Source organism: Allobosea sp. TND4EK4, assembly GCF_900156025.1.
In the GTDB taxonomy this organism is placed as follows: domain Bacteria; phylum Pseudomonadota; class Alphaproteobacteria; order Rhizobiales; family Beijerinckiaceae; genus Allobosea.
This window is the reverse complement of the sequence record NZ_FTMO01000004.1, coordinates 111,850-314,206: the sequence shown is the minus strand read 5'-3', so window position 1 is coordinate 314,206 and position 202,357 is coordinate 111,850. Positions and strand designations below refer to the sequence as shown.

Annotated in this window: 194 protein-coding genes and 1 other RNA gene (1 of these 195 cut by a window edge); 100 read left to right on the top strand and 95 right to left on the bottom strand. The window is 67.4% G+C overall.

Annotated elements, in window-relative coordinates:
• Positions 1–295: 295 nt before the first annotated feature.
• On the bottom strand, positions 296–1,924 hold the full coding sequence (locus tag BW981_RS10795) for a long-chain-fatty-acid--CoA ligase (RefSeq protein WP_076438925.1): 1,629 nt from the start codon (positions 1,922–1,924) through the stop codon (positions 296–298).
• A 149-nt stretch (positions 1,925–2,073) separates the two neighbouring features.
• On the opposite strand from BW981_RS10795, the gene BW981_RS10790 reads away from it, so the two are divergent.
• Both BW981_RS10790 and BW981_RS10785 read left to right on the top strand, forming a co-directional pair.
• Positions 2,074–2,526 (top strand): MarR family winged helix-turn-helix transcriptional regulator, encoded by a 453-nt coding sequence (locus BW981_RS10790; RefSeq protein ID WP_076438923.1) that lies wholly within the window; start codon positions 2,074–2,076, stop codon positions 2,524–2,526.
• Between the two features lie 174 nt (positions 2,527–2,700).
• On the top strand, positions 2,701–4,080 hold the full coding sequence (locus BW981_RS10785) for an aspartate aminotransferase family protein (RefSeq protein WP_076438919.1): 1,380 nt from the start codon (positions 2,701–2,703) through the stop codon (positions 4,078–4,080).
• A gap of 556 nt (positions 4,081–4,636) precedes the next feature.
• Here BW981_RS10785 and BW981_RS10775 read toward each other — a convergent pair.
• Positions 4,637–5,233 carry a L,D-transpeptidase gene (locus BW981_RS10775; RefSeq protein WP_076438915.1) on the bottom strand — a complete coding sequence of 199 codons (597 nt, stop codon included), beginning with the start codon at positions 5,231–5,233 and terminating at the stop codon, positions 4,637–4,639.
• 232 nt (positions 5,234–5,465) lie between these two features.
• On the opposite strand from BW981_RS10775, the gene BW981_RS10770 reads away from it, so the two are divergent.
• Together BW981_RS10770 and BW981_RS10765 are read left to right on the top strand one after the other, a co-directional pair.
• Positions 5,466–6,395: a histone deacetylase family protein gene (locus BW981_RS10770; protein ID WP_076438913.1), complete on the top strand. Its 930-nt coding sequence runs from the start codon at positions 5,466–5,468 to the stop codon at positions 6,393–6,395.
• An 11-nt stretch (positions 6,396–6,406) separates the two neighbouring features.
• A complete protein-coding gene (locus tag BW981_RS10765; RefSeq protein ID WP_076438912.1) occupies positions 6,407–6,724 on the top strand; it encodes an NIPSNAP family protein in 318 nt (105 codons plus the stop codon).
• Positions 6,725–6,736: 12 nt separating this feature from the next.
• Here BW981_RS10765 and ribB read toward each other — a convergent pair whose 3' ends face one another.
• The 4 genes from ribB to BW981_RS10745 all read right to left on the bottom strand — a co-directional run bounded on the left by ribB (position 6,737) and on the right by BW981_RS10745 (position 14,245).
• Entirely contained in the window at positions 6,737–8,017 is a 1,281-nt protein-coding gene (gene ribB / locus BW981_RS10760; protein ID WP_083712287.1) for a 3,4-dihydroxy-2-butanone-4-phosphate synthase, read from the bottom strand.
• Between the two features lie 194 nt (positions 8,018–8,211).
• Complete coding sequence (gene aroC, locus BW981_RS10755; protein WP_076438909.1) at positions 8,212–9,330, bottom strand: chorismate synthase; 1,119 nt, start codon at positions 9,328–9,330, stop codon at positions 8,212–8,214.
• Between the two features lie 73 nt (positions 9,331–9,403).
• Positions 9,404–13,423 carry a Pls/PosA family non-ribosomal peptide synthetase gene (locus BW981_RS10750; RefSeq protein ID WP_076439000.1) on the bottom strand — a complete coding sequence of 1,340 codons (4,020 nt, stop codon included), beginning with the start codon at positions 13,421–13,423 and terminating at the stop codon, positions 9,404–9,406.
• Between the two features lie 225 nt (positions 13,424–13,648).
• On the bottom strand, positions 13,649–14,245 hold the full coding sequence (locus BW981_RS10745; protein WP_076438907.1) for a histidine phosphatase family protein: 597 nt from the start codon (positions 14,243–14,245) through the stop codon (positions 13,649–13,651).
• 177 nt (positions 14,246–14,422) lie between these two features.
• Here BW981_RS10745 and folP point away from each other — a divergent pair, with 177 nt between their 5' ends.
• The 3 genes from folP to folK are packed head-to-tail and all read left to right on the top strand — an operon-like array spanning position 14,423 to position 16,174.
• Positions 14,423–15,259 carry a dihydropteroate synthase gene (folP, locus tag BW981_RS10740; RefSeq protein ID WP_076438905.1) on the top strand — a complete coding sequence of 279 codons (837 nt, stop codon included), beginning with the start codon at positions 14,423–14,425 and terminating at the stop codon, positions 15,257–15,259.
• Positions 15,259–15,669, top strand: coding sequence for a dihydroneopterin aldolase (gene folB / locus BW981_RS10735; protein WP_076438902.1), 411 nt, complete (start codon positions 15,259–15,261; stop codon positions 15,667–15,669). The genes folP and folB overlap by 1 nt, the downstream gene beginning before the upstream one ends.
• Positions 15,659–16,174 carry a 2-amino-4-hydroxy-6-hydroxymethyldihydropteridine diphosphokinase gene (folK, locus tag BW981_RS10730; RefSeq protein ID WP_076438900.1) on the top strand — a complete coding sequence of 172 codons (516 nt, stop codon included), beginning with the start codon at positions 15,659–15,661 and terminating at the stop codon, positions 16,172–16,174. Before folB ends, folK begins: the two co-directional genes overlap by 11 nt.
• On the opposite strand, the gene fabI is transcribed toward folK, so the two are convergent.
• From fabI to BW981_RS10715, 3 genes are all read right to left on the bottom strand, one after another.
• Positions 16,175–17,014, bottom strand: a complete 840-nt coding sequence (gene fabI / locus BW981_RS10725; RefSeq protein ID WP_076438898.1) for an enoyl-ACP reductase FabI — start codon at positions 17,012–17,014, stop codon at positions 16,175–16,177.
• A 123-nt stretch (positions 17,015–17,137) separates the two neighbouring features.
• Positions 17,138–18,064 (bottom strand): DnaJ C-terminal domain-containing protein, encoded by a 927-nt coding sequence (locus BW981_RS10720; RefSeq protein ID WP_076438998.1) that lies wholly within the window; start codon positions 18,062–18,064, stop codon positions 17,138–17,140.
• Between the two features lie 125 nt (positions 18,065–18,189).
• Entirely contained in the window at positions 18,190–18,651 is a 462-nt protein-coding gene (locus BW981_RS10715; RefSeq protein WP_076438895.1) for an RT0821/Lpp0805 family surface protein, read from the bottom strand.
• 122 nt (positions 18,652–18,773) lie between these two features.
• Here BW981_RS10715 and pdxH point away from each other — a divergent pair, with 122 nt between their 5' ends.
• The 5 genes from pdxH (at position 18,774) to BW981_RS10690 (ending at position 21,557) form a co-directional block, all read left to right on the top strand.
• Positions 18,774–19,388, top strand: coding sequence for a pyridoxamine 5'-phosphate oxidase (pdxH, locus tag BW981_RS10710; protein ID WP_076438893.1), 615 nt, complete (start codon positions 18,774–18,776; stop codon positions 19,386–19,388).
• A 67-nt stretch (positions 19,389–19,455) separates the two neighbouring features.
• Positions 19,456–20,178 carry an SDR family NAD(P)-dependent oxidoreductase gene (locus BW981_RS10705; protein ID WP_076438996.1) on the top strand — a complete coding sequence of 241 codons (723 nt, stop codon included), beginning with the start codon at positions 19,456–19,458 and terminating at the stop codon, positions 20,176–20,178.
• 16 nt (positions 20,179–20,194) lie between these two features.
• Complete coding sequence (locus BW981_RS10700; protein WP_076438891.1) at positions 20,195–20,674, top strand: NUDIX hydrolase; 480 nt, start codon at positions 20,195–20,197, stop codon at positions 20,672–20,674.
• Positions 20,671–21,105: a TIGR02301 family protein gene (locus BW981_RS10695; protein WP_076438888.1), complete on the top strand. Its 435-nt coding sequence runs from the start codon at positions 20,671–20,673 to the stop codon at positions 21,103–21,105. The genes BW981_RS10700 and BW981_RS10695 overlap by 4 nt, the downstream gene beginning before the upstream one ends.
• 182 nt (positions 21,106–21,287) lie before the next feature.
• Positions 21,288–21,557: a hypothetical protein gene (locus BW981_RS10690; protein ID WP_244560288.1), complete on the top strand. Its 270-nt coding sequence runs from the start codon at positions 21,288–21,290 to the stop codon at positions 21,555–21,557.
• A 181-nt stretch (positions 21,558–21,738) separates the two neighbouring features.
• On the opposite strand, the gene BW981_RS10685 is transcribed toward BW981_RS10690, so the two are convergent.
• Positions 21,739–23,076: a dihydroorotase gene (locus BW981_RS10685; RefSeq protein ID WP_076438886.1), complete on the bottom strand. Its 1,338-nt coding sequence runs from the start codon at positions 23,074–23,076 to the stop codon at positions 21,739–21,741.
• A gap of 258 nt (positions 23,077–23,334) precedes the next feature.
• Here BW981_RS10685 and BW981_RS10680 point away from each other — a divergent pair, with 258 nt between their 5' ends.
• Genes BW981_RS10680 through BW981_RS10670 form a run of 3 tightly spaced genes read left to right on the top strand, consistent with a single transcriptional unit; the run spans position 23,335 to position 25,507 of the window.
• Positions 23,335–24,222 carry a CAF17-like 4Fe-4S cluster assembly/insertion protein YgfZ gene (locus tag BW981_RS10680; protein WP_076438885.1) on the top strand — a complete coding sequence of 296 codons (888 nt, stop codon included), beginning with the start codon at positions 23,335–23,337 and terminating at the stop codon, positions 24,220–24,222.
• A complete protein-coding gene (locus BW981_RS10675; protein WP_175624092.1) occupies positions 24,219–24,863 on the top strand; it encodes a DNA-3-methyladenine glycosylase I in 645 nt (214 codons plus the stop codon). Before BW981_RS10680 ends, BW981_RS10675 begins: the two co-directional genes overlap by 4 nt.
• 2 nt (positions 24,864–24,865) lie before the next feature.
• The gene (locus BW981_RS10670; protein WP_076438992.1) at positions 24,866–25,507 is read left to right on the top strand and encodes a YfbR-like 5'-deoxynucleotidase; all 642 of its coding nucleotides are present in this window, start codon (positions 24,866–24,868) and stop codon (positions 25,505–25,507) included.
• On the opposite strand, the gene BW981_RS10665 is transcribed toward BW981_RS10670, so the two are convergent.
• Positions 25,482–26,774: a vWA domain-containing protein gene (locus BW981_RS10665; RefSeq protein ID WP_076438883.1), complete on the bottom strand. Its 1,293-nt coding sequence runs from the start codon at positions 26,772–26,774 to the stop codon at positions 25,482–25,484. The genes BW981_RS10670 and BW981_RS10665 overlap by 26 nt on opposite strands.
• A 280-nt stretch (positions 26,775–27,054) precedes the next feature.
• Here BW981_RS10665 and aceB point away from each other — a divergent pair, with 280 nt between their 5' ends.
• Complete coding sequence (aceB, locus tag BW981_RS10660; protein ID WP_076438989.1) at positions 27,055–28,659, top strand: malate synthase A; 1,605 nt, start codon at positions 27,055–27,057, stop codon at positions 28,657–28,659.
• A 119-nt stretch (positions 28,660–28,778) separates the two neighbouring features.
• On the opposite strand, the gene BW981_RS10655 is transcribed toward aceB, so the two are convergent.
• Both BW981_RS10655 and BW981_RS10650 read right to left on the bottom strand, forming a co-directional pair.
• Complete coding sequence (locus tag BW981_RS10655) at positions 28,779–30,758, bottom strand: Shedu immune nuclease family protein (RefSeq protein WP_076438882.1); 1,980 nt, start codon at positions 30,756–30,758, stop codon at positions 28,779–28,781.
• A gap of 440 nt (positions 30,759–31,198) precedes the next feature.
• Positions 31,199–31,594, bottom strand: coding sequence for an endonuclease domain-containing protein (locus BW981_RS10650; RefSeq protein WP_210188658.1), 396 nt, complete (start codon positions 31,592–31,594; stop codon positions 31,199–31,201).
• Positions 31,595–32,342: 748 nt separating this feature from the next.
• On the opposite strand from BW981_RS10650, the gene BW981_RS10645 reads away from it, so the two are divergent.
• The 6 genes from BW981_RS10645 (at position 32,343) to BW981_RS10620 (ending at position 36,994) form a co-directional block, all read left to right on the top strand.
• Complete coding sequence (locus tag BW981_RS10645) at positions 32,343–32,912, top strand: NUDIX hydrolase (protein WP_076438880.1); 570 nt, start codon at positions 32,343–32,345, stop codon at positions 32,910–32,912.
• An 87-nt stretch (positions 32,913–32,999) separates the two neighbouring features.
• Positions 33,000–33,299: a metal/formaldehyde-sensitive transcriptional repressor gene (locus BW981_RS10640; protein WP_076438879.1), complete on the top strand. Its 300-nt coding sequence runs from the start codon at positions 33,000–33,002 to the stop codon at positions 33,297–33,299.
• A 28-nt stretch (positions 33,300–33,327) separates the two neighbouring features.
• The gene (locus tag BW981_RS10635; RefSeq protein ID WP_076438876.1) at positions 33,328–34,440 is read left to right on the top strand and encodes an S-(hydroxymethyl)glutathione dehydrogenase/class III alcohol dehydrogenase; all 1,113 of its coding nucleotides are present in this window, start codon (positions 33,328–33,330) and stop codon (positions 34,438–34,440) included.
• Between the two features lie 197 nt (positions 34,441–34,637).
• Positions 34,638–35,474, top strand: a complete 837-nt coding sequence (fghA, locus tag BW981_RS10630) for an S-formylglutathione hydrolase (RefSeq protein WP_076438874.1) — start codon at positions 34,638–34,640, stop codon at positions 35,472–35,474.
• A 66-nt stretch (positions 35,475–35,540) separates the two neighbouring features.
• A complete protein-coding gene (locus tag BW981_RS10625; RefSeq protein ID WP_076438872.1) occupies positions 35,541–35,969 on the top strand; it encodes a low affinity iron permease family protein in 429 nt (142 codons plus the stop codon).
• A 146-nt stretch (positions 35,970–36,115) separates the two neighbouring features.
• Positions 36,116–36,994: an outer membrane protein gene (locus BW981_RS10620; RefSeq protein WP_076438870.1), complete on the top strand. Its 879-nt coding sequence runs from the start codon at positions 36,116–36,118 to the stop codon at positions 36,992–36,994.
• 64 nt (positions 36,995–37,058) lie between these two features.
• Here the strand turns inward: BW981_RS10620 and gpmI are convergent, their stop codons facing one another.
• Both gpmI and BW981_RS22555 read right to left on the bottom strand, forming a co-directional pair.
• On the bottom strand, positions 37,059–38,588 hold the full coding sequence (gene gpmI, locus BW981_RS10615; RefSeq protein ID WP_244560287.1) for a 2,3-bisphosphoglycerate-independent phosphoglycerate mutase: 1,530 nt from the start codon (positions 38,586–38,588) through the stop codon (positions 37,059–37,061).
• Between the two features lie 65 nt (positions 38,589–38,653).
• Entirely contained in the window at positions 38,654–40,153 is a 1,500-nt protein-coding gene (locus BW981_RS22555) for a sensor histidine kinase (protein WP_175624091.1), read from the bottom strand.
• Between the two features lie 289 nt (positions 40,154–40,442).
• On the opposite strand from BW981_RS22555, the gene BW981_RS10605 reads away from it, so the two are divergent.
• Positions 40,443–42,116: a formate--tetrahydrofolate ligase gene (locus tag BW981_RS10605; protein WP_076438864.1), complete on the top strand. Its 1,674-nt coding sequence runs from the start codon at positions 40,443–40,445 to the stop codon at positions 42,114–42,116.
• Between the two features lie 125 nt (positions 42,117–42,241).
• Here BW981_RS10605 and BW981_RS10600 read toward each other — a convergent pair whose 3' ends face one another.
• Positions 42,242–43,279 carry an L-idonate 5-dehydrogenase gene (locus BW981_RS10600; protein WP_076438862.1) on the bottom strand — a complete coding sequence of 346 codons (1,038 nt, stop codon included), beginning with the start codon at positions 43,277–43,279 and terminating at the stop codon, positions 42,242–42,244.
• Between the two features lie 138 nt (positions 43,280–43,417).
• Here BW981_RS10600 and BW981_RS10595 point away from each other — a divergent pair, with 138 nt between their 5' ends.
• A complete protein-coding gene (locus tag BW981_RS10595) occupies positions 43,418–44,185 on the top strand; it encodes an SDR family NAD(P)-dependent oxidoreductase (protein ID WP_139333718.1) in 768 nt (255 codons plus the stop codon).
• A 96-nt stretch (positions 44,186–44,281) separates the two neighbouring features.
• On the opposite strand, the gene glmM is transcribed toward BW981_RS10595, so the two are convergent.
• From glmM to ybgF, 4 genes are all read right to left on the bottom strand, one after another.
• Positions 44,282–45,625: a phosphoglucosamine mutase gene (glmM, locus tag BW981_RS10590; RefSeq protein ID WP_076438860.1), complete on the bottom strand. Its 1,344-nt coding sequence runs from the start codon at positions 45,623–45,625 to the stop codon at positions 44,282–44,284.
• A gap of 305 nt (positions 45,626–45,930) precedes the next feature.
• Positions 45,931–47,856: an ATP-dependent zinc metalloprotease FtsH gene (gene ftsH, locus BW981_RS10585; RefSeq protein ID WP_076438858.1), complete on the bottom strand. Its 1,926-nt coding sequence runs from the start codon at positions 47,854–47,856 to the stop codon at positions 45,931–45,933.
• 123 nt (positions 47,857–47,979) lie between these two features.
• The gene (gene tilS / locus BW981_RS10580) at positions 47,980–49,038 is read right to left on the bottom strand and encodes a tRNA lysidine(34) synthetase TilS (protein WP_175624090.1); all 1,059 of its coding nucleotides are present in this window, start codon (positions 49,036–49,038) and stop codon (positions 47,980–47,982) included.
• Entirely contained in the window at positions 49,035–49,949 is a 915-nt protein-coding gene (gene ybgF / locus BW981_RS10575) for a tol-pal system protein YbgF (RefSeq protein WP_083712283.1), read from the bottom strand. Before ybgF ends, tilS begins: the two co-directional genes overlap by 4 nt.
• Before the next feature lie 156 nt (positions 49,950–50,105).
• Between ybgF and ssrS the strand changes: the two genes are divergently transcribed.
• The 4 genes from ssrS (at position 50,106) to BW981_RS10555 (ending at position 52,589) form a co-directional block, all read left to right on the top strand.
• Positions 50,106–50,262, top strand: a non-coding RNA gene (gene ssrS, locus BW981_RS10570) — 6S RNA.
• A 6-nt stretch (positions 50,263–50,268) separates the two neighbouring features.
• Complete coding sequence (locus BW981_RS10565) at positions 50,269–50,856, top strand: 5-formyltetrahydrofolate cyclo-ligase (RefSeq protein ID WP_076438855.1); 588 nt, start codon at positions 50,269–50,271, stop codon at positions 50,854–50,856.
• 54 nt (positions 50,857–50,910) lie between these two features.
• On the top strand, positions 50,911–51,735 hold the full coding sequence (locus BW981_RS10560) for a TIGR00282 family metallophosphoesterase (RefSeq protein ID WP_076438852.1): 825 nt from the start codon (positions 50,911–50,913) through the stop codon (positions 51,733–51,735).
• A 110-nt stretch (positions 51,736–51,845) separates the two neighbouring features.
• Positions 51,846–52,589 (top strand): YebC/PmpR family DNA-binding transcriptional regulator, encoded by a 744-nt coding sequence (locus BW981_RS10555; protein ID WP_076438849.1) that lies wholly within the window; start codon positions 51,846–51,848, stop codon positions 52,587–52,589.
• 36 nt (positions 52,590–52,625) lie between these two features.
• On the opposite strand, the gene BW981_RS10550 is transcribed toward BW981_RS10555, so the two are convergent.
• The gene (locus BW981_RS10550) at positions 52,626–53,405 is read right to left on the bottom strand and encodes a sulfite exporter TauE/SafE family protein (protein WP_076438847.1); all 780 of its coding nucleotides are present in this window, start codon (positions 53,403–53,405) and stop codon (positions 52,626–52,628) included.
• Positions 53,406–53,590: 185 nt separating this feature from the next.
• Between BW981_RS10550 and ruvC the strand changes: the two genes are divergently transcribed.
• The 5 genes from ruvC (at position 53,591) to BW981_RS10525 (ending at position 56,983) form a co-directional block, all read left to right on the top strand.
• Entirely contained in the window at positions 53,591–54,103 is a 513-nt protein-coding gene (gene ruvC, locus BW981_RS10545; RefSeq protein ID WP_076438845.1) for a crossover junction endodeoxyribonuclease RuvC, read from the top strand.
• A 162-nt stretch (positions 54,104–54,265) separates the two neighbouring features.
• Positions 54,266–54,883, top strand: coding sequence for a Holliday junction branch migration protein RuvA (gene ruvA / locus BW981_RS10540; protein WP_076438843.1), 618 nt, complete (start codon positions 54,266–54,268; stop codon positions 54,881–54,883).
• The gene (locus BW981_RS10535) at positions 54,880–55,392 is read left to right on the top strand and encodes a hypothetical protein (RefSeq protein ID WP_076438841.1); all 513 of its coding nucleotides are present in this window, start codon (positions 54,880–54,882) and stop codon (positions 55,390–55,392) included. The genes ruvA and BW981_RS10535 overlap by 4 nt, the downstream gene beginning before the upstream one ends.
• A 23-nt stretch (positions 55,393–55,415) precedes the next feature.
• Positions 55,416–56,441 (top strand): Holliday junction branch migration DNA helicase RuvB, encoded by a 1,026-nt coding sequence (ruvB, locus tag BW981_RS10530; RefSeq protein ID WP_076438980.1) that lies wholly within the window; start codon positions 55,416–55,418, stop codon positions 56,439–56,441.
• Entirely contained in the window at positions 56,438–56,983 is a 546-nt protein-coding gene (locus BW981_RS10525; RefSeq protein WP_076438839.1) for a DUF3828 domain-containing protein, read from the top strand. Before ruvB ends, BW981_RS10525 begins: the two co-directional genes overlap by 4 nt.
• 36 nt (positions 56,984–57,019) lie before the next feature.
• Here the strand turns inward: BW981_RS10525 and BW981_RS10520 are convergent, their stop codons facing one another.
• Positions 57,020–57,529 (bottom strand): hypothetical protein, encoded by a 510-nt coding sequence (locus BW981_RS10520; RefSeq protein WP_076438837.1) that lies wholly within the window; start codon positions 57,527–57,529, stop codon positions 57,020–57,022.
• A gap of 152 nt (positions 57,530–57,681) precedes the next feature.
• Between BW981_RS10520 and ybgC the strand changes: the two genes are divergently transcribed.
• The 3 genes from ybgC to BW981_RS10505 all read left to right on the top strand — a co-directional run bounded on the left by ybgC (position 57,682) and on the right by BW981_RS10505 (position 59,454).
• Positions 57,682–58,086, top strand: coding sequence for a tol-pal system-associated acyl-CoA thioesterase (gene ybgC, locus BW981_RS10515; RefSeq protein ID WP_083712282.1), 405 nt, complete (start codon positions 57,682–57,684; stop codon positions 58,084–58,086).
• A 61-nt stretch (positions 58,087–58,147) separates the two neighbouring features.
• Entirely contained in the window at positions 58,148–58,795 is a 648-nt protein-coding gene (locus tag BW981_RS10510; RefSeq protein WP_076438833.1) for a TetR/AcrR family transcriptional regulator, read from the top strand.
• Positions 58,796–58,995: 200 nt separating this feature from the next.
• Complete coding sequence (locus tag BW981_RS10505) at positions 58,996–59,454, top strand: DUF2852 domain-containing protein (RefSeq protein ID WP_076438830.1); 459 nt, start codon at positions 58,996–58,998, stop codon at positions 59,452–59,454.
• 103 nt (positions 59,455–59,557) lie between these two features.
• On the opposite strand, the gene BW981_RS10500 is transcribed toward BW981_RS10505, so the two are convergent.
• Both BW981_RS10500 and BW981_RS10495 read right to left on the bottom strand, forming a co-directional pair.
• Positions 59,558–60,265, bottom strand: a complete 708-nt coding sequence (locus BW981_RS10500) for a class I SAM-dependent methyltransferase (RefSeq protein WP_076438828.1) — start codon at positions 60,263–60,265, stop codon at positions 59,558–59,560.
• Positions 60,262–60,714 (bottom strand): Rrf2 family transcriptional regulator, encoded by a 453-nt coding sequence (locus BW981_RS10495; protein ID WP_076438826.1) that lies wholly within the window; start codon positions 60,712–60,714, stop codon positions 60,262–60,264. Before BW981_RS10495 ends, BW981_RS10500 begins: the two co-directional genes overlap by 4 nt.
• Before the next feature lie 325 nt (positions 60,715–61,039).
• On the opposite strand from BW981_RS10495, the gene tolQ reads away from it, so the two are divergent.
• The 5 genes from tolQ (at position 61,040) to pal (ending at position 65,551) form a co-directional block, all read left to right on the top strand.
• A complete protein-coding gene (gene tolQ / locus BW981_RS10490; RefSeq protein WP_076438824.1) occupies positions 61,040–61,750 on the top strand; it encodes a protein TolQ in 711 nt (236 codons plus the stop codon).
• A gap of 11 nt (positions 61,751–61,761) precedes the next feature.
• Complete coding sequence (tolR, locus tag BW981_RS10485; RefSeq protein WP_076438821.1) at positions 61,762–62,211, top strand: protein TolR; 450 nt, start codon at positions 61,762–61,764, stop codon at positions 62,209–62,211.
• A 32-nt stretch (positions 62,212–62,243) separates the two neighbouring features.
• Positions 62,244–63,452 (top strand): cell envelope integrity protein TolA, encoded by a 1,209-nt coding sequence (gene tolA, locus BW981_RS23035; RefSeq protein ID WP_175624089.1) that lies wholly within the window; start codon positions 62,244–62,246, stop codon positions 63,450–63,452.
• Between the two features lie 65 nt (positions 63,453–63,517).
• Positions 63,518–64,792, top strand: a complete 1,275-nt coding sequence (gene tolB / locus BW981_RS10475) for a Tol-Pal system beta propeller repeat protein TolB (RefSeq protein ID WP_076438978.1) — start codon at positions 63,518–63,520, stop codon at positions 64,790–64,792.
• 234 nt (positions 64,793–65,026) lie between these two features.
• On the top strand, positions 65,027–65,551 hold the full coding sequence (gene pal / locus BW981_RS10470; protein WP_076438817.1) for a peptidoglycan-associated lipoprotein Pal: 525 nt from the start codon (positions 65,027–65,029) through the stop codon (positions 65,549–65,551).
• Between the two features lie 117 nt (positions 65,552–65,668).
• Here the strand turns inward: pal and BW981_RS10465 are convergent, their stop codons facing one another.
• On the bottom strand, positions 65,669–66,037 hold the full coding sequence (locus tag BW981_RS10465) for a cell division protein ZapA (RefSeq protein ID WP_076438816.1): 369 nt from the start codon (positions 66,035–66,037) through the stop codon (positions 65,669–65,671).
• A gap of 36 nt (positions 66,038–66,073) precedes the next feature.
• Entirely contained in the window at positions 66,074–66,394 is a 321-nt protein-coding gene (locus tag BW981_RS10460; protein WP_076438815.1) for a DUF4164 domain-containing protein, read from the bottom strand.
• A 322-nt stretch (positions 66,395–66,716) separates the two neighbouring features.
• On the opposite strand from BW981_RS10460, the gene tkt reads away from it, so the two are divergent.
• The 5 genes from tkt (at position 66,717) to fba (ending at position 72,954) form a co-directional block, all read left to right on the top strand.
• A complete protein-coding gene (gene tkt / locus BW981_RS10455) occupies positions 66,717–68,714 on the top strand; it encodes a transketolase (RefSeq protein WP_076438813.1) in 1,998 nt (665 codons plus the stop codon).
• Between the two features lie 117 nt (positions 68,715–68,831).
• The gene (gene gap / locus BW981_RS10450; protein WP_076438811.1) at positions 68,832–69,842 is read left to right on the top strand and encodes a type I glyceraldehyde-3-phosphate dehydrogenase; all 1,011 of its coding nucleotides are present in this window, start codon (positions 68,832–68,834) and stop codon (positions 69,840–69,842) included.
• 67 nt (positions 69,843–69,909) lie between these two features.
• Positions 69,910–70,416 carry a hypothetical protein gene (locus BW981_RS10445; protein WP_244560286.1) on the top strand — a complete coding sequence of 169 codons (507 nt, stop codon included), beginning with the start codon at positions 69,910–69,912 and terminating at the stop codon, positions 70,414–70,416.
• On the top strand, positions 70,413–71,606 hold the full coding sequence (locus BW981_RS10440; RefSeq protein ID WP_076438809.1) for a phosphoglycerate kinase: 1,194 nt from the start codon (positions 70,413–70,415) through the stop codon (positions 71,604–71,606). The genes BW981_RS10445 and BW981_RS10440 overlap by 4 nt, the downstream gene beginning before the upstream one ends.
• 271 nt (positions 71,607–71,877) lie before the next feature.
• A complete protein-coding gene (gene fba / locus BW981_RS10435) occupies positions 71,878–72,954 on the top strand; it encodes a class II fructose-bisphosphate aldolase (RefSeq protein WP_076438806.1) in 1,077 nt (358 codons plus the stop codon).
• Between the two features lie 145 nt (positions 72,955–73,099).
• Here the strand turns inward: fba and BW981_RS10430 are convergent, their stop codons facing one another.
• A complete protein-coding gene (locus BW981_RS10430; RefSeq protein ID WP_076438804.1) occupies positions 73,100–75,100 on the bottom strand; it encodes a PhoX family protein in 2,001 nt (666 codons plus the stop codon).
• A gap of 208 nt (positions 75,101–75,308) precedes the next feature.
• Here BW981_RS10430 and BW981_RS10425 point away from each other — a divergent pair, with 208 nt between their 5' ends.
• The 7 genes from BW981_RS10425 to BW981_RS10395 all read left to right on the top strand — a co-directional run bounded on the left by BW981_RS10425 (position 75,309) and on the right by BW981_RS10395 (position 81,377).
• Positions 75,309–76,463, top strand: a complete 1,155-nt coding sequence (locus BW981_RS10425; RefSeq protein WP_076438802.1) for a benzoate/H(+) symporter BenE family transporter — start codon at positions 75,309–75,311, stop codon at positions 76,461–76,463.
• Entirely contained in the window at positions 76,460–77,113 is a 654-nt protein-coding gene (locus BW981_RS10420) for a thiamine phosphate synthase (RefSeq protein ID WP_076438800.1), read from the top strand. The genes BW981_RS10425 and BW981_RS10420 overlap by 4 nt, the downstream gene beginning before the upstream one ends.
• Positions 77,110–78,033 (top strand): SEL1-like repeat protein, encoded by a 924-nt coding sequence (locus BW981_RS10415; protein ID WP_076438798.1) that lies wholly within the window; start codon positions 77,110–77,112, stop codon positions 78,031–78,033. Before BW981_RS10420 ends, BW981_RS10415 begins: the two co-directional genes overlap by 4 nt.
• Positions 78,034–78,125: 92 nt before the next feature.
• Complete coding sequence (locus BW981_RS10410; protein WP_076438797.1) at positions 78,126–78,917, top strand: inositol monophosphatase family protein; 792 nt, start codon at positions 78,126–78,128, stop codon at positions 78,915–78,917.
• Positions 78,918–78,998: 81 nt separating this feature from the next.
• On the top strand, positions 78,999–80,009 hold the full coding sequence (locus BW981_RS10405; RefSeq protein ID WP_076438795.1) for a hypothetical protein: 1,011 nt from the start codon (positions 78,999–79,001) through the stop codon (positions 80,007–80,009).
• A gap of 36 nt (positions 80,010–80,045) precedes the next feature.
• Positions 80,046–81,065: a peptidoglycan -binding protein gene (locus BW981_RS10400; RefSeq protein ID WP_076438794.1), complete on the top strand. Its 1,020-nt coding sequence runs from the start codon at positions 80,046–80,048 to the stop codon at positions 81,063–81,065.
• Between the two features lie 3 nt (positions 81,066–81,068).
• The gene (locus BW981_RS10395; RefSeq protein ID WP_076438792.1) at positions 81,069–81,377 is read left to right on the top strand and encodes a c-type cytochrome; all 309 of its coding nucleotides are present in this window, start codon (positions 81,069–81,071) and stop codon (positions 81,375–81,377) included.
• Between the two features lie 7 nt (positions 81,378–81,384).
• Here BW981_RS10395 and BW981_RS10390 read toward each other — a convergent pair whose 3' ends face one another.
• Positions 81,385–83,163, bottom strand: a complete 1,779-nt coding sequence (locus tag BW981_RS10390) for an ABC transporter transmembrane domain-containing protein (RefSeq protein ID WP_076438791.1) — start codon at positions 83,161–83,163, stop codon at positions 81,385–81,387.
• A gap of 369 nt (positions 83,164–83,532) precedes the next feature.
• On the opposite strand from BW981_RS10390, the gene rpmE reads away from it, so the two are divergent.
• Positions 83,533–83,769 (top strand): 50S ribosomal protein L31, encoded by a 237-nt coding sequence (gene rpmE / locus BW981_RS10385; protein WP_076438789.1) that lies wholly within the window; start codon positions 83,533–83,535, stop codon positions 83,767–83,769.
• A 201-nt stretch (positions 83,770–83,970) separates the two neighbouring features.
• On the opposite strand, the gene BW981_RS10380 is transcribed toward rpmE, so the two are convergent.
• The gene (locus tag BW981_RS10380) at positions 83,971–84,495 is read right to left on the bottom strand and encodes a protease adaptor protein RcdA (RefSeq protein ID WP_076438787.1); all 525 of its coding nucleotides are present in this window, start codon (positions 84,493–84,495) and stop codon (positions 83,971–83,973) included.
• A gap of 378 nt (positions 84,496–84,873) precedes the next feature.
• Positions 84,874–85,074 carry a DUF1192 domain-containing protein gene (locus BW981_RS10375; protein WP_076438785.1) on the bottom strand — a complete coding sequence of 67 codons (201 nt, stop codon included), beginning with the start codon at positions 85,072–85,074 and terminating at the stop codon, positions 84,874–84,876.
• A 338-nt stretch (positions 85,075–85,412) separates the two neighbouring features.
• On the opposite strand from BW981_RS10375, the gene BW981_RS10370 reads away from it, so the two are divergent.
• Positions 85,413–86,138, top strand: a complete 726-nt coding sequence (locus BW981_RS10370; protein WP_076438783.1) for a DUF1013 domain-containing protein — start codon at positions 85,413–85,415, stop codon at positions 86,136–86,138.
• A 142-nt stretch (positions 86,139–86,280) separates the two neighbouring features.
• Here the strand turns inward: BW981_RS10370 and BW981_RS10365 are convergent, their stop codons facing one another.
• Together BW981_RS10365 and BW981_RS10360 are read right to left on the bottom strand one after the other, a co-directional pair.
• The gene (locus BW981_RS10365) at positions 86,281–86,472 is read right to left on the bottom strand and encodes a ribbon-helix-helix domain-containing protein (RefSeq protein WP_083712279.1); all 192 of its coding nucleotides are present in this window, start codon (positions 86,470–86,472) and stop codon (positions 86,281–86,283) included.
• A gap of 56 nt (positions 86,473–86,528) precedes the next feature.
• Positions 86,529–88,463: a propionyl-CoA synthetase gene (locus tag BW981_RS10360; protein WP_076438781.1), complete on the bottom strand. Its 1,935-nt coding sequence runs from the start codon at positions 88,461–88,463 to the stop codon at positions 86,529–86,531.
• 144 nt (positions 88,464–88,607) lie between these two features.
• On the opposite strand from BW981_RS10360, the gene BW981_RS10355 reads away from it, so the two are divergent.
• Positions 88,608–89,372, top strand: a complete 765-nt coding sequence (locus BW981_RS10355; RefSeq protein ID WP_076438779.1) for a sulfite exporter TauE/SafE family protein — start codon at positions 88,608–88,610, stop codon at positions 89,370–89,372.
• Between the two features lie 96 nt (positions 89,373–89,468).
• On the top strand, positions 89,469–91,097 hold the full coding sequence (locus tag BW981_RS10350; protein WP_076438777.1) for an acyl-CoA synthetase: 1,629 nt from the start codon (positions 89,469–89,471) through the stop codon (positions 91,095–91,097).
• A 105-nt stretch (positions 91,098–91,202) separates the two neighbouring features.
• Here the strand turns inward: BW981_RS10350 and BW981_RS10345 are convergent, their stop codons facing one another.
• From BW981_RS10345 to BW981_RS10335, 3 genes are all read right to left on the bottom strand, one after another.
• On the bottom strand, positions 91,203–91,688 hold the full coding sequence (locus tag BW981_RS10345) for a YidB family protein (protein ID WP_076438774.1): 486 nt from the start codon (positions 91,686–91,688) through the stop codon (positions 91,203–91,205).
• 31 nt (positions 91,689–91,719) lie between these two features.
• Entirely contained in the window at positions 91,720–91,974 is a 255-nt protein-coding gene (locus BW981_RS10340) for a GlsB/YeaQ/YmgE family stress response membrane protein (RefSeq protein WP_076438772.1), read from the bottom strand.
• 170 nt (positions 91,975–92,144) lie between these two features.
• Positions 92,145–92,333 carry a YdcH family protein gene (locus BW981_RS10335; protein WP_076438770.1) on the bottom strand — a complete coding sequence of 63 codons (189 nt, stop codon included), beginning with the start codon at positions 92,331–92,333 and terminating at the stop codon, positions 92,145–92,147.
• Between the two features lie 231 nt (positions 92,334–92,564).
• Here BW981_RS10335 and BW981_RS10330 point away from each other — a divergent pair, with 231 nt between their 5' ends.
• The 5 genes from BW981_RS10330 (at position 92,565) to BW981_RS10310 (ending at position 95,970) form a co-directional block, all read left to right on the top strand.
• A complete protein-coding gene (locus BW981_RS10330; protein ID WP_076438768.1) occupies positions 92,565–92,783 on the top strand; it encodes a YdcH family protein in 219 nt (72 codons plus the stop codon).
• 103 nt (positions 92,784–92,886) lie between these two features.
• Positions 92,887–93,387 carry a 5-(carboxyamino)imidazole ribonucleotide mutase gene (gene purE, locus BW981_RS10325; protein WP_076438765.1) on the top strand — a complete coding sequence of 167 codons (501 nt, stop codon included), beginning with the start codon at positions 92,887–92,889 and terminating at the stop codon, positions 93,385–93,387.
• Positions 93,384–94,484, top strand: a complete 1,101-nt coding sequence (locus BW981_RS10320) for a 5-(carboxyamino)imidazole ribonucleotide synthase (RefSeq protein WP_076438763.1) — start codon at positions 93,384–93,386, stop codon at positions 94,482–94,484. The genes purE and BW981_RS10320 overlap by 4 nt, the downstream gene beginning before the upstream one ends.
• A 162-nt stretch (positions 94,485–94,646) precedes the next feature.
• A complete protein-coding gene (gene rpsU / locus BW981_RS10315) occupies positions 94,647–94,880 on the top strand; it encodes a 30S ribosomal protein S21 (RefSeq protein ID WP_076438761.1) in 234 nt (77 codons plus the stop codon).
• A 226-nt stretch (positions 94,881–95,106) separates the two neighbouring features.
• Entirely contained in the window at positions 95,107–95,970 is an 864-nt protein-coding gene (locus BW981_RS10310) for a tetratricopeptide repeat protein (protein WP_076438758.1), read from the top strand.
• 220 nt (positions 95,971–96,190) lie between these two features.
• Here BW981_RS10310 and BW981_RS10305 read toward each other — a convergent pair whose 3' ends face one another.
• Genes BW981_RS10305 through BW981_RS10290 form a run of 4 tightly spaced genes read right to left on the bottom strand, consistent with a single transcriptional unit; the run spans position 96,191 to position 99,515 of the window.
• Positions 96,191–97,597, bottom strand: coding sequence for an NAD(P)(+) transhydrogenase (Re/Si-specific) subunit beta (locus tag BW981_RS10305; protein WP_076438756.1), 1,407 nt, complete (start codon positions 97,595–97,597; stop codon positions 96,191–96,193).
• Between the two features lie 4 nt (positions 97,598–97,601).
• A complete protein-coding gene (locus BW981_RS10300) occupies positions 97,602–98,036 on the bottom strand; it encodes an NAD(P) transhydrogenase subunit alpha part 2 (protein ID WP_076438754.1) in 435 nt (144 codons plus the stop codon).
• 17 nt (positions 98,037–98,053) lie between these two features.
• A complete protein-coding gene (locus BW981_RS10295; RefSeq protein ID WP_076438752.1) occupies positions 98,054–99,193 on the bottom strand; it encodes a Re/Si-specific NAD(P)(+) transhydrogenase subunit alpha in 1,140 nt (379 codons plus the stop codon).
• A 37-nt stretch (positions 99,194–99,230) separates the two neighbouring features.
• Entirely contained in the window at positions 99,231–99,515 is a 285-nt protein-coding gene (locus tag BW981_RS10290) for an aa3-type cytochrome c oxidase subunit IV (RefSeq protein WP_076438750.1), read from the bottom strand.
• A gap of 282 nt (positions 99,516–99,797) precedes the next feature.
• On the opposite strand from BW981_RS10290, the gene BW981_RS10285 reads away from it, so the two are divergent.
• Complete coding sequence (locus tag BW981_RS10285; protein WP_076438748.1) at positions 99,798–100,022, top strand: hypothetical protein; 225 nt, start codon at positions 99,798–99,800, stop codon at positions 100,020–100,022.
• Positions 100,023–100,028: 6 nt separating this feature from the next.
• Here BW981_RS10285 and BW981_RS10280 read toward each other — a convergent pair whose 3' ends face one another.
• From BW981_RS10280 to BW981_RS10255, 6 genes are all read right to left on the bottom strand, one after another.
• Positions 100,029–101,396 carry an ABC1 kinase family protein gene (locus BW981_RS10280; RefSeq protein ID WP_076438746.1) on the bottom strand — a complete coding sequence of 456 codons (1,368 nt, stop codon included), beginning with the start codon at positions 101,394–101,396 and terminating at the stop codon, positions 100,029–100,031.
• Between the two features lie 81 nt (positions 101,397–101,477).
• A complete protein-coding gene (gene pepT, locus BW981_RS10275) occupies positions 101,478–102,716 on the bottom strand; it encodes a peptidase T (protein ID WP_076438744.1) in 1,239 nt (412 codons plus the stop codon).
• Complete coding sequence (locus tag BW981_RS10270) at positions 102,713–103,609, bottom strand: beta-keto acid cleavage family enzyme (RefSeq protein WP_076438742.1); 897 nt, start codon at positions 103,607–103,609, stop codon at positions 102,713–102,715. Before BW981_RS10270 ends, pepT begins: the two co-directional genes overlap by 4 nt.
• 88 nt (positions 103,610–103,697) lie before the next feature.
• Entirely contained in the window at positions 103,698–104,552 is an 855-nt protein-coding gene (locus BW981_RS10265) for a PCC domain-containing protein (RefSeq protein ID WP_076438740.1), read from the bottom strand.
• A complete protein-coding gene (locus tag BW981_RS10260; RefSeq protein ID WP_076438738.1) occupies positions 104,549–106,183 on the bottom strand; it encodes an acyl-CoA synthetase in 1,635 nt (544 codons plus the stop codon). The genes BW981_RS10265 and BW981_RS10260 overlap by 4 nt, the downstream gene beginning before the upstream one ends.
• A gap of 1 nt (position 106,184) precedes the next feature.
• Positions 106,185–107,048, bottom strand: coding sequence for an IclR family transcriptional regulator (locus BW981_RS10255; RefSeq protein WP_244560285.1), 864 nt, complete (start codon positions 107,046–107,048; stop codon positions 106,185–106,187).
• Positions 107,049–107,302: 254 nt separating this feature from the next.
• On the opposite strand from BW981_RS10255, the gene BW981_RS10250 reads away from it, so the two are divergent.
• From BW981_RS10250 to iolB, 8 genes are all read left to right on the top strand, one after another.
• Positions 107,303–109,171 (top strand): TRAP transporter large permease, encoded by a 1,869-nt coding sequence (locus BW981_RS10250; protein WP_076438736.1) that lies wholly within the window; start codon positions 107,303–107,305, stop codon positions 109,169–109,171.
• Positions 109,172–109,217: 46 nt separating this feature from the next.
• Positions 109,218–110,237 (top strand): TRAP transporter substrate-binding protein, encoded by a 1,020-nt coding sequence (locus BW981_RS10245; RefSeq protein ID WP_076438734.1) that lies wholly within the window; start codon positions 109,218–109,220, stop codon positions 110,235–110,237.
• A 156-nt stretch (positions 110,238–110,393) separates the two neighbouring features.
• Entirely contained in the window at positions 110,394–111,197 is an 804-nt protein-coding gene (locus BW981_RS10240) for an SDR family NAD(P)-dependent oxidoreductase (RefSeq protein ID WP_076438974.1), read from the top strand.
• Positions 111,198–111,301: 104 nt separating this feature from the next.
• The gene (locus tag BW981_RS10235; protein ID WP_076438732.1) at positions 111,302–112,177 is read left to right on the top strand and encodes a MurR/RpiR family transcriptional regulator; all 876 of its coding nucleotides are present in this window, start codon (positions 111,302–111,304) and stop codon (positions 112,175–112,177) included.
• A 107-nt stretch (positions 112,178–112,284) separates the two neighbouring features.
• The gene (gene iolC, locus BW981_RS10230) at positions 112,285–114,219 is read left to right on the top strand and encodes a bifunctional 5-dehydro-2-deoxygluconokinase/5-dehydro-2-deoxyphosphogluconate aldolase (RefSeq protein WP_076438730.1); all 1,935 of its coding nucleotides are present in this window, start codon (positions 112,285–112,287) and stop codon (positions 114,217–114,219) included.
• A 166-nt stretch (positions 114,220–114,385) separates the two neighbouring features.
• Positions 114,386–116,236, top strand: coding sequence for a 3D-(3,5/4)-trihydroxycyclohexane-1,2-dione acylhydrolase (decyclizing) (gene iolD / locus BW981_RS10225; RefSeq protein WP_076438728.1), 1,851 nt, complete (start codon positions 114,386–114,388; stop codon positions 116,234–116,236).
• 147 nt (positions 116,237–116,383) lie between these two features.
• Positions 116,384–117,268, top strand: coding sequence for a myo-inosose-2 dehydratase (gene iolE / locus BW981_RS10220; RefSeq protein WP_076438726.1), 885 nt, complete (start codon positions 116,384–116,386; stop codon positions 117,266–117,268).
• Positions 117,269–117,436: 168 nt separating this feature from the next.
• Positions 117,437–118,234 carry a 5-deoxy-glucuronate isomerase gene (gene iolB, locus BW981_RS10215; protein WP_076438724.1) on the top strand — a complete coding sequence of 266 codons (798 nt, stop codon included), beginning with the start codon at positions 117,437–117,439 and terminating at the stop codon, positions 118,232–118,234.
• Positions 118,235–118,346: 112 nt separating this feature from the next.
• Here the strand turns inward: iolB and BW981_RS10210 are convergent, their stop codons facing one another.
• On the bottom strand, positions 118,347–118,664 hold the full coding sequence (locus BW981_RS10210; protein WP_076438722.1) for a DUF4156 domain-containing protein: 318 nt from the start codon (positions 118,662–118,664) through the stop codon (positions 118,347–118,349).
• A gap of 209 nt (positions 118,665–118,873) precedes the next feature.
• Between BW981_RS10210 and BW981_RS10205 the strand changes: the two genes are divergently transcribed.
• Complete coding sequence (locus tag BW981_RS10205; RefSeq protein ID WP_076438719.1) at positions 118,874–119,173, top strand: hypothetical protein; 300 nt, start codon at positions 118,874–118,876, stop codon at positions 119,171–119,173.
• 87 nt (positions 119,174–119,260) lie between these two features.
• Here BW981_RS10205 and BW981_RS10200 read toward each other — a convergent pair whose 3' ends face one another.
• Complete coding sequence (locus BW981_RS10200) at positions 119,261–119,941, bottom strand: hypothetical protein (protein WP_076438717.1); 681 nt, start codon at positions 119,939–119,941, stop codon at positions 119,261–119,263.
• Positions 119,942–120,184: 243 nt separating this feature from the next.
• Here BW981_RS10200 and BW981_RS10195 point away from each other — a divergent pair, with 243 nt between their 5' ends.
• The 3 genes from BW981_RS10195 to BW981_RS10185 all read left to right on the top strand — a co-directional run bounded on the left by BW981_RS10195 (position 120,185) and on the right by BW981_RS10185 (position 122,895).
• A complete protein-coding gene (locus BW981_RS10195; RefSeq protein WP_076438716.1) occupies positions 120,185–120,394 on the top strand; it encodes a hypothetical protein in 210 nt (69 codons plus the stop codon).
• Positions 120,395–120,489: 95 nt separating this feature from the next.
• The gene (locus BW981_RS10190) at positions 120,490–120,810 is read left to right on the top strand and encodes a polyhydroxyalkanoic acid system family protein (RefSeq protein ID WP_076438714.1); all 321 of its coding nucleotides are present in this window, start codon (positions 120,490–120,492) and stop codon (positions 120,808–120,810) included.
• 198 nt (positions 120,811–121,008) lie between these two features.
• On the top strand, positions 121,009–122,895 hold the full coding sequence (locus BW981_RS10185; protein ID WP_076438712.1) for a cation:proton antiporter domain-containing protein: 1,887 nt from the start codon (positions 121,009–121,011) through the stop codon (positions 122,893–122,895).
• Between the two features lie 79 nt (positions 122,896–122,974).
• On the opposite strand, the gene BW981_RS10180 is transcribed toward BW981_RS10185, so the two are convergent.
• From BW981_RS10180 to BW981_RS10170, 3 genes are all read right to left on the bottom strand, one after another.
• Positions 122,975–123,391 (bottom strand): DUF3830 family protein, encoded by a 417-nt coding sequence (locus BW981_RS10180; protein ID WP_076438710.1) that lies wholly within the window; start codon positions 123,389–123,391, stop codon positions 122,975–122,977.
• A gap of 288 nt (positions 123,392–123,679) precedes the next feature.
• Positions 123,680–124,753: a patatin-like phospholipase family protein gene (locus BW981_RS10175; RefSeq protein WP_076438708.1), complete on the bottom strand. Its 1,074-nt coding sequence runs from the start codon at positions 124,751–124,753 to the stop codon at positions 123,680–123,682.
• Positions 124,750–125,535, bottom strand: coding sequence for a 3-hydroxybutyrate dehydrogenase (locus BW981_RS10170; RefSeq protein ID WP_076438706.1), 786 nt, complete (start codon positions 125,533–125,535; stop codon positions 124,750–124,752). The genes BW981_RS10175 and BW981_RS10170 overlap by 4 nt, the downstream gene beginning before the upstream one ends.
• Before the next feature lie 160 nt (positions 125,536–125,695).
• Here BW981_RS10170 and BW981_RS10165 point away from each other — a divergent pair, with 160 nt between their 5' ends.
• From BW981_RS10165 to BW981_RS10155, 3 genes are all read left to right on the top strand, one after another.
• A complete protein-coding gene (locus BW981_RS10165; protein WP_076438705.1) occupies positions 125,696–126,232 on the top strand; it encodes a Fur family transcriptional regulator in 537 nt (178 codons plus the stop codon).
• 13 nt (positions 126,233–126,245) lie between these two features.
• Positions 126,246–127,532 (top strand): flavodoxin-dependent (E)-4-hydroxy-3-methylbut-2-enyl-diphosphate synthase, encoded by a 1,287-nt coding sequence (gene ispG, locus BW981_RS10160; RefSeq protein WP_076438703.1) that lies wholly within the window; start codon positions 126,246–126,248, stop codon positions 127,530–127,532.
• Positions 127,533–127,612: 80 nt separating this feature from the next.
• Positions 127,613–129,583, top strand: a complete 1,971-nt coding sequence (locus BW981_RS10155; protein WP_083712276.1) for a potassium transporter Kup — start codon at positions 127,613–127,615, stop codon at positions 129,581–129,583.
• A gap of 63 nt (positions 129,584–129,646) precedes the next feature.
• On the opposite strand, the gene BW981_RS10150 is transcribed toward BW981_RS10155, so the two are convergent.
• The 3 genes from BW981_RS10150 to BW981_RS10140 form a co-directional block, all read right to left on the bottom strand.
• Positions 129,647–130,111, bottom strand: coding sequence for a hypothetical protein (locus BW981_RS10150; RefSeq protein WP_076438971.1), 465 nt, complete (start codon positions 130,109–130,111; stop codon positions 129,647–129,649).
• A gap of 297 nt (positions 130,112–130,408) precedes the next feature.
• Positions 130,409–131,344 (bottom strand): DMT family transporter, encoded by a 936-nt coding sequence (locus BW981_RS10145; RefSeq protein ID WP_076438701.1) that lies wholly within the window; start codon positions 131,342–131,344, stop codon positions 130,409–130,411.
• 80 nt (positions 131,345–131,424) lie between these two features.
• A complete protein-coding gene (locus BW981_RS10140; protein WP_083712274.1) occupies positions 131,425–131,907 on the bottom strand; it encodes a MarR family winged helix-turn-helix transcriptional regulator in 483 nt (160 codons plus the stop codon).
• 293 nt (positions 131,908–132,200) lie between these two features.
• Here BW981_RS10140 and folD point away from each other — a divergent pair, with 293 nt between their 5' ends.
• A complete protein-coding gene (folD, locus tag BW981_RS10135) occupies positions 132,201–133,073 on the top strand; it encodes a bifunctional methylenetetrahydrofolate dehydrogenase/methenyltetrahydrofolate cyclohydrolase FolD (RefSeq protein WP_076438698.1) in 873 nt (290 codons plus the stop codon).
• 125 nt (positions 133,074–133,198) lie between these two features.
• On the opposite strand, the gene BW981_RS10125 is transcribed toward folD, so the two are convergent.
• The 13 genes from BW981_RS10125 to argH (BW981_RS10065) all read right to left on the bottom strand — a co-directional run bounded on the left by BW981_RS10125 (position 133,199) and on the right by argH (BW981_RS10065) (position 149,346).
• Positions 133,199–133,501 carry a nucleotidyltransferase family protein gene (locus BW981_RS10125; protein ID WP_076438696.1) on the bottom strand — a complete coding sequence of 101 codons (303 nt, stop codon included), beginning with the start codon at positions 133,499–133,501 and terminating at the stop codon, positions 133,199–133,201.
• Between the two features lie 76 nt (positions 133,502–133,577).
• Positions 133,578–134,975 (bottom strand): dihydrolipoyl dehydrogenase, encoded by a 1,398-nt coding sequence (lpdA, locus tag BW981_RS10120; protein ID WP_083712272.1) that lies wholly within the window; start codon positions 134,973–134,975, stop codon positions 133,578–133,580.
• A gap of 120 nt (positions 134,976–135,095) precedes the next feature.
• On the bottom strand, positions 135,096–136,385 hold the full coding sequence (gene odhB / locus BW981_RS10115) for a 2-oxoglutarate dehydrogenase complex dihydrolipoyllysine-residue succinyltransferase (protein ID WP_076438692.1): 1,290 nt from the start codon (positions 136,383–136,385) through the stop codon (positions 135,096–135,098).
• A gap of 123 nt (positions 136,386–136,508) precedes the next feature.
• Positions 136,509–139,466, bottom strand: a complete 2,958-nt coding sequence (locus BW981_RS10110; protein ID WP_076438690.1) for a 2-oxoglutarate dehydrogenase E1 component — start codon at positions 139,464–139,466, stop codon at positions 136,509–136,511.
• 190 nt (positions 139,467–139,656) lie between these two features.
• A complete protein-coding gene (gene sucD / locus BW981_RS10105) occupies positions 139,657–140,541 on the bottom strand; it encodes a succinate--CoA ligase subunit alpha (RefSeq protein WP_076438688.1) in 885 nt (294 codons plus the stop codon).
• A gap of 9 nt (positions 140,542–140,550) precedes the next feature.
• On the bottom strand, positions 140,551–141,747 hold the full coding sequence (gene sucC / locus BW981_RS10100; RefSeq protein ID WP_076438687.1) for an ADP-forming succinate--CoA ligase subunit beta: 1,197 nt from the start codon (positions 141,745–141,747) through the stop codon (positions 140,551–140,553).
• Positions 141,748–141,860: 113 nt separating this feature from the next.
• Positions 141,861–142,823 carry a malate dehydrogenase gene (gene mdh / locus BW981_RS10095; RefSeq protein WP_076438685.1) on the bottom strand — a complete coding sequence of 321 codons (963 nt, stop codon included), beginning with the start codon at positions 142,821–142,823 and terminating at the stop codon, positions 141,861–141,863.
• A 276-nt stretch (positions 142,824–143,099) separates the two neighbouring features.
• Positions 143,100–143,699 (bottom strand): TetR family transcriptional regulator, encoded by a 600-nt coding sequence (locus BW981_RS10090; RefSeq protein ID WP_076438684.1) that lies wholly within the window; start codon positions 143,697–143,699, stop codon positions 143,100–143,102.
• Positions 143,700–143,869: 170 nt separating this feature from the next.
• Positions 143,870–145,048 carry a cell division protein ZapE gene (gene zapE, locus BW981_RS10085; protein WP_076438682.1) on the bottom strand — a complete coding sequence of 393 codons (1,179 nt, stop codon included), beginning with the start codon at positions 145,046–145,048 and terminating at the stop codon, positions 143,870–143,872.
• Between the two features lie 327 nt (positions 145,049–145,375).
• Entirely contained in the window at positions 145,376–146,206 is an 831-nt protein-coding gene (locus BW981_RS10080) for an ABC transporter substrate-binding protein (RefSeq protein WP_076438681.1), read from the bottom strand.
• 49 nt (positions 146,207–146,255) lie between these two features.
• On the bottom strand, positions 146,256–147,026 hold the full coding sequence (locus BW981_RS10075) for an amino acid ABC transporter ATP-binding protein (RefSeq protein ID WP_076438969.1): 771 nt from the start codon (positions 147,024–147,026) through the stop codon (positions 146,256–146,258).
• Positions 147,027–147,037: 11 nt separating this feature from the next.
• Entirely contained in the window at positions 147,038–147,934 is an 897-nt protein-coding gene (locus BW981_RS10070) for an amino acid ABC transporter permease (RefSeq protein WP_076438679.1), read from the bottom strand.
• Complete coding sequence (argH, locus tag BW981_RS10065; RefSeq protein WP_076438677.1) at positions 147,931–149,346, bottom strand: argininosuccinate lyase; 1,416 nt, start codon at positions 149,344–149,346, stop codon at positions 147,931–147,933. The genes BW981_RS10070 and argH (BW981_RS10065) overlap by 4 nt, the downstream gene beginning before the upstream one ends.
• A 96-nt stretch (positions 149,347–149,442) precedes the next feature.
• On the opposite strand from argH (BW981_RS10065), the gene BW981_RS10060 reads away from it, so the two are divergent.
• Both BW981_RS10060 and BW981_RS10055 read left to right on the top strand, forming a co-directional pair.
• The gene (locus BW981_RS10060; RefSeq protein ID WP_076438675.1) at positions 149,443–150,357 is read left to right on the top strand and encodes a LysR substrate-binding domain-containing protein; all 915 of its coding nucleotides are present in this window, start codon (positions 149,443–149,445) and stop codon (positions 150,355–150,357) included.
• Between the two features lie 54 nt (positions 150,358–150,411).
• Positions 150,412–150,798 carry a SpoIIAA family protein gene (locus BW981_RS10055; RefSeq protein WP_076438673.1) on the top strand — a complete coding sequence of 129 codons (387 nt, stop codon included), beginning with the start codon at positions 150,412–150,414 and terminating at the stop codon, positions 150,796–150,798.
• Between the two features lie 21 nt (positions 150,799–150,819).
• Here BW981_RS10055 and phoB read toward each other — a convergent pair whose 3' ends face one another.
• The 7 genes from phoB to BW981_RS10020 all read right to left on the bottom strand — a co-directional run bounded on the left by phoB (position 150,820) and on the right by BW981_RS10020 (position 157,537).
• Positions 150,820–151,518, bottom strand: coding sequence for a phosphate regulon transcriptional regulator PhoB (gene phoB / locus BW981_RS10050; RefSeq protein WP_076438671.1), 699 nt, complete (start codon positions 151,516–151,518; stop codon positions 150,820–150,822).
• A gap of 147 nt (positions 151,519–151,665) precedes the next feature.
• Positions 151,666–152,385, bottom strand: coding sequence for a phosphate signaling complex protein PhoU (gene phoU / locus BW981_RS10045; protein WP_076438669.1), 720 nt, complete (start codon positions 152,383–152,385; stop codon positions 151,666–151,668).
• A gap of 73 nt (positions 152,386–152,458) precedes the next feature.
• Positions 152,459–153,259 carry a phosphate ABC transporter ATP-binding protein PstB gene (pstB, locus tag BW981_RS10040; RefSeq protein WP_076438667.1) on the bottom strand — a complete coding sequence of 267 codons (801 nt, stop codon included), beginning with the start codon at positions 153,257–153,259 and terminating at the stop codon, positions 152,459–152,461.
• A 44-nt stretch (positions 153,260–153,303) separates the two neighbouring features.
• Positions 153,304–154,188, bottom strand: coding sequence for a phosphate ABC transporter permease PstA (gene pstA / locus BW981_RS10035; protein ID WP_076438665.1), 885 nt, complete (start codon positions 154,186–154,188; stop codon positions 153,304–153,306).
• Positions 154,189–154,208: 20 nt separating this feature from the next.
• Entirely contained in the window at positions 154,209–155,180 is a 972-nt protein-coding gene (gene pstC, locus BW981_RS10030; RefSeq protein WP_076438662.1) for a phosphate ABC transporter permease subunit PstC, read from the bottom strand.
• 159 nt (positions 155,181–155,339) lie between these two features.
• Complete coding sequence (gene pstS, locus BW981_RS10025; RefSeq protein ID WP_076438660.1) at positions 155,340–156,365, bottom strand: phosphate ABC transporter substrate-binding protein PstS; 1,026 nt, start codon at positions 156,363–156,365, stop codon at positions 155,340–155,342.
• A gap of 113 nt (positions 156,366–156,478) precedes the next feature.
• Positions 156,479–157,537 (bottom strand): ATP-binding protein, encoded by a 1,059-nt coding sequence (locus BW981_RS10020; protein ID WP_076438967.1) that lies wholly within the window; start codon positions 157,535–157,537, stop codon positions 156,479–156,481.
• 126 nt (positions 157,538–157,663) lie between these two features.
• Here BW981_RS10020 and ppk2 point away from each other — a divergent pair, with 126 nt between their 5' ends.
• A complete protein-coding gene (ppk2, locus tag BW981_RS10015; protein ID WP_139333716.1) occupies positions 157,664–158,626 on the top strand; it encodes a polyphosphate kinase 2 in 963 nt (320 codons plus the stop codon).
• Between the two features lie 7 nt (positions 158,627–158,633).
• On the opposite strand, the gene BW981_RS10010 is transcribed toward ppk2, so the two are convergent.
• The 8 genes from BW981_RS10010 to BW981_RS09975 form a co-directional block, all read right to left on the bottom strand.
• Positions 158,634–159,920, bottom strand: coding sequence for a TRAP transporter large permease (locus BW981_RS10010; RefSeq protein ID WP_076438658.1), 1,287 nt, complete (start codon positions 159,918–159,920; stop codon positions 158,634–158,636).
• Positions 159,917–160,426, bottom strand: a complete 510-nt coding sequence (locus BW981_RS10005) for a TRAP transporter small permease (RefSeq protein ID WP_076438963.1) — start codon at positions 160,424–160,426, stop codon at positions 159,917–159,919. Before BW981_RS10005 ends, BW981_RS10010 begins: the two co-directional genes overlap by 4 nt.
• A 154-nt stretch (positions 160,427–160,580) precedes the next feature.
• Positions 160,581–161,573, bottom strand: a complete 993-nt coding sequence (locus tag BW981_RS10000; protein WP_076438656.1) for a sialic acid TRAP transporter substrate-binding protein SiaP — start codon at positions 161,571–161,573, stop codon at positions 160,581–160,583.
• Positions 161,574–161,637: 64 nt separating this feature from the next.
• Positions 161,638–162,315 carry a GntR family transcriptional regulator gene (locus BW981_RS09995; RefSeq protein ID WP_076438654.1) on the bottom strand — a complete coding sequence of 226 codons (678 nt, stop codon included), beginning with the start codon at positions 162,313–162,315 and terminating at the stop codon, positions 161,638–161,640.
• Between the two features lie 21 nt (positions 162,316–162,336).
• Complete coding sequence (locus BW981_RS09990; protein WP_076438652.1) at positions 162,337–163,233, bottom strand: dihydrodipicolinate synthase family protein; 897 nt, start codon at positions 163,231–163,233, stop codon at positions 162,337–162,339.
• A 92-nt stretch (positions 163,234–163,325) separates the two neighbouring features.
• Positions 163,326–164,144, bottom strand: coding sequence for a carbohydrate ABC transporter permease (locus BW981_RS09985; protein WP_076438650.1), 819 nt, complete (start codon positions 164,142–164,144; stop codon positions 163,326–163,328).
• 112 nt (positions 164,145–164,256) lie between these two features.
• Complete coding sequence (locus tag BW981_RS09980; RefSeq protein ID WP_076438648.1) at positions 164,257–165,183, bottom strand: carbohydrate ABC transporter permease; 927 nt, start codon at positions 165,181–165,183, stop codon at positions 164,257–164,259.
• Positions 165,184–165,285: 102 nt separating this feature from the next.
• The gene (locus BW981_RS09975; protein ID WP_076438646.1) at positions 165,286–166,623 is read right to left on the bottom strand and encodes an ABC transporter substrate-binding protein; all 1,338 of its coding nucleotides are present in this window, start codon (positions 166,621–166,623) and stop codon (positions 165,286–165,288) included.
• A gap of 210 nt (positions 166,624–166,833) precedes the next feature.
• Here BW981_RS09975 and BW981_RS09970 point away from each other — a divergent pair, with 210 nt between their 5' ends.
• The gene (locus BW981_RS09970) at positions 166,834–167,709 is read left to right on the top strand and encodes an amidohydrolase family protein (protein WP_076438644.1); all 876 of its coding nucleotides are present in this window, start codon (positions 166,834–166,836) and stop codon (positions 167,707–167,709) included.
• A 736-nt stretch (positions 167,710–168,445) separates the two neighbouring features.
• Here BW981_RS09970 and BW981_RS09965 read toward each other — a convergent pair.
• On the bottom strand, positions 168,446–168,706 hold the full coding sequence (locus BW981_RS09965) for a hypothetical protein (RefSeq protein ID WP_076438642.1): 261 nt from the start codon (positions 168,704–168,706) through the stop codon (positions 168,446–168,448).
• Between the two features lie 503 nt (positions 168,707–169,209).
• On the opposite strand from BW981_RS09965, the gene BW981_RS22545 reads away from it, so the two are divergent.
• From BW981_RS22545 to bla, 5 genes are all read left to right on the top strand, one after another.
• Positions 169,210–170,415: a hypothetical protein gene (locus BW981_RS22545; protein ID WP_139333715.1), complete on the top strand. Its 1,206-nt coding sequence runs from the start codon at positions 169,210–169,212 to the stop codon at positions 170,413–170,415.
• On the top strand, positions 170,412–171,386 hold the full coding sequence (locus tag BW981_RS09960) for a trypsin-like serine protease (RefSeq protein WP_076438640.1): 975 nt from the start codon (positions 170,412–170,414) through the stop codon (positions 171,384–171,386). Before BW981_RS22545 ends, BW981_RS09960 begins: the two co-directional genes overlap by 4 nt.
• Positions 171,387–171,577: 191 nt before the next feature.
• Positions 171,578–172,756 (top strand): phosphoserine transaminase, encoded by a 1,179-nt coding sequence (locus BW981_RS09955; RefSeq protein ID WP_076438638.1) that lies wholly within the window; start codon positions 171,578–171,580, stop codon positions 172,754–172,756.
• A gap of 162 nt (positions 172,757–172,918) precedes the next feature.
• Positions 172,919–174,508 (top strand): phosphoglycerate dehydrogenase, encoded by a 1,590-nt coding sequence (gene serA, locus BW981_RS09950; RefSeq protein WP_076438636.1) that lies wholly within the window; start codon positions 172,919–172,921, stop codon positions 174,506–174,508.
• A 58-nt stretch (positions 174,509–174,566) separates the two neighbouring features.
• Positions 174,567–175,562, top strand: coding sequence for a class A beta-lactamase (bla, locus tag BW981_RS09945; RefSeq protein ID WP_076438634.1), 996 nt, complete (start codon positions 174,567–174,569; stop codon positions 175,560–175,562).
• On the opposite strand, the gene BW981_RS09940 is transcribed toward bla, so the two are convergent.
• Positions 175,563–176,531, bottom strand: a complete 969-nt coding sequence (locus tag BW981_RS09940; RefSeq protein ID WP_244560284.1) for a DMT family transporter — start codon at positions 176,529–176,531, stop codon at positions 175,563–175,565.
• A 66-nt stretch (positions 176,532–176,597) separates the two neighbouring features.
• Between BW981_RS09940 and BW981_RS09935 the strand changes: the two genes are divergently transcribed.
• Together BW981_RS09935 and BW981_RS09930 are read left to right on the top strand one after the other, a co-directional pair.
• On the top strand, positions 176,598–177,482 hold the full coding sequence (locus tag BW981_RS09935) for a type 1 glutamine amidotransferase (protein ID WP_076438631.1): 885 nt from the start codon (positions 176,598–176,600) through the stop codon (positions 177,480–177,482).
• A 135-nt stretch (positions 177,483–177,617) separates the two neighbouring features.
• A complete protein-coding gene (locus BW981_RS09930; RefSeq protein WP_076438959.1) occupies positions 177,618–178,019 on the top strand; it encodes a PRC-barrel domain-containing protein in 402 nt (133 codons plus the stop codon).
• A 105-nt stretch (positions 178,020–178,124) separates the two neighbouring features.
• Here BW981_RS09930 and BW981_RS09925 read toward each other — a convergent pair whose 3' ends face one another.
• Both BW981_RS09925 and BW981_RS09920 read right to left on the bottom strand, forming a co-directional pair.
• On the bottom strand, positions 178,125–178,703 hold the full coding sequence (locus BW981_RS09925; RefSeq protein WP_076438629.1) for a tyrosine phosphatase family protein: 579 nt from the start codon (positions 178,701–178,703) through the stop codon (positions 178,125–178,127).
• Positions 178,704–178,849: 146 nt separating this feature from the next.
• Positions 178,850–180,061 carry a M20 aminoacylase family protein gene (locus BW981_RS09920; protein WP_076438626.1) on the bottom strand — a complete coding sequence of 404 codons (1,212 nt, stop codon included), beginning with the start codon at positions 180,059–180,061 and terminating at the stop codon, positions 178,850–178,852.
• Positions 180,062–180,394: 333 nt separating this feature from the next.
• Between BW981_RS09920 and BW981_RS09915 the strand changes: the two genes are divergently transcribed.
• Both BW981_RS09915 and BW981_RS09910 read left to right on the top strand, forming a co-directional pair.
• The gene (locus BW981_RS09915) at positions 180,395–181,687 is read left to right on the top strand and encodes an adenylosuccinate synthase (RefSeq protein WP_076438624.1); all 1,293 of its coding nucleotides are present in this window, start codon (positions 180,395–180,397) and stop codon (positions 181,685–181,687) included.
• Positions 181,688–181,779: 92 nt separating this feature from the next.
• Entirely contained in the window at positions 181,780–183,015 is a 1,236-nt protein-coding gene (locus BW981_RS09910) for a hypothetical protein (RefSeq protein WP_076438622.1), read from the top strand.
• A 48-nt stretch (positions 183,016–183,063) separates the two neighbouring features.
• Here the strand turns inward: BW981_RS09910 and BW981_RS09905 are convergent, their stop codons facing one another.
• Entirely contained in the window at positions 183,064–184,011 is a 948-nt protein-coding gene (locus BW981_RS09905) for a polyprenyl synthetase family protein (protein ID WP_076438620.1), read from the bottom strand.
• Between the two features lie 160 nt (positions 184,012–184,171).
• Here BW981_RS09905 and mtgA point away from each other — a divergent pair, with 160 nt between their 5' ends.
• Positions 184,172–184,813 (top strand): monofunctional biosynthetic peptidoglycan transglycosylase, encoded by a 642-nt coding sequence (mtgA, locus tag BW981_RS09900; RefSeq protein ID WP_280174200.1) that lies wholly within the window; start codon positions 184,172–184,174, stop codon positions 184,811–184,813.
• A gap of 149 nt (positions 184,814–184,962) precedes the next feature.
• The gene (gene rpmF / locus BW981_RS09895; protein ID WP_076438618.1) at positions 184,963–185,148 is read left to right on the top strand and encodes a 50S ribosomal protein L32; all 186 of its coding nucleotides are present in this window, start codon (positions 184,963–184,965) and stop codon (positions 185,146–185,148) included.
• An 83-nt stretch (positions 185,149–185,231) separates the two neighbouring features.
• Here rpmF and BW981_RS09890 read toward each other — a convergent pair whose 3' ends face one another.
• Complete coding sequence (locus BW981_RS09890) at positions 185,232–185,423, bottom strand: hypothetical protein (protein WP_076438616.1); 192 nt, start codon at positions 185,421–185,423, stop codon at positions 185,232–185,234.
• Between the two features lie 171 nt (positions 185,424–185,594).
• Between BW981_RS09890 and BW981_RS09885 the strand changes: the two genes are divergently transcribed.
• Positions 185,595–187,292, top strand: coding sequence for a bifunctional diguanylate cyclase/phosphodiesterase (locus BW981_RS09885; RefSeq protein ID WP_083712267.1), 1,698 nt, complete (start codon positions 185,595–185,597; stop codon positions 187,290–187,292).
• Positions 187,293–187,410: 118 nt separating this feature from the next.
• Here the strand turns inward: BW981_RS09885 and phaR are convergent, their stop codons facing one another.
• Entirely contained in the window at positions 187,411–188,007 is a 597-nt protein-coding gene (gene phaR, locus BW981_RS09880; RefSeq protein ID WP_076438614.1) for a polyhydroxyalkanoate synthesis repressor PhaR, read from the bottom strand.
• Positions 188,008–188,312: 305 nt separating this feature from the next.
• Between phaR and BW981_RS09875 the strand changes: the two genes are divergently transcribed.
• Positions 188,313–189,491, top strand: coding sequence for an acetyl-CoA C-acetyltransferase (locus BW981_RS09875; protein WP_076438613.1), 1,179 nt, complete (start codon positions 188,313–188,315; stop codon positions 189,489–189,491).
• Between the two features lie 87 nt (positions 189,492–189,578).
• Positions 189,579–190,301, top strand: a complete 723-nt coding sequence (gene phbB / locus BW981_RS09870; protein WP_076438610.1) for an acetoacetyl-CoA reductase — start codon at positions 189,579–189,581, stop codon at positions 190,299–190,301.
• Positions 190,302–190,429: 128 nt separating this feature from the next.
• Here the strand turns inward: phbB and BW981_RS09865 are convergent, their stop codons facing one another.
• Positions 190,430–191,632 carry an MFS transporter gene (locus tag BW981_RS09865; RefSeq protein WP_076438607.1) on the bottom strand — a complete coding sequence of 401 codons (1,203 nt, stop codon included), beginning with the start codon at positions 191,630–191,632 and terminating at the stop codon, positions 190,430–190,432.
• Positions 191,633–191,798: 166 nt separating this feature from the next.
• Between BW981_RS09865 and BW981_RS09860 the strand changes: the two genes are divergently transcribed.
• The gene (locus BW981_RS09860; RefSeq protein ID WP_076438605.1) at positions 191,799–192,662 is read left to right on the top strand and encodes an aromatic amino acid exporter YddG; all 864 of its coding nucleotides are present in this window, start codon (positions 191,799–191,801) and stop codon (positions 192,660–192,662) included.
• A gap of 42 nt (positions 192,663–192,704) precedes the next feature.
• Here the strand turns inward: BW981_RS09860 and BW981_RS09855 are convergent, their stop codons facing one another.
• From BW981_RS09855 to argH (BW981_RS09840), 4 genes are all read right to left on the bottom strand, one after another.
• On the bottom strand, positions 192,705–195,431 hold the full coding sequence (locus tag BW981_RS09855; RefSeq protein ID WP_076438602.1) for a TIGR02302 family protein: 2,727 nt from the start codon (positions 195,429–195,431) through the stop codon (positions 192,705–192,707).
• A gap of 360 nt (positions 195,432–195,791) precedes the next feature.
• Positions 195,792–197,081, bottom strand: a complete 1,290-nt coding sequence (gene lysA, locus BW981_RS09850) for a diaminopimelate decarboxylase (RefSeq protein WP_076438600.1) — start codon at positions 197,079–197,081, stop codon at positions 195,792–195,794.
• Between the two features lie 157 nt (positions 197,082–197,238).
• Positions 197,239–197,502, bottom strand: coding sequence for an LPS translocon maturation chaperone LptM (locus BW981_RS09845; protein WP_076438598.1), 264 nt, complete (start codon positions 197,500–197,502; stop codon positions 197,239–197,241).
• A gap of 167 nt (positions 197,503–197,669) precedes the next feature.
• Positions 197,670–199,052, bottom strand: coding sequence for an argininosuccinate lyase (gene argH / locus BW981_RS09840; protein ID WP_076438597.1), 1,383 nt, complete (start codon positions 199,050–199,052; stop codon positions 197,670–197,672).
• A 30-nt stretch (positions 199,053–199,082) separates the two neighbouring features.
• Between argH (BW981_RS09840) and BW981_RS09835 the strand changes: the two genes are divergently transcribed.
• Entirely contained in the window at positions 199,083–199,709 is a 627-nt protein-coding gene (locus BW981_RS09835) for a thiol:disulfide interchange protein TlpA (RefSeq protein WP_076438595.1), read from the top strand.
• 160 nt (positions 199,710–199,869) lie between these two features.
• Positions 199,870–201,600 (top strand): carbamoyltransferase family protein, encoded by a 1,731-nt coding sequence (locus tag BW981_RS09830; protein WP_076438593.1) that lies wholly within the window; start codon positions 199,870–199,872, stop codon positions 201,598–201,600.
• Positions 201,601–201,645: 45 nt separating this feature from the next.
• Here BW981_RS09830 and grxD read toward each other — a convergent pair whose 3' ends face one another.
• Together grxD and BW981_RS09820 are read right to left on the bottom strand one after the other, a co-directional pair.
• On the bottom strand, positions 201,646–201,981 hold the full coding sequence (gene grxD, locus BW981_RS09825) for a Grx4 family monothiol glutaredoxin (RefSeq protein ID WP_076438592.1): 336 nt from the start codon (positions 201,979–201,981) through the stop codon (positions 201,646–201,648).
• Between the two features lie 20 nt (positions 201,982–202,001).
• On the bottom strand, positions 202,002–202,357 hold the 3' portion of the coding sequence (locus BW981_RS09820; RefSeq protein WP_076438590.1) for a DUF29 domain-containing protein. The gene runs 145 nt beyond the window's last position; only the last 356 of its 501 coding nucleotides appear in the window; its start codon lies beyond the right edge, outside the window; the stop codon is at positions 202,002–202,004.

Sequence of the window (202,357 nt, the reverse complement as noted above, 5' to 3'; positions counted from 1 at the left end):
GCCGGCATGACCACGCAGGATGGCGGCGGCGAACCCGAACGCCTGCGCCAGCTCGCCGAAGCCGCCTTCGCACAGACCAAGGCCGCAGCTCCCGCCAGGGCCGCAGCTCCCGCGAAAGCCTCCCCAGCCGGCCGCGCCCAGGACCATGGATGGGAAGAGTTCTGACAGAGCGCGAATAGCCGCAAGGCTCGAAGCATGAACGGCGCCCGAAGGGGCGCCGTCGTCGTTCAGCCATGGCGGTCTCTCCCAGGTGCGCTTCATCGACCGCGCGATGGGGCAGGTTCGCTCGCTGCCTTCATCCCGGCAATCGGTAATCCTTGAACATCTCGCGCAGCGCCGTCTTCTGGATCTTGCCGGTCGCCGTATGCGGGATCGCCTCGACCAGCACGACATCGTCCGGCAGCCACCATTTCGCGATCTTGCCCTGCATATAGGCCAAAAGCTCTTCCTTGCCGGGCTGCCGGCCTTCCTTGGGGACGATCACCAGAAGCGGCCGCTCGTCCCATTTCGGATGGGCGACACCGATCACGGCCGCCTCGGCGACATCGGGATGGCCGACGGCGAGGTTCTCGAGATCGATGGAGGAAATCCACTCGCCGCCCGACTTGATGACATCCTTCGAGCGGTCGGTGATCTGCATGTAGCCGGCCGGATCGATCGTGGCGACGTCGCCGGTGTCGAAGAAGCCCTGCGCGTCCAGAATCTCGTCCTCGGCACGCCGGTAATAGGCGCCTGCGACCGCCGGCCCGCGCACCTTCAGCCGCCCGAACGTCTTGCCGTCCCAGGGCAGGTCGCGGCCCGCATCGTCGGTCAGTCTGAACTCGACCGTGAAGGGCGGATGGCCCTGCTTCGTCTTCAGGTCGTAGAGCGCCTCGCCTTCCAGATGGGCCTGAGCCGGTTTCAACGAACAGAAGGAGCCGAGCGGGCTCATCTCGGTCATGCCCCAGGCATGGGCGACGGTGACGCCATATTTGCGCTCGAAGGCCTCCGTCATCGCGCGCGGGCAGGCCGAGCCGCCGATGACGACGCGCTGGAGCGTCGAAAGCCCCGCTCCGGTTTTCTCCAGATGCTGCAGCAGGCCGAGCCAGACCGTGGGCACCGCCGCCGTCATCGTGACGCCCTCCCCTTCCAGCAGGGCGTGCAGCGAGGCGCCGTCGAGCTTGGCGCCGGGCATCACCAGCTTGGCCCCTGTCATCGGCGCCGAATAGGCCAGCGACCAGCTGTTGGCGTGGAACAGCGGGACCACCGGCATCACCGTGTCCCGCGAGGACAGGCCCATGAAGTCCGGCGCCGCACAGGCGAGCGCGTGCAGCACGTTGGAGCGGTGGGAATAGAGCACGCCCTTGGGCCCGCCGGTCGTGCCGGAGGTGTAGCAGAGCCCCGCGGCCGTGTTCTCGTCGAGCGCGGCCCAGGCGAAGTCATCGTCCGCTTCGGCAAGCCAGTCCTCATAGGGCACGGCGCCCCGCAGGGTGGTCTGCGGCATGTGCGCCGCACCGGTCAGCACGACGTAGCGCTCGATGCTCTGCAGCTTGTCCTGCAGCGACTCGACCAGCGGCACGAAGCTGAGATCGAGGAAGAGCAGTCGGTCCTCGGCATGGTTGACGATCCAGACGATCTGCTCGGGAAACAGCCGCGGATTGACCGTATGCGTGATCGCCCCGATGCCGCTGATCGCATACCAGAGCTCAAGATGGCGGTCGCTGTTCCAGGCCAGCGTCGCGACGCGGTCGCCCGGACCGATCCCGTCCCTGGTCAGGCGCTTGGCGGCGCGCAGGGCCCGGTTGCGGATCTGCGCATAGCTGCGCCGCCGCAAGCCGCCATCCTCGACGGCACGGGTGACGACCTCGCGCGTCCCGTGCTGGATCGCGGCATGGTCGATGATCCGGTGGAGAAGAAGGGGCCAGTTCTGCATCAGGCCGAGCATGTCGTTCCTCCCGAGCAATAGTGGTTTTCGGCAGGATAGCGGGCGCGCTTCGTCGAAGGGAAGCCGACCTTCGGCAGGCTCGCCTCCGCGGGCGGAATGGTTTAGCTGTGATCCGTCCTTCGCCTGGGGAACCCCGCTTGGCCGCGCCCATGCCCGCACCGTATCCCGCATCGGACCCTGATCGCGTCTGGTTCCGCGTCATGCGGCTGCACCAGCGCATGCTGGTGCAGATGACCGCCCGCATCCGTGCGATCGGCCTGTCGATCCCGCAATTCGACCTGCTCTCGACGCTGACGGAGCAGGAGGGCATCAGCCAGAGCGAGCTTGCCGAGCGCCTCTACGTCACCAAGGGCAACGTCTCCGGCCTCGTCGACCGGCTGGTCCAGGCCGGGCTGGTCGAGCGCCGCGCGATTGCGGGCGACCGGCGTTCCTATGCCATGCATCTGACGCCGGAAGGCCGGCGCCTCGCCGAGACCGGCCTCGCCATCCAGCGGGATTTCGTCGCCAACACCCTGGGCAGGCTTCCGCCCGCGGAGCTCGCCGAGCTCGACCGCCTTGTCATCCGCTGGCGCGATTTCGCACGCGCAGCCGATAAGGACTGAAGCCGGGAGCCGCGGCGCGGCACCCGCCTTGGCGCTGCGACAGGGCTGCCGGGGGCTTGCCGCCACAAGCGGGCCGCGCCAGAGTCTGTCGTGCGCCGCGAGAAAATCGCTCAACATTTGCGGGCAATTCGGCGTAGAGTGGCAAGTATATTCAACAGGGACCGGGAGCCCACCATGCTGTCGAATCTGGCCGTCAGGGATATCGAGACCCTGGTTCACCCCTACACGAACCTCGCGACCCATCGCGAGAACGGTCCCCTCGTGCTGGAGAGCGGCAAGGGCATCTATGTCACCGACAGCGCCGGCAAGGACTATATCGAGGGCATGGCCGGGCTCTGGTGCACCTCGCTCGGGTTCTCCAACCAGGAGCTGATCGAGACCGCCTACGAGCAGATGAAGAAGCTGCCCTTCCAGCACATCTTCGGCGGCCGCAGCCATGATCCGGCGATCGAGCTCGCCGAGAAGCTGAAGGAGATCGCCCCGGTCCCGATCTCGAAGGTGTTCTACGGCGCCTCCGGCTCCGACGCCAACGACACCCAGGTCAAGATCGTCTGGTATCTCAACAACGCGCTCGGCCGGCCGCAGAAGAAGAAGATCATCTCGCGGCTGAAGGGCTATCACGGCGTCACGGTCGCCTCGGCCTCGCTGACCGGCCTGCCCAACAACCATATCGACTTCGACCTGCCGCTGCCCGGCATCCTGCACACCTCCTGCCCGCACCACTACCGCTTCGCCGAGCCTGGCGAGAGCGAGCAGGATTTCTCCTCGCGCATGGCCGCCGAACTCGAGGAAATGATCCTGCGCGAGGGGCCGGACACGGTCGCCGCCTTCATTGCCGAGCCGGTGATGGGCGCCGGCGGCGCGATCACGCCGCCCGAGGGCTATTTCGAGAAGATCAACGCCGTCCTCGCCAAATACGACGTGCTCTTCATCTCGGACGAGGTCATCACCGGCTTCGGCCGCACCGGCGAGATGTTCGGCACCGCCACCTACGGCATGGCTGCGGATTCGATCTCGCTCGCCAAGCAGATCACCTCCGCCTACTTCCCGCTCAGCGCGGTGATGATGAACGACAAGATCTATGACGTGCTCGTCGACCAGAGCCGCAAGATCGGCACCTTCGGCCACGGCAACACCTATGCCGGGCACCCGGTCGGCTGCGCGGTGGCCGTCAAGACGCTGGAAATCTACCAGCGCGACAAGATCGTCGATCACGTCAAGAAGGTCTCGCCGACCTTCATCAGGCGCCTGGAGAAGCTCGTCGAGCATCCGCTCGTCGGCGAGGCGCGCGGCGTCGGCCTGATCGGCGGCGCGGAGCTCGTCCGCGACAAGCAGACCAAGGCTGCCTTCGAGGTGAAGAAGGGCGTCGGCGCCAAGGCCATGGCCTTCGCGCTTCAGGAAGGCCTGATGATCCGCGCGATGGGCGACCGCCTCGCCTTCTGCCCGCCGCTCATCATCAACGAGGCGGAAATCAATGAGATGTTCGACCGCACCGAACGCGCCCTGAACAAGACACTGGATTGGGCCAAGGCCGAGGGGCTCCTCGCCGCCTGACCAGAGACCCAGCGCATGACTGGAAGAGCCGGGCGCAAGCCTGGCTCTTTGCGTCTTGATTGTGGCAAAGCGGGCCCGGTTCGGCGCCGGCTTGCCACGAACAGATCACGATCGCGCCCCGCAAGCGTCGCGATGGCAGCCCTAGATGCCGGCGCCGGGATCGAGACCCCTCGGCACGAGACATCAGCCAGGGAGCCGTGATCGCGACCGCGCGACCCAACAGCATCTTCACCAGCTTCATGGAGCCTCGGCGCCGGAAGCACCTGCCCTTCGAGAGCCTGCGATTCAGGCGACCGCAGCGGGAACCGGATGAGATGCTGGCGCGTTCGAAGATCGGGATGCTGAACGAAAGGCCTCCGGGCCAGCCGTTCCCAGCCACGGTTTGCGACTGAAGCCTCCCTTCGAGACCCAATCACTGGCCGGCGTGGAGTTTCTCCCGCCGGCCTTTTTTCTTGCCCGATATCCGTCCCGAGGCGCCGGCCGGCTTGAAACGCCCGGCCGAATAAAAAGCGGGAGCCGTAGCCCCCGCCCGGTCATTACGGATGACCGATGGCGATCAGACGACGATCACCTTCGCCCCGGCGGGGACGCGGTTGTAGAGGTCGATCACGTCGATGTTGCGCATCCGGATGCAGCCCGAGGAAGCGCCCCGGCCGATCGTCTCCGGCTCGTTGGTGCCGTGGATGCGATAGAGCGTGTCGTTGCCGTTCTGGTAGAGATACAGCGCGCGAGCGCCCAGCGGGTTGTCCGGCCCGCCGGTCATGCCGCCCGCGACAGGCTTCAGATGGGGCCAGCGCTTGATCATCTCCGCCGGGGGCGTCCAGCGCGGCCATTCGGCCTTGCGCTGGATGACGGCCTCGCCCGTCCAGCCATAGGCCTCGTCGCCGGTCGCGACGCCGTAGCGGATCGCCTTCTTGTTCGGCAGAACGAGGTAGAGGAACTTGGCCTTCGTATCGATGTAGATCGTGCCGGGAGGCTGTCCGGTCGGGTCGGCGATCTCGTAGGGAAGATAGGGCAGATAGGTATCGAACTTCGGCACCAGCGCGATGTACTCGGCATCGCGCGCCGAAAGCTCCGGAGCGGCGACGCTTCTGTATTGGCAGGCGCCGAGCAGGCTCGCGGCGGCCAGGGCGACGAAGACGGTCTTCTGCATAGGTTCCACCAGAGCGAGCCGAAGGCTGCCATTATGATGAATCGATGGTTAACGCTTCGTAGCGTCGGCGCGGTCGCTGCTGGACGCGCGGGGGCGCTGTTCCGGCGAAGGACTAGGCCGCAACAGATAATGGTGCAATCTTGTTCCTGCGGCGGCGGCTTTTCCCTGCGGCAGCGTGGCAATCGCGCCACGTTCTGCCAGCCCGCGCGCCGGAACGCCGGTTGAGACAGCTTTGACCACACTCTTTATCACGCATCCAGCCGGCCTGCGCCATGAAATGCCCGAGGGCCATCCCGAGCGCCCGGACCGGCTGAGGGCCGTCGAGCGCGCGCTGGAAGCGGAGGCCTTCGCCGCGCTGATTCGGCTCGAGGCACCGCAGGCAACGCTCGAGCAGGTCGCGCTCTGCCACCCCCCGGCCCATATCCGGAAACTGCTCGACGCCGCCCCCGAGGAAGGCCTCGTCGCGCTCGACCCCGATACGGTGATGTCACCGGGAACCGTCGAGGCGGCACTGCGCGGCGTGGGCGGCGCGATCCTCGCGGTCGACGAGGTGATGACCGGCCGCGCCCGAAACGCCTTCAGCGCCATGCGCCCCCCGGGCCACCATGCCGAGCGGGAAAAGGCGATGGGCTTCTGCTTCTTCAACCAGGCGGCGATCGCCGCGCGTCACGCCCAGCAGGCCCACGGCGCCAGGCGTGTCGCCATCGTCGACTGGGATGTCCACCACGGCAACGGCACGCAGGACATCTTCTGGAACGACGCCAGCGTGCTCTATGCCTCGATCCACGAAATGCCGCTCTATCCCGGCACGGGCGCGCCCTCCGAGCGTGGCACGCAGGACACCATCGTCAATGTCGCGCTCGGCGCCGGCGACGGCTCGGACGCCTTTCGCGAAGCCTTCGACCTCGCCGTGCTGCCGCGGGTCGATGCCTTCCGCCCCGACCTCATCGTCATCTCGGCCGGCTTCGACGCGCATTGGCGCGATCCGCTGGCCGACATCAACCTGCGCGAGGCTGATTTCGCCTGGGCGACCTCGAAGCTGATGGAGATTGCCGACCGGCGCTGCGGCGGGCGCATCGTCTCGGTGCTGGAAGGCGGCTACGATCTCCAGGCCCTGACGCTCTCGACGGCCGCCCATGTCGGCGCGCTGATGGGCAGTTGAGGACGGCTGCGATGGCGATCTTCGAGATGCGCACCTACACGATCCGCGTCGGGCTCGTGCAGGATTACCTCGCTCTGTATCACGCCGAAGGCTACGGGCCGCATTGCCGTTGCCTGGGGCCCTGCATCGCCTGGTTTCAATCCGACATCGGCGAACTCAACCAGGTCATGATGATCTGGCGATACGACGACTACCGAGATCGCGAAATCCGGCGGGACCGTCTCGCGGCCGATCCGGAGTGGCTCGCCTTCATCCCGAAGACGCGGGCCTTCATCGAGAAGATGGAGAACCGCATCATCAAGCCGACCTTCTTCTCGCCGCTGCAGTGAGCGGCGCAGCCCTCACTCCAGCGGCTGCGTGCCGACGATCTCGATGCCGAAGCCGCTCAGGCCGACATAGGAGCGGGTCGAGGACGCCAGGTTGACGATCGAGCCGACACCGAGATCGCGCAGGATCTGCGCGCCCAGCCCGACCTCGCGCCATTGCTGGTTGCGAAGCGAATCGGAATCGCCCTCGTCGACGCTCTTGATCGGCACGCCGGCACTGCCGTCCCGGAGATAGACGAGGACACCGCGCCCCTCCTCCTGGAAGCGCCTCAGCACGCACTGGATCGCCCCGGAGCCGCCGAGGACATCGGCCACGACATCGGCACGGTGCAGCCGAGCCGGCACCTTTGCCCCGTCCCCGAGCTTGCCCATGACGAAGGCGAAATGCTGCGTGTCGTCGAAGGGGGTGACATAGACATGCCCCGTCATCTCGCCGAATTCGGTCTTGACCGGGAAGGAATGCACCCGCTCGACCAGCTTCTCGCGCGACTGGCGATAGGCGATGAGATCCGCCACCGTGATCTGCTTCAGCCCGTGCTTCTCGGCGAAGGCCACGATCTGCGGCCCCTTCATCACGGTGCCGTCGTCATTGGCGAGTTCGCAGATCACGCCGACCGGCGGCAGCTCCGCGAGCTTGCAGAGATCCACAGCGGCCTCGGTATGGCCGGAGCGCATCAGCACCCCGCCCTCCTTGGCGATCAGCGGGAAGACATGGCCAGGCCGGACGAAATCGGTCGCGCCCATATTGCCGTTCGCCAGCGCGCGCACCGTGTTGCAGCGCTGCTCGGCCGAGATGCCGGTGGTCAGCCCGTGCTTGACGTCGACGGTGATCGTGAAGGCGGTGCCGAGCGGCGCGTCGTTCGACGACACCATCGGGTCGAGGCGCAGGCGCCGCGCCTCGCTCGGGGTCAGCGGCGCGCAGACGATGCCGCAGGTGTTGCGGATGATGAAGGCCATCTTCTCCGGCGTGCACAGCGAGGCGGCGACGATGAGATCGCCCTCGTTCTCGCGGTCGTCGTCATCGGTGACGATCACGATCTCGCCGCGGGCGAAGGCTTCGATGGTCTCTGCAACAGTGTTGGACATGGCAGCCTCGCGCGACCCCGAAAGGCCGAGAAAATCATTGGGAGTGACAGCGCCTTTGGTGGCGGCGGCGATGCGCTCGGCGCTTTCGCGGGAAATCCAGGCGGACTGGTCGTTGCACAGCGCGGTCACGCTGGCCGGCGACAGGCCGACCTGGCGGGCGAAGGCGCTGCGCGCGATCTTGTTCTGCCGGAGAAAGGCGTCGAGCTTCATGCCGACAAGCTAAGGCAGCCCCTCTTCATCCGCAATGAAGCAGTCGCGCAATTTCAGTATGGCTGAAATGCATAAGTCCGCGCGTCATGCTCGGGCTTGACCCGAGCATCTCGTACCGGATGCTGCTTCGGCGCCTCGTCCGGTTGGAGATTCCCGGGTCTGCGCTCCGCTCCGCCCGAGAATGACGGCTGCCTTCAATCTTGAAAAGGCCAGCGCGGCTCCACCGCGCCGACCTGCGCCCGGTGCCGCAGGAAATGATCCGCCAGCACGCAGGCGACCATCGCCTCGCCCACCGGCACCGCACGGATGCCGACGCAGGGGTCATGGCGGCCCCTGGTAAACATCTCGGCCTCGCCGCCGCTGCGCGTCACCGTCGCCCGCGTCGCCAGGATCGAGGAGGTCGGCTTCACCGCGAAGCGGGCGACGATCGGCTGCCCGGTCGAGATGCCGCCGAGGATGCCGCCGGCATGGTTGGAGAGGAACAGCGGGCGCCCGTCATTGCCGGCGCGCATCTCGTCGGCATTCTCCTCGCCGGAGAGCTCCGCCGCGCCGAAGCCGTCCCCGATCTCGACGCCCTTCACCGCATTGATGCTCATCAGCGCCGCCGCGATCTCGGAATCGAGCTTGCCGTAGATCGGCGCGCCGAGCCCCGCCGGCACGCCCTCGGCGACGATCTCCAGCACCGCACCGATCGAGGAGCCGGATTTGCGCACCCCGTCGAGATAGTTTTCGAACAGGGAAGCAGCCTTCGCATCGGGGCAGAAGAAGGGGTTGCGGCCGACCTCTTCCCAATCCCAGTTCGCGCGATCGATCTTGTGCGGTCCCATCTGGACGAGAGCGCCGCGCACGACCATGCCGGGCACGACCTTGCGGGCGATGGCACCCGCCGCGACCCGCATCGCCGTCTCGCGCGCCGAGGAACGCCCCCCGCCGCGATAGTCGCGGATGCCGTATTTCACGTCATAGGTGAAGTCGGCGTGGCCCGGCCGGTACTTGTCCTTGATGTCGGAGTAGTCCTTCGAGCGCTGATCGACATTGTCGATCATCAGCCCGATCGAAGTCCCGGTCGTCACCTGCACGCCGTCGCTCTCGCGCGCGAAGACGCCCGAGACGATGCGCACCTGGTCCGGCTCCTGGCGCTGCGTGGTGAAGCGCGACTGGCCCGGCCGGCGCCGGTCGAGATCGCCCTGGATATCGGCTTCCGTCAGCGGGATCAGCGGCGGGCAGCCATCCACCACGCAGCCGATGGCGGGTCCATGGCTCTCGCCGAAGGTGGTGACGCGGAAGAGATGGCCGAAGGAATTATGGGACATGGACGCCTGCGCAGGATGCTGCGCAGGGTCTTAGTCCGCGGCGGGACCGGCGGTCAAACCGGCCCTCACGCGCTCAGTGCCGCAAGGGCGCCGCTGCCGGGACCGCCGGAGCCCCTTCCCAGCGCGTATGCGCCGGCAGGTTCTCGCCCTTCATGATCACGGTGAGCTGGCCGATCTGCGCGTAGTCCCCGACATGGGTGTCGTAGAGCACGGTGGCACCCGCGCCGACGCAGACGCCCTTGCCGAGCCGCACGCGGCCGACCTTCATCACCCGGTCCTCGTAGAGATGCGTCTGCAGCGCCGAATGGGCGTTGATGGTGCAGAAATCGCCGACTCGTATGCAGTCGAACTCGGTGATGTCGGTCGAGTCCAGCCAGACGCCCTTGCCGTATTTCGCGCCGAACAGCATCAGGAACCAGGGCAGGAACGGCGTGCCGCGCAGATAGTCGAACAGCACCTTGCCGCCCAGGCCCCAATACATCACGGCCACGGCCTCGGTGCGCATCGCCCACCAGGACCACATCGGCTTCATCACCGGCTTGTAGACGCCCATCATCGCCCACTTCACGGCCGCGCAGATCAGCGCCTGCACGATCGCGATCAGCATCGCGACGCCCATGAAGGAGACCACGAGGCCGATCCAGTCGCCCTCGTTGATGCGCTGCTGCAGCACGAGGTCGACGGCGATGGTGCCGAAGGTGATGAACAGCATCGAGGGGAAGGAGGTGTGCAGCGCCTCGAACAGGCCGCGGCCGACCTGCTTCAGCATCGAGGGCTTGTAGGTCCAGTCGTCCCCGAGATCGACCTTCTGCCGCGTCGGCAGCTTGATCGGCGGTGAGCCGAACCAGGTGTCCCCGGGCTGCATCCGGTCATTGGCCGGCGGCTTCGACTTGATGCCGATGAGGACCCGGTCGGGAATGACCGAGCCCGGCGGCACAACGGCATCGTTGCCGACGAAGACCTGTTCGCCCGTGCGCGTCTGGTCGAGGCGCATATAGCCGCGGCGCATCTCCTCGTCGCCGAAGACGACCTCGTCGGCGATGAAGTTGCCGGCGCCGATGCCCGTCACGTCGTAGCGGCCGGAGAGGTTGGTGGAAATCTCCGCGCCACGCCCGATATGCGCGCCCATCAGCCGGTACCAGGCCCGCATGTAGATGGTGGCGAAGAGCGACGAGAGCGTCTCCAGCGTCACCTCGGTCGCCAGCGCCACCGTCCATTTGCGGGCGTAGAAGCCGGAATGGATCGAGTAGGTGCCGGTGCTGACGCGCGGCAGGATCACCCAGCGCAAGCCCGCCATCAGGATGACGGTAAAGGCGATCAGGCCGATCGCGGTCGGCCAGGTCAGGATCGGCAGGAACCAGAGATAGGAAATATCGGTCCAGCTCGCGATCCAGTTGTCGATCTTGTCGAACAGCCAGAAGGCCGGGAAGATCGGCAGCAGGCTGACCGGCGGCACGACGATCAGCATGAAGATGTAGAACGCCGTCAGCAGCGCACGCCTGCCGGCCGAGGCCTCCGCCCGCGCCGGCAGCGTGGCGAGATCGACCGTGCCGACCTTGCGGCCGGGGGTCCCGTCCCAGATCTCGGCCTCGCCGACCTGCGTGCCGGGCGCGATCGAGCTCAGGTCGCCGATCTCGGCATTGTCGCCGATCACCGAGCCATGGCCGAGCACCACGGAGGCCCCGGCAGACACGTCCTTGCCGACGGTGATGCGGCCGATGACGAGCTTGTCGCCGATCGCCTCGCCATTGGCGAAGGTCGTCTTGGTGCCGAAGCTCGCGCCGTCCCCGATCGTGATGAGGTCGATGGCGCCGGCCTCGTAGTCGGAGATGATGACGTCGCGCCCGACCTTGGCGCCAAGCAGGCGCCAGTAGAAGCGCATCACCGGCGTGCCCTGCAGCCACTTGATATGGACCAGCCCCGCGACGCGTGCCGCGAACCACCAGCGGAAGTAGTAGACGCCCCAGAGCGGGTAGACGCCCGGCTTCGTGCGCCCGAGCACCAGCCATTTCAGGGCGATCGCGATGAAGCCGGTGGCAAGGACGATCAGCACGTAGACGCCGAGCAGCGCCGCGATCTGCCCGGCCAGCGAGAGGTCCTCGCCCGACATGATCATGTAGGTGACGAAGACGCCGAGCCATTGCGCCGTCGACAGCCCGATGATGACCGGCAGCACCGCCGCCTGAGCCAGCCCGCACAGGAAGCGGCGCAGGAAGGGCGGCGGCGTGAAGGAGAGGTCCTCGGTCGCGGCGACGCCGCGCTCCTCGAGCAGCGCGGCCATCCCCCGCAGCGTGCGCGCGCCATAGACGTCCTGCAGCGTGATGCCGGCATAGGCCGGCGTCTCGCGCACGATCGAGATGAAGCGGGCGGCGAGCAGCGAATGCCCGCCGAGATCCATGAAGAAATCCGCTTCCAGCGGCAGGCTGGATGCGCCGAGCACACGCTTGGCCGCCTCCAGCAGCGCGGCCTCGGTGGCGTTGCGCGGCGGCTCCTGCTCGCCGTCCGAGCTCGGCGCTGTCAGCGGCGCCGCCTTCAGCATCTTGCGGTCGACCTTGCCGGAGACCATGCGCGGCAGCGATCCGGCCGCCTCGAAATGCGCCGGCACCATGTAGGGCGGCAGCTTCTCGCGCAGCGCGGCCCGCAGCGCCGGCCCGTCGACTCCCACACCCGGCTCCGGCACGACGAAGGCGACCAGCCGTTCGATGCCGTCATCGGTCCGCAGCACGACCGCCGCCTGGGCGACGCCCGGCTCGTCGGCGAGCTTGGATTCGATCTCGCCGAGCTCGACCCGGAAACCGCGGATCTTGATCTGGTCGTCGATGCGGCCGTGGAAGACGATGTTGCCGTTCGCGTCGAGGCTGACGGCATCGCCCGAGCGGTAGAGAACGGGATCGTCTCCGCCGGCGACGCTGGAGAAGGGGTTGGCGATGAATTTCTCGGCCGTCAGCTCGGGACGGCCGTGATAGCCCTTGGCGACGCCGGGGCCGCCGATCAGCAGCTCTCCCTGCTCGCCCGGCTGCACCAGCCGCAGATCCTCGCTGACCACATAGGCGGTGTAGTTCGCGATCGGCGTTCCGATCGTGACGACCTCGCCGGGAACGACTTCGGCCGCGGTGGCGACCACCGTCGCCTCCGTCGGCCCATAGGTGTTCAGGATGCGCCGGCCCGGCCGCGACCATTTCTGGACGATGGCGGGAGGCAGCGCCTCGCCCCCGAGCAGGATCAGCTTCAGCGAGGGCACATCCGCCGGCAGGATGCCGAGCAGCGTCGGAACGGTGTCGATGACGGTGACGCCGGCCTCGCTCAGGATGGCCGGCAGCCTCTCCGCATCGCCCATCATCTCGGGCGAGGCGACGAACAGCGTCGCGCCGACGAGATAGGGCGTCCAGATCTCTTCCATCGACAGGTCGAAGGCGACCGAGGCGCCCTGGAACACCACATCCTCGGGCCCGATGCCGTAGAACGCGTTCCCCGAGCGCAGGAAATGGCAGATGTTGCGATGGCTGATGACGACCGCCTTGGGCACCCCCGTCGAGCCGGAGGTGTAGATCAGATAGGCCGGGTGGTCCTTGGTGAGGCTAGGTGCGCGCGCAGGCGGTTCGACCTCGTCGGCGGCCGCATCGAGCGCTTCCGGCGTCCAGACCGTGCGCTCCGTTTCTTCGGCACGCACCGTCCAGCCCGCAGAGGTGACGATGCCCTTGGCGGCAGCGTCGTTCAGGCAGGTCGCAATACGCTCGACCGGCGCCTCAGCATCGAAGGGCACCCACGCCGCGCCGACCCGCGTGATCGCGATCTGCGCCACCAGAAGGTCGATGCCGCGCGGCATCCACAGGCCGACCATGTCTCCTGGCCCGACGCCCGCGAGCTGCAGGCCCCGCGCCTGCCGGCCGGCGGCCGCCCAGACCTCGGCATAGCTCAGCGAGCGGCCGGGAACGACGAGCGCCGGGTGCAGCGGCCGCTCGGCGACCGTTGCGGCGAAAATCTCGGCGAGAACCTCGTCAAGCAGCAGGTCGGGGCGCTTGTCGCCCGCCAGCATGCCGAGAGCATGGGCGAAGGCCGCCTCTGCCGCCCCCGGCTTCGTCATATCGTTCATCGCGCCCCGCTGCGCTTCGACAGCCACGACCCCGCATCCCGCATCACGGGCGGCAGAAGGAGACTGTTCCTAGCACGCACCTCTAAACGAACCGGTATTGCCGCTTGACGTTGCGTCGTCCGGTCGATCTCCCGGACAGGCAACCCGCCGGTCATGCGCGGCCTGACTGGCATGATCGTCCTGCCGTATCGTGCGTGAACCCGGCATGAATGCGGCGGAACGCCGTCAGAGCCAGTCGGCCTTGTCGCCCCGGACGACGAGCAGCTTGCCCTGCCAGATCTCGACCATGGACGCCTTCCGCGGGGAGACCGCGCCGACCAGCGCGAGGACGGCCCGCGCCACGCCGCCATGGCTGACGATCACGGTCTCGCGGGTCAGGCCTTCCAGCACCGGCCGCACGCGCTCGGCGAGCATGCGGTAGCTCTCTCCGCCCGGCGGCACGAAGCCCCATTTGTCGCGCTCGCGCAGGCCCGCCTGCTCGCGCTCCGCCTTGCGGATGTCGCGCCAGGTGAAGCCCTCCCAGCTCCCGAAGGTGAGCTCCTTGAGCCGGTCGTCGATGCGGTATTCGCCCGCCGCCATATCGAGTTCGCGGCGCAGGATATCCATGGTCTCGCGCGCCCGCTGCATCGGCGAGCAGATGTAGTCGAGCCCGCCGAAGCCGGGTTCCAGCGCCTTCAGGCGCCCCGCCGCCTCGGTCGCCTGCTCGCGCCCGAGCGGGTTGAGGGGAATGTCCTGCCCGCCCTGAAGCCGGCCTTCGCGATTCCAGTCGGTTTCGCCGTGACGGACGAGGATGAGCCGGTGCGGGAGCGTGAGCGGGACCATGCCCGGCTTCTGCACTCTGCCGGCGCCTTCGTCAAAAGCTTCGGACGCGCCGGGAACCCATCCGGCCATGCAGGTTGCATTCGGCTGCGGCGGGTGGCCGATCGGCAACGCTGTCGTGTATAGCGGGCAGCGCAGCCGCAACGACCTGCAACCCTCGACCGCCCGGACCGCCTCCAGATGCCACCCTCCCTCACCCTGCCGGACGGCCGCACGCTGGCGCTGGACGCCCCGCTGGTGATGGGCATCGTCAACGTCACGCCGGATTCCTTCTCCGATGGCGGCCTCCTCCCCGATGCCGACGCGGCCATCGCCCATGGCCTGAAGCTCGCCGAGGAAGGGGCCGCAATCCTCGATATCGGCGGCGAATCGACCAGGCCCGGCCATGCCGTCATCGATGCCGCGACGGAGCTCGCCCGCGTGCTGCCGGTCATCGGCGGGCTGAAGGCGCGCGGCGACACGCCGATCTCGATCGACAGCTGGAAGGCCGAGGTCGCCGAGGCCGCGCTGGCCGCTGGCGCCACCATCGTCAACGACGTCTGGGGCGCCCAGCGCGACCCGCGGATCGCGGCCGTCGCGGCGGCAGCCGGCGCACCGATCGTCCTGATGCACAACCGCGACTCGATCGATGCCGCGCTGGACATCCTGGCCGAGGTGATGCGCTTCCTCGAGCGCTCCGTCGCGATCGCGCGCCAGGCCGGCGTGCCGCAGGGGCAGATCGTGATCGACCCCGGCATCGGCTTCGGCAAGACGCCGCGCCAGAACCTCGACCTGATCCGGAACCTCGACCGCCTCGCCGTCCTCGGCTGCCCGGTCCTGCTCGGCGCCTCGCGCAAATCGACGCTGGGGCTGGTGACCGGCCGGCAGGTTCCGGCCGAGCGGCTTGCGGCCAGCCTCTCCGCGCATCTTTACGGCGCCAGCCGTGGCGCCGCCCTCATCCGCGTCCATGACGTCGCGCCGCATGTCGATGCGCTGAAGGTGTGGCGTGCCATCGCCGACGAAACGCAGGTGTTCTGATGAGCCAAGCTCGCGCAGCGCATGACGCCCGCCCAGCGCACGATGCCGGCCAGATCCTGATCGAGAAGCTGGACATCTACGCCTATCACGGCGTCTTCGCCGAGGAGGAGCGGCTCGGCCAGCGCTTCGTGATCGATCTCGTCCTCGACGCCGATCTGCGCGCCGCTGCCAGCAGCGACGACCTTGCCGACACCGTCGACTACGGCCGCGCCGTCGCCATCGTCAGCGAGGCCTTCACGGGCCGCCGCTTCCAGCTGCTGGAGGCCGCGGCCAAGGCCGTGGCCGATGCGCTGTTCGCCGCCTTCCCGCCGGTCACGCGCGTCGTCGTCACGCTGCGCAAGCCCTCGCCGCCCATCCCGGCGACGCTCGCGGCGGCGGGCATCCGTCTGGGCTTCCAGCGTGGCGACTGAGGCGACCCTCGCCTTCGGCGGCAATCTGGGCGATCCCGTCGCCGCCTTCGCCGCGGCGCTGCGCAGCCTGCGGACCCACCCGGGCATTGCGCTGGGTCGACTCTCCTCGGTCTGGCGCACGGCTCCCTGGGGCAGGACCGACCAGCCGGAATTCCTGAACATGGCGGCGGCCATGGCGACGACGCTTTCGCCGGAGGACCTGCTCTCGCTCTGCCTCGCCCTCGAACAGGCGGCCCGGCGCGAGCGCGGCGAACGCTGGGGGCCGCGCACGCTCGACATCGATATCCTGACCTACGGCACCCAGACGATCGACCGCGAGGGCCTGCAGATCCCGCATCCCCGCATGTCCGAGCGGGCCTTCGTTCTGGCCCCGCTGGCGGAGATCGACCCCGAACGCCTGGTCGCCGGCAGGGCCGTCGCGGCACATCTGGCTCTGCTGCCCGATGACGGAATCCGGCGTGACGAGGCAGCGACCGAACGACTCAGCGCGCTGCTGGCGGCCTGATCACTCGCCCTTGTCGAGCGTGATGTCCGGCGCGGTCGGCACCTTCATGCCGACGACATGATAGCCGGCATCGACATGCAGAACCTCGCCGGTGATGCCGCGCGACATGTCGGAGACGAGGAACACCGCCGTCTCGCCGACCTCCTCGATCGTCACGGTGCGGCGCAGCGGCGAGTTGTACTCGTTCCACTTGAGGATATAGCGGAAATCGCCGATGCCCGATGCCGCGAGGGTCTTGATCGGTCCCGCCGAGATCGCATTGACGCGGATCTTGTCCGGCCCGAGATCGGCGGCGAGATACTGGACGCTGGTCTCGAGCGCGGCCTTGGCCACGCCCATGACGTTGTAATGCGGCATCCACTTCTCGGCGCCGTAATAGGTCAGCGTCAGCAGCGCGCCGCCGTCCTTCATCAGCTTCTCGGCCCGCTGGGCGATGGCCGTGAAGGAATAGGCCGAGATCAGCAGCGACTTGGAGAAATTCCCCTCTGTCGTGTCGACATAGCGGCCGGTCAGCTCGTCCTTGTCGGAAAAGGCGATGCAGTGGACGACGAAGTCGAGCTTGCCCCAGAGCTTCTCGACCTCGGCGAAAACGGCGTCGATCGTCGCGGCATCGGTGACGTCGCAATGGCCGACGAGGTGGCCGCCGAGCTGCTTGGCCAAGGGCTCGACCCGCTTCTTCAGCGCATCGCCCTGATAGGTGAAGGCGAGTTCGGCACCGGCGTCCGCGGCCGCCTTGGCGATGCCCCAGGCGATGGAGCGGTTGTTCGCCACGCCCATCACGAGCCCGCGCTTGCCCTTGAGCAGATTGGCGGTCGGCGAAGAGGCGTTGGAATCAGGCATGGGAAACCCGCGAATGAACGATTGAGCAGGTCTCTTAGAACAGTCCCGGCGAAACGGGAACCGCTTTCGAGAGCGGTCTCCCCGGCTGAATCGTCGGCTCCGGCACCCGCCGGCACCGACGCGTCAGGATTCCGCGCGGGCCTTCATCAGCGCCGTCAGCTCTGCATCGCTCGCCGGCATTTCGATGTCGATCGCCACGAAGAGATCGCCGACGCTCCCCTTCTCGCCTTTGAGCCCCTTGCCGCGCAGGCGGAACTGCTTGGTGGTGCCGGTCAGCGGCGGAATGCTCATCTCGACAGCCCCCGTCAGCGTGGGCACATGCAACGGCCCGCCGAGCACCGCCTTGGCGAGCGGCACGGCGACCCGCGTGCGCAGATCCTTGCCGTCCACGACGAAACGGGAGTCGGGCTTGACCTTGATGGTCATCAGCACGTCGCCGGTCTCGCCCGAGAACGGGTCCGTCTGGCCGAGACCGCGCAGCCGCATCACCTTGCCGTCGCTGACGCCTTCCGGAATGGTGATCTCGACCTCGCGCCCGCCCGGCAGCTTGACGCGCCGCGTGCCACCGTTCGCCGCCTCGGCCAACGCCACCTCGAGCGTGAAGCTCTGCTCCGCCGGCTTCTGCGGCTCCGGCCGGCCGCGCTGGCGCCGCGCCTGCTCGCCGAAGAGCGAGGAGAAGATCTCTGAAGCGTCGAAGCCGGCCTCCCCGCCGCCGGCCGAGGCACGGCCGAAGGGCGAGCCGCCCTGGCCGAAATTGAACTCGAAGCCGCCGGCCCGGCCGCCGCGGGCGCCGGCACCGCCCATGCCTTCGAAGCCCTGGAAGCGCGGCTTGCCCTCGGCGTCGATCTCGCCGCGGTCGAACTGCTTGCGCTTGGTGTCGTCGCCCAGGATCTCATAGGCCGAGTTCAGCTCGGCAAAGCGGTCCTGCGCCTTCGGATCGTCCCGGTTGGCGTCGGGATGCAGCTGCTTGGCGTGTTTGCGGAACGCCTTCTTGATCTCGGCTTCGCTGGCGCCGCGGGCAACGCCCAGAACCTGATACGGGTCGCGCATCCGGAAGAACCTCGTTTCCATACGATATCGGGACAGCCCATCGCGCGGACCATCCTTCGGCTTCTATCTGGGAACGGTGTGGCCCGTGCGCAACACCCGAGGCGACAACCGTCGAAGCCTGCGGTTCAGCCGAGGCCCTTCCAGGCGGCCATGTCCTTCACGGCCCATTCGCCGCCGGACGGGCGGCAGGCCGTGCCCTGCAGCTTGAGCGGCTTGGATTGCGTCTGCACGCTGGCGATGAAGGCGCGGCAGATCTCGTCGGCGCGCAGGAAGGGCCCGCCGACGGGGACGAAGGAGCCCTTGATGCCGCTCTGCGGATTGTCCCATGACACCGCGGCGCCGTTGCCCTGCGGGTCGAGCGCCACCGACATCGCCGCATCCGCCCGGCGCAGATCCTCCGGCCCGAGCTCGCTGGCGAGCGTGGCCAGCCCCGCCGCCTTGTCGGGCGCGCGCGCCGGCAACACCGAGGAGGTGGTCGCGACCTCGTCCTCGGCCTTGCTCGACAGGCCGATGATCGGGAACGAGACCGAGCAGCCGGCACAGAACAGGCCGAGCAGAGCCGCGCCCAGCGCGGCATGTCGGCGCATGGCCGCCCGGCGCGCAGGAAGGCTTTGGCGCGGCTTTGCCCCTGCCCTATATAGACCAGCCTTCCGGAACCGGATTACCACCCGCTCGCCCAACCCCTTGTCGTTCGCAAAGGATTAGAAACGTGGAACGGTTAACGAGCGGTGACTTTACGCAGGCCGACGAGCCTTTCACGCTGTTCCAGGACTGGCTCGACGAGGCGACGAAGTCCGAGCCGAACGATCCCAACGGCATGGCGCTGTCCACGGTCGATGCCGACGGGCTGCCCAACAGCCGCATGGTCCTGCTGAAGGGCCATGATCCGGACGGTTTCGTGTTCTACACCAACACGGAAAGCCAGAAGGGCGAGGAACTGCTCGGCCAGCCCAAGGCCGCCCTGCTGTTCCACTGGAAGAGCCTGCGACGGCAGGTGCGCATCCGCGGCACGGTCACGCTCGTGTCGGATGCCGAATCGGACGCCTATTTCCAGTCCCGCCCGCGTGACAGCCGCATCGGCGCCTGGGCCTCGCAGCAATCGCGCCCGCTGGAGAGCCGCTTCGCGCTGGAAAAGGCCGTGGCCAGCTACACGCTGAAGTTCGGTGTCGGCGAGATTCCGCGCCCGCCCTATTGGCGTGGCTTTCGCATCACCCCGGTCTATATCGAGTTCTGGAAGGATGGTGCCTTCCGCCTGCATGACCGCGTGATCTTCCGCCGCGAAACGGCCTCGTCCGGGTGGACGAAGACGCGCTTCTACCCTTGAGGAAACCCCGCCGATGGCGATGCCCAAATTCGATTTCCCCAAGACGGAACCCGGCCAGCGCCCGGTCATGCTGCTGACGGGCGCCAGCCGCGGCATCGGTCATGCGACGGTGATGGAGTTCGCCATGGCGGGCTGGCGCATCCTGTCCTGCTCCCGGCAGGCCTTCTCCGACAAATGTCCCTGGCCCTCCGGCGCGGACGACCACGTCCAGATCGATCTCGGAGACCCCGAGGACACGATGCGCGGCATCGCCGAGATCAAGAAGCGCCTGCAGGTCGAGGGCGGAAAGCTGCATGCGCTGGTGAACAATGCCGGGATCTCGCCCAAGGGGCGCGATGGCAGCCGGCTCGGCGCCGCCACCACCTCCTTCAACGACTGGCACAAGGTTTTCCAGGTCAATTTCTTCGCCCCGATCATGCTGGCGCGTGGCCTGCTCGACGAGCTCACCGCGGCGAAGGGCGCCATCGTCAACGTCACCTCGATCGCGGGCTCCCGCGTTCATCCTTTCGCCGGAGCCGCCTATGCGACCTCGAAGGCGGCGCTCGCCAGCCTGACCCGCGAGATGGCCGCCGATTTCGGCCCGTTCGGGATCCGCGTGAACTCGATCTCGCCCGGCGAGATCGACACCGCGATCCTTTCGCCCGGCACCGAAAAGATCGTCGCGACCTTGCCTCTGGGGCGCCTCGGCAAGACCGACGAGGTCGCCAAGGCGATCTACTTCCTCTGCACCGATGCCTCGAGCTACGTCACCGGCTCGGAGCTGCATATCAATGGCGGGCAGCACGTTTGATCGGCGCGCTGTCCCGATGAGCTCCGGCGGCGGCCAGGTCATTCGCTTTCCCTCGACGGGTAAGGCCGCGGCCCGGCCGGTGCTCGCGGCATCGGTCGCCGTCTTTCGGGACGGGAAGGTCCTGCTCGCCACACGCACGAAGCCACCCGCCGATCGGCTCTGGTCCCTGCCGGGCGGCAAGGTCGAGGCCGGCGAGACGCTCGAGCAGGCCGCCTTGCGCGAATTGGAGGAGGAGGTCGGCGTCAGCGCCCGCATCCTCGGCTTCAACCGTCATGTCGAGATTTTCGGGCGCGACGGCTCGGGCGCGATCACCCATCACTTCGTCGTCGCCTCCTTCGTCGGCGCCTGGCTCTCCGGCGAGCCGAAGCCGGGGCCCGAAGCCGGGGCGATCATGTGGGCCGATCCGCTGAAGCTCGGCGGGCTCGCCACGACGCGCGAGCTCGGCGAGGTGCTGAGGCAGGCCCACCGCCTCTTCCTGGCGGCGGACGGCTCATGAAGCGAGGCGCGCTGATCGCCGCCATCCTGCTCGCCTTGGCGCCGCTGGGCGCAACGGCGCAGCCGAGACCGGCGGCGCCTGCCAAGCCAGTCCCTCCAAGGCAGGAGCCCCCTCCGGCCGAGCCGGAGGGGCCGGTCTACGAACCGCAGTTGCTCAAGCTGTCGGAAATCATCGGGTCGCTGGCCTATCTGCGCACGCTCTGCGGCGCTGCGGAGGCGCAGCACTGGCATGACCGCATGACCGCCCTCGTCGAGGCAGAGGGCCGCACGCCGCAACGCCGCAACCGCCTGACGGCCGCGTTCAACCGCGGCTTCAAGGCTTATGCGCTGACGCATCGGTCCTGCACCGATGCCAGCCAGGAGGCCGCCGCGCGGCTGGCGGGAGAGGGCGAGCAGTTGTCGCGGGCCCTCGCCGGCCGCTATGGCGGATAGGCAACAGCTGTTGCCGGAATGCGCGGCTCAGGCGCATTCGTCCGGTCGCGTTAACCTTTCTTAAACACCGCGCTGGCGTGCCGCACTGGCACGTCCTAAGCTTTTAGGGTCGCTCAACCGTCGCGATCCGGGGCATAACCGCCGCGATTCGCATCAGATCGAAGGCCGCAGAGACCCTTTTGATGTCAATCCAGCCCGAAGACTCGATGCTCGACCCGAATCTGGCCGATGATCACGGCGATGCGCGCCGCGTTGCCTATGGCTATGTCGAGGACGCCTTCGCGGAGGCGCAGCAGGACGGGCTCGATTCCGACGCCGTCGCCCACGCTGCTCTGTTCGCGGGCTTGCGCACCCTCGTCGAGACCTATGGCGAGGAAGCCACCGCGGTGTTCGCCGAGGCGCTGCCGGAGAAGATCCGCTGCGGGGCCTTCACCAGCGGTACGCGGCACTAGAGACGCGGCCTGAGAATCCGAATCGGATTTCTCGCCCCCCAATTTCTCGCCCCACGCTTGACCCCGGACCCATCGAAGGGCGCAAGGCTCTACAATGGATTCCGGAGCTGCGTTGCTTTGCCGCTTGTCCGGGATGACCGAATGGTTCCCGGGAGAATGGGCAAGCCGTCGCCGGGCCTGCTCAGCCCTGCGGCAGCGCTTCCAGGAAGCGCGCCGGCTCGCCCTGCGATGGCGTCACAATCTCGGCTTCCCACATCACCTTCTGGCCGCGCACATAGGTGCCGACCGGCCAGCCGGTCACGGTGACGCCGTCATAGGGCGTCCAGCCGCATTTCGAGGCGCCCCAGGCGTTGGTGATCGTCTCGCGGCGCTTGAGGTCGACGATGGTGAAATCGGCATCGTAGCCGACCGCGATCCGCCCCTTGCCTTCCAGCCCGAAGATGCGCTGCGGCCCGGCGCTCGACAGGTCGACGAAACGCTCCAGCGTCAGCCGCCCGGCATTCACATGGTCGAGCATGATCGGCACCAGCGTCTGCACGCCCGGCATGCCGGAATGGCTGGCGGGATAAGCGTGGTGCTTCTCCTCATGCGTATGCGGCGCATGGTCGGAGCCCAGCACGTCCACGATGCCCTGCTCGACGCCCCACCAGATGCGCTGGCGGTGGCTGTCGTCGCGGATCGGCGGGTTCATCTGGGCATAGGTGCCGAGCCGCTCATAGCAATCGGGCGCCACCAGCGTCAGATGGTTCGGCAGCACCTCGACCGTCGCGACATCCTTGTGATCCCTGAGGAAGACCATCTCCTCGCCCGTCGAGATGTGCAGGATGTGGACACGCGCCCCGGTCTCCCGCGCGATGCGGACCAGCCGCTTCGTGCAGGTCAGCGCCACCTCCGGCGAGCGCCAGACCGGGTGGCTCGACGGATCGCCCTCGACCCGCAGGTTCATCCGCTCGCGCAGCATCATCTCGTCTTCGGAATGGAAGGCGGCGCGCCGGCGCGTGCGCTTCAGGATCTCGGCGACGCCCTTGTCGTCCTCGACCAGCAGATCGCCTGTCGAGGAGCCCATGAACACCTTGATCCCGGCCGCGCCCGGCAGGCGCTCAAGATCGGGCACGTCCCTGACATTCTCATGCGTGCCGCCGACCCAGAAGGCGAAGTCGCAATGCATGCGGTGCCGCCCGCGCGCGATCTTGTCGGCCAGCGCCTCGGGGCTCGTGGTCTGGGGAATGGTGTTGGGCATCTCGAAGACGGTTGTGACGCCGCCCAGAACCGCCGCGCGCGAGCCGGTCTCCAGATCCTCCTTGTGATCGAGCCCCGGCTCGCGGAAATGCACCTGGGAATCGATCACGCCGGGCAGGATGTGCAGCCCCGTGCAATCCACCACCTCCCCGGCCGAGGCCATCGAGAGATCGCCCAGCGCCATGATCTTCCCGCCGACGATGCCGAGGTCGCGCTGCACCCGCCCGTCCTGATTCACCACCGTGCCGCCCTTGAGGATCACGTCGAAAATCTGCGGCATGGCGGGGCTCCCGGTGGGTTGCTTTGCAAAGGAAATGCGGAACCACGCCGTCATCCCGGACAAGCCGCGAAAGCGGCGCCGATCCGGGATCCATGCCTGAACCGTTCTGGCATGGATCCCGGGTGTCCCTTCGGTCGCCCGGGATGACGGCGCGGTTGAACGGATGCAACGCGATTAGCCGAAACCGTGCGCCGACGCGAGTTGAGAAGACGGAGCGATGCGCCTACCTATCGCCCCTGCCCGCAGGAGTCCGAAACCATGTCCGCCACCCGATTGATCGACCGCGGCATCATCCGCGTCAGCGGCGAGGAGGCGCGCGACTTCCTGCAGAACCTCGTCACCAACGACATGGAGGCGGTGACGCCTGGCCATGCCGGTTACGGCGCGCTGCTGACTCCGCAGGGCAAGATCATCTGCGATTTCCTGATCGTCGCCCTGTCCGAAGAGGATGGTGGCGGCTTCCTGCTCGACACGCCCCTGCTCCAGATTCCCGATCTGATGAAACGCCTGAAACTCTACAAGCTGCGCGCCAAGGTCGCGCTCGAAGACCTCACGGAGCGGAGCGCCGTGCTCGCCTCGGCCGATGGCGCGCCGCTGCCCGCGGAAGCGGGCCTTGTCTATGACGATCCGCGCCTGCCCGCCCTTGGCCAGCGGGCGGTCGTCGATGTGGCGGGCGTCGAAAGCCTCATCGACGCCGGGGCCGAAAGCTATCACGCCCGCCGTGTCGGGCTGGGCGTGCCGGCCGGCGGGCGCGATTTCGCCTATGGCGACACCTTTCCGCATGAGGCGCTGCTCGACCAGCTCGGCGGCGTTTCCTTCAAGAAAGGCTGCTATATCGGGCAGGAGGTGGTCTCGCGGATGCAGCACCGTGGCACAGCCCGCACGCGCGTCGTGCCCGTGCTGTTCGATCAGGGCGTCGCGACGGAAACGGGCGCCCAGGCCGTGGCGGGCGGCAAGGTCCTCGGCGCCATCGGCTCCACGGCGGACGGCAAGGCGCTTGCGATGCTGAGGCTCGACCGGCTGGCGGATGCGCTCGCTGCGGGCGAGACGCCGCTGGGGGGCGGGCTGGCGTTCCATCTCGCCGAAAAGCCAGGCTTCATCCGTTTCCCCTTCCCCGGCGAGCCGGGCTTCGGAGCCGCCGCATGAGCGAGAGCATGGCCGTGAGCGAAGAGCGGATCGCCATCGAAGGGCCGGACGGCAAGTTCCGCTGCCGCTGGCCGGGCACCGACCCGCTCTATCTTGCCTATCACGACACCGAATGGGGCGTGCCCGAATATGACTCCCGTGCACTCTGGGAGAAGCTGATCCTCGACGGCTTCCAGGCCGGCCTGTCCTGGATCACGATCCTGCGCAAGCGCGACGCCTTCCGCGCCGGCTTCGCCGGCTTCGAGCCGGAGGTCGTGGCGCGCTTCGGCGAGGCCGATGTCGCCCGCCTGCTCGCCGACCCCGGCATCATCCGCCATCGCGGCAAGATCGAGGGCACGATCAGGAGCGCCCAGGCCTATCTCAGGATCAGCGAGCGCGAGCCCTTCGCCGATTTCCTCTGGAAGCATCTCGACGGCCGCGTGTTGCAGAACAGCTTCCGCACGCAAGGGCAGGTCCCCGCCCAGACGAAGCTCTCCGAGGCGATGTCGAAGGAGCTCAAGCAGGCCGGCTTCACCTTCTGCGGCCCGACGATCGTCTATGCCTTCATGCAGGCCTGCGGGCTGGTCAACGATCACCTCACCGGCTGCTTCCGCTACGAGGAATGCGCCGCCCTGGCGCGCGACGTGCGCCCGGCCGCCTGACGATGGCCCGTACGCCGTCCCCGCCCCGCGCATGGCAGCGCATGCTGTCCGGCCGCCGGCTCGACCTGCTCGACCCCTCCCCGCTCGATGTCGAGATCGAGGACATCGCCCATGGTCTCGCCCGCGTCGCGCGCTGGAACGGGCAGACGCGCGGCGCCCATTCCTTCTCTGTCGCGCAGCACTCGCTGCTGGTCGAGGCGATCGCGAGCCACCTCAACCCCGGTTGGAGCGATGGCTGGCGCCTGATGGCCCTGCTGCACGACGCGCCCGAATATGTCATCGGCGACATGATCTCGCCGTTCAAGGTGGTGATGGGCGACGCCTACAAGAGCGTGGAACTGCGCCTGCTCACGGCGATCCATTTGCGCTTCGGCCTGCCGGCGACGACGCCGGCCATCCTGAAGAAGAAGACGAAGGAGGCCGACACCATCGCCGCCTTCTTCGAGGCAACACGTCTGGCGGGCTTTTCGCGGGAGGAGGCGCTGACCTATTTCGGCCGCCCCAAGGCGCTGCCGGCCGACGTGCTCGCCTGGCTCGATCCGCTGGAGACCGAGGCGGCGCAGGCGCACTTCCTGGCGCGCTGCGCAGCCCTGTCCGGCCTGCCGGCGCCGGCTGAACTCACTGCGTCAGGCGGACCTGGCTGATCTCGGCGGCGATCGACTTGAAGATCGGGCTGAGCTGCGAGGCCGATGTCACCTCATAGTACATATTGGCCGAGGACGCGCAGTTGCGCAGCAATGTCGCGTTCCCGTCCATGACGCGGATCGTGTAGAGCTGGATGCCGCTGGCCTTGATATTGGTGCAGGCCAGCGCCGTCCGGCTGTCGATCTGGGACTGGTTCGAGGTATAGCGGTTCTGCGTGTTGTCGCCGTCGGTCAGCAGGATCATGTATTTCTTCAGCCGCGGCTCGCCATAAGGCTTCGCCTCGGTAAACGGGGCGTTCGGCGACAGCGTTGTCCAGCCCCAGACCGCACCGATGGTGACGTTGGTGTTGCCGCTCGGAGTCATCGCGTCGATGCGCGAATTCAAAGCGCTCCAGTTGGATGTCAGCGGCATGATCTCAGCCAGCGAGGACACGGCGCACCAATAGGCCGGGTATTGCTGATCCTGGGAACCGAAAGAGTAACTGTCGTTCGTGTCGTAGCTCTGGTCCCGGTCCTGGATGCAGCCCCCGGTCGACTTGGCCCAGGTCGCTTTGGTCATGGTTTCGCACTGCTGTTCGTACTGCCAGGTCTGGTAGTTCCAGACCTGCTTGCAATTTCGCGTCGCGCCATATCGCATCCACGGCTCGTTCTGGAAACTGCGGTCGATCCGGACCTGCGTGGCGAAGGGAACGATCGAGATCCTGATCTGGTCCGTCTCCTGCGTGGCGTCCTGCATGATCTTCACGAGATCCTTGGATGCCTGCTTCAGCGCCGTCATCTTGTTGTTCGACGACATGGAGCCGGTGTTGTCCAGCACCAGCGCGAGCTCGATCGTGTTCGTGCCCCAGGTCGACTGGCTCATGGTGGAGACGGGCAGATTGGTCGTGCCGAGGACCTGCGCCACCGTCGCGGGGACATTCCCGTTCGCGACGATCTTGACGGTCCGCGCCTTGCGATCGATCGCCACGGTGGCGCCCGTGAACTGGTCCTGAACGTCCGCCGGCAGGTTGGCCTTCAGCCAGTTGTTGATGCGGTCGGTGAGCTGGGCGTCCGTCAGCGTCTGCGCGTCGCGGGCCGCCATCAGCGCCGCGGAATCGACGGCGGAGGACAATGTCTGCCGTACCCGGCTGGCGCGCGAGTAGTCCACCGCTACGCCGATCACGCCCATCAGCGGGACGAGCGAGAGCCCGAAGATCATGATGACATTGCCGCGCTGATCGTCGCGGAAGCGGGCGAGCCAGCGGCGGAAGAGGCCTCTCTTGCACATGGTCTTGATCCCGAAGGGCACGTTCGGCCTTAGCCATGAGGCCGCCGGCTTACGAATTGCTGAAGCCGATCCGCAGAATCTCGCTGCATCTATGCATTTTGAGTGAAAATCCGCCGATGCAGCGGCCCGAGCGCAGTCTGAATCGGCGCTGCGGCGCGATCCGAACCCCCGTCTTTGCACGCGCATCTTTTCCGATATGGAACAAGTGATCGCCGAAATCGGGCATTTCGGGAACAATCGATTTGGGAGAGCATGGCTTCACCCGATGCGGAGGATGACCATGACCGGAACGCCTGTTCTCGACCTGCCGACCGGCGTCGCTGTCAAAGGCGCCGTCCAGCCTCGCTTCGACGAGGTGCTGAGCCATGACGCGCTCGCCTTCGTCGCCGAGCTGCACCGCCGCTTCAACGAGACGCGCAAGCGGCTGCTGGCGCTGCGCGCCGAGCGTCAGAAGCGCTTCGACGCCGGCGAGACGCCGGACTTCCTGGCCGAGACCCGCCATATCCGCGAGGGCGACTGGACGGTGGCGCCGATCCCCGCCGACCTTCAGGACCGCCGCGTCGAGATCACCGGCCCGGTCGACCGCAAGATGATCGTCAACGCGCTCAACTGCGGCGCCAAGGTCTTCATGGCCGATTTCGAGGATGCCTCCTCGCCGGTCTGGGCCAATATGGTCGAGGGCCAGATCAACCTGAAGGATCGCTGGGCCAACACGATCGACTTCACCGATCCGACCACCGGCAAGGCCTATGCGCTGAAGCCCAACCCCGCCGTGCTGATCATCCGTCCGCGCGGCTGGCACCTGCCGGAGCGGCATATTCTGATTGATGGAGAGGAGGCTTCGGGCTCCCTGGTCGATTTCGGGCTCTATCTCTTCCACAACGCGAAAGCCGCGCTCGCAGCCGGCTCCGGCCCCTATTTCTACCTGCCCAAGCTCGAGAGCCATCTCGAAGCCCGGCTCTGGAACGACGTCTTCGTCGCGGCGCAGGCCGCGCTCGGCCTGAAGACCGGCACGATCAAGGCCACCGTCCTGATCGAGACCCTGCCGGCCGCCTTCGAGATGGACGAGATCCTCTACGAGCTGCGCGACCACATGGCCGGCCTCAACTGCGGCCGCTGGGACTACATCTTCTCCTTCATCAAGAAGCTCGCCCGCAACCCGGCCTATGTCCTGCCCGACCGCTCGCAGGTCGTGATGACGAAGGCCTTCCTGAACGCCTATTCGCTGCTGCTGATCAAGACCTGCCACCGCCGCGGCGCCTTCGCCATGGGCGGCATGGCCGCGCAGATCCCGGTCAAGAACAACCCGGAGGCCAACGCCGCCGCCTTTGCCAAGGTCAAGGCCGACAAGGAGCGCGAGGCCGGCAACGGGCATGACGGCACCTGGGTCGCCCATCCCGACCTCGTCCCCGTCGCGATGGAGGTCTTCGACCGGCTGATGCCGCAGGCCAACCAGCTCGACAAGAAGCGCGAGGACGTCAACGTCACGGCGAAGGACCTTCTCGAGGTCCATCAGGGCACGCGCACCGAAGAGGGCTTCCGCGAGAACATCCGCGTCGGCGTGCAGTATCTCGAAGCCTGGCTGCGCGGCCGCGGCGCGGTGCCGATCTACAACATGATGGAGGACGCCGCGACGGCCGAGATCAGCCGCGCCCAGATCTGGCAGTTCGTCAGCTATGGCGTCGAACTCGAAGGCGGCACCAGGGTCACCCCCGACCTGTTCAGGCGCTGCCTGACCGAGGAGATGGCGCGCGTGAAGACCGAACTTGGCGCGGAGACCTACGACAAGGGCCGCTTCCCCGAGGCGATCGCCCTGTTCTCGGAGCTCTCGCTGGCGCCGCAGTTCGAAGATTTCCTGACGCTACCGGCCTATGGGAAGCTGTGAGGGGGCGAGGGTTTGAGAATGAAGGGCGCCGCCGAAAGGCTGCGCCCTCTGCTAATTGCGAGCATGGAATCTATTGCATTCGAAACATCTGAATGCTCAAAATTAGCATCGATAATCTACTAATTTCCCATGTCGTTTAATAGTATCTCAAAGAATGCCGCATTGCGCTTCTCGGCATCGGAAATCAATTTATCGAAACCAAGGATTTCGATAAAAACATCGAAATCTTCATGGTACTTAAATAGGCCCTTTTTATCCCACGTTTCATCAAAATCGTATCGCCGCGCCAAATTTCGCAGAGTAGGCTCCATATCCGCAACAATGATCGCCGTGATAGGTGTCGAAGGTGGTATATCTATTGTCTTACCAGAAGATGTTACGAATGATTTTCGCTCACGAATAAACTCAACTGTGTCATGTATTTGTTTTACCGGGTCCTGCCCCTCGCGTCCGAAACTGTAGTCATCGCGCCCAGGTCGCTTGAACTCAACAATAACCACGGAGGTATTGCCTTGACCGCCGGCGACATAACACTCATCGTAAAATGCGACGTCAGTGACTTTGTCGCCTAACTGGCGTCGCCCTCCATGCAGCGTGCGGTCGCTCGATATGTAAGACACGAACGCCAGACGCTCGTCGAGTAGCCAAAGATTGTGTTGGAAATACTTAGTAGTCGCAGAATCTGTAAGCCGCGGAAACATCAGTTGGTGGAATGCGTCCTCTCGCGTCATATCGCCCGCGTCATCCGCGCCTCGAAGGCGATCGGCTACCTCGATAACCGCCTTGCGATGCACAATGTATTCGGCAAGAGCGTCACGATAGGTATCAGAGACGCGCTGCAAAAGCTGCGCCTTCCGCTGAGCAAAAAGCTCCTTGTTCGCGATGGTAGTTTGCACAAAGCTCGTCCAGCGCCTCTCTTCGCGTAGACGCTGAACAGCAAGATCAGAGACAAAGTTCTCTTGTCGCCAATTGTTTGGCTTTGACTTCACGTAGTCGGCAATCGTTATCCCATTAAGCCCATACCGTAATAGGGGATGCCGCGCAATTAACTGAACAACCTCGTCGCGTTGGTCCTTTTTTATCTTATCATGCTGTTCGCTTTCTGTAGCCAATATCGCTTGGCAGGCTTTATCAACGATTTCTAGGATCTCATCGTCACTTGCCTCCAATGAGGTGCGCGCTTGGTTTGCATTTTCGTCGAAGAATTCGCCGGACAAGCTAGCTATTACAACGTACTCACTGCCGTCTGATTTCTGGAACGCTGATTTTCCAAGTTTGTTTTCAATAGCGCGCCCCGCGCCGAGCAATCGGTTATCAGCAAAGAACATCAGGGCATGTCGGGCGAACGGCTTCCCCCGGGCGACGCGTGATACATCACATTTGAATTGATATGACGCATCTCTGAGCTCAACCGGGAACTCGTGCGTCTTTTCGTGGCTAAAGACGCTTGCGAAATGCGAACGTAGATCGAACTCCTCTGCGCCAATAAAGACTCTTGTATCGGGCATGCGGCCGTCGACGAGGTAAGTCAGGAAATTGCTAGAGAGATGATTCAAAATCCGCTCTGCATTCAGCTCTTCCCACTTCTTATGATAGGAAGGCTTGATTTGCTTGAAAGTGACTGCACAGCCCGTATCGAATTCGGGACCATTCCCGCCAATTAAATCGATGATCTCTTCGTCGGCATAGACATCGAACTTGAAATTGCGGGTGACAATAGAGCCATTTGGCCCCTTCGATTTCGAGCGGTAAAGGACGTCATTGAACACTTTGAAGGCCACGAAGCGCCCAAAACCCTTGCCGCCTCGCTTGAGTTTGTGACCGGTGAAAGGTGTGAGGAAAGCTTTGTAGTTTGAGTCATCGAGACCGCAGCCGTTGTCGGAAATCGTAACGGTGAACTCTTCCGGCGTTGTGCCTAGGGAAAACGAGAACACAAGTTTGCCTTCGGCTGCGATCTTAGCGCCCCCGTGGATGTCGAGCAAAGAGTGGATTGCATTCGAGCCCGCCTCATAGACAGGCAGCAGGAAAGCGTCGGCGTGTCCAGCAAGATGGGTACGTTCCAGCACCGCCGGCATATCAGGCTTAAAAAGCTGCGCCATAACATCCCCAAACGTTGCACTTATCCGTATACTCATAGTCAGATATCAGGCGAAGGCCCACCCGTTATGTTCGGGCTTATCCCGACATCCAAGCCTTGAACGCAACCTTCAATCAGCTAAGACTGGGACGGTCGCCACAAGGGCGACCATGACGGGTACGAACGACGAAATAATCCCCGCCCCCTTCCACCCCCCGGGACGGCCATCGGAAGGCAAGTCATTGGCGGGGAAAGGCGCGGCGCATGCGGCTGGCTTTGAACGCCAAACTCGGCAGGTTTCGGGGCACCGCCCAAACTGGACCAAACGCTGGAAGAACCCCTCTCCTGTAAGGAGAGGGGCAGGGGAGAGGTGTCGGCCCCTGGACCAGCGGGGCGCAGACCTCACCGCTGCCATGCTGAGCCTCAAGCGGAAAACGGCCGACACCTCTCCCTGCCCTCTCCTTACAGGAGAGGGTTCTCTGTTGAGGTTCCGAGCCCCCCGCGGATGGCGGCGATGACAGCGTCGCGGTCGTTCAGCACCATCTCATTCCGAAACCGGATCACCGTGAAGCCGTGGCGCTCGATCTCCTGCGTGCGCGCCGCGTCGTGGTCGCGTTCGGCGTCATGCTGGGCGCCGTCGAGTTCGATGACGAGCTTGCGCTGGAGGCAGAGGAAATCGAGGGTGTAGCCGAGCAGCGAAACCTGCAGGCGGAACTTGAGCCCGTCGAGCCGGCGGTTGCGCAGCAGCGACCAGAGGATGTCCTCGGGCTCGGTGGCTTGGCGCCGGAGTCGTCTCGCGAAATGGCGCTGTTCGGATGCCATGGCCGTGATGCTGCCGCCGATCGCATCGACGATCAACGGCGGTCCCTCACCCCTGCCCCTCTCCCATCCGGGAGAGGGGTTCCCCGCGCGTCCCGCGCAAGACTAATCCCCGCCTCCCGCACCGCCCTTAATCTGCCACCACCTCATCCCCGAGGGGCAGCCATCCGGAGGTGTGCCGTTGGTGGGGGTGGGGGCGGCGCCTGCGGCCGGTCTCACAAGCCGGACTCGGGAGGCTTCGGGGCACCGCCCTGGGGGTAATACGGCCCCTGCGCGAGGAGCTCGCTGGACGGCAAGGTGGCGCGCAAGGGTTTCGCGAGCCAGGGGACGACGAGGCCGTGTCGGGCCGGCGAGGGACAGGCCCCTCCCGCAACCCGGCGCCAGCGGCTGAAAGCGCCACCAGGCGGACGAAACAGCGGATGCGACGCCAGCCCGATAAGCGCGGCCCGGAGACTGAAGAACGCCGGAAGCGGAGCGCCACGGGGCGTGCGACGGGTGGCTCAATCCTGTCGCGCCGCGTCCTGGCTCAACGGATGCGGACCTGATACCCACGCGCCTCGCGGCGCTCCGCTGCCCCTCGTCACATCCGCCATGCCTGGGGCATGGGCGGGGATTTGTCCTGCCCGTCCTTCCCGGGCGGAGCGCGAAGCCCTCCCCACAAGCGGGAGGGGATCGCGTCGCGCTTCCGGCGCGGCCTCGTCCCGGGATGCTTGGGTCGAGCCCGGGCAGGACGCGCCGGGTTGGCGCCCTGCTGCCGACCCGCCCTCGAATCGGCTAGACCCACCCCATGACCCAGCCCTTCCCCGCCCGCCTCGCCGCCGCCGTCGCGCGCTATCGCGCCGAGGTGGCCGGCCCGCGCGAACATCTCTCGCTGCTGCGCTGGCAGATCGATCAAGGCCATGCGCTCGACTCGCGCGACACCTTTCCCGGCCATGTCACCACCAGCGCCTATGTGCTCTCGCCCGACCATGCCCGCATCCTGCTGATCGACCATGTCGTGATCGGCCGCTGGCTCCAGCCCGGCGGGCATTGGGAGGATGCCGAGAGCTTCCACGCCTCGGCCGCGCGCGAAGCGCTGGAGGAGACCGGCGTGCAGGGGCTGCGGCTGCATCCCTGGCATGGGGACAGCGACCTGCCCTTCGTCATCGACAGCCACGACGTCCCCGGCAAGCCCGCGCGCGGCGAGCCGGCCCATGTCCATCACGACCTGCAATATCTCTTCCTCGCCGATCCGGACGCCCCGCTCGTCGCCCAGATCGAGGAGGTCCATGCCGCCGCCTGGAAGCCGCTGGCCGAACTCGCCGACATTGCCCCGCTCGGGCTGGCGCGGATCCGCAGCCTCACGCCGGCGGGCTGAGGGCTGCGGCATCGCGGCCGCGTTGACGGCTCCGGCCCGGCATCCTAGAACTGTGCGCAGATACTCCACCCCAGTATCAGAGCGCCGATGCCGCATACGCCCGAAGAGAAGAAGCGCGCCGTGACGCGGCTCAGGCGCATTCGCGGCCAGGCCGATGCGCTTATCGCCGCCGTCGAGCGCGGCGAGCCTTGCGGCGCCCTGCTGCAGCAGCTCTCGGCCCTGCGCGGCGCCGCCACCGGGCTGATGGCCGAGGTGCTGGAAAGCCATCTGCGCGAGACGCTGATGGGCCAGGCCTGCGGAGACCACGTCGCCCGTGACCATGCACCGGCGAGCGAGCCGGCCGAGATCGGCGAGATCATGCGCGTGATCCGCCCCTATCTGAAATGACCCGAGAAACCGAGGAAGGAACCGCCCGATGAAGACCCGCGCCGCCGTCGCCTGGGAAGCCGGCAAGCCGCTCACCATCGAGACCATCGAGATCGGCGGCCCGAAGGCCGGCGAGGTCCTGGTCGAGGTGATGGCGACCGGCATCTGCCACACCGACGCCTACACGCTCTCCGGGCTGGATTCGGAAGGCAAGTTTCCCGCGATCCTCGGCCATGAGGGCGCCGGCATCGTCCGCGAGGTCGGCGCCGGCGTGACCTCGCTGAAGCCGGGCGACCATGTCATCCCGCTCTACACGCCCGAATGCCGCAGCTGTAAGTCCTGCCTGTCGCGCCGGACCAATCTCTGCACCTCGATCCGCTCGACGCAGGGCCAGGGCGTAATGCCCGACGGGACCAGTCGCTTCTCCTGCGACGGCGGCGAGGTGTTCCACTATATGGGCTGCTCGACCTTCTCCAACTTCACCGTCCTGCCCGAGATCGCACTCGCCAAGGTCCGCGAGGACGCCCCCTTCGACAAGATCTGCTATATCGGCTGCGGGGTCACCACCGGCATCGGCGCGGTGATCTACACCGCCAAGGTCTGGCCGGGCGCCAATGTCGTGGTCTTCGGGCTCGGCGGCATCGGTCTCAACGTGATCCAGGGCGCCCGCATGGTCGGCGCCGACAAGATCATCGGCGTCGACATCAACCCGGCCAAGCAGGAGATGGCGCGCAAGTTCGGCATGACCGACTTCATCAACCCGAAGGAGGTCGGCAACGACAAGGTCGTCCAGGCGATCGTCGATCTCACCGGCGGCGGCGCCGACTTCTCCTTCGACGCCACCGGCAACGTCAACGTCATGCGCCAGGCGCTGGAATGCTGCCATCGCGGCTGGGGCGAGTCGATCATCATCGGCGTCGCCGAGGCCGGCAAGGAGATCGCGACGCGCCCGTTCCAGCTCGTCACCGGCCGCGTCTGGAAGGGCACGGCCTTCGGCGGCGCGCGGGGCCGCACCGATGTGCCCAAGATCGTCGACTGGTACATGGAGGGCAAGATCAACATCGACGACCTGATCACCCACAAGCTCAGCCTCGACGAGATCAACCACGGCTTCGACCTGATGCACGAGGGCAAGTCGATCCGGTCGGTCGTGGTCTATTGAGGCGCCGCGTTACCGCCGCATCAGCAGGGCAATACACCCTGTCATTCCGGGGCAGCGCATAGCGCTGAACCCGGAACCCACGACCAGTGTGACCTTTGACAACGCAACCGGGGACAATCGCCCGGTCATGGGTTCCGGGTTCTTCGCTTCGCGAAGCCCCGGAATGACAAAGGTCGCGCAAGCAGAAGGAACGCCCCATGGAACTCCTCTCGGCCTCGAAGGCCTTCGGCGGCTCGCAGCGCGTCTATCGCCATGACAGCGAGGCCTGCGCCTGCCCGATGACCTTTGCGATCTACCTGCCCCATCAGGCGGAGGAGGGCCCGGTTCCGGTGCTGTGGTATCTCTCGGGGCTCACCTGCAGCCATCAGAACGTGATGGACAAGGGCGAGTATCGCGCCGCGGCCGCCGCCAACGGCTTTGCCGTGATCTGCCCCGACACCTCCCCGCGCGGCGAGGGCGTGCCCGACGAGCCCGGGAACTGGCAGTTCGGCTCGGGCGCCGGCTTCTACCTCGACGCCACGCAGGAGCCCTATGCCAAGAACTACCGCATGGAGAGCTATATCCGCGACGAGCTGCCGGCACTGGTCACCAAAAACTTCCCGCTCGACATGACGCGCCAGGGCATTTTCGGCCATTCCATGGGCGGCCACGGCGCGATCACGCTGGCGCTGAAGAACCCCGGCCGCTACGCTTCAGTCTCCGCCTTCGCGCCGATCAGCCAGCCCTCGACCGCCGGCTGGTCCCGCCCCGCCTTCGAGAAATATCTCGGCACCGACGAAGCCGGCTGGCGCGCCTATGACGCGACGCTGCTGATCGCGGACGGTCATCGCGTCCGGGACCTGCTCGTCGACCAGGGCACTGCGGACGGCTTTCTCGAGGAAGGCCTGCGCCCGCAATTGCTGGAGGTCGCCTGCGCTGCGGCCGGCATCCCGCTGCAGCTCACGATGCGGGAGGGCTACGACCACTCCTACAACTTCGTCTCGACCTTCATGGCCCAGCACATTGCCTGGCATGCGGAACGCTTGAGCGCCTAGCAGGCCGGGAACGCCCCGCGTTTCCTCGCGTTTCGGTGAAGACGCCGACACGCTGGGGAACACATCATGGCCAAGCGCAGACTGCCGCAGAGCGACCGCTCGTTTTTCACGCGCCTGTCGCAGGCGGTCTCTCAATGGGCGGGCAAGCCGCAGACCTTCGTGGTCGCGGCAGGTCTGATCGTGGTCTGGGGCTTGTCGGGCCCGATCTTCGGCTTCAACGACACCTGGCAGCTGGTGATCAACACCTCGACGACCATCGTCACCTTCCTGATGGTCTTCATCATCCAGAACAGCCAGAACCGCGACACCGCGGCGATGCAGATCAAGCTCGACGAGCTGATCAACCGCATCGAGGGCGCGCGCAACGAGTTGCTCGATCTGGAGGAGCTCGACGCCGACAAGATCGAGGAGATCCGCAAGGAGTTCGAGGCGCTGGCCGGCAAGGCCCGCCAGGCTTCGCGGGAGACTACGACGCAGGCGGCCGCTCAGCCCTGACAAGAGCCCGGTCGGAGCTTTCAGCGAAAAGTAAGGTTAGCGCTTAAGGTTAAGTGTCGGTTAGGAAATTGCTGCCACCGTCTTCGCGTTGGGTAACTCGCGCGGCCTTGCGTTCTTTGCGCCGCGCAAACGCGAAGGACACTGCCATGGGCAGCCTGAAATCTCTTGCGCTGGCGGGAGCCCTGGCTCTCGGCGCATCCGCAGCGGCCCAGGCCGCCGACCTCGCCTACGCTCCGCCTCCCCCGCCCCCGGAGCCGCTCGGCCTCAAGGGCACGATCACCAGCGGCGTCTACCTGCGCGGCGACATCGGTGTCGGCGTCCAGAGCATCGGCAAGTACCAGCAGGATGATGTCACGCAGTATGGCGGCAGCTTCTTCGGCGGCTCGAAGAGCAACGCAGCCTTCTTCGGCGGCCTCGGCATCGGCTATCGCTTCAACAACTGGTTCCGCGCCGACATCACGGGCGAGTATCGCGGCTCGTCCTCGATCGGCGTCAACGACACGATCTACAACCCCTTCGCCCGCGGCCCGCAGACCAACACCTACAAGGGCAACCTGACCTCGCTGGTCACGCTGTTCAACGGCTACATCGACCTTGGAACCTGGAACTGCCTGACGCCCTATATCGGCGGCGGCATCGGCTTCGCCAACAACCGCATCGAAGGGCTGACCGACCAGGGCATCGTCTACGCCAACTACCCGAACGGCCCGATCTCGCCGACGCTGGGCAGCGCCGCCAGCGGCTCCAAGACCGGCCTCGCCTGGGCCCTGATGGCCGGCGTCGGCTACGAGGTGAACAAGAACCTGACCCTCGAATTCGGCTATCGCTACCTGAACCTCGGCGATGCCCGCTCGGGCCGGATCACCAACGCCTTCGCCGCCGAGACCTACGCCCCGCTCAAGGCCAAGGACATCGACAGCCACGATTTCCGCATCGGCATGCGCTGGAACTTCGGCGATCCGAATTGCTGCGGCACGCCCGAGCCGGTCGCCTACGCGCCGGCGCCGGTGGTGCGCAAATACTGAGCCGGGCAACCGGATCAGAACAGCGAAGCGGCGCGGATCATCTCCGCGCCGTTTTTGTTCGCGCTCAGCGCAGCAGCGACTGCCCGGTCATCTCCGCCGGCTGCGGCAGGCCCATCAGCGCCAGCAGGGTCGGCGCGATGTCGGCGAGGCGCCCATCGGCCAGGGCGTGCGCCTGCGATCCTTGCTCTTGGCCCTCGATCAGCATCAGCGGCACCGGGTTGGTCGTGTGGGCCGTATGAGGCTTGCCCGTGACGGGATCGACCATCAGCTCCGCATTGCCGTGATCGGCCGTGACCAGCAGCGCCCCGCCCTGCCGCAGCACCGCGGCCGCGATGGCCCCGAGTCCCGTATCCACCGCCTCGGCAGCCTTGATCGCGGCGGCGAGCATGCCGGTGTGGCCGACCATGTCGGTGTTGGCGAAATTGAGGATCACGAGATCGTAGCGGCCTGACTCGATCGCCTCCACGGCCTTGGCCGTCAGTTCCGGTGCCGACATCTCCGGCTGCAGATCATAGGTCGCGACCTTGGGCGAAGGCGCCATCACCCGGTCTTCCCCCGGATAGGGCGTCTCCTCGCCTCCGTTGAAGAAATAGGTGACGTGCGGATACTTCTCCGTCTCCGCCATGCGGATCTGCCTGAGCCCGGCCTTGGCCACCGTCTCGCCCAGCCCGTTCCCGAGCGTCTGCGGCGGAAACAGCGCCGGCATCACCTTGTCCAGCTCGGCGCTGTAGGAGGTCATGCTGACAGCCTTGGCGAGATGCGGCACCCGCGGCCGCGCGAAGCCGGCGAAGTCCGGCTCCAGGACCGCGTTGAGAATCTCGCGGATGCGGTCGGAGCGGAAGTTGAAGCTGAGAATCCCGTCGCCGTCCTTCATGCCGTCATAGCTGCCGATCGCGGCCGGCAGGATGAACTCGTCGGTGACGTTGCCGGCGTAGGCGGCAGCGATCGCGGCCTGCGCATCGGCGAAACGCTGTCCCTCGCCCAGAACCATCGCCCGCCAGGCCTGCTCGACGCGCTCCCAGCGATTGTCCCGGTCCATCGCGTAATAGCGGCCCGAAAGGCTGGCGATGGCCGCGCCCGCGGGCAGCGCCGCCTCGAAGGTCCTGACATAATCGGCCGCCGATTGCGGCGGCGTATCGCGCCCGTCGGTAAAGACGTGGACCTTCACCGCGATGCCCTGCGCGGTGACGATCCGGGCAAGCGCGACGGCATGATCCTGATGCGCATGGACGCCGCCGGGTGAAACGAGGCCGAGCAGATGGCAGGCGCCGCTGCTGGCCTTCAGCGCCGCGATCAGCCCGCTCCCCGCCAGAGCCTGCGCGATCGAACCGTCCGTGATCGCCTGGTTGATCCGCGGCAGGTCCTGCATCACCACCCGGCCCGCCCCGAGATTGAGATGGCCGACCTCGGAATTGCCCATCTGCCCTTCTGGCAGCCCGACATCGAGGCCGGAGGTGCGCAGGAAAGCGCGTGGCGACGAGGCCCAGAACCGGTCGAAATTCGGTGTCCTGGCCAGCTTGATCGCGTTGTTCTCGGACTCCTCGCGCCAGCCCCAGCCGTCGAGGATCATCAGCATTACGGGACGAGGCGGCATCGGCGGAACCCTGTCTGGACCAAGTCCCGCTGCCGATACCACGCCAGGAGCAGCCGACGCGAGCGCTATGGCGACGCGGCGCTTGGAAGAAAGCCCTCCTCCCGCCCGCCGGCCAGAGCGTCGAACGGCGCGTCGAGCGTGAACAGCAGTCCGCCCGGCAGAAAGACGCTGGCCGTCCCTTCCCGTGCGCCGGGAAAGGAGCGGGCGATCAGCCGCGAGCCGAAGCCGCTGCGCGAAGGCGGCGTGACCGGCGGTCCGCCGCTCTCCTGCCAGCGCAGGCGGAACTGGTGCACGCCCTCGATTTCGTCGACGCGCCAGCTCAGTCCGACGCGCCCGGTGGCATTCGACAAGGCGCCGTACTTCACCGCATTGGTGGTCAGCTCGTGCAGGATCAGCGTCAGCGCCAGCGCCGCTTTCGGCCCCAGCACGATATCGCCGCCCTCGACGTCGAAGCGCCTGCTGTCGCCCTGGATGCCCATGATGCTGCGCACGATATCGACGATGTTGGCGTCCGCGCGCTGGCCGCTGACCAGCAGGTCATGCGCCCGGGCGAGGGCTCCGAGGCGGGCGGTGAAGGACTCGTTGGCGGCCTCCAGCGATGCGGCGCTGCGCAGGGTCTGCGAGGCGATGGCCTGGATCATCGCCATCGTGTTCTTCACGCGGTGGGCCAGCTCCTGCATCAGCAGCCGCTGCTCGGCTTCCGCCTCCCGCCGCTCGGTGACGTCGCGATGGGCGCCGACGAGGCGCTGCGCCCGGCCCTGCGCGTCACGCTCGATCTGCGCAACCGCCGAGATCCAGCGCACCTGCCCGTCGGAGGGCCTGACGATCCGGTATTCGGCCTGGTACTCCATCGCATCGCCAGCCAGCGTATCGCGGAAATGCTTGTCGACGGCGGCGCGGTCTTCCGGATGGATCCGCGCGACCCACGCCTCATGGCTCTCCTGCGCCGCATCCGGCGGCAGGCCGTGGATCGTGAGATATTCGGGCGAACGGCGGTTTCGGAAGCCCGACCGCAGATCGACTTCCAGCCCGCCGATTCGCCCGATCCTCTGCACCTGCGCCAGTTCCCGCTCGCGCCGGCGCAGCAGTTCCTCGGCCTTCACCCGCTCGGTGGTCTCGGTCAGGATGGCGAGTACACCCACGGTCACCCCGGTTTCGTTGGGGATCGGGCTGTAGTCGATATCGAGCCAGACCTCTTCCGGGCGCTCATTGCGATAGAGCACGAAGGAGAGATCGCGGTAGGACAAGGTCTCGCCGGCGAAGACGCGCGTCACGACTTCGCGGTTGTAATCCGCGACTTCCGGCCAGCCTTCATAGGCGCTCATCCCGAGGATTTGCGGATGCCGTGCCCCGGCGATCGCGGCATAGCCGTCATTGTAGAACATCAGCGCCTGCTCGCCCCAGAGCAGCACCATCGGCGACGGCGACGGCAGGATCAGCTGGAGCGCCTTGCGCAGCACCACCGGCCAGTCGGCTGGCGCACCGAGCGCCGTCTCGGCACCCGTCCAGCCGCGCAGGAGGTTAGCGACCGCGCTGTCCCCGGCTGGCCAGATCCGCTGATCCATGGTCGCTTCCTCGGGGGCACGGAGATCGGTCATCGCCTGTTGCCGGCACATCTTTCGTAGCCGCCAGTGGCCTTCATCCGCAAGACGCGCGCCACCAGCTTTTGCCGCAGGGTTAGCAGCATCGGCCAGAGGATCCCCTGTCAAAAGACAGACCGGGAACATCGCCGCTTCTGCTGTGCATCGCAGCCGCCACGCTGCTGAAACCTCTTGGCGAGGCTCACGCCTTCGGCCAGTGTCGCCGCGGCTTCGCCCCGGGAGCGACGGAGCCTCACATCGACCCGAGGGACGGATGCCGACCGATATCGAGATCGCGCGCGCCGCGACGCTGAAGCCCATTGCCGCGATCGCCGAGACAGCCGGCATTCCGGACGAAGCGCTCAACCCCTATGGCCGCTTCATCGCCAAGGTGGAGACCGGCGCGATCCCGGATTTCGCATCACGTCCTGACGGCAAGCTGATCCTGGTCACCGCCATCAGCCCGACACCAGCCGGCGAAGGCAAGACCACCACCACGGTCGGCCTCGGCGACGGCCTGAAGCGCATCGGCCGCAAGACGATGATCGCGCTGCGCGAGCCCTCGCTCGGCCCCTGCTTCGGCATCAAGGGCGGCGCGGCCGGCGGGGGCTATGCCCAGGTCGTGCCGATGGAGCAGATCAACCTGCACTTCACCGGCGACTTCCATGCCATCACCAGCGCGCACAACCTGCTCGCCGCCCTGATCGACAACCATGTCTACTGGGGCAACGGCCTGGGCCTGGACACGCGCCACGTCGCCTGGCGCCGCGTGCTTGACATGAACGACCGCGCCCTGCGCTCCATCGTCTCATCGCTCGGCGGAGCCGGCAACGGCTTCCCGCGCGAGGACGGCTTCGACATCACCGTCGCCTCGGAGGTGATGGCGATCTTCTGCCTTGCCAGGGACGCCGCCGATCTGGAGGCGCGCCTCGGGCGCATCGTCATCGGCCGCACCCGCGACAAGCGCCTCGTCACCGCCGCCGACCTCAAGGCCACCGGGGCCATGAGCGTCCTGCTCAAGGACGCGCTGATGCCGAACCTCGTCCAGACGCTGGAGGGCACGCCCGCTTTCGTCCATGGCGGCCCCTTCGCCAACATCGCCCATGGCTGCAATTCGGTGATCGCGACGAAGGCGGCGCTCAAGCTCGCCGACTACGTCGTGACCGAAGCGGGCTTCGGGGCCGACCTCGGCGCCGAGAAGTTCTTCGACATCAAGTGCCGCAAGGCGGGCCTGAAGCCGGCCGCCGCGGTCGTCGTCGCCACGGTGCGTGCGCTCAAGATGCATGGCGGCCTCGCCAGGGACGCGCTCGGCGGCGAAGACCTCAAGGCGCTGGAGGCGGGGCTCGCCAACCTCGCCCGCCATGTCGGCAACATCCGCAAGTTCGGGGTGCCGCCGATCGTGGCGATCAACAACTTCACCAGCGACACCGCCGCCGAGCACGAATTGATCCGCTCCTTCTGCCGCAATCATCTCGGCGTCGAAGCCGTGATCTGCCGCCATTGGGCGGACGGCAGCGCCGGTACCGAGGAGCTTGCCCGCAAGGTCGCCGCACTCGCCGACGAAGGCGAGGCCGACTTCGCGCCGCTCTACCCCGATGCGATGCCGCTGCGCCAGAAGCTCGAAACGGTCGCCCGCGAGATCTACGGCGCCGAAGGCGTCAGCGTCCCGGCAAAACTGGAAGCCCGTTTCGCCGAGCTGGAGGAGGCCGGCTTCGGCGACCTGCCGGTCTGCGTCGCGAAAACCCAGTACTCCTTCTCGGCCGACCCGGCGCTGCGCGGCGCTCCGTCGGGCCACACCGTGCCGCTGCGCGAACTGCGGCTCTCGGCCGGCGCCGGCTTCGTCGTCGCGATCTGCGGGGACATCATGACCATGCCCGGCCTGCCGCGAGAGCCGGCCGCCGAGCGCATCCATATCGATGCCCAGGGGCAGATCGAGGGGCTGTTCTGAGGGCGGCTCGCGACCGTCATGCCCGGGCTTGACCCGAGCATCTCGTGCCGGACGCGGCTCCGGCGCCTCTCTTTCCGCCATTCTCGGGTCGCCGTTTCATGGCGTCCGAGAATGGCGGCTGTACCTCAGGCGAAATCCAGCTGAACCTTGATCGCCTTCGACTTGTCGGCGGCGAGGTCGAAGGCCTCGACGGCCCGCTCGACCGGCACCGTGGCGGTGAGCAGCGGCGACAGGTCGATCGTGCCCGAACCGATCATGTCGACCGCCCAGGCGAACTCCTCGTGGAAGCGGAAGGAGCCGCGCAGCTCGAACTCCTTTGCGACGACGACGTTCATCGGCAGCGTGAACTGGCCGCCATTGCCGATCTGAACGATCGTCCCGCCCGAGCGGACCACGTCGAAGGCGCCCGTCAGCGCGTGCTGGTTGCCAGAGGCCTCGAACATCACGTCGAAGGCGCCCTTCTCGGCCCCGTATTCTTCCTTGAGCCGATCGGGCTCGGCCATGACGTTGATCGCAGCCTTGGCGCCCATCTTGAGCGCCACCGGCAGCGGCCCGTCGACCACGTCGGTCGCGACGATCTCGGCCGCGCCTGCCGCCTTGGCCGCGACGATGGTGAGCGCGCCGATCGGCCCGGCCCCGGTGACCAGCACGCGCTTGCCGAGGAGCGAGCCCGCGCGCTTGGCGGCATGCAGGCACACCGCCAGTGGCTCGGCGAAAGCAGCCTGGGACGAGGTCACGCCCGGCGCCACCTTCACCGCCTGCCGCTCTTCCACCACCAGCACGTCGCGGAAGCCGCCCTGCACATGCGGAAAGCGCATCGCTGAGCCGTAGAACAGCATGTCGGTGCAATGCTGCTGCAGGCCCATCTGGCAATAGCGGCAATGGCCGCAGGCGCGGCTGGGATTGACCGCGACGCGGTCGCCCGGCTTCACCCGCGAGACCTCCTCGCCCACCGCCTCGACCCGGCCGGCGATCTCGTGGCCGAGGATCAGCGGCTCGCGCACCCGGATCGTGCCGAAGCCGCCGTGCAGATAATAGTGCAGGTCTGAGCCGCAGATGCCGCCGGCCTCGATCCGCACGCGCACGTCATGGGGCTTGAGCCCCGGGGCGGTGGTCTGCTCGACGCGCAGATCCTTCTCGGCGTGGATGACGACGGCGCGCATGGTTTCAGGCCTCCCGATGATGCGGGGATGACGACTGCCGCATCGTTGTCTAATCGATTGAAAGCTGCTTACCCAAGCAGGCGCTCAGAGCGCAAATCCAAACTGCCATCCGAAGACGGCATTCCTGAGGGACCGGTCATGTCACTGTCGCTGTTCAGCCTGGAAGGCAAGATCGCCCTGATCACCGGATCGGGCCAGGGCATCGGGCTCGCCATGGCGGAAGGGCTGTCGGAGGCCGGCGCCCATGTCGTCCTGAACGGCCGCGACAAGACCAAGCTCGAACGGGCCCGTAACAGCCTCGCCGGCGCAGGCCGCAAGGTCTCGGTCGCGGCCTTCGACGTGACGGACCAGCCGGCAGTCGAGGCGGGCATCGCCGCGATCGAGGCGGAGATCGGTCCGATCGACATCCTGATCAACAATGCCGGCATGCAGAAGCGCGCGCCGATCACGGAATTCCCCGTCGAGGGCTGGCACGAACTGATGAACACCAATCTTCACGCGGTGTTCTACGTCACCCAGGCTGTGACGAAGCGGATGGTGCCGCGCAGGCGCGGCAAGATCGTCAATATCGGCTCGGTTCAGAGCGAACTCGGCCGGCCGACCATCATCCCCTACACGGCCTCGAAGGGCGCCGTGAAGATGATGACCCGCGGGCTCGCTGCCGAACTCGGCAAGCACAACATCCAGTCCAACGCCATCGGCCCCGGCTATTTCGCGACCGAGCTCAACGCCGCCCTGATGGCGGACGAGGCCTTCTCGAGCTGGCTCTGCAACCGCACGCCGGCCGGCCGCTGGGGCGAGACCAGGGAGCTGATCGGCGCCGCGATCTTCCTCTCCTCGGCCGCATCGGACTACGTCAACGGACATCTGCTGATGGTCGATGGCGGGCTGACCGCGGTGGTGTGAGCAAGTCAGGCGTCATTCTCGGGCGAAGCAAAGCGCAGACCCGAGAATCTCAGCAGGAATGATGCTCGGGTCGAGCCCGAGCATGACGCAGCCTGATCAGGCCGCCGCCTTCGTCACCGCCTCGACGACATCGTCCACCGCGCGCTCGACGAGGTCGCGGTCGTCGCCCTCCGCCATCACCCGGATCAGCGGCTCGGTGCCGGAGGGGCGGATCACGAGGCGCCCGCTGGCCCCGAGCAGCTGCTTGGCCGCTTCGATGGCGCTCAGCACGGGCTGCTGCTCCAGCGGCTTGCCGGCCCTGTAGCGGACATTCTTCAGGATCTGCGGCAGCGGCTCGAAGCAGTGGCAGACCTCGGAAACGGGCTTGTCCATCCGCTTCACCACGGCGAGCAATTGCAGCGCCGCCACCAGCCCATCGCCGGTCGTGCCGAAATCGGAGAGGATGATGTGGCCGGACTGTTCGCCGCCGAGGTTGAAGCCGTGGTTGCGCATGTGCTCCAGCACATAGCGGTCGCCGACCGCGGTACGGGCCAGCGAGAGCCCCAGGCCGGCCAGGTAGCGCTCCAGCCCGAGATTGGACATCACGGTGGCGACGATGCCTGGCGCCGAAAGCCTGCCATCCTCCAGCCATGAGCGGGCGATGACCGCCATCAACTGGTCGCCGTCGACGACCTGGCCCTGCTCGTCGACGATCAGCACCCGGTCCGCGTCGCCGTCGAGCGCGATGCCCACATCGGCGCGCAGCTCGCGCACCTTGTTCACCAGCGTGGCGGGATGGGTCGAGCCGACCTCGCGGTTGATGTTGAAGCCGTCCGGCTCGACGCCGATGGTGATGACCTCCGCCCCCAGCTCCCACAGAGCCTCGGGCGCGACCTTGTAGCCGGCGCCGTTGGCGCAATCGAGCACGATGCGCAGGCCCTCCAGGCTCATGTTGCGCGGCATGGTGCGCTTGGCGAATTCGACATAGCGGGCGGCGGCGCTGTCGATGCGCTTGGCCCTGCCGAGATCTTGCGAGGTCGAAAGCCGGGGCCCGAGATCGGCATCGATCAGCGCCTCGATCTCGCGCTCGACCTCGTCGTTGAGCTTGTAGCCGTCGGGACCGAACAGCTTGATGCCGTTATCCTCATAGGCGTTGTGGGAGGCCGAGATCATCACGCCGAGATCGGCCCGCATCGAGCGCGTCAGCATCGCCACCGCGGGCGTCGGCATCGGCCCGAGCAGCATCACGTCCATGCCGACCGAGGTGAAGCCGGCCACCATCGCGTATTCGATCATGTAGCCGGAGAGCCGCGTATCCTTGCCGATCACCACCCGGTGGCGGTGGTCGCCGCGGCTGAAAGCGAGCCCCGTCGCCTGGCCGACCTTCAGGGCAAGGTCCGGCGTGATCACGCCGTTGGCCCGCCCGCGAATGCCGTCCGTCCCGAAATATTTGCGTGTCATTCCGATGTGATTCCAGCAGGCATCGTGCCCGGTTTCCTGCCTTCTATAGCCAAAACGCCTCACCGCCTTCTCACAAATTGTGACGGAGGGTGACAAGTGGGCAGCGGCCAACCACAGGAATTGGCCGCTTGCATCAAGCACCTCGTCATTGCGAGCACGGCGAAGCAATCCAGGAGGGCTGGGCTGAACCGTCCGGGGCCGTCCCGCCGGGTTGGCTCGTCGCCGCTCCTCGCAACGACGGAGCGGCTGGCGACGCAAAAAGGGCGGCCTTGCGGCCGCCCTTTTTGATCCTTCACCGGTCCGCTTCAGACCTGCGGCTGCGGCTCCAGCCCGGCGTCGGGCTCGTCGCGCTTGCGGCCCTTGCCGGCGCTCGGCACGGCCGAACCGCGCGGCGCCGAGGGAGTGTCGTCGATGTCGCGCGAGGGGCGCTTGCCGGCGATCAGATCGCGGATTTCCTCGCCGGTCAGCGTCTCGAATTCGAGCAGGGCCTCGGCGACCTGCACGAATTCGGTGTGGTGCTTGGTGAGGATTTCCTTGGCGTCGCGATAACCCTCGTCGACGAGGCGCTTCACCTCGGCATCGATCTTCTGCGCCGTCGATTCGGAGATGTTCTGGCTGCGGCCCATCGACATGCCTAGGAAGACCTCTTCCTGGTTGTCGCCATAGGCGACCAGTCCCAGCTCGTCCGAATAACCCATCTGCGTGACCATGGCCTTGGCCATCTTGGTCGCCTGCTGGATATCGCCTGTGGCGCCCGAGGTGACGTTCTCGCGGCCGAAGGTCATCTCCTCCGCCACGCGCCCGCCCATGGCGACCGCGAGCTGCGAGGTGAACTCCTTGAACTTCATCGAGTAGCGATCGCCCTCCGGCAGGAACTTCACCATGCCGAGCGCGCGGCCGCGCGGGATGATCGTGGCCTTGTGAACCGGGATGCCGGCCGGGACATAGAGCCCGACGATGGCATGGCCGGCCTCGTGATAGGCGGTGAGCTTCTTCTCCTCCTCGGACATCGCCATGGATTTGCGCTCGGCGCCCATCATGACCTTGTCCTTGGCGTCCTCGAACTCGGCATGGGTGACCATGCGCTTACCGCGCCGCGCCGCCAGCAGCGCCGCCTCGTTGACGAGGTTCATCAGATCGGCGCCGGAGAAGCCGGGCGTGCCGCGGGCGAGAATGCGCAGATCGACATCCGGTGCCAGCGGCACCTTGCGGACATGGACCTTGAGGATCTTCTCGCGGCCGGCGACGTCCGGATTCGGGACGACGATCTGGCGGTCGAAGCGGCCCGGGCGCAGCAGCGCCGGGTCGAGCACATCCGGACGGTTTGTGGCGGCGATGATGATGACGCCCTCGTTCGGCTCGAAGCCGTCCATCTCGACGAGCAGCTGGTTCAGCGTCTGCTCGCGCTCGTCATTGCCGCCGCCGAGGCCGGCGCCGCGATGGCGGCCGACTGCGTCGATCTCGTCGATGAAGATGATGCAGGGGGCGTTCTTCTTGGCCTGCTCGAACATGTCGCGCACGCGGCTGGCGCCGACGCCGACGAACATCTCGACGAAATCCGAGCCGGAGATCGTGAAGAACGGCACGTTCGCCTCGCCCGCCACGGCCCGAGCCGTCAGCGTCTTGCCGGTGCCGGGAGGGCCGACCAGCAAGACGCCGCGCGGAATACGCCCGCCCAGCCGCTGGAACTTCTGCGGATCGCGCAGGAATTCGACGATCTCGGTCAGGTCCTCCTTGGCCTCGTCGATGCCGGCGACGTCCTCGAAGGTGACGCGGCCATGCGCCTCGGTGAGGAGCTTGGCCTTCGACTTGCCGAAGCCCATCGCCCGGCCGGCGCCGTTCTGCATCTGGCGGGACATGAAGATCCACAGGCCGATGAAGATGACGAAGGGCAGCGAATTGACCAGCAGCGCCATGAACCAGGGCGTGCCTTCCGAAGGCGCCTTGGCGGAAACCTGCACGCCCTTCTGCGCCAGCGTGCGCAGCAGCGTCGGGTCGCCGTAGGGGGCGTAGGTCACGAAGCTGCGGCCGTCGGAGAAGGTGCCGGTGATCTCCTGCCCCGCCACGACCACGCTGGAGATGCGGCCGGATTCGGATTCGTTGATCAGCTGGCTATAGGGGATCTCGTTGGTGTTCGAGCGCTGGCTCGGGCTCTGGAACAGCGTGACGAGCGCCAGGACCAGCAGGAAGATCACCACCCAGAGGGCGAAATTGCGAAAGTTCGGATTCATCACCAGTCCGATCGGGCCTGCCGGGACCAACCGGAAGAGGCCTGGATTTCATTCATGATCAACTTAGGTGCGGCGCAGGCCCTTGCCAAGAGAAACGCTAGGGAAAGCGCATGCGCAGCAGCACTATGATGTCGCAGGGTGAACGCCGCGTCTGCGCCGGCCCTCCGGCCGGATCGTCAGCAGCCCACCGGGATCGAGCGACAGGATGAAGCCGGATAATGTCCGCCGCATGGCGACGCCCTCCCGCAGGGCGGCGCGCAGGGCAGCGGCGCAGGCCTCCAGCCGCTCGAGCCGGCCATAGCTCTCGGCGGCATCGGCCATCTCCGCCAGGGCTTTCGCAACGACCCGCAGCAGGATCTCGTCGGGCTCCGTGGCGATCGCGCCGAGCCCGAGCCGCATCATGCCCTCGACGGGCGACACCATGCGGACACGCTCCAGCGCCGCGGCGGCAAGGGCATCAAGCGCCTCCTCCTGCCGCGTCATGCGCCGCGCCAGGAGGCCGAGCCTCGCCGCATCCAGGCCATGCTCGGACAGGAAAGCGGCTGCTGCCCGCCACCGCACCCGCTCGAAGCGTGGATTGGCGTTGCTCGGATCATGCACGAATGGCAGCCCGCGCGCCTGCGCCGTCGCGATCAGCCGAGCCTTTGCGACATCGAGCAGCGGGCGCAGGATCTCGGCCTCGCCGCGGCGGCTGCGGAAACGCATGCCCGCGAGACCGGCCGGCCCCGAACCGTGCGCCATGCGCATCAGCAGCGTCTCCGCCTGGTCGTCGAGCGTGTGCGCGGTGACGATCGCCGCACCGCCGAGACGGCACGCCTCCCGCGCCAGCAGGTCGTAACGCGCGGCGCGGGCCGCGGCCTGCACCCCGTTCGCCGGCTTCGGCGCCTCCCACCGCAGGATGCGGTGGGGCACCCCGAGGCGCTCGCACAAGAAGCCCGCCGCGGCCGCCTCATCGGCGGATTCGGCCCTCAGCCCGTGATCGACGGTCGCGGCATGCAGCGCCGGACGGCCTTCGCCCAGCGCCCAGGCCGCGAGCAGGCCCGTGAGCGCAACGGAATCCGGCCCGCCCGACACCGCGACGAGCAGGCGGGTTTCCCGGGCAAGAGGCGCGAAGAACGCCGCCGCCTCGTCGGCAGCGATCGCGCCGGCGGCCTCCCCTGCCCGTTCCGGCAGCGCGCTCAAGCGCAGCCGGAGCGGCGGCGCTCGCGTGCCACGGCGGAGCGCACCGAGGTCGAGGCCTGCGGGTAGTCGACGCCGACCTTCGCATAGGTGGCGCAGGCCTGTTCCTTGGCGCCCAGCCCGTTCAGCGCCATGCCGAGGCGCAGCAGGCTGTCGGGAGCCTTGGTGGCGCGAGGCGATTCCTTCGAGATCTTCAGGAACTGCTCGGCCGCCTCGCGATAGCGCTGGCGCTGCATGTAGCTCTCCCCAAGCCAGTAGGTGGCATCCACGGCCAGCCGGTCGCGCGGATAGGCCTGCAGGAACTGGCGAAAGCCCATTTCGGCCTGCTCGTACTCCCGGCGCTGGAGGGAAGCATAGGCGGAATCATAGGCTTCCTTGGCGGTGGTGGGGCCGCTCGCCGCAGCGACGCTCTGGCCGCGCGGCGCGACCGCGACGCCGTTCTGGACCGGGCGGCCGACGCCCTGGAGATCGAGCGGCTGGCCGGTGGCCGGGCCCTCCTCCTCGATGATGCCGGCGATCCCGCCGCCCAGAGGCTGGGGAGCGCCTGCCGCGCCCCGCTGCGTGCTCGGGTCGAAGACGTCGCCGCGGCGCTGGCGCTGCTGCGTGCCGGCCGGCGCACCGCCGGCCGGAGGCGTGGCCGCGGGAGCCCTGCCGCCACCCTTCTCGTTGAGGCGGAAATCGACATCCTGCTGGAAGCGGCCGAGCTGGTCGGTCAGCCGCTTGTTTTCGAAGGTCAGCTGCTCGATCTGCCCCGAGAGCTGGCGCAGCTGGTTTTCCAAGCGCGTGACGCGCACCAGGAGATCGGCGGCATCCTGCGCGGAAGCCGGCAGGCTCGCGCCCAGAAGGCCGGCCGCGAGCGCAAGGGCCGGCAAGGCCGGCCGGACGAGGAAGCGGGCGAGGCTTGGGCGGGTCATGGACGAAATCGGTCTCCTGATAATATTGCCGGTTATCATATAGGCGCGGTCTCCGCGGCCAAAATATGAACGAAATTGCGTCCGGGCCGGAAAAATCGGCTGCGGCCTCCCAAGATCGCTCTGGCGCTTTGCCGGCGCGGCGCCTACATTGGCGAAGCGGGGCTGCCTGGTGCGTGCGAGACAGCATTCCCCGGGCCCATACGACTCCCTAGGGAGCTGTCCCTGCCCGGATCCTTGGAGCCGGGCACACGGCGCCCACCTACTTCTGTAGGTGTCCCGGGATTCAAAACTCCACGGCCGAGGTGGCTCCGCAACCTTCATGACCGATCTCTCCGCTCAACCGCGCTCCGAGGCGGCGCTCCGCAAGGCAGCGCTGCGCGATGCCGCCCTCGCGAGACGCGATGCGCTCGAGATCGACGACCGGCTCGAATGGGACCCCGACATCGCCCGGCAGGTGCTGGAACTGCCGGTCTGGGGACAGGGCGGACCGGTCTCCGCCTATTGGCCGATGCGCTCGGAGGCCGACCCCCGGCCGATTCTCGAAGAGCTGAACCGTCGCGCCCTGCTTTTGTGCCTGCCGGCCATCGTCGGCGGCCGGATGATCTTCCGGCAATGGGCGCCCTATGAGCCGATCGTGCCCGGCGGCTTCGGCACGCTCGTCCCGCCGCCGCAGCAGCCGGAGGTGCAGCCGCGCATCCTGCTGGTTCCGCTCGCCGCCTTCGACCGGCGCGGCTACCGGATCGGCTACGGCAAGGGCTATTACGACCGCGCGCTTTCGGACCTCGGGCAGACCGTCAGCATCGGCATCGGTTACGCGGCGCAGGAGATCGGCACGGTTCCCGAGGAGCCGCACGACAAGCGCCTCGACTGGATCGTGACCGAGCGGGAAACCATCCGCTGCGGTTGATTCCGCCGGGCTTTCGCGCGAGGGAGAGGGTCTTCCTGCCCCCGGACCCCGTTCATGCGACTTCTCTTCCTCGGTGACATCGTCGGCCGCCCGGGCCGGATCGCGGTTCAGGAGCGCCTGCCGGCCCTGCGCGAGGAGTGGCGGCTCGACTGCGTGATCATCAACGGCGAGAACTCGGCCGGCGGCTTCGGCATCACCGAGGCGATCTGCGACGAGATCCTGGCCGCCGGCGCCGATGTCGTCACCCTCGGCAATCATTCCTGGGACCAGCGCGAGGCGCTGGTCTTCATCGCGCGGCAGGACCGTCTGGTTCGCCCGGCGAATTATCCGCCCGGCACGCCCGGCCGCGGGGCCGCCGTGATCGAGGCCCGCAACGGCGCCCGCATCCTCGTCGTCAACGTGATGGGGCGGCTGTTCATGGACGCCCTCGACGACCCCTTCGCGGCGGTCGAGCGCGAACTGTCCGCCTGCCCCCTCGGCGAAGTTGCCGATGCCGTGGTCGTCGATGTCCATGCCGAGGCGACGAGCGAGAAGCAGGCGATGGGCTATTTCCTCGACGGGCGCGCCAGCCTCGTCGTCGGCACGCATACTCATGTCCCGACCTCGGACACGCGCATCCTGCCGGGCGGCACCGCATATCAGTCGGATGCCGGCATGTGCGGCGATTACGATTCCATCCTCGGCATGCAGAAGGACGAGCCGGTGCGCCGCTTCCTCCAGAAGACCCCCGGGGCGCGGCTCGAGCCCTCCACGGGCGAAGGCACGCTTTCGGGCGTCGCGGTCGAGATCGACGATGCCACGGGGCTGGCGAAGGCGGTCTGGCCGGTGCGGGTCGGCCCCCATCTTGGCCAGGCATGGCCCGAAGCCTGGATTTCCTGAGTTTTCAGGCCGGATGCGCGCCGCTTGCGCGCAGCCGCGCCCGGCGCCTATAAGGCCCGGCTTCCAGCAGCGTTTCCATCCGCAACCTCGCAAGAAGGCAACGGAGTCCCATGGCCGGCCATTCTCAGTTCAAGAACATCATGCACCGCAAGGGCAAGCAGGACGCGGTGCGCTCCAAGCTGTTCTCGAAACTGGCCCGCGAAATCACCGTCGCCGCCAAGATGGGCATGCCCGACATCAACATGAATCCGCGCCTGCGCATGGCGGTGCTCGCCGCGCGGGCCGAGAACATGCCCAAGGACAACATCCAGCGCGCCATCAACAAGGCTTCCGGCGCCGAGGGCGAGAACTATGACGAGGTCCGCTACGAGGGTTACGGCCCGGGCGGCGCCGCCGTCATCGTCGAGGCCCTGACCGACAACCGCAACCGCACCGCCTCCGCCGTCCGCTCCTACTTCACCAAATCGGGCGGCGCGCTGGGCGAGAGCAACTCGGTCTCCTTCATGTTCAACCGCGTCGGCGAGATCACCTATCCGCCGGAGGCCGGCGACGCCAACAAGGTCATGGAAGCGGCGATCGAGGCCGGCGCCGACGACGTGATCTCGGACGAGAACGGGCACACCATCCTGTGCGCCTTCGACAGCCTGAACGAGGTCTCCAAGGCGCTGGAAGCCTCCCTCGGCGCGCCGGCCTCGGCCAAGCCGGTCTGGCGCCCCACCACCAGCGCCCCGCTCGACGAGGACAAGGCCGCCTCGATGATGCGGCTGATGGAAGCCCTCGACAATGACGACGACGTCCAGAACGTCTTCGCCAATTTCGAGATATCCGACGAGATCATGGCCAAGCTCGGCTGAGGACGTCTCCACCGTCATTAATGACGGGAGCGGTGCTTATCGCCCCACGAACCCGTCCCAAAGCGGCAGGCTGACCAGCGCACTCAGCAGGATCACCGCATAGGCGATGCGGCGGAAGGTGGACTCGTCGGCCAGGCGGAAGCCATGCGTGCCCGCCCACATGCCGGCGCCATAGACCGCCATCAGCGGCAGGGCCATCGTCAGCGCGGTCATCGTCAGGATGTCGTTGCGCCAGAGGATGGTGCCTGAGATCAGGGTCGAGACGCCGAAGAAAGTCTGCAGATTGGCGCGGGTCTTGTGCCGGTCGTTGCGCTGGGCGCCGAGCCAGAACACGGCGAGCGGCATGCCGCCGATCGAGGCCATGCCGTTGAACAACCCCGAGAGCACGCCGACGCCGAGCGAGAGCGGGATGCCCGGCCGCCCGTGATAGCGCCAGCCCGAGGCCATCAGGGCGACGGCGGTGAGGATCAGCCCGGCGAGGATCCAGCGCATCGTCTCGCGGTCGAGCCAGATCAGCAGCCAGATGCCGGCCGGCAGCGCCAGCGTCGCGGTCAGCAGCAGCGGCGCCACCTCCCGCCATTCCGCCTGCCGGGCGTTGCGCAGCGCGATCGGCAGGGCGAAGGGCGCGTCGATGCACCAGATCAGCCCGAGCGCAGCGACCGGGCCGATCACCATCGAGGCCAGCGGCATGAACACCATCGCGAAGCCGAAGCCGGTGAAGCCGCGCACGAGCCCGCCGAGCAGCGTCGCCAGGATCAGGACGGCGAGCCCGGCCGTCGAGACGGCGGGAAACAGGAAGGCCAGGAGTTCGGTCATACTGTCCGGGTCAGAGGGCTCGAAATGGGAGCAGGCGGTCACCAGCTGTCAAAGCGGCGCCTGCGACAACCCCCGTCCGCGTGATGCGACCGATGCACGCCGCTCATCGGAAGACCGAAGTCGGGAAGGAAACGTTAGGGCACCGCATGGAACAAAGCGTGTCCAAGGTTTAGGCTGCGCCCGACATGAACCCACCGATTCGCATTCTCGGCATCGACCCCGGTCTTCGGAAGACCGGCTGGGGCGTCGTCGTCTCGGAGGGCAGCAGGCTCTCCTTCGTCGCCTGCGGCTGCATCGAGAGCGACGGCGCGGCCCCGCTCGGCGAGCGCCTGCGCCAGCTCCACGAGGGGCTGCAACGGGTTCTCGCCACGCAGAAGCCTCACGAGGCGGCGGTGGAGGAAACCTTCATCAACCGCGACCCGCAATCGGCCCTGAAGCTCGGCCAGGCGCGCGGCATCGCGCTGGTCGTGCCTGCGCTGGCGGGGCTCGACGTCGCCGAATATGCCGCCAACCTCGTCAAGAAGACGGTGGTCGGCGTCGGCCATGCCGACAAGAAGCAGGTCCAGGCGATGATCCGCGTATTGCTGCCCAAGGCCGAGACCAGTTCGGCAGACGCAGCAGATGCGCTTGCCGTCGCGATCTGCCACGCCCAGCATCGCGGCATGCGCGCGCTGGTCGCGCAGATGCGGGCGGGGTGAGGTCGTGATGAGCCACCGCAGGATCTCAGCACCCTCCGTGTCATCCCGGACGCAGCGTAGCGGAGATCCGGGATCCATTCCGGAGCGCCGCTGGGTTAGGTTCCGGAATGGATCCCGGGCCTCCCTGCGGTCGCCCGGGACGACCCGCGGAGGGGTGTTGCAATGATCGGCAAGCTCAAGGGCGTGATCGATTCCTATGGCGAGGATCACGTCATCATCGACGTCCAGGGCGTCGGCTATGTCGTGCAATGCTCGGCACGCACGCTGCAGCGGCTTCCCAAGCCCGGCGAGGCGGCCGTGCTCGCGATCGAGACCCATGTGCGCGAGGATGCGATCCGGCTCTACGGCTTCATGTCGGACAATGAGCGGGACTGGTTCCGGCTGATGCAGGCGGTGCAGGGCGTCGGCGCCAAGGTCGCGCTCGCGATCCTCTCGACTCTCGATCCCGGCGGGCTCGCCACCGCCATCGCCACCAACGACAAGGCTGCGATTGCGCGCTCGCCCGGCGTCGGCCCCAAGCTGGCGCAGCGCATCTGCGCAGAGCTCAAGGACAAGGCGCCCGCTTTCGGCCATGTCGATCCCAGCCTCGCCCAGCTCTCAGGCGCCCTGGAAGACCGGACGCTGCCGCAGCCGGTTGCCGACGCCGTCTCGGCTCTCGCCAATCTCGGCTACCCGCAGGCGCAGGCGGTTGCTGCGGTGGCCGCTGCCGCAAGGGCGGCCGGCGACGGAGCCGGCACCGCCCAGCTCATCCGGCTGGGCCTCAAGGAGCTGGCCAAGTGAGCCCGCTGCGCGAGGCCGGCGAGATCGCCATCGGCAGGCTCGAACTGCGTCTCGTCACCGACAAGAGCGAGCTTCTCGCGATCATGCTGGCGACATGGGGCTCGCACAGCATGATGATCGGTCTCCATGTCTACGACGTGGCGGAGATCGACGCGCTCGGCCTGTACGCTCCCGACGGCAGCACGGCCGCGCTGGCGAGCTGGACGCTGCGCGGCGAGAACGCCTATCTCTGCGCGCTCCACTCGCTGAAGCCCGGCGAAGGCATCGCGATCCGAATGCTCGACGAGGTCGTCGCGGCCGCCCGCAAGGCCGGGGCCGGCCGGCTCAAGGCGATGGTGACGAACGACAACATGCCCGGCCTGACCTTCTATCAACGCCGCGGATTCCGTCTCTCGGGGCTTTATCTCGACGCCATCGATGCCTATCGCTCCATCGTTCCGACGATCATCGAGACGGGATACAAGGGCATCCCGATCCACGACGCACTGGAACTGGAGATCGTTCTGTGAGCGAGCCGAAGCGCTCCGGGCTGATGACGGCCGAACGCCGCGACGACGACAGCGAAAGCTCGCTGCGGCCGCTGTCGCTGTCGGATTTCACCGGCCAGGCGGCAGCGCGCGCCAACCTCCAGGTCTTCATCAATGCTGCCAAAAGCCGCGGCGATGCCCTCGACCATGTGCTCTTCGTCGGTCCGCCCGGCCTGGGCAAAACGACGCTGGCGCAGATCGTCGCGCGCGAGCTCGGCGTCAATTTCCGCTCGACCTCGGGTCCCGTCATCGCCAAGGCCGGCGACCTCGCCGCCCAGCTCACCAATCTCGAAGAGCGCGACGTGCTCTTCATCGACGAGATCCACCGCCTCAATCCGGCGGTGGAGGAGATCCTCTATCCCGCGATGGAGGACTATCAGCTCGATCTCATCATCGGCGAGGGCCCGGCGGCGCGTTCGGTCAAGATCGACCTGCCGAAGTTCACGCTCGTCGGCGCCACCACCCGCGCCGGCCTGCTGACGACGCCGCTGCGGGACCGCTTCGGCATTCCGATCCGCCTCCAGTTCTACACGGTCGAGGAACTGCAGGGCATCGTCGCGCGCGGCGCCCGCGTGCTCGGCGTGCCGATGTCGGATGATGGCGCCAACGAGATCGCCAAGCGCTCCCGCGGCACGCCCCGCATCGCCGGCCGCCTGCTCAGGCGCGTGCGCGATTTCGCCATCGTCGACGGCGACCCGATCGTCACCCGCAAGGTCGCCGACAAGGCGCTGTCGCTGCTCGATGTCGACGCCATCGGCCTCGACCAGATGGACCGGCGCTATCTCACAACCGTCGCGGTGAATTTCGGCGGCGGGCCGGTCGGGATCGAGACCATCGCCGCCTCGCTCTCCGAGCCGCGCGATGCGATCGAGGAGATCATCGAGCCGTTCCTGCTCCAGCAGGGCTTCATCCAGCGCACGCCGCGTGGACGGCTCCTGACGCCCCACGCCTTCCGCCATCTCGGCATGCCCGAGCCCTCGCGGGAGAGCGCGCAGTTCGGGCTGTTCGGGGAGGGGGAGGAAGAAGCGTGACGAAGATCCTTCGCAATGTTGCACTGGCACTTGCCCTGACGGGTCTCTGCGCCTTCATGGCGGCCTCGGCCCGCGCCGGCGACGAAGTTCCGCGCGGCCCGGTCGAAGAGGCCTACGCGGTCACGATCAAGACGCTCTCGGCCAAGGGCAAGGCCCCGCCGCCGGCCTGGCGCCCGCCGCATCGCGACAAGCTGATGACCAGGAGCCTTGCCGCCCTCTTCGCCCGCGACGACCTCTATCAGGAGGAGAGCGGCGAGATGGGCCAGATTGGCGCCGATCCCTTCCTCAACGGCCAGGACGGCGAGGTGAAAAAGCTGAGCTTCGACACGATCCCGGTCGCGGCTGGCAAGGCGACGGTGCTCGCCAATTTCCGAAGTTTCGGCAAGCCGACGGTCGTCGCGTTCAAGATGCTACGAGAGAACGGCGGCTGGCGCATCGACGACATCGTCAATAGCTTCGAGGGCAAGGATTATTCGGTCCGCGAACAGCTTTCGCAGCCCTATGACTGCGGCTCCTTCATGAACAAGCCCTGCAAACGCTGAGCGCAGGCAGGGCTGGTGGTCCGATTTCTCCTGCGCTCAGCGCCGCGCGATCTTCGCGCGCATCATCGCCGGGCGGGCGCCGGCATCGTTCAGCGCGCCTGATTTCGCCGCCTTCGGATTGCCGATCGGCCGCATCCCTTCTCCCGCCGTGCGGTTTGTGGGCCGTTCCCGCGCGGTTTGGCGCTGCTTGGCGGCGAGCGCCTTGCGGGCGAGGCTGCGCTGGCTCGGCCCCCTCTCCTTCTCGGTCCGCCGGGTGCTCTCCGCGCCGATTCGCTTCAACGCCCCCGTCAGCGCGTCGGCCTTTTGCTTCGTGCCGCTGTTGTCGCTCGCGGGACGGGCGCCCCTGGGCTCCGCCTTGCCGCGCATCTCGCGCTTCTGCCGGCGTGCCGCATCGCGAGCCTTGTCGCGCCGCTGCCGCAACTGCATGCCCAACTCCCGCAGGTCCTGATCGGAGAGCGTCACGATCACGGCCCGCTGCGTGCGCTCGACGAACTCGGCTTCGGTCTTGTCGAGCAGCCTCGCGGTCGCCCTGGTGGATTGAGCCATGATCAGCCTCCTTTTCGGTGGTAGCGCCTGAGCTTGGTGCTCTTGGGCAACGCCGCTCGCGGCGGGACCGTTCCGGGAAGGATCGTCGCAGGCGGCACGCTTTCCCAGGCACGCCGGGATGGGCTATGGCCTTCCGGCGAAAGAGAACCAGCATGAGCCAGACCCACCGCCTCCCCGTCCGCGTCTATTACGAGGACACGGATTTTTCCGGCGTCGTCTACCACGCCTCCTATCTTCGCTTCATGGAGCGTGGCCGGACCGAGTTGATCCGCGCGCTCGGGATCGAGCAGCGCGAGCTCTTCGACGGGGAGACCGCGCTCGGCTTCGCGGTGCGCAAGATGACCATCGATTTCCTGCGCCCCGCCGTGATGGACGATCTGCTCACTGTCGAGACGCGCTCGGTCGAGGCGCGCGGGGCGACGATGGAACTCGAGCAGCGCGTGCTGCGCGGCGAGGAGGTGCTGATCACGGCGCAGGTGAAGGTCGCCTGCGTCGGCGGCGGCCGGGCCCGCCGCATCCCGGACGGACTGCGCAAGCGACTCATGCTCGACGAATGACCCGTCGCACGGGAACCGGCGGCCTCGACGCTGCGCGTGGCGCCATGTTAGCGCTCCTCACATGAGCTGGAAGCGCGACCGCCCCGATACGCCCCGCGGCTATCACCACGGCAACCTGAAGGAGGAGCTGGTGAAGGCCGCGCTCGGCCTGATCGGCGAAAAGGGCCCCAACGGCTTCACCTTCGCCGAGGCCGCCCGCATGGCCGGCGTCAGCCCCGCCGCGCCCTACCGGCATTTCCGCGACCGGGACGAGTTGCTCGCCGATGTCGCCACCCGCGGCTTCGAGGCCTTCCAGACGGCGCTGTCAAAGGCCTGGGACCAGGGCCGCCCCGACCCCGAGACCGCGTTCCACCGCCTCGGACGCGCCTATCTCGCCTTCGCCCATGACGAGCCGGCCTATTATTCCGCGATGTTCGAGGCCGGCGTTCCGCTCGATGCCAGCCCCGCGCTGCGCGCCGCCGCCGACCTTGCCTTCGCCGATCTGCGCCAGGCCGCCGAGGCGCTGATCGCGCGGCTGCCGCAGGGCAAGCGCCCGCCTGCCCTGATGATGGCGCTGCACATCTGGGCGATGTCCCACGGCATCGCTGCCCTGTTCGGCCGTGCCGATGGCGGTCGCCGCCCCTTGCCGATGTCGGCCGCCGAGCTGCTGGAGGCCGGCATGCTGATCTACCTGCAGGGCCTCGGCCTCGACCGTCGCCCGCCGGAATAGGGGCAGGGAGCCCCATCCGCCGATAACCGCCCGCCGGCGTGATCGAATCGCGCCTGCGATCTTTCGGCAGGCGCTATTGTGACGGACGGCGCTGCTCCCACATCCTGCTGAGCCGCTGGCGCCCGATCTTGACAACCGGGCTTGCCGGATCCAGATATGTAAATGTGATTTACATTCACGAGATCACCTGGAGGAGGACAATGCCGATCGTCGCCAAGCTTGACGAATATGGAAAGGGAGCCTGGATCGCCTTCGCGGTTCTCGGCTTCATCGTGTTCTGGCCTCTGGGTCTCGCGACCCTGGCCTTTCTGTTCTGGAGTGGACGCATGGGTTGTGGTTTCGGCGGAGACCGTTACGAACACCGGATGAGCCGGCTGCAGGCCAAGATGGACCGCATGCGCGAGCGCATGGCCGGCCGCGAAGGCTTCGGTGGTGGCTTCGGCGGATGGGGCCGCGGCCCCTCCAGCGGCAACAGCGCCTTCGACGAGTACCGTCAGGAGACGCTGCGCCGCCTCGAGGACGAGCAGAAGGAGTTCCAGGACTTCCTGGCCCGGCTGCGAATGGCCCGCGACAAGGCCGAGTTCGACCAGTTCATGGCCGAGCGCCGCGGCGACCGGCAGACCGGCGACAGGCCCGAGCCGCAGGCGAGCGCCGGCTGAAGCTGCCGAGTTCAAAAAACTACAGCATCTCAAGCGCCCGCCCCGGGCAACCGGGGCGGGCGTTCTCCGTGCGACCGCACACGGGTTGCCAGGCAAAGGCTCTTCAGGCGCGGGCGATCCAACCCCGCCACGTGAAGGCGGCGTAGAACATCGCGATGTCGGAGAACCCCGCATCGCGCAGAATATCCTCGTCCTCGCCGGGATCGAGCAGGTTGAGATGCGCGTCGACCGCAGCGCGCGCCGAGGCAGCCTGCTCGGGATTGGCGCCCGCTGCGACCGCATAGGCGGCGTACCGCGACAGCCAGGTTGGTCGCGACGCCGGATCTTGCGGGAAGCTGCTATGCGCGGTGACGAGTGGCGCACCGGGCTTGAGCCGCGAGTGGAGGGCTTGCATTGTGCGCAGGCGCTCGGCCGCATCGAGGAAATGCAGCGTCAGCAGGCAGGTCGCCGCATCGAACGGACCGGCCGGCGCATCGTCGATATAACCATGCACCAATTCGATGCGCTGCATCAGTGGCCCGAGCGTCCGCCGGGCCATGTCGAGCATCGGATCGGATGGATCGACGCCGACGAAGCGCCAATCGGGCTGCGCCTGGGCAAGGGCCCCGAGTTCGAGCCCGCCGCCGGCTCCCAGCACCAGCACGCGCGCCTGGGCGGGCGCGGTTTCCGCAAGCAGGACTCCCGTCATGCGGTGCAGCGCCTCGAAGCCCGGAACGAAGCGCGGCGGACCTTCGGCATAATTGGCGATGGCTTCCGGATTCTTGAAGCTGTTGGCGGCATTGCGGGCAGGCTGGACGCAGCCGGTCGTCATGGGCAGGACCCTTCCGCGCGTCCTCGCAGGGCGAGACGCGCACTGAAATCGGCGTGGAGCATGGCGAGCGTCACGGTGCCGAGACGCGCCAGCAGCATGGCCTCGGCCTCGCGGAAGCTGTCCGCGAGCGCCGCGTTGACCGCTTGTTCGATCAGGCAGGAGGGCGCTTCGGTTCGGTGTCCGATCGCGAGGAGTTCGGGCTCGCCGAGCGCTTCATGGACGTCCCGCAGGGTGATCTCGGCGAGGTCGCGGGCCAGGACCCAGCCGCCCCCGTGGCCCTTGCCGGAGCTGACATAGCCGCGCTTGCGCAAGCCCGCCATGATCCGCCGGATGACCACCGGGTTGGTCTGCATGATGCGGGCGAGGTGCTCGGACGTGACCGGGACGTCGCGCCCCGCCATATGCAGCAGAACGTGGAGAAGGCCCGACAGGCGGCTGTCTCTTTTCATGTAACTTCTATAATTACATGATGCCGAGAAAACAAGGCTCTCCGGCGAATGGCGGGAGATCGCTGCACCCCCAGGGCTCGAAACGCCGTCCGACGCGCATGCGTATACCCGGCATTAACCTTGCCGGAGGCTTAACTCGATCGCGTGCATGCGGTTCGCAGGAAACCCCGGTTTGGCCCATCTTTCGCCGGATTCAAAGGCGATTGAAGGACACGGCATTCCCCGGATCGTGGATCGGGCGGCGTCGCGGGGTGCCCCGTGGCGCGTATGGCAGGGTATGGGCCGGGAGACCGGCCGGTATCGCCAGGCAAAAAAGGACGACAGAATGAACCCCGCGGATGTCGCGCAGGCCGCGCCGCAGATCGACATGTCGTTCTGGACGCTGTTCTGGCACGCACACATCGTCGTCAAGCTGGTGATGATAGGGCTGATCGGCGCCTCGATCTGGTGCTGGTCCATCATCGTCGACAAGACGCTGCTCTATCGCCGCACCCGTCGCGACATGGACGCCTTCGAGGAGGTGTTCTGGTCGGGCCGTTCGCTGGAGGAGCTCTATCGAGACCTCGCCAGCCGGCCGGTCAACGACATGGCGGCCGTCTTCGTCGCGGCGATGCGCGAATGGAAGCGCTCCTTCGAGAACGGCACGCGCTCGATCGCAAGCCTCTCCCAGCGCATCGACAAGGTGCTGGACGTCACCATCCAGCGCGAGACCGAGCGGCTGGAGTCGCGGCTCCTCGTGCTCTCGACCATCGCTTCGGCCGCGCCCTTCATTGGCCTGTTCGGCACCGTGTGGGGTATCATGACCTCGTTCACCGCCATCGCGGTGTCCAAGAACTCCTCGCTGGCCGTCGTGGCGCCGGGCATTGCCGAAGCGCTCTTCGCCACCGCCATCGGTCTCTTCGCCGCGATTCCCGCGCTCATCGCCTATAACCGGCTGCAGGCCGACGTCGCCAAGGCGCAGGGGCGCCTGGAAGCCTTCGCCGACGAATTCTCCGCGATCCTGTCGCGGCAGATCGACGAACGCATGGCCGCGTGAGGACCTGACCGATGGGTATGTCCGCTGCCTCGGGCGCGCAGGGCGGAGGTCGCCGTGGCCGGCGCTCCCGCCGCCATCGCGCCATCGCCGAGATCAACATGACGCCGTTCATCGACGTCATGCTGGTGTTGCTCATCATCTTCATGGTCGCCGCGCCGCTGATTGCGACAGGCGTCCCGCTCGATCTGCCGCAGACGGGCGCCAAGCCGATCAATGTCGACCAGAAGCCGGTGACCGTCGCGATCGACAGCAAGGGCCAGATCTTCCTGCAGGACGAGCCGACGCTGGAGCCGGACCTCGCCGCCAAGCTGCAGGCGATGGCCAAGCAGGGCTTTGACGAGCGCATCTATGTCCGCGGCGACAAGCAGGTCGATTACGGCCGCGTCGCCTCGGTCATGTCGACCATCACCGCCGCCGGTTTCAAGCGCGTCGCGCTGGTGACCGAACCGAGTTCCCGCTGAACGGCCAGAGGATCGCCAAGGATATTCGTCGCGTGAAGCTTTCGACCTCCGAACCTGGCTGGCTGGTGTCGGCGCTGGGCCATACGACGGCGCTCGTCGTGGGGCTTCTGGCGTTCTCGTCGCCTGCGCCGCTGCCGGAGCATCAGGAGGCGATCGCCGTCGAGCTGATCGACCCCAACGCGCTGAACCAGATCACGCGCGGCGAACGCAACGCCGAGAAGGTTCAGGAGAAGCCGACCCCGCGGGCCGAGCGCCAGTCCGAGGTCGTCGAGCGCAAGGAGGCTGGCGAGGCCAAGGTCGATGCGCCTGCCCCGCCATCGCGCCCCGTCGAGTTGAAGACCGCCGACGATAGCGCCTCGGCACCGCTGCCGCCCGCCCGCCCGGTCGAGCAGCCCAAGCCCGACGTCAAGCCGCCGGAGCCGCCCAAGCAGCCCCCGCAGAAGAGCGAGGCCGCCGCCGCGCGCGAGGCCGAGCAGAAGCGCGAGGAGCTGGCCAAGCTCGCCGCCGACGCCGAGCTCGCCTCCAAGGCCAAGCAGGCCGAGGAGGAGGCGAAGGCCGCCGCCAGGGCGAAGGCCGAGGCCGACGCGCAGCAGGCAAAGGCGAAGGCGGAGGCCAAGGCCAAGGCCGATGCGCTCGCCAAGGCCGAGGCGGAGAAGCTCGCCAAGCAGCAGGCCGAAGCCGCCGCCAAGGCGAAGGCCGAAGCGGAGAAGCAGGCCAAGCTCGCTGCCGAGGCAAAGGCCAAGCAGGAGGCCGAGGCGAAGGCGAAGAAGGAGGCGCAGATCGCCAAGAACTTCAACGCCACCGATATCGAGCGCCTGCTCCAGTCCAAGGAGAAGGCCCAGTCGACCGGCTCCTCCGCGCCGCAGGTCAATCGCACCGCCTCGCTGGGGACGCAGACCGGCTCCTCGCAGAAGCTCAGCCCCTCGCTCAAGGCACAATTGATCGGCATCATCCAGGACCAGTTGCTGAAATGCTGGAACGTGCCGATCGCGCTCGCAAACGCCCATGGCGGCGCCAATGTCGTGCCGACCGTGCGCATGAGGCTGAACACGGACGGCTCGCTCGCCGGCCAGCCCGGCGTGGTGAACTCCTCCGCCGATCCGCTCTTTCGTGTCGCCGCCGATTCGGCGCTGACCGCCACCCGCCGCTGCGCGCCTTTGCGCATCCCGGCTCAATTCGCCGCTTATTATGACGACTGGCGTGATGTCGTCGTCAATTTCGACGCAAGGGACGTGCTGTGACCCTGATCGACCGCAACCCTCTCACCTTCCTCTCTGCGGCGCCGACGCGCCGCGGCCTTCTCGCCATGACGGGCGCGAGCCTGCTGGTGCCGGCCGCCGCGAAAGCGGAACTCGTCATCGACCTGCGCGGCGGCACGTTCCAGCCGATGCCGATCGCCATCGCCGATTTCGCGGGCGAAGGCGGCATCCTCGTCTCGGGCGTGATCTCCAACAACCTGAAGCGCTGCGGCTATTTCCTGCCCGTCGACAAGGCCCGCTTCCCCGAGAAGAACCCGCCCTTCGACGCCGCCCCGCAATTCCAGGCCTGGCAGGCCGCGGGCGTCCAGGCGCTCGTCACCGGCCGCGTCTCGCGCGAGGCCGGGCGCATCCGCGCCGAGTTCCGCCTCTGGGACGTCGCCACCGGCACGCAGACCGATGGCCAGCAATATTTCACCGACCCCAGCAATTCGCGCCGCGTCGGCCACATCATCTCGGACGCGATCTTCAGCAAGGTCACCGGACTCGGCGGCTTCTTCGACACGCGCGTGGTGTTCGTCGATGAATCCGGCACCAAGGAGAACCGCCGCAAGCGCCTGGCGATCATGGACCAGGACGGCGCCAATGTGCGCTACCTCACCAATGGCGACACCTCGGTCGTGACGCCGCGCTACTCGCCGGTGAGCCAGGAGGTGGCGTTCATGACGCAGCGCCTTGGCGAGCAGCCGCGGGTGCAGGTGCTCAATATCGAGACGGGCCAGCGCCAGATCGTCGGCAACTTCCCCGACATGACCTCCAGCCCGCGCTTCGCACCCAACGGCCAGCGCGTCGTGCTGTCGCTCCAGCAGGGCGGCAACGCCAATCTCTACGCCATCGATATCGGCTCGCGCACCACCCAGCGCCTGACCTCGACCGCGGCGATCGACACCTCCCCCTCCTATGCGCCCGATGGCTCGAAGATCGTGTTCGAGAGCGATCGCGGCGGCACCCAGCAGCTCTATGTGATGGGCGCCGGCGGCGGCGAGGGCCAGCGCATCTCCTTCGGCCAGGGCCGCTATTCCCAGCCGAGCTGGTCGCCGCGCGGCGACCTGATCGCCTTCACCCGCCAGAGCGCCAACGGCTTCGGCATCGGCGTGATGCGCCCCGACGGCTCGGGCGAGCGCATCCTGACCGAGGGCTTCCACAACGAGGCCCCGAACTGGGCGCCGAACGGCCAGTACATCATGTTCTTCCGCGACCCGGGCGGCGAGACCGGCGGCAAGCTCTACATGGTCGACATCACCGGCCGCGTCGAAGTGCCCGTACCGACCCCGGCCTACGCCTCGGATCCGACCTGGTCGCCCCTGCTGAGCGGTGGCCGCTAAGCGGCCCGCCGCCCTGTGGTGTTGCCGATCTAACACGGCCAAGCCCCGGGAACGGATTGTCTCAGACTTGGTTAACCATATGCCGCAATGCCGCCACTTCGCCTTGTTCTGGCAAGGTCTCGTTTAGGTTGACGCTTCATTGATGGGTTCGATTTTCAACGCCCTCCTCGAAGCAGGCGCCGACAAGAACCCAAGCTCAGAAGCACCCGCGATCAGAACGCCCGGAGTTCAGCCATGTTGACCACCCTCTTTTCCGGCGGCCGTGCCGTCCGCTTCGCCGCCGCCCTCGCCTGCACGCTGGCGCTTGGCGCCTGCGCCAAGGACCAGAACGCCGACGCCAATGGCGGCTCGGGCTTCGGCGCCGGCGGCGCCGCCACCCCCGGCAGCGCCCAGGATTTCGTCGTCAATGTCGGCGACCGCGTCTTCTTCGAGACCGACTCGACGGACCTGACCTCGACCGCGACCGCCACGCTCGACAAGCAGGCCGGCTGGCTGCAGCGCTATCCGCGCTACTCCTTCACCGTCGAAGGCCATGCCGACGAGCGCGGCACGCGCGAATACAACTACTCCCTCGGCGCCCGCCGCGCCCAGACGGTGCGCGACTATCTCGCCTCGCGCGGCATCGCTGCCAACCGCATCCGCACCATCTCCTACGGCAAGGAGCGCCCGGTCGCGGTCTGCAACGACATCTCCTGCTGGTCGCAGAACCGCCGCTCGGTCACGGTGCTGGACGGCGCCCCGGGTTCGCCGGGCGTCTGATCGGCGCAAGGCAAGGCCTGACAGTGAAAAGCCCCGGACGGCAACGTCCGGGGCTTTTTTTGCGGAGAGGCTCGGGGGGAGCCCCTCCTGTCAAGGCAAAGGGCTCCCCCGCACCGCTCACCCCGCTGGCGCCGGCACCAGGCTCTTCGCCACGCCCTCGATGCGCTCGGCAGCCGCCACCAGCGCCTCGGCGGCCCGGTCCTCGACCTCGGTGAGCCGCTGGTCGGCCGCGCCGGCATCGCCCCGGATCGCCGCGAGCTCGGCTTCGAGCTTCTCGGCGCGCTTCTTCGCCTCGTGCAGATCGTCGGCCACCATCAGCGCGGCCATGACGTGCAGGCGCATATCGCCGATTTCGCCGAAGGCCTGCCGCATCTCGCCGATCTTCTCGTCGTAGAAGCGCGCGAGCCCTTCAAGATGCGCCTCCTCGCCCTCGCCGCAGGCCATGCGGTAGGCCTTGCCGGCGATCATGACGTTGACTTGCGGCATGGGAACTCCCTCTTTCGCTTCCTTGCGCGGAAAGCGTCACTCCGTCTCGGCTGCTGCCTCTTCCTCGACCGGCTGCTGCTCCTGCACGCGGTCGATCACGGCGCCGATCACGCCGAGCGCGCGCTGCAGACGCTGGTCGACATCGGCGGCGGCCGTCTCGACATGGCCGAGCCGCGCCATCGCGCCGTCGAGTTCGGCCGCGAGCCGGGCCCGGTCGTCCTGCATCAGGGCGAGTTCGGTTTCGAGATTGCCCCGCCCGCGCTCGGCCTCGATCCGACGCCGCGCCGCGGCCTCCAGCTGCCCGAGCGCGCCGTCGAGGCGCGCCAGCGCATTGTCCAGCATCAGGCTCGCCACCATCGCTCTCCTTTTCGGACCGAAGCCGGCTCACACGATTCGCTGCCCGAATTTACAGCATCGCGTCGCAGAAATGGAATCGCCTCCGGCCGGCCATGTTGTGTTGCAAGGACTTGTCCCCACCGCTTCTCGCAAAAGCGCGAAATCGCTGTGCCGAAGAGGCGTGCAACCCGCTCAAAATAGCCTCCGGCGAATTGACTCGGGTTCCGCCGCGGGCCTAATCCACCCGTCCTTTCGAAGTCCTCGCGGCCATGCCCAGCCCGGCCGCCCTGCCCATGCAGCACGCAAGGCCGGCCTGCCGCCCGCCAGACGGAGCCAAGAGACGATGACCACCACCGACCGCGCCCAGCACGACAAGCTCGCCAACGCCATCCGCGGTTTGGCGATGGACGGCGTCGAGAAGGCCAAGTCCGGCCACCCCGGCCTGCCGATGGGCGCGGCCGACATCGCCACCGTGCTGTTTACCCGCATCATGACCTATGATGCGGCCGATCCGCGCTGGCCCGACCGCGACCGCTTCGTGCTCTCGGCCGGCCACGGCTCGATGCTGCTCTATTCGGTGCTCTATCTCACCGGCAACGGCAATCTCGAGCTGGAGGACCTGAAGAAGTTCCGCGCGCTCGAATCGAAGACGCCCGGCCATCCCGAGAACTTCCAGACGCTCGGTGTCGAGACGACCACCGGCCCGCTGGGCCAGGGTCTCGCCACAGCCGTCGGCATGGCGATGGCCGAGCGCATGCTCGCCGCCGAGTTCGGCAGGAAGGTCGTCGACCACCACACCTATGTGCTCGCCTCCGACGGCGACCTGATGGAAGGCATCAGCCAGGAGGCGATCGCGCTGGCCGGCCACCAGAAGCTCAACAAGCTGATCGTGCTCTGGGACGACAACGGCATCTCGATCGATGGGCCCCTGACCATCACCGACAATGTCGACCAGGTCGCCCGCTTCAAGGCCTGCGGCTGGCGCTCCGAGCGCGTCGACGGCCATGACCCCGACGCCATCGAAGCCGCGATCCGCCGCGCCCAGAAGTCCAACAAGCCCACCATGATCGCCTGCAAGACGATCATCGGCTTCGGCGCGCCCAAGAAACAGGGCACCTCCAAGGCCCATGGCGAGGCGCTCGGCGCCGAGGAGCTCGCCGCCGCCAAGCAGGCGCTCGGCATCACTGGCGGCCCCTTCGAGGTGCCGGCCGAGGTGCTGAAGGCCTGGCGCAGCTTCGGCGCGGCCGGTGCCAAGGCCCATGCCGACTGGAAGGAGCGCTTCGCGACGCTGTCCGAGCGCAAGCGCGCCGATTTCGAGCGCCGCCTCTCGCACACCGTCCCCGCCAGGCTCGACAAGGCGGTCCTCGCCCACAAGAAAGGCCTGATCGCCAACCCTCAGACCATCGCCACCCGCAAGGCCTCGGAGCTGGCGCTGGAGGCCATCATCCCGGTCATGCCTGAGCTGGTGATGGGCTCGGCGGATCTCACCCCCTCCAACAACACCCGCGTCAAGGCGGCCGAGGACTTCACGCCGAAGACCCCGAAGGGCCGCTATGTCCGCTATGGCATCCGCGAGCACGGCATGGCGGCGGCGATGAACGGCATCACGCTGCATGGCGGCTTCCGCACCGCCGGCGGCACCTTCCTCGTCTTCGCCGACTATGCCCGCCCCTCGATGCGGCTGGCTGCGCTGATGGGCCTGCCGGTCGTCTACGTCATGACCCATGACTCGATCGGCCTTGGCGAGGACGGGCCGACCCACCAGCCGGTCGAGCAGATCGCCAGCTTGCGTGCGATGCCGAACATGCGCGTCTTCCGCCCGGCCGATGCGGTCGAGACGGCGGAGGCCTGGCAGATCGCGCTGGAGCGCCTCGACGGGCCGACCGTGCTCGCCCTCTCGCGCCAGAACCTCGCGCAGCTGCGCACCGACGCCTCGCCGAAGAACAGGCTCGCCACCGGTGCCTACGAGCTCTTCGCGGCCGAGGGCGGCAAGGCGCAGGTCTCGCTCTTCGCCTCGGGCTCCGAGGTCGAGATCGCGGTGAACGCGCGCAAGCTGCTGGCCGAGAAGGGCGTGCGCGCCCGCGTCGTCTCGGTGCCCTCGCTCGAATTGCTGCTGGCCCAGGACGAGGCGACGCAGGCCCAGATCGTCGGCACCGCGCCGGTCAAGATCGCCGTCGAGGCCGGTGTGCGCTTCGGCTGGGACGCGGTCATCGGCCATGATGGCGGCTTCGTCGGCATGCACTCCTTCGGCGCGAGCGGCCCCTACAAGGAGGTCTACCAGCATTTCGGCATCACGCCGGAAGCGGTCGTCGATGCAGCGATGCGCAAGCACAACGGCTGATTTTATGCCCGTCGGGGCGCAAAAGCCCCGGCAGCTCTTGCAATCGGCCATGCTTTGGCCGAATTGCCCGCGTGAATGGCGCGCAAGTGCCCGGTCTGGCTAGGAAGAGGTGGTAAGATGACGGTCAAGGTGGCGATCAACGGCTTCGGCCGCATCGGACGCAACGTTCTGCGCGCGATCATCGAGTCGAAGCGCAAGGACATCGAGGTCGTGGCGATCAACGATCTCGGCCCGGTCGAGACCAACGCCCATCTCTTCCGCTTCGACTCCGTGCATGGCCGCTTCCCCGGCCAGGTGACCGTCTCCGGCGACACGATCGATGTCGGCCGCGGCCCGATCAAGGTCACCGCCGTGCGCGATCCCAAGGAGCTGCCGCACAAGGCGCTGGGTGTCGACATCGCGCTGGAATGCACCGGCATCTTCACCACCAAGGAGAAGGCCTCGGCCCATCTCGCCGCCGGCGCCAAGCGCGTGCTGGTCTCGGCCCCCTGCGACGGCGCCGACCTCACCGTCGTCTTCGGCGTCAACAACGGGATGCTGACCAGCGACCATGTCGTCGTGTCCAATGCCTCCTGCACCACCAACTGCCTCGCGCCGGTCGTGCGCGTGCTTCATGACGCCGTCGGCATCGACAAGGGCTTCATGACCACGATCCATGCCTATACCGGCGACCAGCCGACGCTCGACACCATGCACAAGGATCTCTACCGCGCCCGCGCCGCCGCGCTCTCGATGATCCCGACCTCGACCGGTGCCGCCAAGGCGATCGGCCTCGTCATCCCCGAGCTGAAGGGCCGTCTCGACGGCTCCTCGGTGCGCGTGCCGACCCCCAACGTCTCGATGGTCGACTTCAAGTTCCTGGCGAAGCGCAAGACCACGGTCGAGAAGGTCAACGAGGCGATCCTCAAGGCCAGCCGGCGCGGTCCGCTGAAGGGCATCCTCGCCGTCACCGACCAGCCCAACGTCTCGATCGACTTCAACCACGACCCGGCATCCTCGACCTTCGCCCTCGACCAGACCAAGGTCATGGACGACAAGTTCGTCAGCGTCGTCGCCTGGTATGACAACGAGTGGGGCTTCTCGAACCGCATGAGCGACACCGCCGTCGCCATGGGCAAGCTGCTCTGATCGACCTTTGAAACGAGGCCGTGTCCAGGGGGCACGGCCTCGACCGATTTCGACCCACGGAGAGACCATGGCCAAGATCGAGCCGACCGTCATGCCCGCGGCCAATGCCGACAAGCCGCTCGTGACGCCCCCCGCATCCGCCCCGGCCTCCGCCGCCCCGCTGCCGACCGAGATGGCCCCGGCGCCGCAGCCTCCCGCGCCGACGATGGCCGAGGCCGCGATCCGTGCGGAGCAGGCCCCGGCCAGCGATCCGCGCAAGCTCGACCAGCTCGCCCGCATCGAGGACAAGACCGCCCGCATCGAGGAAAAGTTCGCCCGCTACGAGGCCGTCCTGACCCGCGCCGAGGCCTCGCTGGAGCGCAGCGCGCACAAGGTCGACGCCGCCGCCGGAACGATGGATTTCGCGGCCATTCGCGGTGAGGTCGCCGCCCTGCGCGCCCGCATCGACTCGACGCCGCGCGTCGGCACCCTCTTCATGACCGCGATCGTCACCGCGGTGCTCAGCGTCGCCCTGACCGTCCTCGTCCTGCGCTTCGGCGTGCCGGGCCTGTTCGGGAGCCTGCTGGTCCGATGAGCGCCTTCCGCACTCTCGACGACGCCGATCTCGCCGGAAAGCGCGTCCTCGTCCGCGTCGATCTCAACGTGCCGATGGACAACGGCACCGTCAGCGACACCACCCGCATCGACCGTATCCTGCCGACCATCCGCGAGATCGCCGACAAGGGCGGCAAGGTCATCCTGCTCGCGCATTTCGGCCGGCCGAAGGGCCGCGACGACAAGAACAGCCTGCGCCAGGTCGTGCCGGCGCTGGCCCATGCGCTGGGCCGCCCTGTGACCTTCGTCGAGGACTGCATCGGCGCGGATGTCGCCAAGGCCGTCGCAGCCGCGAAGAACGGCGAGGTGCTGCTGCTGGAGAACACCCGCTTCCACGCCGGCGACGAGAAGAACGACCCGGAGTTCGTCAGGGCGCTCGCCGCCAATGGCGACCTCTACGTCAACGACGCCTTCTCGGCGGCCCATCGCGCCCATGCCTCGACCGAGGGCCTCGCCCATGTGCTGCCGGCCTATGCCGGCCGCACCATGCAGGCGGAGCTGGAGGCGCTCTCCGCCGGCCTCGACCACCCGGCCCGGCCGGTGATGGCGATCGTCGGCGGCGCCAAGGTCTCGACCAAGCTCGACCTGCTCGGCAACCTGGTGAAGAAGGTCGATGTCCTCGTCATCGGCGGCGGCATGGCCAACACCTTCCTCGCCGCGCGGGGCCTCGATGTCGGCAAGTCGCTTTGCGAGCATGATCTCGCCGCGACCGCCCGCGAGATCGAGCAGAAGGCCAAGGCGGCCGGCTGCGAGATCCTGCTTCCGGTCGATGCGCTGGTCGCCCGCGAGTTCAAGGCCCATCCCGGCCACCGCGTCGTGCCGGTCGGCGAGGTCGCCTCCGACGAGATGATCCTCGATGCCGGCCCGCTCTCGATCGCGGAGGTCGTGCTGCGGCTGGAGACGATGAAGACGCTGGTCTGGAACGGCCCCTTCGGCGCCTTCGAGCTGCCGCCCTTCGACACCGCCACCGTCGCGGTCGCAAAGGCCGTGGCCAGGCGGGTGAAGGCGGGCGAACTCGTGGCCGTCGCCGGCGGCGGCGACACCGTCTCCGCGATGAACCATGCCGGCGTCGCAGGCGACCTGACCTATGTCTCGACAGCGGGCGGCGCCTTCCTCGAATGGATGGAAGGCAAGCCCCTGCCGGGCGTCGAGGCGCTGCGAAAGGGCTGAGCGTCCGCGGGCATAGCGGTAGCGGCTTGAACCACGCCGTCATCCCGGGCGACCGAAGGGAGACCCGGGATTCCATTCCGGAACGCTCATGGCCGAGGTTCTGGCATGGATCCCGGATCATCGCGGCTCCGCCGCTCGTCCGGGATGACCGCCTGCTTTCACGCGGTCGAAAGCCGCGCTGCTTTAAGCCTTTTTGCCGCTTTCGCTTTGCGATTTCGCCGGGCTCGCACTACATCCTCCCCAGTCCATTTGCCTTAAGGGGAGTGCCAACGTGGCCCGTATCACGCTTCGCCAACTGCTCGATCATGCCGCCGAGAACGACTACGGCGTGCCCGCCTTCAACATCAACAACATGGAGCAGGCGCTGGCGATCATGGCTGCGGCGGATGCCACCGACGCGCCCGTCATCATCCAGGCCTCGCGCGGCGCGCGCTCCTACGCCAACGACATCATGCTCAAGCACATGATGGACGCGGTCACCGAGATCTACCCGCACATCCCCGTCTGCGTGCATCTCGACCACGGCAACGAGCCGGCGACCTGCATGACCGCGATCCAGGCCGGCTTCACCTCCGTCATGATGGACGGCTCGCTCAAGGCCGACGGCAAGACCCCCGGCGACTGGGACTACAATGTCGGCGTCACCCGCACCGTGACCGAGATGGCCCATCTCGGCGGCATCTCGGTCGAGGGCGAGCTCGGCGTGCTCGGCTCGCTGGAATCCGGCGAGGGCGAGAAGGAGGACGGCCACGGCTTCGAGGGCAAGCTCTCCCACGACCAGCTCCTGACCAACCCGGACGAGGCGGTGAAATTCGTCGCCGAGACCAAGGTCGATGCGCTCGCCATCGCGATGGGCACCTCGCACGGCGCCTACAAGTTCACCCGCAAGCCCGACGGCGCGATCCTGGCGATGCATGTCATCGAGGAGATCCACAAGAAGCTGCCGAGCATGCATCTCGTCATGCACGGCTCCTCCTCGGTGCCGCAGGACCTCCAGGACATCATCAACCAGTATGGCGGCAAGATGCCCCAGACCTGGGGCGTGCCGGTCGAGGAGATCCAGCGCGGCATCAAGCACGGCGTCCGCAAGATCAACATCGACACCGACAACCGCATGGCGATGACCGGCCAGATCCGGAAGATCCTCTCCGAGCACCCCGGCGAGTTCGACCCGCGCAAATATCTCAAGCCCGCCATGGAGGCGATGACGAAGCTCTGCAAGCAGCGCCTGCAGGAGTTCAACACCGCCGGCCAGGCCAGCAAGATCAAGCGCGTGCTCACCACCGCCGAGATGGCCAAGCGCTACGCCAAGGGCGAGCTCGACCCCACCTTCGGCAAGGCGGCCTGAAACCAAGCCGTCATCCTCGGGTCGCGCGACGCGCGAACCCGAGGATGTCTCGATGATGATGCTGGAATGGGAAACGCCCGGTCTGCGCGACCGGGCGTTTCCTTTTCGAGGATGGTCGGGTCAGGCCCGACCAAGATATTAGCGATCAGACGCCGATCTTGCCGCCGCCCTTCCTGGTGATCGCCACCACGGAGGGCCGCACCGGCATGTCGGGCTTGAAGTCCGGCCAGCGGGTCGAGAGATCCTCGTAATAGGAACGGCGACCGAATTCCGGCCAGTCCGGGCCATCGTCGCCCGGATGCTGCACCGCGACGAAGGCCGTGGTGTCGTCCGGCGTGAAGCAGGGGCCGCACATCTCCGCGCCATGCGGCACGCGGTAGAACAGCTTCGACGTCCGGCGTGCGCTACCCTCGGTATCGACCGCCCAGAGCCCGTCGGTGCGCCCGGTCGCCTTGGGGCCGTTGCCGTCGGTCGCGACCCAGAGACGTCCGGCGGAATCGACGACGGCATTGTCGGGCATGCCGAACCAGCCGCTCTTGGTCGTGTCGGTCGAGAAGGTCGCGCCGACGGCGGCCACGGAAGGGTCACCGCATTTCAGCAGGATTTCCCAGCGCCCCATCGTCGCCGTGTGGTCGCCGCCCTCTTCGACGATCTCGATGATGTGGCCGAAGGCGTTTTTCGCACGCGGATTGGCGCCATCGACCTGCTCCTCGGTCCGGCGCGTATTGTTGGTCAGCATCACATAGACCTTGCCCGTCACCGGGTTGGGCGTAATGTCCTCGGGCCGGTCCATCTTCGTCGCGCCCAGCAGGTCGCCAGCGCGGCGCGCCTCGATCAGCACGTCGGCCTGGCTCTGGAAGCCATTCGCGGCGGTCAGCGGCCCCTGGCCGAAGACCAGCGGCAGCCACTCCAGCGAACCGTCCGCCGAGAACTTCGCGACATAAAGCGTGCCGGAGTCGAGCAGGTCGAGATTGGCCGCGCGATTGGCGGGGTCGAAGCGGCCCGCCGTGACGAATTTGTAGACGTAGTCGAAGCGTTCGTCGTCGCCGAGATAGGCGACCACCCGGCCGTTCTTGGCGACGATCATGTCGGCGCCCTCATGCTTGAAGCGACCCAGCGCCGTGCGCTTCTTCGGCACCGAATTCGGGTCGAACGGATCGACCTCGACCACCCAGCCGAAGCGGTTGGCCTCGTTCGGCTCCTTCGCCAGGTCGAACCGCTCCTCGAACCGGCCCCAGGCATAGGGCGAGGACGGGATGGCGAGGCGCTTGTAGTTCGCCTCCTCGCGGTGCCCCTCGGGCAGCTTGCCCGAGAAGTAGCCGTGGAAATTCTCCTCGCCGGAGACGAAGGTGCCCCATGGCGTCAGAGCGCCCGAACAATTGTTGAGCGTGCCCAGAACCTTGCGCCCGCTCGCATCCGCCTGCGTCTTGACGCGATCGGTTCCGGCGACCGGCCCTGAAAGCTGCATCTCGGTCGCGACGGTGATGCGGCGGTTGTACTTGGAGTCCTTCACCAGCGCCCATTGGCTGCCGGTCTTGCGGATCTCCGCGACCGTCGCGCCATGCGCCATCGCCTCGATCGCGAAGCGCTCGGGCGTCGCGTTCTTCAGTACCGGCTTGCCGTCCTTCATCTCGACGACGCCGGGGAACATCAGATGCGGGTTGGTGTATTCGTGATTGACGAAGAGCAGCCCGTGCGCCGAGGGATCGGCCGCGCCCGGCATCGGCACATAGCCGACGAAGTCGTTGTTGTAGCCGAACTGCTTGGCCTGCGCTTGCGGCGTCTGCTTCGTCGGGTCGAACTCCGGCGCGTCCGCCGTCAGCGGGTCGCCCCATCTGAGCAGGACCTGCGCGTCGTAGCCTTCGGCGACGTGATGATCGGCATCGACGCCGACCTCGACTTCCTTGAAGGAGAAAGCCGATTTCGCGCCTTGCGCCTGGGCCTGTTCCGCCGTCTCCAGGGCCAGGGTGCCGACCGTGGCCGAGATGGCCGAGACCGCGAGCGCGCCCTTCAGGAGCCCGCGGCGCGAGAAGCGCTGGGAGATCAGCTCACCCATCGTCGGGTTGTCGGTCAGGTTGCGCGGCTCGGCATCCTCATGCTCCAGCAGGCTGGCTCCGAAGGTGGATTCGTGCTGGTCGTCGCGCATGGCGCCCTCTTCTTTCGAACCGGAACAATCAGCAGCTAGGCCTGCTGGTTGACAAGCCTGTGACGGCGCGAGGCCATGGAACGCGGCCGGGGCCGGGGCCTCGGGTCCCGCCTGCGGCAACCCGGCCTGCGTCGGCTGCGCTTTCCGCTCCCGGTGATTTCTGGTTCAAGGCGCGTTCTCCTCGCCCCGCCGGACGGCAGAGCTGATCATGTCCATCCTTTTCTCAGCCCTGGTCGCGGTCTTTGTCGGCTTTGCCGCTTCGATCGCGGTCATCCTCTCGGCCGCGCAGGCCATGGGCGCGACGCCGGTCCAGACCGTCTCCTGGGTCGCGGCGCTCGCCATCGGGACCGGGCTGCCCAGCATCTGGCTGTCCTGGCGCTACCGCCAGCCGATGATCTGCGCCTGGTCGACGCCTGGCGCCGCCCTGATCGCGGCCGCGAGCGGCTTCGACCTTGCGGCCGGTGTCGGGGCCTTCCTCCTCGCGGCGCTGCTGATGATGCTGACCGCCGCGTTCAGCCCGCTCGGCCGGCTGATCGAGCGCATCCCGATGCCCATCGCCTCGGCCATGCTGGCAGGCGTGATCTTCCGCTTCGTGGTGGCGGTGTTCGACGAAATGCGCGTTTCGCCGGGGCTCGTGCTCCCGCTGCTGGCGATCTTCCTCGTTGCAAGGCTCGTCAGCCCCTTCCTCGGCGTCATCGCCGCGCTCCTGGTCGGCATCGCGATCAGCTTCGTCGGCGGCCTCGCCCATTGGCCGGCCGGCGACATCGCCTGGACCAGCCTCCAAATCGTCACGCCGCGCTGGGATATGGCCGCCATGCTCGGCATCGGCGTACCGCTTTATCTCGTCACCATGGCCGCCCAGAACCTGCCGGGCTTCGCGGTGCTGAGGGCAGCCGGTTACACCCCGCCGACCGCGCCGATCCTGCTTTGGACCGGCCTCGCCTCCCTCGTCACCGCACCCTTCGGCGCTCATATGTCGAACCTCGCCGCCATCAGCGCGTCGATCTGCACCGGCCCGGACACCCATCCCGAGCCCGGCCAGCGCTGGAAGGCCGGCGTCATCTACGGCACCTGTTACCTCGTGATCGCCGCATGCGCCGGCCTTTTGATCGCGCTTCTGCTCGCGCTTCCCAAGGCATTGATCGTCACGGTGGCGGGCCTCGGCCTGCTCGGCTCCTTCACCGGCGCTCTGGGACAGGCCGTAGGTTCGGGGCGCGAGCGCTTCGCGGCGGCCGTCGCCTTCGCCGTCGCGGCGTCGAGCCTCTCGCTCTTCGGCGTCGGCTCGGCCTTCTGGAGCCTCATTGCGGGGCTCCTGGTCTTGACATTGGACGCGGTCGCGGGCCGTTTGCGCAGCCGATCATGACCACGCAAGCTCCCACCACCCGCCTGATGCTCGTCACCCCTCCCGTCGCGGATGCGGAGGCCATGGCCTTCCGCCTGATGCAGGCGATGGCGGGCGGCGATATCGCCGCCATCCTGCTCAAGCTCGCGCCCGGCGACGACCGCAGCCGCATCGAGCGCGTCAAGCGGCTCGCCGGCCCCGTGCAGGGCAACGGCGTCGCGCTGGTCGTCGAGGACAATGCCATGGTCGCCGCGCGCGGCGGCGCCGACGGCGTCCATCTGACCGGCGGGCCCGCCGCCGTCGCCGAGGCGCGCTCCAGCCTCAAGGGCGAGCGCATCATCGGCGCCGGTGGCCTGCGCGCCCGGCACGATGCGATGGATGTCGGCGAGGCCGGCGTCGACTATGTGATGTTCGGCGAACCGCGCGCCGATGGCAGCATCCCGCCCCTGTCCGCCGTGGTCGAGCGCGCCGGCTGGTGGGCCGAGATCTTCGAGACCCCTTGCGTCGCCTATGCGCCGGATGCGGAATCGGTTGCGGCGCTGGTCGAGACGGGCGCGGAATTCGTCGCGCTCGGCGAATGGGCCTTCGCCGAGGGGCAGGACATCCGCGCGCTGGTCGAGGCCGCCAATGCCAGCATCGGCGCCTGGACGGCAAGGAAGGCCGCGCGATGAGACGCGCCGGCCGCGCCGTTCTTCTGGCGGCCCTGTTCGGCGCAGGCACCGCCCTGGCGGCCGACAAGCCTTTCGAGGATCTGGCCTATGGCGCCTATCAGACCGGCCATTACCGCCGCGCCCAGAGCGAGGCGCTGAAGCGCATCGAGGCCGACAACAACGATGCCGCGGCGATGACGCTGCTTGGCGAGATCTACCGCCAGGGCCTCGGCGTCGCCCCCGACCAGAAGGTCGCGACCGAGTGGTATGAGCAAGCGGATGCGCGCGGCGACATCAACGCCACCTTCGCTCTGGCCACCGAACTGCTCGACGAGGCCAGCGGCAAGCGCGATCCGGTTCGCGCCGGAAAACTGCTCGAGAAGGCCGCGGCGGCGGGCCACCCCTCCGCCAATTACAATTTCGCCCTCGCTCTGCTCGCCACCGGCAGCGGCACCGACGAACAGCGCGCCGTGGCCTGTCTGGAGCTGGCGGCGAAGGCGCAGGTCCCCGATGCGGCCTATGCGCTCGGTATCCTCGCCCAGCAGGGCCGTGGCCTGCCCCGGAGCGAGGAAACAGCCGCGCGCTGGATGAAGCAGGCGGCCGAGGGCGGCAACGTCTCGGCCCAGGTCGAATATGCGATCATGCTGTTCAACGGCACGGGCGCACCGAAGGACGAGAAGGCGGCGGCACACCTGTTCCGGCAGGCTGCCGAGCAGGGCAACGCGATCGCCCAGAACCGCCTCGCCAAGCTCTACCAGTTCGGCCTCGGCATCCCGCCCGATACGATCGAGGCCGCCGCCTGGCATCTCGCCGCGCGCTCGCAGGGGCTGCAGGATGCCGGGCTCGACGCGCTCTTCGACAAGCTCAACCCCGAGCAGAAGACGCGTGCGGCGTCGATGGCAGCGACCCGAATCAGCAGCTTCGCCTTGACGGCGCCCTAGATCGTCGCGCAAACGACGGCTCGCTATTTTCGCCGCGCGCGCCCGCTGCCGCCGGCTCATCGCGCCCTCTGCGGCGCGCAAGAGGTTCCAGAATGATCCGCTCGCCCCTGATGACCGTGATGACCGACGCCGTGATGAAGGCGTCCCGCTCCCTGAAGCGCGATTTCGGCGAGGTCGACAACCTGCAGGTGCTGTCGAAGGGCCCGGGCGACTTCGTCTCGAAGGCGGATCACAAGGCTGAAGCTATCCTGCGCGAGTCGCTGGAGAAGGCGCGGCCGGGATACGGCTTCGTGATGGAGGAGAGCGGCGTCGTCCACGGCACCGACGAGAGCAACCGCTGGCACATCGACCCGCTCGACGGTACGCACAACTTCCTGCGCGGCATTCCGCACTGGAACATCTCGGTCGCGCTGGAGCGCGACAACCAGTTCATCGCAGGCATCGTCTATGATGCCGCCAAGGATGAGATGTTCATGGCCGAGAAGGGCAAGGGCGCCTATGTCAACAACCGCCGCCTGCGCGTCTCGGGCCGCAGCGAGGTGACCGAGATGCTGGTCGGGACCGGCATCCCGCATATCGGCAAGGGCGGCCACGGCCAGTTCCTGCGCGAGCTCGCGGCTGTGATGCCTCGCTTTTCCAATGTGCGCCGGATGGGCTCGGCCGCGCTCGACATCGCCTATGTCGCCGCCGGCCGCCTCGACGGCTATTGGGAGCGCGGGCTCAACACTTGGGACTTCGCCGCCGGCGCCGTGCTGATCCGGGAGGCGGGCGGCACCTTCGGCACGCTCGACGGCAAGCCGGTGACCTCGGCCAAGGACATCATCTGCGGCAACGAGACCTGCGAGTCGGCGCTGCGCGCCGCGCTGAAGACCGCCGCGGCGTAGCTCGGCGCGCTTTCGCGCTTGATTGCGGCAGCATGGGAGGCGACAGTCGCCGCGCTGCCCGAGGCGAACGGAAGTCGAAGCATGGCGAATGAGGATAGTGCGGCCGCTGAGCACAGTGCCGCTTCCCGAAGCGACGATACCCGCTTTTCCCGTCCGCTCCGCTATGTGATCCGCGCCCTCGTCTTCCTGGCGCTGATCGGCTTCCTCGGCTTCATCCTGCAAGACGGCCTCGCCAAGGCCTTCATGACCAATCCGGGGCTGAACGGCCTCATCCTTGGCGCGCTGCTGGTCGGCGTGCTGGTGGCGCTGCGCGAGCTCTGGAGGCTGCATGCCGAGGCGCGTGCCGCGACGCGCCTCGCCACCGCCCCCCTTTCCGCCGAGATCCGGCGCAGCGACGTCATCGCGCCGCTTGGCACGGTCCTGCCGGCGCTCGACCGGCGCAGCCTCAACCCGGCCCAGGCGACATCGATCGTCGAATCGATCGCGGTCCGTCTCGACGACGGGCGCGAGGTGCTGCGCTACCTCGCCGGGCTTCTGGTCTTCCTCGGCCTGCTCGGCACCTTCTGGGGCCTGCTCGACACGGTGGGCTCGGTCGGCACCGTCATCAATTCGCTGCGCACCGGCGCCGAATCCGGCGTGCTGTTCGACGAGCTGAAAGCCGGCCTCTCGGCGCCGCTCGCCGGCATGGGCCTGTCCTTTTCCTCCTCGCTCTTCGGCATCGCCGGCTCGCTGATCCTCGGCTTTCTCGATCTGCAGGTCGCGCAAGCGCAGCGCCGCTTCCGCAACGAGATCGAGAGCTGGCTCGGCACGCGCTCGATGCTCGCCGGCGAGGCCGCCGCGATGCTGCCGGCCGCCGGCCCGGGGATCGACCGCTTCGAGCAGATGAGCGCCGCCATGGCGGAAGGCGCCGCCAACAACCGGGCCGCGACGCAGGCGCTCGCCAATCTGGCGGAGGGCATCCAGGGCCTCGTCCAGCACATGCGCTCCGAGCAGCAGATGATCCGCGATTGGGTCGAGGCCCAGGCCTCGCGCGAGAAGGACCTGAAAAGACTGCTGGACCGCCTCGCCGCCGACCATGTCCGGGAGCCTTGATGCGCCCGGCCCCGAGCTCGTAGCAGGACACGGATCATGGCCCTCTCCCGCGCCCATCGCCGCGAGGACGTGAATTTCTGGCCCGGCTTCGTCGACGCGCTGTCGACGATGCTGATCGGCATCGTCTTCCTGCTGACGGTCTTCGTGCTCGGCCAGTTCTTCCTTTCGCAGGAACTGACCGGCAAGGACACCGCGCTGGAGCGCCTGAACCGGCAGATTTCCGAGCTGACCGACCTGCTCGCGCTGGAGCGCTCGCAAAATCGCCAGGCGCAGGAGAGTCTGCAATTGATGCAATCCACCCTCGGCAGCGCCCAGTCCGAGCGGGACCGGCTGCAGGGGCAGCTCGCGGCCCAGCAGAACGGCAATGCCGGCGCCCAGCTTGCCGAGACGCAGAAGGCGCTGGAGAGCGAGAAGCAGCTCTCGGCCCGGGCCCAGGCCACCGTCGACCTCGTCAACCAGCAGATCCAGGCCATGCGCCGCCAGCTCGCCGCGCTGGAAGAGGCGCTCGCCGCCTCCGAAGCCAGGGACAAGGATTCGCAGGCCCGCATCTCCGATCTCGGCTCGCGCCTCAACGTGGCGCTGGCGCAGCGGGTGCAGGAGCTGGCGCGCTATCGTTCGGACTTCTTCGGCCGGCTGCGGCAGGTCCTCGGCACCCGGCCCGACATCCGCACCGTTGGCGACCGCTTTGTCTTCCAGTCGGAGCTGTTCTTCGACGCCGGCCAGGCCGTGCTGAAGCCCGAGGGCCAGGCTGAGCTGGACAAGTTCGCCACCGTCCTGCTCGATCTCTCGAAGGAAATCCCGCCCGACCTGCCCTGGATCCTGCGCGTCGACGGCCATACCGACAACCGCCCGATCAGGACCGCGCAATTCCCCTCGAACTGGTATCTCTCATCGGCACGCGCCATCGCGGTCGTCGAATATCTCGCCACGCGCGGCCTCCCGACGGACCGCCTCGCCGCGACCGGCTTCGGCGAATACCAGCCCCTCGACGTCGCCAACACCGACGAGGCCCACCGCCGCAACCGCCGCATCGAGTTCAAGATCACGGAGCGCTAAGCGGTGCGCCGGCCTCTCCTCGTCGCTCTGGCACTCGTGGCGCTGCTTCCGCTGGCGGCGCGAGAGGCCCATGCCCAGAAGCGGCCGGTTTCGGTCGAGGAATGTGCGGCCTGTCACGGCCCGGACGGGATCGCGCGCGATTCCGAAGTGCCCAATCTCGCCGGCCAGAACGAGCGCTATCTGTTCAACCAGATCATGGCCTTCCACAACGGCAAGCGCGTCCACAAGGAGATGCGCTACATGGCGCGCTCCATGTCCGTGGAGGAGATGGCGGCGCTGGCGGCCTACTACGCCGCCCTTCCACCGCGCTGAGGCAGCCTCACGCCGCCTCCAGCCCGAACTGCAGCGCCGCCAGCCGGGCATAGAGGCCGCCGCGCGCCTTGAGCTCGGCATGGGTGCCCTGCTCGACGATGCGGCCTTCCTCCATCACCAGGATGCGGTCGGCCGAGAGGATGGTCGCGAGGCGGTGCGCCACCACCAGCGTCGTCCGCCCCTGCATCAGCCGGTCGAGCGCATCCTGCACCGCCCGCTCGCTTTCCGAATCCAGCGCCGAGGTCGCCTCGTCGAGCAGCAGGATCGGCGCGTCCTTCAGCACCGCGCGGGCGATGGCGAGCCGCTGGCGCTGCCCGCCGGACAGCGTCACGCCGCGCTCGCCGACGACGGTGTCGTAGCCCTGCGGCAGGGAGCGGATGAAACCATCCGCCGCCGCCAGCCGCGCCGCCGCCTCGATATCCTCGATACTGGCCCCCGGCCGGCCATAGGCGATGTTGTCGCGCACCGAGACGCCGAAGACCGTCGGCTCCTGCGGCACCAGCGCGAAGCGCTCGCGCCAGGCCTCCGGATCGGCCTCGGGCCCCGCCACGCCATCGACCAGCACGCGCCCGCCCTGCGGATCGTAGAAGCGCAGGGCCAGTTGCAGCACCGTGCTCTTGCCCGCGCCTGACGGGCCGACCAGCGCGACACGCTCGCCGGGACGGATGGCGAAGGACAGCTGCTTCAGCGCCGACGCATGACGGCCGGGATAGGAGAAGGAGACCTCGTCGAAGGCGATCTCCCCGCGCGAGGGCTGCGGCATCGCCTTGGGATGAGGCGGCGCGGCGATCGCAGGCTGCGTCGCCAGGATCTCCCCGAGCCGGCCCGAGGCGCCCGCCGCCGCGCTGATGTCGCCATAGACCTCCGAGAGCTGGCCCAGCGAGCTCGCCGCCAGCACCGCATAGAGAATGAACTGCGACAGCCGCCCGCCGGTCATGCGCCCGTCGAACACCTCGGTCGCGCCAACCCAGAGCACGCAGACCACGCTGGCGGACACCAGGAAGATCGCGACGCCGGACAAAAGAGCGCGCGAGGCGGTTGCCCCCCGTGAGGCGCCGTAGGCCTCGTCGGACGCCGCTTCGAAGCGCATCGCTGTCTGGCCGGCGGCTCCGAAGGACTGCATGGTGCGGATCGCTCCGACCGCCTCCGCCGCGAAGGCCGAGGCATCCGCCAGCCGGTCCTGCGCCGCCCGCGCCCGCTGCCGCACCGAGCGGCCCGAGAGCACGAGCGGAATCACGATCAGCGGGATCACCCCGATGACGATGGCCGAGAGCCAGGGGCTCGTGGCCAGCATCATCGCCACCGCGCCCAGCGCCATGATGGCGTTGCGCAGCGCGATCGAGGCGGTGGAGGCGAAGGTCGACTTGATCTGCGTCGTGTCGGCAGTGAGCCGCGAGACGAGGTCACCCGCCTTGCTCGCATCGAAGAAGGCCGGCTCCAGCCGGGTGAGGTGGCGGAAGACGTCGGCACGCAGCGAGGCGACGATGCGCTCGCCCACCGTCATGACCAGATAGAATCGCGCCGAGCTTGCCAGCGCCAGCACCGCGACGACGCCGATCAGCAGGATGAAATAGCTGTTGGCGAGCTGCCGCTCTCCGCCGGCGAAGCCGACATCGATCACCCGGCGCACGGCGGTGGGCAGTGCCAGCGTCGCAAGCGAGGCGATCACCAGCGCGATCAGCGCCGCGATGATCCGCCCCTTCTGCGCGCGCGCGTAGGGCAGGAATGTCGCGAGCGAGCGCAGATCGGCCCGGTCCTTCTTGTCGACGCCTTCGGTCCCGGCCACGCCTCGGCCTCCCAACTGCCTTCCCGTGCAGCCCAAGCTGGAACAGGAAAAAGATGCGAGCGGTCAAACCCGATCCGGCCCCGCTTGGCAAATGCCGCATCGCCGCAGGCGGATCATCTCACGAAGATCACGGCTTTTCCCGCCCGCATTCACGCTGAAGAGCCAGACGAAGGCCTTCTGCGAAGCTGCGCGATGCCGGGAGAAAAGCATCGGCCGGCCATCTCGCCCCATCGCGAACTTGCGCCGCGGCCGCGTGTGCGATATGTGCACGCGACTTCACGACAGGCTCATCCGAATTCTTTCGACGGGCCGGGCAGGCTCGCCTGCTTGTCGACATGCCCGTTTTTTATAGGTTTCGAGGACTTCGCCATGGCCAAGACCGGCATCCACCCCGAATATCACGCCATCAAGGTCGTCATGACCGATGGCACCGAGTACATGACGCGTTCGACCTACGGCAAGGAAGGCGACACGCTGAACCTCGACATCGACCCCAAGACCCACCCGGCCTGGACCGGCGGCACCCAGCACATGCTGGACCGCGGTGGCCGCGTCTCGCGCTTCAACACGCGCTTCGCCGGCCTGGGAACGATCGGCAAGAAGTGAGGCCGGCCGCTTCGGCGCCGCCCTTCCTGAACAGCAAAAACCCGGCCTCGCGGCCGGGTTTTTGTTTGCGTGGTTGCCCGTGGCCAGCGGGGCGTTCTCAAGCGGAACATCGTTCCGGCCGGACACCGCGGGACAAGCGCGCGGCGGCTTCCGCAAAGATCGGGGCCAGCCCGGGCGCGGCTTCCATCCGGGTCCTCGGCTTCAGAGCCCGAGCCGCGCCTTCAGCCCCGCCAGCTGATCCTGCACCGGATTGGCCCGCGCCTCGACCGGGGCGGTGCCCGACATCTGATCTTCCAGCCGGCGGATGCGGCCCTGCAGGCGCAGCGAATGCTCCATCAGATCGCGCAGGCTCTGCGGCAACTGGGCAAAAATGCCGGCAGCGGGCGCCGAGATCGGGTCGGCGATCTTGACCTTGTTGTGCTCGGCCCGCGCCTGCTCGGCGGTCATCTCGCCCTCTGCGACGGCGCGCTGCACCAGCAGCCAGGATGCGATCTGCATCAGTCGCGTGGTCAGACGCATGCTCTCGGTGGCATAGGTCAGCGCGACCTCGCGCGGCAGCGCCGCCGATTCCTTGCGCCCGTCGCCGTCGAGATAGGCGGCCGTCTGCTCGACGAGGCCCATCCCCTCGCGGAACAGCGTCATGAAGGCATCCGAGCGCACGAAGCTGCGCGCGAAGGAGATGGCACCATCCTGGACCGGGGCTTCGAGCAGCTGGGCGTCGTTCATGCAGTGTCTCCCATCGGCACAACCGCGTGTTCCTTCGGAACGTGACGCGGACCATGCCACCGACATCGCAAGGATAACGCCGTCCCGCGGTTTCGGCCCCGGTAAGATGTGGTTAACCTTAACGAAGCTAGGACTTGCGGCGGAAGCACTGCGCCTGCTGTCGCGCAGCCGCGCCCGGCGCCCGGGACGAAAGGCGCCGCCCGAGGCGGCTCGGGCCGGAGACAAAAAAAGAGCCGCCAGAGGCGGCTCGTGAAAGTCAAAACAGGGAGGCGTCAAACAGAGATGGCAGGAGCCACTCGATCCAGCGAAACTGGACGAGATGATTCATACTTTGGAATCTTTAATGCCGTCTTAATGCGAGGCGGGCAGAGCCCTCCTTCAGGCCGGCTTGCGGAAAAAAGCATCGGCGGCGAGGCGCGAAGCGCTCTTGCCCGCACGGGCTTCGGTGAGCCGCTCGATCTCCGCCTTCAGCAGCGCGATGCGCGCATCGATCTCCTCCAGCGACAGCGCCGAGAGATCCTGGCCGATCTCATGCACCGCCTTCTTTTTCGGGCTGTCATCCTCCGGGAACAGGGACATGGCCGGCTCCTTTCATCGAAAGCGAGACGCAGGCTAAACGGGACGCCTGCTGGCGCCAAGCTGCGCCGCATCATGCAGGCGCGGGTCGGGCCGGTCCCTCCCCCTCGGACGATGCCCGCTGGCGGCCTTGCTTCGCGGGGTCGGTGAGCCTCCGGCATGGTTCAGCCGCCAATCCGATGGACAGCCCCCTCGCCCTCGCCTATAACGCGCGCCATCCTGCTCATCGTCGATGATTTGGATGGCCGGCCGGGGAGGCCGGTCGGCGCATGAGAGCTTTTGTCCGCGATCTTTAGCCCTGCCGAGCCTTTGACGGCGCCAGGGCCTTTCAGGAGACGCCCGTGTCACAACCCCCGCTGATGCCGAAGGCCACCGCGGTCTGGCTGGTCGAGAATACCTCGCTCACCTTCGAGCAGATCGCCGAGTTCTGCAAACTCCACCCGCTGGAAGTGCGCGGCATCGCCGATGGCGAGGTCGCCGCCGGGATCAAGGGCCTCGACCCGATCACCTCCGGCCAGCTCACCCGCGAGGAGCTGGAGCGCGCCGCCGGCAACCCGAACCACCATCTGCGCCTCGCCGAGCGCAAGGTGAAGGTGCCGGAGATGAAGAAGGCCAAGGGCCCGCGCTACACCCCGGTCTCGAAGCGCCAGGACCGCCCCAACGCCATCCTCTGGCTGCTGCGTAACCATCCTGAATTGAAGGATGCGCAGGTCATCCGCCTGATCGGCACCACCAAGGCGACCATCGCGCAGATCCGCGAGCGGACCCACTGGAACGCCCAGCAGCTCAGCCCGATCGACCCGGTCAGCCTCGGCCTGTGCTCGCAGATCGATCTCGATTTCGAGGTCGGCCGCGCCGCCAAGGATCGCCCGGCTGCCATGGCCGAGGTCGGCTCGACACTGCTGCCGGCCGAGGAGACCACGGCGCCCGTCCGCACCGAGACCCAGCCCTTCGCCGATATGAGCCGGCCGAAGCGCGAGGAGGAAGCTGCCATCGACGTCGATTCGGTCTTCGCCAAGCTGAAGCAGATGAAGCGCCCGGCGGAAGACGACGAAGACGAGGGCTGAGAACCCGCTGGAAGGCCGGCGATCGATCAGATCGCCGGTTCCCCGCGCCGCCGTGGCAGCCGTCAGCTCAGCCAGGTTTCGGGCGCCCGCGCGCCATGAACGACCGCGATCACCGCAATCCCATCGGGTTGCGGTCCGTAGATCATGACATAACGGCCTTCGACATCGCGGCCTCGAGTTCGCGGGTCTCTTCGCGCTGCTCCCAAAGGCGCAGCGCATCGTGAACGACCTCGCTGTTGGAGGCATAGGCCCCGCTTTCGACCGCGCGGCTGAGTCGCGCCGGCTGCTTGGGGGTCAGCGAGATGGTGAGGGGGCGCATCGCATCGGATTTCATGCGCCCAATCTAGCAATCCTCACAAAGTCTCGCATGAACACATAAGGACGGGATCTTCAGCCGATCCCTCTTCCCTTCAGCGCCTCGCCGATCTCGCCCAGAACGCTGGCATCCTCGATCGTCGCCGGCACGGCATAGTCCTGACCGTCGGCGATCTTCTTCATCGTCGCGCGCAGGATCTTGCCGGAGCGGGTCTTCGGCAGGCGCGCCACCGTCAGCGCGAGCTTGAAGGCCGCGACCGGGCCGATGCGTTCGCGCACCAGCGCCACCAGCTCCTTCTCGATCTCGACCGGAGATTGCGTCACGCCCGCCTTCAGCACCACGAAGCCGCAGGGCTGCTCGCCCTTGAGCGCGTCGTGGATGCCGACCACGGCACATTCCGCCACCGCAGGATGCGCCGCCAGCACCTCCTCCATCCCGCCGGTCGAGAGGCGGTGCCCGGCGACGTTGATGATGTCGTCGGTGCGGCCCATGATGAAGACATAGCCGTCCGCGTCGATGAAGCCGGCATCCGAGGTGTTGTAGTAGCCGGGATAGGTCTCGAGATAAGCCTGTCGGAAGCGCCCGTCGTCCTGCCAGAGAGTCGGCAGCGCGCCGGGCGGCAGCGGCAGCTTGATCGCGATGGCGCCCATGGTGCCCGGCGCGACCTGCCGGCCGCCCTCGTCGAGGCACTGCACGTCCCAGCCCGGCAGCGACACGGTCGGCGAGCCGTGCTTGACCGGCAAAATGCCCAGCCCCAGCGGGTTGCCGACGATGGGCGAGCCGCTCTCGGTCTGCCACCAATGGTCGATGACCGGCACCTTCAGCAGATCCTCGGCCCATTTCAGCGTCTCGGGATCGGCCCGCTCCCCGGCGAGGAACAGCGCCCGGAAGCGCGAGAGATCATGTCCCGCGAGATGCTTGCCCTCCGGATCCTCCTTGCGGATGGCGCGGAAGGCGGTCGGGGCCGTGAACAGCACCTTGACGCCATGCTCGGCGATGACCCGCCAGAACGCGCCAGGATCGGGCGTGCCGACCGGCTTGCCCTCATAGAGCACGCTGGTCGCGCCCTGGATCAGCGGCGCATAGACGATATAGCCATGGCCGACGACCCAGCCGACATCCGAGGCGCAGAACATCACCTCGCCCGGCTTCACGTCGAAGAGCTGCTCCATCGTCGCCTTGAGCACGACCATGTGCCCGCCATTGTCGCGCACCACGCCCTTCGGCCGGCCCGTCGTGCCGGAGGTGTAGAGGATGTAGAGCGGGTCCGTGGCCGCGACCTCGACGCATTCCGCCCTGCGCCCAGCCGCCTTGGCCGCGGCCACCAGCATGCGCCAGTTCTTGTCGCGCCCGGCGGTCATCGAGGCTTCCGCCTGCGGCCGCTGCAGCACGACGCAGGCCTGCGGCTTGTGCGCGGCCATTCCGATCGCGCCATCGAGCAGCGGCTTGTATTCGACGATCCGGGAGGGCTCGACGCCGCAGGTCGCGGTCAGGATCACCTTGGGTTGCGCGTCCTCGATACGGGTCGCCAGTTCCTTGGCGGCAAAGCCGCCGAACACCACCGAATGCACGGCGCCGATGCGTGCGCAGGCCAGCATGGCGAAGGCCGCCTCCGGCACCATCGGCATGTAGATCAGCACGCGGTCGCCCTTGGCAACGCCAAGGTCCTGGAGCACGGCGGCGAGCGTCGCCACCTCCTCCAGCATCTGCGCATAGGTATAGCGTGCCTTGGCGCCCGTGACGGGGCTGTCATGGATCAGCGCCGTCTGCTCGCCGCGCCCGTCGCGGACATGGCGGTCCAGCGCATTGAAGCAGGTGTTGCAGCTCGCATCGGGAAACCAGCGGCCATAGATCCCCGCCTGCGCGTCGAAGGCCTTCTGCGGCGGCCTGATCCAGTCGATGCCCTTGGCGATGTCGAGCCAGTAGGCCTCCGGATCGGCCTGCCATCGCGCATAGGTCGCGTGATAGCGCGATCCGCCGCTGCCGGGCGAAGCATGGGGGGCATTCATGGGCTGCGTTCCTCTCCGCTTGTTTTCGTCATAAGCCTCGCTGGCGGGCGACATCGCGAAGCGGAATTGCGCGGAATCTGCGTAAGGCCGCGGCGCCGCGCAAGCGCCGAGCCCCTAAGACTTTCGCCGGAACACCCGCCCAGCATGCTTCTCGACGGCGCCTTCTTCGCGGCCATGGTCCCCGCCGTCATCCTGATGGGGCTGTCGAAGGGCGGCTTCTCGGGCCTCGGCCTGCTCTCCCTGCCGCTGATGGCGCTGGTCGTCTCGCCGGTGACGGCGGCGGCGATCATGCTGCCGCTGCTGATCGCGCAGGATGTGGTGACCGTCTGGTCCTATCGGCGCGAATTCGACCGGCGCAACCTGCTGACGCTGGCCCCCGGCGCGCTGCTCGGCGTCCTCGCCGGCTATCTGCTGGCGGCGAAGGTCTCGGATGCGGCGGTGGGGCTGGCCGTCGGCGCCATCTCGATCGGCTTCGCGCTCCGGCGCCTGCTCTCCGGCGGGCAGGCCGAGCGCCGGGTCCGTCGTCCGAGCTGGAGCGGCGGCAGCCTCTGGGGCTTCATCTGCGGCTTCACCAGCATGATCGCCCATGCCGGCGGCCCGCCCTTCCAGATCTACGTCATGCCGCAGAAGCTGCCTCCGGCCGTCTTCGTCGGCACGGGCGCGATCTTCTTCGCCGCGATCAACTGGGTGAAGGTCCTGCCCTATCTTGCGCTCGGCCAGTTCAGCCCGCAGAACCTGCTGGCTTCGGCCGCCCTCCTGCCGGTCGCGGTCGCGGCGACCTTCGCCGGCGTCTGGCTGGTGCGGCGGGTGCCCGCAGAGCGCTTCTACGGCATCATCTACTGGCTGCTGCTGCTGGTCGGCGCCAGGCTGATCTGGGACGGCATGCGGCACCTGCCCATCTTCGGCTGAAAGCACCCGGGCAATTGTGCTGTATCGGAAAAAGGGATGGATTACGCAGGGGCGCGTCAGCCGCTAAGGCTGTGCGGCTTCCGTAGAGGTTTTCCGATGACCCGCTCGCCCTACGATACCGATCTCGACCGCAATCCGGCCAACCATCAGCCGCTGACGCCCCTGCCCTTCCTGGAGCGCGCCGCGGCGATCTTCCCGGAGCGCACCGCGATCATCCACGGGCCGCTGCGGCGCTCCTATGCCGAGTTCTATGCGCGCTCGCGCCGCCTGGCCTCCGCTTTGACGCGGCACGGCATCGGCAAGAACGACACCGTCGCGGTCATGCTGCCGAACACGCCGGCGATGCTCGAATGCCATTACGGCGTGCCGATGGCCGGCGCCGTGCTCAACACCCTGAATACGCGACTCGACGCGGCGATCATCGCCTTCTCTCTCGACCATGGCGAAGCCAAGGTCATCATCACCGACCGGGAATTCTCGAAGACGATCAAGGAGGCGCTCACGCTCTGCAAGGCGAGGCCGCTGGTGATCGACTATGACGACCCCGTCCATGACGGGCCGGGAGAGCGGCTGGGCACGATCGATTACGAGGAGTTCGTCGCCTCGGGCGATCCGGACTTCGCCTGGCGCATGCCGGACGACGAGTGGGACGCGATCGCGCTGAACTACACCTCCGGCACGACAGGCGATCCCAAGGGCGTGGTCTATCACCACCGCGGCGCCAATCTGCTTGCGACCTCGAACGTCATCACCGGAAACCTCGGCCGCCATCCGGTCTATCTGTGGACGCTGCCGATGTTCCACTGCAATGGCTGGTGTTTCCCATGGACGATCTCGATCGTCGCCGGCACCCATGTCTGCCTGCGCCAGGTCCGCGCCAAGGCGATGTACGACGCGCTGGCCGACCATGGCGTCACCCATCTGTGCGGCGCGCCCATCGTCATGTCGACGCTGCTCAACGCGCCCGAGGCCGAACGCCGAGACTTCCCGCAGACGGTCTCCTTCTTCACCGCCGCCGCCCCGCCGCCAGAGGCGGTGCTCGCGGGGATGAAGCAGGCCGGCTTCGAGGTGACGCATCTTTACGGCCTGACGGAATGCTATGGCCCCTCCGTCGTCAACGAGTGGAACGACGACTGGGACGCGCTGGCGCCGGCCGAGCAGGCCGCGCGCAAGGCGCGTCAGGGCGTGAGATACCCGGCGCTCGAGGATCTCGACGTGCTCGACCCCGACACGCTGCAGCCGGTCCCGCGCGACGGGGCGACGCTGGGCGAGGTGATGATGCGCGGCAATGTCGTGATGAAGGGCTATCTGAAGAACCCGAAATCCACTCAAGCCGCTTTCGCAGGCGGCTGGTTTCATACCGGCGATCTCGGGGTGCGCTATCCGGACGGCTACATCCAGCTCAAGGACCGCTCGAAGGACATCATCATCTCCGGCGGCGAGAACATCTCCTCGATCGAGGTCGAGGACGCGCTCTACAAGCACCCCGCCGTGCAGGCGGCGGCCGTGGTGGCACGGCCGGACGAGAAATGGGGCGAGACGCCCTGCGCCTTCATCGAGCTCAAGCCCGGCAAGGCAGCGACGGAGGCGGACATCATGGCCTGGTGCAAGGAGCACCTTGCCTCGTTCAAATGCCCCCGGACCATCGTTTTCGCCGAGGTGCCGAAGACCTCGACCGGCAAGATCCAGAAATTCAGGCTGCGCGAGATGGCCAAGGCGCTCTGACCGCGCACGTCATGCTGCGCTCGATCCGAGCGTCGATCCTGGGTTGCCGGACAGAAGTGTTCGGGCGAAGTTCCGCTTCGCCCGAAAATGACGCTTTGAAAGCCGCTATGAGCGGGCGAGACGGCCGTCCGGCGTATAGCGATCGACGGCATCCGGCAGGACGGTCGACAGCCGGTCGAGCAAGTCCTGGCGGGAGAGCCCGGTGTGCTGAGCCAGCCTGTCCAGCATCTCGGGTCCCAGTGCCTGTTCCAGATCGCCGGGTGCCAATTGCTGGTTCGGCCCCTGGTTGACCCAGGAATTGGCCTTGTCGCCCTGCCCCGCCTGGTTGAAGCGGTCGACCAGCTCGCCGATGCCGTTGTTCAGCATCGCGCCGATGCCGCCGGCACCGAGCAGGCCGCCGAGCCCTCCCGGCATCCCGCCGGCCTGCTCCGGCTCGACGCCGGGCTGACCGACGGGCGGCACGGAGCCCTGCTGAGCCGCGCCCCGGCTGTTGAGCCAATCGGCGATCTTGTCGCGATTCTGGTAGCCGGCGACGGCCAGCAGGCCGAGCAGCGCCGTCAGCGACGGGAAGCCGCGATTGTTGTCGCTCATGATCGTTCTCCGTGGGTCAGACCAGCTGACATCAGGCGCGCCGGCCGGCGACCGCACCCCAGATGACGAGCACGATGATCGCGCCGACGACGGCCCCGATCAGGCCCGCGCCCTCGCCGGGCGCATACCAGCCCATGCGCTGCCCGAGCCAGGTCGCGACGAAGGCGCCGATGATGCCGAGGATGGTCGTCAGGATGAAGCCCGACGGCTCGTTGGAACCCGGCGTGATGAACTTCGCGATCAAGCCCGCGACAAAGCCGATGATGATGGTCCAGATGATGCCCATAGCTATCCCTCCAGCGGTAAGAGCGCGGATCAAACCCGCCGGCCCGGCGCAAAGTTCCAGCAGCGGCACCTTCTTCGGAGCCCGACATGAAAAAGGCCGGCCCCGAAGGACCGGCCTGATCCGCATCTGTTGTTCTCCGGGGCAGGTTACGCGCCCCTCGCCGAAGCGCTTCAGTGAAGCGTTCGCTCCGGCATGGTCAGTCTCACACGCTCGATCTCGTCCTTGAGTTGCAACTTCTTCCGCTTGAGCTCGGCGACGTCGAGATCGTCGGCGGACGGGCTTCCCGCGGCTTTTGCGATGGCGTCCTCGAGTTGGCGGTGCTTGCGCTCGAGTTCGGCAAGGCGGGTCTGCAACGACATCTGGATCCTCCTGATGAGCTGTTGACGTGGACCAATCTGACAGAAAGCCGGCTTCACGTCTGCCCTGCGTCGTCACACGGCATTCATGAGATTCTGTGATCCTCACCGGCTCCTTTCCCCGAAGCCGTGAATAGACGGCTTTCGGGCTTCGGCGCGGCGGTGCACGCTCTTGCGATGCGCATCGCCGCGAAGGCATAGTCGCGACCAACTGCGGCGATGATGAGATGGGCCATGGGATTCGAACTGAGCCCGGAAGAGGTCGAGACCTTCACCGCCGAGCTGGCCCGCCTGCGCGAGGAGCACCGCGATCTCGACAGCGCGATCGATGCGCTGGAGCGCGTCGGGTCGATCAACCAGGTCCAGGTCCAGCGCCTGAAGAAGCGCAAGCTCTACCTGAAGGACCGCATCTCGCAGATCGAGGATGCGCTGACGCCGGACATCATTGCCTGAAAGACGAACGGCAACGGCGCGCTTTTGGCCGATTCGCCCTTGCTTATCGGCGCTGGCACGGTCTAGATCGCGCGCTTTCCGAGGCGGAGCGCACGCGTAATCCATGGCCGAGACCAAGCCACCCGTCGCCATCATCATGGGCAGCCAGTCCGACTGGGCGACGATGCGTCATGCCGCGGAGGCGCTGGACGCCCTCGCCATTCCCTATGACGCCCGCATCGTCTCGGCTCACCGCACGCCGGACCGGCTCTTCGCCTTCGCCAAGGGTGCGAAGGCCGAGGGCTTCAAGGTCGTGATCGCAGGCGCCGGCGGCGCCGCCCATCTGCCTGGCATGACCGCTGCGCTGACGTCGCTGCCGGTCTTCGGCGTGCCGGTCGAATCCAAGGCGCTCTCCGGCCAGGACAGCCTGCTCTCCATCGTGCAGATGCCGGCCGGCATCCCGGTCGGCACGCTGGCGATCGGCCGCGCGGGGGCCGTCAACGCCGCCCTGCTCGCCGCCGCGGTGCTGGCTTTGTCGGACGAGGCGCTTGCCGGCCGCCTCGACGCCTACCGGGCCCGCCAGAGCGCCGGCATCGCCGAGCGGCCGAACCGGGACGACGCATGAGCGCACCTGTCCCCACCGGTCTCGCGCCCGGCGCCGTTCTCGGCATCCTGGGCGGCGGACAGCTCGCCCGCATGATGGTGCTGGCCGCAGCCGACCTTGGCGTGCGTTGCCACGTCCTCGCGCCGGAGGGCGACAACCCGGCCTTCGATGTCGCCGCCCGGCACACCGTGGCTGAATACGAGGACGAGGCGGCGCTGGCGCAGTTCGCAGACGGCGTCGACGTGGTCACCTACGAATTCGAGAATGTCCCGGCATCGACCGCCGCCTTTCTCGGCGCGCGCACACCGCTGCATCCCGGGGCCCGCGCACTGGCCGTGACCCAGGACCGGCTCAGCGAGAAGAGCTTCGTCTCCGGCCTCGGCCTCGAGGTCGCACCCTTCCGCGCCGTCGATTCGCTGGGCGATCTGGAAGCGGCGGCGGCCGAGATCGGCCGCCCCGCCATCCTGAAGACCCGCCGCTTCGGCTATGACGGCAAGGGGCAGGTCAAGATCGCGCCGGGTACCGACCTCGCCGAGGCCTATGAGGCGATCGGCCGCTTCCCGGCCATCCTGGAAGGCTTCGTGCCCTTCATCCGCGAGGTCTCGGTCGTGGCTGCCCGCGGGCTCGATGGCGCCTTCGCCGCCTTCGACGTCTGCGAGAACGAGCACCGCGACCACATCCTCGCCTTCACCCGCATTCCGGCGGCGCTCGGCGTCGAGGCCTCGCAGGCCGCAATCGAGGCCGCGCGCCGCATCGGCGAGGCACTGGGCTATGTCGGCGTCTTCGCCGTCGAGCTGTTCGTGCTGGAGGAAGCGGGGGCCGAGCGCATCGTCGTCAACGAGATCGCCCCGCGCGTCCATAATTCCGGCCACTGGACCAGCGAGGGTGCCGACACCTCGCAGTTCCACCAGCATGTCCGCGCCGTCTGCGGCTTTCCGCTTGGCTCCGCCGCCCGCCACGGCCGCGTCGAGATGGAGAACCTGATCGGCGAGGCCGCCCTGCGCTGGCGGGCGATTCTCGCCGAGCCCGGCGCGCATCTGCACCTCTACGGCAAGCGCGATGCCCGGCCCGGCCGCAAGATGGGCCACGTCACCCGCGTCTGGCCCGAACGGGCCTGACGCACGCTCCTCGGGAAAAGCAGGCAGGCCCTGCATTTTCGCGCTGACGCAGCGTGGACAGGCATGCGGAATTCTGTTATCCGCACGCACCTTCGAGCGATGCGCGTCGCGTATCGCCGGCCCGACTTTTTTGGATCAACCGCTCACTAACGGACGTTTCACGTGCAGGTTCTCGTTCGCGACAACAATGTCGATCAGGCTCTCCGCGCCCTCAAGAAGAAGATGCAGCGCGAAGGCATTTTCCGCGAGATGAAGCTCCGCGGCCATTACGAGAAGCCCTCCGAGAAGAAGGCCCGCGAGTCGGCCGAGGCCGTTCGCCGCGCCCGCAAGTTGCAGCGCAAGAAGCTCCAGCGCGAAGGCCTGCTGCCCGCGCCGGTGAAGCCGAAGCGCCCCTGATCCGTTTCGGGCGGCAAATGCCGCCTGGGAAGGGCCGATAGCGAAGGCGCCTGGGGTCAGCTCCGGGCGCTCTTGCTTTTCAGGGATGTTAACCAAGTTTTGGCGGGTTTCCGGCGTTTCTCCGGTGAGACGCTGTTCGGTTGGGGAATCGCGGTCATGTGCGGCAGGGCTCAGCCCTGCGCGGCCCGTATCGCGACAGGCACGACAGAAACCAAAGGACTTGAGCATGATCCGTGGCAGTACCTGGTTGGCCGTATCCGGCGTGGCGCTGATGCTGGCGGGCTGCGAATCCGTCTCCGGCCTTTCGTCGCAGGCCAATGTCGCGGTGCTCGACACCAGCGCGGCAGCCGACGCCAGCGTCAATATCGGCTCGCTGAGCGAGGTCATCAGCCGCAACCCGAACGATGCCGGCGCCTACAACACCCGCGGCGCGGCCTATGCCCGCATCGGTCGCTTCTCGGACGCGATCTCCGACTTCAGCAAGGCCGTCCAGATCGACCCGAACCTCGCTTCGGCCTACACCAATCGCGGCCTCGCCCTGCGGCAGACCGGCAAGAATGACGCGGCCAACGCGGATTTCGGCCGCGCCATCACAGCCAACCCGAATTACGCGCCGGCCTATATCGCCCGCGCCAACCTGCTGCGCCAGCAGAACAACCTGCCCGGCGCCCTGGCCGACCTCAACACCGCGATCCGCCTCAACCCGGAATCGGCCGAGGCCTTCCATTCGCGCGGCCTCGTCTACCAGAAGCAGGGCCAGAACCAGCAGGCGGTCACCGATTTCGATTCGGTCATCGACCGCAACCCCTATACCGCCCCGCCCTATATCGCCCGCGGCCAGAGCCTGAACGCGCTCGGCAAGTACGATTCGGCGCTGGAGGACTTCACCGCCGCGCTGAACGTCGACAACCGCAGCGCGGAGGCCTGGGCCGGCCGCGGCTTCGCCCAGGAGAAGCTCGGCCAGAAATCGGAGGCCCAGCAGGCCTATCAGCGCGCCATCGGCCTCGACGGCAACAACGCCGAGGCCCGCGCCGGTCTCTCGCGCCTCGGCGGGGGTGGCGGCAGCGGCGGCGGTCTGTTCAGGCTGTAACAGCCTGCTGCTCGCCGGCGCTGATGTCATCGACACGGTCATCCGGGGCTTGCCCCGGGATCTCTCGGAGGCGCCGACACTCGACGATGGAGTCCGGGTTTCCGCTTTGCTGCGTCGGGGATGACGGCGCAGTGCCACCGACCGCAAGCCGGATGAAGCGCCCAAACGAAAAGGCCGGCTCACGCCGGCCTTTTGCATGTCCGTCGCGTGGCGCGGGCGCTCAGTGCGCCATCGCCTTGACGATCTCGTCGGTGACCTTCTTGGCGTCGCCGAACAGCATCATCGTGTTGGGGCGGAAGAACAGCTCGTTCTCGACGCCGGCATAGCCGGCGGCCATGCCGCGCTTGATGAAGAGCACGGTCTTGGCCTTCTCGACGTCCAGGATCGGCATGCCGTAGATCGGCGAGGACTTGTCGGTCTTGGCGGCCGGATTGGTGACGTCGTTGGCGCCGATGACGAAGGCGACGTCGGCCTGGCCGAATTCCGAGTTGATGTCCTCGAGCTCGAAGACCTCGTCATAGGGCACGTTGGCCTCCGCCAGCAGCACGTTCATGTGCCCGGGCATGCGGCCCGCCACCGGGTGGATGGCGTATTTGACCTCGACGCCTTCCTTCTTGAGGAGGTCGGCCATCTCGCGCAGCGTGTGCTGGGCCTGCGCCACCGCCATGCCGTAGCCCGGCACGATGATGACCTTGCCGGCGTTCTTCATGATGTAGGCCGCATCGTCCGGCGAGCCCTGCTTGACCGGCCGCGCCTCGACCGCGCCGGCCGGGCCGGCCGCCGCATCATCCCCGCCGAAGCCGCCGAGGATGACGGAGATGAAGCTCCGGTTCATCGCCTTGCACATGATGTAGGACAGGATCGCGCCCGAGGAGCCCACCAGCGCACCGGTGATGATCAGCGCCATGTTGCCGAGCGTGAAGCCGATGCCGGCGGCGGCCCAGCCGGAATAGGAGTTCAGCATCGAGACGACGACAGGCATGTCCGCGCCGCCGATCGGGATGATCAGCAGCACGCCGAGCGCGAAGGAGACCAGCACGATCAGCCAGAAGACGACATGGCTCTCGCTCTTCAGGAAGATCGCCAGCAGCACGACGAGCGCGATGCCGAGCCCGATATTGATGCCATGGCGCTGCGGCAGCATGATCGGCTTGCCGCTCATGCGTCCGTCGAGCTTGAGGAAGGCGATGATCGAGCCGGTGAAGGTGATCGCGCCGATGGCGACGCCCAGCCCCATCTCGAACAGGCTGGAGCCGTGGATGGTGCCGACATGGCCGATGCCGAAGGCCTCCGGCGCATAGAGCGCCGCGGCCGCCACCAGCACCGCCGCCAGGCCCACCAGCGAGTGGAAGAAGGCGACGAGCTGCGGCATCTGCGTCATCTGCACGCGCTTGGCCATGACGGCGCCGATGCCGCCGCCCATCGCGATGCCGAGGATGACCAGCAGCCAGCCGGAGAAGCCGGAGGGCGGGAAGAACACCACCGTGGTCACGATGGCGATCGCCATGCCGATCATGCCGTAGCGGTTGCCCTGCCGCGACGTGGTCGGATGCGAGAGGCCCCGCAGGGCCATGATGAACAGGACGCCCGAGACGACGTACAGCAGGGCTGACAGGTTCGCGGCCATGCGCTCAGCCCTTCTTCTTGTACATCGCGAGCATGCGCTCTGTGACGAGGAAGCCGCCGAAGATGTTCACCGAGGCGAGCACGAGCGCGACGAAGCCGAAGACCTTGGCCCAGATCGGCCCGTCGCCGAGCGCCGGCAGCGCTTCGACGCCGACGGCCAGCAGCGCGCCGACGACGATGACCGAGGAGATCGCGTTGGTGACCGACATCAGCGGCGTGTGCAGCGCCGGCGTCACCGACCAGACGACGTAATAGCCGACGAAGACGGCCAGCACGAAGATGGCGAGGCGGTAGATCGTCGGGTCGATGCCGCCGGTGGCGAGGCTGGCAGCCGCGGCGGCCTGGTCGGCATAGCGCTCGGCGAGCTCGGCCGCCTGCCGGGCGAGGGCCGCGGCGTTGCGGGCCTGGTCGAGAGCCTGTTCGGGAGAGGGAGTTGCCATGGTGGGAATTCCTTCGCTCAGGCCTTGGCTGCGAAATTCGGGTGGATGACGGCGCCGTCCCTGGTCAGGGCGGTGGCTTTCACCAGCTCGTCGTCCCAATTCACCGCGAGCTTCTTCTCGGCCTTGTCGATCAGCGTCTCGACGAAGGCGTAGAGATTCTTCGCGTAGAGTGAGGACGCGGTCGCAGGCAGCCGGCCGGGCACGTTGAGATGGCCGACGATCTTGACGCCGTTCTCCGTGGTCACGACCTCGCCAGGCTTGGCGAGCTCGCAATTGCCGCCGCGCTCCACCGCAAGATCGACGATGACGGAGCCGGGCTTCATGCTCTCCACCATCGCGGCGGTGATCAGCTTCGGCGCGGGGCGGCCGGGGATCAGCGCGGTGGTGATGACGATGTCCTGCTTGGCGATGTGGCTGGCGGTCAGCTCCGCCTGCTTCGCCTGGTACTCCTTGGACATCTCCTTGGCGTAGCCGCCGGCCGTCTGCGCCTGCTTGAACTCCTCGTCCTCGACGGCGAGAAACTTGGCGCCGAGCGATTCGACCTGTTCCTTGGTGGCGGGCCGCACGTCGGTCGCGGTCACGATGGCGCCCATGCGCCGCGCGGTGGCGATCGCCTGCAGGCCGGCGACGCCGACGCCCATGATGAAGATCTTGGCCGCGGGCACCGTGCCGGCGGCGGTCATCATCATCGGCAGTGCCCGGCCATATTCGGCGGCTCCGTCGACCACGGCGCGGTAGCCGGCGAGGTTGGCCTGGGACGACAACACGTCCATCACCTGCGCACGGGTGATGCGCGGCATGAACTCCATCGCGAAGGCGGCGACGTTCGCCTTCGCCAACGCCTCGACCTGCGCCTCGTTGCCGTAAGGGTCCATCGTCGCGATGACGAGCGCGCCTGCAGGCAGGCCGGCGATCTCGGCCTCGGAAGGACGACGCACCTTCAGCACGATGTCCGCCCCGGCCAGCGCCGCCGCAGCATTCGCGGCGACGGTCGCGCCGGCGGCCTCATACTCGGCATCGAGGATGCCGGAGGCTTTGCCCGCCCCCGTCTCGACCGAGACTTCGGCGCCGAGCGCCTTGAACTTGCGGACGGTTTCCGGCGTGGCGGCGACGCGGGTCTCCGCCCCTTGCGTTTCGGCTGGAACAGCAATGCGCATGGCGGGGTGAAGCCTTTCCGGCGTTATGGGAGGCGGATCAGTAAAGGAGCAGCGCGAGCAGCATCAGCACCAGCGCGACCAGCGGCGCGCGCCAGGCGATGCTCTTCGCAGCGATGCCGACGCCCGTGCCGATGACCGCGAGCAATGTCCCGATCAGAGCCGTGCCCCAGGCATGCTTGGTGCCGCCGACGGCGAGCGCAGCGACGATCGCCAGGCAAGCCACGGTGCCGACCTCGGACATATGCACGAAGCCGGTATAGGTGCGCTCGTGCTCGGGGTAGTCCATGGCTGGCGTGTCGGCGTGGTGGGCGTGGTCGGCCATGATCTCGATCCTGAAAAAAGACACAGTCTCTCACGCGTGTAGCGCACCGGAGACCTTCGAGCAACGCGTCTGAGGCGCACCTCGGCCATCCCCGCAGCCCTTTCGCGGGGGCCTTTCCTAACGGGCCGGGCAAGAAATTTCAATCGATTAAAATCGCGGTGAAATTTCACCGCTGGAAGTTTCGAGCATGCCTGCAGCGCTTCCTGCGTCTCGTAGCCGGGGCCATTGCGATTGAGTCGCCTTCTGGCATCATCCGGCCCGTGAGGCAGCCGGAGGCCGTTCGTGGACGATACACGCGAAGGCGATCCCCGATTTTCGCTTCCGCCGGAGCTGAGGGACCGCGCCCGGCGCTGGTTTGCGGAGGCGCGCGAGCAGACGCGGAAGGACGGCGAAGGGGTTGCCGGCCGGCGCCACGACAGCCGCCCGGCGGGCGACGGCGGAGGCGGCGGGAGCGCCAGCAGCATCGGCTGCGGCGGAGATGGCGGCGGCGGAGATGGCGGCGACTGAGCCGCCCTAACCCTTGCCCTGCAGTCCGACCTGCAGCAGTGCTTCCCCCTGCCGCCGGGCCACCTGCTCGACCGAGAAGCCCTCGATCTCCGCCTCGAACAGCCTGTGGAAGTTCAGTTCGGCGTCGAGATGAAGGAAGACGCCGCCGAGGCCGATCGCGGCGCGGTCCATGAAGACGAATTCGCGCGGCACCTTGACCGGCCCGCGCGCCTTCAGGGCCTGATGCACCTGGAAGGCCTGCTTGCGGCCGTATTCGGCCGGGCTGACGCCCTCGGCGATGCGCCGGACGCGGTCCTCCAGCAGCGGCCCGTAGATGAAGCGCGCCCAGATGTTCAGCGTGTCGACGAGCTCCTTGCTCAGCCCCTTGAAGCCCCAGGTCTCGTAGGCGTGGACGACACGCGCATCGTCGCCCGTCTGCAAGCCGCGATAGAGATCGACGACACCGCCGACGAAGCTCGGCGGAAAGATGCGGATGCAGCCATAATCCAGCAGGTTGATGCCCTGCGCCTCGCCTCCATCGGAGAAGACGGTGTAGTTTCCCAGATGCGGATCGCCATGGATCACGCCGTGATGGCTGAACGGGCGCCACCACGCCTTGAACATCGCGGTCGAAATGCGGTCCCGCACCGCTTGCCCGTCCTGCTTGTGCGAGAGGATCGGCGTGCCTTCCAGCCAGTGCATGCTGAGCAGCCGCTTGGTCGACAGCGCGTCCTCGACCGCCGGCACGCGCACTTCCGGCGTCTGGCCGAGCATGATCCGGTAGAGCGCGGCATGCTGGGCCTCGCGGCGGTAGTCCAGTTCCTCGCGCACCCGCGCGCCGATCTCCTGCACGATCTCGCTGGTGTCGATCACCGCGCCCATGCGCCGGTGCAGCGAGAACAGCACGTCGAGCTGGGAGAGGTCGGCCTCGACCGCCGATTCCATGTCCGGATATTGCAGCTTGCAGGCGAGCGGCGCGCCCTCCAGCGTCGTGGCGCGATGGACCTGGCCGAGCGAGGCCGCAGCCGCGGGCCTGAGGTCGAATTCGCCGAAGCGCTCGCGCCAGCCGGCGCCGAGTTCGGCCATCATCCGGCGCTTGACGAAGGCCGCGCCCATCGGCGGCGCCTGCGACTGGAGCTTCTGCAGCTCGGCGGCGTATTCCGGCGGTACCACGTCGGGAATCGTGGCGACGAGCTGCGCCACCTTCATGATCGGGCCCTTCAGCCCGCCGAGAGCCTTGGCCAGCGCCTCCGCATTGGAAGCGTCGCGGCCCTCCATGCCGAACAGCCGCGCCCCCGCCATGCGGGCGGCGACACCACCGACATTGGCACCGACCCGCGCATAGCGCGCCGCGCGGGCGGAGAATCGGTTGGCTTCGCTGTCATTGTCGGACATGGGCGGAGTCTCGCTGTTGCTGCACCGTGATGTAGGCAGCCGCCCCGGCCACGCCAATGCGTCATCTGGCCCGCATGCGCCTCAGGCCGAGCCGGCCTCCTGCCCCGCCAGCAGGCAGATGCGCCGCGCCACCTCATAGGAAGCCTCGAAGGCCGGCACGGGCAGGAACTCGAAGCGGGAGTGGAAGTTCAGCCCGCCGGTGAAGAAGTTCGGCGTCGGCAGCCCTCGCGCCGAGAGAGCCGCCCCATCCGTGCCGCCGCGCATCGGGATGACCTTCGGCGCGATCTGCAGCTCGCTCAGCGCCGTCATCAGCAGATCGACCGAACGGCGGTCGCCGCCCAGGCTGTCGCTGATGTTGCCGTAGGTGTCGGTGACGGTCCAGCTCACCTTGCCGGTGGGGTAGCGCCGCGCGATCTCCTCCCCGATTTCGCCGATGCTGCGCTTGCGTGCCTCGAAGGAGCCGCGGTCGAAATCCCGGATATTCGCCGTCAGCACGGCTTGCGAGGCATTGGCGTTCATCCCGGTGAACCAGACATAGCCCTCGCGCCCTGCCGTGTTCTCCGGCGTCTGCGCCCGGTCGAAGGCGGCGATGAAGTCCTGCGCCATCAGCAGCGGGTTCACCAGCACGCCCTTGGCCGACATCGGATGGGCGGTGACGCCGGTGAAGACGACCTCGGCGCCGGCGGCGTTGAAATTCTCGTAGACCACCTCACCCAGCTCGCAACTGTCGATGGTATAGGCGAAATCGCAGGGAAAACGCGCGAGATCGAGCGCCTTCGCGCCACGCAGGCCGATTTCCTCGTCGGGGACGAAGGCGATATGGATGTCGCCATGCCCGTCCTCGGGCGCCAGCCGCGACAGCAGCGTCATCACGATCGCGACCGCAGCCTTGTTGTCGGCTCCGAGCACGCTGGTCCCGTCGCTGAAGACAATGTCGTGCCCCTTCCATGGCGCGATTTCCGGATGCTCGGCGACACGCAGCCAGATGTCCTTTTCCGCATTGAGGCAAAGGTCCTCGCCGGCGAATCGCAGCAATTGGGCCTTCACCACCGGGGACAGCCCGACATCGACCGTATCGAGATGCGCGATGAAGCCGATGCGCGGGGCGCCGGGCCTCGTGCCGCGCTTCAGCGCCGTCACCGTGGCATGATCGTCGACGACGACATCCTCCAGCCCGAGCGCGCGCAGCTCATCGGCCAGCAGGTTTGCCAGCACCTGCTGGCCCGGCGTGCTCGGAAGCGTCGTCGCCGTCGCATCGCTCTGGCTCTCGACCGCCACATAGCGGAAGAAGCGGTCCAGCAGATCGTCCCGAAGGGTCATCGTCTCTCGCTCTTTTCCATCGTTGCAAGCGCGGCCCGCACCTCGGCCGCACTCGCGGGTTGACCGCCGGCCGCCTCGACCAAACGGACCGTGTCGGCGATGAGCGCCGCGTTGCTCTTTTCGCAGCCGAAGGGCGCATCCTCCAGCCCGCCGCGAACATGGACGCCACGCGCCACCGCAGGTCCGATGAGATCCCGCAGATCGACGCCAAGCCCCGCGATCATCACCGGCGCCTCGGCGGCATCCTCGGCAAGCAGCCTGAGATGCGCCTCCAGCGCCCATTCACGTGGCGGAAAGCCCCAGGCGAAAGCATCGGAGAACATCAGCCGGTAAATCGCCTGAGGCATGGCCGGATAGGCCTTTGCCAGCGCCGCACCGAGCCGCGTGAAGCCCGGCTCGTAGATCGCGTAGCTCGGATGGACCTTGTGGCGCTGCGCGACCTCCATGCCCTCGCGGATATGCTCGCCTGGATTCTGGTAGATGAAGCCGGGCTCGCCGTCCGGAATACCGCCGAAGGTCGTCCAGTTGCAGGAGCCGGGATCGAGCACGCCCCATTCGGCAAGGCCGCGCTTGGCCAGCTTCTCCAGATGCGTATAGCGGCCGGAGCCGACGATGTCGCCCGCATAGCCGGAACCGAGGATCGGGATGGTCGGGTAGACGATCGCGTCGACCTTGGCGCGGATCCCCTCGATCGCCTGGGCGTAAAGCTCCCAGTCGTCTCGCTGCCGGCCGGTTTCGACGTCGTAGACGTGGAGATGAACGATCGCCGCCCCGGCCTCGACCGCCGCGATCCCGTCGGCGACGATCTCCGGAATCGTGATCGGAATGCCCGGCTGGCGTTCCTTGCCCCACGCGCCGTTGATCGCCGCCTCGACCCAGATCCGTTTGCTCATCGCATAAATCCTTTGCGCGCCCGCCGATGGTATCGAGCGTGGCCGATTCAGTCGCTTTGCGGAGACGCTGGACACGCGTCGGAGGCGGTCAGAGCGCCTCCAGCACGAGCTCGAACGTCATCAGAACCGGGTTGTCGCCGCGCAGGAGCCGGCCGCTCGCCAGCCCGCCGCGATAATCCACCAGGGCGACGTCGACCGCGGCCCGCAATCCGTCTTCGCCATCCGCGATTCGTCCCTCGGTGATCGCCACCTCGGTCGCGAAGTTGTCCACGGGCCTGCCTCCCTCGAACCGCGCGCCGATGGTCGAGCCGACGCCGCCGTGGATCACCGCCTCGCGGATGCCCTGCTCGGCACAGAAGGCCTCGAGTGCCCCGCAGAAATCGACGTTGGGCTTGACCCGCAAGGCGAAGAACCGCCCGTTGCGCGTCGCCTCCAGGAAGGGCGCGGGCTTCGGCCCGAACAGCTTGAAGTTGGTCTCGCCGTCCGCCTCGGCCATGAAGGCCGCACCGTCGAGCCCGACAGCCGGCAGCGTGATCGTCTCCGCCACGACCGTCTCGTCCGGCAGGATATGGCCGCCATTGCGCTTGCCGGATGCTTCCGCCCAGAGCGCATGGGCATGGAAGAAGGGCCCGCCGTCACGCTGGCCGAACGTCATCGCACCAGCCTCGACGCGCGCGATGCCGCCCGGCCGGAACGTGTCGCTGTAGAAGGCCGCGTGCTCGGGCGTCTTGGACAGGGCCGGCATCACATAGGCGAAGGGCGAGAGCGCGAGCCCCTCGAGCTTCGCCACGCCCGAGACGAAGCCGGCCGCCGCGAAGCTGCGCCGCACCGCCTCCAGCAGCGGCAACCCGGCCTCCAGCGTCATCGGAAAGGCGAGGCCGTGGCACTCCGCCCACTGGATGCGCGCGGGCGTGCCGGCGCCCGGCTGCTCGATGCGCCTCACGATGCCGTCCCCGCCATCCGCGCGAGTTCGCCCCGCGCTTCGAGCTCGTCCTTGACCATGCGCTTGGGCACCTTGCCATAGCCCGATTTCGGCAGCGCCTCCCAGAACAGGATGCGTTTGGGCATCTTGTAGCGGGCGATCTTGGGCGCCAGGAACTCCGCGATCTCCGCCTCGCTCGCCCCCTGCCCGGGCCTGTGGACGCAGACGGCAATGCCGATCTCGCCCCAGACGGGATCGGGCACGCCCACCACCGCGACCTCCGCGATGGCCGGATGGGTCAGGATCTTCTCCTCGATCTCGCGCGGATAGATGTTCGAGCCGCCGGAGATGTACATGTCCGAGGCACGGCCGGTGATGTAGACGAAGCCCTGCTCGTCCATATGGCCGAGATCGCCGGTGCGGAACCAGCCGTTCCGGAACGACTTCGCATTGGCTTCCGGGTTGTCGTAATAGCCGGCGAAGACGGCGGGGCCGATCACGCAGATCTCGCCCTGGACGTTCGCCTCGACCTCCTGGCCGTTTTCGTCCTGGATCTGCACCTGCATCCCGGTGCGCTCGAAGCCACAGGTCCCGATCCGGGCATGGGGCCCGTCTTCCGGCTCGTGCAGCGCCGGCGGCAGCACGGTGATGTTGCCGGTGACCTCCCCCAGGCCGAAATACTGCACGATCACCTTGCCGAGCTTCTTCAGCGCCGCCTTCTGGTCCTCGCGATACATCGGCGCGCCCGCATAGATGATGTGGCGCAGGCTCGAATGGTCATGGGCGTCGGCAGCCGGATGCTCGACCAGCATTTTCAGGATGGTCGGCACCGTGAAGATGTTGGTGATCCGGTGCTTTTCGATCAGCCGGTAGGCCTCGTCGATGTCGAAGCGCTCGGTCGGCAGCAGGATCGAGGTCGCGCCGCGCGCCGACATCACCAGCTGATGCACGCCCGCCCCATGCGAGAGCGGCGCCACCACCAGCGAAGCGTCCTTTTCCGTCGAGCCGGGCAGAAGGTCGCAGAGATGGTTGGTGATGACGAAGCCCATCTGGCCATGGGTCAGCACGGCGGCCTTCGAGCGCCCGGTCGTGCCGGAGGTGAAGAAGAACCAGCATGGGTCGTCATGCTCGACGGCGACGTTCTCGACCGTCTCGCCGCCATGGCGGGCGATCACGGCCCCGACCTCGTCCTCGCCGAAGCCGCCCTCGCCGATGCGCCAGATGAAATCCGGGGCCGGCGCGGCGGCCTGCACCGCAGCGGCATGCTCGGGGAAATCGCCATGGCAGAGGAAGCCCTTCGCTCCCGAAGCCGTCGCGAGATAGGCGACTTCGTCCGGCAGCAGGCGGAAGTTCGTCGGCACCCAGACGGCGCCGAGCCGGAAGGTCGCGAACATGGAGACGAACATCGCGTCGCAGTTCTTGGAATGGACGAGCAGCCGGTCGCCCTTGCCGATGCCCCGCGCGCGCAGGCCCGCCGCCAGCGCCGAAACCCGGGCATCGAGCTCGGCCCAGTCGAGCGTCGTCTCGCCCCAGATGAAGGCCGGATGGCCGGGCAGGCGCCGGGCGTTCTGGCTGGCGACATGGCCGAGATTCATCACCCGCCGCGACATCGGCACGACACCGCCGACCGGCGCCCGTTCAGCGCTCACCATCTCAGCCACTCCTTCTTGCAAGGGCGACAGGCGCCGCCCCGGTGGCGGGCGCCGGCGCCCGCTTCGATCGAAAAATCCCGGCGAGCGACGCTTCCAGCCGCGCGGTCTCCCGCCTCAGCAGCGCGCCGATCTCGGCCTGGCGCGGGGGCGCCATCCGGCTGTCGATGGCCGCAACCGAGAAGGCCCCGGCGACCCGCCCATCCGGATAGCGGAAGGCCGCCCCGATGCCCCAGGAACTCGCGACCACCCGTCCGGGATTGACTGCGAAACCCTGAGCGCGCGTCGCCGCCACCTCATCCAGCAGGGTCTGCGGCCCGAAGGCCGGGTAACGCTCCGCCAGCACCGCCGCATTGCTGGCGACGACCCGGTCCACATCATCGTCCGGCAAGGCGGCCAGGATGGCGAGCGAGCCGGCCCCGACCCCGAGCGGGTGCTGGTCGCCGGTCTGCAGGGCATGGGTCCGCACCGGATAGCTGCCCTCTTCCCGGTGCAGGCAGACGGCGTACCGGTCGCGGCGTATCGTCAGGAAGCTGGTGTCCTGCGTCTCCTGCGCCAGGCGGCGCAGCCCCTCCATCGCCATCTCGAGCAGGCCATGGCGCCGCGCCGCCAGCACGCCCAGCACGAAGGCCTCCTCGCCCAGCCCGTAATGGCGTGTCTGCGGCTCCTGCTCGACCAGCCCGGCCCGCATCAGCGCGAGCAGCAGGCGCCGCACCGTCGGCTTGTTGAGCCCGCTCGCGGACACGATCTCGCCGAGCGGCAACCCCTGCGCCGGCTCGCGCCCGATCAGCGAGAGCAGCCCGAGCGCACGGTCGACGCTCTGCGAGCCGGACAGGCCGGCCCCCGGCGCGGAAGAGTGCTGCGGCAAGCGTTCCTCCAGGAAGTCCACGATATGGACCTTGTTATTATATCCTGAGCCTAGAGAGCGCCTTGGCGGATTGCAATGCCGTCTGCCTCGTGTAATCTCGCTGTCGTCCGGGCTGCTGATCATTCACAGTGTGGACCGCAATCGACGCCGACGGATGACAAGATCGGCGCGGAGGGAGGAACGGAACGATGCCCCTCAGGGCTCTCCACATCACAGGCGTATTGCGCCCTGCGACCGGCATCTAAGGCCGCCGCATGAGCAATGCCGCCGACACGCTGCACATTCCCGAAAGCCTCAGCGAGAACGAGGACGCACGCCCAGGCTCCGCGATCATGCGGCCGGTCGAGGCCGTCGCCGCCGCACTGGTCGCGTTCATCATCGGCGTGCTGCTGCTCGGGGTTGTCTCGCGCTATGTCTTCGCCCTGCCCTTCGTCTGGGTCGACGAGGTCGCCTCCATCGCCTTCATCTGGCTCGCCATGCTCGGCGCGGCGATCGCGGTCGATCGCAACGAGCATCTGCGGTTGACGCTCTTCGTTGGGATGATGCCGCCGCGCCTGCGCGAGTTCGTCGAGGCGCTCGCGCTCGCCGCCGTCGCCGCCTTCCTGGCCGCCATGGTCGATCCGGCCGTCGAATACGCGGTCGAGGAGAGCTACGTCACCTCGGCCGCGCTCAACATCCCCGTGAGCTGGCGCGTCTCGGCGCTCGCCGTCGGCATCGTGCTGATGGGGCTTCTCACCCTGCGCTATCTCTTCAAGACGGCGCGCCTCGTCGACATTGCGGCCGCTGCCGTCGTTGTCGGCGGGTTCGGCCTCGCCTTCTGGCTGCTAGGCCCGACGCTGAAGGGGCTGGGCTACTACAACATCCTGATCTTCCTGATCGGCGTCGTCGCAGCCTGCCTGGTGGCGGGCGTGCCCATCGCCTTCTGCTTCGGCCTCGGCACCCTCGCCTTCCTGGCCTTCTCCACCAATGTCCCGATCATCGTCATGGTCGGTCGCATGGACGAGGGCATGTCGAGCCTGATCCTGCTCTCGGTGCCGATCTTCGTGCTGCTCGGGTGCATCCTCGACGCCACCGGCATGGGCAAGGCGATCGTCGATTTCCTCGCCTCGCTGCTCGGCCATGTCCGCGCCGGCATGTCCTATGTGCTGCTGGGCTCGCTCTATCTCGTCTCGGGCATCTCCGGCTCCAAGGTCTCGGACATGGCGACCGTCGCGCCGGCCCTGTTCCCGGAGATGAAGCGACGCGGCTACAAGCCGAAGGACCTGATCGCGCTGCTCTCCACCGGCGCCGCCATGGCCGACACCGTGCCGCCGTCGATTGTCCTGATCGTGCTGGGCTCGGTCGCGGGCGTCTCGATCGCCGGGCTGTTCAATGCCGGCTTCGTCATCGCCGGCGTGCTGCTGGTCGCGCTGGCCGGCCTCGCCCGCTGGAAGGCGGCGGCGGAGGACATGAAGGGCGTGCGCCGGGCCCCGCTCGCGGTGATCGGCAAGGTCGCGCTGGTCGCCGCTCCCGCCCTCGTCCTGCCCTTCATCATTCGTGCGGCTGTCGGCGGTGGCATCGCCACCGCAACCGAGGTCTCCACCATCGCGGTGCTCTACGCGCTTGTCATCGGCATGGTGCTCTATGGCGGCATCGGCCTGCGCAAGTTCTACAGCATGCTGGTCGAGACCGCCGCGCTCTCCGGCGCGATCCTGGTCATTCTCGGCACCGCGCTCGCCATGGCCTGGGCGCTGACCCAGACCGGCTTCGCCCGCGACCTCGCCGTCTTCATGGCGGGCCTGCCGGGTGGCTGGCTGACCTTCATGGCGGTCACCATCGTCGTCTTCATGATCCTCGGCTGCGTGCTGGAAGGTCTGCCGGCGATCGTGCTGATGGCCCCGCTGATGTTCCCGATCGCCAAGAACCTCGGCATCAACGACGTGCACTATGCGATGGTCGTGGTGACCGCGATGAATATCGGCCTGATGGCACCGCCGATCGGCATCGGCTTCTACATCGCCTGTAAGATCGGCAACGTCTCGCCCGACGAGGCGATGGGGGCGATCTGGCCCTATCTCATCGCCCTGATCATCGGCCTCGTCATCATCGCCCTCGTCCCCGGCCTGTCGACCTGGGTGCTGTGAAGCCCAAGACCATCAACAAAAACAGATCGTCCAAGGAGAAACGCTCATGACCCTCTCGCGCCGCACGCTGCTCAAGGCGACAGCCGCAGCCTCCGCCATCGGCACTTTCCAGATCGGCCGCGCCAATGCGCAGAGCGCCGAGTTCACCTATAAATACGCCAACAACCTGCCCGTCGCGCATCCGCTGAACGTGCGCGCCAATGCGGCGGTGGCGAAGATCAAGGAAGAGACCAAGGGCCGGGTCGATATCCAGATCTTCCCGAACAACCAGCTCGGCTCCGACACCGACATGCTGAGCCAGGTCCGGTCCGGCGGCGTCGAGTTCTTCACGCTTTCGCCGCTGATCCTTTCGACGCTGGTCGCCAACGCCTCGCTGTCCGGCATCGGCTTCGCCTTCCCGAACTATGACGCCGTCTGGAAGGCGATGGACGGCGATCTCGGCGCCTATGTCCGCGGCCAGATCCAGAAGGCGAACCTCGTCGTCATGGACAAGATCTGGGACAACGGCTTCCGCCAGATCACCTCGTCCAAGGGCCCGATCAACACCCCGGACGACCTCAAGGGCTTCAAGATCCGCGTGCCGGTGTCGCCGCTCTGGACCTCGATGTTCTCGGCCTTCCAGTCGGCTCCGGCCTCGATCAACTTCGCCGAGACTTACAGCGCCCTGCAGACCAAGGTGGTCGACGGCCAGGAGAACCCGCTGGCGATCATCTCCACCGCCAAGCTCTTCGAGGTGCAGAAGTACCTCTCGATCACCAACCACATGTGGGACGGCTTCTGGTTCCTGGCCAACCGCCGCGCCTGGGAGAAGCTGCCGGAGGACCTGCGCGCCATCGTCGCCAGGAACATCAACGCCGCCGCCCTGCTGGAGCGCGACGACGTCGCCAAGCTCAATGCCGGCCTGCAGGGCGAGCTGCAGTCCAAGGGCATGGTCATCAACGAGACCAAGGCCGACGCCTTCCGCGACACCCTGCGCAAGGCCGGCTTCTATGCCGACTGGAAGAAGAAGTATGGCGACGAGGCCTGGGGCATCCTGGAGAAGGCCGTCGGCAGCTCGCTGAGCTGATCCACTAATCCACGCGCGCGGGTCATCCCGGACCAGCAGCGAAGCGGCGCCGACCCGGGATCCATGCCCGAACCGTTCCGGCATGGATCCCGGGGCCCGCTTTGCTCCGCCCGGGATGACCCGCATCTGTTTCTGCTTCTCGAAAGACTGATCGTCATGCCCGCCCGGCTCAACGGCAAGACCGCCATCGTCTTCGGTGCCGGCTCCTCCGGCCCCGGCTGGGGCAACGGCAAGGCGGCCGCCGTCGCCTATGCGCGCGAGGGCGCCGCGGTCGCCTGCATCGACCTGAACCGCAACGCCGCAGATGAGACGGCCCAGATCATCCTGGGCGAAGGCGGGCAGGCTCTGGCGCTCGCCGCCGATGTCACCGATCTCGCTTCCGTCGAAGCCTGCGTCGCAGCGACCGCCCAGCAGTTCGGCCGCCTCGACATCCTGCACAACAATGTCGGCGTCACCCATATGGGCGGCCCGGTCGAGCTCTCGGAGGCGCAGTTCGAGGCCTCTCTCCAGCTCAATCTCGGCTCGGTCTATCGCTGCGCCAAGGCGGCGATTCCGGAGATGCTGAAGGGCGGCGGCGGCGCCATCGTCAACATCTCCTCGCTCGCCGCCATCCGCTGGACCGGCTACCCCTATTTCGCCTATTACGCCACCAAGGCAGCGGTGAACCAGGCGACGGTCGCGCTCGCGATGCAATATGCCCGGCAGAACATCCGCGCCAACTGCATCATGCCGGGCCTGATCGACACACCGCTGATCTACAAGCAGATCTCGGCCCAATATGGCTCCGTCGCGGAGATGGTCGCGGCCCGCGATGCGCAGGTGCCGATGGGCAAGATGGGCACCGCCTGGGACATCGCCAACGCCGCCGTCTTCCTGGCTTCCGACGAGGCCAGGTTCATCACCGGGGTCTGCCTGCCGGTCGATGGCGGCCAGAGCTGCGCCACCGCCCCGCTGGGCTGATCGCCTCCTGCCGAGCGTGCATTCCCGTCCTGGAACGCTTGCTCCGCCCGGCCTTCGCTGCCAGAAAGGCGAAGAACGCGAATCCGCTGCGGGAACGGTCACAGATGGACGAGATGACGACCGTCGAGCTGCCGCGCGACTTCGACAGCTTGCGCGCCCTGATCCTGGGCAGGCGCGAGAGCTTGCCCAAGCGCATCGCCCAGATCGCCGCCTACGCGCTCGACAACCCCGACGAGATCGCCTTCGGCACCGCCGCCAGCATCGCCGTTTCCGCCGGGGTTCAGCCCTCGACGCTGATCCGCTTCGCCCAGCATCTCGGCTTCGACGGCTTCACCAGCCTGCAGGGCGTCTTCCGCGAGCGGCTGCGCGAGCGCAATTCCAGCTATGAGGAACGGCTGGCGACACTGCGCGAGAATGATGGGGCAGTACCCGGCAACCATCGCATCCTCGACGGCTTCCTGACCGCGTCGCGCAAATCGCTCGACGTGATGAGCCGCAGCATCGACGAGGAGACGCTCGACCGCGCGATCGCGATGCTGGCGGGCGCCGAGACGATCTATATCCTGGCGCGCCGCCGCTCCTACCCGGTCGCGAGTTATCTTGCCTATGTGCTGGCGAAGCTCGAGGTGCGCGCCCAGCTCGTCGAATCGGCAGCCGGCCTCAACGCCGAAATCACCTCCTTCGCCACCCCGAGGGATGTTGCGCTGGTCGTCAGCTTCTCGCCCTACACCCCCGCGACGATCGAGGATGCGCGCGATCTGGCCGAGCGCGGGGTGCCGGTCGTCGCGATCACCGACAGCGCCTTCTCGCCGCTCGCAGGCTTCGCCAGCATCTGGTTCGAGGTGGCAGAGGCCGATTTCGGTGGCTTCCGGACCCTCGCCTCCACCCTGGCGCTCGCCATGGCGCTGGCGGTCGGCGTCGGCGAGGCCCGCCGTGCCGCTCCCGCGCCGAGGCGCCGTGCGCGATCCGCAGCGCCTTAGGAACGAACGTTCCGCGTTGACGAAATAATGGAATTATTATTTCATGTCGGCACGAAGCGGCATTGTCCGCTCGAATGCCGCGACGACGGGTTTTCCGGGAGGATTTCATGACGGACATGCGCGCGGGCCCGGCCGAGGCGCTCGACGTCATCACCATCGGCCGAGCATCGGTCGATCTCTACGGGCAGCAGATCGGCTCGCGGCTGGAGGATGTCACCTCCTTCGCCAAGTCGGTCGGCGGCTGCCCCGCCAACATCGCCATCGGCACGGCGCGGCTCGGCCTCCGCTCGGCGCTGCTGACCCGCGTCGGCAACGAGCAGTTCGGCCGCTTCCTGCGCGAGCAGCTCGCCCGCGAGGGCGTGAATGGGGACGGCCTCAAGACAGACCCGGAACGCCTCACCGCGCTCGCCATTCTCTCGGTCGAAAGCGACACTTCCTTCCCGCTGCTGTTTTATCGCGAGAACTGCGCGGACATGGCGCTGGAGGAAGGCGATGTCGAACCGGCCTTCATCGCCAGGGCCCGCGCCATCGTCGTCACCGGCACCCATTTCGCGAGGCCCAAGCCCGAGGCGGCCCAGCGCAAGGCGATGAAGCTGATGCGAGAGAACGGCGGCAAGGTCGTGCTCGACATCGACTACCGGCCCAATCTCTGGGGGCTCGCCGGCCATGATGCCGGCGACAACCGCTACATCGCCTCCCGGGCGGTCTCGGAGCGGATGAAGAGCGTCCTGCCCGGCTGCGACCTGATCGTCGGCACGGAGGAGGAGGTGCTGATCGCCTCCGGAGAGAGCGAGCTGCTGCCCGCGCTGAAGATGATCCGCGCGCTGACGCCGGCGACGATCGTGCTCAAGCGTGGGCCGATGGGCTGCATCGTCTATGAGGGCGCCATCTCCGACGACCTGGAGGACGGAATCGTCGGCAAGGGCTTCCCGATCGAGGTCTACAATGTGCTCGGCGCCGGCGACGCCTTCATGTCCGGCTTCCTGCGCGGCTGGCTGGGCGGGGAGAGCCTCGCCACGGCGGCCACCTGGGCGAATGCCTGCGGCGCCTTCGCCGTCTCGCGCCTGCTCTGCTCGCCGGAAAGCCCGACCTTCGAGGAACTGCAGTATTTTCTGAAGCACGGCAGCCCGCATCGGGCGCTGCGCAAGGACGAGGCGATCAACCATATCCACTGGGCGACGACGCGCCGTCGCGACATCCCGGCCCTGATGGCCTTCGCCTGCGACCATCGCTCGCAACTGGAGGACCTCGCCGCCAGGCTCGGCGCCGATCCCGCCCGCATTCGCGTCTTCAAGGTTCTGGCCGTCAAGGCTGCCGCTCGCGTCGCGAAGGGCCGCCCAGGCTACGGCATGCTGCTCGACGAGAAGCATGGCCGCGAGGCGATGTTCGAATTCGCCCGCCACCCCTTTACCTGGCTCGGCCGCCCGGTCGAACTGCCGGGCTCGCGGCCGCTGCGCTTCGAGGTGAGCCAGGACATCGGATCGCTGCTGCCGGAATGGCCGGTCGATCACTGCATCAAGGCGCTCTGCTTCTATCACCCCGATGATCCGGGCAATCTGAAGCGCGAGCAGCAGGAGAGGCTGCGCGGCCTGTTCGAGGCAGCCCGCAAGATCGGTCGCGAATTGCTGATCGAGATCATCGCCGGCAAGAATGGCCCGCTCGGACCCGATACCCTCGCCCGCGCGCTGGACGAGATCTACGCGCTCGGCATCAAGCCCGATTGGTGGAAGCTGGAACCGCAATCCTCGCCCGCCGCATGGAGCGCCATCGAGCAGACCATCGCCCGCAACGACCCCTGGTGCCGCGGCGTCCTGCTGCTCGGTCTCGACGCGCCCACCGAGGAACTGGAAGCGGGTTTCGCCGCCACTGCGGGCGCCCCGATCGTCAAGGGCTTTGCGGTCGGCCGCACGATCTTCATGAGCGCGGCCGAAGGCTGGCTGTCCGGCCGCATGGACGACGAGGCCGCCGTCACGGACATGGCCAGGCGCTTCGAGGCGTTGACAGGGCTATGGATGGCCACCCGCGACCGCAAGGCGGCGTAAGCTCCATGCCGACCTCCCACCCGCGCGGGTCATCCCGGACGGAGCGCAGCGGAGATCCGGGATCCATTCCCGAGCCTTTGCGGGTTAGGCTCCGGAATGGACCCCGGGTCTCCCTCCGGTCGCCCGGGATGACAGCCGGTTATCTTACAGAGAGTCGAAACGCGACATGACCGCCACCATCCGCCTCACCATGGCGCAGGCGCTGACGCGCTATCTGAGCCGCCAGATGACCGAGATCGACGGGCAGCGCCTGCCGATCCTCGGCGGCGTCTGGGGCATCTTCGGGCACGGCAATGTCGCCGGGATCGGCGAGGCGCTCTGGCAGGAGCGCGAGCGCCTGCCGACCTTCCGCGCCCATAACGAGCAGGCCATGGCCCATGCCGCCATTGCCTATGCCAAGACCAACATGCGCCGCCGCTTCATGGCGGCGACGACCTCGATCGGCCCCGGCGCGACCAATCTCGTCACCGCCGCCGCACTCGCCCATGTCAACCGCCTGCCGGTGCTGCTGCTGCCGGGCGACGTCTTCGCCAACCGCATCCCCGACCCCGTGCTCCAGCAGGTCGAGTCGTTCGGGGATGGCACGGTCTCCGCCAATGACTGCTTCAAGCCCGTCTCACGCTATTTCGACCGCATCACCCGCCCCGAGCAGATCATCCCGGCGCTGCAGCGCGCCATGCAGGTGCTGACCGACCCGGCCGAATGCGGGCCCGTGACGCTCGCGCTCTGCCAGGACGTGCAGGCGGAAGCCTGTGACTACCCCGAGAGCTTCTTCGAGGAACGCCTCTGGTGCCCACGCCGCGCGCGCCCGGACCGCGGCGAGCTCGCAGCGGCAGCCGCCGCCCTCAAGGCCGCGAAAAAGCCGCTGATCATCGCCGGCGGCGGCGTGCTCTATTCCGGAGCCTGCGAGGACCTCGCCCGCTTCGCGACCGCGACCGGCATCCCCGTCTGCGAGACGCAAGGCGGCAAATCGGCCCTGCCCGACGACGCGCCCCTCAACATGGCCGCGATCGGCGTCACCGGCACTTCGGCCGCCAACCGCCTCGCCGCCGAGGCCGACCTCATCCTCGCCGTCGGCACACGCCTGCAGGATTTCACCACTGGCTCCTGGGCCCTGTTCGGTGCTTCGGAAAAAGCGATCATCGGCCTCAACGTCCAGCCCTTCGACGCCGGCAAGCATCGTGCCTTGCCGCTGGTCGCTGACGCCCGCGAAGGTCTGACTGAACTCTATGCCGCCCTCGGCAACTGGCAGGCTCCCGAAAGCTGGGCCGCCGACGCCAAGGCCGGCAAGGCCACCTGGCGCCAGGAGGCGCAGGCCGTCACCGCCGCGACCAATGCGGCGCTGCCCTCGGATGCGCAGGTCATCGGCGCCGTGCAGCGCAGCCTCGGCTCGGAGGTCATCCTGCTGCATGCGGCCGGCGGCCTGCCGGGTGAGTTGCACAAGCTCTGGCAGGCGGGCCCGCCCGGCTCCTACCATGCCGAATACGGCTTCTCCTGCATGGGCTACGAGATCGCCGGCGGGCTCGGTGCCAAGATGGCGCGGCCCGAGCGCGAGGTCGTCGTCATGGTCGGCGACGGCTCCTATCTGATGATGAACTCCGAGATCGCGACCTCGGTGATGCTCGGGCTCAAGCTCACCATCGTGCTGCTCGACAATCGCGGCTATGGCTGCATCAACCGCCTGCAGAACGCGACCGGCAGCGCCTCCTTCAACAATCTGCTGAAGGACGCCCGGCACGAGACCCTGCCCGAGATCGACTTCGTCGCCCATGCGGGAAGCCTCGGCGCGATCGCGCTCAAGGCCGCCTCGATCGCGGAACTCGAAGCCGCGCTCGCCCAGGCCAAGGCGAACACCCGGACCACCGTCGTCGTCATCGACACCGACCCGCTGGTCTCGACCGGCGCGGGCGGCGCCTGGTGGGACGTCGCGGTGCCGGAGGTCAGCGAGCGCGCCGAGGTCCGCGCGGCGCGGGCGCAGTACGACATCAAACGGCAGCACCAGCGTGTCGGGGAATAAGCGCGCCGTCATCCCGGGCGCAGCGCAGCGGAGATCCGGGGACCATGCCGGAACGGTCAGGCATGGTTCCCGGATCGGCGCCGCTGCGCGGCTTGTCCGGGATGACGGCGTGTTTCCATTAACAACAGCATGGGAAAGACCCCACACATGATCCGCATCGGCGCAAACCCCATCGGCTGGTCGAATGACGACATGCTCGAGATCGGCGGCGACATCCCGCTCGAGACCTGCCTGAGCGAGGCCCGCACGGCCGGCTTCACCGGCATGGAGCTCGGCAACAAGTTCCCGCGCACCGCCGCCGCGCTGAAGCCGATCCTCGCCGCGCATGGCCATGCGCTCGTCTCGGGCTGGTACTCGACCGAGCTGCTGATCCGCGACGTCGCCGCGGAGATGGCGGCCGTGAAGGCTCACGCCACCCTGCTGCGCGACATGGGCTGCACGGTGCTGATCGCAGCCGAGACCTCGAACGCCATCCATTCCGATATGGCCAAGCCGCTCTCGGCCCGCCCGGTGCTGGCAAAGGACGACTGGGCGCAGTTCGGCGCGCGCTGCACCAACTTTGCTGAAGGCCTGAAAGCCGAATACGGCCTCCAGCTCGTCTACCATCACCATATGGGCACGGTGGTGCAGACAGAGTCGGAGATCGACCGCTTCATGGCCGTCACCGGCGACGCCGTCGGGCTCCTGCTCGACACCGGCCACGCCACCTGGGGCGGCGGCGATCCCGCCCGCATCGCCCGCCACTGGAAGCCTCGCATTCACCATGTCCACTGCAAGGACATCCGAGAAGCCGTGATGTGGCAGTCCAACAAGGAGGACTGGTCCTTCCTGCAGTCGGTGCTGGCCGGCGTCTACACCGTGCCGGGCGACGGGCTGATCGACTATGTCCGCGTGCTCAAGGAACTGCAGGGCTATTCCGGCTGGATCGTCGTCGAGGCCGAGCAGGACCCGAAGAAGGCAGAGCCCGCGACCTACGCCAGGCTCGGCCACGCCAATCTCAGCCGCTTCATCAGGGAGGCGGAGCTAAACTAACGCACTCGACCGTCATTCCGGACAAGCCGCGAAGCGGCGCCGATCCGGAATCCATGCCGGATCGCTTGCCGGAGAGGCTCAGGCATGGATTCCGGGTCTACGCTTCGCTTGCCCGGAATGACGGCAGTGCTTTCGGCACGCTCTGCAGACCTCAAGGACGCACGCCCCATGTCCCACCTCAAGATCCGCCCCTCCGGCAGCCACGGCCGCGTCACCCGCGTCACGCCGCAGAGCGCCGGCTGGACCTATGTCGGCTTCGAGCTGCACCGGCTCCAAGCCGGCGAGAGCGTGTCGGCGCCGACGGAAGATCGCGAAGCCTGCCTCGTCTTCGTCACCGGCAAAGGGCAGGTCACGGCCGACGGGCAGGCTCTCGGCGAGCTCGGCCAGCGCATGAGCCCCTTCGAGGGCAAGCCCTGGTCGGTCTATGTCCCGCAAGGGTCGGGCTGGTCGGTGACGGCGACCACCGATCTGGAGCTCGCGGTCTGCACCGCGCCCGGACTTGGCGGCGGCCTGCCGGTGCGGGTGATCGGCCCCGACGCGCTCGGCCAGGAAATCCGCGGCAAGGGCTCGAATGTCCGCCACGTCACCAACATCCTCCCCGAGACCGAGCCGGCGGATTCGCTCCTCGTCGTCGAGGTGATCACGCCGGCCGGCAACACCTCGAGCTATCCGCCGCACAAGCACGACCAGGACGACCTGCCGCACGAAAGCTATCTCGAGGAGACATACTACCACCGGCTGAACCCGCCGCAGGGCTTCGGCTTCCAGCGCGTCTACACCGATGATCGCAGCCTGGACGAAGCCATGGCGATCGAGGATGGCGACGTGGTGCTGGTGCCGAGGGGCTACCATCCCTGTGCCACCTGCCACGGCTACGATCTGTACTATCTCAACGTGATGGCCGGGCCGAAGCGGAGCTGGAAGTTCCACAACGCCGCGGAGCACGAATGGCTGCTGAAGGCCTGACCGCCGACGAACGGCGGCACCGCGCCATCATGCGAACGCAGGACGCATCCGGCCGCCCATCGGGGCGATCCTGCGCGCAATGTCGAGGTCAAGCACGATAGCGTTCGCCGGCTCAGCCCGGATTGCACTTGTAGACGGTGCCGGTGGTCTTCGGCCCCTTCCAATTGATGTCGGCCACGCCGGACAGAACATGCGTCCCGCCCAGTTCGGCGCCTCTGATCTTGAGGCGTGTCATCACCGTGTCGCGCGCCTTGTCGATCGGAACGAAGCCGACATATCCGGACGTTCCGTCGATCTCGCCGAGCTTGGTGCAGCTCTCGACCACCTTGTCGGCATCGGTCACGACGACCCTGCTGCTGCGCGAGTCATGGTAGGCGCAGGCTCCGAGCAGCAGAGCCGGCAGCAGGACGATGAGGCGGGGGGGTTTCATGGGCAAGCGGTCTCTCGGAAGGCTTGCGCCATGATCCTCTCCGGCGCCGCAAAGGCAAGCCCCGCCGAGAGGCGAAGTTGCCGCTGACCGACAATCCTTCGATAACTCAGCCGTGTATGCTTAACCCCAACGCCAAACCCGTTCTTGACCGGTCATCGCGGCTGCATTTAAGTCCGATCAGGCCAATGGGAGGCTGCAAAGGAAAAACGATGCGTAGCATTATGATCGTTGGGGCGCTGGCCGCCCTGCTCGCCGGTTGCCAGACCGCGCAGGAATCGATGGCCGATGCCGAGGTCAGCTGCCAGGCTCAGGGCTTCCGTCCGGGCACCCGCGCCTACCAGCAGTGCCGCTCGGCGAACTATGTCGAGAACCGTCGCGCCTCGAACGAGGCTGGCAGCGCGGTCGCGGCCGGCGTGGCCGCCGGTGTCGTCGGTGGCGCCATCGCGGCGAGCGCTCGCCCGCGCTACTATTATGGCCCCGGCTATTACGGCCCCGGCTACTGGTGGTGAGATCGGTCTGACCGATCGGCACCGGCCAGACGCGAACAAGCCCTGCCGAGCGCTGCTCGGCAGGGCTTTTCTTTTCACCGACCGCGCTTATGAGCGGCGCGAGGACCGGCGGCGCGTCTGCGACCGCGAGCCGTCGCCGGAATTCGCGGAAGCTGCCGCGGAACTCAGCATCGAGCCGATAAAATACACCGCGATGCCGACGCCCAGCAGGGCTGCGATCGGCTCGCGCTCCGCCCGCTTGGCGATCATGCGCCCCCCCATATCGGCATAGTCACGCGCCCGGGCAGCGTACTCGGCCGCCCGATCCGTGTACTCGTCGGCGTCGTTGCGGTGCGATCGGAACCATTTGCTGCCTTCCTTCATGGCGCGGTCGCGCATCTCCGCGGCTTGCGAGCCATAGTCGTGGAAGAGGCCGCGCAGGCGTCCGTAATCCGGCTGGTAGCGATCCCAGCGCGACGAGGAAGTGTCGCGCATGGCCGCCCAGGCGATCAGGCCGACGCTGAGAGCGCCAAGGCCGAAGGCTGCCAGCGGATGCCGCTCCACGGCGTCGACGACTGCGCGGCCGCCTTCCTTCGCCATCTCCACCGGGTCGGTCTCGTCCCAGGTCTCCTTGGCACGCTCATAGCCGTCCTTGACGGTCTCGGTGGCCTTCTCGGCCATGTCGCTGGCCTTTTCGCGGAGCGAACGCACCGTGGCGCCGGCCTCGTCGCGAGCCTCGTCCCAGTCCTTGGGAACGTCGGGCGGGAAGGAAGGGTTGCTGCTCGCCATGGCGGGGCACTCCGTTGATGAATGGGGTTGCAGGCACGCCGAACACGTCCGGCGAAATTCAGTCTCGACCAGTGAACAATCGAGTCCGGGGCGGGTTCCCTGCTGCGACGAAAACGCTCGGCCGCTCCGGACCATCACACACGTCTCCCGCTTTGTCGTTTCGTCGTCTCCCGGCCTTATCCGGGACATGATTCGGTGTGATCCAAAGGCTCATAGGGGCCAGTCAACGAGAAGGAGACGCTTATGGACGTTCAGCAACTCCAGATCGCACATCCCTCTGTGCTGTCGGATCCGGAATGGATCGCGCTCGAAAGCATCGAGGAAAAGACCCGGCACTTCATCTTCGACGAGACGATGCTCTTCGCTCTGAAGGATCGCGGTCTCGTCGAGACCGACGGGGGCCAGTGGCGGGTGACCAAGACGGGCCGCCGGCGCTTGATCGAGCGCGACTGAACCGCGCGGCCAGTCACGCGAAACCGTCCTGACGGCGCTGGACATCGTCCGGCGCCGTCGCCATGTCAGGACCTTGCAGTCGCAAGCGGGGCCCCATGGCGAAGCCGGTTTCCATCACGATCTCTCACGACCTCGGCCGTCAGGGCGCAACGGACAGGCTGCGCGGCGGCCTCGACCGTGTCCGTGACCGGCTGGGCATGGTGAAGATGCAGCTCGTGGAGGAACGCTGGGAAGGTGACAGCCTGCATTTCGGCGTCGCCGCGCTGGGGCAGACGGTCCGTGGACGGCTCGACATCGCGGATGATCTTGTTCGTATCGAGGTCATGCTGCCTTGGCTGCTGGCTGCCTTCGCCGAGAAGATCAAGGTCGGCGTCCAGAAGCAGGGGCAGATCCTGCTCGACAAGCCGAAGGCCTGAGTTTCAGCGCCTCCTTCCGCCTGAGACGGCTCGCCGCGCGCCGGCAAGCGTCGGCCGGCACGAGTCTGGCCGTCTGGCCGGCAACAGTCTGGCCGGCAAGAGTCTTACGACTTTCGGTTGAATTCGCGGCCCCGAGGCTTCATCCTGTGCCCGGTTCCAACAGCCTCGTTTACTTGAGCTTTTCGATTCGGGAGAGACATGCACCACGGCCCGCTGATCGCCATCATCGTCGCGGGCCTCGGCCTTGCCTTCGTCTTCGGGGCGCTTGCCCAGAAACTCCGGATTTCGCCCCTCGTCGGTTATCTCGTCGCGGGCGTTGCGGTCGGGCCGTTTACCCCCGGCTTCGTCGCCGACCAGAATCTCGCCAACGAACTCGCCGAAATCGGCGTCATCCTGCTGATGTTCGGCGTCGGCCTGCACTTCTCGCTGAAGGAGCTGCTCTCCGTCAAAACCATCGCCGTGCCCGGCGCCCTGGTCCAGATCGCGGTCGCAACCGCACTCGGGCTGGGCCTGGCCCTGCTGCTCGGCTGGGGCTGGATCTCCGGTCTCGTCTTCGGCCTCGCTTTGTCGGTCGCGAGCACGGTCGTGCTGCTGCGGGCCCTGCAGGAGCGGCGGCTCGTGCAGACCGAAAAGGGGCGCATCGCCGTCGGCTGGCTGATCGTCGAGGACCTCGCCATGGTGCTCGCGCTGGTCGCGCTGCCGGCGATCGCGGACGCGTTGAACGGGCCGCAGCCGGGCACGCCCTCGCCGCTCTCGACGCAGTTCGACCTCGGGCTCTGGGGCGTGCTCGGGCTCACCCTCGCCAAGGTCGTCGCCTTTGTCGCCTTCATGCTGATCGTCGGCCGCCGCGTCATTCCCTGGGCGTTGCATTGGGTCGCCCATACCGGCTCGCGCGAGCTCTTCCGGCTGGCCGTACTGGCCCTGGCTCTCGGTGTCGCCTTCGCGGCTGCGACGCTGTTCGGCGTCTCCTTCGCGCTCGGTGCCTTCTTCGCCGGCATGATCCTTTCGGAATCGCCGCTGTCGCAGCGCGCCGCCGAGGAGACGCTTCCGTTGCGGGACGCCTTCGCTGTCCTGTTCTTCGTTTCCGTGGGCATGCTGTTCGACCCCGGAATCCTGCTGCGCTCGCCCTGGCCGCTGCTGGGCACTCTGGCGATCATCCTGATCGGCAAGTCGCTCGCCGCCTGGCTGATCGTGCGCGCCTTCGGCCGCTCCAACGCAGTCGCGCTGACGATCTCGGCCTCGCTGGCGCAGATCGGCGAGTTCTCCTTCATCCTGGCGGGGCTCGGCACCGCGCTCGGCATCCTGCCGGCAGAGGGGCGCGACCTGATCCTGGCCGGCGCCATCCTGTCGATCCTGCTGAACCCGGTGATGTTCGCCCTCGTCGATCGCCTGAAGACCGGAGAAGCGCCGACGGCCAAACCCAGGCCCGACACGCCCGCCGCGGCAGGCCCCGCCCCGGAAGCCCCCCCGGCGGCGCCCGCACCCACGGCGACAGCGACCGAGCCGGAGCGGGACGTCGTCCCGACCACCCTGGCCGGCCATATCGTCGTGGTCGGCTATGGCCGCGTCGGCAGTCTGCTCGGAGCCGGACTGCTCTCGCAGGGCGCCAAGCTGCTGGTGATCGAGGACAATCCCGAGGCCGTCGAAACCGCGAGGCGCGACGGGGCCGAGCTGCTCGTCGGCAATGCCGCCGATCCGGAGGTGCTCGCCGCGGCCGGGCTCGACCGCGCGATCCGCCTCTTCATCGCCATCCCCGGCAGCTTCGAGGCGGGGCAGGTCTGCCAGCAGGCGCGCGGCGAGAACGGCACGCTGCCGATCGTCGCCCGTGCCCATTCCGATGCCGAGGTCGAGCACCTCTCCAAATGCGGCGCGACGCTGACGATCATGGGCGAAGCCGAGATCGCCCGCGCCATGCTGTCGATGTGCAGCAACCTGCGGGGCGAGCGCGAGCAGCCCGCCAGTGGCGCGGACCCCGCGCCTGCGGCCGACGCAAAAACCGCGAGTCGCGAAGCGGACCGTCCGGAGTCGGCCCAGCCACCGGCGCGCCTGCAGCCGCCCTCGACCGACCCGTCGACGGCCGCCTGAACCAGGCATCATCCCGGATCGGCGCGGTTGGCGCCGCTGGTCCGGGATGACCTCACACAGGACCGAGACGGACGCCGCTTCAGTCGACCAGGTCGAAGCGCACGTCCTGCACGCCCTCATAAAGCGTCTTGCGACCGAGAGCGTAGAGGTTCTCCAGCCCCGAGGTCAGGGTGATGAAGTGGTTCCCGGAGAGCACGCCGGCCTTGCTGGCGAACTGCACGCCGCCATAGGCGAGCAGGATCTCGGTCTCGCTGACGCCGCCCGGATAGAGGATGATGTGGCCCGGCGCCGGATATGCGGTGTTGTTCTCGTAGCCGACGCCGAAATCGAGATCGCCGAGCGGCATCCACACGCCCTCTCCGCTCCAGCGCACATGCACCATCTTGCTGATGAAGGGCATCTGCTTGCGGAAGGCAGCGCAGGTCTTCGGCGCGGCCTCCTCCTCGAACTTCGCGTCGAAGGTGTACGGACCCGCGGTGACGATCAGCTTGCTCATGAAATCCCCTCGCTCAGGCAATGCCTCGACACGTTGAATGGCACCGCGCCCGGTTCGCGCGCAAGTGCGCCGCAGGAACAAGTGCGTCGCCGGAACGGGAAGGATGGGGCGGCACGCACGCTCGCTATCAGGCTCCAGACCACGCGGCCGGGCTGAAGCGTCATTGCGCGCGCAGCCAAGCCATCCAGGGCGACCGAATGGAGCGCTTCAGCCGGCCTCTGGATGGCTTCGTCGCTTCGCTGCTCGCCATGACGGTTCAGGCGGTCGGAGGCGTCACCGCAGAGCAGTTCAGCCGATCGCTTCCCGCAGATCGAGCGTCCCCGTCTTCCCGATCGCCTCGTAATTCCGCTTCAGCCAGCGCTTGCCCGCGCTGCGGCCCATGTCGCGAAGCTTGAGCAGGAAGGACCATTCGGCGTTCATTCGCGAGGACGATGTGAGTTCCGCCAGGGGCGGTCCGCCATCGATCCGATGCATCAGCACCCGCTTGTATTCGTCCTTCGGCAGCTTGCCGGAATCGACCAGGCGGTTGACGAAATCGATCGCCCTGAGCTCGCGCAGCAGCGACGCATTGAAGGTGATCTCGTTCAACCTGTCCTGGATCTCGCGGGCCTTGGTCGGCAGTTCCTTGCGCTGGAGCGGGTTGATCTGCACCAGCAGGATGTCGTCGCAATGCGCTTCGTAGAACAGCGGGAACAGCGCCGGATTGCCCATATAGCCGCCGTCCCAATAGGCCTCCCCGCCGATCTCCACCGCCTGGAACACCATCGGCAGGCAGGCCGACGCCATGACGTGGTCCGCGGTCAGCTTGTTCCGTTCGAACACCGCGATCTTGCCGGTGCGGACATTGGTCGCCGCGATGAACAGCTTCACCGCGTCGTGGGACCGCACCTTCTCGAAGTCGATCAGCTCGGAGACGACGCCGCGCAGGGGGTTGATGTTGAGCGGGTTGACGTCGTAGGGGCTCGCCACCTTCGCGAACATCTCGAAGAACAGCAGCCCCGGCGGCGTGCCGTTGCTGTTGCCCCAGGCGCCGAGCATCGTATCGAGCAGGGAGCGCTCCGAGCCGCCATATTTCCCGTCGACGCTGATCGCCCGCCAGAACTGCTCGAGCTTGGTGCGCGCACCGTCGGCCCCGCCATCGAGCCAGCCTTCGGCCAGCACGACGGCGTTCATCGCGCCGGCGCTCGTGCCGGTCAGGGCCTCGATCGCGAGGCGTCCATCCTCCAGGATGGCGTCCAGCACGCCCCAGGTGAAGGCGCCATGCGCGCCTCCGCCCTGCAGCGCCAGCGAAACGGTCTTCTCGGCCTTCGGCCCGGCGAGACCCCTGGCCGGCTCCGGCTTGCGACCCGCGCGCCCGGTCACGCCGCGGTCCAGCCGCCATCCATCGGCAGGGTCGTGCCGGTGATCGACTTGGCGCCGTCAGTGCAGAGGAAGACGGCCAGCGCCGCGACCTGCTCCACCGTGACGAATTCCTTGGTCGGCTGCGCGGCGAGCAGAACATCGTTCATGACCTGCTCCTTGGTCATGTTGCGCGCCTTCATCGTGTCGGGGATCTGCTTCTCGACCAGCGGCGTCCAGACATAGCCAGGCGCGATCGCGTTCACCGTGATGCCCTTGGTCGCGACTTCCAGCGCCACCGTCTTGGTCAGGCCGGCAATGCCGTGCTTGGCCGCGACATAGGCCGATTTGAACGGCGAGGCGACGAAGGCATGCGCCGAAGCCGTGTTGATGATCCGGCCCCAGCCCTTCTCCTTCATCTTCGGCAGCGCCGCGCGGATGGTGTGGAAGGCCGAGGACAGGTTGATCGCGATGATCTGGTCCCATTTCTCGATGGGGAACTCGTCGATCGGCGCGACATACTGGATGCCGGCATTGTTGATCAGGATGTCGATCGCACCGAAGACCTTCTCGCCCTCCGCGATGAAGCCGGCGATCTCGGCGGGCTTCGTCATGTCGGCGCCCGAGAACACCACCTTGACGCCGAATTCGCCTTCAAGATCGGTGCGCAGCTTTTCGGCATCGGCCGGCGGCATGATGCCGTTGATCACGAGGTTTGCGCCCTCCGCGGCGAGGGCGCGGGCATAGGCGAGGCCGATGCCGGAGGTCGAGCCGGTGATGGCGGCTGTGCGATCTTTGAGAAACATGAGCGTCGAGGCTCCTGACAATCGGGGGAAAAATGCTTAGGTTCGGTCCGAACGCGGCCGTGGGGCGATCAACGATCGCAGCACGTTGCCCGATGAGTCTTTGCAGCGCAACATGACGAAAATGCAGCCAGACGCGCACGACCACGCCGGGCATGATCGAATGTCCTCAGGCCACGCTCATGAAGCGCACGCCCATGGCGAAGGCGGCTGCCGCCACGCGCATGAGCACGCCCTCCATGCCGAGGAGGCCCTCGCACGGGCCGAGCGCGTCTGCCGCGAGCGCGGCCTGAGGCTGACGCCGATCCGCCGGAAGGCGCTGGAGGCGCTGCATGCCGACCATCGCCCCGTCGGCGCCTATGACCTCGCCGACCGGATCTCGCCGGAGGGCGGACGCCGCCTCGCGCCGATCTCGATCTACCGCGCGCTCGATTTCCTGGTCGAGCAGGGCTTCGTTCACCGGCTCTCCTCGAAGAATGCCTATGTCGCCTGTCTGCACGGGCACGGGGCTGACGAGGTCGTCGCCTTCCTGATCTGCGAGGTCTGCGGCGGTGTGGATGAGGATTCCTCGCCCGCCATGAAGAAAGCCGTGGCGGCCATCGCCGAAACCCGGCATTTCTCGCCCACGCACCAGATGGTCGAGATCGTCGGCCGCTGCGAGCATTGCCGCCAATCCGCCTTGCAACAAGCCGCGTCCTGACAGAGCAGCCCGCATGAACGAGCGCGTCTCGCCCAGCCTCTCGCCCTGCCTGGCGCCCGAACGTTCCGGACCGCTGGCGCGCCGGCTCACCGTCCCGGTGCAGGTCGGCAATGTCACGGTCGGCGGCGGCGCACCGATCGTCGTCCAATCGATGACCAACACCGACACGGCCGATATCGATGCCACGGTGAAGCAGGTCGCCGCCCTCGCCCGCCAGGGCTCCGAGCTCGTCCGCATCACGGTCGATCGCGACGAGGCGGCCGCCGCCGTCCCCCGGATTCGCGAGCGGCTCGACCGTGTCGGCATCGACGTGCCGCTGGTCGGCGACTTCCACTATATCGGCCACAAGCTGCTCGCCGATCATCCGGCCTGCGCCGAGGCGCTGGCGAAATACCGCATCAACCCCGGCAATGTCGGCTTCAAGGACAAGAAGGACCGGCAGTTCGGCCAGATCGTCGAGACCGCGATCCGCTACGCCAAGCCCGTCCGCATCGGCGCCAATTGGGGCTCGCTGGACCAGGAGTTGCTGACAGCGCTGATGGACGAGAACGCCCGCTCCGCCCAGCCGCTGGAGGCGCGCGCCGTGATGCGCGAGGCGATGGTTCAGTCCGCGCTGCTCTCGGCCGAGCGGGCCGAGGAAATCGGCCTCGGCCGCGAATTCATCATCCTCTCCGCCAAGGTCTCCGGCGTGCAGGACCTGATCACCGTCTATCGGATGCTGGCGAGCCGGGCGAACTACGCCATCCATCTCGGCCTGACCGAGGCCGGGATGGGCTCGAAGGGCATCGTCGCCTCCTCCGCCGCGCTCGGCATCCTGCTGCAGGAAGGCATCGGCGACACGATCCGCTTCTCGCTGACGCCGGAACCGGGCGGCGACCGCACGCTCGAGGTCAAGGCCGCGCAGGAGCTGCTCCAGACCATGGGCTTTCGCGCCTTCGTGCCCTTGGTCGCGGCCTGCCCCGGCTGCGGGCGCACCACCTCGACGGTCTTCCAGGAGCTCGCCCGCGATATCCAGGACTGGATCTCGACGTCCATGCCCGAATGGAAGACGCGCTATCCCGGCGTCGAGAATCTCAACGTCGCGGTCATGGGCTGCATCGTCAACGGCCCCGGCGAGTCCAAGCATGCCGATATCGGCATCTCGCTTCCCGGCACGGGCGAGACCCCGACCGCGCCGGTCTTCGTCGACGGCGAGAAGGTCGCCACCCTGCGCGGTGCCGGCATCGCGGACGAATTCAAGACCATGGTCGCGGACTATGTCACCCGGCGCTATGGTGCCGGCCTGCCGGCCGCCGGGTGAGCGGCAACCTTTGCCAGCCGCCCGCATTGTGGTAGAGGCGCCGGCCTTTCGCTGCATCGCAGCACCCGCGGAGATCCCCTATGGGGCATGACAAGCCGAATCCCTCGACCGTGCGGCCGGAGGATTCCCGCTTCGGGCTGGATGACGGCCACGGCGCCGCCGGCGGCCATCCTCACGGGCATGGCAGCACGGGGGCGGCCGCATTGGCGCTCGGCGCGCTCGGCGTCGTCTTCGGCGATATCGGCACCAGCCCGCTCTATGCGTTGCGCGAGACGATCCTGGCTGCAACAGGCGGCGACGAGCATGCGGTCGTTCCGCCCTCGGTGGTGATCGGCGTTCTGTCGCTGATCCTGTGGTCGCTCGTCGTCGTCGTCACGCTGAAATATGTCGTCCTGCTGATGCGGGCCGACAACAACGGCGAAGGCGGCATCCTGACGCTCGTCGCGCTGGCCCAGCGCAGCCTCGGCCGCAACAAGAGCCGCTCCGTGCTGCTGCTCGGCATGATCGGCGCCGGCCTGTTCTACGGCGACACCGTCATCACGCCGGCCATCTCGGTGCTCTCGGCGGTGGAGGGCATCAAGCTGATCACGCCGGCCCTCAACGACTATATTCTCTGGATCTCGTCGGTGATCCTGATCGGCCTGTTCCTCGTGCAGAGCCACGGCACGCAGAAGGTCGCGACCTTCTTCGGGCCGGTGATGATGCTCTGGTTTCTGACGCTGGCCGCGCTCGGCGTCTATCACATCGCCGACGACCTCTCGATCTTCAAATCGGTCAACCCGTATTACGCTCTGACCTTCTTCCGGGACCATGCCGGCGTCTCGCTGGCGGTGCTGGGCTCGGTCTGCCTGGCGGTCACGGGCGCCGAGGCGCTCTATGGCGACATGGGCCATTTCGGTCGTGGGCCGATCCGCGGCGCGTGGCTCTATGTCGTCTTCCCCGCCCTCTGGCTGAACTATCTCGGCCAGGGCGCGCTGATCCTTGCCGACCCCTCCGCCATCGACAATCCGTTCTACCGCCTGGCACCGCCGGCACTGCTGCCGGCCTTCGTCGTGCTGGCCACCGTCGCCACCATCATCGCGAGCCAGGCCGTCATCACCGGCGCCTTCTCCCTGACCCGTCAGGCGATCCAGCTCGGCATGCTGCCGCGCATGGAGATCCGTCACACCTCCGAGCAGACCTCCGGCCAGATCTATGTGCCGCGCGTCAACCTGATGCTGCTGGTGATCGTGCTGATCCTGGTCTGGTCCTTCCGGACCTCGTCCAGCCTCTCCCACGCCTATGGCATCTCCGTCTTCGGGACGATGGTGGTCTCCTCGCTGCTGGCGGCGGTCGTCATCCGCCGGCATTGGGGCTGGAGCCTGCCGGCCACGGCGGCGATCATCTTGCCCTTCCTGACGGTCGACGTCGCCTTCTTCTCCGCCAACATGCTGAAGCTGTTCCATGGCGGCTATGTGCCGGTGCTGCTCGCCATGGCGCTGGTGGTGGTGATGGGCACCTGGATGCGCGGCACCAAGATCCTGTTCGACAAGACCCGCAAGACCGACGTGCCCCTGCTCGAACTGGTCGGGATGCTCTCCAAGAGCCCCCCGGCGCGGGTGAAGGGCATGGCCGTCTTCCTGACCAGCGACCCGGAAACCGCGCCGGCCTCCCTGCTGCACAACCTCAAGCACAACAAGGTGCTGCACGAGCGCAACGTGATCCTGACCGTCCGCTCGGCCGACACGCCGCGCGTGGCGGAGGAGGAGCGCGTGCGCCTCGCCCGCATCACCGACGATTTCTGGCGCGTCGACATGGTCTACGGCTACATGGAAAGCCCGAATGTGCCGAAGGGGCTGGCCATGCTGCGCAAGCAGGGCTTCAAGTTCGACATCATGTCGACCTCGTTCTTCCTCTCCCGCCGCTCGATCAAGGCCTCGCCGCAATCGGGCATGCCGGTCTGGCAGGACAATCTCTTCATCAGCCTGACCAAGAGCGCCACCGACGCCACGAACTTCTTCCAGATCCCGACCGGGCGCGTCGTCGAGGTGGGGACGCAGGTCACGGTGTAGCGGCTCCTTGCGAGCCGGCCCTTTTGCCGTCCTGGCGAAACGCAGGATCGGCAAGCCGGGGGATCAGACCGTGATGTCGATGCCCCTCACCTGGCCCTGATCTTGCCGCATGAAGCTGAGCGCGGTTTCCAACCGCTTCAGCAAGCCGGTGTCATTGTTTTGCCGAGCCCAAACGATGCCATCCTGCGCATTCTGCACGAAGTTCACCGGCTCCTGATCATCGAGCCCGATCCAGTCTCCCCGACCCGCTCCAACCGGGATCTTCATGGTCATGCCAAGGAAGACGGTGCTGTCATCGAGCGACATCTCGCCGCTCCTGATCTTGCTGTTCATCCAATCGGCAAGACCCTTGCGTGTCATGTGGGAGAAGTCGGTCGGTGTCGCTCCGCTCCTTGAGGAACGGGTCGCAGACGCTCCCGTCGAACCCGTTTGACCGCCAGTGTTTGTCGCATCGCCGCTCTTGATGGCCGCGTTGTTCGCTGTGGTCTTTATCGCGAGGGCGTAGCTCGCGTTGCTGTCGATCCTCATATGGAGCCTCTTCGCACCAGCATTCATGCCTCAGATCGATCGCTCTGGCAGCAAGGCCCGTGCCAGTATTTCCCGATGCCTCCCATGGGGGCCCGATAGAGCTTTCTAGGCTTTGGTCGCTCCGGGCGCACAGCAGGCCCTCAGGCCGGATGGAGAAATCTGCCGGGTAGCGGCACGTTTCTGCCGACTGCTTCGAGTCGACGATGACCGCCTGCCTCGAACGACATCAAATCGACCCAGGGCCATCACATGAATCGGAATGCGAGACATGTCGGTCAGGGATGCGGGCGGTTGCTATCAGTCCATCCGCGCCGCGGCGTCGGGCACCTTCCGCACCCGCTCGCGATAGAGCAGATAGAGTCCCGACGAGACGACGATCGCGCCGCCGGCGAAGGTCCAGCGATCGGGCAGCTGGTCGAAGACGAGCCAGCCCAGCAGCACCATCCAGATCAGTTGCGAATAGATGAACGGCGCCAGCACGGTCGCCGGTGCCAGCCGATGCGCCACGATCAGCAGCCAATGGCCCAGCGCGCCGAAGAAGCCGATCGCCACGAGCGCCACCCAGGCATAGGGCGATGACGGCCAGCTGAACACGAAAGGCAGCGTCGGCAGCAGGGCGACCGTGCCGGCGAGGCCCGAATAGGCCATCGTGGTCTCGGAGCTGTCGGAAGTCGCCAGCACCCGCGTCGTCAGCACGTAAAAGGCGTAGCAGACGCAGCCCACCACCGAGAGCAGCGCAGCCGGGTGAATCCCCCCGGCCCCCGGCCGCGTCACCAGCAGCACCCCGAGAAAGCCGACGCCGATCGCTGCCAGCCGGCGCGGCCCGGGCCATTCACCGAGCAGCGGGCCGGACACCAGCGCCACGATCAGCGGCGTCGCGAACGCGATCGAGATCGTTTCCGCGAGTTGGAGATACCGCAGCGCGAAGAAGTTCAGGACGGTCGAGCCGAGCAGCAGCAGCGAGCGCAGCAATTGCAGCCAGGGTCGCCGCGCCCGCAGCACCCCCGGATGGCTCCATGGATTGATCAGGAAGGAGACCAGCACGACACTGACGCTGTAGCGGGCGAAGGACACCAGCAGCGGGTCCATCCCATGCAGCCCCAGCCACTTGGCATGGGTGTCGAGCAGAGCGAAGCAGACGACCGCCGCGCACATCAGCGCAATCGCGGTCAGGCGCTGGCGGCCCGCCTCGTCGGGAGAGGGTGAAGGGGCAGGCAGGAGCGGCCTCGTCATGCTTCGGGCGAATGGCGAGACCAGATTTAACCGATTTGAATGCGCCCGCCAGCATGTGAACGCATGCAGTGCATGCGCGTTCAGGCGTCGCTGTCGACCTCGTCGGGATCGGCCTCGGCCTCGTCCTGCTCGGCTCCGGCCTTCGACAGCCCCTTGGCGGCCTTGCGCAGGAGCTTGCGCAGCTGCTTGCGCTCCTTGCCGTCGAGCCGGTCGAGCAGCTCTTCCTCGACCTCGTTCCAGAGCTCGTCGAGTTCCGCTGCCTTCTGCTGGCCGGCCTCGGTCAGCGCGACCTGGACGAGCCGGCCGTCGCGGTTGCCGCCTTCGCGCATCACCAGCCCCTGCAAGGATAGCCGGCCAATGGTCTTCGATACCGTCGGAGGCTTGACCCGCAGCAGGGAGGCGAGCTCCCCCATCGTCATCGGCGCCGGCTGCAGGGCCTTCAGCGCCTGCTCCTGGCCAGGAAACAGGCCGAGCGCCGTCAGCCTCTCGCCCATGCGCGACCGGTGCAGCCTCGCCGCGACGAGCAGGGCGCGTCCGACGCTTTTCTCGATAGCCTTGGTCATGGGTCGGTCCCTTGGCCTATCCTGTTTCGCGATCATCGCCCGTGTCCGGGCGGGCGATCATGGCCCGCAGTGCTTGCCCGGATAACGAAGACGCTTCGCCGGCTGCTGACTGGCCCGACAACATGACAGACAGATGACACTTCCTTGTCGTCTGTGCGAGAGCGGCGTCCTGCGCGGGCTCCGATGGCTGTCGCGCAGCCGGCGCGGCAGGCACAGAAGATGACGTATTCGGACTTGTCCGCGACGTCCCGATCGCGCAAGACGGCGGCTCTCGCCAGAGACGGGGACGGGACATGACCGGGCAGGCACGCATCATCGACGGCAAGGCGGCAGCGGCGGAGCTGCGCGCCGGCATCGCGCGCGAGGTCGCGGCGATCAAGGCCGAGCGCGGGCTGGTGCCCGGCCTGCACGTCGTCCTCGTCGGCGACGACCCGGCGAGCAAGGTCTATGTCGCCTCCAAGGAAAAGCTCGCCGTCGAGGTCGGCATGGCCTCCGTCGCGCACAGGCTGCCGGCCGAGACGACGGAGGAGGACCTCCTCGCCAAGCTCGCCGAGCTTAACGGTGACGACGCCGTGGACGGCATTCTCGTGCAGCTGCCGCTTCCGAAACACATCGACACCGCGCGCATCATCGATGCGATCGACCCCGCCAGGGATGTCGATGGACTCACGCCCGTCAACGCCGGCCTGCTCGCCGGCGGCAAGGCGAGCGGCGAGCATCTGCTGGTCCCCTGCACCCCGCTGGGCTGCATGCTGCTGCTGAAACAGGCCCTGCCCTCGCTGGCGGGTCTCGAAGCGGTGGTGATCGGCCGTTCCGAACTGGTCGGCCGCCCGGTCGCGCAGCTCCTGCTCCAGGCCGACTGCACCGTCACCATCGCCCATTCGCGCACGCGCGATCTGCCCGCCGTGGTGAAGCGGGCCGACATCGTCGTCGCGGCCGTCGGACGCCCGCGCATGGTCAAGGGCGACTGGATCAAGCCCGGCGCCACGGTGATCGATGTCGGCATCAACCGCATGCCGGACGGCAAGCTCGCCGGCGACGTCGATTTCGCGGAAGCCGCGCAGGTCGCGGGTGCGATCACCCCGGTCCCGGGCGGCGTCGGCCCGATGACGATCGCCTGCCTGCTGCGGAACACGCTGACCGCGTTCAAGGCGCGGCGGGGCTGACCGGTCGCGTCGCGATCAAGGCTCTCCGCCCAAAAGACCCTCAATCGCCGCCCGCAAAGACGGTAAATCATCGCTGAGGACATTCCAGACGATGTCTGGATCGCTCCGCCAGTATTCGTGCCGCATCAGACTGCCGATGGCGCGGATACCGGGCCAGGCGATCTCCGGCCGCTGGGCAAGGAGATCGTCGGATGAAGGCTCTTCCGCGTGGTCAGCTCGATCGCGATCCCGAATTCATCGGCCAGAAGCGCGTGCATCGCCGCGAGGTCGATCAGCGAGAACTTCCGCCCGGGAAAAACGTCGATGAAGACATCGATATCGCTGCCGTCGGTTGCCTCGTCCCGGGCGGTCGAGCCGAAGAGAAACGTAGCCTCGGCTCCGCGGGCGCGCGCCGCATCGGTGCGCCGCGCGATTTCGAAACCGGCCATGACCTCTCGTCATGGCCCCATTTTGGCATGAACCGGCCCCGCGACCAGCTCGCGGGTAGTCCGCGTCTCTGCCAGATCACATATGGATCTGGCGCTTCTCGACCGCCATTGCCGCTTCCTTGACCGTCTCGGCCAAAGTCGGATGCGCGTGGCAGGTGCGGGCGAGGTCCTCGGACGAGCCGCCGAACTCCATCAGCACGGTCACTTCCGCGATCAGGTCGCCGGCATGCGGGCCGATGATGTGGCAGCCCAGCACGCGGTCGGTCGTGGCATCGGCCAGCACCTTCACGAAACCGTCCGTGTGGCGGATGGCGCGGGCGCGGCCATTGGCGCTGAAGGGGAACTTGCCGATCTTGTAGGCGACGCCGGCGGCCTTCAGCTCTTCCTCGGTCTTGCCGAGCGAAGCCACCTCCGGCGAGGTGTAGACCACGCCGGGGATCGCGTCGTAGTTCACATGCCCGTGCTTGCCGGCGATGATCTCGGCGACCGCGACGCCCTCATCCTCGGCCTTGTGCGCCAGCATCGGCCCGCGCACCACGTCGCCGATCGCATAGATGCCGGCGACATTGGTCTTGAAATGATCGTCGATGACGACGCGGCCCTTCTCCATGGCGACGCCGGCCTTGTCGAGGCCGAGGCCGTCCGTGTTCGGCCGGCGGCCGATCGCGACCAGCACGATGTCGGCATTCAGCGTCTTGGCCTCGCCGCCCGCGGCGGGCTCCACCGTCACGGTCGCGCCCTGGCCGGCCGTCTCGACCTTGGTGACCTTGGAGCCGAGCATGAAGCTGAAGCCCTGCTTCTCCAGGATGCGCTGGAACTGCTTGGCGACCTCGCCATCCATGCCGGGCAGGATGCGGTCGAGATATTCGACCACGGTGACCTTGGCGCCGAGCCGGCTCCAGACCGAGCCGATCTCGAGCCCGATCACGCCGGCACCCACCACGACGAGCTCCTTCGGCACGGCGCCGATCTCGAGCGCGCCGGTCGAGGTCACGACGACCTTCTCGTCGATCGTCACGCCGGGCAGCGGCGCCGATTCCGAGCCCGTCGCGATGACGATGCTCTTGGTCGTGAGTTCCTGAGTCTTGCCGTCCTCGGAGGTGACGACGACCTTGCCCGCGGCCGGAATGGAGGCCGTTCCGTGGAAGGGCTCGACCTTGTTCTTCTTCAGCAGGAAGGCGACGCCGTTGACGTTGGCGTCCACCGTCTCCTGCTTGTGGGCCATCATCGCGGGCAGGTCGAGCTTGGGCTCCCCCACCACGACACCCAGCTTGGGGAAGGTGTGCGCGGCCTCCTCGAACATCTCGGAGGCATGGAGCAGCGCCTTGGAGGGGATGCAGCCGATGTTCAGGCAGGTGCCGCCGAAGGTCTTGCGCTTCTCCACCACCGCGACCTTGAGGCCGAGCTGGGCGGCGCGGATGGCACAGACATAGCCGCCGGGGCCGGTACCGATGACGACGAGATCGTAGGACATCACTTAAAGCCTCTCAGCAGCCCGTCATTGTCGGGCTTGTCCCGGCCATCCGCATCTCTGGAGGCCGGAAGGAAAGTCGTGAATGCCCGGGACGAGCCCGGGCACAAGGGTCGATAGCGATCAGAGATCGAGCACGAGACGCGCCGGATCCTCCAGGCCTTCCTTCAGGCGCACGAGGAAGGTCACGGCCTCCTTGCCGTCGATGATGCGGTGGTCGTAGCTGACCGCCAGATACATCATCGGCCGGATCTCGATCTTGCCGTTCACCACCATCGGGCGCTCCTGGATCTTGTGCATGCCCAGGATCGCCGATTGCGGCGCGTTCAGGATCGGGGTCGACATCAGCGAGCCGTAGACGCCGCCATTCGAGATGGTGAAGGTGCCGCCCTGCATCTCCTCGATGGAGAGCTTGCCGTCGCGGGCCTTCTTGCCGAACTCGCCGATCTTCTTCTCGACGCCAGCGATAGAGAGCTGGTCGGCATCGCGCACCACCGGAACCACCAGGCCCTTGTCGGTGCCGACGGCGACGCCGATGTGGTAGTAGTTCTTGTAGATGATGTCGGTGCCGTCGATCTCGGCGTTGACGGCCGGGATCTCCTTCAGCGCCTGCACCGCGGCCTTCACGAAGAAGCCCATGAAGCCGAGCTTGACGCCGTGCTTCTTCTCGAAGGCGTCCTTGTACTGCGTGCGCAGCGCCATGACGTTGGTCATGTCCACCTCGTTGAAGGTGGTCAGCATCGCGGCGTTGGCCTGGGCCTCCTTGAGGCGGCGCGCGATGGTCTGGCGCAGCTTGGTCATCTTGACCCGCTCTTCGCGGGCTCCGTCATCGGCCGGGGACGGGGCACGGACCTGCACCGGGGCGGGCGCGGCCGCCGGCGCGGCGGCACCGCCGGTCGCGATCGCCGCCAGCATGTCGCCCTTGGTGACGCGGCCATCCTTGCCTGACGCCGGAACGGTCGAGGGATCGACGCCGCTTTCTGCCGCGATGCGCGACACGGCCGGGCCGGAGGCGGCGGCGTTCGAGGCCCCCGCCTTCGGCGCCACCTGCGTGTCGCCGGCGACGGCGCCGGACTTGGCCTGCGCATCGGCCGAGCTGCTGCCGCCGGTCTTGCCGGCAGGCTGCGCGACGGCGGTCTCGTCCTTCTTGGGCGCGGCGGAGGCGGCGGCACCGCCGCCCTCGCCGATCATGCCGAGCAGGGCGCTGACGCCGACCGTGTCGCCTTCCTTGGCGACGATCTCGCCCAGCACGCCGTCGGCCGGCGCGTTGACCTCCAGCGTCACCTTGTCGGTTTCGAGCTCGACGAGGGGCTCGTCGGCCTTCACCGCCTCGCCCGGCTTCTTGAACCACTTGCCGATGGTCGCCTCGGTAACGGATTCGCCGAGGGTGGGTACGCGGATTTCGGTCGCCATGTCAGGCCTCTGTTGTCTCGTTCTCTGGCGGTCGGATGCATCGACCGGAAACGCTAATCCGCTTTCCGGAACGCCGCTAGCTGGGAAAGATGCCGCCGCGGCAGACCGCAGCGGCAGATCGGATCAGGCCGCGAAAGCCTCGTCGAGGAAGGCGGCAAGCTGGGCAGCGTGCTTCGACATCAGGCCCGTCGCGGTCGCGGCCGAGGCGGCGCGGCCGACATAGCGCGGCCGCTTCGACTTCACGCCGGCATGACCCAGCACCCATTCCAGGTAAGGTTCGACGAAGGTCCAGGAGCCCATGTTCTTGGGTTCCTCCTGGCACCAGGCCACGTCCGCGCCCTTGAAGCGCGACAGTTCCTGCGCCAGCGTCTTGAGCGGGAAGGGATAGAGCTGCTCGACGCGCATCAGGTAGACGTCGTCGATGCCGCGCTTCTCGCGCTCCTCCAGCAGGTCGTAATAGACCTTGCCCGAGCACAGCACGACGCGGCGGATCTTCGAGTCCTTGACCAGCTTGGTGGTCGACTTGCCGCGCTCGGCATCGTCCGCCAGCACGCGGTGGAAGGTCGAGCCCTCGGCGAGGTCGGCCAGGTCGGAGACGCAGCGCTTGTGGCGCAGCAGCGACTTCGGCGTCATCAGGATCAGCGGCTTGCGGAAATCGCGCTTCAGCTGGCGGCGCAGGATGTGGAAGTAGCTCGCAGGCGTCGAGCAGTTCGCCACCTGCATGTTGTCCTCGGCGCACATCTGCAGGAAGCGCTCCAGGCGGGCGGAAGAGTGCTCCGGCCCCTGGCCCTCATAGCCGTGCGGCAGCAGGCAGACGAGGCCGGACATGCGCAACCACTTGCGCTCGCCCGAGGAGATGAACTGGTCGAACACCACCTGCGCACCGTTGGCGAAGTCGCCGAACTGCGCTTCCCAGCAGGTCAGCGCGTTCGGCTCCGACAGCGAATAGCCGTATTCGAAGCCCAGCACCGCCTCTTCCGAGAGCATCGAGTTGATGACCTCGTAGCGCGCCTGGTCCTCGCGGATATGGTTCAGCGAGGTGTGGCGGGCTTCCGTCTCCTGGTCGATCAGCACCGAATGGCGTTGGCTGAAGGTGCCGCGCTCGCAATCCTGGCCGGACAGGCGGACCGGATTGCCGTCGAGCAGCAGCGAGCCGAAGGCCAGCGCCTCGCCGGTCGCCCAGTCGATCCCCTCGCCGCTCTCGACCGCCTTCTTGCGGTTGTCGAGGAAGCGCTGGATCGTGCGGTGGACGTTGAAGCCCGCCGGCACGGCCGTGATCTTCTCGGCGATCTCCTTCAGCGTCTCCGCCGGAACGCCGGTGGCGCCGCGGCGCGGATCGTCCTCGTCGGCGCGGATCGCCTTCATCCCGGCCCAGCGGCCGTCCAGCCAGTCCGCCTTGTTGGGCTTGAAGCTCTGGCCGGCATCGAACTCGATCTCGAGCTTCGCCTTCCAGGCCGCGCGCGCCTCGTCGAGCTCGGCGGCGCTGATCACGCCCTCCGCCTCGAGCTTGGCGGCATAGAGCTCCAGCGTCGTCTTGTGGCCGCGGATCTTGCGGTACATCAGCGGCTGGGTGAAGCCCGGCTCGTCGCCCTCGTTATGGCCGAAGCGGCGATAGCAGAACATGTCGATCACGACCGGCTTGTGGAACTTCTGCCGGAACTCGATGGCGACCTTCGCGGCGAAGACCACCGCTTCCGGGTCGTCGCCGTTCACATGGAAGACCGGGGCCTCGACCATCTTCGCCACGTCGGACGGATAGGGCGAGGAGCGTGAATAGCGCGGATAGGTGGTGAAGCCGATCTGGTTGTTGATGATGAAGTGGATCGAGCCGCCGGTGCGGTGGCCCTTCAGCCCCGAGAGGCCGAGGCATTCCGCCACCACCCCCTGGCCGGCGAAGGCCGCATCGCCGTGGATCAGCAGCGGCAGCACCTTCGTGCGCTCGACGACGTCGCCGAACTGGTCCTGCTTGGCGCGGACCTTGCCGAGCACGACGGGGTCGACGATCTCGAGATGCGACGGGTTGGCCGTCAGCGAGATATGGACGTTGTTGCCATCGAACTCGCGGTCGGACGAGGCACCCAGATGGTACTTCACGTCGCCAGAGCCCTCGACGTCGTCGGGAGCGTAGGAGCCGCCCTTGAACTCGTGGAACAGCGCGCGGTGCGGCTTGCCCAGCACCTGCGTCAGCACGTTGAGGCGGCCGCGATGGGCCATGCCGAAGACGATGTCGCGCAGGCCGAGCGCGCCGCCGCGCTTGATGATCTGCTCCAGCGCCGGAACCAGCGCCTCGCCGCCATCCAGGCCGAAGCGCTTGGTGCCGGTGAACTTGAGGTCGAGGAACTTCTCGAAGCCCTCGGCCTCGACCAGCTTGTTCAGGATCGCCTTCTTGCCTTCCTTGGTGAAGGCGATCTCCTTGTCCGGCCCCTCGATGCGCTCCTGCAGCCAGGCCTTCTGCTCGGGATCGGAGATGTGCATGAACTCGACGCCCACCGTGCCGCAATAGGTCCGCTGCAGGATCGAGACCATCTCGCGGACGGTGGCGAACTCCATGCCGAGCACGTTGTCGATGAAGATCTTGCGGTCGAGATCCGCCTCGGTGAAGCCGAAGGCGGCCGGTGCCAGTTCCTCGGAATCATTGCGGCTCTCGATGCCGAGCGGATCGAGCTTGGCATGCAGGTGTCCGCGCATGCGATAGGCCCGGATCAGCATGATGGCGCGGACGGAATCGCGCGTCGCCTGCTGCACGTCGGACGGCGAGATCGCGGCACCTGCGGCCTTGGCCTTGGCGCCGAGCTTGTCGCCCACGGCCTTCTCGACCTGCGCCCAGTTGCCGTCGAGCGCCGAGACGAGTTCGCCATTGGCGGCGATCGGCCAGTTCGGCTTCTTCCAGGACGCGCCCTTGGCGTTCTGCAGCACCGACTGCTTGTCGTCCTGCAGCGCGCCGAAGAAGCTCTGCCACTGCGGGTCGACCGAGGTGGGATCGGCCTCGTAGCGGGCATAGAGATCCTCGATATAGGCCGCGTTTCCGCCGTAGAGGAACGCGGTCTGCGCGAGAGCCTCGTTATTGTCCTGGCGAGCCATGATGCTCCTGCCTTCCTTCGCCGCTGCGTCAGGCCCGGACCCCTGCCCGAACCTCTGGTTCTTCGACGACCGGAGCCATCGCCCGGTCGTCCTGGTTGGCGTCACGCACGGGAGATGGCCCGTGCCGAGACCCGGAAATTGGTGCTGCTGAAGGGCCGGCTCAAGGCCGGCCCCATGCCCGCGAGGCGGGTCAGCCCTTCAACACCTCGACCAAGGTCTTTCCAAGGCGCGCCGGCGAGGGCGAGACCTTGATGCCCGCCGCTTCCATCGCCGCGATCTTGTCCTCGGCGCCGCCCTTGCCGCCCGAGATGATCGCGCCGGCATGGCCCATGCGGCGGCCGGGAGGGGCCGTGCGGCCGGCGATGAAGCCGACCATCGGCTTCTTGCGACCGCGCTTGGCCTCGTCCTTGATGAACTGCGCCGCATCCTCTTCGGCCGAGCCGCCGATCTCGCCGATCATCACGATCGACTCGGTCTTCGGATCAGCCAGGAACATCTCGAGCATGTCGATGAACTCGGTGCCCTTGACCGGGTCGCCGCCGATGCCGACGGCTGTGGTCTGGCCGAGGCCCTCATTCGTGGTCTGGAACACCGCCTCATAGGTCAGCGTCCCCGAGCGCGAGACGATGCCGACCGAACCCGGCTTGAAGATGTTGGCCGGCATGATGCCGATCTTGCTCTCGCCCGCCGTGACGACGCCGGGGCAGTTGGGCCCGATCAGCCGCGACTTGGAGCCAACGAGCGAGCGCTTGACCTTGACCATGTCGAGCACCGGAATGCCCTCGGTGATGCAGATGATCAGCGGGATCTCGGCGTCGATCGCCTCGCAGATCGCATCGGCCGCGCCCGGAGGCGGCACATAGACGACCGACGCGGTCGCGCCGGTCTTGGCCTTCGCCTCATGGACGCTGTCGAAGACCGGCAGGCCGAGATGGAGCGAGCCGCCCTTCCCCGGGGAGGTGCCGCCGACCATCTGCGTGCCATAGGCGATCGCCTGCTCGGAGTGGAAGGTCCCGTTCTTGCCGGTGAAGCCCTGGCAGATGACCTTGGTGTTCTTGTCGATCAGGATGGACATGTCTGCTCCTCAGGCCTTCTTGACCGCAGCGACGATCTTCTGCGCCGCATCGTCGAGGTCGTCGGCGGGAATGACGTTGAGGCCGGAGTCGCGGATGATCTGCTTGCCTTCCTCGACATTGGTGCCCTCGAGGCGCACCACCAGCGGAACCTGAAGGCCCACCGCCTTCACCGCGGCGATGACGCCGCGCGCGATGACGTCGCACTTCATGATGCCGCCGAAGATGTTGACCAGGATACCCTTCACCTTCGGGTCGGCGGTGATGATCTTGAACGCCGCCGTCACCTTCTCTTCGGAGGCGCCGCCGCCCACGTCGAGGAAGTTCGCAGGGCTCTCGCCATAGAGCTGGATGATGTCGAGCGTCGCCATGGCCAGGCCCGCGCCGTTGACCATGCAGCCGATCGTGCCGTCGAGCGCGATATAGGCGAGGTCATACTTCGAGGCCTCGATCTCCTTCTCGTCCTCTTCCGTGGTGTCGCGCAGCGCGACGATCTCGGGATGACGGTAGAGCGCGTTGGAATCGAACGAGACCTTGGCATCCAGGCACTTGATCTGGCCCTGCGTCGTCACGATCAGCGGGTTGATCTCCAGCATGTCCATGTCCTTGGCCACGAAGGCCGCATAGATCTGGCTGAGGACGGTGCCGGCCTGCTTGGCGAGATCGCCCGAGAGGCCGAGGATGCGCGCCATGGCGCGGCCGTGATGCGGCATGATGCCGGTGGCCGGGTCGACCGAGAAGGTCTCGATCTTCTCGGGGGTGTCATGGGCGACGGTCTCGATGTCCATGCCGCCTTCGGTCGAGATCACGAAGGCGATGCGCGAGGTCGCGCGGTCGACCAGGGCCGAGAGGTAGAACTCCTTCTCGATGTCCGAGCCGTCCTCGATATAGAGGCGGTTGACCTGCTTGCCGGCCTCGCCGGTCTGCACGGTCACCAGCGTGTTGCCGAGCATCTCTTTGGCGTGGCTCTCGACCTCTTCGACCGACTTGGCGAGACGCACGCCGCCCTTGGCGTCGGGGCCGAGTTCCTTGAACTTGCCCTTGCCGCGGCCGCCCGCATGGATCTGGCTCTTCACCACATAAAGCGGGCCGGGCAGCTTCTTGGCGGCCTCGACGGCTTCCGCCACCGTCAGCGCCGGGAAACCGGCCGAGACGGGCGCGCCGAACTCCTTGAGGATGGCCTTGCCCTGGTATTCGTGGATGTTCATGTGCTCCGGTCCCTTGATGAGGGGAAATTCTCAGGCAGTAGGCAGTCGGCAAGAGGCAGTCGGGTGAAGGGCGGCCGTTTCCGACTGCCTGTTGCCGACTGCCTGCCCCCGGCTCACGCCAGCGACGAGTCGACCGACTTGCAGGCGTCGATCAGCGTCTGGACCGACGCCACCGACTTCGCCAGCATCTCCTTCTCGGCGCCGTTGAGGCGGATCTTGACGACACGCTCGACGCCCTTGGCGCCGATCACCACCGGCACGCCGACGAACATGTCCTTCACGCCATACTGGTTGCGCAGATAGGCCGCGGCCGGCAGGACGCGCTTCTGGTCCTTGAGATAGCTTTCGGCCATGGCGATCGCGGAGGCCGCCGGGGCATAGAAGGCCGAGCCGGTCTTGAGCAGGTTGACGATCTCGCCGCCGCCCTTGCGGGTGCGCTCGACGATCGCGTCCAGGCGCTCCTGGGTGGTCCACTTCATCTTGACGAGATCCGGCAGCGGAATGCCGGCGACGCCCGAGTAACGGACCAGCGGCACCATGTCGTCGCCATGGCCGCCGAGCACGAAGGCCGAGACGTCCTTGACCGAGACCTGGAACTCCTCGGCGAGGAAGTAGCGGAACCGGGCCGAGTCGAGCACGCCGGCCATGCCGCAGATCATGTTCGGCTTGATGCCGGAGAACTTCTGCAGCGCCCAGACCATCGCGTCGAGCGGGTTGGTGATGCAGATCACGAAGGCCTTCGGCGCATATTGCTTGATGCCCTCGCCGACGGCCTTCATCACCTTGAGGTTGATGCCGATCAGGTCGTCGCGGCTCATGCCGGGCTTGCGCGGCACGCCGGCGGTGACGATGATCACGTCGGCGCCCTTGATATCCTCATAGGTGTTGGTGCCGCGATAGCCGGCATCGAAGCCATCCACCGGCGACGACTCGGCGATGTCGAGACCCTTGCCCTGCGGAATGCCCTCGGCGATGTCGAACAGCACGACGTCGCCCAGTTCCTTGAGGCCGGCGAGGTGGGCGAGCGTGCCGCCGATCTGGCCGGAACCGATGAGGGCGATCTTCTTGCGGGCCATGGCGTGTCCTTCATGTTCGGGGCCATGGGAGACATGGCCAGGCGAGAAGCCGGCAAGCCGGCGAAACCGTGCGTTCCTTTGGCCCAGACCGGGCTTTTGCCGCAAGCCTTGCGAAAAAAGCGGCTTTTCCGCGGCGCTACGCGCGCCCGAACGCGCGCGCGAGACCATGCCTCTATTTTTCAATGACTTGCGGAGGCCTCCGAGCCATCTTTCGCGTCGAAAGGCTCCAAAAAGCCCCGATGACAATCTACGAATTCTGTAATTCGTAACCTGATTTCAGACGATGCCGCTGCCGAGCACCCGCAGGATCACGCGGATCAGGGTCGAGAGCCGGGCATCGACGGAAGCCTGCGGCACATCGCCTTCGAGCGCCAGCGAAGCCGGGTGGATGAACCGGTGCGTGGCGTCGATCACGAAGGCGATCGCCCGGTCCCGGTCGCGCGGCTCGAACACGCCGGTCGCGATCCCCTCGTCGACGACCCGCTCGAACAGCGCCCTCACCCGCGTGCGGTTGCGCCGGCTGATGGCATGGCGCTTCGCCACTGCCAGCGAGAGCGCCGCGAAGAGATGCGGTTCCTCGTGCAGCAGGTCGCGATTGGCCTTGGCGAGGCCGAGGATCAACCGCTCCAGCTTGTCGTCGGCCGGATCAGGCCCGTCGGCGATGTCGGCGAGCTTGCGCTCGGTCGCCTTCAGCCAGACATCGACGACGGCATCGACCAGCGCCACCCGCGACGGGAAATAGCGATAGACATTGGCATGCGTCATCCCCGCCTCCTCGGCGACGGCGACGACGGTGAAGCGCTTCAGGCCGAACCGGCGCAGATGCTCGCCGGCGACCGAGAGGATGCGGGTCTCGCTCGGCTCGCGCTGCGGCATGGGTCAGCCCTGCCCCTGCTGTGACTGGCCCCGGAAACGCACCCTCATCCCGGGCTTGCCCCGGGATCCGTGGCAGAGCGCCTCCGGCAAGGGGTCAGGCATGGATACCGGATCGGCCCAGCGTCGTGGCTTGCCCGCAATGACAGCGCCATGATCAGAGACAGCGCAGCTCACGTCTCCACCAGCCCGGTGGTATCACCGCTGGCCGTCGAATCCGGCCGGCCATGCGGCTTGGCGAGATACTCCTCCGAGCGCATCTCGATCAGCCGCGAGACGGTGCGGTCGAACTCGAACGCCTCCCTCCCCCGCGCGGCTCGGTAGAGCTCGTGCGGCTCCGCCGCGGCCGACGCGACCAGCTTCACATGATGCTCGTAGAGCGTGTCGATCAGGATGATGAAACGCTTGGCCTCGTTGCGGCGGTCGAAATCCAGGATCGGGATGTCGTCGAGCACCAGCGTGTGGAAACGCTGCGCCAACGCGATGTAGTCCGAGGCCCCATAGGCCTGCGCGCAGAGATCGGCGAAGCTCGCCCGCGCCACGCCGGCGGCCGCTTGGGGCAGGATGAGATCGTGCCCCTGCACGGTCAGCACCCTGCGCTTGCCTTCGGCCGCGCCGGACAGGGCCTTGAAGGCGGCATCGAGGGCCGCTCTCGCCTTGTCGTCGGCCGGGACATGATAGACGGGCGCCCCGCCCAGCTTCTCCAACCGGAAATCGGTGCGCGCATCGAGTTTCAGCACCGTGACCTTCGTCTGCAGCAACTCGATGAAGGGCAGGAACAGCGCGCGGTTTAGCCCGCCTTCATAGAGCCGCGACGGCTCGACATTGGAGGTCGCCACCACGACGACGCCGGCGGCGAAGAGCGCCGTGAACAGCCGCCCCAGGATCATCGCATCGGCGATGTCGGTGACGGTGAACTCGTCGAAGCAGAGCAGATAAGCGTCCTCGGCCAGTTCAGCCGCCACCGGCGCGATCGGATCGGCGTCCTTGACCTCGCCGCTCTTGATCTTCTGGCGGTAGACCCCGATGCGGCCATGCACATCGGCCAGGAACTCGTGGAAATGGACGCGGCGCTTGCGCCTCACCGGCGCAGCCTCGAAGAACAGGTCCATCAGCATGGTCTTGCCGCGGCCGACCGAACCCCAGATGTAGAGGCCCTTGGGAGCCTGCGCCGTGTCCGCCTTGCGGCCGAAGAGCCAGCCGAGCGCGCTGCCCTTGCGGGCGAGCCGCCGCGCCGCCAGCGTCTCGCTCAGCCCCTGCAGCGTCTTCACCACCGCGACCTGCGCCGGATCGCGCTCGATGGCGCCGGACTCCACGAGCGCGGCATAACGGTCGGTGATCGAGGCGGTCATGGTGCGGGAGGTGCGGTCCGGAGAGAAAGCCCCTCCCGGTTACGGCAGCGCCGCGGCGCGGGCAAGGGCGTCGCGGGAAACGGCGTCGCGGGAAGCCCCTCTCCTGGCTCGAAGTCGGCTGTTGCCGACTTCGACACTTGAACCGCTGATCTCGGGCAAGTCCGGGATCAGTGAGAGGGGCAGGGGTGAGGTGTCGGCCCCGGACCAGCGGAGCAAGGCGCTCACCGCAGCAGCGGTCAGGTCACAGCAAAGCGCCCAAGGGCCATCCCCTCACCCTGCCCTCTCCCATTCGGGAGAGGGCTCCCCGCGCTGTCCTCGCCTAAACGGTCACTGGCCCTTGTTGATCGAGATCGGCTTCAGCGGGTTGTCCACCAGCCCGTATTTCTGGATCAGCGCCTGATAGCCGCCATTGGCCTGCAGCTTGTCGAGAGCGGCCTTCACCGCGTCACGCAGCTGCGCGCCCTCGGCGGTCTTGGCGACCGGAATGCCGACCAGCGTCGTCGTGAAGGGCTTGCCAAGCGGGATATAGGTGTTGGGCTCGAGCTTCTGGAAATGACCCATCGTCTCGCTGCCCTGGACCGCGCCCTGCAGGCGCTGCGTCTTGATCTGCGTGCGGGCATCGACGGAGCCCTCGGTGCCGACCACGTTGATCGCCGGCTTGCCCTTGGCGACGCAATTGGCCTGGCTCCACTCGCCGATCTGGACCGGCCAGTTGGTCGAGCGGCTGGCGCCAACGCTCTTGCCGCAGAGGTCTTCGGCAGCCTTGATCTGGTCCTTGAAGGCCGTGACCGTATAGAACTGCGCGCCCGAGACCATGTAGTCGACGAAATCGACCTGCTCGCGGCGGGCCGGCAGGTCGCTCATCCCCGCCATCGCCATGTCGACGCGGCCGGTCTGGATCGAGGGCAGCATCTGGGCGAAGGCGGTTTCCTGCCACTCGACCTTGACGCCGAGCTCCTTGCCGATCGCCTCGCCGAGCTCGATGTCGAAGCCGGAGAGCTGGTTGGTCGCCGGGTCCTTGAAGGCGATCGGCGGATAGTTCGGCTGCGTCGCGATGACGAGCTTGCCGGCGGTCTTGATCCGCTCCGGCAGGGCCTGCGCCTGCGCGGCGAGCGTGGTGGCGGCGAGCAGGGCCGCCGTCAGTGTGGTGCGAAGCATGGGTCTCTCCCTTTGATGAACGTTCTGAAAATCGATCTCGCCGACACGCTCACTTGAGCACGGCGGCAATGAAGTCGCGGGTGCGCTGCTGGCGCGGCGCCACCAGAACCGTCTGCGGTGGTCCTTGCTCGACGATCTCGCCCTTGTCCATGAAGACGACGTCGCTCGCCACCTCGCGTGCGAAGCCGAGCTCGTGCGTGACGACGATCATCGTCATGCCGGAGGCCGCCAGATCGCGCATCACCGTCAGCACCTCGCCGACCAGCTCCGGGTCGAGCGCCGAGGTCGGCTCGTCGAACAGCATGAGCTTGGGCTTCATCGCCAGCGCACGGGCGATGGCGATGCGCTGCTGCTGCCCGCCCGACAATTCGCTCGGATAGGCGTCGCGCTTGTCGGCGAGGCCGACGCGCTCCAGAAGCGCCATCGCCTCGGCGACGATCTGCTTGCGCGGCTGCTTCAGCACCGTCAGCGGCCCCTCGATGATGTTCTGCAGCGCCGTCATGTGGTTGAACAGGTTGAAGCGCTGGAAGACCATGCCCGTCGCAAGGCGCTGGCGCGCGATCTCGGCATCGTTCAGTTCGTGCAGCTCGTCGCCGGCGCGGCGATAGCCGATCAGTTCCCCATCGACGCTGATCGCGCCCCTGTCGATCTTCTCAAGCTGGTTGATGCAGCGCAGCAGCGTCGACTTGCCCGAGCCCGACGGCCCGATGATGCACTGCACGGCCCCCGAAGCGACCGCAAGCGAGACGTCATTGAGGGCCTTCAGCTCGCCGAAGACCTTGCTGACATGCGCGACCGTGACGATCGCAGGTGCCTTCATCTCGGCCGCGCTCATGCCGGCTCCTCCTGCGCGGCGGCGCGCTTCACCTTGCGCCGCACGCCTCTGCCCTTCGAGAAGTGCCGCTCGAGGAAATACTGGCCGATCTGCAGCAGGGTCACCACGAGCAGATACCAGCCGGCGGCCACGATCAGCAATTCGATGACGCGGGCATTGGCATAGTAGATCGTCTGCGCGTTGCGCAGGATCTCGGCATACTGGATCACGCTGGCCACAGAGGTCAGCTTCACCATGCTGATCACCTCATTGCCGACCGGCGGGATGATGACGCGCATCGCCTGCGGCAGCACGATCCGCCGCAAGGTCGTCAGACGCGTCATGCCGATCGCCTTGGCGGCTTCGGTCTGGCCGGTGTCGACGGAGAGGATGCCGCCGCGGACCACTTCGGCCGTATAGGCGCCCTGGTTCATGCCGAGGCCGAGCAGCGTCGCCATGAACGGCCCGATGATGTCGATGGTGCGCCAGGAGAACAGGCCGGGGATGCCGATGGTCGGGAACACCAGCGCCAGGTTGAACCAGATCAGCAGTTGCAGCAGCAGCGGCGTGCCGCGGAAGAACCAGATGTAGAACAGCGCCACCCCGCGCAGCACCGGGTTCGGCGACATGTACATGATCGCGAAGACGACACCGAGCACGATGCCCAGCGCCATCGCGCAGACCGTCATGATCAGCGTGTTCGTCAGGCCGGAGAGGATCGCCGGGGCGGTGAAGAACTGCGCCACCACCGGCCAGGCGATATCGCCCTTGGCGAAGGCGACGCCGAGCCAGATGAGCACCGCGACGATCAGCGCCGCCGCGACCCAGCGCCCGTAGAAGCGCTTCGGCACGATCCGCAGGCCAGCGACCTGCGCGAGATCGCCGGCGTCGATCCGGGAGGAGGTCACGGTCATGGCGCGCCCTCGCGGCTCCAGCGCGACACGCCGGACAGCGTCTCGCGGAACCGGCCGACCTGCTCGATCACGCGCGAGGGTGCCGTGCCACCATGGCCGCTGCGCGCCGCGACGGCGGCGTCGAGCGTCAGGCAGTCGAGCACGCCGGCATCGAGCCGCGGATCGACCGCCCTCAGATCGACGGCATCGAGCGATTCCAGCTCGCGCCCCATATCCTCGCAATAGCGCACCAGCGCCCCCGTGATCTCATGCGCCTCGGCGAAGGGGATGCCCTTGCGCGCGAGATGGTCGGCGACCTCCGTCGCCAGCGTGAAGCCAAGCCCCGCCTGCGCCCGCATCGGCCCGGGATGAACCTCCATGCTGGCGATCAGCCCGGCGAAGGCCGGCAGCACCTCCTCCAGCACGTCGACCGCGTCGAAGGCGGCGCGCTTATCCTCCGCCAGATCGCGGTTATAGGAAAGCGGCAGCCCCTTCAACGCGCCCAGCATCGTCACGACGTCGCCGGCGAGCCGCGCGGCCCGCCCGCGCGAGATTTCGGCGATGTCGGGGTTCTTCTTCTGCGGCATGATCGACGAGCCGGTGGCGAAACCGTCATCCAGCGTCACCCAGCCGAACTGGCGCGAGGTCCACAGCGTCACCTCCTCCGCCAGGCGCGAGAGGTTGGTCAGCGTCAGGGCTGCGACGAACAGGAACTCGGCGACATGGTCGCGTGCCGCCACCGCATCCACGGAATTCTCGAAGGGCGACTCGTAGCCGAGCGCCTCCGCGCTCAGCGCCGGCTGTAGCGTGATGGCGGAACCCGCGAAGGCCGCCGCACCCAGCGGCGACTGGCCTGCCCGCTTTTCCCAATCGGCGAGCCGGGAAGCGTCGCGCAGCAGGACCTGGCCATGGGCCATCAGCCAATGGCCGAAGGTCACCGGCTGGGCGTTCTGGAGATGGGTGAAACCGGGGCAGACGGTTGCGGCATGCGCCTCGGCCTGGTCGGCGATGGCTCCGAGCAGCTCGGCCAGCATGCCGGCGAGCGGGCGTGCCTTCTGCCGCAGATAGAGCTTGAGGTTGTTCGCGGCCTGGTCGTTGCGGGAGCGCCCGGCCCGGAGCTTGGCGCCGACGGGCCCGGCCCGCTCTGTCAGCACGCGCTCGATGAAGGTGTGGACATCCTCGTCCGCCTCGGTCGGCACGAGCCTTCCGGCGGCGGCATCGGCCGCGATGCTGTCGAGCGCCCCGACGATCGCAGCCCGTTCGGCCGCGCTGAGCAGTCCCGCCCGCTCGAGCTCGGCCGCATGGGCCCGGCTGCCGGCGATGTCCTGCGGCACCAGCCGGGCATGCTCGCCGGCTGCGCTCGACAGCTTCATCAACCGTGGATCGGGCGGCTTGCGGAAGCGTCCGCCCCACAGGCGCGTCGTCTGGTTCATGCTTCTGGTCCCTGCCCTTCGGGCAGAATGTCCTCTTGACCGGCGAGCCAGCAAACGAAACGATCTCCGCTGCCCTAGTCGTAAAAGGAATACCCTATGGCCGTCGGCCGGCCGCCGCCTTCATCGACCGCTTTGCGCGCTTTCGCCACCGTCGCCCGCCTCGGCTCCACCGCCCGTGCGGCCGCCGAGGTCAATTTGACCCAGAGCGCGGTCTCCAAGCAGGTGCTCGCGCTGGAACATCACCTCGGCGTCGTGCTGTTCGATCGCAGCCCGCTTGGGCTCAAGCTCACCGAGGCTGGCGCGATCTACCTGCCCTATGCCGAGGCCGCGCTGGAGCAGATGGGCCGCGGCGCGATGCGCCTGGCGGAGCGCGCCGCCATCGCCCGTCCGATCCGGCTGCATCTCGTCGCCGTCGCCGGGGAGCGCTGGCTGATGGAACGCTTCCCGGCCTTTGCCGGGGCCCATCCCGGCATCGACGTGCAGTTCACCAATTATGTCAGCGAGAGCGAGACGGAAGAGCCAGATATCGAGATCGCGCACGGCACGCCCCCCTGGCCCGACAGGGAAGCGCACTACCTCTTCGGCCGCGACGTGGCCCTGGTGGCGGCGCCCGAGCTGATCGAGCGCATGGGCGGGTTCCGGCGTGCCGCCGACATCCAGAAGATGACGCTGCTGCAGCATTTCCAGATGCCGACCTTCTGGGCCGAGTTCACCGAGGCGCATGGCCTGCGCGGCGCCGTGCCGGCCCACACCGTGCGCTACGGCTATTACTCGGTGATCACGCGGGCCGCCGTCGCCGGCCTCGGGGTCGCGCTCGCGCCGCGTTGCTATGTCGCCGAGGAGCTGGCCTCGGGCGCACTGGTGAACCCGCTCGATCTCGGCTTCGCCAGCGCCACCGGGTGCTGGCTTACGCTGAAGCCCGACGCCCATCGGCGCCCCGGGCTCGACGCCCTGCTGGGCTGGCTCCTGAGCGAGGCCGCCGCCTTCGATGCGCGGACCAGCGCGGCCTGAGCGACGGCAACCTCGTGCGGCCTTCCGCGTTGGGCCGGCAGGAGGACGCGCGCCATGATGACCCTGCTGCCGGCACCCGAGCATGTCTGCGCCTTCGCGCTCAGCGGCACGATCGAGCCGGACGACATCGAGCGCGTCATCGCCAATCTTGAGCTTCGGCTGAGCCGGCACGAGAAGGTCTCGGTCCTGGCCGATCTCAGCGCCTTCGAGGAGATGACGCTGGCCGCCGCCTGGCGGGACGCGCGCTACGGCTTCGGCAAGCTCTGGGAGCTCAGGCGCTTTCCCAGGGAGGCGCTGATCGTCGGGCCGGGCTGGCTCGACCGCACGACCCGGTTCTTCGCGCCGGTCGTCCCCTTCGTCGAGATCCGTTCGTTCCCGCCGGCGCAGCGCGAGGCCGCCCTTGCCTGGGCCGCCGATATCGAGGGCGGCCCGAACGCGTAGGGACCTCGCCGGGTCGCGCGGTCAGCCTCGGGCGAACGTCTCGTCGAAGGCGTAGCCGGCGCCGCGGACGGTCCGCAGCGGGTCCTTGGCATCGCCTGGCGTGATCGCCTTGCGCAGCCGCCCGACATGGACGTCGACGGTGCGCTCGTCGATGTAGACGTCGCGGCCCCAGACGGCGTCGAGCAGCTGGGCGCGGGAGTAGACCCGCCCCGGCGCCTGCATCAGGAACTCCAGCAGCCTGAATTCGGTCGGGCCCAGATGCAGCTCGCTGCCCGCCCGGCGCACGCGCCGCGTGGTGCGGTCGAGCTCCAGGTCGCCGGCCGCGAGCAGACCCGCGACGTGACCTGGCTTCGCCCTGCGAAGAAGCGCCTGGATTCGCGCGATCAGCTCCGGCAGCGAGAACGGCTTCACGACATAGTCGTCGGCGCCGGTGGCGAGGCCGCGCACACGTTCGGTCTCCTCGCCGCGGGCCGTGAGCATGATGATCGGCACCCGCTCGGTGTCGCGCCGCGAGCGCAGCCGCCGGCACAGCTCGATGCCGGAGAGGCCCGGCAGCATCCAGTCGAGCAGGACGAGATCAGGCGTCGAATCACGCAGATGCAGCTCGGCATCGTCCCCTCGCGCCACGCTGTCGACCTCGAAGCCCTCGGCCTCGAGATTGTAGCGCAGCAACAGGGTCAGGGGCTCCTCGTCCTCGACGATCAGGATGCGTGCGGCCATGCTTCTTTTCCGTCCGTCCTCCGAACCCGCCGTCATGCTCGCCCGTGCGGCGGCATCCACATCTCGCGCAGCGCCTAGAGAAGCGAGGAGGTGGATGGCCGGGACAGGCCCGGCCACGACGGAAAGGCTACGGCACCTTGCGTTCGTTCAGTTTCCCGTCACCGCTTCGAGCTCGATATTGGTCGTGTCGAGCTTCGGGCGGTTCGCGTCGAGCGAGTCGCCGGTCACCAGATAGTGGATCGTCTCGGCGATGTTGGTGGTGTGGTCGCCGATGCGCTCGATGTTCTTGGCGCAGAACAGCAGATGCGTGCAGAAGGTGATGTTGCGCGGGTCCTCCATCATATAGGTCAGGAGCTCGCGGAACAGCGAGGTGTAGAGCGCGTCGATCTCGTCGTCGCGGCGCCAGACCTCGAGCGCCTTCTGCTCGTTTCCGGCGGCATAGGCGTCGAGCACGTCCTTGAGCTGCGCCTGGACCAGGCGGCTGATGTGCTCCAGGCCGACCACGGCGCGGTGCGGCGGCTGGAACTGCCCGGCGATGGCGACGGCCCGCTTGGCGATGTTCTTGGCGAGATCGCCGACACGCTCGATATCGGCCGCGATGCGAATGGCCGAGATCAGCTCGCGCAGATCGTTGGCGAGCGGCTGCCGGCGGGCGATGGTCAGCACCGCCTTCTCCTCGACATCGCGCTGGAGGTTGTCCAGGCGCTGGTCGGCGGAGATGATCTTCTGGGCGAGGGCGGTGTCGCGGCGCACCAGCGCCACCGTCGAATCCCCCAGCATGCGTTCGGCCATGCCGCCCATTTCGGCGAGGCTGCGGCGGATGCCTTCGAGATCGGCGTCGTAGGAACGGACGATGTGTTCGGTCATGATGTGGTCCTCCGCTGCATCGGCCCGAAACGTGCGATGCGGTTTTCGGGATGGTCGATGCCCAGTATCTGCGTCAGCCGAAACGGCCGGTGACGTAGTCCTGCGTCTGCTTCTTCGCCGGGTTCATGAAGATGGTGTTGGTCGGCGCGAACTCGATCACCTCGCCAAGATACATGAAGGCGGTGTACTGCGAGATGCGGGCCGCCTGCTGCATGTTGTGGGTCACGATCGCGATGGTGAAGTCGCTCTTCAACTGCTCCAGCAAATCCTCGATCTTGCCGGTCGAGATCGGGTCGAGCGCCGAGGTCGGCTCGTCGAACAGGATCACCTCCGGCTTCTGGGCGATGGTGCGCGCGATGCACAGACGCTGCTGCTGACCGCCGGAGAGGCCCATGCCGGAGCTCTTCAGCTTGTCCTTGACCTCATCCCAGAGCGCGGCGCGGCGCAGCGCACCCTCGACGCGGTCGTCGAGCTCGGACTTCGGCGGCTTCTCGTAGAGGCGGATGCCGAAGGCGACGTTGTCGTAGATCGACATCGGGAACGGCGTCGGCTTCTGGAACACCATGCCGACGCGCGAGCGCAGCTCGTTCACGTCGACCTCGTTGGAGATGATGTTGCGCCCGTCGAGCAGGATCTCGCCCGTCGCCCTCTGCTCCGGATAGAGCGAATAGATGCGGTTGAAGATGCGCAGCAGGGTCGACTTGCCGCAGCCCGAGGGGCCGATCAGCGCGGTGACGTGCCGGTCACGGAAGTCGAGATTGATATTCTTCAGCGCCTTGTGCTCGCCGTAGTAGAAATCGAGGTTCTTCACCGCGATCCGGACGGGAGCAGCGGCATCGAGCGTCTGCGGGGAGAGTTCAAGGGTCGAGAGCATCGACGTGGTCCCTCAGGAACGGGGCGAGGTTGGGATTTCGGTTCTCACTTGCCGCCGGCGACGATGCGCCGGGCGACAAGCGAGAGGACGAGGATCGAGAGCGTGATGATCAGCGAGCCGGCCCAGGCGAGCTGCTGCCAGTTCTCGTAAGGGGCCGAGGCGAACTGGTAGATCGTCACCGGCAGGTTGGAAACACCGCCGAGCAGGGTCGGCGAGAACCAGAACGAGTTGTTCAGCGCAGTGAAGATCAGCGGCGCGGTTTCGCCGGCGATGCGGGCCAGCGCCAGCAGGATGCCGGTGACCATGCCGGACTTCGCCGCCTTCCAGGTGATGGAGGTGATCACCACGGAGGGCGGCGCCCCGAGCGCCGAGCCGGCCTCCCGCAGCGGGCCGGGCACCAGGCGCAGCATGTCCTCGGTGGTGCGCACGATCACGGGGATGGCGATGATGCCGAGCGCGACGCCGCCGGCCCAGCCGGAATAGCCGCCCAGCGGCTCGACCAGGATGACGTAGACGAACAGGCCGATCAGGATCGAGGGCGCCGAGAGCAGGATGTCGTTGATGAAGCGGATCAGGTCGGCGAGCTTGGAACCTTTGCCGTATTCGGCGAGATAGGTTCCGGCGAGCACGCCGACCGGCGTCGCCACGGCGATGCCCAGGAAGGTCAGCACGACCGAACCGACGATGGCGTTGGCCAGGCCGCCCCCTTCGGAACCGGGACCCGGCATCGTCTGGGTGAAGGTCGCGATGGAGAGGCCACCGACGCCCTTCACGATCAGCATGCCGAGAATCCAGAACAGGACGGTGATGGCCAGCAGCGTGAAGCCGGTCGCGATAATCTTCATCGCCCGATCGGCGGCGCGGCGTGACTGGCGCACGCGGCCCCAGGTCGAGGGCGGCAGCGCACGAACGGTGGAGGGTGTCGCCATGCTCATGATCTTGAACCCCCTCAGAAGGCTTTGACGCGCGCCACAAGGATGCGCGCGATGACGAGGACGACGAAGGTGACGAAGAACAGGATGCAGCCGAGCGCGATCAGGGCGTTGAGCTGCAGGCCGATGGCCTCGTTGAACTCGTTGGCGATGCGCGAGGCGATGGTCGAGCCCGGATCCATGATCGACGCGGAGAGCCGGTTCGCGTTGCCGACGACGAAGGTCACCGCCATCGTTTCGCCGAGCGCGCGGCCCAGCCCCAGCATGATCGCGCCGATGATCGAGACGCCGGCCTGCGGCACCAGCACATGGCGCACGACCTCCCATGTGGTCGCGCCGATCCCGTAGGCGCTTTCACGCAGCACGGAAGGAATCTGGTCGAGCATGTCGCGCACGATCGAGGCGATGAAAGGGATGATCATGAAGGCCAGGATGATGCCGGCCGACAGGATGCCCAGGCCGGATGGCGAAGCGGCATAGAAGATTGTTCCGACGATCGGCATTCCTTCGACGACGCGCGACACCGGCTGCTGCACATAGGCGGCAAACAGCGGCACGAAGACGAACAGACCCCACATGCCGTAGATGATCGAGGGAACCGCGGCGAGCAGCTCGATGGTCGTCGAGACCGGCTGCTTGAACCAGGGCGGCGCGAGCTGCGTCAGAAAAACCGCGATGCCGAGCGAGAGCGGAACACCGACCAGCAGCGCGATCAATGCCGTCGAGAGCGTACCGACGATCGCCGGCCAGGCACCGTACTGGTCGTTCTGGGTGTCCCAGACACTGGATGTGATGAAGCCAAGCCCCATCTCCCGGAACGCCGGCCAGCCGCCGATGATCATCGAAATCATGATTCCGGCGAGCAGCACCAGGACCAGCAAGGCCGAGCCGAAACTGGCATTGCGGAAGACGATGTCGAAGGTGCCCTTTGGCGTCTTGCGCTGAGGGCGCGCGGCCGGAATGCTCATAGGGTCGGTCACGGCTGTCATCCGTGGAACTCCGGGCTTAGCGGGAGGCGGAAGGATCGTTTTCAAGGGAACCGATCGTCATCCCCAGCGGCGGATGGGAGGCATGCCGCCGCTCGGGATGGGGGTCGGAAAGGTGCGAAGCAGGGTCTCGCCCTGCTTCGCGATGTTGGCGCAGCTCGATCAGAAGACGGGCTTGCTGGAGGCGTCGGTGATGCCCTTCCAGCTCGCGCGGACCATGTCCTTCACGTTGGCGGGAAGCGGAACATACTCGAGATCGGTGGCGAGCTTGTCGCCATTCTTGTAGGCCCAGTCGAAGAACTTCAGCGCGGCAGCGGACTGCTCGGGCTTGTCGGCCTTCTTGTGCATCAGGATGAAGGTCGCCGAGGTGATCGGCCAGGCCTCGGCACCGGGCTGGTTGTTGATGATGATGCCGAAACCGGGCGCCTCGTTCCAGTTGGCGTTGGCGGCGGCAGCCTGGAAAGACTTGTCATCCGGAACCGGGAACTTGCCGTCGCGGTTCTGAACGAGGCCGTAGGACAGCTTGTTCTGCTTGGCATAGGCGTACTCGACATAGCCGATCGAGTTGGCGATCTGCTTCACCGAAGCCGAGACGCCCTCATTGCCCTTGCCGCCGATGCCGGCCGGGAACTGCACCGAGGTGTTGGCGCCGATCTTGGACTTCCAGTCCGGCGAGACGCGCGAGAGATAGTCCGTCCAGACGAAGGTCGTGCCCGATCCGTCCGAGCGATAGACGACGGTGATGTTGGCGTCCGGCAGCTTCACGCCGGGGTTGATCGCGACGATCTTGGGATCGTTCCACTTCTTGATGTTGCCCTGGTAGATGTCGGCAAGCATCGGACCGGTGAACTTGAGCTGGCGAGCCTCGACGCCGGCGATGTTGATCGCCGGAACGAGAGCGCCCATCACGGCCGGGAACTGCAGCAGGCCGTCCTTCTCAAGGTCTTCACCCTTCAGGGGCATGTCGGAAGCGCCGAAATCGACGGTCTTGGACTTGATCTGACGGATACCGCCGCCGGAACCGATCGACTGGTAGTTCAGGCCGATGCCGGTTTCCTTCTGATAGGCCTCAGCCCACTTGGAATAGATCGGGAAAGGGAATGTCGCACCGGCGCCGGTGATGTCGGCAGCCTGGGCGGTGCCGGCAATCCCGGCGGCCAAGGCCGCGAGAACCAGAATCTTGCGCATTGAGGTATCCTCTTTGGGTCGCTGCATTCAGCGCCCTGTCAGAACACCTTCTATATGACAGCCACATGACATTTCGTCACGAAGGCTGTCATGAAGCGGGAACCGCTCCTGCCTCAGCCGGCGCGGCGCGCCTCGAAGCGAGGCAGGATCGCCTTGAAGGTCGCCCCCTCGCCGGGCTTGCTCTCGATCGTCAGGCGCCCGCGATGGCGCAGGACGATGTGCTTGACGATGGCGAGGCCGAGCCCCGTCCCGCCGGCTTCGCGGCTGGCGGCCGTGTCGACACGGTAGAAGCGCTCCGTCAGGCGCGGCAGGTGCTCGGGGGCGATGCCCGGCCCGTCATCGCGCACGCAGACACTGGCCTCGCCGTCCAGCGCCGCGACCGTGATCGAGACTGCGCCGCCGCGTTTTCCGTATTTGATCGCGTTCTCGACGAGGTTTTCCATCAGGCGCAGCAATTCGTCACGATCGCCCGGCACCTGCAGCGGCTCAGCCGGCCCAGTAAGCTTGAGCGTCACCTCGCGCTCGCTCGCCATCAGCGCCAGCGAATCCACGATCTCGCGCGAGATGCCGGCGAGGTCGACGGGGGAATCGGGCGCGACATGCGCGCGCTGCTCGATGCGCGAGAGCGAGAGAAGATCGTCGACCAGCCGCGCCATCCGCAAGCCCTGCTCGCGCATGATGCCGAGGAATCGCCCGCGCGCCTTCTCGTCGTTGCGCGCCGGGCCCTGAAGCGTCTCGACGAAGCCCAGCAGCGAAGCCAGCGGTGTGCGCAGCTCATGGCTGGCATTGGCGACGAAATCGACCCGCATGCGCTCGATCACGCGCTGCTCGCTGAGGTCCTGGAAGGTCAGCAGCGTCGCGTTGCGCCGGCCGGCGCCGCCCGGAAACGGCGCGATATGGATGCGGAAGGTGCGCTCGACAGGCACGCGCTCGATCAGCTCGATGACCTCGCGCCCGCCGATCCGCGACACCTGGTCGATCGCCTCGATCAGGTCGGGGTCGCGCAGCACGAGCGTCAGCAGCTTGCCGACCTCCAGCCCCGGAATGAGGGCCTTCATGGCCGGGCTCAGCGCCAGCGCGACGGCCTGCTCGTCGAGCAGCACCACCGGCGCGCCGATTGCGTCGATCAGGCTGCGGGCGGTCGCGGGAGGAAGAATGGCGGTATCGATCATGGAACGCCCGATGGAGCCGGCTGTTGTCGGCGAGCCTTTCCTGCGCATAAGCGGACGAGGCGTCAATTCCCTTGCGTCGGCGAGCCGGCTAGGCTTTCAACCGGGAACGGGGACGAGGAGACGACGATGACGAAGAAATTCTCCGACTCGCAGATGAAGGACGCGGTCCGGCCGGCGGCGAGCGCTTCCGGCCCGGAGAAAGCGTCCGGGTCCAAGCCCGGATCCTCCAGGCCTGCCAAGGCGAAGGCTTTCGATCTCGAGGCCGACACCCTGCCCGAGGCGATCATCGACGCCGCCTATCACAGCGGCGACTATCCTTACGGCAGGCGGATGAAACGCAAGCGCTACAACCGCGAGATGGAGCGGCTGCAGATCGAGCTGCAGAAGCTGATGAACTGGGTTCACAAGAACGGCGAGCGCGTCGTGATCGTCTTCGAGGGCCGCGACGGCGCCGGAAAGGGTGGCACCATCGCCCGCTTCATCCAGCACCTGCCGCCGAGGCAGGCGCGCATCGTCGCCTTGCCCAAGCCGTCCGACACCGAGAAGGGGCAGTGGTATTTCCAACGTTATGCGGCGGCGATGCCCGCGGCGGGCGAGATCGTCTTCTTCGACCGCTCCTGGTACAATCGCGCCGGTGTCGAGCGCGTCATGGGCTTTTGCACGCCGGAGCAGACCGAATCCTTCCTGCGCGAGGCCCCGGTCTTCGAGGGCATGCTGGTGCGCGACGGCATCCGCATGATCAAGCTCTTCCTGACCATCGGCCGCGAGATGCAGATGCAGCGCCTGCATGCGCGCTGGCATGATCCGCTGAAGCGCTGGAAGCTCTCGCCGATCGATTTCGAGGCGATCCCGCGCTTCGACGACTACTCCCGCGCCTTCGACGAGATGCTGGGCCGCAGCTCGGGCGAGGCGCCCTGGCACGTCGTGCGCAGCAACGACAAGCTGAGGGCCCGCCTGAACGCCATCCGTCATGTCCTCCTGTCGATCCCCTATGAGGGCAAGGACGAGAAGGCGATCGGCGTCCTCGACACCGATATCCTTGTCTCGGTCAGCCGCTATCTCGCCAAGGGCGGCGAACCGGAAGGCTGACGCCCTCTCATTTTCCCATCACGTGATCGGGCAGCCAGGTCGTCAGAGGCGGCCACAGCGTGATCATGGCCAGCACGACCAGCAGCGGCACCAGCCAGGGCAGGATGGCGCGCGACATCGTCTCGAAGGAGACGTTGGCGATGCGCGTGACCACGAACAGCACGACCCCGATCGGCGGATGGATCGTCCCCAGGATCAGGTTCAGGATCATGATGATGCCGAACTGCACCGGATCGATGCCGAAGCTGTTGGCCGCCGGCACCAGGATCGGGATCAGGATCAGCATCGCCGCCAGCGCCTCCATGAAGCAGCCGACGACGAGCAGGATCAGGTTGCAGACCAGCAGGAAGACGAGCGGATGCGCGATCGTGTCGACGATCAGCGGCGTCAGCGTCTGCGGCACGCGCGAGATCGACATGCACCAGCCGAGCGCGCCCGCCGCCATCACCAGCACCGCGACCAGCCCCATGGTCTCGACCGTGTCGATCAGGATCGGCCAGAGCTGCTTCACCTCCAGCGTGCGGTAGACGAAGAAGCCGAGGAACAGCGCATAGAGGCACGCGACCGCCGCAGCCTCCGTCGGGGTGACGATGCCGGAGAACATGCCGCCAAGGATCAGCGGCGGCGTCATCAGTGCGAAGAAGCCGTTGACGAAGCTGCGGCCGATCTCGCGGAAGCCCTTGAACGGCTCCTTGCGGAAGCCCTGACGCCTGGCGATCACCGTGACCATCGCCATCAGCGACAACCCCATCAGCACGCCGGGCACGACGCCGCCGATGAACAGCCGGCCGATCGAGACATCCGCCGTCACGCCATAGATCACCATCGGCAGCGAGGGCGGGATGATCGGGCCGATCGTCGCCGCCGCCGCGGTGATCGCAGCCGCGGTCTCGGGCCGGTAGCCGGCCTTCTTCATCGCCCTGATCTCGATCGCGCCCGAGCCTGCGGCATCGGCCACGGCCGAGCCGACCATGCCGGCGAAGATCATGCTGGTCAGGATCGAGGCATGGGCATAGCCGCCCCGCACCCAGCCGATCACCGCCGTGGCGAAGGCGACGATGCGGTCGGTGATGCGCGCCGCCGCGAGGATATTGCCCATCAGGATGAAGAGCGGCGCCGCGACGATCGGGAAGGAGTTCATCGCCTGCGCCATCTTCTGCGGCACGATCGAGGCCGAGAAATCGCCGATCAGCACGAAGGCGAAGGCGGCAAGACCCATCGAGGCGAAGAGCGGGAAGCCTGCCAGGATCGAGAGCAGCCAGACGGCCGAGATCTTGAAGATCAGCGCGCTCATTCCGCCGGCTCCTGGAGGTCGGTCGCCATCGGCGGATAGGGCGAGCGGCCCCAGTTCCGCAGGTTCTCGACCAACTCGGCGAGCCCCTGCAGCAAAGTGACGAGGCCGGCCAGAACCATCGGCGCGTAAAGCAGCCCCATCGAGAGCGGCACCGTCGTCGCTTCGAGATCGTAGTTCGCCTGCACGAGATGGATCGAATACCAGAGCGTCAGCGCGCCGAAGAGCATCATGGCGAGCTGCATCAGCGCCTCCGCCGTGCGCCAGCCCCTCGCCGGCATCATGTCGTGGAAGAAGCGGATGCGGATATGGACGCGGCGGCGGCTCGCCATCACCCAGCCGACGACGGCGACCCACAGCATCAGGAAGCGCGAGACCTCGTCGGTCCAGATCAGGGGCTCGCCCATCGCCCTGGTGACGATGCCGAGCGTCACCGTCACGAGCAGCGCGACGATGAGAAGGGCGGCGACGGCCTCCATCGCGCGGTCGAAAACTCGGGTCCAGGTCATGCGGATGCTTTCGGCGACAAGGTTCACATTTCTGCGTAGTCATCCCGGACCAGCCGCGTGAGCGGCGTCGATCCGGGACCCATGCCTGAACCGTTCCGGCATGGATCCCGGGTGCTTCGCTGCGCCCGGGGTAACGGCGTCTCTGCCAAACCCCTCAGAGCGCCTGGATACGGTCCCAGAGGCCCTTGCCCCATTTGCTCTCGAACTTGGCCGGCACGCTGGCGAGCACCGGCTTGCGGAAGGCCTCGTTGTCGGGCTTCACCACGGTCATGCCGGATTTGGCGAGACTGTCGGCCAGGCCCTTCTCCTGTTCGAGAATCTCGTTGTCCTGCCAGGCCGCCGCCTTGTCGATCGCAGCCTTGACGATGGCCCGGTCGGCTTCCGGGATGCCCTTCCAGGCGGCCTCGTTCACGATGACGAGGCGCGGCGTGATGATATGCGCCGTCAGCACGAGATATTTCTGGACCTCGGCGAGCTTGGCCGAGGCGATGGTCGGCAGCGGATTTTCCTGCCCGTCGACCGCGCCCTGCGACAAAGCGAGATAGAGTTCGGAGAAGTTGAGCGGCGTCGGCCGCGCGCCCCAGGCCTCCGCCATGGCGCGGAAGGTATCGACCTCCGGCACGCGCAGCTTGAAGCCCTTCATGTCCTCGACCGAGTTGATCGGCTTCTTGCCGCTGGTGAGGTGGCGCACGCCGTAATAGTTCACGCCGATCATGCGCATGCCGCGCTTGGCGACCAGCGCGGCATTGAGCTCGTCCATCAGCGGGGATTTCAGCGCCCGCGTCATATGGGCCGCGTCCTTCCAGATATAGGGTGCCTCGATGATCGAGATCTGCGGCACGAACTGGCCGAGCTGGGCCGCGCCCTCGGTGACCATCGTCAGCGCGCCGCTGGCGACCGATTCCACCATGTCGCGCGAGGAACCGAGCTGCCCGTTCGGGAAGGACTGGACGTCGATGCGCCCACCTGTCTTCTCCTTGATCTCGGCGGCGGCACGGACCGCGCTTTGCGGCGAAGGATGGCTCGCCGGCTGACCGTCGGCCCAGCGCAGCACGAGCTGCTGCGCCCGCAGGATCGACGGCATCGCGATCGTGGTCGCGCCGGCCGCAGCGGCCGCGAGGACATCGCGTCTGGTCTTGGTGATCATGGTTTCCCCTCCCAGGAACCGGCCCGGTCTCCGGGCTCGTCCGTGATGCCGCTGGTGCGGCGGATCAGTACTGCATCGCCCGCGTGCGGGCGTTGCCGATATGGATGCTCATCTCTTCGGCCGCGCGTACCGGGTCGCGGCTCTCGATCGCGGCGATGATCTTCAGGTGGTCGCGCATCACCGGCACCAGGATGTGGTTCTGGATGCGCGTCTCGTACTGGCGGATCAGCCTGATCTTGAGCCAGGTCACCCGGAAGGCCTGGCTGACGATGTCGTTGTCGAGATGGTCGATGATCGCCTCGTGCAGCAGGCGGTCGGTGTCTTCCGCATCCTCGATCAGGCTGTCGTCGCCGCCGGCCTCGGCGCGCGCGATGATGGCCTCGTGCCGGGCGCGCTGCTCGGCGATCTCGGCATCCGTGGCACTGGCCGCGTAGAGCGCCGTCGCCTCCCGCTCGAGGAAGAGCCGGAACTGGAACGCGTTGCGGATCAGGTTGAGGTCCACATGCGCGACCTGCATGCCGCGCTGCGGCACGGTCTTGATCAGCCCCTCCGCCTCCAGCCGCGGCACGAGCTCGCGGATGGCGCCGAGCGGGAAGCCCGTCATCGCCACGAGCTCGCGCTGGGTGACGAACTGGCCGGGCTTGATCTCGCGCGCCAGGAGCCTCTCCGTGAAGGAGGCATAGGCACGCTCCCTCAGCTTCAGCGGCTCGCCGTCCCGCGTCTCCTGCTCCGGCTGGTCCACCTTGCCTCCTTCGGCCGCCTCTCAGGCGGCCTTGGCCTGCGTGATCGAATCGAACGCCGCGAACAGACGCTTGCGGCAGCCGTCGTCAAGCGCCTGCAGCGGCGCGCGCATCGGGCCGAAGCCGGCATCGCCATGGACATGGCCGGTCAGCGCCTTCACCGAGGCGATCACCGGGCCCGAGCAGATCTCGTCCACCAGCGCGTTGATCACGGGGCTGTCCTTGCCCTCATAGACCATGGGCCGCAGCAGATGCGGCACGAGATTGGCGACGCCGCAGATCGAGCCCTGGGCGCCGTTGCGCACGGCCTTGGCGAGCTGGCGCTCGTCGCCGACCAGGATGGCGAGCTCGCCATGCGCCTTCAGCAGCGCCTCGGTATTGGCGTAGCTCCCGGAGGAATCCTTCACTCCGGCAATGATGCCGGGAAACGCCGTCTTGAGGCGCTGGACCAGATCGACGCTGATGTCGACCGCCGTGACCGACGGGATATGGTAGAGGATGATGTTGCGCGCCGAGGCGCCGAGCTTCTCGATGAACTGCACGAACCAGGCATAGAGCCCGTCATCGCTCACGCCCTTGAAGTAGAAGGGCGGCGCCACCAGCAGGCCCTTGGCGCCCGCGTCGAGCGCGACACGCGCCTGCTCGATCGCCTCATGCAGAGAAGAGGCGGCGATGCCGGCATAGATCTGCGTGGCCGGGTCGATCCCCGCCCCCATCAGCGCGCCCATCATCGCCGTGCGCGCCGGCAGGCCGAGCGCCGCGCCCTCCCCCGTCGTGCCGTAGAGCGTGACCGTGTCGCAGCCATTGGCCAGGACGTGCCGGGCGTGATGGACGAGGCGAGGAAGATCGACCGCGCCGCCTTCCCTCATCGGCGTGGTGATGGCGCAGGAGAGGCCGAAGCGGTTGGGCGAGAGGGCCATGGAGCTGACTTTCGTGGACTGAGTGGCGACTGACATGTTGAACGAAGCAAGGTTTGGCCCGCTGCAGGCGCGGTCGGTGCAGCGTGGGTCGGCTAGCCGTCCTTCAGGCCGCCTGCCGAGAGGCCGGCGACGATCTGGCGTTGGGCGATGACGGTGACGAGCAGGACCGGCAGCGTGACCAGCAGCGCGGCCGCTGCCAGCGGCCCCCAGGAGATCTGCTCGAAGGTGAGCGAGTTGTAGACCGCCGAGGGCAGCGTGCGACTCGCCTTGCCGCCGAGCACCACCGAGAAGATGAAGTTGTTCCAGGAGAAGATGAAGGCGAGGATGCCGCCGACCACGATGCCGGGCTTGGCCAGCGGCAGCGCCACATGGCGAAAGGCCTGCCAGGTCGTGGCGCCGTCGATGCGCGACGCGTCCTCGAGTTCCATGGGAACATTTTCGAAGTACCCGATCATGATCCAGACGATGATCGGGATGGTGATGACGAGATGCGTGATGACCAGCGCCGTGATGGAGCCCACCAGCCCCGTGATCTGAAAGAGCAGGAAGAGCGGGATCAGATAGGACAGGGCCGGCGTCATCCGCGCCACCAGGATCAGCACGGCGAATTTGTGCGCCTTGCCGCGCGCGATGCCGTAGCCGGCCGGCACGCCGACCAGAAGCCCGAACAGCACCGCCCCGCCCGTGACGAGGATCGAGTTCCAGAGATAGAGCGCGAAATTGTTCTTCGCGAACACGTCGACATAGTTCGCCAGCGTCGGCGGGTTCGGGATGAAGACCGGCGGAAAGGCGGTGTTGTCGAGCTCGTTCTTCAGCGACAGCGAGATCATCCAGAGGAAGACCAGCACCGCCGGAGAGACCAGCACGAAGACCGAGAGCCAGAAGCCGACCTTTTTGGCGATACGGTTCATGGGAAAGCTCGCCTTCCGCTTGCCATGCCCTCGGCGTCATCCCGGACGGAGCGCAGCGGTCTCCCTTCGGTCGCCCGGGATGGCGGCGTGGTTGCCATGGAAGGGTTCGCCATCACGCGTTCCACTTCGACTTCTGCCGTGCATAGAGCAGCAGCAGCGAGAGCATGATGATGATGATGAAGAAGATCACCACGACGGCGGAGGCGTAGCCGATCTTGTAGAACTGGAACGCCTGCAGATAGAGGAAGATGTTCATCGTCTCGGACGCGGTGCCCGGCCCGCCCTGCGTGATGACGAAGATCGTGTCGAAGGCCTTCAGCGCGTCGATGGTGCGGATCACGATCGCCACCATGATGAAGGGCCAGACCAGCGGCAGCGTGATGTGCCGGAACATGTGCCAGTCGTTGGCGCCGTCGATCAGGGCCGATTCATAGGGCTCCTTCGGCAGCCCGGCGAGACCGCCGAGCACGATCAGCATGACGAGCGGCGTCCAGTGCCAGACCTCGACCATGACGAGCGTCGGGATCACCGTGCCGGGATCGTAGACCCAGGCCGAGGGCCCGATGCCGACCAGCGAGAGCAGGTAGTTCAGCACGCCGAGCTGGGGATGGAACATCATCGTCCAGACCAGCGCCACCGCGACCGGCGTCGCCATCATCGGCATGATGAAGATCGTCCGCAGCAGCCCGCGCGCGGGGAATTCGCGGTGGAAGACAAGGGCCGCCGCCGTGCCGAAGACAATCGGCAGCACCACCGCCAGCACGGTGAAATAGACCGTGTGCCCCATCGATTCGACGAAGCGCTGATCCTTCGCCAGATCCATGAAATTGCCGAGCCCGACGAATTCCGACCCGCCGCCGATCTTCCAGTCCTGCAAGGACATGAACAGCGTGTAGATCCACGGGAAGACGATCACCGCCGCGATGACCAGCACCGCCGGCAGCGAGAACAGCCAGTAACGCGGCGTGAAATCGGCCGATTCCCTGGCCGCCGTCGCGGTCACATCATCAAGGCTGGCCGGCAGGGAGGTCGTCGTCATGCGCCTGAACCGTCATGCACGGGCCTGGCCCGGGCATCTTCTGGAAACCGCGTGCTGATCCCCGTCCTGGCCGGGACGAGCCCGGCCAGGACGGTCGTCTCGTCAGCCCTGCTCGCTCTTGGCGAGCACCGGGGCGAAGGTCTCGGTTGCCTTCTTGAGCTCGGCCGCGACATCCGCGCCGCCGATCGCATTGGTCAGCGCCACGCCGAACACGTCGCGGAACTCGGTCACCGGCACGATCTGCGGCAGGCCGGCCCGCGCGATCTTGGCCGAGCCCAGCAGGCAGTCGAAATACTGCTTGCCGAACTTGGAGGCCTCGATCGTCGCCTTGTCGAGATAGGCCGAGGAGCGGCCCGGCGCGCCGGCGCCGGCCTTCAGCATGGCGAGCTGGTTCTTCTTGTTGGTCATGAACTGGATGTAGAGCCAGGCCGCCTCCTTCTTGGAGGAGCCGCGCGAGATGCCCATTCCGTCGGCGAACATGCCGGCATGGTGAGCCTTCGGCCCCGGCGGCGTGATGCCGTAGCCGACCTTGCCGACGATGCGCGACTTGGTCGGGTCCTCCAGCGGCGTGGCGAAGCCGACGCCGTCGAGCCACATCGCGGCGCGGCCCTGCATGAAGGTGGTCTGGCACTCGTTCCAGTTGAAGCCGACGGAGCCGACCGGGCCGGTCTCCTTGTTGAGCTTCTTGTAGAGCTCGGCCGCCCAGATCGCCTCGGGCGTGTCGGTGGCGAGCTTGCCGTCCGGCGTCACCGTCTCCACGCCCTGGCCGAGCATCAGCGAGGTCCAGACGGGGACGTTGGCGTTCTTCAGCCCGCGCGAGACGAAGCCGGCGATGCCCTTGGCGGGATCGTGCAGCTTCTGCGCCGCCGTGAACATCTCGTCCATCGACTTCGGATAGGCCACGCCCTTCGCCTCGAAGAGCTCCTTGTTGTAGTAGACGATCCAGTAGTCGACGAAGAACGGGACCGTATCGAGGGCCCCGTCCGCCTGCCGCGCATAGGCGACCGGGCCGGCGCCGAAATCTGCGAAGTCGAAATCAGGCGCGGTCAGCGCCGCGTTCTTGATGAAGGGGTCGAGGTTCTCGAACCACTTGCCCTTCGCGGCCATGCGCTTCTGGACATGCAGCGAGATGCCGCTGACGTCGAAGGAGGGCTTGCCCGAGGCGAATTCGATCACCGCCTTCTGGCGCTGCTGCTGCTCCGGCACCTGCTCCGACGAGACCTTGATGCCGGTGAGCTCGGTGAATTCCTTCTCCGCCTGCTGCATCAGGTCCGAGCGCGGGTTCTTCACCAGCAGCACGTCGATCGACTGGCCGGAGAACTTCTTCCAGTCGAACGCGCCCTGCGCCTGCGCCTTGCGCAGCACCAGCGGCGCGGCGATCGCGGCGGTGCCGCCCGCGAGCAGGACACGACGGGTCGGCTTGAGAAGGTGATCGGTCATCGGCGTCCTCCCACGGACATCTGCGCGGCCATGATCGGACCGCTTGATCTTCGCCCTTGCCGGGCTTTGCTGCGCAGAAGGACACCTGACTTATCGTCAGGACCCCTGCGATCGGGCCGGACGCTAGCTCGCTTTCACGGCGGTTGCAAGCTGACATGTTGGCGTGCAGACAGGGCGGCAGAACCCAGCCGCCACGCCCGGAGCCGCCGCATGACCGCCCCCGCGAACCGCGCCCCGCGCATCGATTCCCACCAGCATCTCTGGCGGCTCGCCCGCGGCGACTATGGCTGGCTGACGCCGGGTCTCGCCCCGCTCTACCGCGACTTCACGCCCGCCGACCTCGCGCCCCTTCTCGCCGCCGGCGGCATCGACGCCACCCTCCTCGTCCAGGCCGCGCCGACCGAGGCGGAGACCCGCTTCCTGCTCGAGACCGCGGCCGGAACGCCCTTCGTCGCCGGCGTCGTCGGCTGGGCCGATTTCGAGGCGCCGGGCGCCCCCGCCCGCATCGCCGCGCTCGCCGCCGACCCGCTGCTGGTCGGCTTGCGCCCGATGGTGCAGGACCTTCCCGATCCGGACTGGCTCGCCCGCCCCGGTCTCGCCCCCGCCTTCGCGGCGATGCGGCAGCACGGCCTCGTCTTCGACGCGCTGGTGAAGCCGCCGCAGATCCCCGCCCTGCTCGCCCTGCTGGAGCGCGAGACTGAGCGCCCCGTCGTGCTCGACCACGGCGCCAAGCCCGATCTCATCCGCGGCGATCTCGCCGGATGGCGTGCCGGCATCGCCGCGATCGCGGCGCGGCCCAACACAATCTGCAAGCTCTCCGGCCTCGTCACCGAAGCCGCGCCGGACTGGTCGCTGGAGACGCTGAAGCCCGCTTTCGACCACCTGCTGGCCTGTTTCGGGCCGCAGCGCCTGCTCTTCGGCAGCGACTGGCCGGTCGTGACCTTGCGCGCGCCCTATCGGCGCTGGCTGGAAGCGGCCGAGCGGCTGACCGAAACCCTCTCGGCCGGCGAAAAGGCCGCGATCTTCGGCGGCACTGCGGAGCGGGTCTATCTGGAGCGGCGCGGCCGCAAGCCCTGGCGGGCGTGAGGGCGGGGCCGCGGCGCACGGCCGGGGACCGCGCAAGCGCCTTCGCCGCCCGCGCCGGTGGCACGTTCGTCGAGGATGAGGGGCAGCGGAGCGCCGCGAGGCGCAGGGGTATCGGGCCGCTTCCATTGAGCCAGGATGCGGCGCGGAGGGATTGAGCCACCCTCCGCACGCCCCGTGGCGCTCCGCTTCCGGCGATTTTCAAGCCACGGGCCGCGCTTGTAAGGAAGGCGCCGCGTCCGGCGTTCCGTCCGCCCGGCAGCGCTCCGGCCGCTGGCGCCGGGTTGCGGGAGGGGCCTGTCCCTCGCCGGCCCGGCACGGCCTCTTCACCACCGCGCTCGCGAAACCCTTCCGCGCCGCTCTCCGTCCAGCGAGCTCCTCGCGCAGGGGCCGTATTACCCCCAGGGCGGTGCCCCGCAGCCTCCCGGGAGTGGATCGTGACTCCACCCGCAGGCGCCGACCTCGCCCACACCAACGGCACACCTCCGGATGGCTGCCCCTCGGGGACGAGGTGGTCGCAGATTAAGGGCGCGGTGAGGGGCGGGGATAAGTTTTGGAGAGGCTTTTTCCTCTGTCATTCCGGGGCTCGCGCAGCGAGAACCCGGAACCCACGAGCAGGGACCGCCTTGCCGCACAAGCGGTTCCGCCCCTCGCAGGCGCCCACCCGGTCGTGGGTTCCGGGTTCGGCCTGCCGGCCGCCCCGGAATGACAGAAGGCCGCGCGCGCCCCTCGCCGCCCCTCAGCTTCCCTTGGCGATGGCCTGCTTCAGCCGGGCGACGGCCTCCGCCGCGCCGGTCCTGACGTGGATGTCGGCGCTCTCGCCCTCGCGCTCGACGAGCGCGATCAGCGCCTCGGGCGTGATCGCCTCGCGCTGCGCGGTGAGCTTCAGCACGGCATTGGCGAGAAAATTCGGCCAGAACGCCGCCCCGCCCTTGGCCAGCCCCTTGGCCTTGCGCCCCTCGAATTCACGGGCGAGCTGTTCGGGGGTCTTCTTGGCCATGGCGGGTCGTCGTCTCGTTGTCTGAAGGAGAGACCCGCTGCCTATCACGAAAAACCGGAGCGTGCCGCCCCCCACCCGTCAGGGCCGCCCCTGTGGCGACCCTCCACGTCTTCACGGGTCGGAAGTCGTGTTCAAGACGGGGATGCTCGGGACAAGCCAGAGCATGACGATGACAGCAACCGCGACGCTCTTCCTTCTCCCAGATGGGAGACGATGGCACGGAGCGCCGGATGAGGGCCTGCCGTTGCAGCAAGGAGGTGCAGCGGCTCCGTGACGGCTAGGCGCGAGCGCGAAAGTCAGCTTCCTCTCGGTCATCTCCCGATTCTTCGACCCATGATTGGCGCAATTCCGCGCCGTCCGTCGCTGGAGATCCGCAGTGCGCGATGTCTCTTTCACGCAATGCAATCTAAAGGTGTGGAGAACTGTCTTAAGGGAAGCGGCTACTCTTGACCCAGATGCCTCAGTTGGACAGCCTGCCGACGTAAAATACGGGGGCAGGCTAGATGATCACAAATTCTCTGCCTGCTGCCGCAGTGGCGGCGATGCTCCTTGCTGGTTGTTCAGTCGTGAACAGCTATGATGCATCGAATGGCGTCGGAGCCTATACGAGTGGTCAGTCAGCAGGATCATACTATCTACCGAAGCATGTTTTGACAGTTTCGCTCCAAAAGCAAGGCGCGAACAGCTCAGTAGCGATTGTCAGTGAAGTTGTTCCGGACCGCTCAGGGCACATCGACATTGGCTTAGATCTTTCACCTCTTTCCAGCGATGACGTCAAAGTCTCGATTTCTGAAAAAGGCTTACTTACGCGAATTGGTTCGATCAATGACGACAAGACCACGGAAGTCGTTCAGGCTTTAACCAAATCTGTTGTCTCGATGCTCCGGGAGGCCGCAGTCGGAGGCCAAGTCCCCACCGTGGTTGCTAGCCATTCATTCGATCCATTTCGTGATGCCGAGATGGCAGAAACCAACCGTTGGCTGCAGCCGCACGGACTCTGCCTAGCAGTTGAGGGGGCGAAGACAGCTTGCTCTGCCACCGCCGATGCTCTGGAGCGCTCCAGCTACGTGAGCTTCGACATACGAGCGGTTCAAAAGGCCCCCGGCATCTATTATCGGCGACCGCAAAGCCACCGGGTTCGAGTTTTCCGCCGGGTGCGCGGGGGGTATATCCTAGAACGCTCTCAAATGATTGAAATGGCGAACCTATCGCCTGCTTTGCGACTGGATGTGCAACGAACCGCATTCGTGAAGCGCGAAACCACATTGACGTTTGCGGGCGGTATTCCGACAGAAGTGCAAGTCGTAAAACCAGCCGAAGCCGTGGGTCTGGCTTCACTGCCGCTCAAGGTCATCGAAGCCGCCAATGACGCTGTGGTTGGGAGCATAGCTCGGAATGTCAGCGTGCTCCAAGAGCGAAAGAAAGAGATTACTGCGCAAACCGAGTTGCTACAGGCGCGGACCGCTTATCTTGATGCCGCGACCGAGGCCTTGAAGAAACGGCAAGATATGCCTGCCGGCCATGATATCGCTGCCGCCACCGGCGTTGAGCGGTCAGCGCCCTATGGATTGGTAGCAACAGGCGAACCATCCGCATCGTTAAGAGAAACATCTGGAGCGCCTGATCACCTCAAATTCATGAAGTATTGTGGCGATATTGGAATGGACCAGCCCTCCTGCGAAAAGGCGTGGGCCCAATACAGCCGATGACGACATTTTTGCGAATAGCTTTGGCGCTATCCACGCTCTATATAGCGAGCGCAATCGGCATTGATCGTGCGGTTTCACAAAATGCTTCCGCTCAGATCAACGTTTCAACTGAGGATGGATTTTACGGCAGGCGCGACTCAAAGCACACCTACGTTCCAGGGGGCGCCATCGGAAAAGACCGTATAACTCCATATATTTTCAATGGCAAACCATCCCATTATGACGATGTATTTGGAATTAGTTACAAGAAAGAAGACGGCCTGAACTATATTTGCAGCGGAACGTTGATCGGCCCGCATCAGATCATTACCGCAGGACATTGCGGATGCGGGATAAAAAGCAGCTATCAGGTAACTAATTCAGCAAACATTAGATCTGCATCTAAATGGTTTTCAGTAAAGGAAGTTCTATTATTTGATGGATATTATTGCGGGAATGATAAAATTATAGGAAACGACCTCGCAATACTGATTTTAAACGCGGATCCGAAGGGGCCCACGCATAGGCTGCGTCACCTCATACCTCACCCAATGGCAAGCGTAGCATCGTGGCCGGCGACATTCCGAGCTCTTGGCTACGGCCTTACGGAAAAATCCGGCTGGGGGTTGAGGCTAGAGGCGCATATCCCGGTGCTATCAATCAATTGCGCAGACAAGCAGTTCACTAAACGAGGCTGCACCCCGTTCGTCGAGATGATCTTGGCAGACCGACGCCCCTCCGGAACTGCTGTGTCCGATACATGCGGGGGAGACAGTGGTGGGCCGATCATGGCTCAATTGCCAGGAGATCCGAAAGCGCGGCTAGTCGGCGTGACGTCGCGAGGAATGGGCAGCGATCAACAATCTGCCTCGCTGCATTGTGGTGGTGGTGGGATATACACAGTCCTGGGCCGATATTCTGTGGCACGCTGGCTTGACAGCTTGGGCATTGATAAATCCGATCCCACGCCTAGCGGAAGGGTTACAGAGTAACTCTTCCGTGACTTACCTCATACGAAGCGCAACCTGATCCCGCTTATTCCCGGTTAATCCCGCCTAGTGCCATGTGATTGTTCGGGTCACAAGAAGCTCCACCTTGACTCCCCCACCCCCTCCGCCTTACCCCCATCGACGGGACACGCCCCCCCAACGGGGCGCGCCCATCTGTAAGGATGGAGACATCGATGGTGAATACCGCTCCGAGCATGCGTCCGCGCGTGCCGAATTTCTCGTCGGGCCCCTGCGCCAAGCGCCCGGGCTGGGCTCTCAAAAATCTCTCTGACGCGCCGCTCGGCCGCTCGCATCGCGCGAAGGTCGGCAAGGACAAGCTTAAAGCCGCGATCGATCTGACGCGCGAGGTGCTGCAGGTCCCGGCCGATTACCGCATCGGCATCGTGCCGGCCTCCGACACCGGCGCCGTCGAGATGGCGCTGTGGTCCATGCTCGGCGCCCGCGGCGTCGACATGCTGAGCTGGGAAAGCTTCGGCGCCGGCTGGGTCACCGATGTCGTCAAGCAGCTCAAGCTGGAAGACGTCCGCACCTTCGATGCCCCCTATGGCGAATTGCCGAACCTGAAGAAGGTCGACACGAAAACCCGCGACGTCGTCTTCACCTGGAACGGCACCACCTCCGGCGTGCGCGTGCCGGATGCCGACTGGATCGCCGAGGACCGCGAGGGGCTGACGATCTGCGACGCCACCTCCGCCGCCTTCGCGCAGAGGCTGGATTGGCCCAAGCTCGATGTCGTCACCTTCTCCTGGCAGAAGGTGCTCGGCGGCGAGGCCGCGCATGGCATGATCGTGCTCTCGCCCCGCGCGGTCGAGCGGCTCCTGACCTACAAGCCGGCCTGGCCGCTGCCGAAGATCTTCCGCATGACGAGCGGCGGCAAGCTGATCGAGGGCATCTTCGTCGGCGAGACGATCAACACCCCCTCCATGCTCGCGGTCGAGGACTATCTCGACGCGCTGCTCTGGGCCAAGAAGGTCGGCGGGCTCGACGGGCTGGTGAAGCGCGCCGACGCCAATGCCCGCGTCGTCGCCAAATTCGTGCGCGAGACCGACGGCATCGACTTCCTCGCGGTGAAGCCGAAGACGCGCTCGAACACCTCGGTCTGCCTGACCTTCACCGACCCGGCTGTCACGGCGCTTTCAGCGGAGGCGCAGGCCGCCTTCGCCAAGCAGGTCGCCTCGATCATCGAGAAGGCCGGCGCCGGCTACGATCTCGGCCACTACCGCGACGCCCCTCCCGGCCTGCGCATCTGGTGCGGCGCGACCGTCCAGTCGCGCGACCTGAAGGCGCTGATGCCGTGGGTGGCCTATGCCTTTGCCGAGGCGAAGGCCGGGCTGGGCAAGAAGGCGGCCTGACACCCTGCGTCATGGTCGGGCTTGACCCGACCATCTCCTCCAAGAAGAGGCGCCGTCCTGCGCCTCCGCGTCCCGAGATGGCCGGGTCAAGCCCGGCCATGACGTGCTGACCCCTGTCCCGCGCAGAGCGCCGACGCGCCGCGCCAGCCGAAAGCCATCCCCATGTCCGCACCAAAAGTCCTGATTTCCGACGCCCTCTCCCCCGCCGCCGTGCAGATCTTCAAGGATCGCGGCATCGAGGTGACCTTCGATCCTGCGCTGGGCAAGGACAAGGACAGGCTCGCCGCGATCATCGGCGAGTATGACGGCCTCGCCATCCGCTCGGCCACCAAGGTCACCGCCAGGCTGCTGGAGGCCGCCAAGAACCTCAAGGTCATCGGCCGCGCCGGCATCGGCGTCGACAATGTCGAGATTCCGGCCGCGACCGCCCGCGGCGTGATCGTGATGAACACGCCCTTCGGCAACTCGATCACCACCGCCGAGCATGCGATCGCGATGATGTTCGCGCTCGCCCGCCAGATCCCGGCGGCCGATGCCTCGACGCAGGCCGGCAAGTGGGAGAAGAACCGCTTCATGGGCGTGGAGATCACGGCCAAGACGCTGGGGCTGATCGGCGCCGGCAATATCGGCTCCATCGTCGCCGAGCGCGCCATCGGCCTCAAGATGCGCGTCATCGCCTACGACCCCTATCTCTCGGCCGAACGCGCCGTGCAGCTCGGCGTCGAGAAGGTCGAGCTCGACGACCTCCTGAAGCGCGCCGACTTCATCACGCTCCACGTCCCGATGACCGAGAAGACGAAGAACATCCTCTCGGCCGAGGCGCTGGCGAAGACGAAGAAGGGCGTGCGCATCGTCAACTGCGCCCGCGGCGGCCTCGTCGACGAGCAGGCGCTGGCGGACCTCATCAGGTCCGGCCATGTCGCGGGCGCCGCCTTCGACGTGTTCTCAGTGGAGCCGGCGGAGAGCAACCCGCTCTTCGGCCTCGACAACGTGGTCTGCACGCCCCATCTCGGCGCCGCGACCAACGAGGCGCAGGAGAACGTCGCCCTGCAGGTCGCCGAGCAGATGAGCGACTACCTGCTCAAGGGCGCGATCACCAACGCGGTCAACTTCCCCTCGATCACCGCCGAGGAAGCCCCGCGGGTGAAGCCCTTCGTGGACCTCGCCGAGAAGCTCGGCTCCTTCCTCGGCCAGCTCACCGAGGCGCCGGTCAAGGGCATCCGCATCGAGTATGAGGGCGCCGTCGCGGGCCTGAACCTGAAGGCGATCTCGGCAGCCGCCATCACCGGCGTGCTCAGGCCCTTCCTGCCCGAGATCAACATGGTCAACTCCGCCATGGTGGCGAAGGAGAAGGGCATCGTCGTCGAGGAGCTGACGCGCGAGATCGCCGGCAATCTGGAAAGCCTGATCCGCATCGTCGTCGATGCGCAGGACATGCCGCGCCACGCCGCCGGCACCGTCTTCCAGGACGGCAAGCCGCGCATCGTCGAGATCCGCGACATCCAGGTCGATGCCGAATTCGCCCCGCACATGCTCTATGTCCGCAACGCCGACAAGCCGGGCTTCATCGGCCAGTTCGGCTCCCTGCTCGGGCAAGCCGGCGTCAATGTCGCGACCTTCGCGCTCGGCCGCGACAAGCCGGGCGGCGACGCGATCTGCTATGTCGCGCTGGACGAGGCGATCTCGGACGAGCTCCTCGACCAGATCCACGAGATCCCGATGGTCAAGCGCGCCCGGCGGCTGAAGTTCTGATCCGCCCACACCGCGCCGCAATCGCAGTCCCCTCTGGCTCCGTCAGAGGGGATTTTTCATGCTTCGCATCGCCGCCGCCGTCGCTCTCGGCCTGCTCGCCACCTCGCCGGCCCTTGCCGACTGGGACAAGGCGGCGCTCGACAAGGGCGTCGCCAAGATCGAGCGGCGGGCGAAAGGGCGGCTCGGCGTCGCGCTGATCGACCTGAAGGACCACAAGCTCTGGTCGTATCGGGGCGCCGAGACCTTCCCGATGCAGAGCGTCTTCAAGCTGCCGCTGGCGGTCGCCGTGCTGCAGCAGGTCGAGGCCGGCAAGCTCAGGCTCGACCAGCCGGTCAGCGTCACCCGCAAGGACCTCTCGCTGTTCCACAGCCCGCTCGCCAGGCAGTTCAAGGGCGAGAGCGCGACCTACCCCGTGCAGGAGCTGATCCGGCTCGCCGCGGGCATGAGCGACAACACCGCCGCCGACCGGCTGATGCGCGAGATCGGCGGGCCGCAGGTGGTCACCGCGATGCTGCGCGCAGGCGGCGTGCAAGGCCTGTCCGTCGACCGCTACGAGCGCCAGTTCCAGCCCGAGATCTACGGGCTCGAGGGTTTCGGCTGGGACGAGCTGGTGGATGAGCAGCGCTTCCGCGCCGAGCTGAGGGCGCTGAAGCCGGACAAGCGCCTCACGGCGCTGGCCGAGGCGCTGAAGGACAAGCGCGACGCCTCGACGCCGGAAGCCAGCGCGCGCTTTCTCGAGGGCTTCGCCGAGGGCAACTGGCTGCGGGACCCGGCGCACACCGCCTTCCTGACCAAGATCATCACCGAGACGCCGATCGGGGCCGACCGCATCAAGGCGGGCCTGCCGGCCGGTTCGACGCTGGCCCATCGCACCGGAGCGGGGCTGACGACGGACGGGATCAACCACGCCACCAACGACATTGGCATCGCCGCTTTGCCGGACGGGCGCCGCTTCGTCATCGCGATCTATCTCGCCGGTTCCCGCGTCGATGCAAACGAGCGGGAGGCCGCGCTGGCGGAGGTGGCCAAGCTGGCGGTGTCGGCGCAGCGCTAGCTATCGCCCCAGCCGCTCGGCGATGAAGATGCCGCCGAGCACGAGCACCAGCGCCACCGCGTGGTAGAGCCCGAAGGGCTCGCCCAGGATCAGGACGGCCAGCAGCGGCGCGAAGACCGGCACGAGATTGACGAAGAGCCCGGCGCGGCCGGGGCCGATCAGCTCGATCGCGCGCATGAAGGTGAGCTGCGAGACGATCGAGGGCATGATCACGGTGAAGGCGAGCACGCCCCAGCCGGTCGCCGTCGGCCAATGGAAGGCGCCGAGCGCGATCTCGGCGGCGAAGAGCGGCAGCGAGAACAGGCAGGCGAAACCCGCCGCCGCCGTGAAGAAGACGAGCGCCGGCACCGCAGGCCGGTTGCGCACGCCGACGGTGTAGCTGGCATAGAACACGCAGGCGAGGATCATCAGCAGGTCGCCCGGCACGAAGCGAAAGCCGGTCAGCACCTCGATATCGCCGCGGCTCGCCGTCACCGCCACGCCCAGCAATGTCACCACGACGCCAAGCGCCTGCATGCCGGTAATCGGAATCCGATAGGCGAAGAAGGCGCCGACCAGCACGATGACCGGGATCGAGCCCTGCAGGATGCCGATATTGATCGCCGAGGTCGAATAGGCGGCGAGATACATCAGCGTGTTGAAGCCGGTGAAGCCGGCGATGCCGAGCAGCGCGATGAACCGCCAGCGCTCCCTGATCTGCGGCCAGTAGGTGACGAGATCGCGCCGGATCAGCAGTGGCATCAGCATGCAGACCGCGACCCAGCGCAGGCTGGTCAGCGCCATCGGCGTGATGTTGCCGACGGCCATCCGGCTGGCGACGGCGTTGCCGCCCCAGATCAGCGTCGTCAGGATCATCAGGAGATAGGCGTTCCCCCATAGCCGCCGGGCCAGGCTCGGCGTCGCCATCGGGTCTGGGTGCACATTGTCGGCCTGTCGCGAGGGCATGTCGTCTGCCATAGCCTTGCGCATGGCGCCTCTCCTATGAGAGTGGGCGCACACCCGCCCGTCGCCCCATGCATCCCTCGGACCTGCACCATGATCGAAACCGTCCGCCGCCCGCTGCGCCTGCTCTTCGTCGACGGGAACACGCGCGAGCAGCGGCAGGCCCATGCGGGCAGCTATGGAGGGCAGAGCCCGGCCGAGTCCTATGCGGCAGAAATCGCGGCCATCACGCCCGATCTCGTCTTCGATATCTGCCTGCCGGCCGATGAAGGCGCGAACCTGCCGGACGGCGCCGGCCTGCAATCCTATGACGGGATCGTGCTGACCGGCTCGGCCCTGCACATCTACCAGCTCGAGCCGGCCGTCACCCGCCAGATCGAGCTGATGCGCGCGATCTATGCCAGCGGCACGCCCTGCTTCGGCTCCTGCTGGGGCATCCAGATGGGCTCTGTCGCGGCCGGCGGCACCGTCATCGCCAATCCCAATGGCCGCGAGGTCGGCTTCGCCCGCCGCATCGCCCGCACCGAGGCCGGCCGTAACCACGCTCTGCTCGCGGGGCGCCCGGCCTGTTACGACGCGCCGGCGATCCATCTCGACACGATCGCGCTGCCGCCGCACGGCACGACCATCCTGGCCTCGAACGCCTACAGCCAGGTCCAGGCCGCCGAGATCCGGCACAATGGCGGCACGTTCTGGGGCGTGCAGTATCACCCGGAATTCCCGCTGCGGCAGGTCGCCTCGATCCTGGGCCGCATGGTCCCTATCCTGATCGCCGAGGGATTCCGCAAGGACGAGCAAGGAGCCCATGCCTGGCTCGAGGACCTGCGCACGCTCGATGCCGACCGTGGCCGGGGCGACCTCGCCTGGGCGCATGGACTCGACCGCGAGGTGCTCGAGGATGAGCGCCGCGTCACCGAGCTGCGCAACTTCATCGAGCATCGCGTCAAGCCGCATGCCAGCACACGCGGCAGGGCTTGAGGCTCCGCCCCATCAGATGTGCATTTGCGAAGGCCGCGCATAGGAGAGAAGAAATGGCTCCCTGAACAGGAACATCGGCTCCGCGGGAACGTTACCCTCTCGGGCTGGGGTTATCTGAACTTGGAGTTTTGCCTGATGCGCACCATGATCATCGCCATTGCGTCTGCCGCTGTTCTTTCGACGGCCGCCTACGCGCAGACCGCGACCACGAGCACGGCGGTGAAGGAAGTCTACGTCACGGCGAAGCCGACCGATGTGCTGAGCAGCAACCTCGAAGACGTCAACGTCATGAACTCCGCCAAGGAGAATATCGGCGAAATCGAGGACGTCGTGATGTCGAACGGCCAGGTGAGCGGATACATCCTCTCGGTCGGCGGCTTCCTCGGCATGGGCGACCATTATGTGGTCGTCTCCCCGGCCGCGCTGAAGGTCACCTATAATGAGAGCGACAAGAAGTGGTCCGCCATGATGGAGACCACGAAGGACGCGCTCAAGGCCGCGCCGGCGTTCAAGTATGAGGGCCGCTGGTCCAAGTGACCAGGCCGAGGGTGTAGCGGCGCGATTCGCTTCCCCTGGTTTACGGAAGGCTCCGCTCCGGCGGAGCCTTTTGCTTGTGCAGGCCGCGCGGCCTGCATTGCCGCCTCACAGGGCCAGCTCGACCTCGCGGCCGCGGCCGAGTTCGCTCATCCAGGTCCGGTACTTGGGCTGCACCTCGAGCTGCCGCGCGTAATGCCGGCGCAGCGCCTCGGTGAGCCGACCCTTGCGCCCAAGCTGCTCGTCGGCGAAGCCGACCATCACCGAATTGGGCCAGGCCTGCGGGCGGATCTCGCGCAGCCGCGCGAACAGCCCGTCCTCATGCTCGTCAGGGTCCGCCTGCGCCATCAGCGCCAGCATCGCCGCCGTCGAGCGCGAGATGCCCATATGGCAATGCACCAGCAGATGGCCGCTCGCACGCCCCGTCGCCGTCTCGCGCAAATCTGCGCCGAAGCGCAGGATCTCGCCGACATGCTCCGGCGCCGGCATCACCTGGCCCGGCCGCGGGTCGATGATGTCGTGGAAGCGCAGCGTGACGCGGTGATGGGCGCCATAGCTGCCGAAGGCTTCGATCTCCGGCCGGTCCGGATCGAGCACCGAGAGCACATGCGTCACCTCGCGGGCGCTGTTGTCCGGCAATTCGTCGATGCCGCAGATCGTCAGCGTCGAGATGGCGAGGGTTTTCATCGTATGTGTCCCATGGCGAAGAGAGCGGTCATTCCCGGGCGCGGCGAAGCGAAGACCCGGGTTCCATGCCGGAGCGGTTCAGGCATGAATCCCGGCTCTCCCTTCGGTCGCCCGGGATGACAAGCGTTCCCTCAAGAGGCGCGAGGTTACTCCGCGGCCATCGCCTGCCAGTCCTGGCCGAGCTCCTGGTCGACGAGGCCGACCCAGTAGCGCACGCCGGCCGGGATGATCGCGTCATTGAAGTCGTAGAGTGGCGTATGCAGGCCGGTGAAGGAGCCGTCCGGATTGACGCCGTTGCCGATCCGCATGAAGGCGCCGGGGCGCACCAGCATCATCTCGGCGAAATCCTCGCCGCCCGTGCCGGGCCGAAGCTGGCCGTTGACGTGCTCGGCCCCCGCTGCCTGCGTGGCCGCCGCGACCGCGACCCTGACCTGCTCGGCCTCGTTCACCAGCGGGCTGGTGCCGCGATGGTAATAGGGCTCCGCCTGGCAGCCCCAGGCCTGCGCCGTCGCCAGGGCCAGTTCGGCGATGCGGCGCTCGACCGTGTCGCGCACCTCCTGCGAATAGGTGCGCGCCGTGCCGCCGATGACCAGCTCCGAGGGGATGACGTTGGAGGCGGCGACATCACCGCCATGGATGTAGCCGACGCTGATCACGGCGGTGTCGAGCGGGGCGACGTTGCGACCGACGATGCCCTGCAGCCCGAGCACGAAATGCGCCTGCGCATAGGTGATGTCGGTCGAGCGATGCGGCTGCGAGCCGCCATGGCCGCCGACGCCGCGGAAAGTCACCTTCCAGCTATCGGCCGCTGCCAGGAACGGCCCGACCGTGGTGCCGAAGCTGCCGGTCGGCATGCCGGGCGTGTTGTGCAGGCCGTAGATCGCATCGCAGGGGAAGCGCTCGAAGAGGCCGTCGGCCAGCATGGCGTTGGCGCCGCCGCGGCCTTCCTCGGCCGGCTGGAAGATCAGGTTGACCGTTCCGGCGAAGTCGCGGTTCTCGGCGAGGTAGCGCGCCGCGGCCAGCAGCATGGTGGTGTGGCCGTCATGGCCGCAGGCATGCATCCGGCCGGGATTCTTCGACGAATAGGGCAGGTTCGTCGTCTCCTCCAGCGCCAGGCAGTCCATGTCGGCGCGCAGGCCGATCGCCCGCGTCCCCGGCTGCTTGCCGCGGATTACCCCGACGACGCCGGTCTGGCCGACATTCTCGGTGACCTCGACGCCCCATTCCCGCAGCTTCTCCGCGACCAGCTTCGCGGTGCGCACCTCCTCCAGCCCCAGCTCCGGATGGGCATGGATGTCGCGGCGGATGGCGGTGAAGGCGGCGTGGTGCTGGTCGAGCCAGGAATCGAGCTTGGTCATGATGGCGATAGGTCCCCTTGCGCCTCGGGCTGAGGCCCGTGCGACCCTAGCCTTTATCCTCGATTGTGGCAGGATTCCCGCGCGCATCCTGCAGGGCGGCCATGCCGGAAGCTCTCCGCAAGCTCCCCGCGCCCGCGGGGGACCCGCCGCGAGGCCGGCCGGGCGGCGGACGGGAGCGTCGCTTTTCGCCAGCGAAACTTGACCTTCCGCCCGCATTGGCCCAAGAGGGCTTGCAAGGACCTGCCCCGAAACCCCGGCCTTGCGCCGGGGTTTTGCGTTTGCGCGGGCCGCTTGCACGGCAATGCGGTTGTAAACAGCAGGGACACCTCGCTCATGGCGAATGTGGTTGTGGTCGGCGCCCAGTGGGGCGACGAGGGCAAGGGCAAGATCGTCGACTGGCTCTCCAGCCAGGCCGATGTCGTGGTGCGGTTCCAGGGCGGGCACAATGCCGGCCACACGCTGGTCATCGACGGCAATGTCTACAAGCTCTCGCTGCTGCCCTCGGGCATCGTGCGGCCGGGCAAGCTCTCGGTCATCGGCAATGGCGTCGTCGTCGATCCTTGGCATCTCGTCGAGGAGATCGCCAAGCTGCGCGGCCAGGGCGTCGCGATCACCCCGGACAATCTGCGCATCGCCGACAATGCGACGCTGATCCTGCCGCTGCACCGCGAGCTGGACCATTTCCGCGAGACCGCCAATGCCGGCATGAAGATCGGCACCACCAAGCGCGGCATCGGCCCGGCCTATGAGGACAAGGTCGGCCGCCGCGCCATCCGCGTCGTCGACCTGAAGGACGAGGCGCTGCTCGAGGCCAAGATCGAGCGCCTGCTGGCCCACCACAACGCCTTGCGCCGCGGCCTCGGCATCGCCGAGGTGGACGGGGCCGAGCTGCTCGGCCAGCTCAAGGCGATCGCGCCCGAGATCCTGCCCTTCGCCGACACCGTCTGGGCCCTGCTCGATGCGCAGCGCCGCGCCGGCAAGCGCATCCTGTTCGAGGGTGCGCAGGGCGCGCTGCTCGACGTCGACCATGGCACCTATCCCTTCGTCACCTCCTCCAACATCGTCGCCGGCCAGGCCGCCACCGGCTCGGGCCTCGGTCCCTCCGCCGTCGGCTATGTGCTGGGCATCGCCAAGGCCTACACCACCCGCGTCGGCGAGGGTCCGTTCCCGACCGAGCTTTTCGACGAGATCGGCGAGCTGATCGGCCAGAAGGGCAAGGAATTCGGCGTCGTCACCGGGCGCAAGCGCCGCTGCGGCTGGTTCGACGCCTGCCTGGTCCGCCAGACCGTCAAGACCTCCGGCATCGACGGCATCGCGCTGACCAAGCTCGACATCCTCGACGGCTTCGAGGAGATCAAGGTCTGCGTCGGCTACAGGCTGGACGGGCAGGTCATCGAGCATCTGCCGGCCGGCCAGAGCGACCAGGCCCGCGTCGAGCCCGTCTACGAGACGATCGAGGGCTGGGAGGGCTCGACTGCAAATGCCCGCTCCTGGGCCGAGCTGCCCGCGCAGGCGATCAAATATGTCCGCCGCATCGAGGAGCTGATCGGCGCGACCGTCGCCGTGCTGTCGACCAGTCCGGAGCGCGACGATACCATCCTGGTGCACAACCCCTTCGAGGGCTGAGCCTGCCTTGCGAAGGCCACCTTGCCTCCGCAAGACCTGAACGCTGCTCTTGAAGGGTTGACGCACCCTCCCCCACGGGACAAGTGAGGCCAATGGCCGACTTCTATCCGATCCTGTCGCGCGCCGTCGCGGGGCTCTCCGACAACTCCCCGGAGGCGCGCCGTGCGCTCTACGAGCGGGCGAAGACGGCGCTGGTCTCCCAGTTGCGCGGGCTCGACCCGCCGCTGGGCGAGGCCGAGATCATGCGCGAGCGGCTGTCGCTGGACGAGGCCGTCGCCCGCATCGAGGCCGATTACGACGAGGCTCCTGCGCCCCAGCCGGCGGCGAGCGGGCCGGTGATCCGCCCGGTGGAGCCGCCCCCGGCCTCCGCCCCCCCGTCCGAGACGCGCCGCCAGCCCGATTTCGCGCCGCTGCCGGCCACGGGTCCCGGCGAGGATGAGCCGCTGCCCGAGCCGATGGAGCCCCAGCCGGTCCGGCCGCGGGTCATGCCGCCGCGCGAGCCGCGGGTGAAGCCCGGCCATATCCGCACGGTGGTGGTCGGCGGCATCGTTGCCATCGCCGTCGCCGCCATCGCCGGCACCGCGATCTATGTCCACAAGCTGCGCCCGCAGGAGGGCCCGCGCCCGGCGGCCCAGAGCGCTCAGAACCAGCCGGCCCAGCCTGAAGGCAACGGCAAGATCGGCGACCGCATCGGCGGCGACCAGGCAGGCGGTCGCCAGAACCGGCCGGCCGGCAATGCGGGCGGCACGCCCGGCACGCCGGTGCCGCAGCCCGGCGGCGAGGTCGCGGTCGCCCAGCGCGCCATCCTCTACATCGAATCGCCGGAGAACCCGCAGCAGCCGCGCACGGTCCAGGGCCGCGTCTTCTGGCGCCTCGACAGCGAGAGCGTCGGCCAGGGCCGCCCGGTCGAGACCATCGTGCGCGCCAGTGTCGAGATCGCCGAATTCGGCCTGAGCCTCGATTTCACCATCCGCCGCAACACCGATCCGGCCTTTCCCGCCTCGCACATTATCGGCATGCGCTTCACCAGCACGGTCGATCCGGCAGCGCAGGGCATCAAGGAAGTCGGCGTGCCGCAGTTCAAGACCGAGGAAGGCGAGCGTGGCGCCCCGCTCTCGGCGATCAACTCGGCCCTCGGCGACGGGCTGTTCGTGGCGGCCATGTCGAACGTGCCGGTCGAAGTCGAGCGCAACACCGACCTCATCCTCAACCGCAGCTGGATCGACATCCCGATCCTGCTCGCCTCGGGCCGCCGCGGCATCATCACCTTCGAGAAGGGCGTCTCCGGCGGCCAGACGCTGGCCGACGCCTTCGGCCGCTGGCAGTAGGGCCGAGGCGCGAAAGTGAAGTCGGGATAGCGCGGGGACCCAGACGCCTCAGCTCTTGCGCTCGGCCGCGAACCGCGCCGCGGCCCGCAGCATGTCCGCCGCCGGGCCGAAGCCTGACAACGCCTCCACGGCCTCGGCGCTCAGCCGGTCGCGCTCGCGCTTGGCGCCGGCGAGCCCCAGCGCACCGATCAGCGTCGCCTTCCCCTTGTCCTCGTCCTTGGCCGTCGCCTTGCCCAGCTGGGCGGCGTCGGCCTCGACATCGAGGATGTCGTCGGCCACCTGGAAGGTCGCGCCCAGGGCTCGCCCATAGGCGGTGAGCGCCGCGAGCGCAGCCTTGTCGGCCTCGCCCAGCCGCGCGCCGATCTCGACGCTCGCTGCCAGCAGCGCACCGGTCTTCATCGCCTGCAACCGCCTGATCTCGGTCTCTCCGAGCTCTTGACGGAGCGCATCGAAGCGCCCTTCCGCCGCAAGATCGAGCATCTGCCCGCCGACCATGCCGCCCGGCCCCGCGGCACGCGCAAGACAGCGCACCAGCGCAGCCCGGATGTCGCCGGAGGGATGCGTGGCCGGATCGGCCAGCACGTCGAAGGCGAGCGTCAGCAGCGCGTCCCCTGCAAGGATGGCAGTGGCCTCGTCATAGGCCCTGTGCACGGTGGGGCGGCCGCGGCGCAGGTCGTCATCATCCATCGCGGGCAGGTCGTCATGCACCAGCGAATAGCAATGCAGCAGCTCGACCGCGGCGCCCGCCCGCAAGGCGCCATCCCCGGCAGCGCCCAGGAGCCGCGCCGTCTCCACCGTCAGGAAGGGCCTCAGCCGCTTGCCGCCGGCCAGCGCGCCATGGCGCATCGCCGCCAGCAGCCGCTCCGGCCGGGCGATCTCGCCCTCGGCCGGCACGCTCTCCAGCAGCGTCTCGAGCAGCCGCTCGATCGCGCCGGCGGTCTGCGCCAGCCTGGCCTCGAGCTCGCCCTCGCGGGCTGCGGTCGGAACGGAACTCATGCGGCCTGCCTCGCGTTCGCTGCCGGGGGGCCTTGCCGGAGGCAAGCCGCATCGTCAAGGTGCGCGCCCATGACGGGCCAGCGCAGGAGGCGGCTTGAGCGTGACGGCCGAAGCGCGAGGAAGACGACGTGGCCTGCTGCGCCGGGCGGTCGATTGGACGTTGCGCCTCGTCGTCGGCGGGCTGCTGATCCTCATCGCGGCTCTCATCCTCTACATGGCCGTGCCCGTGCCCTCGACGCTGATGCTCGGGCGCTGGCTGACCTTCCAGCCGGTCGACCGGACATGGGTCTCCCTCGACAGGATCTCGCCCAATCTCATCCGCGCGGTCATCGCCTCCGAGGACCAGCGTTATTGCAGCCATCGCGGCGTCGACTGGGTCGAGCTCAACGCGGTGATGGAGGATGAGGACGGACCGAGCCGCGGCGCCTCGACGCTTACCATGCAGACGGCCAAGAACGTCTTCCTCTGGCCCGGCCGGAGCTATCTCCGCAAGGGCCTGGAAATCCCGCTCGCGACGGCGATCGATTTCGTCTGGGGCAAGAGGCGCGTCATCGAGGTCTATCTCAACGTTGCCGAATGGGGCGACGGCCTCTATGGGGCGGAAGCGGCGGCCCAGCGCTATTTCGGCAAGCCGGCGGCGCGGCTGACGCCGGCCGAGGCGGCGCGGCTCGCGGGTGCCCTGCCGAATCCCATCCTGCGCAACCCGGCCCGTCCGAGCCGGGCGCTGCAGACGGCTTCGGGCCGGGTTCAGCGGCGCCTGGCGCAGCTCGGCGCGCTCGGGGACTGCGCCCTGCCCGGCTGAGGCGCGCCACCCGCAAGAAATTGGCGATCCGCTCTAGCCATCCCGGCGCCGAGCGTGTAAGGGCATCGCCTCACGAGATTGATCCGTCGCCGTGGCGGAGGCGTGGCTTTGAAGCCGCGTATCCTGACGGCGGCACGATGGAGAGTACAATGGCCGTTCCGAAGAAGAAGACGTCGCCGTCGAAGCGCGGCATGCGCCGCTCGGCCGACGCGCTGAAGCAGCCCACCTATATCGAGGACAAGAACTCCGGCGAGCTGCGCCGCCCGCACCATGTCGACCTGAAGAGCGGCATGTATCGTGGCCGCCAGGTGCTGAAGGTCAAGGCCGAGGCCTGATCCTCGACGGATCGGCGCAAGCCCCGAGACGAACGAACCGGCCGCGAGGCCGGTTTTTCTTTGTCTGTGATGGGCGCGCCGTCTCAGCGCCCGCCTGCGCGCCGCAAGAGCTGCGCAGCGGCCCGGTAGCGCAGGGCCGCCGCCTGCGCGGTTCCCTCACCCCGCAGCGCAAAGCTGCCGATGCCCGCCTGTGCCGCCGCCGCCTGCAGCAGGACAAGCGAGGGGGCGCTGTCGGCATGGCGCCCGGTTCGGCCGTCCTCCCTTGCCTCAAACATGTCCCACTCCGGCACAAATGCGCTTTTGAGTGATTCTCCTTGCAAGCGCCTCGCCACGTTAACGGGCCGTTAAGCAAAATGCTCCCATCTTCGATGCACCCCGCAAACCCGGACAGTGCGGGATGGCACCAGGACGGTGCGGCACGCGCTGTCTGATCGAGGCCGCTCGCGATGCCCTCCCCGTCGCTCTTCACCTTCGGCAACGGCAGCGCGATCGACCCGCGCGGCTTGCTGTCCTCGATCGGTGAGGTGGTCTATTCCTGGGAGATCCAGGGCGACGCGCTGAGCTGGGGCCCCAACGCCGCCACGGTCCTCGGCCGCCTGCCCGAGAAGGCGATGAAGCGCGGCATCGGCTTTGCCGCGCTCGTCGAGCCCGGCAGCGGCCCCAGCCGCTATGACGCGATCTTCGGCTCCAGCGAGCACGACCAGGGCGAGGGCGTCGTCTATCGCACGCGCTACGCGGTCGATCTCGCCGGCCGCAAGATGTGGGTGGAGGATACCGGCCGCTGGTTCGCCGGCAGCGACGGCCGCCCGGCCTGTGCCCGCGGCGTGCTGCGCCTGGAACGGGCCGCCCGCGCCGAGGAACTGGTCGTCTCCGGCCCCGACCTCTGCGATCGCCCGGCCCTGGTCGAGCAGATCCATGCCGCCCTGCAGGAGCAGTTGCCGCAGGAGCGCAGCGTCGTGATTCTCGTCGCCGCGATCGACGAACTCGCCCGCCTCAATGACGATTTCGGCCATGAGGCGACCGACGAGATCATCGCCACGGTGCATGAGCGGCTGCGCTCGGTGACGCGCCGGCGCGATCATCTGGTCCGCTATGCCGGCAACAGCTTCGCGATCCTGCTCTCCGGCTGCCCGCGCGACCAGATCGACGCCGCGGCCAAGCGCTTCATCAAGGTCGTGGCCGAATCGGCGATCGAGACCGGCCGCGGCATCGCCCTGGTGCGGCTGCGCGTCGGCGCCGCCATCGCCCCCGAACTGACGAACCATGCCGGCCAGCTGCTGACCGCCGCCGAAGGCGCCCTCGCCGAGGCGCGCGCGGGCGCGGTGGACGATGCCGTGCTCGCAAAGCCGAGGCGGCGCAGCAACGACAAGGTCGAACGCGTCAATCTCGACGTGCAGGCGATCGCGGCGCTGAACGAGCGGCGCGTCCGCCTCGCCCTCCAGCCGATCGTCAGCGCCGTCTCTCGCGAAACGGCCTTCCATGAGGCCCTGCTGCGCGTCGGCCAGCCCGAATCGGGCCTGTACTTCGCCTCGGCCGAGCTCATCCCGCTGCTGGAACGGCGCGGGCTGGTGCGGCTGTTCGATCACCGCGTGCTGGAGCTTGCGCTCGAGCGGCTGATGGCGGACCCCGACCTGTCGCTGTCGGTCAACGTCTCGCCGCGCTCGCTCGGCGATCCGGAATGGATCGATGCCTTCCTCGCCTGCACGGGAGCAGCCCCGGCCGCGGCACGACGCCTCATCGTGGAGGTGACCGAGACCGCCACGATCGAGCACCCGGCCCGGGTGGCCAAGCTTCTCGGGCGCATCAAGAGCCATGGCTGCCGCATCGCGATCGATGATTTCGGCGCCGGCCACACCTCGCTGAAGCACCTGCGCGCCTTTCCGATCGACCTGCTCAAGATCGACGGGGCCTTCACCCAGAATCTGCGTCGCTCGACCGACGACCGCTTCTATGTGCGCACGCTGATCGACCTTGCCGGCCATCTCGGCGTCGAGACGGTGGCGGAATGGGTCGATGACGAGTGGCAGGCGACGATGCTGCGCGACTGGGGCGTGACCTATCTGCAGGGCCACCTCGTCGGCCGGGCCGAACTCGGCCCTCCTGTCGAGGCATCCCCGCTGCCGCTGCAGCGGGCCGCAGGCTGACGCCGTCAGCCCCGTCTGCCTCACTCGCCCGAAGTGCTGCGGCGCAGCGTGGCTCGCGGCTCCTTAGGAGCAGCGCCCTCGAGCGCTGCCCGTCAGGTGCAAGCTGTCCAGCGGCGGCTCATTTCGAGCGGGAGAGCTTGTCCAGCCTTTCGCGCATCTCGCTGAGCTCGCGCTTGAGATCCCCGAGATCATCGTTCTTCACCGGCTGTGCGCCGCCCTCCTGGCTGGCCTGCGCCGCGGCGGCCGTGGCCGTGAAGGGGTTGAACAGCCGGAACGCCTCGGTGAACATCTGCATGTTCGCCCGCGTCTGCGCCTGCAGCGCGTCGATGGCCGGACCGCCGAAGGCCGAGCCGCCGAAGGCCTTGCTCATCTGCTCGCGCATCTTGTTCTGCTCCTGCGCGAAGTTCTCCATCGAGAACTCCAGGAAGCGCGGCACGACCGCCTGCATGCTGTCGCCATAGAGGCGGATGAGCTGGCGCAGGAAGGTGATCGGCAGGAGGTTCTGGCCGTCCTTGGCCTCCTCGTCGAAGATGATCTGCGCCAGCACGGAGCGCGTGATGTCCTCGCCCGACTTGGCGTCGTAGACGACGAAATCCTCGCCACCGCGCACCAGCGTGGCCAGGTCTTCCAGCGTGACGTAGGAACTCGTTCCGGTGTGGTAGAGGCGCCGATTGGCGTATTTCTTGATGACGGTCGGTTCTTTGTCGCTGGCCATCGTGCCCTGCTTGACGTTGATCCGCCCCCTCCGATCATTGGCCGAAGCGATGCGGAACGTTCTCCCCAGGGAGAAACGATAGCTTTTCGCTGCTGCGCCGCAAGGTTTTTCGCGGTTGCGGCGCAAAAATCCGCCCAAGGTAGGGCCGCCTGCCGCGCATCCCGGCAACGCCGCCGAACCGGCCCGCCCATGAGGTTTGGGCAGTAAGGCTGACTTGACGCGGTCACATCGGCCTTCGAAGGTGACGCGGAAGGGCCTGCTTCGGCGGGAGCGGAGCAGGCCAGACAACAGCGAGGAACTCTCTCATGGCAGATTCGGATATCGTGATCGTCGGCGCGGCGCGCACGGCGGTCGGCGCCTTCAACGGCGCCTTCGCCAACACCCCGGCCCATGAGCTGGGCGCCGCCGCGATCAAGGAGGCGCTGAAGCGCGCCAAGGTCGACCCCGCCGATGTCGACGAGGTCATCATGGGCCAGATCCTGACCGCCGGTCAGGGCCAGAACCCGGCCCGCCAGGCCGCGATGGCCGCCGGCATCCCGCAGGAGAAGACCGCCTGGGGGCTGAACCAGCTTTGCGGCTCGGGCCTGCGCGCGGTGGCCATCGGCCTGCAGCAGATCGCCAATGGCGATGCCGACATCATCGTCGCCGGCGGCCAGGAATCGATGTCGATGGCGCAGCACGCCGCGCATCTGCGCTCTGGCACCAAGATGGGCGACCTCAAATTCATCGACACGATGATCAAGGACGGGCTCTGGGACGCCTTCCACGGCTACCACATGGGCACCACCGCCGAGAACGTCGCGACCAAATGGCAGATCAGCCGGCAGGAGCAGGACGAGTTCGCGGTGAAGTCGCAGAACAAGGCCGAGGCGGCGCAGAAGGCCGGCCGCTTCAAGGACGAGATCGTTCCCTTCACCGTTTCGACCCGCAAGGGCGACATCGTCGTCGACCAGGACGAGTACCCCCGCCACGGCGCGACCGCCGAGGCGATGGCCAAGCTGAAGCCCGCCTTCTCCAAGGACGGCACGGTCACGGCCGGCAACGCCTCGGGCATCAATGACGGCGCCGCCGCCCTGGTGATCATGAGCGCCAGGGAGGCCGCCAAGCGCGGGCTGAAGCCGCTCGCGACGATCAAGGGCTGGGCCACCGCCGGCGTCGATCCCGCCATCATGGGCACGGGGCCGATCCCGGCGACCCGCAAGGCCCTGGAGAAGGCCGGCTGGAGCGTCTCCGACCTTGATCTCGTCGAGGCCAATGAGGCCTTCGCGGCGCAGGCGATCGCGGTCAACAAGGACCTCGGCTGGAGCACCGACATCGTCAACGTCAATGGCGGGGCCATCGCCATCGGCCACCCGATCGGCGCCTCGGGCGCGCGCGTGCTGGTGACGCTGCTGCACGAGATGGAAAAGCGCGACGCCAAGAAGGGCCTCGCCACGCTCTGCATCGGCGGCGGCATGGGCGTCGCCATGGCCATCGAGCGCTGAGCGCAGCGCCACAGTACCGACGACAGACGCCCCGGCTCGAACCGGGGCGTCCCGTTCCATCAAGAAGCAGGCGAGAGGGAGACGGCCATGACGAAGGTTGCACTGGTCACGGGGGGCACGCGCGGCATCGGCGCGGCGATCAGCAAGGCGCTGCAGGAGGCCGGCCATAAGGTCGCCGCCAGCTATGCCGGCAACGACGAGGCCGCCGCCAAGTTCAAGGCCGAGACCGGCATCCCGGTGTTCAAGTGGGATGTCGGCGACTACGACGCCTGCGCGGCGGGCATCGCCAAGGTCGAGGCCGAACTCGGCCCCATCGACATCCTCGTCAACAATGCCGGCATCACCCGCGACGGCTTCTTCCACAAGATGACGAAGGAGCACTGGTCGGACGTGATCCGCACCAATCTCGACTCGCTCTTCAACATGACGCGCCCGGTGATCGAGGGCATGCGCGCCCGCAATTTCGGCCGCATCGTCGTGATCTCCTCGATCAACGGTTCGAAGGGCCAGATGGGCCAGGTGAACTATTCCGCCGCGAAGGCCGGCGATATCGGCTTCGTCAAGGCGCTGGCGCAGGAGAACGCCAACAAGGGCATCACCGTCAACGCGATCACGCCCGGCTATATCGGCACCGACATGGTCGCGGCGATGCCGGAAGCCGCCCTTCAGCGCGTGATTGCCGGCATTCCGGTCGGCCGCCTCGGCAAGCCGGAGGAGATCGCGGCGATGGTCGTCTTCCTCGCCTCCGAGCAGGGCGCCTTCGCCACCGGCGCGACCTTCGCCATCAATGGCGGGCAGTATATGGCCTGAGGCCCCGCTCGCTTCTCATACGCGTCCGCTCTCCGTCATTGCGAGGAGCGAAGCGACGAAGCAATCCAGGGGCGGCAAAGCGCCACAGCTCCTGGATGTCTTCGCTTCGCTCGCAATGAAAGACGAGATCAAACCCGCTTGCCGCCTCTCGGCAGCAGGAAGGTCAGCAGGCCGAGGGCCGGCAGCCAGGCGCAGAGCTTGAACACGGCGATGATGCCGATCTGGTCGGCGAGCGCGCCGATGGCCGCCGCCGCCACGCCGCCGAGGCCGAAGGACAGCCCGTAGAACAGGCCGCCGACCAGCCCGATGCGGTGCGGCACGAGGTCGATCGCATAGATCAGGATCGCCGAGAAGGCGCTCGCCATGATGAAGCTGACGATCACGCTGAGCACGCCGGTCCAGAACAGGTCGGCATAGGGCAGCATCAGCGCGAAGGGCAGCGAGCCGAGAATCGACAGCCAGATCACCCGGTCGCGGCCGATCCGGTCCCCGATCATCCCGCCGAGGATGACGCCGACGGCGCCGACGACGAGATAAAGGAACAGCATGATCTGCGAGAGCTGCACCTCGATGCCGAAGCGCTGGATCAGGTAGAAGGTGTAGTAGGAGGTGAAGGCGGCGGTGTAGCCGTTCTTGGAGATCAGCAGGACGATCAGAACCGCCATGGCCAGCATCACCCGCCCCTTGGGCAGGCCGTGGCTGGCGACATCCTCGGCATGCCCCTTGGACGACGCCTGCTCGCGCCGCATCGCGGCATAGCGCGAGCCGATCCAGCCCATCAGCGCCATCGCCAGCAGCACGACGCCGGAGAACCAGGACAGGCTCTCCTGCCCGCGCGGCATCACCACGGCCGCCGCCAGCAGCGGGCCGACCGCATAGCCGACATGGCCACCGACCTGGAACACGCCCTGCGCCAGCCCCTGCCGCCCCGCGGCGGCATGACGGGCCATCCGCGTGGCCTCGGGATGGAAGACAGCCGATCCGAGCCCGATCAGCCCCGCCGCCAGCAGCACCAGCGCATAGCTGTGCGCGAAGGAAAGCAGCAGCAGCCCGGCCAGCGTCGAGCACATGCCGGCCACCATCGCATAGGGCCACGGCCTGCGATCGGTGACATAGCCCAGCAGCGGCTGCAGCAGCGACGACGTTACCTGGAAGGCCAGCGTGATGAAGCCGATCTGCATGAAGTCGAGCTTGTAGGTGTCCTTGATCAGCGGATAGAGCGCCGGGATCATCGACTGGACGAGGTCGTTCAGCAGATGGGCGAGGCTGAGCGCGGCCAGCACCGGCATCAGCGGGCGGCGGGCGATCGTCTGGAGCGGGATCGTGGTCATCTCCGACGCATGCTGCGCCTTTTGCCCCGGGTCAACAGGGGCGCAAGCATGGCTTCCATGGCTGGCAAGCCGTGCTGCGGCGCAAAATGCCGGTTTGGCCGCGGCGATGGCTGGCATCGCCTGCCGAAGCTGCTATCGGACAGACAAGGCAAGCCGACGAGCGCTCATGACCATCCGCACCGCCACCCTCATCGGCTTCTGCGCCATCCTGCTCTGGTCGACCTTGGCCCTGTTCACGGCGATGTCGGGCCGGGTCCCGCCCTTCCAGCTCGTCGGGCTGACCTTCCTGATCGGCGGATTGCTGATCCTCGCTGTCGCGGGCCTGCGCGGGCAGCTCTCCCGCATCCGCCCGACGCCGGCCTCGCTCGCGCTCGGCATCTACGGCCTGTTCGGCGACACCGCGCTCTACTACGCCGCGGTAAAGACGGCGCCGCCTGCGGAAGCGAACCTGATCCATTACCTCTGGCCGCTGCTGATCGTCCTCTTCGCCGCGCTGCTGCCGGGCGCGGGCCTGAAGCCGCGCCATCTCGTCGGCGCGCTCATCGGCCTCGTCGCCACCGCGCTTCTCGTCTCGGGCGGGCTGACCGGCGGAACCGGGCTCGCCCCCGGCCATGTCTTCGCCGCGCTCGGCGCCTTCGTCTGGGCGAGCTATTCGGTGGCCTCGCGGCGTTTCGCTGCCGTGCCCTCGGAAAGCCTCTGCGTCACCATGCTGGTCTGCGCCGGCCTCGCCTTTGCCTGCCACGCCGCCTTCGAGACCACGCTGTGGGCGCCGAGCATCGTCGAATGGGCCGGTGTCTTCGGGCTCGGGCTGGGCTCGATCGGGCTCGCCTTCGTGGTCTGGGACATCGGCATGAAGCAGGGCGACGTCGCCTTGCTCGGCGTCGCCTCCTATGCCGCTCCGGTGCTCTCGACGCTGATCCTGGTCCTGTTCGGCTATGCCCCGGCGAGCCTGATGCTGGCGGCCTCCTGCGCGATGATCGTCATCGGGGCGCTGGTGGCGAGCGGGGCCGGGCGGACATCGGACGCCTGAGAAGGCGCGGGTTCCCCGCGCTTCGAAAGGTACGGGCTTCCGTCAGTTCCGCCTGAGCAGCCGCTCCAGATAATCCAGCTCCTCCTGCGGGCGCAGCGGGTCGCCGAGCCGCTTGCGCAGCTCCTCGAGGATGCGGCGTGCGCGCTGGGTCGCGCCCTCGTCGGCACCGGGCACCTTGACCCGACCATCCGACCAGTCGCGCTGGCGCTGCGGCCGGCCGAGCGGGTCCTCGCTGCCGCGCTGCTGGGCGGAAGGCCGGCCAGCGGGGCGCCCGTCGGGCTCGCCATAGGCCTGGCCCTCGCCCTCGCCGGGCTGGCCTTCCTGCATCTGCTGGGCCAGCTTCTGGCCGCCGCGGCGAAGGGCATCGAGAGCCTTGCCCTGTGCGTCGAGCGCGCCGTCGCCCTGCCCCTGCCCGAGCTGCCGCTCGGCCTCGCGCATCGCCTCCTCGGCCTCGCCGAGCTCGCCATTCTGCGGCGCGCCCATCCCGCGCATCTTGCGCTGGAGGTCCTGCAGGCGTTCGCGCAGGGCCTGCTGGCGCTGGGACAGGCCTTGCCCACCTTGGCCCTGTCCGTTCTGGCCCTGCATGCCCTCGCCGTCTTCGCCGTCCTGCCCCTGCTCGCCTTGCTGGCCCTGGCCCCTTTGCCCCTGCTGTCCGCGTTGGCCCTGCTGTCCCTGCTGGCCGCGCTGGCCGGGCCGCGCCTGCTGCTGGCCGGGGCGCTGGCCGCGCTGCGTCTGGCCCTGCCGGCGTTGCTCGTTCCGGTAGGTCTCGTCGCGCAGGTTCTGCTGGTCGCGCGTCATCCGGTCGAGATCGCCCAGCGCCTGCCCCATCTCGTTCTGGCGCTGCTGGCCCGGCCGCGCCATCTGGAGATTGTTGAGCATCTGGTTGAGCTGCTCCATCAGCCGCTGCGCCTCGGCCATGTCGCCGCGCTTCGACAGCTCCTCGATGCGGTCGAGCATGTTCTGCAGGTCGCGCGGCGTCACCGTGCGGAAGTTCTCAGGCAGCTGCGCCTGGTCGCGGTCGCCGTTCTGCTGCTGCTGGCGCATCATCTGCTCGGCGAGCTGGCGCATGTAGTTGTCCATCGCCTTGCGCATCTCGTCGGTCAGCTTCTTGATGTCCTCCTCGGACGCGCCGCGCTCCAGCGCCTGCTGCAAATTCTCCTGCGCCTGGCGCAGTGCCCGCTCGGCATCGGTCATGCCGCCATCCTCGAGCTGGAGCGCCAGCGCCCACATCAGCTCGGAAACCTCGACCAGCTCGGCGTCGCTGCCGGCCTTGCGCAGGCGCTCGGTCAGCATCCGCATGCCGAGATAGGTGCCCTTCTCCTTCATGAAGAGATCGGGCTCGATCATCAGCGCGTCCATGCCGAGCTGCACGAGCCGGCGGTCGTCGACATTCATCACCAGCTTGCGCCGCTGCTCGACCAGCGCCTTGGCGAGCGGGTTGGTGAAGGTGCGCTGCGGCAGCACGATCTCGACCGGCTCGCTGCGGCCTTCCTGCCCGGCCTCGTCCTTGGCGACGAGCACCATGCGAACCCTGGCGCCGGCCCAGGGATGGGCGGAGAAATCCACCGTGCCCTTCTGGTCCTCGTCGCCGGAGGCGGAGGACGGCACGGCGAGGTTCTGCTTCGGCGGCTCGACCAGCGCCCGGCCCGCCTTGGCCCCGGCATCCGGCCGCGAGACGTTCACCTCGATCGAGGCGAGGCCGTAATCGTCCCTGGCCCGGTAAATGATGCCCAGTCCGCCGGACTGCGCGCCGACGATGGCCTTGGGCGGCTCGGAAAAGCGAATCGTCGGCGGCTGGTCGGCGATGGCGGTGAGGGTCAGCGTCGTGCCGGGGGCCCCGCTGCCGGTGAGCTTCAGCGTGCCGTTGCCGGCGAGGGTGTAGCGCCGCTCCAGCACGGCCTGCTGCTGGCCGGGCGCCGGCTGGGCGGGCGCCGCGGCGGCCTTGTCGCCGGACGCGCCCTTGGCCTGCTGCCTGTCCTTCTCCTCCGGCTTGACCAGGTCGAGACGGCCCGTGGTCGCGACGTCGATCCCGGTCCTGCCGGCAACGCGCACGACGATCACCGACTTCTCCGGCGCGCTGATGGTGGAGCTCGCCAGCTTGGCGAAGTCGATCAGGACCGGCGGCAGCCGCGTATAGGCCGGCGGATCGATCCAGGCGTCGATGCGGGTCGAGGGCGTGACGCCGGGCGGCCCCTGCCAGTCGAAGGCGGCGGAGAGGCGCTGCGTCGCCTCAGGCCCGGCGACGAAGAAGGCAGCGACGGCCGCGAGCAGCGGCACGGCGCGCAGGGCGAGCTTGTCGTGGGCGGCCATGCGCGGCTGCGGCGCGGCAACCTTGAGCCCGGCGACATGCCGGCTCTGGCGCTCGACATGCAGCTTCCACAGCGCCTGGGAAACAGGGTCGGCCGAACCGACGGCGAGGCTGTCGTCCAGCGTCGAGGCGGGCCGATGGCCGCCGGAGAACGAGCTGTCGAGCCGGGCCAGACTCTCGCGATAGGTCGGCAGCACCGTCCGCGCCACCTGCCAGAGGCTCGCCGCGAGCGCGGCGAGGAAGAGAACGACGCCGGCGATACGCCCAAACCAGGGCAGATGCGTCCACAGGCCGAACCAGGAGACGGCGAGGAAGGCGAGCACGACGCCGAGCGGCAGCCAGATCCGCGGCCACAGCCGCTCCCAGCCGAGCGACACCCGCGAAGCCAGCGCGAGACGGCGCAGCCGGAGCCGGACGCCGTCGATCGTGTCGGGCGCCTTGCGGCGCTCTGCCTCGCTCATGCCATCGCTCCGGGCAGCCCCCATTCGCCGTTCGGTATCGCAATGATCTCAGGCTAGCACGGGAATGTGGCGTGACCAGCCCCCCGATCATCACGCATCCGATAGGAGGCGACCATGATGATCGGTCTCAGCCCGTCCGGCTTTGCACCCTGCTCCACGTTTCGTGAACGGCAACCGCTCGGAACCCTCTCCCGGAGGGAAAGGGCAGCGTGAGGGTAGGCCGTTGGACGCTTGGGCACTCCCCAAACCGCTGGCGGTGAGGAGTTGCCTCGCCGGTCCACGGGCCGACACCTCACCCCTGCCCCTGTCTTTACAGGAGAGGGATTTCCCGTGCCCCTTCCGGAGAGAAAACGAGGCGGTTCACGCCAGCCACCCCGGCAGCCGGTCCATCCCGATCAGCTCGTCATAGCTCTGGCGCGGGCGCGTGACGGCGTATCGGTCGCCCTTCACCAGCACCTCTGGCACGAGCAGGCGCTGGTTGTAGGTGGAGGACATCGAGGCGCCATAGGCCCCCGCCGTCATGAAGGCGATGAGGTCGCCCGGCGCCATCCTCGGCAGGCTGCGGCCGGTGGTGAAGGTATCGCCCGATTCGCAGATCGGCCCGACCACGTCATAGGCGACGCTTGGCGCATCCGCCGGCTGTTCCGCCACCGGCCAGATCTCGTGATAGGCCTCGTACATCGCCGGCCGGACGAGGTCGTTCATCGCCGCATCGACGACGAGGAACTGCTTGGTGGGGCGCGGATTGAGATGCAGCACCCTGGTCAGCAGGATGCCCGCATTGCCGACGATCAGGCGCCCGGGCTCGAAACCGAGCTCGACATCGAGCCCCTTGGTCACCTTGCCGACCATTGCCGCATAGGCCTCGATCAGCTCGGGGCCATGATCGAAATCATGGGGCACGTCGTAGGGAATGCCGAGCCCGCCGCCGAGATCGAGCCGGTCCACGCGGTGCCCTTCGCCGCGCAAATCGCCGACCAGCGCCACCATTTTCGTATAGGCGGCCTCGAAAGCGTCCGTTTCCCGGATCTGGCTGCCGATATGGACGGCCAGTCCCATGATGCGCACGCCGGGAAGATTGGCCGCGCGCGCATAGAGCCGCCCGACCTCCTCGAAGGAGACGCCGAACTTGTTCTCGGACGATCCGGTCGTGATCTTGGCGTGGCCGCCGGCGCCGATATCCGGATTGACGCGGAATACCGCCTCCTGCCGCTTGCCGAGCGACGCCGCGACCCTCGAGAGCAGCTCGAGCTCGCCCTCGGTCTCGATATTGACCTGGTAGATCCCGGCCTCGACCGCGAAACGCAGCTCCTGCTCGCTCTTGCCGACGCCGGAGAACACGATCCTGCTCGCGGGAATGCCGGCGGCCAGCGCCTTGCGCACCTCGCCCTCCGAGACCGTGTCGACGCCGGCCCCGAGCGCGCCCAGCGTCTTCAGCACGCCGAGATTGCCGTTCGCCTTCATCGCGTAGAAGACATGCGCCTTGCCGGCCGGCGCGGCGCGCTTCACCGCCTCGGCAAAGAGCGTGTAATGCCGCTCGATCGTCGCGCTGGAATAGACATAGACCGGCGTGCCGACCTCCGCCGCGATCCGGGCGAGATCGACGCCTTCGGCATGGAGGGAACCGTCGCGATAGGCGAAATGATGCATGGATACCAACTTTGAGAAGATCGACTCAAACCCGCTCCGTCATCCCGGACGGAGCGAAGCGGAGATCGGGGATCCATGCCTGAACGCCGCCGGCAGGCGCTCCGGCATGGATCCCGGGTCTCCCTGACGGTCGCCCGGGATGACGGCGTGGTTCGGTTCACATCAGCGGATCGAGGATGAACGGCTTGTTCGGCACGGTGATCGCGCGGTTGGCCTTGGCCGGCTTGGCGAGCACGGAGGCCGAGCCGATCTCGGGCACGTCGCTGGGCTGCGCGCCGACCTGGTTGTCCGGCAGATCGACCGCGCCGCTGACATTCGGCGGCGGCTCGAGCGGACCCTTGCGACCGCAGGCGCCAAGCGCGACGCCGAGAAGGCCGACGACCAGCAGGGCACGGCCGAATTTCAAACCTGGTTGAAGCACGAAGACGAACCCTCGGACGAAGCGTGGCGGGACTGTAGCGGAGGACGCGGCCGAGTGCGAGGCTCTCGGCTGCGTCATTCTCGGGCGAAACGGGGCTTCGCCCGAGAAAATCGTGACACGAAGCCACCGGCTTTCGAGAGGCTCGGATCGAGCCCGAGCATGACGCGCTATCTGGACAGCTGCTTCAGCCAGCGCCGCGCCTGCTTGCGGACATTGGCCGGCGCCGTGCCGCCATAGCTCGTGCGGCTCTTGACCGACTGGTCGACGCCGAGCACCGCGAAGACCGCCTCCGTGATCTGCGGCTCGACCGCCTGCATCTCGGCGAGCGAGAGCTTCTCAAGCCCCACCTTCTTCTCCGAGGCGATGCCGACGAGCCGGCCGGTGACATGGTGAGCGTCGCGGAACGGCATCTTCAGCACCCGCACCAGCCAGTCGGCGAGATCGGTCGCGGTGGCATAGCCGAATCCGGCAGCCTTCTTCATCGTCTTCAGGTCGGGCTGCATGTCGCGGACCATGCCGGTCATGGCGGCCAGGCAGAGCGAGATCGTCTGCAGGGCGTCGAAGGTGCCTTCCTTGTCCTCCTGCATGTCCTTGGAATAGCTCAGCGGCAGGCCCTTCATCATCGTCAGCAGCGCCTGCAGCGCCCCGAAGACGCGCCCCGCCTTGCCGCGCACCAGCTCGGCCGCATCCGGATTGCGCTTCTGCGGCATGATCGAGGAGCCGGTCGAGAAGGCGTCCGAGAGCCTGATGAAGCCGAATTGCGGCGTCGCCCACAGCACGATCTCCTCGGCCAGCCGGGAGAGGTGCATCGCGCAGATCGAGGCCGCCGAGAGCGTCTCCAGCACGAAATCGCGGTCCGAGACCGAATCGAGCGAATTCGCCGTCGGCCGGTCGAAGCCGAGCGCCTTCGCCGTCATGTGCCGGTCGATCGGGAAGGAGGTACCGGCCAGCGCGGCGGCACCCAGCGGACATTCGTTGAGGCGGGCGCGGGCATCGCGGACGCGGCCGCGGTCGCGGCCGAGCATCTCGACATAGGCGAGGAGATGGTGGCCGAAGGTGACCGGCTGCGCCGATTGCAGATGGGTGAAGCCCGGCATCACCGCGCCGGCATAGATGTCGGCCTTCTCGGCCAGCGCCTGCTGGAGGTCGCGCATCTGCCCGTCGAGCTCGTCGAGCGTGTCGCGCACCCACAGCCGCATGTCGGTCGCGACCTGGTCGTTGCGCGAGCGGGCCGTGTGGAGCCGGCCGGCGGCGAGGCCGATCCTGTCCTTGAGACTGGACTCGACGTTCATATGCACGTCTTCGAGCGCCCGCGAGAAGGTGAAGGTCCCGGCCTCGATCTCGCCTTCGACGCTCTTCAGCCCTTCGGTGATCGTCGCCACATCGTCCCTGGTCAGGATCCCGGTCTCCGCCAGCATCGCCGCATGCGCCAGAGAGCCGCGGATATCCTGCCGCCAGAGCGTCTTGTCGAAGTCGATCGAGGCGTTGATCTCCTCCATGATGGCGTCGGGACCTGTGGCGAAACGCCCACCCCACATGCGATTGCTCACGGCGGTCTTTCCTGCTTTTGAGGACGCGCGATGACGTCAGGAACGAAGATCGGTGTGGCCCTCGGGGTCGTGGCGGCGCTCGGCCTCGCAGGCGTGGCGGCCTTCTACTCCCTCGCGGGCGATGCCGGCAACGGATCATGCAAGGCCGCGCGCCAGACAGCCGCGCGCATGACGCCGCTGGCGAAGGGCGAGGTCGCGGCTGTCGAGATCCGCAAGGACCCTCAGCCGGCGCCTGAGCTCGCCTTCACGGGGCCGGACGGCCAGCCGATGACGCTCGCCGCGCTCAAGGGCAAGACCCTGCTCGTCAATCTCTGGGCGACCTGGTGCGCGCCCTGCCTCAAGGAAATGCCGGCCCTCGATGCGCTGCAGAAGGCGATGGGCGGGCCGGACTTCGCCGTGGTCGCGATCAACATCGACACCCGCAATCTCGACAAGCCGAAGGCCTGGCTCGCCGAGAACAAGGTCACTGCCCTGCCCTTCTATGGCGATCCGCAGGCCGCGACCTTCCAGGCGCTGCGCGCCGCGCACAAGGTCGAGGGCATGCCGGTCAGCATCATCGTCGACAGGCAAGGCTGCGAACTCGGCATTCTCCAGGGACCGGCCGACTGGGCCAGCGCGGATTCGAAGGCTTTGATGGCGGCCGCGACCGGCCGCTGAACGGCCAGGGCGGCCATAGGCCTTAACCGGGAAACCACGGCCGGTGAGGATCAAGCCTGGCGGCTCGCCCGGCCGTGGGTTCCGGGTTCTCGCTGCGCGAGCCCCGGAATGACAGCTCGCGATTGCCTGCCGCGTCCCCCTGCGCCATATCCTGCGGCCCATGACCTATACGATCGGCCTCGCCACCACCTTCCACGACCCCGCCCTCGCCATCATCGGGCCCGATGGCGAGGTGCTCTTTGCCGAGGCCACCGAGCGCTACCTGCAATACAAGCGCGCGCCGAACTGCGAGCCGGATTCGGCGCCGCGCATGGAAGGGCTGCTGAAGCGCTACATTCCCAAGGGCGCCGGGGTCCGCATCGCCACGAGCTGGGGCGAGGATTTCACCGGCTTCCTCGACCAGATGGCGCGGGCCGGCTCCTTCACGCTGGAAGCCTTGCTCAAGCTCTCGCCCGAGCTGAACCGCTCGCTGGTGCCGGAGCGGACGGAACGGGCGCTGATCGCCTCGCTCCATCTGGGCCAGCAGCGCGCCGGCATGGGTGTCCTGCTCGGGCTCGACCGGGCCTATGGCGAGGCCAACGTCACCGGCCTGAAGCGTTATGGCCACCATCTCAGCCACGCCGCCTATGCCTGCTGGTCCTCGCCTTTCGACAACGCCGCCTGCCTCGTCGTCGACGGCATGGGCGAGACCGGCGCCTCCGCCATCTTCGCCCTCGAGGGCGGCAAGCTGCGCGAAGTGAAGCGCCATCGCGGCCGGGAATCGATCGGCTTCTATTTCGGGCTCGTCACCGATCTCGCCGGTTTCGACCAGGCCAAGGGCGAGGAATGGAAGATCATGGGGCTTGCCCCCTATGGCAAGACCGACCCGGAGCTGATGGCGCTGCTGCGCAAGCTCTACAGCATCGAGGGCCACAAGCTTGCCTTCGCCAAGGCGGATGTCGTGCAGGCCGTCGCCGCCGAGATTCTCGCGAAACGCCCGGCCGACGCGCTCGACCAGGGCTGGGCGGACCTTGCCCGCTGCGGGCAGGATGTTTTCGCCGAGATGATGGAGGCGCTGCTCGGCGAAGCCGCGGTGCTGGTCCCGAGCGAAAACCTCGTGCTTGCCGGCGGCTGCGCGCTCAATTCCTCCTTCAACGGCAGGATCGCGGGCCGCCACGGCTTCACGAGCGTCTTCGTGCCCTCCGCCCCCGCCGATGACGGCAACGCCATCGGCGCCGCCTGGCTCGCCCACGCGGAAGCTAACCCCGACTGGCGCGCGCCGAAGGGACCGCTCACGCCCTATCTCGGCTCGACCGTCTCGACCGAGCCCTTCGAGCGCATGCAGCGTTGGGAAAAACGCCTGCGAAAGCTCTCCCCTGACGAGATCGCGCCGGTGACGGCAAAGCTCCTCACCGAAGGCAAGCTGATCGGCTGGGTGCAGGGCCGCGCCGAGTTCGGCCCGCGCGCGCTCGGGAACCGCTCGATCATCGCCGATCCCCGCCCCGCCGATGCCAAGGACATCCTCAACGCCAAGGTGAAATACCGCGAGGCCTTCCGCCCCTTCGCACCCTCGATCCTGGCGGAGCACGCCGCCGACTGGTTCGAGAACTATCAGGACGCGCCCTATATGGAGCGCACGCTGGTCTGGAAGGAAGCGGTGCGCGACCGTGTGCCGGCCGTGGTGCATGAAGACGCGACCGGCCGCCTGCAGAGTGTCACGGCCGAGCGCAACCCGCGCTATCACGCCCTGATCTCGGCCTTCCACGAACTGACCGGCGTGCCGGTCGTCCTGAACACCTCCTTCAACATCATGGGCAAGCCGATCCTGCACACGGCGGAAGACGCGATCCTGATGTTCTACACCAGCGGGCTCGACGCGCTGGTGGTGGAGGACTGGCTGCTTCTCAAATGAAAAGGCCGGCTGACGCCGGCCTCGTTGCGAAGCGTGACGCCGGCCTCAGCTCGCCTGCTTCACCGCGATGCCCTTCTCCTCGAAGAGCGCCTGCAGCTCGCCAGCCTGGAACATCTCGCGGGTGATGTCGCAGCCGCCGACAAACTCGCCCTTGACGTAGAGCTGCGGGATCGTCGGCCAGTTCGAATAGGTCTTGATGCCCTCGCGGATCTCCTGATCCTCGAGCACGTTCACGCCTTTGAACGGCACGCCGACATAGGACAGGATCTGCACCACCTGCCCCGAGAAGCCACACATCGGGAATTGCGGCGTGCCCTTCATGAAGAGCACGACATCGGCGGACTTCACCTCGGCATCGATGCGGGCGTTGGTGTCGGACATGAGCTTGATCCTGTGTTGAGTCAGTGGCTTGAAGACGGCTTGCCGAGCAGCGTTTCGAGGCCGCTGCGATGATCGAAAGCCGCGTCCAGAAGCTGGTCGAGTTCGAAGGGGCTCTTCGTCGGAATCCCCGGCGGGATACGAATACCGTAGATTCGAAGCGTGTCGGCAGCGAACCTGAAAGCACCCTGCCAGATCGCGTCGATGTCGAGATGTTGCCGCATCGACGGGCGGTAATCCTCGCGCGCCTCGGCGAGCGCCCGGTTGGTCTCGCCCTCCCAGACTCGGCAGGACAGCGCATCGGGATCGCAATAGGCCTTGAGGATGTGCTTGAGCGCGACGCGCATATGCGATGCAACGGCCTTCAACTCGCTTCGCC

What these genes read in the sequence shown, in the direction of transcription:
- BW981_RS10795 (WP_076438925.1), bottom strand. Translation starts at nt 1,924, where the DNA reads ATGCTCGGCCTGATGCAGAACTGGCCCCTTCTTCTCCACCGGATCATC.
- BW981_RS10790 (WP_076438923.1), top strand. Translation starts at nt 2,074, where the DNA reads ATGCCCGCACCGTATCCCGCATCGGACCCTGATCGCGTCTGGTTCCGC.
- BW981_RS10785 (WP_076438919.1), top strand. Translation starts at nt 2,701, where the DNA reads ATGCTGTCGAATCTGGCCGTCAGGGATATCGAGACCCTGGTTCACCCC.
- BW981_RS10775 (WP_076438915.1), bottom strand. Translation starts at nt 5,233, where the DNA reads ATGCAGAAGACCGTCTTCGTCGCCCTGGCCGCCGCGAGCCTGCTCGGC.
- BW981_RS10765 (WP_076438912.1), top strand. Translation starts at nt 6,407, where the DNA reads ATGGCGATCTTCGAGATGCGCACCTACACGATCCGCGTCGGGCTCGTG.
- ribB (WP_083712287.1), bottom strand. Translation starts at nt 8,017, where the DNA reads ATGAAGCTCGACGCCTTTCTCCGGCAGAACAAGATCGCGCGCAGCGCC.
- aroC (WP_076438909.1), bottom strand. Translation starts at nt 9,330, where the DNA reads ATGTCCCATAATTCCTTCGGCCATCTCTTCCGCGTCACCACCTTCGGC.
- BW981_RS10750 (WP_076439000.1), bottom strand. Translation starts at nt 13,423, where the DNA reads ATGAACGATATGACGAAGCCGGGGGCGGCAGAGGCGGCCTTCGCCCAT.
- BW981_RS10745 (WP_076438907.1), bottom strand. Translation starts at nt 14,245, where the DNA reads ATGGTCCCGCTCACGCTCCCGCACCGGCTCATCCTCGTCCGTCACGGC.
- folP (WP_076438905.1), top strand. Translation starts at nt 14,423, where the DNA reads ATGCCACCCTCCCTCACCCTGCCGGACGGCCGCACGCTGGCGCTGGAC.
- folB (WP_076438902.1), top strand. Translation starts at nt 15,259, where the DNA reads ATGAGCCAAGCTCGCGCAGCGCATGACGCCCGCCCAGCGCACGATGCC.
- fabI (WP_076438898.1), bottom strand. Translation starts at nt 17,014, where the DNA reads ATGCCTGATTCCAACGCCTCTTCGCCGACCGCCAATCTGCTCAAGGGC.
- BW981_RS10720 (WP_076438998.1), bottom strand. Translation starts at nt 18,064, where the DNA reads ATGCGCGACCCGTATCAGGTTCTGGGCGTTGCCCGCGGCGCCAGCGAA.
- BW981_RS10715 (WP_076438895.1), bottom strand. Translation starts at nt 18,651, where the DNA reads ATGCGCCGACATGCCGCGCTGGGCGCGGCTCTGCTCGGCCTGTTCTGT.
- BW981_RS10705 (WP_076438996.1), top strand. Translation starts at nt 19,456, where the DNA reads ATGCTGCTGACGGGCGCCAGCCGCGGCATCGGTCATGCGACGGTGATG.
- BW981_RS10700 (WP_076438891.1), top strand. Translation starts at nt 20,195, where the DNA reads ATGAGCTCCGGCGGCGGCCAGGTCATTCGCTTTCCCTCGACGGGTAAG.
- BW981_RS10695 (WP_076438888.1), top strand. Translation starts at nt 20,671, where the DNA reads ATGAAGCGAGGCGCGCTGATCGCCGCCATCCTGCTCGCCTTGGCGCCG.
- BW981_RS10690 (WP_244560288.1), top strand. Translation starts at nt 21,288, where the DNA reads ATGTCAATCCAGCCCGAAGACTCGATGCTCGACCCGAATCTGGCCGAT.
- BW981_RS10685 (WP_076438886.1), bottom strand. Translation starts at nt 23,076, where the DNA reads ATGCCGCAGATTTTCGACGTGATCCTCAAGGGCGGCACGGTGGTGAAT.
- BW981_RS10680 (WP_076438885.1), top strand. Translation starts at nt 23,335, where the DNA reads ATGTCCGCCACCCGATTGATCGACCGCGGCATCATCCGCGTCAGCGGC.
- BW981_RS10675 (WP_175624092.1), top strand. Translation starts at nt 24,219, where the DNA reads ATGAGCGAGAGCATGGCCGTGAGCGAAGAGCGGATCGCCATCGAAGGG.
- BW981_RS10670 (WP_076438992.1), top strand. Translation starts at nt 24,866, where the DNA reads ATGGCCCGTACGCCGTCCCCGCCCCGCGCATGGCAGCGCATGCTGTCC.
- BW981_RS10665 (WP_076438883.1), bottom strand. Translation starts at nt 26,774, where the DNA reads ATGTGCAAGAGAGGCCTCTTCCGCCGCTGGCTCGCCCGCTTCCGCGAC.
- aceB (WP_076438989.1), top strand. Translation starts at nt 27,055, where the DNA reads ATGACCGGAACGCCTGTTCTCGACCTGCCGACCGGCGTCGCTGTCAAA.
- BW981_RS10655 (WP_076438882.1), bottom strand. Translation starts at nt 30,758, where the DNA reads ATGGCGCAGCTTTTTAAGCCTGATATGCCGGCGGTGCTGGAACGTACC.
- BW981_RS10645 (WP_076438880.1), top strand. Translation starts at nt 32,343, where the DNA reads ATGACCCAGCCCTTCCCCGCCCGCCTCGCCGCCGCCGTCGCGCGCTAT.
- BW981_RS10640 (WP_076438879.1), top strand. Translation starts at nt 33,000, where the DNA reads ATGCCGCATACGCCCGAAGAGAAGAAGCGCGCCGTGACGCGGCTCAGG.
- BW981_RS10635 (WP_076438876.1), top strand. Translation starts at nt 33,328, where the DNA reads ATGAAGACCCGCGCCGCCGTCGCCTGGGAAGCCGGCAAGCCGCTCACC.
- fghA (WP_076438874.1), top strand. Translation starts at nt 34,638, where the DNA reads ATGGAACTCCTCTCGGCCTCGAAGGCCTTCGGCGGCTCGCAGCGCGTC.
- BW981_RS10625 (WP_076438872.1), top strand. Translation starts at nt 35,541, where the DNA reads ATGGCCAAGCGCAGACTGCCGCAGAGCGACCGCTCGTTTTTCACGCGC.
- BW981_RS10620 (WP_076438870.1), top strand. Translation starts at nt 36,116, where the DNA reads ATGGGCAGCCTGAAATCTCTTGCGCTGGCGGGAGCCCTGGCTCTCGGC.
- gpmI (WP_244560287.1), bottom strand. Translation starts at nt 38,588, where the DNA reads ATGCCGCCTCGTCCCGTAATGCTGATGATCCTCGACGGCTGGGGCTGG.
- BW981_RS22555 (WP_175624091.1), bottom strand. Translation starts at nt 40,153, where the DNA reads ATGGATCAGCGGATCTGGCCAGCCGGGGACAGCGCGGTCGCTAACCTC.
- BW981_RS10605 (WP_076438864.1), top strand. Translation starts at nt 40,443, where the DNA reads ATGCCGACCGATATCGAGATCGCGCGCGCCGCGACGCTGAAGCCCATT.
- BW981_RS10600 (WP_076438862.1), bottom strand. Translation starts at nt 43,279, where the DNA reads ATGCGCGCCGTCGTCATCCACGCCGAGAAGGATCTGCGCGTCGAGCAG.
- BW981_RS10595 (WP_139333718.1), top strand. Translation starts at nt 43,418, where the DNA reads ATGTCACTGTCGCTGTTCAGCCTGGAAGGCAAGATCGCCCTGATCACC.
- glmM (WP_076438860.1), bottom strand. Translation starts at nt 45,625, where the DNA reads ATGACACGCAAATATTTCGGGACGGACGGCATTCGCGGGCGGGCCAAC.
- ftsH (WP_076438858.1), bottom strand. Translation starts at nt 47,856, where the DNA reads ATGAATCCGAACTTTCGCAATTTCGCCCTCTGGGTGGTGATCTTCCTG.
- ybgF (WP_083712283.1), bottom strand. Translation starts at nt 49,949, where the DNA reads ATGACCCGCCCAAGCCTCGCCCGCTTCCTCGTCCGGCCGGCCTTGCCG.
- BW981_RS10565 (WP_076438855.1), top strand. Translation starts at nt 50,269, where the DNA reads ATGACCGATCTCTCCGCTCAACCGCGCTCCGAGGCGGCGCTCCGCAAG.
- BW981_RS10560 (WP_076438852.1), top strand. Translation starts at nt 50,911, where the DNA reads ATGCGACTTCTCTTCCTCGGTGACATCGTCGGCCGCCCGGGCCGGATC.
- BW981_RS10555 (WP_076438849.1), top strand. Translation starts at nt 51,846, where the DNA reads ATGGCCGGCCATTCTCAGTTCAAGAACATCATGCACCGCAAGGGCAAG.
- BW981_RS10550 (WP_076438847.1), bottom strand. Translation starts at nt 53,405, where the DNA reads ATGACCGAACTCCTGGCCTTCCTGTTTCCCGCCGTCTCGACGGCCGGG.
- ruvC (WP_076438845.1), top strand. Translation starts at nt 53,591, where the DNA reads ATGAACCCACCGATTCGCATTCTCGGCATCGACCCCGGTCTTCGGAAG.
- ruvA (WP_076438843.1), top strand. Translation starts at nt 54,266, where the DNA reads ATGATCGGCAAGCTCAAGGGCGTGATCGATTCCTATGGCGAGGATCAC.
- ruvB (WP_076438980.1), top strand. Translation starts at nt 55,416, where the DNA reads ATGACGGCCGAACGCCGCGACGACGACAGCGAAAGCTCGCTGCGGCCG.
- BW981_RS10520 (WP_076438837.1), bottom strand. Translation starts at nt 57,529, where the DNA reads ATGGCTCAATCCACCAGGGCGACCGCGAGGCTGCTCGACAAGACCGAA.
- ybgC (WP_083712282.1), top strand. Translation starts at nt 57,682, where the DNA reads ATGAGCCAGACCCACCGCCTCCCCGTCCGCGTCTATTACGAGGACACG.
- BW981_RS10510 (WP_076438833.1), top strand. Translation starts at nt 58,148, where the DNA reads ATGAGCTGGAAGCGCGACCGCCCCGATACGCCCCGCGGCTATCACCAC.
- BW981_RS10505 (WP_076438830.1), top strand. Translation starts at nt 58,996, where the DNA reads ATGCCGATCGTCGCCAAGCTTGACGAATATGGAAAGGGAGCCTGGATC.
- BW981_RS10500 (WP_076438828.1), bottom strand. Translation starts at nt 60,265, where the DNA reads ATGACGACCGGCTGCGTCCAGCCTGCCCGCAATGCCGCCAACAGCTTC.
- BW981_RS10495 (WP_076438826.1), bottom strand. Translation starts at nt 60,714, where the DNA reads ATGAAAAGAGACAGCCGCCTGTCGGGCCTTCTCCACGTTCTGCTGCAT.
- tolQ (WP_076438824.1), top strand. Translation starts at nt 61,040, where the DNA reads ATGAACCCCGCGGATGTCGCGCAGGCCGCGCCGCAGATCGACATGTCG.
- tolR (WP_076438821.1), top strand. Translation starts at nt 61,762, where the DNA reads ATGGGTATGTCCGCTGCCTCGGGCGCGCAGGGCGGAGGTCGCCGTGGC.
- tolB (WP_076438978.1), top strand. Translation starts at nt 63,518, where the DNA reads ATGACGGGCGCGAGCCTGCTGGTGCCGGCCGCCGCGAAAGCGGAACTC.
- pal (WP_076438817.1), top strand. Translation starts at nt 65,027, where the DNA reads ATGTTGACCACCCTCTTTTCCGGCGGCCGTGCCGTCCGCTTCGCCGCC.
- BW981_RS10465 (WP_076438816.1), bottom strand. Translation starts at nt 66,037, where the DNA reads ATGCCGCAAGTCAACGTCATGATCGCCGGCAAGGCCTACCGCATGGCC.
- BW981_RS10460 (WP_076438815.1), bottom strand. Translation starts at nt 66,394, where the DNA reads ATGGTGGCGAGCCTGATGCTGGACAATGCGCTGGCGCGCCTCGACGGC.
- tkt (WP_076438813.1), top strand. Translation starts at nt 66,717, where the DNA reads ATGACCACCACCGACCGCGCCCAGCACGACAAGCTCGCCAACGCCATC.
- gap (WP_076438811.1), top strand. Translation starts at nt 68,832, where the DNA reads ATGACGGTCAAGGTGGCGATCAACGGCTTCGGCCGCATCGGACGCAAC.
- BW981_RS10445 (WP_244560286.1), top strand. Translation starts at nt 69,910, where the DNA reads ATGGCCAAGATCGAGCCGACCGTCATGCCCGCGGCCAATGCCGACAAG.
- BW981_RS10440 (WP_076438809.1), top strand. Translation starts at nt 70,413, where the DNA reads ATGAGCGCCTTCCGCACTCTCGACGACGCCGATCTCGCCGGAAAGCGC.
- BW981_RS10430 (WP_076438804.1), bottom strand. Translation starts at nt 75,100, where the DNA reads ATGCGCGACGACCAGCACGAATCCACCTTCGGAGCCAGCCTGCTGGAG.
- BW981_RS10425 (WP_076438802.1), top strand. Translation starts at nt 75,309, where the DNA reads ATGTCCATCCTTTTCTCAGCCCTGGTCGCGGTCTTTGTCGGCTTTGCC.
- BW981_RS10420 (WP_076438800.1), top strand. Translation starts at nt 76,460, where the DNA reads ATGACCACGCAAGCTCCCACCACCCGCCTGATGCTCGTCACCCCTCCC.
- BW981_RS10415 (WP_076438798.1), top strand. Translation starts at nt 77,110, where the DNA reads ATGAGACGCGCCGGCCGCGCCGTTCTTCTGGCGGCCCTGTTCGGCGCA.
- BW981_RS10410 (WP_076438797.1), top strand. Translation starts at nt 78,126, where the DNA reads ATGATCCGCTCGCCCCTGATGACCGTGATGACCGACGCCGTGATGAAG.
- BW981_RS10405 (WP_076438795.1), top strand. Translation starts at nt 78,999, where the DNA reads ATGGCGAATGAGGATAGTGCGGCCGCTGAGCACAGTGCCGCTTCCCGA.
- BW981_RS10400 (WP_076438794.1), top strand. Translation starts at nt 80,046, where the DNA reads ATGGCCCTCTCCCGCGCCCATCGCCGCGAGGACGTGAATTTCTGGCCC.
- rpmE (WP_076438789.1), top strand. Translation starts at nt 83,533, where the DNA reads ATGGCCAAGACCGGCATCCACCCCGAATATCACGCCATCAAGGTCGTC.
- BW981_RS10380 (WP_076438787.1), bottom strand. Translation starts at nt 84,495, where the DNA reads ATGAACGACGCCCAGCTGCTCGAAGCCCCGGTCCAGGATGGTGCCATC.
- BW981_RS10375 (WP_076438785.1), bottom strand. Translation starts at nt 85,074, where the DNA reads ATGTCCCTGTTCCCGGAGGATGACAGCCCGAAAAAGAAGGCGGTGCAT.
- BW981_RS10365 (WP_083712279.1), bottom strand. Translation starts at nt 86,472, where the DNA reads ATGAAATCCGATGCGATGCGCCCCCTCACCATCTCGCTGACCCCCAAG.
- BW981_RS10360 (WP_076438781.1), bottom strand. Translation starts at nt 88,463, where the DNA reads ATGAATGCCCCCCATGCTTCGCCCGGCAGCGGCGGATCGCGCTATCAC.
- BW981_RS10355 (WP_076438779.1), top strand. Translation starts at nt 88,608, where the DNA reads ATGCTTCTCGACGGCGCCTTCTTCGCGGCCATGGTCCCCGCCGTCATC.
- BW981_RS10350 (WP_076438777.1), top strand. Translation starts at nt 89,469, where the DNA reads ATGACCCGCTCGCCCTACGATACCGATCTCGACCGCAATCCGGCCAAC.
- BW981_RS10345 (WP_076438774.1), bottom strand. Translation starts at nt 91,688, where the DNA reads ATGAGCGACAACAATCGCGGCTTCCCGTCGCTGACGGCGCTGCTCGGC.
- BW981_RS10340 (WP_076438772.1), bottom strand. Translation starts at nt 91,974, where the DNA reads ATGGGCATCATCTGGACCATCATCATCGGCTTTGTCGCGGGCTTGATC.
- BW981_RS10335 (WP_076438770.1), bottom strand. Translation starts at nt 92,333, where the DNA reads ATGTCGTTGCAGACCCGCCTTGCCGAACTCGAGCGCAAGCACCGCCAA.
- BW981_RS10330 (WP_076438768.1), top strand. Translation starts at nt 92,565, where the DNA reads ATGGGATTCGAACTGAGCCCGGAAGAGGTCGAGACCTTCACCGCCGAG.
- purE (WP_076438765.1), top strand. Translation starts at nt 92,887, where the DNA reads ATGGCCGAGACCAAGCCACCCGTCGCCATCATCATGGGCAGCCAGTCC.
- BW981_RS10320 (WP_076438763.1), top strand. Translation starts at nt 93,384, where the DNA reads ATGAGCGCACCTGTCCCCACCGGTCTCGCGCCCGGCGCCGTTCTCGGC.
- BW981_RS10310 (WP_076438758.1), top strand. Translation starts at nt 95,107, where the DNA reads ATGATCCGTGGCAGTACCTGGTTGGCCGTATCCGGCGTGGCGCTGATG.
- BW981_RS10305 (WP_076438756.1), bottom strand. Translation starts at nt 97,597, where the DNA reads ATGGCCGCGAACCTGTCAGCCCTGCTGTACGTCGTCTCGGGCGTCCTG.
- BW981_RS10300 (WP_076438754.1), bottom strand. Translation starts at nt 98,036, where the DNA reads ATGGCAACTCCCTCTCCCGAACAGGCTCTCGACCAGGCCCGCAACGCC.
- BW981_RS10295 (WP_076438752.1), bottom strand. Translation starts at nt 99,193, where the DNA reads ATGCGCATTGCTGTTCCAGCCGAAACGCAAGGGGCGGAGACCCGCGTC.
- BW981_RS10290 (WP_076438750.1), bottom strand. Translation starts at nt 99,515, where the DNA reads ATGGCCGACCACGCCCACCACGCCGACACGCCAGCCATGGACTACCCC.
- BW981_RS10280 (WP_076438746.1), bottom strand. Translation starts at nt 101,396, where the DNA reads ATGTCCGACAATGACAGCGAAGCCAACCGATTCTCCGCCCGCGCGGCG.
- pepT (WP_076438744.1), bottom strand. Translation starts at nt 102,716, where the DNA reads ATGACCCTTCGGGACGATCTGCTGGACCGCTTCTTCCGCTATGTGGCG.
- BW981_RS10270 (WP_076438742.1), bottom strand. Translation starts at nt 103,609, where the DNA reads ATGAGCAAACGGATCTGGGTCGAGGCGGCGATCAACGGCGCGTGGGGC.
- BW981_RS10260 (WP_076438738.1), bottom strand. Translation starts at nt 106,183, where the DNA reads ATGGTGAGCGCTGAACGGGCGCCGGTCGGCGGTGTCGTGCCGATGTCG.
- BW981_RS10250 (WP_076438736.1), top strand. Translation starts at nt 107,303, where the DNA reads ATGAGCAATGCCGCCGACACGCTGCACATTCCCGAAAGCCTCAGCGAG.
- BW981_RS10245 (WP_076438734.1), top strand. Translation starts at nt 109,218, where the DNA reads ATGACCCTCTCGCGCCGCACGCTGCTCAAGGCGACAGCCGCAGCCTCC.
- BW981_RS10240 (WP_076438974.1), top strand. Translation starts at nt 110,394, where the DNA reads ATGCCCGCCCGGCTCAACGGCAAGACCGCCATCGTCTTCGGTGCCGGC.
- BW981_RS10235 (WP_076438732.1), top strand. Translation starts at nt 111,302, where the DNA reads ATGGACGAGATGACGACCGTCGAGCTGCCGCGCGACTTCGACAGCTTG.
- iolC (WP_076438730.1), top strand. Translation starts at nt 112,285, where the DNA reads ATGACGGACATGCGCGCGGGCCCGGCCGAGGCGCTCGACGTCATCACC.
- iolD (WP_076438728.1), top strand. Translation starts at nt 114,386, where the DNA reads ATGACCGCCACCATCCGCCTCACCATGGCGCAGGCGCTGACGCGCTAT.
- iolE (WP_076438726.1), top strand. Translation starts at nt 116,384, where the DNA reads ATGATCCGCATCGGCGCAAACCCCATCGGCTGGTCGAATGACGACATG.
- iolB (WP_076438724.1), top strand. Translation starts at nt 117,437, where the DNA reads ATGTCCCACCTCAAGATCCGCCCCTCCGGCAGCCACGGCCGCGTCACC.
- BW981_RS10210 (WP_076438722.1), bottom strand. Translation starts at nt 118,664, where the DNA reads ATGAAACCCCCCCGCCTCATCGTCCTGCTGCCGGCTCTGCTGCTCGGA.
- BW981_RS10205 (WP_076438719.1), top strand. Translation starts at nt 118,874, where the DNA reads ATGCGTAGCATTATGATCGTTGGGGCGCTGGCCGCCCTGCTCGCCGGT.
- BW981_RS10200 (WP_076438717.1), bottom strand. Translation starts at nt 119,941, where the DNA reads ATGGCGAGCAGCAACCCTTCCTTCCCGCCCGACGTTCCCAAGGACTGG.
- BW981_RS10195 (WP_076438716.1), top strand. Translation starts at nt 120,185, where the DNA reads ATGGACGTTCAGCAACTCCAGATCGCACATCCCTCTGTGCTGTCGGAT.
- BW981_RS10190 (WP_076438714.1), top strand. Translation starts at nt 120,490, where the DNA reads ATGGCGAAGCCGGTTTCCATCACGATCTCTCACGACCTCGGCCGTCAG.
- BW981_RS10185 (WP_076438712.1), top strand. Translation starts at nt 121,009, where the DNA reads ATGCACCACGGCCCGCTGATCGCCATCATCGTCGCGGGCCTCGGCCTT.
- BW981_RS10180 (WP_076438710.1), bottom strand. Translation starts at nt 123,391, where the DNA reads ATGAGCAAGCTGATCGTCACCGCGGGTCCGTACACCTTCGACGCGAAG.
- BW981_RS10170 (WP_076438706.1), bottom strand. Translation starts at nt 125,535, where the DNA reads ATGTTTCTCAAAGATCGCACAGCCGCCATCACCGGCTCGACCTCCGGC.
- BW981_RS10165 (WP_076438705.1), top strand. Translation starts at nt 125,696, where the DNA reads ATGTCCTCAGGCCACGCTCATGAAGCGCACGCCCATGGCGAAGGCGGC.
- ispG (WP_076438703.1), top strand. Translation starts at nt 126,246, where the DNA reads ATGAACGAGCGCGTCTCGCCCAGCCTCTCGCCCTGCCTGGCGCCCGAA.
- BW981_RS10155 (WP_083712276.1), top strand. Translation starts at nt 127,613, where the DNA reads ATGGGGCATGACAAGCCGAATCCCTCGACCGTGCGGCCGGAGGATTCC.
- BW981_RS10150 (WP_076438971.1), bottom strand. Translation starts at nt 130,111, where the DNA reads ATGAGGATCGACAGCAACGCGAGCTACGCCCTCGCGATAAAGACCACA.
- BW981_RS10145 (WP_076438701.1), bottom strand. Translation starts at nt 131,344, where the DNA reads ATGACGAGGCCGCTCCTGCCTGCCCCTTCACCCTCTCCCGACGAGGCG.
- BW981_RS10140 (WP_083712274.1), bottom strand. Translation starts at nt 131,907, where the DNA reads ATGACCAAGGCTATCGAGAAAAGCGTCGGACGCGCCCTGCTCGTCGCG.
- folD (WP_076438698.1), top strand. Translation starts at nt 132,201, where the DNA reads ATGACCGGGCAGGCACGCATCATCGACGGCAAGGCGGCAGCGGCGGAG.
- BW981_RS10125 (WP_076438696.1), bottom strand. Translation starts at nt 133,501, where the DNA reads ATGGCCGGTTTCGAAATCGCGCGGCGCACCGATGCGGCGCGCGCCCGC.
- lpdA (WP_083712272.1), bottom strand. Translation starts at nt 134,975, where the DNA reads ATGTCCTACGATCTCGTCGTCATCGGTACCGGCCCCGGCGGCTATGTC.
- odhB (WP_076438692.1), bottom strand. Translation starts at nt 136,385, where the DNA reads ATGGCGACCGAAATCCGCGTACCCACCCTCGGCGAATCCGTTACCGAG.
- BW981_RS10110 (WP_076438690.1), bottom strand. Translation starts at nt 139,466, where the DNA reads ATGGCTCGCCAGGACAATAACGAGGCTCTCGCGCAGACCGCGTTCCTC.
- sucD (WP_076438688.1), bottom strand. Translation starts at nt 140,541, where the DNA reads ATGTCCATCCTGATCGACAAGAACACCAAGGTCATCTGCCAGGGCTTC.
- sucC (WP_076438687.1), bottom strand. Translation starts at nt 141,747, where the DNA reads ATGAACATCCACGAATACCAGGGCAAGGCCATCCTCAAGGAGTTCGGC.
- mdh (WP_076438685.1), bottom strand. Translation starts at nt 142,823, where the DNA reads ATGGCCCGCAAGAAGATCGCCCTCATCGGTTCCGGCCAGATCGGCGGC.
- BW981_RS10090 (WP_076438684.1), bottom strand. Translation starts at nt 143,699, where the DNA reads ATGCCGCAGCGCGAGCCGAGCGAGACCCGCATCCTCTCGGTCGCCGGC.
- zapE (WP_076438682.1), bottom strand. Translation starts at nt 145,048, where the DNA reads ATGACCGCCTCGATCACCGACCGTTATGCCGCGCTCGTGGAGTCCGGC.
- BW981_RS10080 (WP_076438681.1), bottom strand. Translation starts at nt 146,206, where the DNA reads ATGCTTCGCACCACACTGACGGCGGCCCTGCTCGCCGCCACCACGCTC.
- BW981_RS10075 (WP_076438969.1), bottom strand. Translation starts at nt 147,026, where the DNA reads ATGAAGGCACCTGCGATCGTCACGGTCGCGCATGTCAGCAAGGTCTTC.
- BW981_RS10070 (WP_076438679.1), bottom strand. Translation starts at nt 147,934, where the DNA reads ATGACCGTGACCTCCTCCCGGATCGACGCCGGCGATCTCGCGCAGGTC.
- argH (WP_076438677.1), bottom strand. Translation starts at nt 149,346, where the DNA reads ATGAACCAGACGACGCGCCTGTGGGGCGGACGCTTCCGCAAGCCGCCC.
- BW981_RS10060 (WP_076438675.1), top strand. Translation starts at nt 149,443, where the DNA reads ATGGCCGTCGGCCGGCCGCCGCCTTCATCGACCGCTTTGCGCGCTTTC.
- BW981_RS10055 (WP_076438673.1), top strand. Translation starts at nt 150,412, where the DNA reads ATGATGACCCTGCTGCCGGCACCCGAGCATGTCTGCGCCTTCGCGCTC.
- phoB (WP_076438671.1), bottom strand. Translation starts at nt 151,518, where the DNA reads ATGGCCGCACGCATCCTGATCGTCGAGGACGAGGAGCCCCTGACCCTG.
- phoU (WP_076438669.1), bottom strand. Translation starts at nt 152,385, where the DNA reads ATGACCGAACACATCGTCCGTTCCTACGACGCCGATCTCGAAGGCATC.
- pstB (WP_076438667.1), bottom strand. Translation starts at nt 153,259, where the DNA reads ATGCTCTCGACCCTTGAACTCTCCCCGCAGACGCTCGATGCCGCTGCT.
- pstA (WP_076438665.1), bottom strand. Translation starts at nt 154,188, where the DNA reads ATGGCGACACCCTCCACCGTTCGTGCGCTGCCGCCCTCGACCTGGGGC.
- pstC (WP_076438662.1), bottom strand. Translation starts at nt 155,180, where the DNA reads ATGACAGCCGTGACCGACCCTATGAGCATTCCGGCCGCGCGCCCTCAG.
- pstS (WP_076438660.1), bottom strand. Translation starts at nt 156,365, where the DNA reads ATGCGCAAGATTCTGGTTCTCGCGGCCTTGGCCGCCGGGATTGCCGGC.
- BW981_RS10020 (WP_076438967.1), bottom strand. Translation starts at nt 157,537, where the DNA reads ATGATCGATACCGCCATTCTTCCTCCCGCGACCGCCCGCAGCCTGATC.
- ppk2 (WP_139333716.1), top strand. Translation starts at nt 157,664, where the DNA reads ATGACGAAGAAATTCTCCGACTCGCAGATGAAGGACGCGGTCCGGCCG.
- BW981_RS10010 (WP_076438658.1), bottom strand. Translation starts at nt 159,920, where the DNA reads ATGAGCGCGCTGATCTTCAAGATCTCGGCCGTCTGGCTGCTCTCGATC.
- BW981_RS10005 (WP_076438963.1), bottom strand. Translation starts at nt 160,426, where the DNA reads ATGACCTGGACCCGAGTTTTCGACCGCGCGATGGAGGCCGTCGCCGCC.
- BW981_RS10000 (WP_076438656.1), bottom strand. Translation starts at nt 161,573, where the DNA reads ATGATCACCAAGACCAGACGCGATGTCCTCGCGGCCGCTGCGGCCGGC.
- BW981_RS09990 (WP_076438652.1), bottom strand. Translation starts at nt 163,233, where the DNA reads ATGGCCCTCTCGCCCAACCGCTTCGGCCTCTCCTGCGCCATCACCACG.
- BW981_RS09985 (WP_076438650.1), bottom strand. Translation starts at nt 164,144, where the DNA reads ATGAACCGTATCGCCAAAAAGGTCGGCTTCTGGCTCTCGGTCTTCGTG.
- BW981_RS09980 (WP_076438648.1), bottom strand. Translation starts at nt 165,183, where the DNA reads ATGACGACGACCTCCCTGCCGGCCAGCCTTGATGATGTGACCGCGACG.
- BW981_RS09975 (WP_076438646.1), bottom strand. Translation starts at nt 166,623, where the DNA reads ATGACCGATCACCTTCTCAAGCCGACCCGTCGTGTCCTGCTCGCGGGC.
- BW981_RS09970 (WP_076438644.1), top strand. Translation starts at nt 166,834, where the DNA reads ATGACCGCCCCCGCGAACCGCGCCCCGCGCATCGATTCCCACCAGCAT.
- BW981_RS09965 (WP_076438642.1), bottom strand. Translation starts at nt 168,706, where the DNA reads ATGGCCAAGAAGACCCCCGAACAGCTCGCCCGTGAATTCGAGGGGCGC.
- BW981_RS22545 (WP_139333715.1), top strand. Translation starts at nt 169,210, where the DNA reads ATGATCACAAATTCTCTGCCTGCTGCCGCAGTGGCGGCGATGCTCCTT.
- BW981_RS09960 (WP_076438640.1), top strand. Translation starts at nt 170,412, where the DNA reads ATGACGACATTTTTGCGAATAGCTTTGGCGCTATCCACGCTCTATATA.
- BW981_RS09955 (WP_076438638.1), top strand. Translation starts at nt 171,578, where the DNA reads ATGGTGAATACCGCTCCGAGCATGCGTCCGCGCGTGCCGAATTTCTCG.
- serA (WP_076438636.1), top strand. Translation starts at nt 172,919, where the DNA reads ATGTCCGCACCAAAAGTCCTGATTTCCGACGCCCTCTCCCCCGCCGCC.
- bla (WP_076438634.1), top strand. Translation starts at nt 174,567, where the DNA reads ATGCTTCGCATCGCCGCCGCCGTCGCTCTCGGCCTGCTCGCCACCTCG.
- BW981_RS09940 (WP_244560284.1), bottom strand. Translation starts at nt 176,531, where the DNA reads ATGCGCAAGGCTATGGCAGACGACATGCCCTCGCGACAGGCCGACAAT.
- BW981_RS09935 (WP_076438631.1), top strand. Translation starts at nt 176,598, where the DNA reads ATGATCGAAACCGTCCGCCGCCCGCTGCGCCTGCTCTTCGTCGACGGG.
- BW981_RS09930 (WP_076438959.1), top strand. Translation starts at nt 177,618, where the DNA reads ATGCGCACCATGATCATCGCCATTGCGTCTGCCGCTGTTCTTTCGACG.
- BW981_RS09925 (WP_076438629.1), bottom strand. Translation starts at nt 178,703, where the DNA reads ATGAAAACCCTCGCCATCTCGACGCTGACGATCTGCGGCATCGACGAA.
- BW981_RS09920 (WP_076438626.1), bottom strand. Translation starts at nt 180,061, where the DNA reads ATGACCAAGCTCGATTCCTGGCTCGACCAGCACCACGCCGCCTTCACC.
- BW981_RS09915 (WP_076438624.1), top strand. Translation starts at nt 180,395, where the DNA reads ATGGCGAATGTGGTTGTGGTCGGCGCCCAGTGGGGCGACGAGGGCAAG.
- BW981_RS09910 (WP_076438622.1), top strand. Translation starts at nt 181,780, where the DNA reads ATGGCCGACTTCTATCCGATCCTGTCGCGCGCCGTCGCGGGGCTCTCC.
- BW981_RS09905 (WP_076438620.1), bottom strand. Translation starts at nt 184,011, where the DNA reads ATGAGTTCCGTTCCGACCGCAGCCCGCGAGGGCGAGCTCGAGGCCAGG.
- rpmF (WP_076438618.1), top strand. Translation starts at nt 184,963, where the DNA reads ATGGCCGTTCCGAAGAAGAAGACGTCGCCGTCGAAGCGCGGCATGCGC.
- BW981_RS09890 (WP_076438616.1), bottom strand. Translation starts at nt 185,423, where the DNA reads ATGTTTGAGGCAAGGGAGGACGGCCGAACCGGGCGCCATGCCGACAGC.
- BW981_RS09885 (WP_083712267.1), top strand. Translation starts at nt 185,595, where the DNA reads ATGCCCTCCCCGTCGCTCTTCACCTTCGGCAACGGCAGCGCGATCGAC.
- phaR (WP_076438614.1), bottom strand. Translation starts at nt 188,007, where the DNA reads ATGGCCAGCGACAAAGAACCGACCGTCATCAAGAAATACGCCAATCGG.
- BW981_RS09875 (WP_076438613.1), top strand. Translation starts at nt 188,313, where the DNA reads ATGGCAGATTCGGATATCGTGATCGTCGGCGCGGCGCGCACGGCGGTC.
- phbB (WP_076438610.1), top strand. Translation starts at nt 189,579, where the DNA reads ATGACGAAGGTTGCACTGGTCACGGGGGGCACGCGCGGCATCGGCGCG.
- BW981_RS09865 (WP_076438607.1), bottom strand. Translation starts at nt 191,632, where the DNA reads ATGACCACGATCCCGCTCCAGACGATCGCCCGCCGCCCGCTGATGCCG.
- BW981_RS09860 (WP_076438605.1), top strand. Translation starts at nt 191,799, where the DNA reads ATGACCATCCGCACCGCCACCCTCATCGGCTTCTGCGCCATCCTGCTC.
- BW981_RS09855 (WP_076438602.1), bottom strand. Translation starts at nt 195,431, where the DNA reads ATGAGCGAGGCAGAGCGCCGCAAGGCGCCCGACACGATCGACGGCGTC.
- lysA (WP_076438600.1), bottom strand. Translation starts at nt 197,081, where the DNA reads ATGCATCATTTCGCCTATCGCGACGGTTCCCTCCATGCCGAAGGCGTC.
- BW981_RS09835 (WP_076438595.1), top strand. Translation starts at nt 199,083, where the DNA reads ATGACGTCAGGAACGAAGATCGGTGTGGCCCTCGGGGTCGTGGCGGCG.
- BW981_RS09830 (WP_076438593.1), top strand. Translation starts at nt 199,870, where the DNA reads ATGACCTATACGATCGGCCTCGCCACCACCTTCCACGACCCCGCCCTC.
- grxD (WP_076438592.1), bottom strand. Translation starts at nt 201,981, where the DNA reads ATGTCCGACACCAACGCCCGCATCGATGCCGAGGTGAAGTCCGCCGAT.